The sequence below is a fragment of the Mesorhizobium sp. 131-3-5 genome (assembly GCF_016756575.1).
Taxonomy (GTDB): domain Bacteria; phylum Pseudomonadota; class Alphaproteobacteria; order Rhizobiales; family Rhizobiaceae; genus Mesorhizobium; species Mesorhizobium jarvisii.
Map to the genome: position 1 here is coordinate 1827501 of NZ_AP023254.1, position 224000 is coordinate 2051500.

224 protein-coding genes, 2 tRNA genes, 2 rRNA genes and 2 pseudogenes (2 of these 230 cut by a window edge) are annotated in these 224000 nt (G+C 63.6%); 113 read left to right on the top strand and 117 right to left on the bottom strand.

The genetic code is table 11. The features are described 5' to 3' along the window. The 3 genes from JG747_RS08890 to JG747_RS08900 form a co-directional block, all read left to right on the top strand. A 23S ribosomal RNA gene (locus JG747_RS08890) occupies positions 1–1103 on the top strand (it extends 1697 nt beyond the left edge of the window). A gap of 203 nt (positions 1104–1306) precedes the next feature. After that, a 5S ribosomal RNA gene (gene rrf, locus JG747_RS08895) occupies positions 1307–1421 on the top strand. A 156-nt stretch (positions 1422–1577) separates the two neighbouring features. Beyond that, positions 1578–1654: transfer RNA gene (locus JG747_RS08900), tRNA-Met, on the top strand. A gap of 260 nt (positions 1655–1914) precedes the next feature. Here the strand turns inward: JG747_RS08900 and JG747_RS08905 are convergent. Beyond that, positions 1915–2832, bottom strand: a complete 918-nt coding sequence (locus tag JG747_RS08905; RefSeq protein ID WP_064980964.1) for a LysR family transcriptional regulator — start codon at positions 2830–2832, stop codon at positions 1915–1917. Between the two features lie 139 nt (positions 2833–2971). On the opposite strand from JG747_RS08905, the gene JG747_RS08910 reads away from it, so the two are divergent. Together JG747_RS08910 and JG747_RS08915 are read left to right on the top strand one after the other, a co-directional pair. Then, positions 2972–3610 (top strand): DsbA family protein, encoded by a 639-nt coding sequence (locus JG747_RS08910; protein ID WP_019861330.1) that lies wholly within the window; start codon positions 2972–2974, stop codon positions 3608–3610. A 36-nt stretch (positions 3611–3646) separates the two neighbouring features. Then, on the top strand, positions 3647–4258 hold the full coding sequence (locus JG747_RS08915; RefSeq protein ID WP_064980962.1) for an NAD(P)-dependent oxidoreductase: 612 nt from the start codon (positions 3647–3649) through the stop codon (positions 4256–4258). On the opposite strand, the gene JG747_RS08920 is transcribed toward JG747_RS08915, so the two are convergent. Beyond that, a complete protein-coding gene (locus JG747_RS08920) occupies positions 4259–4441 on the bottom strand; it encodes a hypothetical protein (RefSeq protein ID WP_019861327.1) in 183 nt (60 codons plus the stop codon). It lies immediately after the preceding gene. A gap of 45 nt (positions 4442–4486) precedes the next feature. Here JG747_RS08920 and JG747_RS08925 point away from each other — a divergent pair, with 45 nt between their 5' ends. Then, complete coding sequence (locus JG747_RS08925) at positions 4487–5269, top strand: DeoR/GlpR family DNA-binding transcription regulator (RefSeq protein ID WP_038649863.1); 783 nt, start codon at positions 4487–4489, stop codon at positions 5267–5269. Between the two features lie 17 nt (positions 5270–5286). Here JG747_RS08925 and JG747_RS08930 read toward each other — a convergent pair whose 3' ends face one another. After that, positions 5287–6723 carry an ROK family protein gene (locus JG747_RS08930; RefSeq protein ID WP_223217853.1) on the bottom strand — a complete coding sequence of 479 codons (1437 nt, stop codon included), beginning with the start codon at positions 6721–6723 and terminating at the stop codon, positions 5287–5289. Between the two features lie 84 nt (positions 6724–6807). Further along, positions 6808–7716, bottom strand: a complete 909-nt coding sequence (locus JG747_RS08935) for a tagatose-bisphosphate aldolase (RefSeq protein WP_019861324.1) — start codon at positions 7714–7716, stop codon at positions 6808–6810. Between the two features lie 276 nt (positions 7717–7992). Here JG747_RS08935 and JG747_RS08940 point away from each other — a divergent pair, with 276 nt between their 5' ends. The 5 genes from JG747_RS08940 to JG747_RS37785 all read left to right on the top strand — a co-directional run bounded on the left by JG747_RS08940 (position 7993) and on the right by JG747_RS37785 (position 12688). Then, on the top strand, positions 7993–8892 hold the full coding sequence (locus tag JG747_RS08940; RefSeq protein ID WP_019861322.1) for a sugar-binding transcriptional regulator: 900 nt from the start codon (positions 7993–7995) through the stop codon (positions 8890–8892). Positions 8893–9304: 412 nt separating this feature from the next. Next, positions 9305–10282 (top strand): ABC transporter substrate-binding protein, encoded by a 978-nt coding sequence (locus JG747_RS08945; protein ID WP_027047417.1) that lies wholly within the window; start codon positions 9305–9307, stop codon positions 10280–10282. Between the two features lie 95 nt (positions 10283–10377). After that, the gene (locus tag JG747_RS08950; protein WP_019861320.1) at positions 10378–11439 is read left to right on the top strand and encodes an ABC transporter permease subunit; all 1062 of its coding nucleotides are present in this window, start codon (positions 10378–10380) and stop codon (positions 11437–11439) included. Then, positions 11432–12187 carry an ATP-binding cassette domain-containing protein gene (locus JG747_RS08955; protein WP_019861319.1) on the top strand — a complete coding sequence of 252 codons (756 nt, stop codon included), beginning with the start codon at positions 11432–11434 and terminating at the stop codon, positions 12185–12187. Before JG747_RS08950 ends, JG747_RS08955 begins: the two co-directional genes overlap by 8 nt. A gap of 102 nt (positions 12188–12289) precedes the next feature. Continuing rightward, positions 12290–12688 carry a hypothetical protein gene (locus JG747_RS37785; RefSeq protein WP_032920761.1) on the top strand — a complete coding sequence of 133 codons (399 nt, stop codon included), beginning with the start codon at positions 12290–12292 and terminating at the stop codon, positions 12686–12688. Positions 12689–12758: 70 nt separating this feature from the next. On the opposite strand, the gene JG747_RS08965 is transcribed toward JG747_RS37785, so the two are convergent. The 5 genes from JG747_RS08965 to JG747_RS08985 form a co-directional block, all read right to left on the bottom strand. Then, positions 12759–13544 carry an ABC transporter ATP-binding protein gene (locus tag JG747_RS08965; protein WP_202361629.1) on the bottom strand — a complete coding sequence of 262 codons (786 nt, stop codon included), beginning with the start codon at positions 13542–13544 and terminating at the stop codon, positions 12759–12761. Further along, positions 13541–14338 carry an ABC transporter ATP-binding protein gene (locus JG747_RS08970; protein ID WP_019861317.1) on the bottom strand — a complete coding sequence of 266 codons (798 nt, stop codon included), beginning with the start codon at positions 14336–14338 and terminating at the stop codon, positions 13541–13543. Before JG747_RS08970 ends, JG747_RS08965 begins: the two co-directional genes overlap by 4 nt. Then, positions 14335–15165, bottom strand: coding sequence for an ABC transporter permease (locus JG747_RS08975; protein WP_019861316.1), 831 nt, complete (start codon positions 15163–15165; stop codon positions 14335–14337). The genes JG747_RS08970 and JG747_RS08975 overlap by 4 nt, the downstream gene beginning before the upstream one ends. After that, positions 15162–16148 carry an ABC transporter permease gene (locus tag JG747_RS08980; RefSeq protein WP_019861315.1) on the bottom strand — a complete coding sequence of 329 codons (987 nt, stop codon included), beginning with the start codon at positions 16146–16148 and terminating at the stop codon, positions 15162–15164. The genes JG747_RS08975 and JG747_RS08980 overlap by 4 nt, the downstream gene beginning before the upstream one ends. Positions 16149–16406: 258 nt before the next feature. Then, positions 16407–18017, bottom strand: coding sequence for an ABC transporter substrate-binding protein (locus JG747_RS08985; RefSeq protein WP_019861314.1), 1611 nt, complete (start codon positions 18015–18017; stop codon positions 16407–16409). A 366-nt stretch (positions 18018–18383) separates the two neighbouring features. Between JG747_RS08985 and JG747_RS08990 the strand changes: the two genes are divergently transcribed. Further along, positions 18384–19574, top strand: coding sequence for a M24 family metallopeptidase (locus tag JG747_RS08990; protein WP_019861313.1), 1191 nt, complete (start codon positions 18384–18386; stop codon positions 19572–19574). Between the two features lie 84 nt (positions 19575–19658). On the opposite strand, the gene JG747_RS08995 is transcribed toward JG747_RS08990, so the two are convergent. The 3 genes from JG747_RS08995 to JG747_RS09005 are packed head-to-tail and all read right to left on the bottom strand — an operon-like array spanning position 19659 to position 22156. Further along, on the bottom strand, positions 19659–20078 hold the full coding sequence (locus tag JG747_RS08995) for a cupin domain-containing protein (protein ID WP_019861312.1): 420 nt from the start codon (positions 20076–20078) through the stop codon (positions 19659–19661). A gap of 4 nt (positions 20079–20082) precedes the next feature. Further along, positions 20083–20949: a phosphoenolpyruvate hydrolase family protein gene (locus JG747_RS09000; RefSeq protein WP_019861311.1), complete on the bottom strand. Its 867-nt coding sequence runs from the start codon at positions 20947–20949 to the stop codon at positions 20083–20085. Between the two features lie 10 nt (positions 20950–20959). Next, complete coding sequence (locus JG747_RS09005) at positions 20960–22156, bottom strand: Tm-1-like ATP-binding domain-containing protein (RefSeq protein WP_202361630.1); 1197 nt, start codon at positions 22154–22156, stop codon at positions 20960–20962. Between the two features lie 52 nt (positions 22157–22208). Between JG747_RS09005 and JG747_RS09010 the strand changes: the two genes are divergently transcribed. The 8 genes and pseudogenes from JG747_RS09010 to JG747_RS37505 form a co-directional block, all read left to right on the top strand. Continuing rightward, positions 22209–22868, top strand: a complete 660-nt coding sequence (locus JG747_RS09010; RefSeq protein ID WP_202361631.1) for a TetR/AcrR family transcriptional regulator — start codon at positions 22209–22211, stop codon at positions 22866–22868. 438 nt (positions 22869–23306) lie between these two features. Further along, on the top strand, positions 23307–24419 hold the full coding sequence (locus JG747_RS09015; RefSeq protein ID WP_019861308.1) for an ABC transporter ATP-binding protein: 1113 nt from the start codon (positions 23307–23309) through the stop codon (positions 24417–24419). A 46-nt stretch (positions 24420–24465) separates the two neighbouring features. After that, entirely contained in the window at positions 24466–25899 is a 1434-nt protein-coding gene (locus tag JG747_RS09020; protein ID WP_019861307.1) for an ABC transporter substrate-binding protein, read from the top strand. Between the two features lie 80 nt (positions 25900–25979). Next, the gene (locus JG747_RS09025; protein ID WP_019861306.1) at positions 25980–27041 is read left to right on the top strand and encodes a carbohydrate ABC transporter permease; all 1062 of its coding nucleotides are present in this window, start codon (positions 25980–25982) and stop codon (positions 27039–27041) included. Between the two features lie 3 nt (positions 27042–27044). Next, positions 27045–27983, top strand: a complete 939-nt coding sequence (locus JG747_RS09030; RefSeq protein WP_202361632.1) for a carbohydrate ABC transporter permease — start codon at positions 27045–27047, stop codon at positions 27981–27983. A 1-nt stretch (position 27984) separates the two neighbouring features. After that, on the top strand, positions 27985–29073 hold the full coding sequence (locus JG747_RS09035) for an ABC transporter ATP-binding protein (RefSeq protein ID WP_019861303.1): 1089 nt from the start codon (positions 27985–27987) through the stop codon (positions 29071–29073). Continuing rightward, the gene (locus JG747_RS09040) at positions 29070–29510 is read left to right on the top strand and encodes a hypothetical protein (protein ID WP_019861302.1); all 441 of its coding nucleotides are present in this window, start codon (positions 29070–29072) and stop codon (positions 29508–29510) included. The genes JG747_RS09035 and JG747_RS09040 overlap by 4 nt, the downstream gene beginning before the upstream one ends. A gap of 106 nt (positions 29511–29616) precedes the next feature. Next, positions 29617–30382 (top strand): annotated as a pseudogene (locus JG747_RS37505) (ABC transporter ATP-binding protein); the annotation flags it as partial. Between the two features lie 9 nt (positions 30383–30391). Here the strand turns inward: JG747_RS37505 and JG747_RS09050 are convergent. The 3 genes from JG747_RS09050 to JG747_RS09060 form a co-directional block, all read right to left on the bottom strand. Continuing rightward, entirely contained in the window at positions 30392–30823 is a 432-nt protein-coding gene (locus JG747_RS09050; RefSeq protein WP_019861300.1) for a DUF4437 domain-containing protein, read from the bottom strand. A 139-nt stretch (positions 30824–30962) separates the two neighbouring features. After that, positions 30963–31934, bottom strand: coding sequence for an AraC family transcriptional regulator (locus tag JG747_RS09055; RefSeq protein WP_202361633.1), 972 nt, complete (start codon positions 31932–31934; stop codon positions 30963–30965). A 47-nt stretch (positions 31935–31981) separates the two neighbouring features. Then, the gene (locus JG747_RS09060) at positions 31982–32968 is read right to left on the bottom strand and encodes an AraC family transcriptional regulator (RefSeq protein WP_202361634.1); all 987 of its coding nucleotides are present in this window, start codon (positions 32966–32968) and stop codon (positions 31982–31984) included. A gap of 183 nt (positions 32969–33151) precedes the next feature. Here JG747_RS09060 and JG747_RS09065 point away from each other — a divergent pair, with 183 nt between their 5' ends. Then, on the top strand, positions 33152–34366 hold the full coding sequence (locus JG747_RS09065; RefSeq protein WP_202361635.1) for an MFS transporter: 1215 nt from the start codon (positions 33152–33154) through the stop codon (positions 34364–34366). A gap of 37 nt (positions 34367–34403) precedes the next feature. On the opposite strand, the gene JG747_RS09070 is transcribed toward JG747_RS09065, so the two are convergent. Next, positions 34404–34982 (bottom strand): TetR/AcrR family transcriptional regulator, encoded by a 579-nt coding sequence (locus JG747_RS09070; protein WP_223217855.1) that lies wholly within the window; start codon positions 34980–34982, stop codon positions 34404–34406. A gap of 98 nt (positions 34983–35080) precedes the next feature. On the opposite strand from JG747_RS09070, the gene JG747_RS09075 reads away from it, so the two are divergent. After that, on the top strand, positions 35081–35989 hold the full coding sequence (locus JG747_RS09075) for an SDR family oxidoreductase (RefSeq protein ID WP_202361636.1): 909 nt from the start codon (positions 35081–35083) through the stop codon (positions 35987–35989). A gap of 17 nt (positions 35990–36006) precedes the next feature. On the opposite strand, the gene JG747_RS09080 is transcribed toward JG747_RS09075, so the two are convergent. Beyond that, positions 36007–36354 (bottom strand): GFA family protein, encoded by a 348-nt coding sequence (locus tag JG747_RS09080; protein ID WP_019861292.1) that lies wholly within the window; start codon positions 36352–36354, stop codon positions 36007–36009. Between the two features lie 116 nt (positions 36355–36470). On the opposite strand from JG747_RS09080, the gene JG747_RS09085 reads away from it, so the two are divergent. Next, entirely contained in the window at positions 36471–37766 is a 1296-nt protein-coding gene (locus tag JG747_RS09085; RefSeq protein WP_202361637.1) for an amidase, read from the top strand. Between the two features lie 15 nt (positions 37767–37781). Here JG747_RS09085 and JG747_RS09090 read toward each other — a convergent pair whose 3' ends face one another. The 5 genes from JG747_RS09090 to JG747_RS09110 are packed head-to-tail and all read right to left on the bottom strand — an operon-like array spanning position 37782 to position 42046. Then, the gene (locus JG747_RS09090; protein ID WP_019861290.1) at positions 37782–38171 is read right to left on the bottom strand and encodes a hypothetical protein; all 390 of its coding nucleotides are present in this window, start codon (positions 38169–38171) and stop codon (positions 37782–37784) included. A gap of 40 nt (positions 38172–38211) precedes the next feature. After that, entirely contained in the window at positions 38212–39204 is a 993-nt protein-coding gene (locus JG747_RS09095) for a hydroxyacid dehydrogenase (protein ID WP_019861289.1), read from the bottom strand. A gap of 2 nt (positions 39205–39206) precedes the next feature. Beyond that, positions 39207–39926 carry a FadR/GntR family transcriptional regulator gene (locus JG747_RS09100; RefSeq protein WP_019861288.1) on the bottom strand — a complete coding sequence of 240 codons (720 nt, stop codon included), beginning with the start codon at positions 39924–39926 and terminating at the stop codon, positions 39207–39209. A 2-nt stretch (positions 39927–39928) separates the two neighbouring features. After that, positions 39929–41098, bottom strand: coding sequence for a mandelate racemase/muconate lactonizing enzyme family protein (locus JG747_RS09105; protein WP_064980927.1), 1170 nt, complete (start codon positions 41096–41098; stop codon positions 39929–39931). Between the two features lie 60 nt (positions 41099–41158). After that, a complete protein-coding gene (locus JG747_RS09110) occupies positions 41159–42046 on the bottom strand; it encodes a sugar phosphate isomerase/epimerase family protein (RefSeq protein WP_019861286.1) in 888 nt (295 codons plus the stop codon). 402 nt (positions 42047–42448) lie between these two features. Between JG747_RS09110 and JG747_RS09115 the strand changes: the two genes are divergently transcribed. From JG747_RS09115 to JG747_RS09125, 3 genes are read left to right on the top strand one after another with little or no spacing between them, the layout of a single operon-like run. Then, a complete protein-coding gene (locus tag JG747_RS09115) occupies positions 42449–43504 on the top strand; it encodes a sugar phosphate isomerase/epimerase family protein (RefSeq protein ID WP_064981681.1) in 1056 nt (351 codons plus the stop codon). Between the two features lie 54 nt (positions 43505–43558). Then, positions 43559–44746 carry a Gfo/Idh/MocA family protein gene (locus JG747_RS09120; protein ID WP_038649804.1) on the top strand — a complete coding sequence of 396 codons (1188 nt, stop codon included), beginning with the start codon at positions 43559–43561 and terminating at the stop codon, positions 44744–44746. A gap of 42 nt (positions 44747–44788) precedes the next feature. Then, a complete protein-coding gene (locus JG747_RS09125; protein ID WP_038649802.1) occupies positions 44789–45640 on the top strand; it encodes a sugar phosphate isomerase/epimerase family protein in 852 nt (283 codons plus the stop codon). Between the two features lie 48 nt (positions 45641–45688). On the opposite strand, the gene phnE (JG747_RS09130) is transcribed toward JG747_RS09125, so the two are convergent. The 13 genes from phnE (JG747_RS09130) to phnG form a co-directional block, all read right to left on the bottom strand. Next, entirely contained in the window at positions 45689–47056 is a 1368-nt protein-coding gene (gene phnE, locus JG747_RS09130) for a phosphonate ABC transporter, permease protein PhnE (protein ID WP_202361638.1), read from the bottom strand. Between the two features lie 3 nt (positions 47057–47059). Then, a complete protein-coding gene (phnE, locus tag JG747_RS09135) occupies positions 47060–48031 on the bottom strand; it encodes a phosphonate ABC transporter, permease protein PhnE (RefSeq protein WP_038649796.1) in 972 nt (323 codons plus the stop codon). A 55-nt stretch (positions 48032–48086) separates the two neighbouring features. Beyond that, positions 48087–48995 carry a phosphonate ABC transporter substrate-binding protein gene (gene phnD, locus JG747_RS09140; RefSeq protein WP_019861278.1) on the bottom strand — a complete coding sequence of 303 codons (909 nt, stop codon included), beginning with the start codon at positions 48993–48995 and terminating at the stop codon, positions 48087–48089. Between the two features lie 148 nt (positions 48996–49143). Next, on the bottom strand, positions 49144–50001 hold the full coding sequence (gene phnC, locus JG747_RS09145) for a phosphonate ABC transporter ATP-binding protein (RefSeq protein WP_202361639.1): 858 nt from the start codon (positions 49999–50001) through the stop codon (positions 49144–49146). A 234-nt stretch (positions 50002–50235) separates the two neighbouring features. Then, entirely contained in the window at positions 50236–50946 is a 711-nt protein-coding gene (locus tag JG747_RS09150; RefSeq protein WP_202361640.1) for a DUF1868 domain-containing protein, read from the bottom strand. Between the two features lie 85 nt (positions 50947–51031). After that, positions 51032–51649, bottom strand: a complete 618-nt coding sequence (locus JG747_RS09155) for a DapH/DapD/GlmU-related protein (RefSeq protein ID WP_027047411.1) — start codon at positions 51647–51649, stop codon at positions 51032–51034. Further along, positions 51646–52353 carry a phosphonate C-P lyase system protein PhnL gene (gene phnL, locus JG747_RS09160; protein ID WP_202361641.1) on the bottom strand — a complete coding sequence of 236 codons (708 nt, stop codon included), beginning with the start codon at positions 52351–52353 and terminating at the stop codon, positions 51646–51648. The genes JG747_RS09155 and phnL overlap by 4 nt, the downstream gene beginning before the upstream one ends. A 2-nt stretch (positions 52354–52355) precedes the next feature. Beyond that, positions 52356–53132 carry a phosphonate C-P lyase system protein PhnK gene (phnK, locus tag JG747_RS09165; protein ID WP_013892928.1) on the bottom strand — a complete coding sequence of 259 codons (777 nt, stop codon included), beginning with the start codon at positions 53130–53132 and terminating at the stop codon, positions 52356–52358. Then, entirely contained in the window at positions 53129–54028 is a 900-nt protein-coding gene (locus tag JG747_RS09170) for an alpha-D-ribose 1-methylphosphonate 5-phosphate C-P-lyase PhnJ (protein WP_027047410.1), read from the bottom strand. Before JG747_RS09170 ends, phnK begins: the two co-directional genes overlap by 4 nt. Before the next feature lie 274 nt (positions 54029–54302). Further along, a complete protein-coding gene (gene fosX, locus JG747_RS09175; protein ID WP_019861273.1) occupies positions 54303–54722 on the bottom strand; it encodes a FosX/FosE/FosI family fosfomycin resistance hydrolase in 420 nt (139 codons plus the stop codon). Further along, on the bottom strand, positions 54719–55831 hold the full coding sequence (locus tag JG747_RS09180; RefSeq protein ID WP_202361642.1) for a carbon-phosphorus lyase complex subunit PhnI: 1113 nt from the start codon (positions 55829–55831) through the stop codon (positions 54719–54721). The genes fosX and JG747_RS09180 overlap by 4 nt, the downstream gene beginning before the upstream one ends. Before the next feature lies 1 nt (position 55832). Further along, positions 55833–56444: a phosphonate C-P lyase system protein PhnH gene (gene phnH / locus JG747_RS09185; protein ID WP_064980921.1), complete on the bottom strand. Its 612-nt coding sequence runs from the start codon at positions 56442–56444 to the stop codon at positions 55833–55835. After that, a complete protein-coding gene (phnG, locus tag JG747_RS09190) occupies positions 56444–56905 on the bottom strand; it encodes a phosphonate C-P lyase system protein PhnG (RefSeq protein ID WP_019861270.1) in 462 nt (153 codons plus the stop codon). Before phnG ends, phnH begins: the two co-directional genes overlap by 1 nt. 121 nt (positions 56906–57026) lie before the next feature. On the opposite strand from phnG, the gene phnF reads away from it, so the two are divergent. Then, the gene (gene phnF / locus JG747_RS09195; protein WP_064980919.1) at positions 57027–57776 is read left to right on the top strand and encodes a phosphonate metabolism transcriptional regulator PhnF; all 750 of its coding nucleotides are present in this window, start codon (positions 57027–57029) and stop codon (positions 57774–57776) included. Between the two features lie 15 nt (positions 57777–57791). On the opposite strand, the gene JG747_RS09200 is transcribed toward phnF, so the two are convergent. The 6 genes from JG747_RS09200 to JG747_RS09225 all read right to left on the bottom strand — a co-directional run bounded on the left by JG747_RS09200 (position 57792) and on the right by JG747_RS09225 (position 65441). Continuing rightward, positions 57792–58808, bottom strand: a complete 1017-nt coding sequence (locus JG747_RS09200) for a zinc-binding alcohol dehydrogenase family protein (protein WP_019861268.1) — start codon at positions 58806–58808, stop codon at positions 57792–57794. A 64-nt stretch (positions 58809–58872) separates the two neighbouring features. Then, complete coding sequence (locus JG747_RS09205) at positions 58873–59841, bottom strand: ABC transporter permease (RefSeq protein ID WP_019861267.1); 969 nt, start codon at positions 59839–59841, stop codon at positions 58873–58875. Then, positions 59838–61391, bottom strand: a complete 1554-nt coding sequence (locus JG747_RS09210) for a sugar ABC transporter ATP-binding protein (RefSeq protein ID WP_202361643.1) — start codon at positions 61389–61391, stop codon at positions 59838–59840. The genes JG747_RS09205 and JG747_RS09210 overlap by 4 nt, the downstream gene beginning before the upstream one ends. A gap of 157 nt (positions 61392–61548) precedes the next feature. Continuing rightward, positions 61549–62544 (bottom strand): ABC transporter substrate-binding protein, encoded by a 996-nt coding sequence (locus JG747_RS09215; protein WP_019861265.1) that lies wholly within the window; start codon positions 62542–62544, stop codon positions 61549–61551. A 330-nt stretch (positions 62545–62874) separates the two neighbouring features. After that, entirely contained in the window at positions 62875–63873 is a 999-nt protein-coding gene (locus JG747_RS09220) for an aldo/keto reductase (RefSeq protein ID WP_202361644.1), read from the bottom strand. 62 nt (positions 63874–63935) lie between these two features. Then, positions 63936–65441 (bottom strand): UxaA family hydrolase, encoded by a 1506-nt coding sequence (locus JG747_RS09225; protein ID WP_064980915.1) that lies wholly within the window; start codon positions 65439–65441, stop codon positions 63936–63938. A 253-nt stretch (positions 65442–65694) separates the two neighbouring features. Here JG747_RS09225 and JG747_RS09230 point away from each other — a divergent pair, with 253 nt between their 5' ends. The 6 genes and pseudogenes from JG747_RS09230 (at position 65695) to gndA (ending at position 71539) form a co-directional block, all read left to right on the top strand. After that, entirely contained in the window at positions 65695–66597 is a 903-nt protein-coding gene (locus JG747_RS09230) for a GntR family transcriptional regulator (RefSeq protein ID WP_019861262.1), read from the top strand. A 122-nt stretch (positions 66598–66719) separates the two neighbouring features. After that, complete coding sequence (locus JG747_RS09235; RefSeq protein WP_038653373.1) at positions 66720–67076, top strand: DUF2946 family protein; 357 nt, start codon at positions 66720–66722, stop codon at positions 67074–67076. 97 nt (positions 67077–67173) lie between these two features. Beyond that, entirely contained in the window at positions 67174–67713 is a 540-nt protein-coding gene (locus JG747_RS09240) for a copper chaperone PCu(A)C (protein ID WP_202361645.1), read from the top strand. A 25-nt stretch (positions 67714–67738) separates the two neighbouring features. After that, positions 67739–68256 (top strand): annotated as a pseudogene (locus JG747_RS09245) (YcnI family copper-binding membrane protein). 55 nt (positions 68257–68311) lie between these two features. Beyond that, on the top strand, positions 68312–69946 hold the full coding sequence (locus tag JG747_RS09250; protein ID WP_244748357.1) for a copper resistance CopC/CopD family protein: 1635 nt from the start codon (positions 68312–68314) through the stop codon (positions 69944–69946). Between the two features lie 165 nt (positions 69947–70111). Then, a complete protein-coding gene (gndA, locus tag JG747_RS09255; protein ID WP_019861257.1) occupies positions 70112–71539 on the top strand; it encodes an NADP-dependent phosphogluconate dehydrogenase in 1428 nt (475 codons plus the stop codon). 51 nt (positions 71540–71590) lie between these two features. On the opposite strand, the gene JG747_RS09260 is transcribed toward gndA, so the two are convergent. Further along, entirely contained in the window at positions 71591–72643 is a 1053-nt protein-coding gene (locus JG747_RS09260) for a LacI family transcriptional regulator (protein ID WP_038649755.1), read from the bottom strand. A 407-nt stretch (positions 72644–73050) separates the two neighbouring features. Here JG747_RS09260 and JG747_RS09265 point away from each other — a divergent pair, with 407 nt between their 5' ends. The 7 genes from JG747_RS09265 to mgrA all read left to right on the top strand — a co-directional run bounded on the left by JG747_RS09265 (position 73051) and on the right by mgrA (position 80435). Then, positions 73051–74289, top strand: coding sequence for an ABC transporter substrate-binding protein (locus JG747_RS09265; protein ID WP_069093162.1), 1239 nt, complete (start codon positions 73051–73053; stop codon positions 74287–74289). An 87-nt stretch (positions 74290–74376) separates the two neighbouring features. After that, positions 74377–75270, top strand: a complete 894-nt coding sequence (locus tag JG747_RS09270; protein WP_027047408.1) for a carbohydrate ABC transporter permease — start codon at positions 74377–74379, stop codon at positions 75268–75270. Further along, complete coding sequence (locus JG747_RS09275) at positions 75263–76198, top strand: carbohydrate ABC transporter permease (RefSeq protein ID WP_069093161.1); 936 nt, start codon at positions 75263–75265, stop codon at positions 76196–76198. The genes JG747_RS09270 and JG747_RS09275 overlap by 8 nt, the downstream gene beginning before the upstream one ends. A 2-nt stretch (positions 76199–76200) precedes the next feature. Beyond that, positions 76201–77304 (top strand): ABC transporter ATP-binding protein, encoded by a 1104-nt coding sequence (locus JG747_RS09280; RefSeq protein WP_027047407.1) that lies wholly within the window; start codon positions 76201–76203, stop codon positions 77302–77304. 54 nt (positions 77305–77358) lie between these two features. Beyond that, a complete protein-coding gene (locus JG747_RS09285; RefSeq protein ID WP_019861249.1) occupies positions 77359–78105 on the top strand; it encodes a sugar phosphate isomerase/epimerase family protein in 747 nt (248 codons plus the stop codon). Positions 78106–78116: 11 nt separating this feature from the next. After that, on the top strand, positions 78117–79256 hold the full coding sequence (locus JG747_RS09290) for a Gfo/Idh/MocA family protein (protein WP_069093160.1): 1140 nt from the start codon (positions 78117–78119) through the stop codon (positions 79254–79256). A 132-nt stretch (positions 79257–79388) separates the two neighbouring features. Continuing rightward, positions 79389–80435, top strand: a complete 1047-nt coding sequence (mgrA, locus tag JG747_RS09295; RefSeq protein WP_019861247.1) for an L-glyceraldehyde 3-phosphate reductase — start codon at positions 79389–79391, stop codon at positions 80433–80435. A gap of 89 nt (positions 80436–80524) precedes the next feature. On the opposite strand, the gene JG747_RS09300 is transcribed toward mgrA, so the two are convergent. Continuing rightward, a complete protein-coding gene (locus tag JG747_RS09300) occupies positions 80525–81622 on the bottom strand; it encodes a S1 family serine peptidase (RefSeq protein ID WP_069093159.1) in 1098 nt (365 codons plus the stop codon). Positions 81623–82023: 401 nt separating this feature from the next. On the opposite strand from JG747_RS09300, the gene JG747_RS09305 reads away from it, so the two are divergent. Together JG747_RS09305 and JG747_RS09310 are read left to right on the top strand one after the other, a co-directional pair. Next, complete coding sequence (locus JG747_RS09305; RefSeq protein ID WP_069093158.1) at positions 82024–83118, top strand: trypsin-like serine peptidase; 1095 nt, start codon at positions 82024–82026, stop codon at positions 83116–83118. 170 nt (positions 83119–83288) lie between these two features. Continuing rightward, positions 83289–85097: an MORN repeat-containing protein gene (locus tag JG747_RS09310; protein WP_223217856.1), complete on the top strand. Its 1809-nt coding sequence runs from the start codon at positions 83289–83291 to the stop codon at positions 85095–85097. Positions 85098–85294: 197 nt separating this feature from the next. Here the strand turns inward: JG747_RS09310 and amrB are convergent, their stop codons facing one another. The 5 genes from amrB to JG747_RS09335 form a co-directional block, all read right to left on the bottom strand. Beyond that, positions 85295–86980, bottom strand: coding sequence for an AmmeMemoRadiSam system protein B (gene amrB, locus JG747_RS09315; protein ID WP_069093157.1), 1686 nt, complete (start codon positions 86978–86980; stop codon positions 85295–85297). After that, on the bottom strand, positions 86977–89943 hold the full coding sequence (locus tag JG747_RS09320; protein WP_244748358.1) for a caspase family protein: 2967 nt from the start codon (positions 89941–89943) through the stop codon (positions 86977–86979). Before JG747_RS09320 ends, amrB begins: the two co-directional genes overlap by 4 nt. A gap of 68 nt (positions 89944–90011) precedes the next feature. Then, positions 90012–90719, bottom strand: coding sequence for a DUF4760 domain-containing protein (locus JG747_RS09325; protein WP_019861242.1), 708 nt, complete (start codon positions 90717–90719; stop codon positions 90012–90014). Then, a complete protein-coding gene (locus JG747_RS09330) occupies positions 90716–91096 on the bottom strand; it encodes a hypothetical protein (RefSeq protein ID WP_019861241.1) in 381 nt (126 codons plus the stop codon). The genes JG747_RS09325 and JG747_RS09330 overlap by 4 nt, the downstream gene beginning before the upstream one ends. Positions 91097–91215: 119 nt before the next feature. Next, on the bottom strand, positions 91216–93417 hold the full coding sequence (locus tag JG747_RS09335; RefSeq protein ID WP_244748359.1) for a caspase family protein: 2202 nt from the start codon (positions 93415–93417) through the stop codon (positions 91216–91218). A gap of 245 nt (positions 93418–93662) precedes the next feature. Between JG747_RS09335 and JG747_RS09340 the strand changes: the two genes are divergently transcribed. Next, entirely contained in the window at positions 93663–94067 is a 405-nt protein-coding gene (locus JG747_RS09340) for a Fur family transcriptional regulator (RefSeq protein WP_027047405.1), read from the top strand. Between the two features lie 33 nt (positions 94068–94100). Here the strand turns inward: JG747_RS09340 and polA are convergent, their stop codons facing one another. Next, positions 94101–97064, bottom strand: a complete 2964-nt coding sequence (gene polA, locus JG747_RS09345) for a DNA polymerase I (protein ID WP_202361647.1) — start codon at positions 97062–97064, stop codon at positions 94101–94103. 444 nt (positions 97065–97508) lie between these two features. Here polA and JG747_RS09350 point away from each other — a divergent pair, with 444 nt between their 5' ends. The 8 genes from JG747_RS09350 (at position 97509) to JG747_RS09385 (ending at position 104593) form a co-directional block, all read left to right on the top strand. Next, entirely contained in the window at positions 97509–98894 is a 1386-nt protein-coding gene (locus tag JG747_RS09350; protein ID WP_064980898.1) for a M20/M25/M40 family metallo-hydrolase, read from the top strand. A 77-nt stretch (positions 98895–98971) separates the two neighbouring features. Next, on the top strand, positions 98972–99592 hold the full coding sequence (locus tag JG747_RS09355; protein WP_202361648.1) for a ribonuclease D: 621 nt from the start codon (positions 98972–98974) through the stop codon (positions 99590–99592). 93 nt (positions 99593–99685) lie between these two features. Continuing rightward, the gene (locus tag JG747_RS09360) at positions 99686–99889 is read left to right on the top strand and encodes a hypothetical protein (RefSeq protein WP_027047403.1); all 204 of its coding nucleotides are present in this window, start codon (positions 99686–99688) and stop codon (positions 99887–99889) included. A 108-nt stretch (positions 99890–99997) separates the two neighbouring features. Continuing rightward, the gene (locus JG747_RS09365) at positions 99998–100252 is read left to right on the top strand and encodes a GlsB/YeaQ/YmgE family stress response membrane protein (RefSeq protein WP_019861233.1); all 255 of its coding nucleotides are present in this window, start codon (positions 99998–100000) and stop codon (positions 100250–100252) included. A 25-nt stretch (positions 100253–100277) separates the two neighbouring features. After that, entirely contained in the window at positions 100278–100424 is a 147-nt protein-coding gene (locus JG747_RS09370) for a hypothetical protein (RefSeq protein ID WP_019861232.1), read from the top strand. Positions 100425–100744: 320 nt separating this feature from the next. Next, entirely contained in the window at positions 100745–101125 is a 381-nt protein-coding gene (locus tag JG747_RS09375) for a hypothetical protein (protein WP_084791676.1), read from the top strand. A gap of 355 nt (positions 101126–101480) precedes the next feature. Next, complete coding sequence (locus JG747_RS09380) at positions 101481–103751, top strand: transglycosylase domain-containing protein (protein WP_202361649.1); 2271 nt, start codon at positions 101481–101483, stop codon at positions 103749–103751. A gap of 89 nt (positions 103752–103840) precedes the next feature. Then, a complete protein-coding gene (locus tag JG747_RS09385) occupies positions 103841–104593 on the top strand; it encodes an SDR family NAD(P)-dependent oxidoreductase (RefSeq protein ID WP_019861229.1) in 753 nt (250 codons plus the stop codon). 23 nt (positions 104594–104616) lie between these two features. Here the strand turns inward: JG747_RS09385 and JG747_RS09390 are convergent, their stop codons facing one another. Then, positions 104617–105537, bottom strand: coding sequence for a zinc-binding dehydrogenase (locus JG747_RS09390; RefSeq protein WP_202361650.1), 921 nt, complete (start codon positions 105535–105537; stop codon positions 104617–104619). 102 nt (positions 105538–105639) lie between these two features. Between JG747_RS09390 and JG747_RS09395 the strand changes: the two genes are divergently transcribed. After that, the gene (locus JG747_RS09395; RefSeq protein ID WP_019861226.1) at positions 105640–106446 is read left to right on the top strand and encodes an AraC family transcriptional regulator; all 807 of its coding nucleotides are present in this window, start codon (positions 105640–105642) and stop codon (positions 106444–106446) included. Here JG747_RS09395 and JG747_RS09400 read toward each other — a convergent pair whose 3' ends face one another. Both JG747_RS09400 and JG747_RS09405 read right to left on the bottom strand, forming a co-directional pair. Next, entirely contained in the window at positions 106447–108231 is a 1785-nt protein-coding gene (locus JG747_RS09400) for a cation:proton antiporter domain-containing protein (RefSeq protein ID WP_202361651.1), read from the bottom strand. Between the two features lie 213 nt (positions 108232–108444). Continuing rightward, entirely contained in the window at positions 108445–108894 is a 450-nt protein-coding gene (locus JG747_RS09405) for a baeRF12 domain-containing protein (protein ID WP_202361652.1), read from the bottom strand. On the opposite strand from JG747_RS09405, the gene JG747_RS09410 reads away from it, so the two are divergent. From JG747_RS09410 to JG747_RS09445, 8 genes are all read left to right on the top strand, one after another. Next, positions 108893–109036, top strand: a complete 144-nt coding sequence (locus JG747_RS09410) for a hypothetical protein (protein ID WP_202361653.1) — start codon at positions 108893–108895, stop codon at positions 109034–109036. The two genes, JG747_RS09405 and JG747_RS09410, sit on opposite strands and share 2 nt — an antisense overlap. Positions 109037–109278: 242 nt before the next feature. Then, a complete protein-coding gene (cysG, locus tag JG747_RS09415; protein WP_202361654.1) occupies positions 109279–110730 on the top strand; it encodes a siroheme synthase CysG in 1452 nt (483 codons plus the stop codon). Then, on the top strand, positions 110727–111020 hold the full coding sequence (locus JG747_RS09420; RefSeq protein WP_019861221.1) for a DUF2849 domain-containing protein: 294 nt from the start codon (positions 110727–110729) through the stop codon (positions 111018–111020). Before cysG ends, JG747_RS09420 begins: the two co-directional genes overlap by 4 nt. 45 nt (positions 111021–111065) lie before the next feature. Beyond that, entirely contained in the window at positions 111066–112736 is a 1671-nt protein-coding gene (locus JG747_RS09425) for a nitrite/sulfite reductase (RefSeq protein WP_019861220.1), read from the top strand. Then, entirely contained in the window at positions 112711–113475 is a 765-nt protein-coding gene (locus tag JG747_RS09430; RefSeq protein WP_064980892.1) for a phosphoadenylyl-sulfate reductase, read from the top strand. The genes JG747_RS09425 and JG747_RS09430 overlap by 26 nt, the downstream gene beginning before the upstream one ends. 170 nt (positions 113476–113645) lie before the next feature. Continuing rightward, positions 113646–114176: a DUF934 domain-containing protein gene (locus tag JG747_RS09435; RefSeq protein ID WP_019861217.1), complete on the top strand. Its 531-nt coding sequence runs from the start codon at positions 113646–113648 to the stop codon at positions 114174–114176. A 96-nt stretch (positions 114177–114272) separates the two neighbouring features. Continuing rightward, positions 114273–115880, top strand: a complete 1608-nt coding sequence (locus tag JG747_RS09440) for a GMC family oxidoreductase (RefSeq protein WP_202361655.1) — start codon at positions 114273–114275, stop codon at positions 115878–115880. A gap of 184 nt (positions 115881–116064) precedes the next feature. After that, positions 116065–116685 carry a DJ-1/PfpI family protein gene (locus tag JG747_RS09445; RefSeq protein WP_010911510.1) on the top strand — a complete coding sequence of 207 codons (621 nt, stop codon included), beginning with the start codon at positions 116065–116067 and terminating at the stop codon, positions 116683–116685. Between the two features lie 170 nt (positions 116686–116855). Here JG747_RS09445 and JG747_RS09450 read toward each other — a convergent pair whose 3' ends face one another. Beyond that, positions 116856–117878, bottom strand: coding sequence for a fatty acid desaturase (locus JG747_RS09450; RefSeq protein WP_202361656.1), 1023 nt, complete (start codon positions 117876–117878; stop codon positions 116856–116858). Between the two features lie 89 nt (positions 117879–117967). After that, entirely contained in the window at positions 117968–118168 is a 201-nt protein-coding gene (locus JG747_RS36875) for a hypothetical protein (RefSeq protein WP_019861213.1), read from the bottom strand. A gap of 238 nt (positions 118169–118406) precedes the next feature. On the opposite strand from JG747_RS36875, the gene grpE reads away from it, so the two are divergent. Continuing rightward, positions 118407–119039, top strand: a complete 633-nt coding sequence (grpE, locus tag JG747_RS09460; RefSeq protein WP_019861212.1) for a nucleotide exchange factor GrpE — start codon at positions 118407–118409, stop codon at positions 119037–119039. Between the two features lie 109 nt (positions 119040–119148). Next, positions 119149–119781: a trimeric intracellular cation channel family protein gene (locus JG747_RS09465; protein ID WP_038649707.1), complete on the top strand. Its 633-nt coding sequence runs from the start codon at positions 119149–119151 to the stop codon at positions 119779–119781. A 71-nt stretch (positions 119782–119852) separates the two neighbouring features. On the opposite strand, the gene JG747_RS09470 is transcribed toward JG747_RS09465, so the two are convergent. From JG747_RS09470 to JG747_RS09495, 6 genes are all read right to left on the bottom strand, one after another. After that, positions 119853–120728: a GNAT family N-acetyltransferase gene (locus JG747_RS09470; protein WP_010911504.1), complete on the bottom strand. Its 876-nt coding sequence runs from the start codon at positions 120726–120728 to the stop codon at positions 119853–119855. A gap of 285 nt (positions 120729–121013) precedes the next feature. Then, positions 121014–123302, bottom strand: a complete 2289-nt coding sequence (locus JG747_RS09475) for a PAS domain-containing hybrid sensor histidine kinase/response regulator (RefSeq protein ID WP_019861209.1) — start codon at positions 123300–123302, stop codon at positions 121014–121016. Positions 123303–123444: 142 nt separating this feature from the next. Then, positions 123445–124434 carry an acrylyl-CoA reductase (NADPH) gene (gene acuI / locus JG747_RS09480; protein WP_019861208.1) on the bottom strand — a complete coding sequence of 330 codons (990 nt, stop codon included), beginning with the start codon at positions 124432–124434 and terminating at the stop codon, positions 123445–123447. Positions 124435–124491: 57 nt separating this feature from the next. After that, complete coding sequence (lspA, locus tag JG747_RS09485; protein WP_038649700.1) at positions 124492–124983, bottom strand: signal peptidase II; 492 nt, start codon at positions 124981–124983, stop codon at positions 124492–124494. Between the two features lie 13 nt (positions 124984–124996). Then, positions 124997–125854, bottom strand: coding sequence for a TrmH family RNA methyltransferase (locus JG747_RS09490; protein ID WP_038649697.1), 858 nt, complete (start codon positions 125852–125854; stop codon positions 124997–124999). Next, positions 125855–126934 (bottom strand): class I SAM-dependent rRNA methyltransferase, encoded by a 1080-nt coding sequence (locus tag JG747_RS09495; protein ID WP_038649694.1) that lies wholly within the window; start codon positions 126932–126934, stop codon positions 125855–125857. 135 nt (positions 126935–127069) lie between these two features. On the opposite strand from JG747_RS09495, the gene JG747_RS09500 reads away from it, so the two are divergent. From JG747_RS09500 to JG747_RS09510, 3 genes are all read left to right on the top strand, one after another. Then, positions 127070–127759 (top strand): helix-turn-helix transcriptional regulator, encoded by a 690-nt coding sequence (locus JG747_RS09500; RefSeq protein WP_202361658.1) that lies wholly within the window; start codon positions 127070–127072, stop codon positions 127757–127759. A 77-nt stretch (positions 127760–127836) separates the two neighbouring features. After that, entirely contained in the window at positions 127837–128232 is a 396-nt protein-coding gene (locus tag JG747_RS09505) for a VOC family protein (protein ID WP_032921384.1), read from the top strand. Then, a complete protein-coding gene (locus JG747_RS09510; protein WP_202361659.1) occupies positions 128229–128666 on the top strand; it encodes an EVE domain-containing protein in 438 nt (145 codons plus the stop codon). The genes JG747_RS09505 and JG747_RS09510 overlap by 4 nt, the downstream gene beginning before the upstream one ends. Here JG747_RS09510 and JG747_RS09515 read toward each other — a convergent pair. From JG747_RS09515 to sppA, 4 genes are all read right to left on the bottom strand, one after another. Beyond that, positions 128663–129628 (bottom strand): ornithine cyclodeaminase family protein, encoded by a 966-nt coding sequence (locus tag JG747_RS09515; RefSeq protein WP_202361660.1) that lies wholly within the window; start codon positions 129626–129628, stop codon positions 128663–128665. The genes JG747_RS09510 and JG747_RS09515 overlap by 4 nt on opposite strands. 37 nt (positions 129629–129665) lie before the next feature. Next, positions 129666–130022 carry a DUF1049 domain-containing protein gene (locus JG747_RS09520; RefSeq protein ID WP_019861201.1) on the bottom strand — a complete coding sequence of 119 codons (357 nt, stop codon included), beginning with the start codon at positions 130020–130022 and terminating at the stop codon, positions 129666–129668. A gap of 36 nt (positions 130023–130058) precedes the next feature. After that, positions 130059–130343, bottom strand: a complete 285-nt coding sequence (locus JG747_RS09525; RefSeq protein WP_006200394.1) for an integration host factor subunit beta — start codon at positions 130341–130343, stop codon at positions 130059–130061. Positions 130344–130423: 80 nt separating this feature from the next. Further along, positions 130424–131380, bottom strand: a complete 957-nt coding sequence (sppA, locus tag JG747_RS09530; protein WP_020629041.1) for a signal peptide peptidase SppA — start codon at positions 131378–131380, stop codon at positions 130424–130426. A gap of 358 nt (positions 131381–131738) precedes the next feature. Here sppA and lptC point away from each other — a divergent pair, with 358 nt between their 5' ends. The 6 genes from lptC to ptsN all read left to right on the top strand — a co-directional run bounded on the left by lptC (position 131739) and on the right by ptsN (position 137006). Then, a complete protein-coding gene (gene lptC, locus JG747_RS09535; RefSeq protein ID WP_019861199.1) occupies positions 131739–132452 on the top strand; it encodes an LPS export ABC transporter periplasmic protein LptC in 714 nt (237 codons plus the stop codon). Beyond that, a complete protein-coding gene (locus JG747_RS09540) occupies positions 132439–133035 on the top strand; it encodes an LptA/OstA family protein (protein ID WP_019861198.1) in 597 nt (198 codons plus the stop codon). The genes lptC and JG747_RS09540 overlap by 14 nt, the downstream gene beginning before the upstream one ends. Beyond that, the gene (lptB, locus tag JG747_RS09545; RefSeq protein ID WP_019861197.1) at positions 133035–133853 is read left to right on the top strand and encodes an LPS export ABC transporter ATP-binding protein; all 819 of its coding nucleotides are present in this window, start codon (positions 133035–133037) and stop codon (positions 133851–133853) included. Before JG747_RS09540 ends, lptB begins: the two co-directional genes overlap by 1 nt. Before the next feature lie 251 nt (positions 133854–134104). Then, positions 134105–135631 carry an RNA polymerase factor sigma-54 gene (gene rpoN / locus JG747_RS09550; protein ID WP_202361661.1) on the top strand — a complete coding sequence of 509 codons (1527 nt, stop codon included), beginning with the start codon at positions 134105–134107 and terminating at the stop codon, positions 135629–135631. Positions 135632–135897: 266 nt separating this feature from the next. Further along, positions 135898–136482, top strand: coding sequence for a ribosome hibernation-promoting factor, HPF/YfiA family (gene hpf, locus JG747_RS09555; protein ID WP_019861195.1), 585 nt, complete (start codon positions 135898–135900; stop codon positions 136480–136482). 59 nt (positions 136483–136541) lie between these two features. Next, positions 136542–137006, top strand: coding sequence for a PTS IIA-like nitrogen regulatory protein PtsN (gene ptsN / locus JG747_RS09560; protein WP_019861194.1), 465 nt, complete (start codon positions 136542–136544; stop codon positions 137004–137006). A gap of 71 nt (positions 137007–137077) precedes the next feature. On the opposite strand, the gene JG747_RS09565 is transcribed toward ptsN, so the two are convergent. After that, on the bottom strand, positions 137078–137335 hold the full coding sequence (locus JG747_RS09565; protein WP_032920755.1) for a BQ00720 family protein: 258 nt from the start codon (positions 137333–137335) through the stop codon (positions 137078–137080). A 64-nt stretch (positions 137336–137399) separates the two neighbouring features. Then, positions 137400–137825: an Hsp20 family protein gene (locus JG747_RS09570; protein ID WP_013893014.1), complete on the bottom strand. Its 426-nt coding sequence runs from the start codon at positions 137823–137825 to the stop codon at positions 137400–137402. A 256-nt stretch (positions 137826–138081) separates the two neighbouring features. On the opposite strand from JG747_RS09570, the gene JG747_RS09575 reads away from it, so the two are divergent. Then, positions 138082–139023 (top strand): nucleoside hydrolase, encoded by a 942-nt coding sequence (locus tag JG747_RS09575; protein WP_069093140.1) that lies wholly within the window; start codon positions 138082–138084, stop codon positions 139021–139023. Between the two features lie 183 nt (positions 139024–139206). On the opposite strand, the gene JG747_RS09580 is transcribed toward JG747_RS09575, so the two are convergent. The 8 genes from JG747_RS09580 to JG747_RS09615 all read right to left on the bottom strand — a co-directional run bounded on the left by JG747_RS09580 (position 139207) and on the right by JG747_RS09615 (position 145409). Beyond that, a complete protein-coding gene (locus JG747_RS09580; RefSeq protein ID WP_019861191.1) occupies positions 139207–139821 on the bottom strand; it encodes a LysE family translocator in 615 nt (204 codons plus the stop codon). A gap of 107 nt (positions 139822–139928) precedes the next feature. After that, complete coding sequence (locus JG747_RS09585) at positions 139929–141374, bottom strand: amidase (RefSeq protein ID WP_202361662.1); 1446 nt, start codon at positions 141372–141374, stop codon at positions 139929–139931. 1 nt (position 141375) lies between these two features. Next, positions 141376–142281 (bottom strand): ribokinase, encoded by a 906-nt coding sequence (locus JG747_RS09590; RefSeq protein WP_027047399.1) that lies wholly within the window; start codon positions 142279–142281, stop codon positions 141376–141378. A gap of 205 nt (positions 142282–142486) precedes the next feature. Next, positions 142487–142969 carry a hypothetical protein gene (locus JG747_RS09595; protein ID WP_019861188.1) on the bottom strand — a complete coding sequence of 161 codons (483 nt, stop codon included), beginning with the start codon at positions 142967–142969 and terminating at the stop codon, positions 142487–142489. After that, positions 142944–143465 carry a hypothetical protein gene (locus JG747_RS09600; RefSeq protein ID WP_202361663.1) on the bottom strand — a complete coding sequence of 174 codons (522 nt, stop codon included), beginning with the start codon at positions 143463–143465 and terminating at the stop codon, positions 142944–142946. The genes JG747_RS09595 and JG747_RS09600 overlap by 26 nt, the downstream gene beginning before the upstream one ends. Next, positions 143432–143752, bottom strand: a complete 321-nt coding sequence (locus tag JG747_RS09605) for a hypothetical protein (protein ID WP_244748423.1) — start codon at positions 143750–143752, stop codon at positions 143432–143434. The genes JG747_RS09600 and JG747_RS09605 overlap by 34 nt, the downstream gene beginning before the upstream one ends. An 89-nt stretch (positions 143753–143841) precedes the next feature. Continuing rightward, entirely contained in the window at positions 143842–144312 is a 471-nt protein-coding gene (locus JG747_RS09610; protein ID WP_038649659.1) for a hypothetical protein, read from the bottom strand. A gap of 218 nt (positions 144313–144530) precedes the next feature. After that, the gene (locus JG747_RS09615) at positions 144531–145409 is read right to left on the bottom strand and encodes a methylated-DNA--[protein]-cysteine S-methyltransferase (RefSeq protein WP_038649656.1); all 879 of its coding nucleotides are present in this window, start codon (positions 145407–145409) and stop codon (positions 144531–144533) included. 215 nt (positions 145410–145624) lie between these two features. Here JG747_RS09615 and JG747_RS09620 point away from each other — a divergent pair, with 215 nt between their 5' ends. After that, complete coding sequence (locus JG747_RS09620; RefSeq protein ID WP_069093136.1) at positions 145625–146440, top strand: class I SAM-dependent methyltransferase; 816 nt, start codon at positions 145625–145627, stop codon at positions 146438–146440. A gap of 87 nt (positions 146441–146527) precedes the next feature. Here the strand turns inward: JG747_RS09620 and JG747_RS09625 are convergent, their stop codons facing one another. Further along, positions 146528–147022: a DUF2244 domain-containing protein gene (locus JG747_RS09625; RefSeq protein WP_202361664.1), complete on the bottom strand. Its 495-nt coding sequence runs from the start codon at positions 147020–147022 to the stop codon at positions 146528–146530. Between the two features lie 22 nt (positions 147023–147044). Here JG747_RS09625 and nth point away from each other — a divergent pair, with 22 nt between their 5' ends. After that, on the top strand, positions 147045–147857 hold the full coding sequence (nth, locus tag JG747_RS09630) for an endonuclease III (RefSeq protein WP_202361665.1): 813 nt from the start codon (positions 147045–147047) through the stop codon (positions 147855–147857). 12 nt (positions 147858–147869) lie between these two features. Here the strand turns inward: nth and JG747_RS09635 are convergent, their stop codons facing one another. The 4 genes from JG747_RS09635 to JG747_RS09650 all read right to left on the bottom strand — a co-directional run bounded on the left by JG747_RS09635 (position 147870) and on the right by JG747_RS09650 (position 151639). Continuing rightward, positions 147870–149378 (bottom strand): tripartite tricarboxylate transporter permease, encoded by a 1509-nt coding sequence (locus JG747_RS09635; protein WP_202361666.1) that lies wholly within the window; start codon positions 149376–149378, stop codon positions 147870–147872. A gap of 9 nt (positions 149379–149387) precedes the next feature. Continuing rightward, on the bottom strand, positions 149388–149861 hold the full coding sequence (locus JG747_RS09640) for a tripartite tricarboxylate transporter TctB family protein (RefSeq protein ID WP_019861180.1): 474 nt from the start codon (positions 149859–149861) through the stop codon (positions 149388–149390). A 90-nt stretch (positions 149862–149951) separates the two neighbouring features. Continuing rightward, on the bottom strand, positions 149952–150929 hold the full coding sequence (locus JG747_RS09645) for a tripartite tricarboxylate transporter substrate-binding protein (protein ID WP_038649638.1): 978 nt from the start codon (positions 150927–150929) through the stop codon (positions 149952–149954). Positions 150930–151180: 251 nt separating this feature from the next. Further along, positions 151181–151639: a DUF2214 family protein gene (locus JG747_RS09650; RefSeq protein WP_038649635.1), complete on the bottom strand. Its 459-nt coding sequence runs from the start codon at positions 151637–151639 to the stop codon at positions 151181–151183. Between the two features lie 316 nt (positions 151640–151955). Between JG747_RS09650 and JG747_RS09655 the strand changes: the two genes are divergently transcribed. Then, a complete protein-coding gene (locus JG747_RS09655; protein ID WP_019861178.1) occupies positions 151956–152495 on the top strand; it encodes a GNAT family N-acetyltransferase in 540 nt (179 codons plus the stop codon). A 22-nt stretch (positions 152496–152517) separates the two neighbouring features. Here JG747_RS09655 and JG747_RS09660 read toward each other — a convergent pair whose 3' ends face one another. Together JG747_RS09660 and JG747_RS09665 are read right to left on the bottom strand one after the other, a co-directional pair. Continuing rightward, entirely contained in the window at positions 152518–155025 is a 2508-nt protein-coding gene (locus JG747_RS09660) for an EAL domain-containing protein (protein WP_202361667.1), read from the bottom strand. A gap of 249 nt (positions 155026–155274) precedes the next feature. Next, entirely contained in the window at positions 155275–156045 is a 771-nt protein-coding gene (locus JG747_RS09665; RefSeq protein WP_202361668.1) for an IclR family transcriptional regulator, read from the bottom strand. A gap of 181 nt (positions 156046–156226) precedes the next feature. Between JG747_RS09665 and JG747_RS09670 the strand changes: the two genes are divergently transcribed. From JG747_RS09670 to JG747_RS09690, 5 genes are all read left to right on the top strand, one after another. Further along, entirely contained in the window at positions 156227–157204 is a 978-nt protein-coding gene (locus JG747_RS09670) for a Bug family tripartite tricarboxylate transporter substrate binding protein (protein WP_069093130.1), read from the top strand. Positions 157205–157341: 137 nt separating this feature from the next. After that, positions 157342–157878, top strand: coding sequence for a tripartite tricarboxylate transporter TctB family protein (locus tag JG747_RS09675; RefSeq protein WP_038649623.1), 537 nt, complete (start codon positions 157342–157344; stop codon positions 157876–157878). Between the two features lie 4 nt (positions 157879–157882). Further along, positions 157883–159406, top strand: a complete 1524-nt coding sequence (locus JG747_RS09680) for a tripartite tricarboxylate transporter permease (RefSeq protein WP_202361669.1) — start codon at positions 157883–157885, stop codon at positions 159404–159406. A 15-nt stretch (positions 159407–159421) separates the two neighbouring features. Then, positions 159422–160606, top strand: a complete 1185-nt coding sequence (locus JG747_RS09685) for a CaiB/BaiF CoA transferase family protein (RefSeq protein ID WP_064980871.1) — start codon at positions 159422–159424, stop codon at positions 160604–160606. Beyond that, a complete protein-coding gene (locus tag JG747_RS09690; RefSeq protein ID WP_202361670.1) occupies positions 160603–161454 on the top strand; it encodes a citryl-CoA lyase in 852 nt (283 codons plus the stop codon). The genes JG747_RS09685 and JG747_RS09690 overlap by 4 nt, the downstream gene beginning before the upstream one ends. A gap of 90 nt (positions 161455–161544) precedes the next feature. Here the strand turns inward: JG747_RS09690 and JG747_RS09695 are convergent, their stop codons facing one another. After that, positions 161545–162021 carry an NUDIX hydrolase gene (locus tag JG747_RS09695; RefSeq protein WP_064980868.1) on the bottom strand — a complete coding sequence of 159 codons (477 nt, stop codon included), beginning with the start codon at positions 162019–162021 and terminating at the stop codon, positions 161545–161547. Between the two features lie 125 nt (positions 162022–162146). Continuing rightward, positions 162147–162485: a hypothetical protein gene (locus tag JG747_RS09700; RefSeq protein WP_202361671.1), complete on the bottom strand. Its 339-nt coding sequence runs from the start codon at positions 162483–162485 to the stop codon at positions 162147–162149. Positions 162486–162928: 443 nt separating this feature from the next. Here JG747_RS09700 and JG747_RS09705 point away from each other — a divergent pair, with 443 nt between their 5' ends. After that, positions 162929–163507, top strand: coding sequence for an invasion associated locus B family protein (locus tag JG747_RS09705; protein ID WP_027047394.1), 579 nt, complete (start codon positions 162929–162931; stop codon positions 163505–163507). 115 nt (positions 163508–163622) lie between these two features. Here the strand turns inward: JG747_RS09705 and coaBC are convergent, their stop codons facing one another. The 3 genes from coaBC to ubiE form a co-directional block, all read right to left on the bottom strand. Next, the gene (coaBC, locus tag JG747_RS09710; protein WP_202361672.1) at positions 163623–165092 is read right to left on the bottom strand and encodes a bifunctional phosphopantothenoylcysteine decarboxylase/phosphopantothenate--cysteine ligase CoaBC; all 1470 of its coding nucleotides are present in this window, start codon (positions 165090–165092) and stop codon (positions 163623–163625) included. Between the two features lie 91 nt (positions 165093–165183). Then, a complete protein-coding gene (gene ubiB, locus JG747_RS09715) occupies positions 165184–166758 on the bottom strand; it encodes a 2-polyprenylphenol 6-hydroxylase (protein WP_027047393.1) in 1575 nt (524 codons plus the stop codon). 67 nt (positions 166759–166825) lie between these two features. After that, a complete protein-coding gene (gene ubiE / locus JG747_RS09720; RefSeq protein WP_019861163.1) occupies positions 166826–167602 on the bottom strand; it encodes a bifunctional demethylmenaquinone methyltransferase/2-methoxy-6-polyprenyl-1,4-benzoquinol methylase UbiE in 777 nt (258 codons plus the stop codon). A 134-nt stretch (positions 167603–167736) separates the two neighbouring features. Between ubiE and JG747_RS09725 the strand changes: the two genes are divergently transcribed. The 3 genes from JG747_RS09725 to JG747_RS09735 all read left to right on the top strand — a co-directional run bounded on the left by JG747_RS09725 (position 167737) and on the right by JG747_RS09735 (position 170152). Next, positions 167737–168711 carry an adenosine deaminase gene (locus JG747_RS09725; RefSeq protein WP_019861162.1) on the top strand — a complete coding sequence of 325 codons (975 nt, stop codon included), beginning with the start codon at positions 167737–167739 and terminating at the stop codon, positions 168709–168711. Positions 168712–168837: 126 nt separating this feature from the next. Beyond that, positions 168838–169467, top strand: coding sequence for a uracil phosphoribosyltransferase (gene upp / locus JG747_RS09730; protein ID WP_010911460.1), 630 nt, complete (start codon positions 168838–168840; stop codon positions 169465–169467). A gap of 121 nt (positions 169468–169588) precedes the next feature. Further along, positions 169589–170152: a TIGR02281 family clan AA aspartic protease gene (locus tag JG747_RS09735; RefSeq protein ID WP_019861161.1), complete on the top strand. Its 564-nt coding sequence runs from the start codon at positions 169589–169591 to the stop codon at positions 170150–170152. Here JG747_RS09735 and deoA read toward each other — a convergent pair whose 3' ends face one another. From deoA to JG747_RS09765, 6 genes are all read right to left on the bottom strand, one after another. Continuing rightward, complete coding sequence (gene deoA, locus JG747_RS09740; protein WP_202361673.1) at positions 170153–171472, bottom strand: thymidine phosphorylase; 1320 nt, start codon at positions 171470–171472, stop codon at positions 170153–170155. Beyond that, positions 171472–172281, bottom strand: a complete 810-nt coding sequence (locus JG747_RS09745; protein WP_202361674.1) for a purine-nucleoside phosphorylase — start codon at positions 172279–172281, stop codon at positions 171472–171474. Before JG747_RS09745 ends, deoA begins: the two co-directional genes overlap by 1 nt. 30 nt (positions 172282–172311) lie before the next feature. Then, a complete protein-coding gene (cdd, locus tag JG747_RS09750) occupies positions 172312–172704 on the bottom strand; it encodes a cytidine deaminase (protein ID WP_010911456.1) in 393 nt (130 codons plus the stop codon). 168 nt (positions 172705–172872) lie between these two features. Then, positions 172873–173844: an ABC transporter permease gene (locus JG747_RS09755; protein ID WP_010911455.1), complete on the bottom strand. Its 972-nt coding sequence runs from the start codon at positions 173842–173844 to the stop codon at positions 172873–172875. A 1-nt stretch (position 173845) separates the two neighbouring features. Continuing rightward, positions 173846–174985 carry an ABC transporter permease gene (locus JG747_RS09760; protein WP_019861158.1) on the bottom strand — a complete coding sequence of 380 codons (1140 nt, stop codon included), beginning with the start codon at positions 174983–174985 and terminating at the stop codon, positions 173846–173848. Further along, positions 174982–176514, bottom strand: coding sequence for an ABC transporter ATP-binding protein (locus tag JG747_RS09765; protein WP_010911453.1), 1533 nt, complete (start codon positions 176512–176514; stop codon positions 174982–174984). The genes JG747_RS09760 and JG747_RS09765 overlap by 4 nt, the downstream gene beginning before the upstream one ends. Before the next feature lie 218 nt (positions 176515–176732). On the opposite strand from JG747_RS09765, the gene JG747_RS09770 reads away from it, so the two are divergent. Both JG747_RS09770 and JG747_RS09775 read left to right on the top strand, forming a co-directional pair. Further along, the gene (locus JG747_RS09770) at positions 176733–176939 is read left to right on the top strand and encodes a SlyX family protein (RefSeq protein WP_169627215.1); all 207 of its coding nucleotides are present in this window, start codon (positions 176733–176735) and stop codon (positions 176937–176939) included. Positions 176940–176961: 22 nt separating this feature from the next. Beyond that, on the top strand, positions 176962–177360 hold the full coding sequence (locus tag JG747_RS09775) for a hypothetical protein (protein WP_032931643.1): 399 nt from the start codon (positions 176962–176964) through the stop codon (positions 177358–177360). On the opposite strand, the gene JG747_RS09780 is transcribed toward JG747_RS09775, so the two are convergent. The 4 genes from JG747_RS09780 to JG747_RS09795 all read right to left on the bottom strand — a co-directional run bounded on the left by JG747_RS09780 (position 177355) and on the right by JG747_RS09795 (position 180288). Next, positions 177355–177816: a GNAT family N-acetyltransferase gene (locus JG747_RS09780; protein ID WP_010911450.1), complete on the bottom strand. Its 462-nt coding sequence runs from the start codon at positions 177814–177816 to the stop codon at positions 177355–177357. The genes JG747_RS09775 and JG747_RS09780 overlap by 6 nt on opposite strands. 87 nt (positions 177817–177903) lie before the next feature. Beyond that, on the bottom strand, positions 177904–178893 hold the full coding sequence (locus tag JG747_RS09785; protein WP_010911449.1) for a BMP family lipoprotein: 990 nt from the start codon (positions 178891–178893) through the stop codon (positions 177904–177906). A 219-nt stretch (positions 178894–179112) separates the two neighbouring features. Beyond that, positions 179113–179436: a hypothetical protein gene (locus JG747_RS09790; protein WP_038649588.1), complete on the bottom strand. Its 324-nt coding sequence runs from the start codon at positions 179434–179436 to the stop codon at positions 179113–179115. Between the two features lie 132 nt (positions 179437–179568). Continuing rightward, the gene (locus JG747_RS09795) at positions 179569–180288 is read right to left on the bottom strand and encodes a hypothetical protein (RefSeq protein ID WP_244748360.1); all 720 of its coding nucleotides are present in this window, start codon (positions 180286–180288) and stop codon (positions 179569–179571) included. A gap of 368 nt (positions 180289–180656) precedes the next feature. Here JG747_RS09795 and JG747_RS09800 point away from each other — a divergent pair. Together JG747_RS09800 and JG747_RS09805 are read left to right on the top strand one after the other, a co-directional pair. Then, positions 180657–180746, top strand: a tRNA-Ser gene (locus JG747_RS09800). A 133-nt stretch (positions 180747–180879) separates the two neighbouring features. After that, entirely contained in the window at positions 180880–181542 is a 663-nt protein-coding gene (locus JG747_RS09805; protein WP_069093116.1) for a DUF6998 domain-containing protein, read from the top strand. A gap of 464 nt (positions 181543–182006) precedes the next feature. Here the strand turns inward: JG747_RS09805 and JG747_RS09810 are convergent, their stop codons facing one another. Both JG747_RS09810 and JG747_RS09815 read right to left on the bottom strand, forming a co-directional pair. After that, on the bottom strand, positions 182007–182702 hold the full coding sequence (locus tag JG747_RS09810; protein ID WP_202361676.1) for a hypothetical protein: 696 nt from the start codon (positions 182700–182702) through the stop codon (positions 182007–182009). Next, complete coding sequence (locus JG747_RS09815; RefSeq protein ID WP_202361677.1) at positions 182641–183729, bottom strand: AAA family ATPase; 1089 nt, start codon at positions 183727–183729, stop codon at positions 182641–182643. The genes JG747_RS09810 and JG747_RS09815 overlap by 62 nt, the downstream gene beginning before the upstream one ends. A gap of 656 nt (positions 183730–184385) precedes the next feature. Here JG747_RS09815 and JG747_RS09820 point away from each other — a divergent pair. Then, positions 184386–184628, top strand: coding sequence for a hypothetical protein (locus tag JG747_RS09820; RefSeq protein WP_069093115.1), 243 nt, complete (start codon positions 184386–184388; stop codon positions 184626–184628). Between the two features lie 44 nt (positions 184629–184672). Here JG747_RS09820 and JG747_RS09825 read toward each other — a convergent pair whose 3' ends face one another. After that, on the bottom strand, positions 184673–184999 hold the full coding sequence (locus JG747_RS09825) for a hypothetical protein (protein WP_202361678.1): 327 nt from the start codon (positions 184997–184999) through the stop codon (positions 184673–184675). 152 nt (positions 185000–185151) lie between these two features. Between JG747_RS09825 and JG747_RS09830 the strand changes: the two genes are divergently transcribed. Next, the gene (locus JG747_RS09830) at positions 185152–186411 is read left to right on the top strand and encodes an acyltransferase family protein (protein WP_202361679.1); all 1260 of its coding nucleotides are present in this window, start codon (positions 185152–185154) and stop codon (positions 186409–186411) included. 210 nt (positions 186412–186621) lie between these two features. Continuing rightward, complete coding sequence (locus tag JG747_RS09835) at positions 186622–186924, top strand: DUF982 domain-containing protein (protein ID WP_038649545.1); 303 nt, start codon at positions 186622–186624, stop codon at positions 186922–186924. Between the two features lie 147 nt (positions 186925–187071). Here JG747_RS09835 and JG747_RS09840 read toward each other — a convergent pair whose 3' ends face one another. Together JG747_RS09840 and JG747_RS09845 are read right to left on the bottom strand one after the other, a co-directional pair. Then, on the bottom strand, positions 187072–187269 hold the full coding sequence (locus JG747_RS09840) for a hypothetical protein (protein ID WP_038649543.1): 198 nt from the start codon (positions 187267–187269) through the stop codon (positions 187072–187074). A 155-nt stretch (positions 187270–187424) separates the two neighbouring features. Beyond that, positions 187425–187661 (bottom strand): DUF6894 family protein, encoded by a 237-nt coding sequence (locus JG747_RS09845; RefSeq protein ID WP_019861147.1) that lies wholly within the window; start codon positions 187659–187661, stop codon positions 187425–187427. Positions 187662–187882: 221 nt separating this feature from the next. Here JG747_RS09845 and JG747_RS09850 point away from each other — a divergent pair, with 221 nt between their 5' ends. After that, entirely contained in the window at positions 187883–188602 is a 720-nt protein-coding gene (locus JG747_RS09850; RefSeq protein ID WP_027047391.1) for a Crp/Fnr family transcriptional regulator, read from the top strand. A 174-nt stretch (positions 188603–188776) separates the two neighbouring features. On the opposite strand, the gene JG747_RS09855 is transcribed toward JG747_RS09850, so the two are convergent. Continuing rightward, complete coding sequence (locus JG747_RS09855; RefSeq protein ID WP_027047390.1) at positions 188777–189274, bottom strand: YciE/YciF ferroxidase family protein; 498 nt, start codon at positions 189272–189274, stop codon at positions 188777–188779. A gap of 432 nt (positions 189275–189706) precedes the next feature. Here JG747_RS09855 and kdpF point away from each other — a divergent pair, with 432 nt between their 5' ends. Genes kdpF through JG747_RS09890 form a run of 7 tightly spaced genes read left to right on the top strand, consistent with a single transcriptional unit; the run spans position 189707 to position 197875 of the window. Further along, positions 189707–189796 carry a K(+)-transporting ATPase subunit F gene (gene kdpF, locus JG747_RS09860; protein ID WP_019861144.1) on the top strand — a complete coding sequence of 30 codons (90 nt, stop codon included), beginning with the start codon at positions 189707–189709 and terminating at the stop codon, positions 189794–189796. A 20-nt stretch (positions 189797–189816) separates the two neighbouring features. After that, entirely contained in the window at positions 189817–191520 is a 1704-nt protein-coding gene (gene kdpA / locus JG747_RS09865; RefSeq protein WP_202361680.1) for a potassium-transporting ATPase subunit KdpA, read from the top strand. A 7-nt stretch (positions 191521–191527) separates the two neighbouring features. Next, positions 191528–191737: a hypothetical protein gene (locus tag JG747_RS09870; RefSeq protein ID WP_019861142.1), complete on the top strand. Its 210-nt coding sequence runs from the start codon at positions 191528–191530 to the stop codon at positions 191735–191737. Continuing rightward, positions 191734–193827 (top strand): potassium-transporting ATPase subunit KdpB, encoded by a 2094-nt coding sequence (gene kdpB, locus JG747_RS09875; protein ID WP_202361681.1) that lies wholly within the window; start codon positions 191734–191736, stop codon positions 193825–193827. The genes JG747_RS09870 and kdpB overlap by 4 nt, the downstream gene beginning before the upstream one ends. Before the next feature lie 11 nt (positions 193828–193838). Then, positions 193839–194402 (top strand): potassium-transporting ATPase subunit KdpC, encoded by a 564-nt coding sequence (gene kdpC / locus JG747_RS09880; RefSeq protein ID WP_202361682.1) that lies wholly within the window; start codon positions 193839–193841, stop codon positions 194400–194402. Between the two features lie 57 nt (positions 194403–194459). Next, complete coding sequence (locus tag JG747_RS09885) at positions 194460–197186, top strand: sensor histidine kinase (protein ID WP_202361683.1); 2727 nt, start codon at positions 194460–194462, stop codon at positions 197184–197186. Beyond that, positions 197186–197875, top strand: a complete 690-nt coding sequence (locus JG747_RS09890) for a response regulator transcription factor (protein WP_038649532.1) — start codon at positions 197186–197188, stop codon at positions 197873–197875. The genes JG747_RS09885 and JG747_RS09890 overlap by 1 nt, the downstream gene beginning before the upstream one ends. A 22-nt stretch (positions 197876–197897) precedes the next feature. On the opposite strand, the gene JG747_RS09895 is transcribed toward JG747_RS09890, so the two are convergent. The 8 genes from JG747_RS09895 to JG747_RS09930 all read right to left on the bottom strand — a co-directional run bounded on the left by JG747_RS09895 (position 197898) and on the right by JG747_RS09930 (position 204119). After that, on the bottom strand, positions 197898–199334 hold the full coding sequence (locus JG747_RS09895) for an MFS transporter (RefSeq protein WP_202361684.1): 1437 nt from the start codon (positions 199332–199334) through the stop codon (positions 197898–197900). Between the two features lie 368 nt (positions 199335–199702). After that, positions 199703–200188 carry a DUF992 domain-containing protein gene (locus JG747_RS09900; protein ID WP_032920750.1) on the bottom strand — a complete coding sequence of 162 codons (486 nt, stop codon included), beginning with the start codon at positions 200186–200188 and terminating at the stop codon, positions 199703–199705. A gap of 87 nt (positions 200189–200275) precedes the next feature. Continuing rightward, a complete protein-coding gene (locus tag JG747_RS09905) occupies positions 200276–200752 on the bottom strand; it encodes a DUF992 domain-containing protein (RefSeq protein ID WP_019861134.1) in 477 nt (158 codons plus the stop codon). A gap of 208 nt (positions 200753–200960) precedes the next feature. Next, entirely contained in the window at positions 200961–201803 is an 843-nt protein-coding gene (locus tag JG747_RS09910) for a tetratricopeptide repeat protein (RefSeq protein WP_019861133.1), read from the bottom strand. A 144-nt stretch (positions 201804–201947) separates the two neighbouring features. After that, the gene (rpsU, locus tag JG747_RS09915) at positions 201948–202214 is read right to left on the bottom strand and encodes a 30S ribosomal protein S21 (protein ID WP_010911429.1); all 267 of its coding nucleotides are present in this window, start codon (positions 202212–202214) and stop codon (positions 201948–201950) included. 176 nt (positions 202215–202390) lie between these two features. Then, positions 202391–202777 (bottom strand): SET domain-containing protein, encoded by a 387-nt coding sequence (locus tag JG747_RS09920; protein ID WP_027047389.1) that lies wholly within the window; start codon positions 202775–202777, stop codon positions 202391–202393. A 107-nt stretch (positions 202778–202884) separates the two neighbouring features. Beyond that, positions 202885–203643 (bottom strand): SDR family oxidoreductase, encoded by a 759-nt coding sequence (locus JG747_RS09925; RefSeq protein WP_027047388.1) that lies wholly within the window; start codon positions 203641–203643, stop codon positions 202885–202887. Positions 203644–203750: 107 nt separating this feature from the next. After that, positions 203751–204119 (bottom strand): YrdB family protein, encoded by a 369-nt coding sequence (locus tag JG747_RS09930; protein WP_064980848.1) that lies wholly within the window; start codon positions 204117–204119, stop codon positions 203751–203753. Positions 204120–204334: 215 nt separating this feature from the next. On the opposite strand from JG747_RS09930, the gene JG747_RS09935 reads away from it, so the two are divergent. The 8 genes from JG747_RS09935 to JG747_RS09970 all read left to right on the top strand — a co-directional run bounded on the left by JG747_RS09935 (position 204335) and on the right by JG747_RS09970 (position 212108). Continuing rightward, positions 204335–205588: a sarcosine oxidase subunit beta gene (locus tag JG747_RS09935; protein ID WP_032931625.1), complete on the top strand. Its 1254-nt coding sequence runs from the start codon at positions 204335–204337 to the stop codon at positions 205586–205588. 2 nt (positions 205589–205590) lie between these two features. Beyond that, positions 205591–206013, top strand: a complete 423-nt coding sequence (locus JG747_RS09940; RefSeq protein WP_202362259.1) for a hypothetical protein — start codon at positions 205591–205593, stop codon at positions 206011–206013. An 11-nt stretch (positions 206014–206024) separates the two neighbouring features. After that, entirely contained in the window at positions 206025–206321 is a 297-nt protein-coding gene (locus JG747_RS09945) for a sarcosine oxidase subunit delta (protein ID WP_019861127.1), read from the top strand. Next, positions 206318–209311 carry a sarcosine oxidase subunit alpha gene (locus JG747_RS09950; RefSeq protein ID WP_064980847.1) on the top strand — a complete coding sequence of 998 codons (2994 nt, stop codon included), beginning with the start codon at positions 206318–206320 and terminating at the stop codon, positions 209309–209311. The genes JG747_RS09945 and JG747_RS09950 overlap by 4 nt, the downstream gene beginning before the upstream one ends. Continuing rightward, on the top strand, positions 209304–209888 hold the full coding sequence (locus tag JG747_RS09955) for a sarcosine oxidase subunit gamma (RefSeq protein ID WP_019861125.1): 585 nt from the start codon (positions 209304–209306) through the stop codon (positions 209886–209888). The genes JG747_RS09950 and JG747_RS09955 overlap by 8 nt, the downstream gene beginning before the upstream one ends. Positions 209889–209947: 59 nt before the next feature. Further along, a complete protein-coding gene (locus JG747_RS09960; RefSeq protein ID WP_080511854.1) occupies positions 209948–210178 on the top strand; it encodes a hypothetical protein in 231 nt (76 codons plus the stop codon). A 78-nt stretch (positions 210179–210256) separates the two neighbouring features. Next, on the top strand, positions 210257–211042 hold the full coding sequence (locus JG747_RS09965) for a ThuA domain-containing protein (protein ID WP_202361685.1): 786 nt from the start codon (positions 210257–210259) through the stop codon (positions 211040–211042). Positions 211043–211058: 16 nt separating this feature from the next. Then, positions 211059–212108, top strand: coding sequence for a Gfo/Idh/MocA family protein (locus JG747_RS09970; protein ID WP_019861120.1), 1050 nt, complete (start codon positions 211059–211061; stop codon positions 212106–212108). Between the two features lie 42 nt (positions 212109–212150). Here JG747_RS09970 and JG747_RS09975 read toward each other — a convergent pair whose 3' ends face one another. Further along, positions 212151–212999, bottom strand: a complete 849-nt coding sequence (locus JG747_RS09975) for an SDR family oxidoreductase (protein WP_202361686.1) — start codon at positions 212997–212999, stop codon at positions 212151–212153. Positions 213000–213102: 103 nt separating this feature from the next. Here JG747_RS09975 and JG747_RS09980 point away from each other — a divergent pair, with 103 nt between their 5' ends. Continuing rightward, positions 213103–214017 carry an AraC family transcriptional regulator gene (locus tag JG747_RS09980; protein ID WP_202361687.1) on the top strand — a complete coding sequence of 305 codons (915 nt, stop codon included), beginning with the start codon at positions 213103–213105 and terminating at the stop codon, positions 214015–214017. A gap of 48 nt (positions 214018–214065) precedes the next feature. Here JG747_RS09980 and JG747_RS09985 read toward each other — a convergent pair whose 3' ends face one another. The 6 genes from JG747_RS09985 to JG747_RS10010 all read right to left on the bottom strand — a co-directional run bounded on the left by JG747_RS09985 (position 214066) and on the right by JG747_RS10010 (position 218402). Further along, positions 214066–214314, bottom strand: coding sequence for a DUF680 domain-containing protein (locus JG747_RS09985; RefSeq protein WP_019861117.1), 249 nt, complete (start codon positions 214312–214314; stop codon positions 214066–214068). Positions 214315–214493: 179 nt separating this feature from the next. Next, positions 214494–215138 (bottom strand): TetR/AcrR family transcriptional regulator, encoded by a 645-nt coding sequence (locus JG747_RS09990; protein WP_019861116.1) that lies wholly within the window; start codon positions 215136–215138, stop codon positions 214494–214496. Positions 215139–215241: 103 nt separating this feature from the next. Then, a complete protein-coding gene (locus JG747_RS09995; RefSeq protein WP_202361688.1) occupies positions 215242–216018 on the bottom strand; it encodes an SDR family NAD(P)-dependent oxidoreductase in 777 nt (258 codons plus the stop codon). 12 nt (positions 216019–216030) lie between these two features. Further along, positions 216031–217065 (bottom strand): phosphotransferase, encoded by a 1035-nt coding sequence (locus JG747_RS10000; RefSeq protein WP_202361689.1) that lies wholly within the window; start codon positions 217063–217065, stop codon positions 216031–216033. After that, positions 217062–217547: a MaoC family dehydratase gene (locus tag JG747_RS10005; RefSeq protein WP_019861112.1), complete on the bottom strand. Its 486-nt coding sequence runs from the start codon at positions 217545–217547 to the stop codon at positions 217062–217064. The genes JG747_RS10000 and JG747_RS10005 overlap by 4 nt, the downstream gene beginning before the upstream one ends. Before the next feature lie 39 nt (positions 217548–217586). Then, complete coding sequence (locus tag JG747_RS10010) at positions 217587–218402, bottom strand: SDR family oxidoreductase (RefSeq protein WP_019861111.1); 816 nt, start codon at positions 218400–218402, stop codon at positions 217587–217589. Positions 218403–218517: 115 nt separating this feature from the next. Between JG747_RS10010 and JG747_RS10015 the strand changes: the two genes are divergently transcribed. The 5 genes from JG747_RS10015 to JG747_RS10035 form a co-directional block, all read left to right on the top strand. Then, on the top strand, positions 218518–219759 hold the full coding sequence (locus JG747_RS10015; RefSeq protein ID WP_019861110.1) for an acyl-CoA dehydrogenase family protein: 1242 nt from the start codon (positions 218518–218520) through the stop codon (positions 219757–219759). Between the two features lie 52 nt (positions 219760–219811). Continuing rightward, positions 219812–220849, top strand: coding sequence for a zinc-binding dehydrogenase (locus tag JG747_RS10020; RefSeq protein ID WP_027047384.1), 1038 nt, complete (start codon positions 219812–219814; stop codon positions 220847–220849). Positions 220850–221067: 218 nt separating this feature from the next. Then, positions 221068–222234 carry a glycosyltransferase family 87 protein gene (locus JG747_RS10025; protein WP_202361690.1) on the top strand — a complete coding sequence of 389 codons (1167 nt, stop codon included), beginning with the start codon at positions 221068–221070 and terminating at the stop codon, positions 222232–222234. Then, positions 222227–223207, top strand: a complete 981-nt coding sequence (locus tag JG747_RS10030; RefSeq protein ID WP_064980832.1) for a glycosyltransferase family 2 protein — start codon at positions 222227–222229, stop codon at positions 223205–223207. The genes JG747_RS10025 and JG747_RS10030 overlap by 8 nt, the downstream gene beginning before the upstream one ends. Further along, on the top strand, positions 223204–224000 hold the 5' portion of the coding sequence (locus JG747_RS10035; protein ID WP_038649500.1) for a ChbG/HpnK family deacetylase. Its footprint extends 22 nt past the window's final position; the window shows 797 of its 819 coding nt (coding positions 1–797); its start codon is at positions 223204–223206; its stop codon lies beyond the right edge, outside the window. The genes JG747_RS10030 and JG747_RS10035 overlap by 4 nt, the downstream gene beginning before the upstream one ends.

Here is a 224000-nt window from a genome sequence, read left to right on the forward strand (position 1 = left end):
TGTTTATCAAAAACACAGGGCTCTGCGAAGTCGCAAGACGACGTATAGGGTCTGACGCCTGCCCGGTGCTGGAAGGTTAAGAGGAGGGGTGCAAGCTCTGAATCGAAGCCCCAGTAAACGGCGGCCGTAACTATAACGGTCCTAAGGTAGCGAAATTCCTTGTCGGGTAAGTTCCGACCTGCACGAATGGCGTAACGACTTCCCCGCTGTCTCCAGCATAGACTCAGTGAAATTGAATTCCCCGTGAAGATGCGGGGTTCCTGCGGTTAGACGGAAAGACCCCGTGCACCTTTACTATAGCTTTACATTGGCATTCGTAGTGGCATGTGTAGGATAGGTGGTAGGCTTTGAAACCTGGGCGCCAGCTCAGGTGGAGCCACCCTTGAAATACCACCCTTATTACTATGGATGTCTAACCGCGGCCCGTTATCCGGGTCCGGGACAATGTATGGTGGGTAGTTTGACTGGGGCGGTCGCCTCCTAAAGAGTAACGGAGGCGCGCGATGGTGGGCTCAGAACGGTCGGAAATCGTTCGCTGAGTGCAATGGCATAAGCCTGCCTGACTGCGAGACTGACAAGTCGAGCAGAGACGAAAGTCGGTCATAGTGATCCGGTGGTCCCGCGTGGAAGGGCCATCGCTCAACGGATAAAAGGTACGCCGGGGATAACAGGCTGATGACCCCCAAGAGTCCATATCGACGGGGTTGTTTGGCACCTCGATGTCGACTCATCGCATCCTGGGGCTGGAGCAGGTCCCAAGGGTATGGCTGTTCGCCATTTAAAGCGGTACGTGAGTTGGGTTCAGAACGTCGTGAGACAGTTCGGTCCCTATCTGCCGTGGGTGTAGGAATATTGAAAGGATCTGTCCCTAGTACGAGAGGACCGGGATGGACGGATCTCTGGTGGACCTGTTGTGGCGCCAGCCGCATAGCAGGGTAGCTATATCCGGACGGGATAACCGCTGAAGGCATCTAAGCGGGAAACCCACCTTAAAACGAGTATTCCCTGAGAACCGTGGAAGACGACCACGTTGATAGGCCGGGTGTGGAAGAGCGGCAACGCTTGAAGCTTACCGGTACTAATAGTTCGATCGGCTTGATCGTTCTCATTCCTTATGCTCATCTGACAAGGTCAGATGGTTTGTTCTCACTCACGCTTGTTCCGCCCTGCGGGCGGCGCTACGTGGGTGCGGTGCATCAGCGCCGACGGTCGGTCGACCTTGCGAAGCTTCGCTTCGAAAGGCGCCAAGATCAAAGAACGTCCAAGGCACAAAAAACAGCTTCTCGAACAACGTGCGTTTTGCCGACCTGGTGGTTATGGCGGAGCGGCTGCACCCGATCCCATTCCGAACTCGGCCGTGAAACGCTCCAGCGCTGATGGTACTTCGTCTCAAGACGCGGGAGAGTAGGTCGCTGCCAGGTCTGCTAAACGCACGTTGAACTCACATCCAATCGGATGTCAGTGAAATCTTCTCTCTACGAACAAGGCCCGCCAAGGGACCACGGGCCGCGTAAGCGGCCCTTTCATTTGGTGAGCCATCTACCTATTTGTAGGCTTGCGCTTACATCCAATGGTGACGCGGGGTGGAGCAGCCCGGTAGCTCGTCAGGCTCATAACCTGAAGGTCACAGGTTCAAATCCTGTCCCCGCAACCAAATATAAAAGAGCCCGCCCTCGTGCGGGCTCTTTTATATTTAGCCGTGGTGCCCGGCGAGTTAACCCTCATCAGCCGTCCGCAACGAGGCCTTGCCGACGCCGCAGGTCAGAAACGCAAAGCCTCTCCCCAAAACCAAATCATAAACGGCCCGCCTGGCTCAAACCAGCGGGCCGTTTTGCGTTTGGGCACGATCGAACACGGCTAAGGCCAAAGCGTTCCGATGTAAGCCTCCACTGACATTGCGTGCTGTGTGCGGAGTCACCCCCTGGCGACGCCGCGTGCTCGCTTTCGCTCGGCCGCGGCGAGCAATTCGACGAAGGCGCGCACCTTGGCGGGCCGGAAGCGGGCCGGCGGGAACACCGCGTGGATGCCGCCGGTCGGCAAGGTCCACTGCGCGAATATCCGCACAAGCCGACCCCCGACGATATCCTCATCGACCGCATAGTCAGGAAATATGCCCAGACCGATGCCGGCGATCACGCAAGCATAGGCCGCCGGGCTTTTGTCGCAGACGACGACGGGATTGAGTTCGGTCAGCACCGTGTCGCCGTCCTTAGAGAACAACCATTGGCCGACGCCGCGCAGCTGGGCATTGCCGACCCAGGCCAGCGATCGCGCCTGGTTCGGGTTCGCATCCGCGGGCAGGTCTGCCGCGAAGGCTGGGCTCGCAACGACGATCTGTTGAATCGTGCCCAGTCGCCGCGCCTGGTTAGAGGAATCAGCAAGCCAGCCGACGCGGATGCCGAGATCGATCTGCTCGTCGACCAGATTGCTCACCGCGTCGTCGAAGATCGCTTCGACGCGCATCTGCGGATAGGCTTTCAGATATGCCGCCATGACCGGCGCCACCACTCTGGTGCCGTAGTCGAGCGGCGCGGTCAGCCTCAGCGTTCCGCTCGGCTCGACCGCTGCCTGCGAAATCTCGCCATAGGCCGACTCCGCCTCACGCAGGATGATCATCGCGCGATCATAAAAGAGGCGACCGTCTTCCGTCGGGGTGACGCGCCGCGTCGTGCGCTGCAGCAGCGTCGCGCCCAGTTCCTCTTCGAGCCTGCCGACTTGATGGCTGACCACGGCCTTGGCGACGCCAAGCCGGTCCGCAGCTGATGTGAACGAGCCGGTTTCCATGACGGTGGTGAAGTAGACGAGCCGATTGAGGTTCAGAAGGTCGGCCAAGGCGGCTGCTTTTGTCTGATTAAATCAGACAGTTTGTATTATTGAGCGCTGTTTATAGCAAGACCTCCGCCTGCCACATACGGCCAAGACTTTTTGGCGGCCCGTCAGCCGACAGTCCGTACCAAGGAAGGCAGCGCTCGTGAGTAATTCAGACGTGACTTACCTTTTCGATCCGCTCTGCGGCTGGTGCTACGGCGCCACGCCGATGCTGGACAGGCTGTCGGCCAGCGGCGTGCGCATCGAGCCGCTGGCGACCGGGCTGTTCTCCGGCGCCGGTGCGCTGCCGATGGATGAAGGCTTTGCCGCACATGCATGGGCGAACGACCAGCGCATCGAGCGTCTGACCGGACAGGCATTCACGCAGGCCTATCAGCGCAATGTCCTCGGCATCCGTGGCACTTTGCTCGACTCGCATGCGGCAACCCTCGGCATCAGCGCCGCCGGACTGGAAGATCCCAGCCGACGGCTCACAGCACTGAAGGCGATCCAGCGTGCGCGCTATGTCGACGGCCGAGATATCGTGACTGCCGAAGGCGTAGCCGCCGTGCTCGCCGATACCGGCATGGCCGATGCCGCCGCCATGCTGAGGAAGCCGGCCGAAACCGTGCTGACGGTTCATGCCGAACTGGTCGGCCGTGGCCGAGCGCTGTTCCAGCGCCTGCATGCCAACGGCGTGCCTTCGCTGGCAGTCATCCGCAACGATGCACCGCGGCTCATCGGTTCGAATGCGCTGTTTGGCAGCTTCGACAATCTCGTCGCCCATATCGCGGCGGCGTGATCCACAACTGACCTCCAACAAGGACTGGAAAAGGACATGGCAAAAGTCGCTCTCATCGGCGCATCGGGCGCTGTCGGTTCGCGCCTGCTCAAGGAACTCTCCGACCGTGGCCATACGGTCACCGGCATTGCCCGCCACCCCGAAAAAATCGCCGCGCTGCCCCGTGTGACGGCCAGGAAGGGCGATGTCTTCGACAAGGAAGGTCTCGCCAGGCTGATCCATGGGCATGATGTGGTGATCAGCGCCGTGCATTTCGTTGACAGCGACCCCGACACGCTGATCGCCGCAGTGCGTGCTTCCGGCGTCAAGCGCTATCTCATTGTCGGCGGCGCCGGCAGCCTTGAGGTCGCGCCCGGTAAAAGGCTGGTCGACACGCCCGAATTCCCTGCGATCTACAAGGCCGAGGCACAGAAGGGCGCCGACTTCCTCGACAAGCTGAAAACCGTCGGCGACCTCGATTGGACGTTCCTGTCGCCCTCCGCCATGTTCGTACCGGGCGAGCGCACCGGCAAATACCGTCTTGGCAAGGACACGCTACTGGCCTCGGACAAGGGCAGCAGCATCTCCTTCGAGGACTACGCCATCGTCATGGTCGACGAGATCGAGAAGCCGGCCCACATCAGGCAGCGTTTTACGGTCGGCTATTAATCAGACGGCAGCGGCCGTGTCTCGATCGGGACCGGCCGACGCCAGCCGCATCAGGGCTTCGCGGACGCCGACGCGCCGATAGGTTTCGGTGACGAGGCCGTCCTGTCTCAGCTCCTGGCGGCGGCGTTCGACGAAGGCGCGTTCCTCGGCGCTCAAATCGTGCTCGCGGGACTCCTTCCCCATCAACGTCGGTGCCGCTAATGTTCCAGACTTCGCGGAGGACAGATCATGGAGCAGAGCCGGCTGTCGAAGAAGGAGCGGCATGAGCTCATCCTGTCGGAAGTGCGCCGCTCGGCCTCGATCCGTGTTTCCAGGCTCGCTTTGCGCCTGGGTGTCGCCGGCGAAACGATCCGGCGCGACCTTATCGAGCTTGGCGATGCGGGGTTGCTCAACCGAACCTATGGCGGTGCGACGATCTCGCTGGCGACATCCGAGCCGGTGATCGCCGAGCGCAGCCAGACCATGATCGAGGAGCGTGCGCGGATCGGGCGCGGTGCGGCCGGACTGGTTGAGAAGGGCCAGATCGTGATGATCGATGGCGGCTCGACGACCTATGAGGTGGCGCGCGGTCTCTCGCAGCTGAAGCGGGAGCTGACGATCATCACCAACTCCATCGGCGTGGCCTCGGTGACCGGCGCCAATCCGAGCTTTCGGGTCATCCTGTGCCCCGGCACCTATGACAGCCGAGAAGCCAGCGTGGTCGGTGAGGATACGGTGGAATTCGTCAGGCGCTACAATGCCGACATTGCCATCATCGGAGCATCGAGCCTGTCCGCGGACGGGCCCAGCGACATGATCTCGGGGGCGGCGGCGGTCAAGCGGGCTATGATCTCTCGCGCGCTGTCCACAGCGCTTGTGGTGACCAACGACAAGTTCGGCCGCAACAGCCTCGAACGGATCTGCGCTCTCAGCGCGCTTTCCGACATCGTCACGGATCGTGAGCCGCAACCGGCGCTGCGCGCGGTCATCGAAGCGGCCGGAACGGAACTTCACGTCTGTAGCGGCGACTGAACGGGTCTTCCGACTGTCTATGCGCCGCCGGCCATCGTCGCCCGCAACCAGGCCGTGATGGCATCGAAGTCGATCGGCTTCGTCGTGTCGACGTCGAATAGCGGTCCGCGCCGCAGCGGCTCGGCGCGCTTGGCGAGCTCGATCAGTTCGGGAATATAGGCGGCACCGGGATGGCCAGCGGGGCGCTGGTCGAGGCGGGCGCCATAGCGCTCGGCGAGCACCTTGCCGGGCGCGTGGCACCAGATTTCGAAAGTCTGCTCGACGCCGGCATTTCGCAGATGATCCTCGAGAACCTCGCGCGGCTGGAAGCCGAACCAGGCATCGACGATGAAGGTGGTGCCGGCCGGCGCTTCGCCGACCACCGACCAGATCGCCTGGTAGCTGCCGCGGCCCAGCGTGCGGTTGAACAGGCGGTCGCCGCCGCCGAGCACTTCGAGAAAGGGGTTCTTGATCGTGTCGAGCGCCAGCAGCGGCCAGCCCATGCGATCGGCGATGCCGCGCGAGACGGTGCTCTTGCCGCTGGCGGGGATGCCGTTGACGAGCACGGCGCGCCGCAGGCGGCTGGACTGGGTCGGGGGCGACGTGTGCTGGTCCCCCGCCAGTGCCTGGAGGCCGGCGCCGATCACGCCGGCGTCGTCGCCGAGTTGTGCTGCTTCGACCTGGCATTGGTACCAGGGTGCCAGCGCCGGCGCGCGGCCGAGTGCTGCGTGAGCCGCCCGGCCAAGGCCGCCGCCAAGCAGCACCAGATCGGGAGCGAGCATGGCAACGGCGGTGTCGATGGCGGCCCGCAGCGGTTTCGCCCAGGCGTCCAGTACGCCGCGCGCCTGGATATCGCCGGCTGCATCGCGGGCAAAGAGCTGATCGACCGAAGTATCGGCGCCGAGCCCGGCGCGCGCAATATGACGGCCGAGCGCGGTTCCCGAACTGGTGGTCTCGACGCAGCCGCGACGGCCGCAGGCGCAGACCTCGCCATTGACGTCGACGGTGATGTGGCCGAGCTGGCCCGCCGTTGCCGAACCACGCGTGATCCGCCGATCCTGGGCGACGGCGCCGCCAATGCCGGTGCCGATGGTGAACATGACGATGTTGCCATGGCCGCGCCCGGCGCCGAGCGCCATCTCGGCGGCCAGCGCCATGTTGCAGTCATTGTCGATGACGACAGGCTTGCCTGTCATGTCTTTCAGGCGCTGGGCCAGCGCAACCGAGGCGAGGTTGACATAGCCGCCCGACAGCACCGCGCCGCGCCGCGCATCGACGCGGCCCGGAACGCCGACGCCGATGGCCTTCACATCCGGGGTGTCGAGAAGGCGCACCATGTCAGCGATACGACCGAGCACCAGCTCCGGGTCGGGCGCGCTTTTTTCGGAAACGCGCTTGAGGATTTCACCGGTGCCGGAAATGCGGGCGGCACGCAGATTGGTGCCGCCGATATCTATTCCTATGCTCTGAGGCATGGCGTCCTGCATCTGTGTTCACGCAATTCCGGACGCAAAGCCGCTTCACACTTTCGCTGGATCAGCTCTCGTCCAACGCAACTGTCAGGCAGCGGCTTTCTGCCGGTAGTGCCCGATCACGGCCTGGATTTCACGCAATCGCGGCACTGCGATGGTCTTAAGCCTTTCGCGCTGGATGTCACGGTCGAGCGAGATGCAATCTTTCCACAGCGAGCGGCCGGCGATGACGCCCGAGGCGCCATTCTGCATGGCGATCTTGACCTGGCCGAGAAAGGTCGCGTGGTTGACGCCGGCCGAAAGCACCGCCCACGGCACCTCGCCGGCCATTCTGGTGATGTTGGCGCAGGCTTCCGCCGTTCCGGGGTAGGGAAGCTTCAGGACCTTGGCGCCACACTCCAGCGAAATCCTGGTGCCTTCCTCGACAAGCCATGGCGTCTTGGCCGCATAGTCCTCGGGGCTTTCCCCGTCGAGCTGATAGGTCAGGAACTCGACGACCAGCAGCAGGTCCTCTTGTCCGAAATCGGCGATGCACTGGCGCAGGATGTCGATGTTGTGGTCGTTGGCTTCAGGCTTGTCGGCTCTGAGATACACCATGATCTTGCCGCCGGTGCCGCCGAGTGCGCGGACGCGGCGCGCGTCGATGCCGGGAACGAGGCGCGACAGGCGGTAACCTTCGGGAGAGATATCGAAACCGGAAGCGTCGAGGCCGATGAGCAGCGCCGTATCGCGGTTCAAGACGCCTTCGTCGACAATGCGCGGCACCGCGCAGAGCGGGTCGAGCAGCACGCAGGACGCCGCACTGGCGAGGTAGCGCGTGATGTCGGCCTTGGTGTCGCCGAGCATGTCATTGGTGATCTTGGCCTGTTCGTCCGGGTCCGACGCCAGCAAGGTCCGCATGCCGCCGCGCTGGTCGCAGGCGATGGCCACCATGGCCCCGTCCTTGCCACATATCTGCTGGTAGCCGCGCAGTTCCGCGGTGGTCATCTTGGTCATGGTCTCAATCCGATGTTGGCGCTCTCTAGACGAAGGGCGCGGATCCCGTGGAAACAACGATGTTCAGTTCTGCCCGCCTGCCGGCAGGAAGCCGCGACGCGCCATCGCCTTCGAAGAAAGCGCCTCGCCGGGCTCGCGGCCCGCGAGCCGCCGCACGTTGCGAGTTGGCTGGATTTGCGCGATAACTCCCGTCGGCCTATGTGTGTGTAACACGTTGCTGAAAGGAATTGCAAGCTGTCTTCCCCTCCCATCCAGGATGCGACCGCATCGCGGACGATGCTGCACACGGTGGCCAAGCTGCATTATGTGGAGGAGATGTCGCAGGTCGATATTGCTCGCCGGCTCGGCGTCTCCACCGCGACGATTTCGCGCTTGCTGCAGCGGGCGCGGGCCGAGGGCATTGTCCGCATCGAGGTTCTCGACCTGGCAACGCCGGAGGACATCACCAGGCAGCTGATCGACGGCTTGAAATTGCGCGATGCCGCTGTGGTCGAGACGCCGGCGGCGGGCACGCTTGCGGCGCTCGCCGCACCCCTTGGCGGGTTGCTCAGGCAGGCGCAGCTGGTGGCGGGCTCCGTCGTCGCCATCGGCTGGGGGCGCGCCGTGCGCGAAGTCATCCGGGCCGGCCTGCCGCGGATGCCTGGCGTGCTGACCGTGGCCGCCACCGGCGGCATGCAGCAGCAGGCGGCGCATTTTCAGGTCAATGAATTCGTGCGGCTTGCCGCCGAGGAGTTCGGCGGCACGCCGCATTTCATCCATGCCCCCTATCTGCCGTCCAGCGAATTGCGCGAGGTCTTCCTGCGCGACACCGCCATCCGCGATGCCGTCGCTTTGTGGGAGAGGACCGATGTCGCGATCGTCGGTATCGGCCTGCCGCATGCCATCAATGCCCCAGAGGCGAGCGCCGCCACGCCGAGCGAGCAGGCTCTGGTTCATGCCGCCGGTGACGTGCTTCGCCACTACTTCGATGCCGAGGGCACGCTGATTGCCTGGGAAGGGGAGAGCCGGATGATCGCCATGTCGCCGGCGCAGTTGCGCGCGGTGCCACTGGTCATCGGCCTTGCCGCGTCGCCGGAAAAGGCGACGGCAATTATTGCAGCCGTTCGCGCCGGTCTCATCAACACGTTGGTGACGGATACCAAGACGGCGCAGGCCATCCTCGCAGCGCTCGCGTAACGAATAGTCCAGGCAGGACGCCGTCACGAAAACCAGTTGTGCCGCCGAAAGCCCCGGGTGATAGTTGACCGGGGCTCTGCGGAGCAATCGGATGTCGTACGGTTTGAAAAGCCCGGCGCTACCAACTCGGAAAAACCGAGTTGCAATTTATTTCTGCAAAGTGTTACAAGTTCGAACGCCCGCCGGCAAGGCGAGGCGTGGGACACAGTTTGCCGGACCTCGCGGAGGCTAGGAACGAGGCTGTGGCCAGGTGCGCCGGCGACTGACCGGCCGACATATCGACTGGAGGGCGCTTGGGAGGAGCTGCCCGCAAAAGGCAAACAGGCGTTCCCGGCCGTCGGCATCCGAACGGATGACGGCCATTCCAATGTCACTTGCAAACGGCAGATCTGCCAACAATGAGGAGGATGTCATGAAGAAGATCGTTGCCGCGCTCGCGGCGCTCGCCGTCAGTGCCACGGTGCTGATTGCGCCCGCGCAGGCGCAGGACAAGAAATACACCATTGCGCTCATTCCCGGCCTGACCACCGACGGCTTCTACATCACCATGCGCAAGGGCGCCCAAGCGGCGGCCGACGCGCTTGGCGTCAACCTGGTCTTCCAGGGTGCGCCGGACTTCAACCCGGTCACCCAGGTGCCGGTGCTCGACGCGGTCATCGCCAAGAAGCCGGATGCAATCCTGATCGCGCCGACCGACAAGGTTCAGCTGGTCGAGCCGCTGCGCAAGGCCAATGACGCCGGCATTCCGGTCATCACGGTCGACACTTTCATCGGCAGCGGCGTCTACCAGACCGGCGCCGGCGATGCCGATTTCCCGCTGTCTTACATCGCGTCGGACAATGTACTGGGTGGCGAGATCGCGGCGCGGGCTCTGGCCACGTCCATTGGCGACAAGGGCAAGGTCTACGTCTCGAACGTCAAGCCCGGCATCTCGACCACTGACCAGCGCGAAGAAGGCTTCAAGAAGGAGATGGCCAAGCATCCGGGCATCACCGTGCTGGAAACCCAGTTCAATGACGACGACGCCAACAAGGCGGCTTCGCAACTGCAGGCGGTGTTCGCGCGCAATCCCGATCTGGTCGGTGTCTTCGGTGCCAATCTGTTCTCGGCGCTGGGTGCCGCCAACGGCGTCAAGCAGGCGGGACAGACCGGTACGGTCAAGGTCGTCGCCTTCGATGCGCCGACCAGCATCGTCGACAACATCAACACCGGCCTGGTCGACGTGGCGATCGCCCAGCATCCGGCCGAGATCGGCTATTACGGCGTTGTCTCGGCCTATGCCCACCTGACCGGCCATTCGATCCCGGTCACGATCGGCACCGGCTTCACGATCATGGACAAGTCCAACATCGCGGACCCGAACATCTCGAAGTATCTCTACTCCGAGTAAGTCCAGCACAGTCTGGCTCCTCCCGGTCCGCCGGGGGGAGCCTGCACCGGGTCCCTCGCCAATCGAGACCTGTCTGAAGGCGCCGCGGAGTATCCATGACCTCGACATCACCAGCCCAGCCTGCCGAGAAGCATGTCGCCCCTCAGGCCGATCATGGCGATCCGGCCCGAAGCCTGGTCGCACGCATCGCCGAAGGGCGCGCTTGGCTGTTCCTGGCCGGACTGCTCATCTGTTTCGAGGTCTGGTCGCGGCTCGCCTTCGGCGCGACCTTCGTCCTCAATCCATTCAACCTGCAGTCCATCGCCATCTTCGCCGTGGCGCCGCTGCTGCTGGCGACCGGGCAGACCTTCGTCATCATTTCCGGCGGCATCGACCTGTCGCTCGGCTTCATCATGGGGCTGGCCGCCGTCATCGCCGCGCATGCCACCAACATGGCGGGCGCCGCCATTCCCCTGCCGCTGGCCATGCTGGCGGGCATCCTTGCCTCGGTGATCGTTGCCGGCGTGCCGGGTGTTATCAACGGCCTGCTGATCTCGCGGCTCAAGGTGCCGCCCTTCATCGGCACGCTCGGCATGTTCGGCGTCGCGCGCGGCGCCGCCTTCCTGCTTGCCGGCGGCACCACCGTGCCGGTGCAGAATTCCTGGTTCGCGCTGCTCGGCAACGGCAAGTTCTATGGCGTGCCCTATCTGGTGCTGATCACCGCGGTCTTCGTCATCGTCATGCACTACCTGCTCAGCCAGACCCGGTTCGGCCAGCACAATTATGCCATCGGCGCCAATGTGCAGGCAGCGCGGCGGGCCGGCATCGACATCAGGGGCCACATATTGCGGCTCTACGTGCTGTCGGCGATGTGCGCCGGCCTCGGCGGCGCGCTCTATGCCGCGCGCTTCACGGCGGGCGCGGCGCAGGCGGGCGAGCCACTGCTGCTCGACAGCGTCGCGGCGGTGGTCATCGGCGGCGCCAGCCTGTTCGGCGGCTCCGGCACCATTTTCGGCACGGTCGCCGGCGCGCTGGTGATCGCGGTCATCCAGTACGGGCTAGTCTTCGTCAATGTCGAGCCGTTCTGGCAGTTCATCGCCGTCGGCGTCGTCATCATCATTTCCGTCCTTATCGACCAGGCGCAGCGCCGGTTCAGTGGAGCCCGTCAGGATGAATAGCACCAACCAGAACGCACCCCTGCTGGAAGTCCGGAATCTCTCCAAGCATTTCGGCGCCGTGCGTGCGCTCAACGACTTCTCCATGGCCGTGCGGCCGGGCGAAGTGGTGGCGCTGGCCGGTGACAACGGCGCCGGCAAGACGACGCTGATCAAGGCGATATCGGGCGTGTTCCAGCCGACTGGTGGCGAGATCCTCCTGCGGGGTCAGCCGGTGACGTTCGCGACGCCACAGGAGGCGCGCGAGATGGGCATCGAGACGATCTACCAGGATCTGGCGCTCGCCGACAATCTGTCGATCGGCGCCAACATCTTCCTTGGCCGCGAACCGATTCGCAAGGCGTTCGGCTTCCTGCCGGTGCTCGACCGCAAGGCGATGGCCGAAGCGGCCAAGGCAACGATGGGACGGCTCGACTTCCATGTCAGCCGGCTCGAGGCCCCGGTCAGTAATTTCTCCGGCGGCCAGCGCCAGGCCGTCGCCATCGGCCGCGCCGTCTACTGGGATGCGCAGATCCTGATCATGGACGAGCCGACGGCCGCGCTTGGCGTGCCGGAGCAGCGCAAGGTGATCTCGCTGATCCACCAGCTCAAGGCGCAAGGGCGCGGCGTGATCTTCATCTCGCACAATCTGCAGGACATCTTTGCTGTGTCGGACCGTATCGTCGTGCTGCGGCGCGGCATCCAGGCCGGCGAGCGCAAGATCTCCGAGACCAACCATGACGAGGTCGTCAAGCTGATGGTCGGGGGCTAAGCTGTGTTGATGTTCTGCCGGCCTGCAGACGCTCGGCCTGACCTGAATCTCAACACACCTTAGATCGTCAATGCTTAGCCGGCATCGCGATCGGTCAGCGCGATGTGGCAGCAGCCGGAGCCGTGGCCGGGCGTCCAGGTGACGTTCTGGAAGCGCACGCCGGTCGCCTCGAACAGACCGCGGTCGAAGGCGCCGGCGATGCGGCAAAGCGTGCTTTTCGTCGCCGACGCCAGCCTCGACCCAGGCATCCTTCAACGGGCAGCGCTTGACCCTGAAGGCGATGCGGTCATCGCCGCGTTCGACATCGGTCGGATACATCAGGCCGCCATCCGGGCTGACCGCCAGGAAGGCCTCGCCGATCGCAGGCGCATCATTGGCGCCGAAGCTGGCGAAGGCGGCCGCCGCCACTTCCTTGCCGCGCTGCTCGATGGCGCGGATCATGATCGCCTCGGCCTTGTCAGAACCCAGCTCTCCGGTCAGTTCTTCGAGGAAAGGGGATAGAGATCGGCGCGATTGCGGAAGGCGGAATCGAGTTCACGCGACAGCTTTTCGGCTCTGCCTTCAGGGTCGGTCATGATGCGTCCTGTGTGGTTCTTTTGAGCCTTGGTGCTGCCGCCACCAACGCCTTGCCGATGGCTGACTGCGGGGCGTCGATGACGGCGCGGGCATCGCCGCTCTCGGCGATCCGGCCGGCATCGAGAAGGATGACGCGGTGGGCGACGGCGCGCACGACGCCGAGATCATGGGAAATAAAGAGATAGGCGATCCGTTCCTGCCTTTGCAGGTCGAGCAAAAGGTCGAGGATCTGTCCACGCACCGAGACGTCGAGTGCCGAGACCGCTTCATCGAGCACGATCAGCGATGGTTTTGTGGCGATGGCGCGGGCAATGGCGACGCGCTGTCGCTGGCCGCCGGAGATTTCGTGGATGGCGCGGGGCGCGAGATCGGCCGCCAGCCCGACACGCTCGAGCAAGGCGGCGATGCGGTGTGGGCGCTCGGAGCGGGAGGCGATGCCGTGGATGCGCAAGGGATCGTCGAGGACATGCGCCACCGTGGCGCGCGGGTTGAAGGCGGCCAACGGATCCTGGAACACCATTTGCAGACGCGCGCGGCGTGCGCGCAACGCAGCACCACCCAAGGCGAGGAAATCATTGTCCTCGAATTCAATGGCGCCGGCGTCCGGCTCGACCAGGCGCAGCACCAGCCGCGCGATCGTCGACTTGCCGCTGCCGGAAGGGCCGGCCAGCGCCAGTGTTTCGCCGGGCTCGATGTGAAAAGACACGTCGTCGACTGCAATGACGGTCTTGCCGCCGCGCCGGTAGTGTTTGGTGAGGTTGGACACTGCGAGCAGGCTCATGCGGGGAGCCCGGCTCGGTTCAGCAATGGTGCGGCGTCGAGGCCGATATGGGCGTCGAGCAAGGTGCGGGTGTAGGCTTGAGTTGGGGCGTCGACAATTTGTGCCGTCGCGCCAAGTTCGACGAGTTGGCCATGGCGGAACACGGCGATACGCTCGGCGAGTTCGGCCGCCAGCGCGATGTCATGGCTGATGAACAGCAGCGTCATGCCGTCCTCGGCCACCAGCCGCCGGATCAAGGCGACGATCTCTGCCTGCACGATGGTGTCGAGCGCGCTGGTCGCCTCGTCGGCGATCAGCAGTTTCGGCCCGGCCGCAATGGCCGCGGCAATCGCCACGCGCTGCTTCTGACCGCCGGAGAGCTGGTGCGGGAAGGCGTGCAGGGCCGAGTCCGGGTCGGGCAGGCGGACGCGTTCGAGCAAGGTTTTGGCCTTGGCGTATGCCTGGGACCAGGTGAGGCCGAGATGGGTGCGGGCGACTTCGGCGATCTGTTTGCCGATGGTCATCACGGGATCGAGGCTGGCGGAAGGGTCCTGGAAGACGAAGCCGATGTCGCGGCCAAGGAGGGGCGGGCGACCAAGGCCGGACCATTCAATTCTTCCGCCAACCGCTGAAGAAGCCGGCAGCAATCCCGCAATCGCCAGCGCCAGCGTGCTCTTGCCGGAGCCGCTTTCGCCGATGATGGCCAGGCGCTCGCCAGCCACGATGTCGAGGCTGATGTTCCTCAGCGCCGCCACTGCGTTGCCGTCGCGGCGATAGGTCACCGTCAGGTCGCGGATCGAAGCGAGCGCGCTCACGACAGACTTCGCCTGACCGCCGTCGTCTCGACAATGCCTTCACCGGCGAGATAGACGCCGAGCACGGTCAGCACCAGCGCAATACCTGGCACGATCGACAGGAAGGGCGCGGTACGCAGCACGGCGCGGCCTTCGGCGATCATGCCGCCCCAGGTGACGCGGTTGGGGTCGCCGAGGCCGAGGAAGGACAGCGCCGCTTCGGTGAGGATGGCGGCGGCGACGATCACCGAGGACATTGCCAGCACCGGCGGCAAGGCGTTGGGCAGCACTTCGCGAAAGGCGATTTCGAGCGAAGGCATGCCGATGGCACGCGCGCTGGCGACATAATCGCGTTCGCGAATGGAGAGGACTTCCGCGCGGGCGACACGGGCAGGCCCGGTCCAGGTGCCGAGCGCTATTGCCGCAACGACGATGCCGAGCGACGGGCCGACGACGCTGACGAAGGCCAGCGCCAGCAGGAAGCTCGGCACGGTCTGGAAGGCATCGGTGATGCGCATCAGCACCTCGTCGACGAGGCCGCCGGCAAAGCCGGCAAGCGTCCCGACCACCGCGCCGATGGCAAGTGCCGCCGCAGCAGCAGCAAGGCCGACAGCGAGCGAGGTGCGGGCGCCGTGGAAGAGTTCGGCCAGCACGTCGCGGCCGAGCCGATCGGTGCCGAGCGGCAGCGACCAATCCTGGAAAGGCGGCAGCAGCGCCGGGCCGGCGATGGCTTGCGGATCGCCGGGAAACAGCAGCGGTGCGATGAGCGCCATCGCAATCAATGCGGCCAGCAGGATGGCGCCAGCGACCGCCTCGGGCGTGCGCAGGAAACGGCGGAGCGGGCTCATGCGCCGGCCTCGCCGGCGCCGACGCGCGGATCGAGGAAAGCATAGGCGATGTCGACCAGCAGGTTGATGACGACGACCAGGACGGCGCTGGTGAGGATGATGCCGAGCAGCAGAGGCGTGTCGCGCGAAGCCACCGCTTCCTGCGCCAGCCGCCCAAGGCCGGGCACGGAAAACACGCTCTCGATGACGACGCTGCCGCCCAGCATCTGCGCCGATTGCAGGCCGAGCATGGTGACCAGCGGCAGCAGCGCATTGCGGGCGACGTGGGCGAGCACGACGCGGCGGCGCGACAGCCCCCTGGCGCGGGCGGCGAGGACAAAATCCTGCCGCCAGGCTTCGGCCATGCCGGCGCGCATCATGCGCAGGTAGAGCGCGAGGTAGATGAAGCCGAGTGCGGCCACCGGCAGGATGAGATGGATGGCGATGTCGGCGGCGCGGTCGAGGCCGGTCTTGTCCGAGGCGAGCGTCTCGATGCCGCCGATCGGCAGCCAGCGCAGGTCGACGGCGAAGACTGCGATCAGCACCAGGCCGAGCCAGAAACCCGGTACGGCATAGAGGGCCAGCGAGCCGATCGACAGGAAGCGATCGCGGGCGCTGCCGGGCCTTGCGCCGGCGTAGATGCCGAGGGCGGAACCCAGCCCGAAGGACAGCGCGGTGGCGCTGACCATCAGCAGCAGTGTGTTGGGCAACCGTTCGAGAATCACGTCGCGGATCGGCCTGGAGAAGGTCACCGACTGGCCGAGATCGAGATGCAGCAGCGCCCAGAGATAATTGGCGAGCCGCGTCAGTTCCGATTGGTCGAGGCCCCAGCGATGGCGCAGCATTTCGATCATGCCGGCGTCGCCGCCGGTCGACACGATATAGGCGTCAACGGCATCGCCGGGGGCGGCTTCGAGCAGCAGGAACGTGCCGATGACAACGATCAGCAGCACGAAGACGCTGCCGACGAGACGGCGGCGGAGAAGGATGAGGGCGCGGGTCATGTTGGCTTACCCTCCCCCTTGTGGGGAGGATCGCTCCGCAAAGCGGAGCGGGGTGGGGGTCTCTTTCAGGCCTGCGCCACACCCCCCACCCCGCCGACCGGCTGCCGCTTCGCGGCATCCACTCGTCGACCCTCCCCACAAGGGGGAGGGTGAAGCCGGCAGCCTTACCCGGCAAGATAGAGGGATGCGCGAAGGGACTCTCATCGCCGATGATGAGCACTCGCCCAAACGATGCGCAAGCATCCCGTGACGATCTTGCTAGCCCGCCAGATACGTGTCCGCCCAGTTCGACACCGCCCAGCGCGGATTGTTGGCGATGTTGCCCACCGTGTCGCGCGCGACGCTGATGAAACTCCATTCGGCGACGTTGATCAGCGGCAGGTCGGCGGCCACCTCCTTCTGGAACTCCTTGTAGAGGTCGGTGCGGGCCGTCGTGTCGAGCGTCTCGGACGCCTTGGCGATCAGCGCGTCCAGCGCGGCGTTCTTGTAGCCGCCCTGGTTGGAGAACGGCACACCGTCGGGAATCCCGCTCTGCACCAGGATGGTGGTCGAAATCGCCGGGTCGCCGCGGAACACAGGCGGGCCGACGGCGAGGTCGAAGGCGTGGTCGGTGTAGACGGCCTTGATGTGCGCGGCGGAGTCGTTGTTGACCAGTTGCGCGTCGATGCCGATGGCCGCGAGCGCCTGGCGCAGATAGTCGCCGAACTGCTTGGTCTCGTTGAAATAGGGCGCCGGCAAAAGTTTGAGCGAGAAGCGCTTGCCGTCAGCGCCCTTCTTGTAGCCGGCCTCGTCGAGCAGCGCGTTGGCCTTGGCGACGTCGAAGGCATAGGTCGGGACATCGGCGGTGTAGAACTGCGGATCGTTCTTCGGCACCGGGCCGGTGGCGGTCGCGGCATAGCCGAGGAACACCGTCTTGACGACGAAGTCCTTGTCGATCGCATGCGCGATCGCCTGGCGCACTTTCAAATCGGCCAGTTCCTTGCGGCGATGGTTGATCTCGACGACGAGCTGGTAGGTCAGCCCCTCATAGCCCTTGGTGATCACCTTCAGGCCCGGCACCTTGGAGATGCGGTCGAGGTCGGCCAGCGGCACGGCGGAGAAGGCGGCAAGCTGGATCTCCTCGGCTTCCAGCGCGCTTGCCGCGGACGTGCGGTCGGGCAGCACCTGATAGATGATCTCGTCGAGATAGGGTTCGTCCTTGCCCCAATAATCGGTGTTCTTCGTCAGTCGGTAATACTGGCCGGCCTTGTACTCGCCGAACTTGAACGGGCCGGTGCCGATCGGCGCGGTGTTGGCCGGGTTGTCCTCGATCTTGCCGACCTCGTAGATGTGCTTGGGCACGACGCTCGACAGCGCCGGCAGCGCGTTGCGGATCAGCTGGAACGGCGTCGGCTTGGCGAATTTGAACACGGCGGTGAGATCGTCGGGCGTCTCGACGCTGGCCAGATCCTTGAACACGGTGCGGCCGAGATTCTGCAGCGGTTTCCAGATCTGCAGCGCCGAGAAGGCGACATCGGCCGAGGTGAACGGCTTGCCGTCATGCCATTTGACGCCGTCGCGCAGCTTGAACGTCGCTGACAACCCGTCGGCGGCACCTTCCCAGCTCAGCGCGAGGCGTGGTGCGAGCCCGTCCTTGCCGTCGAAGGAGGCTTCGGCCAGCGTCTCGACGATCTTGCTGGAGATGAAGAAGACGCCGTTGGAGGCGACGATCGCCGGGTTGAGGTTGCGCGGCTCGGAATCGGCGGCGAGCACCAGCCGGCCGCCCTTCTTCGGCGTCTGCGCCCAGCCCAATGTCGGCATGGCCGTGGAGGCCAGCAGCATCGCCGAGCCGGCAAGCATCTTGCGTCTCGAAATCGTGAAACCTGACATGATCGAACTCCGTCCTCTGCGCGACCCGATCGGCGCGACAACACCCCTCGGATGCCGGCGCGTGCATCCTTGCGACAGTGATTATGAGCCTTGTCATGGGTTTCGCCAGAGACGGAATTGGCGCATCCTGGCTTGGCTTTGAAATTTTCGTCCGCTGGACCAGTTCAAGAGAACGGCTCAATTCGATCTATCTGGTAAGACCAGATTTGGCGAGTACGCGACAGATGACGAGTTGGTGACCGTTTGGCTGTGCCGCTGGCATATTTCTGGCTAGACCAGAGCGGGCAAAATGGTGCAGATTTGATCCACAGCCAAGGGATTGGGAGCGCAACCGCGCCGATCACAGGCAAATTCAGGGAGAGAGAGATGAACATTGCGCCGGGCAAGAATGCCGTCAGCAATATTCCGTTCGACCAGGCCAGGGTCGACCGGCTGATGGAGGAGGCCGGCATCGATGTGCTGCTCGCGACCTCCAAGCACAACACGCAGTATTTGCTGGGCGGTTACAAATTCATCTTCTTTGCCGCCATGGATGCGATCGGCCATAGCCGCTACCTGCCGATCGTCGTCTACGAAAAAGGTGGACCGGAGCACGCGGCTTATATCGGCAACCGCATGGAAGGCGGTGAGCATCAGAACAACCCGTTCTGGACGCCGACGCTGCATGCCGCCTGCTGGGGCACGCTAGATGCCGCCAACCTCGCCGTCGAACATCTGCAAAAGATCGGCAGAGCGGGTGCGCGCATCGGCATCGAACCAGGCTTCCTGCCGTCGGACGCCTACACACTGATCCGCAAGGCATTGCCGGAAGCGAAGCTGATCGACGCGACCGACATGCTGGAGCGCATGCGCGCCATCAAGACCGACGCGGAGCTGGAGAAGCTTCGCACCGCCTCCGAGCTGATCACCGATTCCATGCTGGCGACCATCGCCTGGGCGCGCGAAGGCACGACCAAGGCCCAGATGATCGAGCAGATCAGGCGCGAGGAGACCAATCGCGGCGCGCATTTCGAATATTGCCTGCTGACGCTGGGCTCCAGCCACAACCGCGCCGCCTCGCCGCAGGCGTGGAAGAAGGGCGAGGTGCTGTCGATCGATTCCGGCGGCAATTATCACGGCTATATCGGCGACCTCTGCCGCATGGGCATTCTGGGCGAGCCTGATGCCGAGCTTGAGGATCTGTTGGCCGAGGTCGAAACCGTGCAGCAGGCGGCGTTCTCCAAGGTGAAAGCCGGCACGCTGGGTGGAGACATGATTTCGCACGCCGAGGGCGTGCTGAAGAAATCCAAGGTCGCGCCCTATACCGATTTCTTCGCCCACGGCATGGGCCTGATCACGCATGAGGCGCCGTTCCTGATGACGAACCACCCGGTGGCCTATGAAGGTACTTATGCGGACAAGCCGCTGGAGAAGAACATGGTGCTGTCGGTCGAGACGACCATGCTTCACCCGACGCGCGGGTTCATCAAGCTGGAGGATACGCTGGCGGTCACGGAGACTGGTTATGTGATGTTCGGTGATCGCGGGCGCGGGTGGAACAGGGGCGGGACCCTATAAAGGCCAAGGCCGGCGCCGCCCCTCATCCGCCTGCCGGCACCTTCTCCCTGTAGAACGGGGAGAACACCCCGTTGTCCAGGAAAGTTACTTCCCGCCCGCCGGAATCAGCCTGAAATCCGGCAACTCCCGCAACACTAGTTCCGGTCCAGCCGGCGAATAAACAACGAACAGCTGCATTGGCCCGTCGCCCGTATTCAGCGTCGAATGGAAGCGGCTCTCCGGCACATAGATGGTGCAGCCGGGGCCGACCTTCGCGACCACCGGGTTGCCCTTCTCGTCCTCGACCATCTGCTCGCCATGGCCGGAGATAACGAAGATGATTTCCTCGGCGCCCGGATGGTTGTGGCGGGTGTGGCCCTTGCCGGAGGGCAGGTCGACGACACCGCCGGAAAAGCGGGTCGCGCCGTTAACTTCCGGAGCGACCGTCAGCGCCAGTCGGCCCCAATCGAAGCCGAAGGCGCTGACGTCCTTCGGATAGACAAACACCTTGCTCTTGTCGGTCATGGTCTCATCCCTTCTTTTTCTTTGGCTTGGTCTTCTCACCACCGAGCGTCACCGCTTTGAAATCGGCCGTCTGCCTGGCGATCGCCGCCTCCGCCGGCAGCCGCTCCATCGAGCTTGCACCATAGAAACCATGCAGGCCTTTGCAGCAGTCGAGGATGTAGCGGGCATCGTCCGGCATCGAGATCGGGCCGCCATGGCAGAGCAGGATGACGTCCTTGCGCACCGAGCGGGCGGCATCAGCGATGGCGTCGATCGCGACGACGCAATCGTCGAGTGATTTGGCCGAGGTGGCGCCGATCGAGCCACCGGTCGTCACACCCATATGGGCGACCACGATGTCGGCGCCGGCCTTGGTCATGGCGCGCGCCTCGTCGGGATTGAAGACATAGGGGGTGGTGAGCAGATCGAGCTTGTGCGCCTCGGCGATCATGTCGACCTCGAGCCCGAAGCCCATGCCCGTCTCCTCGAAACTCTGCCGCATGCTGCCGTCGAACAGGCCGATGGTCGGAAAATTCTGCACGCCGGAAAAGCCCATCGTCTTCAGCTCGGCCAGAAGCAGCGGCATGATGACGAACGGGTCGGTGCCGTTGACGCCGGCCAGCACCGGCGTGTGCCTGACCACCGGCAGCACTTCATAGGCCATTTCCTTGACGATCTCGTTGGCATTGCCATAGGCGAGCAGGCCGGCGGCCGAGCCGCGCCCGGCCATGCGGTAGCGGCCGGAGTTGTAGATGATGATCAGGTCGATGCCGCCGGCCTCCTCGGCCTTGGCCGACAGGCCGGTGCCGGCGCCACCGCCGACGATCGGCACGCCCTTGTCGATCATTCCCCTGAATTTCTTCAGTATGTCCTTGCGCGGTATTGCGGGCATGTCTGGGCTCTCATTGTCTGGCGATGTCGAGAAAAGCCGCGACCGCGGCCCTGGCGAATTCGGGATCGTTGATATGCAGCGGCAGGCGCGTGACGCGACGATTGGCATTCGGCCTGATCGTGCGCTCAATGGCGTCGAACAGCACGGCGTCGGCCTGCGGATCGAAGAAGGTGCCGCCCTCGATGTCGAGCGCCGAGACGCCTTTCTCCGGGATCAGGAAATGCAACGGCCCCTCGCAGAGGGCGAGCCTGGCGCCGATCCACTCGCCGATCTGGTGGCATTCGTCGGCGGTGGTGCGCATCAGCGTAACGTTGGGATTGTGCTCGTAGAACAGCCGTCCGCTGTAGCGTTCCGGAATGGTCGAAGGCGCCCAGAAATTGACCATGTCGAGCGCGCCGACCGAGCCGACATAGGGCAGCTTGCGGCGGGCGATCGCGCCGAAGCGATCCTCCGTTGCCGGCAGGACGCCGCCGAATAGGAGGTCGCAGACCTCTGTCGTGGTGATGTCGATGACGCCGGACAGCAGGCCGCGGTCGGCCAGCTTTTCCATGCTGCGGCCGCCGGTGCCGGTGGCGTGGAAGACCATGCAATCATACGCGGTGCGAAGCTGGTCGGTGACGGCGGTGACGCAAGGCGTGGTGACGCCGAACATGGTCAGCCCGATCGACGGCTTGCCGTCGGGCGGCGGCGCCGGCGTTGCCGCCATGCCCGCTATCGCCTGGGCGGCATTGTGCAGCACGACGCGGGAGAGCCGGTTCAGCCCGGCCATGTCGGTCACCGACGGCATCATGATGATGTCGGAGACATCGACATAGGGAGCCGTGTCGCCGGAGGCGAGCGTCGAGACCATGATTTTCGGCAGGCCGAGCGGCAAAGCGCGCATGCCCGCCGTGATGATCGACGTGCCGCCGCCGCCGCCAATGCCGATCACCGCGGCGATGTCGTTCCGCGACTGGACGAAGCGGGTGAAAGCGACGCCCATGGCGGCTACCGCGGCGCCACGGTCATCGCCGCCGAGCACGGCCGCGTGGCCGCGCGGATGGTGGCCGGCGATTTCCTTCGCCGCAATATCGACCGGGATCGTTGCGTCGCGTGTTCCGACATCGACGCGGCAAACATGAGCGCCCGTCGCGGCAATCGCATCGGCCAGGAAGGCGAGCTCCTCACCTTTGGTGTCCGCGGTGCCGACCACATAGATGCGCTTCATTGGCGCCTTCCAAGGTTATTGCAAATTTTTGAGACGCGCGTATCATATTGACATGGATGTCTCACGTCAACGATCCACAGCAACAGGCGACACCGAGCGGGGAAGCGGCCCGGCTCCAGAGCGTGGACCTCGGGCGCGCACGAAACGGCTGATGCTGGAGACGGCGACACGGCTGATGCAGGCGGGCGTCACGCCGTCGGTCAGCGAGGTGGCGGAAGCGGCGGAAGTTTCCCGCGCCACCGCCTATCGCTATTTCCCCAGCCAGGCGGCACTGGTGCAGGCTGTCGTCGACGAGGGGCTTGGTCCGATCCTGACCTGGCAATCGACCTCGGCGGATGCCGAGCGCCGGGTCGCGGAGCTGTTCGATACGGCCATGCCGCGCATCGAGGCTTTTGAAGCAACGTTCAAGGCGGCGCTGAAGCTGTCGCTCGATCAATGGGCGCAACGCCAGGCCGGCACGCTGGGCGGTGAGCCGGCCTTTACGCGCGGTCATCGCATCGATTTGCTGCAGCAGGCGATCGCGCCGCTCAAGCGCCAATTGCCGCCGCGTGAGTTCAAACGCCTTGCGCAGGCGCTGTCGCTGGTCTTCGGCGTCGAAGTGCTGATCGTGCTCAAGGACATCTGGGGCCTGGACAGCGGCAAGACCCTGGCCGTCGCCCAGTGGGCGGCCTCAGCGCTGGTGCGGCAGGCGCGACTCCGGACGCCATCCTGACCAGCGGCGGTGGCGGCGTGAGTTGGGCATGGAGGAGGGCTGGACGAAGGCGGATGCAGGATATGAGACTTCTCCCGATGCGGACCGATTGGGGGGTCGTCGAGGGCAATCCGGGGCGGTAGCCGCGGTAGCTCGGAGCGAATCTGGTTCGACCAGATTTGAAGGTCGGCGATTTCAATAATTTTGGGGATTGGCGTTTTGCGAACGGGATGAAGGTGGAGAACTACCAAAAATGAAGGAAATACGAACATATAGCGGACGTATTCAGCTTATTTTGGTGACGGCGAATTTCAAGAAAGCGCTTGACGGGCATCTTAGATTGGTAATACCAGATTAGGAAAGAAAAGGCGGATCGGGAATGACAGCCGCAGTCCATTTCGGTAGGGCGAGGAGGATCATACGGATGTCACGTGTTCCGTCCGCACGAGGTGGCGCATCGTGACGCAGACGTCGCCTCGCGCCAGTGCCGGCAAGGGGATTGCGCTGCGCCTCGATGGGCTCAGCAAGGCCTATGGATCCGTGCGCGCCATCAACGACCTGAGCTTCTCCGTCGACGAAGGCCGCTTCTTCGTACTCTTCGGGCCGAGCTCGGTTGGCAAGACGACGACGCTGCGCACTATCGCCGGCCTCGTCCAGGCCGACTCCGGCACGCTTGAGATAGGCGGCCGCGACATGACCCATGCGCCGATCGCCGGCCGCGGCATCTCGATGGTCTTCCAGTCTTTCGCGCTTTACCCCCACCTCACGGTCTATGACAATCTCGCCTATCCGCTGCGCGAGGAGAAAGCCGCGCGCGCCGAGATCGACAAGCGGGTGAAAGAGACCGCCGAGATCCTGAGACTGACACACCGCCTGAAGGCCAAGCCGGCAACGCTGTCCGGCGGAGAGCAGCAGCGCGTCGCGCTCGGCCGCTCCCTGATCCGCCGGCCAAAGATTCTTCTCCTCGATGAGCCGCTCACCAATCTCGACGCCAAGCTTCGGCACGAGACGCGCGCCGAGCTGAAGCGGCTGCACCGCCAGTTCGGCATGACCGTGATCTATGCCACGCCCGACGAGCTCGAGGCTCTCTCGATGGGCGAGGCGATCGCCGTCATGCGCGATGGCGGCATCGTCCAGATCGGCACGCCGGACGAGCTTTACGAGCAGCCGACCCATACCTATGTCGCCAGCAAGATCGGCTCGCCGCACATGAATCTGTTCACGGCCTCGGTGCGCGCCGACACCAGGTCTTTCGACACGCCGCTCGGGACTCTGGTTCCGGCGACGGCGCCAAAGACTGCCGATGCCGGCGAGGCCGCGCTGATCGGCATTCGCCCGAGCGACATTCGGCTCGCCGCCAAGGGCGAAGCCGGGGTTGCCTCGAAGGTGCATCTGGTCGAACCGCTCGGCGACATCACGATCGTCTCGGTCGTGGCCGGCGGCGAGATGTTGCGCATGGTGCTGCCGGAAGCGATCGCCGCCAGCATCAGGACCGGCGATTCGGCATCGATCGCCATCGATAACAGGAAAATCCACGTCTTCCGCGCCGCGAGCGGCCAGGCAATGACCTGACGCGAACGGCGAGAAGCAATCCGGTTAACCAAGGGAGGAAACGTGAATGACGGCGATGACCAAAGTGAAAGGGCTAGCGACAGCCGCAAGCTTCGCTGCCACGCTACTGGTGGGAGGCGTGACCTATGCCTCTGCCGAAGAAGTGACGTTGACGATGGCGGTGCCGGATTGGCCCCCGACCCGCATTATGAAGAAGTTCTTCGACGAGCAGTACAAGCCCAAGTCTGGCAATACCGTGAAGCTCGATGTCGATTTCATTCCGTGGCCGGATTTCTACACCCGCGTCAACGCCTCGTTGACCTCGGGCGAAAAGAAGTACAACTTCATCGTGTCGGACTCGCAATGGCTGGGCGCCTTCGTCGAAGGCGGCTACTTCCGCAAGATCAACGATCTCATCGATGCCGACCCGGAACTCAAGGCGACGATGGAGTCGATGCATCCCGCCGTGCTCAACGCCTATTCGACCTATCCCAACAGCACGCCGAACTACTACGGCTTCCCGCAGTTCCCGGACGTGCTGGTCACCTACGGCCGCAAGGACGTGCTCTGCAACGCCGACGAGCAGGCCGCCTTCAAGGCGAAGTACAATGAGAAGCTGCCCTGCACCGGCGAAGAAATCGACGCCATGGACTGGAACACGTTCGAGCATGTTGGCGAATTCTTCCAGCGCAAGAAGGGCGACAAGCTCGCCGGCCAGGTGCTGGATGACGATTTCTACGGCATCGCCTATCAGGCAGGCAAAGGCTACGACTTCTCGACGAGCTCGGTCCACTCGTTCGTCTGGCAGCATGGCGGCGGCATCTGGGATGAAACCAAGGCCCCGACCGGACATGCCGAAGGCGTTGTAAACTCCCCGAAGTCCATCGAGGGCATGGAGCATTTCCTCAAATTGCTGAAGTTCATGCCGCCGGTGGTCAAGACCGGCACCATGGACATCTTCGTCTCGGACCAGTTGTTCCGTGAAGGCAAGGTGGCCATGAACATCGACTGGATCGGTCTCGCCGAAGCCTCGCTCGATCCCAAGACGTCGAAGGTTGCCGACAAGCTGGTGTTCGGATTGGCGCCAGGCCTGCGCGGTCCCGACGGCAAGGTGAATCGTACGTCACAGATCGGCGGACAGCCTTTCGTTCTCACCACCTGGACGACGCCTGAGCAAATCAAGGAAGCGGTGGGCTTCGTGAAGTGGTGGCTCTCGCCTGATATCCAGAACCAGTTCGCCGCCGGCGGCGGCCAGTCCGCGATCAAGTCGGTCTACAGCGATCCGAAGTATGTGACCTATCGTCCGTGGGACCGCGCCTGGGCGAACTCGCTCGACTGGCAGAAGGACATGTGGCACGTGCCGCAGTTCTTCGAACTGCTCACCCAGCAGCAGGACCAGTACGACCTGGCCATCACTGGCAAGCAGGACGCCAAGACCACCCTGGATAACATCGCCAAGTTCCAGGAGGACCTTCTGAAGAACGCTGGCCTTATCCAGTAACCTTCCGACATAGCTGCGGGGAGCGGGCAAAAGCCGCTTCCCGTCATTGCCACGTCAGGCGCTCCATATTTCGGACTCCCATGACCGCTGTTTCAAGCACGCTGCTGACACCACGCCTTACCACGGTTGTTGCCCACAACTGGAAACTCGCCATCGCTGTCGCTGTCGTCGTGTCGGCCATATCAATGGCGGGCTTGCCGGCGGCTGTCTCCTTCTGGGTGGTGGGCGCCACGGCGGCGTTGGTCGCGGCCGCATTTACCGTCAACGCGTATCGCCGCCACTACTTCGGCGCCTTGCTGGTCGCTCCGGCAATCGCCGTTCTGTTTGTAATGAATATCTTCCCCCTGCTGTGGTCGCTGGGCCTTTCGTTCTTCGCCTACCAGGCAAACCAGCAGACGATCCGCTTCGTCGGACTCGGGAACTACACCCGGATCCTTACCAACGATCTGGCTGCTCACGCGACTTGGGGCGCGCTGATCAATACCGCCATGTTCGTCGTGTTCACCGTCTCCGCGCAGATGATCGTCGGCTTTCTGCTGGCCATCCTGTTCGCCAAGCAATTTCCGCTGCGCAAGTATTTGTTGATCCTGGTGCTGACACCGATGATGCTTTCGGTTGTCGCCTCTGGCGTGTTCTTCACCTACTACTATGACCCGACATTCGGGATTCTCAGCTACGTCATCAATTCCATCTCCGGCAACCAGTTCATCCTGATGAGCAACAAAGTCGGTGCCGTGGCGGGAATCGTTTTCGCCGACGCATGGATGTGGTCGCCCTTCGTCATGCTCCTTGTGCTGGCGGGCCTCGTCTCGGTGCCGAAATACCTTTACGAGGCCGCTGCCATCGACCGTATTTCCAGCTGGCGGCAATTCTGGATGATCACCTTCCCCTACATCCGCGGCCTTCTGATGTTGGCCCTTCTCTTCCGCACTATCGAGGCATTCAAGCTGGCGGATCTCGTCATCCTCCTCACCAAGGGCGGCAACGACACACTGACGATCTCCTATCACTTGATCCGCATCGCCAACGAGCAGAACAAGACGAGTGAGGGCGCGGCGATCTCCTATCTGATGCTGTTCATGGTGATCGTTCTCACCAACCTCTACCTGTACCTCGCAAACCGCCGTACGCAGGGAGCATAACCCGTGGTCGAATCGATATTGGGAAAGCTCGGCCTCCGCAGGGCCAGCGGAGTAGACGAGGCCGGCTGGGGGCGGACGCTCGCCGTGGCCGTCGTCGCTTTTATCTATTTTCTGCCGGTGCTGTTCATCATATTCACCGCCTTCAAACCGCAGGGCGACGCGCTCCTGGTGCCTCCGACGCTGTCGCCCACGTCGCTGTTCGGCTTGATTCCGGACCATTTTGTGTTCAAGCCAACCCTCGAAAATTTTGGGTCCGTCTTTTCCCGCTCGATGACGCCGGACGGTGCCCCGGAAGCGACAGGATTCGACCGTTATTTCTTCAACTCGATCTTCATCGCCTCGGCGTCGGTGCTGCTGGCGCTGGTGATCGGCACCCTGGCGGCCTTCGGCTTCTCGCGCTATCCGCTGAAAGGCAATGACACCTACCTGTTCATCATCCTGACCACGCGCATGCTGCCGGCGATTGTGGTGATCATTCCGGTGATCCTGATGTTCCGCGTGGTGGGCCTGTCGGGCTCGTATCTCGGCATCATCATGCTCTACACCGCCTTCAACCTGGCCTTCACCATCTGGATGATGAAGAGCTTCTTCGATGAATTGTCGCCAGACGTCGAGGATGCCGCCCGCATCGACGGATCGTCCGGAATGCGGGTGTTCTTCAAGATTTGCCTGCCCCAGGTCATTGCCGGGCTCGCCGCCACGTTCGTGTTCGGCCTGATCCTCACCTGGAACGAGTTCCTCTTCGCCCTGTTGCTCTCGGGGCCCGACACGAGGACGGTCCCGGTCGCCATGAACCAGGCCGTGTCGTCGGGTGGACGCGGCACCGACTGGACTTTGCTTGCCGCCATCGAAACCCTGTTCCTTGTCCCAGTCTTCCTGGTCACCTTCTTCTTGCAAAACCATCTGTTGCGCGGCGTTACCTTCGGCACGGTGAAGCGCTGAGATGTCAACCATCGAACTCCGCAAAGTCACCAAACGCTTCGGCTCCTTCACCGCGGTCAAGGACGTTGACCTGTCGGTAGCCGCCGGTGAGGTCGTCTGCCTTCTCGGCCCGTCCGGCTGTGGCAAGACGACGACCTTGCGCGTCATCGCCGGGCTGGAACGCGTCACTGACGGCGAGATCGTCGTCGCCGGCAAGGTGATGAACAACCTGCCGCCCGAAAAGCGCGACATCGCCATGGTGTTCCAGTTCTACGCGCTCTACCCGTCGGCATCGATCGCCGAGAACATCGCCTTCCCGCTCTATCACGACGGCATTTCCGGGGCTGAGCGGACTGCCCGCGTCAACCGCGTCGCCGCGATCCTCCACTTGGAGCACGTTCTCGACCGGCTGCCGAACCAGATATCCGAGGGCGAAAAGCAGCGCGCCGCCATGGCCCGCGCCATCGTCCGCGACCCCAATTGCTTCCTCTTCGACGAGCCCTTGTCGCGTCTCGATGTCGAACTGCGCCAGACCATGCGTGGCCAGATCAAGGAAGTGCTGCAGGGCCTCTCCAAAGCGACCGTGATCGTGACCCATGACCAGCTCGAAGCGCTCACCATGGCCAACCGAATCGCCATCATGAAGGACGGCCTGATCGAGCAAGTCGGCTCACCCCACGAGGTATTTGCCAAGCCCGCCAATGCTTTCGTGGCGAGCTTCATCGGCACGCCGCAGATGAATCTTCTCGAGGCCGACCTCAAGACCTTCGCCGATGGCACGGCGGACATGACCGTGGCCGGCACTAGTCTGGCGATCCGCACGGACGCGGCGGTCGCGCGCCTGCAGCCCGGCAAGGTGACGATCGGTGTCCGCCCCCGCGCCTTCACCCCGACCGATACGGGGGACCGTGGCACCATCTCCGCCCGGGCCGAGCTCATCGAGCCCATGGGCGCCGAAACCCTTATTCATGCCCGCACGGCGGCAGGCGCCGACATCCGCGTCGTGGTGACGAGAAGCCAGCGGGTCAAGGTCGGCGAGGCGCTGAATCTACGCCCCGATCCCAGGCAAACGCATGTCTTCGATGGCGCCGGAAAGGCGGTGCGGTCATGAGCGACAGTTCTTCCGGCATGAGCCGGGCCGGCGCGTTCTGCCTCGAGGTCTTCATCATTGGTCTCGGCGTCGTGGCGCTGGTGCTGATCTTCCAACCCTTTTCCATCGGCCTGTACGCGGTCGGCAGCGGTCTCGTGGTGCTTGCCGGACTCATCAACAACCTGCTGCCGTTGGCCCAGCCGGGCGTCAAGGTGCGCAGTGTAGTGACAGTAGCGCTGGTCGTGGCGCTGGTCTTCTGCATTGTGCTGCTGGTTTCGATCACGGCGGCGCATCTCTACGGCGTCTTCTTCCTCAATCCACCGGACCCCAACACTCTCGCCGGCAAGGCGCAGCTCGCCACGCCGCCTTTCTACAAGCAGGCTTTCGTGTGGGAAATCGCCGCCGCGGCGGTGATTCTCGCGCTGGCCGTCACCGCTCTCAACAAGACAGCGCGATGATCAGCAGCTGACGCTATCCGGCAGGTCGCGCTCGCGCCGGTCCACGACGGTCGGTGTGCGTCGCCTCTCAACTCTCACGCCGTCATCCTCCGGCTTGACCGGAGGACCCGATGCCGAGATCAAGGATCGTGTCGATCGCGCGGCCCGTACGCCTACGCATCGAGCATCTGCTCGACCGCAAGACCGACCGGCTCTCGGGCGGCGAGATGCAGCGCGTCTCGATCGGCCGCGCCATCGTGCGCAAGCCGCGCGTGTTCCTGATGGACGAGCCGCTGTCGGCGCTCGACGCCAAGCTGCGCGAGGCGCTGCGCACGGAACTGAAGAACCTGCAGATACAGCTCGGCGCCACCTTCCTGTTCGTTACCCACGACCAGATCGAGGCGATGTCGATGGGCGACAAGGTCGGCGTCTTGAACCACGGCCGCATCGTGCAGACCGGCACGCCGCACGAGATCTACAACAATCCGCGCGACACCTATGTGGCGAGCTTCGTCGGCTCGCCGCCGATGAACCTCATCGACGGCAGACTGGTGAACGGCCGCGCGGTGATGGCGCCGCTGAATTTCGAACTGCCCTTTTCGGGGGGAGCCAAGGCGAGCTCGGCGACCGACGGTCGCCCGCTCGTCTTCGGCATCCGTCCGGAAGACGTCTATCTCGAGAGCGGCGCGCCGGTCGAGGCGCGCGTCCATGATGTCGAGAACCATGGCGTCGAAAAGATCCTGACGCTGCGCGTCGGCGATACGACGCTGCGCGCCACGGTGCCGGCTAGGACCGATGTCGCCATCGAGCAGCCCGTGCGCTTTGCCTGGAACCCGGACAAGGTGGTGCTGTTCGACAAGGGCAGTGGCGTCAGCTTGCGTCACGCCGGATAGAGCGTCCGGTTATTTCGCCAAGTAGGTCTCGTAGGGCGTGTCGTTGATCAGCAAGATCACGCACTCCGTGTCGGACAGGCAAGCGTCGTCATGCATCTCGTTGGCCTTCTGGGTCCAGTAGGATCCCGGAGGCAGTTCGACCTTGGTCGCTTCGCCGCCTTGCATCTGCCAATGCGCCCACAGCCCCTTTATGACCACCGCGCGATAGTCGGCGGTGTGCGCGTGAACCGGAGCGCGCCAGTTGCCTGGGACTTTCAGCAGCGTTCCCGCGGGGCCCTTGGCCCTTTCGCCCCACAGCGGTCCGAGGCGCTGCGGCTGGTCTGGCGCCTCGGCGACATAGGGGATCTTGTTGGCCGGAAGATAGCTGTCCTCAAGGGCGAAAGCCTGGCCGGAGACCACGAGCATGGTGGCGAGCGTCAGGACCTTCAGATGATCTGGCATGGCTTTCTCCTTGAATCGGCCCGCTCACGGCTGGCAACGGCAAGCTATTGCATGCAGCCGGCCCGGCAATGACACAGCGTCCGGAAGACTTGGCAATTCATCCAGCCATCCAACACGGCAAGGTCCGTGCGGCGTTAGTCTAGCGTTCCTCGGAGGTGCCGTTGACGGTGCGCAGATGGCTGGGCGCCGTGCCGACGATGCGCTTGAACGCCCGGCTGAACGAAGCTTCGGACTCGTAGCCCAGTCGGGCGGCCACCACCGACACCCGCATCCGGTCTTCGATCAGCCACTGCCGCGCCTGGTGCATGCGCAGCCGGGCGACATATCGAGCCGGTGTTTCGCCGACGATTGCCGTGAACCGTTCGGCGAAGGCCGAACGTGAGGCGCCCATTTCGCGTGCGAGGGCTTCGACGGTCCAGTTCCGGTCGGGCTGGCGATGAATGGCCACCAGCACGCGGCCGATGTCGCGATCCCTTATCGCCGCGGTCCAGCCGGTGGTGCTGTCGCCACCGTTCTCCACCCATGAACGGATGATGCTTGCGGCCAATACGTCGGCCAGCCGCGCCAGCATGCCGCCAGAGCCGGCGCGATCGCCGGTCACTTCGCTGGCCATGGCTTCCAGAAGGTGCGGAATGCCGGGCTCATCCGCCATCAAGTCGCGGGCGCGCATCATGTCCGGCATCATGGCGAGCACAGGATGCGATCCACCCAGATTGAAGTGCATGCTGCCGCAAAACAGCAGGGTTTTGGCGCCATGGCCGCCGTTCGAGACGGCGTAGACATTATCCTGCAAAGGCTCGATGCTGTAGCTTTCGATCGGCACGGCATGGACGTCCGGCGCGCTGGCAAGGATGTGCTCGGCGCCACGCGGCAACAGCAGCGCATCGCCGGCTTTCAGCTCCGACCATTGCCGGGATGGCGAAAAAAGCCAGCATCGGTGCCGGCCGATGAAGTGGAAACGCGCCGCCTCCTGGGCTGGAAAGAGCACGGCCCACGGCTCGCCAAGTTCGCAGCGGCCGTAATCGACGCCATCAAGCCGCAATCCTCGCAGCATGTCGGTCAGCGGACCGCCTGAAGCCGGCGAGATACCCCCGGATGATGTGAAATCCATGCCCGGGTTCTAGCGTGGAATCGTCAGTCCGTCACGGCCGAGATGCGTTACCCGGCCTGGCGGATGTCGGCCTGCTCCTCTGCGCGCAGATGGCTGGGCGCCGAACCGATGACGCGCTTGAAGGCACGGCTGAAGGCGGCGTCCGATTCATAGCCGAGGCGTGCGGCAACGACCGAGATCTTCATCCGGTCGCGGACCAGCCACTGCCGCGCCTGATGCATCCTGACCTGGGTGACATATTTTGCCGGCGTTTCGCCGACGATGGTGGCGAAGCGCTCGGCAAAGCCTGAACGCGAAGCACCCATCATCCTGGCCAGCGACTCGACCGTCCAGTCATGGTCGGGTTCGAGATGGATGGCGGCCAACACGCGGCCGATGTCGCGGTCCCGGACAGCGGCGATCCAGCCGGAGGAATCGCCGCAGCCACGCTCGACCCATGAGCGGATGACGGTGGCGGCGACCACATCGGCCAGCCGCGCCAGGATGCCGCCGGAGCCGACGCGCTCCATCGTCACTTCGCGCGCCATGGATTCCAACAGATGCGGAATGCCCGGCTCATAGGCTTCCAGCTCATGCGAGCGCATCACGTCCGGCATCATGCCGAGCAGCGGATGCAGGCCGTCGATGTTGAAATACATCGCGGCGCAGAACAGCAGCGTTCCCGGCTGGCAATTCTTGTCGCACATCTCCGCGTTCGACGTGCAATAGACGTCCTTGCAGACTTCCTCGAGCTTGTAGCCATGGATCGGCCAGGCCTTCGCCCCGGGTTCGCTGGCCAGTACATGGGCCTCGCCGCGCGGCAGCAGCACCGCATCGCCGGCATCAAGCTCCATCCATTCGCCGGAGGGCTGCTTCAGCCAGCAGCCCTTGCGGCCGATGAAGTGAAATCGCGCCCCTGGCTGAGCCGGAAACTGGATGCCCCAAGGCTCTTTCATCTCGCAGCGGCCATACTCGACGCCATCGAGGCGCAGGCCGCGCAATATGTCCGTCAGCGGGTCGCCCGTGATTGGAATTTTGGACGAATGGTCAAGCATAATGGGGTTTTTAGCATGGAAACTCCAGGGCGTCACTTCCTATGTTGCACTGCAGCCAAATGTTGCGCCGCAAACAAATCGCAGACCGGCCCCATGGCCAAGCCGTGACGGCAACGCATGGAACGGGTGGAAGCCCCGGGCGGTCGTTTCTTATGTGGCGCTGCAACAGATCGGAGATTGACCATGGCCGAACCCGCAACTGATGTCATCGACGCCACACTTCTGAACCCCGCAGACACCGATGAACGAACCGACCCGGCCTGGGGCGCCGTGGGTTCGCTGGCACTTGGCGTTTTCGGTCTCGTGACCGCCGAATTCCTGCCCGCCAGCCTGCTGACGCCGATGGCGCGCGATCTCGGCGTCACCGAGGGCGTGGCAGGACAAGCGGTGACGGCAACCGCCATCGTCGGCGCCATTGCCGCGCCCACCATGGCGATCATCACAAGGCGTATGGACCGCAGGCTGGTGATGTGGATGCTGACCTCGTTCCTCATCCTGTCCAACCTTCTCGCCACCTTTGCCGCGTCGCTGCCCATGCTTCTGTTGGCCCGCGTCGTGCTCGGGGTGGCGCTGGGCGGCTTCTGGGCAATGTCAGCGGCCATGGCGCTGCGGCTGGTGCCGATGCGGCTGATGCCGCGCGCCATGTCGATCATCCTGACCGGTGTTTCGCTGGCCACCGTCACCGCCGCTCCTGTCGGCGCCTATGTCGGCGACATCTGGGGCTGGCGCACGGCGTTCATGGTCGCGACCATCGTCGGTGCCCTGGCGCTGCTGGTGCAGTTGGTCACCATTCCGAAGCTGCCGCCGGTGGGTGTCGCGAGCTTCCGCACCTTGCTCTATGTGCTGGAGCGGCCGTCGATCCGGGTGGCCCTGCTGGTGGTGCTGCTGGTCGCGTCGGGGCATTTCGCCGGCTTCACCTATGTGCGCCCCTTCCTCGAAAAGGTGCCGATGCTCCACATCGAGACGATCTCATTGGTGCTTCTGGCCTATGGCATTGGCGGTTTCTTCGGCAATATCGCCGGTGGCTTCCTGGCCGAACGCAACCTCAAGATAGCTGTGGCGCTGGCGCCCCTGCTGATCGCCCTGGCAGCCGCCTCGATGCTGATCTTCGGCACCTCGCCGACGATCGCTGCGGTTGCCGTCGCCGCCTGGGGCTTTGCCTTCGGCGCGGTTCCGGTCGGACTGCAGAGCTGGCTGGTGCGGGCGGCACCCGACCAGGCCGAAAGCGCCGGCGGCTTGATGGTGGCGACTTTCCAGGTGGCGATTGCGCTGGGGGCCGTCCTCGGCGGTCTGCTGGTCGATCATGCCGGCGTGGCCAGCGCCTTCGCCTATTGCGGCATCGCAACGCTGCTGGCGGCCATCGTGGTGTTCCTGCGCGGCCCGAAGCAGGCCGAATAAGCTCTCATCTCCGCCTCATCCAGCGGCCCGAGAACCATCATGGTTTTCGGGCCGCTGCCGTCGTGATGGCGGCAACGAAACGGTTGAGGCTGTCCTCGACGTAGACGGCGACTTCAATCGTCGGATCGAAACTCCACCACAGCAACGATCCCTGCCAATGCGATGCCATCAGCAGGCCGATGTCCTGCGGTGAGCCGGGCGTTCCGGCAAAGCAAGGCGCGAGGGCATTGCACAGGGTTGTTTTCCAGGCGGCACCGCGCGTCCTGAGCATGGGGTCACGCAGATCCTCGCGCAGGACAAGCAGGCCCTCGGCATAGGATTCGATGCCGCCATAGCCCTGCGACAGCGCGACCAGCAATTCGACCGCGCCGGCAGGCGTTCTGGGAACGGCGGCCGCCAGCGTCCTGGTCTTGTCGTCAAGACCGTCCCAGGCGTGCAGCAAGGTGCGCTGCTTCAACCGTGCCTTGTTCCCGAAGCGCTGCACCAGGGTTGCACCGGAGAGGCCACAGGCTTTTGCCAAGCGCTCGAAGGTGAGCGCTTCCGGGCCGTGCTCGTGGATCAATCGCAATGCGGCTTCCAGCACCTGCTCGTCGGACTGGGTTTTGGGCCGGGTCATCTTGACATCCTGATATAACCGAATGATCATTTATATATGATGCGAGCGGCGCGAGCCAGCCCGGTTTTCATCGATGGTGCCGTTTTTGGGAGAGTTCAATGATGTTGCAAGGAAAAGTTGCCCTGGTCGCCGGCGGCACACGAGGCGCCGGACGCGGCCTAGCGGTCGAACTCGGCGCCGCCGGCGCAACGGTCTATGTCACGGGGCGGAGCACGCGTGCCCAGCAATCCGAATATGCCCGGCCCGAAACAATCGAGGAGACGGCGGAACTGGTCACGGCCAACGGCGGCAACGGCATCGCCGTCCAGGTCGATCACCTCGTGGCCGATGATGTGCGCGGGCTGGTCGAGCGCATCCGCAAGGAACAGGGCCGCCTCGATATACTGGTCAACGACATCTGGGGCGGTGAAAAGCTGTTCGAATGGGACAAGTCGGTATGGGAGCACAATCTGGACAATGGCTTGCGTATGCTGCGTCTGGCCATCGACACCCATCTGATCACCGCCCACCACGCGCTGCCGCTCATGATCGAGCAGCCGGGCGGACTGCTGGTGGAAGTCACCGACGGCACGGCCGAGTACAATGCCGAGCACTACCGGCTGTCACCCTTCTACGATCTTGCCAAGGTCGCGGTGAATCGCATGGCGTGGGCTCATGCCAAGGATCTTTCGAAACACGGCGCCACCTCGGTCTCTTTGACGCCAGGCTGGCTGCGGTCGGAGATGATGCTGGAGGCCTTTGGCGTGCGCGAGGTGAATTGGCGCGATGCCACGGCAAAGGTGCCGCATTTCATTATTTCGGAGACACCGCGCTTCATCGGCCGTGCCGTTGCCGCTTTGGCGGCGGACACGGACCGCTCGCGCTGGAACGGGCAGTCGCTGTCCAGCGGCGGACTGGCGCAGGTCTACGGCTTTACCGATCTCGATGGTTCGCGGCCCGATGCCTGGCGTTATCTACCGGAGGTTCAGGACGCCGGCAAACCCGCCGATGCAACGGGTTACCGGTAAGGCAATCCGGAATCGCTTCACAGCGAGCGTCCGTCGAAGTCGAAGATCGGCAAGGTGGACGGCTCGATATCGGCGACGCAGTTGAGGTTGACATAGGCGCTGCGCTCATCGCCTTCCCGGACGTCCTCGGCGAAAGGATGGATGCCGCAGGTGCGGCAGAAGCGGTGCGCCATGGCGTGGTTGCCGAACGTATAGGTGCCCAGATCGTCGCCCCAGGCCAGGACCGTCAGGCTCCCATGCGGGATGGCACATAGGAGCGCGCCCTTGCGCGAGCAGATCGAACAATTGCACCGCACGGCGCCGGTCAGTTCCGCCTTGAATTGGAAGGCGATCTTGCCGCAATGACAGCTGCCTTTGTAGAGCATCAGTATCTTCCTATCGCTGACAGGTGCAAAGGCACGCTGGCCGGGTTATCCCTTTCGCAGGCCCAACCGGCTGCCTGCCTTAAAGACGTTGCATCCTGGCGGAGTCCGACATCGACATGCAATCCATCCGCGACCGTCTCGAAATCATCCTGTCACGTCTTGCCAATCGTGCGGCCGACGAAAAGGTCTTTACCAAGCTCTATATCGAGGCCGCGCGGGCGGCGGCTGATGCCAGCGACGCCCGCGGCCGAGCCGGCGTGACGCTCGGACCGCTCGACGGCGTCATCGTCTCGATCAAGGATCTGTTCGACGTTGCCGGTGAACCAACCACGGCCGGCTCGCTGATGCGAAAGACCGCTACGCCCGCCGCGCGCGACGCCGCCATCGTCAGCCGGCTTCGGCAAGCCGGTGCGGTCCTCATCGGCAAGACCAACATGACCGAATTCGCCTTCACGGCGATCGGCGACAACATGCACTACGGCACGCCAGGCAATGCCGTCGATGCCAGCCTAATTCCTGGTGGTTCGTCCTCCGGCGCCGGCGTTTCCATCGGCGAGGGGACGAGCGATATCTCCATCGGATCCGATACCGGCGGCTCCATCCGCATTCCGGCGGCGCTCAATGGTGTCGTTGGTTTCAAGCCGACAGCGCGGCGGGTGCCGCTGACCGGCGCCTTTCCGCTGTCTGGCACCTTGGACTCGATCGGGCCGCTTGCCCGAACCGTTGCGCAATGTGCCGCCACAGACGCGGTGATGGCCGGCGAGGTGCCGACCGAACTGGCGGCCATATCGCTCGCGGGACTTCGCGTCGGTGTGCCGCGCGGTGTTCTTTTTGGCGACACGGAAGGTGAAGTTGCCGGGGCGTTCGAGCATTGTCTCGGCAAGATAGAAAAGGCGGGCGCGCGCATGGCCGATCTGGTGATCGACGACATGATCGCGGAGTTCAGGACCGCCACCAAGCGTGGCTCGATCGCTGCCATGGAAGGGGCCGAAGTGCATGCCGACTGGCTGGCGACAGGTGCATCGGTACCGGTCGACCCGCATGTCAGCGGACCTTTGTCGCGGGCGGCGATGCTGCCGGCGCCCGTCTATATCAGGGTCCTGCGCTGCCGCAGCGCTCTCATTGCCGCCATGGACGAGCGGCTGGCATCGGTCGATGTGCTGGCCCTGCCGACCACGCCGGTGATGGCGCCGACCATCGTTTCCATGGCCGAGGATGCCGAACTGCGGGACCGCGTCGAAGGCCTGCTGCTGCGCAACACGCAGGTGGCCAACCAGTTCGACCTCTGTGCGATCTCGCTGCCGATGCCCGACATGGCGCTACCGGCCGGACTGATGCTGGTCGCGCGCAACGGCCACGACCGGCATCTGCTGCGGATAGCCGCCGAAACGGAGCGGCTGCTGGGCGGCTGACCGGCAATTGGCCGATCAGCGCGAGGAACAGTGCTTGCGTTCGCTGTCCTGGGCGGTGCGCACGATGCGTGTCGCGACCAGCCAGGGCAGACTGTAATCCTTGCCGGTGATGGTCTGGGTACGCTGCTCGATCGAGCCCCTGACGACGATCCTCCCCGAGTAGAGCACGTCGGACTGATCCGTTATCGCCTTGTCGGCCTGCGGTAATCCGCTGGCGTCGATCAATACACCCTTGATGATCTTGCCTGTGGCAAGGTCGAGAGCGCTGTTCGACGGGCAGGGCGCCTTGAGGCAGCGCAGCCCATTGTCGCAATAGACATAGCTGCTTTCGGCCGCCGCGAATGCCGGCAGGGCGAAGATGGACGAGGCTGCGGCAATCAGAAATGCGAGGCGAAGACTGGACATGGCTGCAACGTCGCCGAAAATTGGGGCGAAACAGCGATTGCTATAGGTCGAGCGGAAAGCGCCGCCGGTAGTGATCGACCGCTTCCGGATTGCGCAGATTGACCGGCAGCTTGCCGTCCAGCACCAGCAAGGCTTCGCCCGCCGCGCCGATGCCCATGCGCATCATCGATTCCTCGGTAATGCCTGCCATATGCGGGGTGATGATGACGTTGTCGAAGCCGAAATAGGGATGATTGGACGGCAGCGGCTGCGTCGAAAACACATCGAGTGCCGCACCGCCGATGCGGCGTTCCCGCAAGGCCTCGATCAGGGCGTCGTCATCGACGACCGGCCCACGCGAAACGTTGATCAAGAGCGCATTGGGTTTCATGCGGGCGATGCGCTCGCGGCTGATCAGGCCGCGCGTCTCCGGCGTCAGCGGACAGCAGAGCACGATGATGTCGCTCTGTTCGACCAGCGCGTCGATCGACAGGAAGCCGACTTTCTCGGGCGCCGGCTGCATGCTGCGCGTCGTTGCCACCACCTTCAGGTCGAAACCGTGCGCGGCGATATGGCCGACGGCTTGCCCGACGGCGCCGAGGCCGACAATGCCGATGGTCTTGCCGGCAAGCTCGATGTTGGAATTGGCGTGCTCGCGCCCGGCGAGCCAGCCTTTGGCGCGCAGGTCGCGGTCGACCCTGCGGAATTGCCGCAGCAGCGCAAGTGCGGTGAACATGACGTGTTCCGCCACCGAACGGGCATTGACCGCCGGCACATTGGCCACCAGCACGCCGGCCGCCGTCGCCGCCTCCATCGGGATCATGTCGAGCCCGGCGCCATGGCGGATGGCAGCCCTCAGCTTCCAGGCGCCCTCGAACAGCGCCGGCGGCAGCGGTGCACGCACGATGACGATGTCGGCGTCCTTGGCCTCCCGGGTCAAGGTGGCGGGATCGAGCGCCGATGCGATGACGAGCTGGCCGGCGCCCGCGAGCTTGGCCGAAGCGCGCGGATGCAGCGGATGGGTCGACAGGATCTTTGGCACGGTCTGGGCCACGCTCAGGCCTTTTCGAGCGCCGGGCTCGCGGGCGTAGCCGCATTGCCGCCCTCGATCAGGCCCTTCCAGTAGCTCTCCGCCCCTTGCAGATGGGCGCTCATCAGTGCCTGGGCGAGATTGCCGTCACGGCGCAGCAGCGCCTCGTAGATCTGCACATGCTCGGCATGCGAACGCACGCTGCGTTCGGGATCGTTGAAATAGATCGGCAGGCGCTGCTCGCCCATCAGATAGTAGACGCTGCAGATGTTGTGGAAGACGCTGTTCTTGGTGGCGCGCACAATCTCCAGGTGGAACTCGCGGTCCTCTTTGGCCAGACCTTCGCCGGCAGCGATGCGTTCCTCGGAAGCCTTGAGGATCTCGCGCAGTCGCTCGAAATTCTCCTCGGTGGCGCGCGAGCAGGCAAGTTCGGCGGCCTTGATCTCGTGGATCTTGCGCAACTCGACCGTCTCGTAGATCTGCAAGGGATCGAGCGGCAGGCCGGCGCGCGCGAACAGCGCCAGCGCCTCGACGCTCGCCTGCTTGGTGTCGATGTAGATGCCGGATTTGGCGCGCCGCTCGACGATGCGCATGGCTTCGAGGATGGCCAGCGCCTCGCGGATCTGGCCGCGGCTGACGGCGAAATGCTCCGCCAGCTCACGTTCGGATGGGGTGCGGCCGCTCTCCTTGTCCGAGTGGGAGAACAGATAGGCTGCGAGTTCCGCGAGAAGGTTCTTTTCTTTCATCGTCAATTGCGTTGCGCGTGCGCCTCCAGGAATCGCTCAGAAACGGTGAATCCCAATCCGGGCTTTTCCGGGATCGCTATCATACCGTCCTGTGCTTCGACAGTCTCTTCGATCAGATCGTGGATCATCGGGTTGGCGCCGAGTGAATATTCGACGGTGAAACTCGACGGCGAGGCGGCGCAGACATGCAGCCCGGCGAAGAAGCAGGGCGCGCCGGCCCACAGATGCGGCGCAAAGCGCAGATTGAAGGCGCTGGCGATGGTGCCGATCTTCATCGCTTCGCTGATGCCGCCGCAAAAGGCGGGATCGGGCTGGAAGATGTCGGCGGCCTTGAGCACGGCGAGGTCGCGGAAGGCATAGCGCGTCGCCTCGCTTTCGCCAGTGGCGATCGGCACGGCGCCGGAGGCGCGCACTTCCGCCATGCCCGGCTTGTCGTCGGCGATCACCGGTTCCTCGAACCAGGCAAGATCGAGGTCGTTGACGAGGTGGATGAAGCGTTTGGCCTCCGCCACCGTATAGGTGCCGTGGGCGTCGACCATCAGCTCAACATCGGGGCCGAGCGCCTGGCGCGCGGCGCGGACGCGGGCCGCCGAGATGTGCGCGGCGCCATCCATGGCGCCGACCCGCATCTTCAGCGCCTTGAAGCCGCCCCGGGCGATGTAGGATTTCAACTGCTCGCCGATGGCGTCGGCGGACGCCCAGCCGCCCGAGGCATAGGCCTGCATGCGGTCGATCTTGCGGCCGCCGAGCAGCCGCCAGACCGGCTGGCCGAGTGACTTGCCCAGGATGTCCCAAAGCGCGATGTCGACGGCGCTGATGGCAGCGATGCTCATGCCGCGCCGCGCCAGTTGCGGCATGGCGTGGCCGGCGCGGGCGGCACTGTCGTGGCGCACGCCGTTGTAGAGCATTTCCCAGATGATGCCGATGTCGGCCGGATCGCGGCCGATCAGCTGCGGCCCGACCTCCTGGTTCAGCATGTGGACGAGGGCGCCGTAGCTGCCGGCGCTGCCGGCAGCGTTCTTGCCTTCGCCCCAGCCGACCAGTCCGTCATCGGTTTCGATGCGCAGGATGGCGGCGTCGAAGGTCGTCACCTGGCCGAAGTCGCTGCGGTGCTGCCGAGCGGCTTCGATCGGGATGCGGACCCACCAGGCTTGGACGGTCTTGATGCGCATGTCTTTCCCCAGCCCCGCCGCCGGTCAGGGCGAAAGGGCGAATTTCCCAACAGTCGTCGACTACTTGATCAGCGGCAGCAGCGTTTCGGCGGTGATGCGCATCTGGTCGGTGTAGAATTTCTCGGTCAGCACGCTGGAGCCGTGGTCCTGGATGAACTTCAGCTGCTCAGGCGAGATATCGACCGGGTGGCGCTCGACCATTTCGGGATAGGGTGCCGCCGGCGTGCGGTCGACCGGGGCGACGAATTCGTTGGTCAGCGCGCCGTCGTAGCCGACCTCCTTCAAGGTGGCGACGATCTTCGGCCAGTCGATCTGGCCGAGGCCGGCTGCGAAGCGGTTGTTGTCGGCGACGTGGAAGTCGAACAGGCGCTTTCCGACCTGACGGATGGCGTCGTAGACGTTAAATTCCTCCATATGGATGTGGTAGGCGTCGAGGCAGACGCCGCATTCGGGGCTGACCGCGTCGGCCAGCGCCAGCGCCTGGGCGCCGCGATTGAACAGGTAGGTCTCGAAGCGGTTGAGCGGCTCGACGGCGATCTTGACGCCGACCTTCTTGGCATGGGTGAAGCATTCGCGGGTCGCGTCGACCACCCATTTCCATTCCTCTTCCTCGGTGCCGTCCGGCACGACCTTGCCGACCGTCGCGGGGACGAGCGTGATGATCTCGCCATCGAGCTCGCTGACCATGGTCAGCACGTCCTTGACGTACTGCACCGAGCGCTCGCGCTGACCCTGGTTCTTGGCGGCAAGGTTGCGTTCGCCCAGCATCAGGGTCACCGCGCCCCAGCAGCGAATGCCATGCTCCTTCAACAGCGCCCGCGTCTCCTTGGTCTTGTACTGCTCGGGCTCGCCGGAAATCTCGATCGACTCATAGCCGAACTTCTTGATGCGCTTGAGCGTCGTCTCCAATGGTTCCGCCCGCATCCAGTTGTGCGTCGAAAGATGCATGGTCTGTCCTTCCCAAATTCGTCCGTATCGTCTGCCTTCGACATGCACCGCCGAAAGACGGCGCAAGGGTTCCTCCCCAAGGCATCCCCAGCCTTTTTCCTGCAAACTGGTTCGACCAATTGGGCCTGAAGTGAGGTCTACAGCAAATTGCCTGGAACGGCAAGAAGCGCGGATGCGCAACTTGCTGTGCGAATTATTCCGTTGATTATATTGTGATATATGCCGATGCTTTGGACATTCGCAGATCTCGATCGATGCATTGCCAGGCTTGACCAAATTCCCCTATTTGGTAATACCAGAATGGCAGTGCCTGCAAAGCGCCCGATGCAAAAAGACCAAAATGGCTGGCCCTGCTTCCAATCGGCGCTATGCTTGGTCGCGACACAATGAGGGAGGATGCCGATGCCGACGACAATGAAGGGCCCTGGACTGTTTCTGGCGCAGTTCGCGGGTGACGCAGCGCCATTCAATTCGCTGGCCGCGATCACCAAATGGGCCGCCGGTCTCGGCTATAAGGGCGTGCAGATCCCGACCTGGGACGCGCGCCTGTTCGATCTCGAGAAAGCGGCGTCTTCCAAGACCTATTGCGACGAGGTGAAGGGCATTTGCGCCGATGCCGGCGTCGAGATCACCGAACTGTCGACGCATCTGCAGGGTCAGTTGGTGGCGGTGCATCCGGCCTATGACGCGCAGTTCGACGGCTTCGCGCCGGCCTCGGTCCACAACAATCCCAAGGCGCGGCAGAAATGGGCGGTCGAACAGATGAAGTTCGGCGCCAAGGCCTCGAAGAATCTCGGCCTCAAGGCTTCGGTGTCCTTCTCCGGTGCGCTGGCCTTCCCCTACCTCTACCCCTGGCCGCAGCGGCCGGCCGGTCTGATCGAGGAGGCCTTCGCCGAACTCGGCAAGCGCTGGAAGCCGATCCTCGACGTCTATGAGGACAATGGTGTCGATGTCGGCTACGAAATCCATCCCGGCGAGGACGTGTTCGACGGCGCCACCTTCGAGATGTTCCTCGAGGCGGTCGGTGGCCACAAGCGCTGCAACATCAACTACGACCCGTCGCACTTCCTGCTGCAGCAACTCGACTATCTCGAATTCATCGACATCTACCACGAGCGCATCAAGGCCTTCCACGTCAAGGATGCCGAGTTCAACCCGACCGGCCGGCAAGGCGTCTATTCCGGCTATCAGAGCTGGACCAACCGCGCAGGACGCTTCCGCTCGCTCGGCGACGGGCAGGTGGATTTCGGCGGCATCTTCTCCAAGTTGACGCAGTACAATTATGATTCCTGGGCGGTGCTGGAATGGGAGTGCTGCCTGAAGCACCCCGAGGATGGAGCTGCCGAAGGGGCGCCTTTCATCCAGCACCACATCATCCGCGTGACGGAGAAGGCATTCGACGACTTCGCCGGTGGCGCTACGGACAAGAAAGTGCTGCGCGCGATGATGGGAATCTGACACGGCTTTCCCTTCCCCGGAGGGAAGAAGTATCCAAGACACGAGGGACAAAACATGGTCGGTGCATCGAAATCGGAAACGGGAGGCGGCCCGATCCGCTATGGCATGGTCGGCGGCGGGCAAGGCGCCTTCATCGGCGCGGTGCACCGCATAGCGGCGCGCCTGGACAATGAATTCGTGCTGGTGGCTGGTGCGCTGTCGGCGAACCCCGAGCGCGCCAAGGCTTCGGCCGCCGAACTCGGGCTCGATCCGGATCGCAGCTACGCTTCCTATGCCGAGATGGCCAAGGCCGAGGCCAAGCGCCCCGACGGCATCGAGGCGGTGGCCATCGTGACGCCCAACAATGTCCATGTGCCGGCAGCCAAGGCGTTTCTCGAGGCCGGCATCCACGTGATCTGCGACAAGCCGCTGGCGACGACACTAGCCGAGGCGAAAAAGCTCGCCGCGGTCGTCGAGAAGACCGGCAAGGTGTTCGTGCTCACCCACAATTACACCGCCTATCCGATGGTGCGGCAGGCGCGCGAAATGGTGGCCAAGGGCGTGCTCGGCGACATCCGCATCGTGCAGTCGGAATATCCGCAGGACTGGCTGACCGAGGACCTCGCCGCCACCGGCCAGAAGCAGGCATCATGGCGCGGCGATCCCAAGCAGGCGGGCGCCGGCGGTGCGCTGGGCGACATCGGCACCCATGCCTACAATCTTGCCCGCTTCGTCTCCGGGCTAGAGCTGGATTCGCTGTCGGCCGATCTCGATGCCTTCGTGCCGGGGCGGCTGCTCGACGACAATGTCAACGTCATGCTGCGCTTCAAGCCCACCGGCAAGACGCATCCTGCCAAGGGCATGATCTGGGCGAGCCAGGTGGCGCCCGGCCATGAGAACGGGCTGAAGCTGCGCATCTATGGCTCGAAGGGTGGGCTGGAATGGGTGCAGGCCGATCCCAACTATCTCTGGTACACCCCATTCGGCCAGCCCAAGCAGTTGATCACCCGCAACGGCGCCGGCGCGCTGCCGGTGGCGGGCCGTGTCAGCCGCGTGCCGTCAGGCCATCCCGAGGGCTATCTCGAAGGCTTCGCCAACATCTATCAGGAGGCTGCACGCGCCATTCGTGCGGCGCGCAAGAAGGGTGGCAAGCCGGCCAAGGATGTCGTCTTCCCGACCATCCAGGACGGCGTCGAAGGCATGGCCTTCATCGAAGCCTGCGTGAAATCGTCGAAGAAGAATGGCGCGTGGACGAAGCTCTAAAGCAAAAATGATCCGGGGGGATTAAACGGGGGGAGGGCGTCGATGAAAATCGGCATGTGCATGTTCTTGTGGACGACGGCGGTGTCGAAGAAGCATGAGCCTCTGCTTCGCGACATCAAGGCGACGGGCTTCGACGGTGTCGAGATACCGATCTTTGCCGGCATGCCGGACGATTATAAAAAGCTCGGCGACCTGCTCGATCGCATCGGGCTGGAGCGGACCGCGGTCTCTGCGATGGGCGATCCCTCGATGAACCTGATCTCGGCCGATGCGGCAACGCGCAAGGCTGGTATCGCTTACATGAAATGGGCTGTTGATTGCGCCGATGCGCTTGGCGCCAGGACGCTCAGCGGGCCGCTGCATTCGACGCTCGGCGCCTTTTCCGGCAGCGGGCCGACCCCCGCCGAGAAGAACCGTTCCATCGCCTCGCAGCGCGCCATCGGCGACCATGCCGGCACGCGCAACGTCACCATCGGGCTGGAGGCGCTGAACCGCTTCGAATGTTATCTTTTCAACACGATGGCGGACCTCTCGGAGCACATCGATGCCGTCGGCCGTCCGCACATCAAGGCGATGTACGACACCTTTCATGCCAATATCGAGGAGGCCGACCCGATTGGCGCCTATACGAAGCATCGCCGGAATGTCGTGCATATCCACATATCGGAAAACGATCGCGGCGTGCCGGGGCGCGGCAACATTCCGTGGAAAGAGACGTTCGCGGCGATCCGCAAGAGCGGCTATGACGACTGGCTGACAATCGAGGCGTTCGGGCGGTCGCTGAAGGACCTGGCTGCGGCGACCAAGGTTTGGCGCGATTTTTCCGAGAGCCCGGAAGCTGTCTATCGCGACGGGTATAAGCATATCAGGAATGGGTGGAAGAAGGCGGCTTAGGCTCCTCTCTTCGCGAGATGCCGCCGCCAACCATGGCATCCAGGCCTATCACTCCTGCTCGACCTGGATCCTGTTGTAGTCGTGGATGGTGCGGCTCAGCCGGCGGCGCAGGAAATTCGAGATGTTGTCGAAGATGAAGACGACCAGCAGGATCAGCAGCACCATGTAGAAGACGTTGGCCCAGTTGGAATTGGTGCGCATCGCTTCCCACAGTTTCAGGCCGATGCCGCCGGCGCCGACGGCGCCGATGATGGTAGCGCCGCGTGTGTTGGATTCCCACTGGTAGAGCGTCTGGCTGATGAAGACCGGAATGACTTCCGGCATGACGCCGTAGCGCTGCACCAGGAGACCGTTGGCGCCGGTCGACAGCACACCTTCGCGCGGCTTGTCGTCGATGTTCTCCAGCGCCTCGGAATAGGTTTTGCCGAGCGTGCCGATCTCGGTGAAGAAGATCGCGGCACTGCCCGCAAGCGGACCAGGGCCGAAGGCGCGGGTGAAGAACAGCGCCCAGATCAGCATGTCGACCGAGCGCATGAAGTCGAAGAAGCGTTTCAGGACCTGGCTGAGCACACCGCTCGGCGTGATGTTGCGGGCGGCGAAGAAGGCAAGCGGGAAGGCGACGATACCGCCAAGCAGGGTGCCCAGGAACGCCATGACGATGGTCTGCAGCAGCTTCGTCCAGACGTCACCGTGCTGCCACTGGGCGTTGTTCCAGATGTTGTCGCCGGCCAGCGCCAGGTTCGAGGTGCCCGGCTTCAAATCAGGCCCGGACACGATCAGCGAGATCACCTCTCCCGCCGATTTGCCGAAGAAGGGCGAGCGTGTGTCGAAGACGAAATTCGCCCAGCCGAGGAAGCGCTTGCGCACCTTGACGCGATCGACGGTGACGCGCACTTCGCCGACGAAGCCCATCTTGGCAACCACCTCGTCGTCATGCGCGGCAATCCAGTCCGGCACCGGGCCTGATATCACCGGCTTGCCGCTGGTCAGCGAAACCGGCACGGTCTGGCCGTTGGCCACGATCGTTGCCTGCGCCTTGCCGAAAGTCACGGATTTCGCCGGGCCGTCGATCAGCACGGTGAAGGTGCCGTCCGGATTCTTGATCACCCAGTCGGGGTTCGGGTTCTCGCCAAGCGCGGAAAAGCGCGGGTATTTTGGCGTGATCTCAGGCTGGTCGAGGCGGAATTGCGGTTGCAGGTCGTAGCTGATCCATTGTGTCAGGAACAGCGGCAGACGCTCCCAGTGCGATTCCCGCAGCACTTGCGGCAGGCTGAAGAACCACAGGACATAGATGAGATAGGTCAGGATGCCGATGAACAGGAACAGCGGAGCGAAGCGCTTGTACAGCGGCCGCCGGAACACTTGCGGATAGCGCTCCTCGATCGACAGTATCTCCTCGGCGGTCATGGTCGCCATGATTCACGCCCCCATCATGAAAGCTTGCTCGCCGACCAGCTTGCGGCGCAGCCAGGCGGAGAACTGGTCGATGATGAAGATGGTCGTGAACAAGAGCAGCACCAGCGCCAGCGTCTTGGCGCCGAAGCCGCGCGAGATGGAGAGCTTCAACTCCTCGCCGATGCCGCCGCCGCCGACGGCGCCGATGATGGTCGAGGCGCGGACATTGATCTCGACGCGCAGCAGTGTGTAGGACATGAAATTGGGCAGGACCTGCGGCAGGTCGGCGAAGCGCACGCGCTCGAACCAGTTGGCTCCGACCGCGCGCAGGCCTTCCTCGGCACGCATGTCGATGTTCTCGTTGATCTCGTAGAACAGCTTGCCGAGCGCGCCGATCGAATGCAGGCCGATGGCGATGATGGCGGCGATCGGGCCGATGGAGACGATGGCCGCGAACAGGCCGGCAATGACGATCTCAGGGAAGGCGCGCAGCAGCTCCATAAAGCGCTTGACGATCAGCCGCAGCGCCGGATGGGGCGTCAGGTTGCGGGCGGCGATGAAGGAAAACGGCACGGCGAAGATGAAACCGACGAAGGTCGAGACCAGGGCTACATTGACCGTCGTGATCATCAGCTCGAAATATTCGGGGATGTAGAACCCGCCCCAGACATAGATCCGGCCGAGCGGGAAATTGTATTCCTGGGTGCCGGTGTCATGCGGCGAGGCGATGTCGAACAGTGCCCGCCAGACGTCGTTCCAATCCTTTGGGACCAGCCAGCTCAGAAAATCCAGAATATGCGGCAGCCGGTCGAAAAAGTGCCCGGCATTGGCTTCGTCGGCGAACCACATGCTGGCGAGCAGCGCGGCGAGCAGCAGGCCGACGCCGAGCACTGTATAGAACCGGCGCAGCGACGTCTGGCGTCGCCAGGCATCGGCCATCTGCTGGGGGGCGCCAGAAGAGGCTGTCAATGAGGGGGCTGTCACGGAAAGGGTCATGATCGGAGATGCAAAAAGGGCGGTGCTTTCGGCACCGCCCTTTCCGATTTCGCCGTTAGCCGCCGATGGCTGCCTTACGGGCTTCGACGATGACGTTGTAGAAGTCTGGCTTGACCGGAACGTAGCCGGTGAAATCGCCACCTTCGACGCCCTCGAAGCAAGCCTTGTCCTTCGTCGGCAGCTCGGTGAAGAAGGCGGCGAGCTTGGCGGTCATCTCGTCACCGAGCGCGGTGCGCACGACCAGCGGGCCGTTCGGGATCAGGCCCGAGCGCCAGACTTCGACGAAGTCGTTCGGGTCGACGGCGCCCTTGGCGACGACCTTGTGGAAGGTGCCGGACGTGAAGCCGTTCTTGAAGTCGCCGATGCCGGAGGAATCATCGACCGCGACATCGACCTTGCCGTCGCGCACGGCCAGGATGTTGTTCTCATGGCCGCCGTTGAACTGGGTCGAGGCGAAGAAGGTTTCGTTCGAGGCGCCGGTGTCCTTCGGAATCTGGGTCAGCGGGATCAGGTACCCCGAGGTGGAGTCCGGATCGGCGTAGCCGAGCTTCTTGCCCTTGGCCGACTTGATGTCGGTGATGCCCGAGGTCTTCAGAGCCAGGCCGATCGAATAATAGCCGGTGGAACCGTCGGTCTGCTTGGTGGTGAGGATCGGGGTCACCGCCTTCGGGTCCTTGAGATAGACGCTGGCGTAGCCGGAGGCGCCGAGTTCTGCGAAGTCGAGCGTGCCGCCGAGCAGGCCCTGGATGACGCCGTCATAGTCGGCGGCAGGAAACAGCGAGACCTTCTCGAAGCCGAATTCGGCCTTCAGATGATCGGCCAGGCATTGGTAGTTGCGCAGCCGGTCGGTCTCGTTTTCACCGCCCAGAATGCCGACGCGGAATTCCTTCATGTCGGCGGCGTGGGCCATGCTGGTTGCCATGGCAAGCACCGAAACGGCGCTGAAAACCATCTTCCTGAACATTTGATGTCTCTCCTGTAAGTTCCGGCCCCGCGCCGGCAGCGTTCTTGATCTTGACAAGTGCCCTTGACGCGGGCGGACGATCCCAACCGCCCTTTCTTGGCCCATGATCTTTCCCGAAAACCGGATTCCACTTTTCGGGATCATGGGCTCAGTAACCCGGGAATGCGGGTTCGAGCGGTCCGGCGGATGCGGCAATCTTCTGCTTGAAGGCAACGCTGGTGGAGGTGATGGCCTCCGATATCTCTGCGCCATTGCTGTCAGCGCCATAGACGAGGCGCACGGCCTCGCGGTTGAGCTCTTCCGGCGGGCCGTCGAAGACGACCTTGCCGGCGGCCATGCCGATGATGCGGTTGCAATAGGCGCGGGCGGTGTCGAGCGTGTGCAGATTGGTGACGACCGTGATGCCCTCGCGCAGATTGATGTCCTGCAGCGAATCCATCACCACCTTCGCGTTGAGCGGGTCGAGCGAGGCGATCGGCTCGTCGGCGAGGATCACTTTGGGCTGCTGCATCATGGCGCGGGCGATGGCGACACGCTGCTGCTGTCCGCCAGACAAGGTGCCGGCGGGCTGAAGCGCGGTGCGGGCTATGTCGAGCCGCTCGAGCGCGGCGACCGCCTCGGCGCATTCGGCGCGCGAGAACATGCCGAGAAGGTTGGACAGGGTCGAGCGATGGTTCAATTTGCCGAGCAGGACGTTTGTCAGCACGTCGAGGCGCGGCACCAGGTTGAACTGCTGGAAGATCATGGCGCAGTCGCGCTGCCAGCGCCTCAGCGGCGAGCCGCGCAACCGGGAGACCTCGGCGCCGTCAAAAAAAATCGACCCCTGGCTGGGGTCGACAAGTCGGTTGATCATGCGAAGAAGGGTCGACTTGCCAGCGCCCGAACGGCCGATGACGCCAACCATCTGACCCTGCGGGATCGAGATGTTGACGTCGCTGACGGCGGTGTTCTTGCCAAATCGTCGGCTGACACCACGGATTTCGAGTGTGGCAGAGCTTGCTGGCATGAGCAGGTTCCAGTCCGGACCTTGTTGATCGTCAGGCTCTCGCCTAGCGCAGCCACATGAACCTGCCGTGTCGCCAGCATGTCAGTTTTGTTACGCTCCACAGGCGCGACGGCTGAAGCGCGCCGCGCTGAAACGAATTCATGCGACGCGCTTCAGGTCTTTAGTTTTTATGCATGTCGTTCTCCCAAAACCGGGGCCACTTTCGGGCGACATGCATTGGCGCGTGACCGGCGATCAGCCAAGCACCAGCAATTCCTCGAAGTGCTTCATGTCGCGAAAGGCGCAGAAGGCGGGCGCCTTGATCTCGATCACCGGAGCCTGCCTTGTCAAAAGCGTCAGGCAATCGTCGAACAGAGCCTGCCATGCTGCCGCACGGTCGTCGGCAAGACGCCGGATCTGATACGCGAAGGTGATGTGGAAGACGTAGGCGTCATGATCGGGGTGCCGGTAGCCGAACGGCACCGCCAACGCATCGCGCCATTGACGCATGATGCGCACGTCCTCGTCGGTCGCGCCGGCAACGGTGAGACCGGTGGGCACGACCTCGATCACCTTGATGTTGAAAGGACCGAAGCCCTCGAAGCCCTTCAGGTGCTCCAGATAGAGGCGGGTCATGGCGTCGATGCTGGTGTCGAGCGGTACGTCCTGCGGCCAGTAAGGCAAGCGGCGGCGATATTCGATGACGCCCTGGAACAGCGTCATATGCAGGCTGGAAACGGGCGTGAAGGCGAGCCGGTCGGCGTCGGGCATCGCCAGCATCTTCTCGCGCACCGCAAGCACGGCGGCTTCGGAAGGCGATCCGCTGACGAGATGGCTGACGACGGTGTTGCCGGGCTCGGTCAGGAAATTGCCCGAGGTGTCGTAGCGCGTGCCGAGATGCGCCGGCGGGGTCGGGTTGGTGCCGGCAAAGAATCCGAAAAGCGAGGGTCTGACGGTGTCGAGCATGGCAATCTCCTTGGGGAGATGGCGTCCTGTCCGAGTCCTGTGTCAGAGATATGAACAGGCCCCCTTATGACGGCAATGTGAGGAACTATCCCTCGTATTTCTCCAGGAATGCCTCGGCCGTCAGCTCGCGAAAATCGTCGAGCGAAGCGCGCAGCCTAGCGTGGTCCCAGTCCCACCAGGCAAGCGCCTGATAGCGTTCGGCGGTGCGGCGGTCGAAGCGCTCTCGGATCGGCTTGGCCGGCACGCCGGCGACGATGGTGTAGGGCGCGACATCCTTCGAGACGACCGCGCCGGCGCCGACCGCCGCGCCATCGCCGACAGTGACGCCGGGCAGGACGGTCGAGCCGTGGCCGAGCCAGGTATCGTGGCCGATGGTGACGCGTTTGGCGCGGCGCTGGGCGAAGAATTCGCTCTCGTGCTCGGCGTCGTCCCAATAGTCCGAGGCGCGGTAGGTGAAATGATGCAGCGTCGGCCGCCAGGTCGGGTGGTTGGTGGCGTTGAGGCGCACGCTTGCCGCGATGTTGGCGAACTTGCCGATCGTCGCGCACCAGACAGAGCAATCCTGCATCATGTAGGAATAGTCGCCGAGTTCGCTCTCCGAAACCCGGCTGCGGTCGGCGATCTCGGTCCAGCGGCCAAGCGTCGAATTGTGTACCTCCGCCGTCGGGTGAACCAGCGGCGTCTCCGACAATTTCCTGGTCATGCGGCGAGTTTTCCTGGAGCAAAAGCGGTGACGTCGATGATGCGGTCGGCAACCGCCTCGCGAACATCATGATCGTGGAAGATGCCAAGCAGGGCGACGCCCGCCGCCTTTTTGGCGGCGATGAGTTCGATCACCACGTTGCGGTTGGTAGCATCGAGCGAGGCGGTCGGCTCGTCGAGCAGCAGGATAGGGTGCCCGGTGATGAAGCCGCGCGCGATGTTGACGCGCTGCTGCTCGCCGCCGGAGAAGGTCGCCGGCGGCAGTGCCCAGAGTTTTTCCGGCAGGTTAAGCTGCGACAGCAGGGCGCGCGCCTTGCCGCGTGCAACCTCGCGTTCCTCGCCGCGCTCGACCAGCGGTTCGGCGACGACGTCGAGCGCCGAGACGCGCGGCACGGTGCGCAGGAACTGGCTGACATAGCCGATCGTTTGCCGGCGAACGGCAAGCACGGTGCGCGGGCTGGCGTTGGCGAGATCGATCAGTCCGTCCTCGTGCCTGACGATGATCTGGCCCTCGTCGACGGCATAGTTGCCGTAGAGCATCTTCAGGATCGAGCTCTTGCCGGCGCCCGACGGGCCGCCGAGCACGGTGCATTCGCCCGCCCTGATCGAGAACGAGACACTGGCGACGACAGGCAGTTTGATGCCATCGCGCAGATGCATGGTGAAGCTCTTGGCGACGTCGGAAACAACGAGCGGCGTTGGCATCGTTACACCTGCAAAATGGAAGAAACGAGAAGCTGCGTGTAGGGCGCGCGCGGATCGTCGAGCACGCGGTCAGTGAGGCCGCTTTCGACGACGCGGCCGTCCTTCATCACCATCATGCGCTGCGACAGCAGGCGCGCCACGGCGAGATCGTGGGTGACGACGATGGCCGCGAGGCCGAGATCGGTGACCAGTCCACGCAACAGGTCGAGCAGGCGGGCCTGCACCGAGACGTCGAGGCCGCCGGTCGGCTCGTCCATGAACACCAGCCGTGGGCCGGTAACGAGGTTGCGGGCGATCTGCAGGCGCTGGCGCATGCCGCCGGAAAAGGCACGTGGCTCGTCGTCGATACGGTCTTGCTCAATCTCGACGCGCGACAGCCAGTCGACCGCCGTGGCGCGGATCTTGCCATAGTGGCGGTCGCCCACCGCCATCAGCCGTTCGCCGACATTGGCGCCGGCAGACACCGTCATGCGCAGGCCGTCGGCCGGGTTCTGGTGGACAAAGCCCCAGTCGGTGCGCATCAGGAAGCGGCGCTCGGCCTCGCTCATGCGGTAGAGCTCGCGGAACTGGCCGTCGCGCATGCGGTAGCTGGCGGTGCCCGACGACGGTAAGAGCCGCGTCGACAGGCAATTGAGCAGCGTCGTCTTGCCGGAACCGGATTCGCCAACGACTGCCAGGACTTCGCCCGGCCACAGGTCGAAGGAGACGTTGTCGCAGCCGACGCGCGAACCGTAGAATTTGGAGAGCGCCGAGACGCGTAGCAGCGGTTCGTCGGTCATTGTGCCGGCTCCATTTTTTCGGAAGCAAGATGGATCTCCGGAGCAAGATGGCCGCGATGGCCCTCTTGGCGCCGCTTCTCGCAATGGTCGGTGTCGGAGCAGACGAACATGTGGCCGCCATGGTCGTCGAGGATGACCTCGTCGAGATAGACATTTTCGGCCGCGCACAGTGCGCAGGGCTGGTCGAAGGTCTGCACCTCGAACGGATGGTCCTCGAAGTCGAGGCTGACGACATCGGTGAAGGGGGGCACCGCATAGATGCGCTTCTCGCGTCCGGCGCCGAACAGCTGCAGCGCCGGCGAGCGGTGCATCTTGGGATTGTCGAATTTCGGCGTCGGTGAGGGGTCCATCACATAGCGGCCCTCGACCTTGACCGGATAGGCATAGGTGGTGGCGATGCGGCCGTGCTTGGCGATGTCCTCATAGAGCTTCACATGCATGAGGCCATACTCCTCAAGCGCATGCATCTTGCGCGTCTCGGTCTCGCGCGGTTCGAGGAAGCGCAGCGGCTCGGGGATCGGCACCTGGTAGACCAGCACCTGGCCCGCGGTCAGCGGATGTTCGGGGATGCGGTGGCGGGTCTGGATGATGGTGGCGCCGGCGGTATCGGTGGTGACAGCGACATTGGCGACCTTCTTGAAGAAGGCGCGGATCGATACCGCGTTGGTGGTGTCGTCGGCGCCCTGGTCGATGACCTTCAGCACGTCATCGGGGCCGATGATCGAGGCGGTGACCTGGACGCCGCCAGTGCCCCAGCCATAGGGCATCGGCATTTCGCGCGAGGCGAACGGCACCTGATAGCCGGGAATGGCGATGCCCTTGAGGATCGCCCGGCGGATCATCCGCTTGGTCTGTTCGTCGAGATAGGCGAAGTTGTAGGTGGCGATGTCGGTCATGGTGATCACATCCGCTTTGTGCTATCGAATTGGCGTCCAGGACGCGGAAACAGGGGCGAATTCAGATGAACTCGACCGGATGGATGCATCTCGGAATTGTGCTGGCGGTGTTCGCCGGCGTCGTTCTCTTTTTCCTTCGGCGCATGGTTTTTCCCGCTCCCAAAGAGGGCTCTCAAGGTGAATCCATGGGCGTCGGAGGTGGCGGCTACTCCGGGTATGATAGCTATGGCGGTCATTCCCACGACGGTGGCGGCCACGGGGGCGGGCACTAAGTTCATTGCGCAGCCTCCAACCCCTTGGCATAGCGCGCCAGCCGCTCGGTGAGCGTGCCGGTATGCAGTTCGAACATGTGATTGTCGTCGTCGTAGAAATAGATCGAGCGGCCTTCGCCCTCGACGCGTGGGCGCGGCGGGCGCATGTCGAGGCATAGCTTGCCGACGCGCTCGGCATAGCGGTCGAAATCGGCGTCATCGATCTTGAAGGCGATGTGGTTGTAGCTGCGCTCGGCCAGCTTCTCGCCTTGCATGATGGCGACCCAGATGTCGCCGATCAGGAAGAATTTTTCGCGCGACAGCGAGAACTGCTCGGCGTCGCTGGCATAGACCTCGCGCGCGTCGAAGACGCCCTCGAGTATCCTTGTCATCCGCTCGAGGTCGCGAACGATGAAGGTCATGTGGGACAGGCCTTCGATCATTCCGCGGCCTCCCGCTTTTCTTCCACTCTGGTGGGGTTTTCACGGGCCTCATATTCGGCGCGCATGCGGCGCACGAGGTCCAGCTCGGCCTGGAAGTCGACATAGTGCGGCAGCTTCAGATGCTCGACGAAGCCGGTCGCCTGGACATTGTCGGAATGCGAGATGACGAACTCCTCGTCCTGGGCGGCGGCGACAATGTCCTCGCCGAGCTCGGAGGCGCGCAGCGCCCGGTCGCAGAGCGCCATGGCCATCGCCTTGCGCTCGCTCTGGCCGAAGACGAGGCCGTAGCCGCGGGTGAACTGCGGCGGCGCCTTGGCCGAGCCCTTGAACTGGTTGACCATCTGGCATTCGGTGACCCGCACCGTGCCGAGGGGGGCTGCGAAGGGCAGTTCGGGGACATCGAGTTCCAGCTCGACCTCGCCAATGCGGATTTCGCCGACAAAGGGATGGTTGCGGGCATAGCCGCGCTGGGTTGAATAGCCGAGCGCCAGGAGAAAACCCTCATCGCCACGCGACAGCGCCTGCAGGCGGATGTCGCGCGCCATCGGGAATTCCAGCGGCTCGCGGGTGATGTCGCCGGGCACATGGTCCTGCGGCATCTCGCCATCCGGTTCGATCAGGCCTTCGCGGGCGAGGATCGCCGAGACGCGCGGCATGGCCTGCGCTTCCGTCTCGCGCCGCAAGGGTGCGGCGACGTTGGAGCCAGCGGCAAGCTCGGGGTCGAGCAGCCGGTGCGTGTAGTCGAAGGTCGGGCCGAGCAACTGGCCGCCGGGCAGGTCCTTGTAGGTTGCCGAGACGCGCCGCTCGACCAGCATGGCGCCGGTGTCGATCGGGTTGCTGTAGCCGAAGCGCGGCAGCGTGGTGCGATAAGCGCGCACCAGGAAGATCGCCTCGATCATGTCGCCGCGCGCCTGGACGATGGCGAGTGCGGCGAGCTCCAGGTCGTAGAGCGAGCCTTCGCTCATCACCCGGTCGACGCCGAGCGCCAGCTGCTCGACGATCTGGTCGAGGCGCAGGGCCGGCACCGAACGGTCGCCGCGCCGGCGATCGGCGAGCAGGCTGTGGGCGTTACGAATAGCGGCTTCGCCGCCTTTTACCGCGACATACATCCTATGCCTCCATCGTCTTGATGCGCGTGGTGCGCGGCAGGCAGGCTATGCCTTCAGCGGTGGCGAGGATGATGTCGACGCCGCGCGGAAAGCGCTGGATATTCTGCTTCCATTGCTCGATGAAATGACGCGGCATCTGCGCCGGCGCGATCGTGGCGCTGGTTTCGATGCCAGGCCCTTCCAGCAGCAGCGGAGTGCCTGAGGTGAGGTCGCTGACCTGCAGGATCAGGGTGGTCGACCGGTCGGGATAGTCCTGCGTTCCCTGCGCAAAGCCGTCGAGCGCCATCATCTCGGCCGGCGTGGCGACAAAGGCGAAATGCGCGTCGGCAGGCGTGTTGGCGAGCGGCGCGCCGGTGTGGAAGCCAAGCCAGGAACCGATCGCGGCGGAGACGTGCAAGGCGGGGTCGAGCCAGAGCGGCGTGTCGTTGTCGCATAGCGCCAGTGCCACGGCGCCGGCAGTTGCCGAGAGCGGCGCCGGCGGGCGGGCCAGGGCCGGCAAAGGCTGCACGCTGCCCGGCCGCGCCATCGCGTCCATGACCGCGCGAAACACCGTCTGGGCGTTGAACACCGGATCGGCAAAGCCGCCCTCGATCGATTGCGCTGCGATATCCATCAGTCTTCTCCGCGAACCATGGTGAAGAAATCCACCTTCGTTGCCGCCGTCTCGGCACGGCGTTTTTCCTGGGCAGTGGCGAGCGCCGACCTCAAAGGCCCGATCAGCCTGGTCTCGACCTCGGTCCGGCGGGCAGGGTCCTGCCAGAGCGCGTCGGCGATTGCCGCGAGCTTCGCCTTCTGCTTGTCGCGGCCAAGCGCGTAGCAATGGCCGACCTGTCCGGACGGCAGCCTGACGGTGGCGCGGGTGACGGTCGCCTCGCCGACATTAAACGGCGCGCCGCCGCCGCCGATGCGGCCGCGCAGCGTCACCAGCCCGGTCTCGGGGCCGCGCAGCAGCTCGGCCTGCGAAGGCAGGCCAGCTTCGTTCCAGAGCCGGACGATGTCGTCGCCACTCGATTGCGCCAGCGTCGCCATGGCGGCCTTGCGCTCGGCCTGGTCGCGGGCTTCCTGTCCTCGCATCGGCAGTATTCCTCTTTGCTAAATTTGTCTATTGATATAGACAACTATACAAATTATACATATTACCTAACGCGAGTCCATGACGGGTGGATGACAGGGGATAGATGGCCGGGGGCAATTCATGATCGGGCGACAGGAAGCCGACAGTATCGAGCGGCGCAGCGGCGTCTCGCTGTGGCGGCAGATCGCCGACAGGATCCTGCAGGCGATCGCCACCGGCGATTTCGCCGAGAATGCCGCGCTGCCGCCGGAGGTGGCGTTGGCCGAGCGTTATGGCGTCAACCGTCACACGGTGCGCAGCGCCATATCCGCACTTGTGCAGGAAGGAGTGCTGCGGGCAGAGCAGGGGCGTGGCACCTTCGTGCTGTCGCGCAAGCGACTGTCCTATCCGATCGGCGCGCGCACACGCTTTTCAACAGGCCTGCAAGGGCAGACCTCGGAACGCCACATCGTGCTGCTTTCCTCATCGGTCGAGCCGGCCAGTCAGCGTGTCGCCGAGGGTCTTGGACTGGCCAGGGCGACCGAGGTGATCAGATTGGAGACACGCGGTGAAGCCGATGGACGGCCTGTGTCACGCGCTGCCGGCTGGTTCGATGCCAGGCGCTTTGCCGGCATCGACAAGGCGATGGCAGAGACTGGCTCGATCACCGCATCGCTGGCCCGCTTCGGCATAGACGATTATCTCAGGCAGTCGACCGTGCTGTCGGCGCGCCATGCCGATGCGGCCGATCTCGCCGACCTCGACCTTCAGCCAGGCGCCATCGTGCTGGTCACGGTGGCCGTCAACATCACGCCGGACGGCCGACCGATCCAGTTTTCGGAGTCGCGCTTTCCGGCGGAACGGGTGGAACTGAAGCTGTCGGCGCTGTGAGCCGGATTCTGCCGACTATCCGACCTCGATCACCGCTTTGATCAGGCCGGATTTCTCGTGCGCCCAGCGGGCGAGATCGCCCGGCGTATCGGCAAGCGTGGTGCGGTGGGTGACGAGCTTGGCCAGGGGCACGGCGCCGTTGCCGATCGAGGCCGCGACATGATCGAAATCGGCACGCAAGGCATTGCGGCTGCCGACCAGCGTCATTTCGCGTTTGTGGAATTCCGGATCGGAGAAGACGATGTCGTCCTTGACGACGCTGACGAGCACCAGTGTGCCGCCATGCGCGACATGGGCGAAGGCCGACTGCACCGACCGGGTGTTGCCGGTGGCGTCGAAGACCACGTCGAAGCCTTCGCCTGATGTCGCTTCCTTGACCAGGTCCGGCACCGCTCCGCGCGAGCCGTCGAGGATACTGAAACCAAGTTCGTTTTCGGCGAAAGCGAGGCGTTCACTGCTCATGTCGAGCAGCGTCACGTCGAGCCCGGCGATGCGGGCGAAGATGGCGTTGCCGAGCCCGATCGGGCCGGCGCCGATGACCAGCGCGCGGGCGCCGGGATCGGCGCGGGCGCGACGTACGGCGTGCGCGCCGATGGCCAGGAATTCGACGGCGGCTGCGTCGGCCAGCGACAGGCCATTGGCCGGATAGAGATTCTGCGCCGGGACAAGAATGCGTTCGCACATCGCGCCGTCGCGATGGACGCCGAGCACCTCGATCTTGACGCAGCAATTCGGCTTGCCATGCCGGCAGGCGATGCACTTGCCGCAGGAGAGGTAGGGGTTGATGACGACCGGTTCGCCAATGGCAAGGTCGACGCCCTCGCCAGTCTCGATGACGGTGCCGGAGACTTCATGGCCCATGATGCGGGGGTAGGCGAGGAACGGGTGCTTGCCCTCGAAAATGTGGTAGTCAGTGCCGCAGATGCCGACATGGCTGACCGCGACCAGTGCCCAGCCGGCAGGGGGGGCACCGGGCGCGGGGCGATCTTCCAGGACGAGCTCCCCGGGCGAGCGGCAGATAACGGCTTTCATGTTTCAGTCCAGTTGGGTTTCCGACCCGTCTTCATGCCGGGCCGGAGATCGATTTCAGCAGTGGTCACTTGCCGCCGCGGCGGCGCAGACCGTCGAAATAGACGATGACGATGATCAGCACGCCGGTGATGATGCGCTGCCAGAAGGCGTTGACGTTGAGCAAGTTGGCGCCGTTGTTGATGGTGGCGAGAATGAAGGCGCCGAGCAGCGGGCCGTGCACCGAGCCGACCGCGCCGAACAGCGAAGTGCCGCCGATGACCGAGGACGCGATCGCCTGCAGTTCCCAGCCCTCGGCCTGGGTCGGGTTGCCGATGCCGATGCGCGAGGCCAGGAGCACGCCGACAAAGGCCGCGCACAGGCCCGACAGCGTGTAGGCCATGTAGATGGTGCGCTGGACATTGACGCCGGAGAGGCGCGACGCCTCGGCGTTGGAGCCGACCGAGAAGAGATAGCGGCCCCAGCGGCTGTGATGCAGGAAGATGTAGGCCGGGATGCCGACCAGGATCACCATCCAGAACAGATTGGGCACGCCGAGGAAGGAGTTGCGCGAGAATTCCTGGAAGGCATCATTGTTGATGGAGATCGAGTTGCCGTTGGTCATCAGAAGGCCGATGCCGCGCAGCGAGGTCAGCGTCGCCAGCGTGATGATGAAGGGCGGCAGGCCCATCTTGACGATGCCGAAGCCGTGGAACAGGCCGATGGCAACGCCGACCAGCAGCGTGATCAGGATGGCAAGGAAGACGGGTATGCCGGCATTGATCAGCATCGCCGCAATGACGGTGGCGAAGCCGACCACCGCACCGACGGACAGATCGATGCCGCCGGTGATGATGACGAAGGTCTGGCCGACCGCCAGGATGGCGATCATCGAACCCTGACGCAGAAGGTTCGAAATGTTGTTGGCCGAGGCGAAGCTCGATGTCGACAGCGACAGGATGACCCAGAGCAGCACCAGCAGCGCCAGCAGCGTCAGCCCGAACAGGGCGTTGTAATTGCGCTTGGGTTTTTCGGCAGGAATCGCCTCGGTGCTCATATCTTTCCTCCCAGCTTTTCTTGTTTCTCGGCGAGCGCCTGTGTGAGAATTTCCTCGTGATCGGCGGTGCGGAATCCGTGTGTCGCCACCAGCTTGCCGCGGCGGAACACATGCAGCGTGTCGGCCAGCTCATAGACTTCCGGCAGATAGGACGAGATCAGGATGATGCCGGCGCCCTTCGACAAGAGCGCGCCGAACAGCCGGTAGATCTCGGCCTTGGTGCCGACATCGACGCCGACTGTCGGCTCGTCGAAGATGAACAGCTTGGCGCCATGCGCCAGCCATTTGCCGATGACGATCTTCTGCTGATTGCCGCCCGACAGGCTGGAGGCCAGCGCGTGGCGTGTCGGCGTCTTGATGCGGAGATCGGCGATCTGGCGGTCGGCCTGGGTCTTCTCCTGCGCGCCGGAGATCAACATGTTTTTGGAGATGCGCTTGTAGATCGGCAGGTTGAGATTGAGGCCGACCGGCAAATTGAGGCAAAGGCCCTGGTCGCGGCGGCTTTCCGGCGCCAGCGCCATGCCGAGCTTGATCGCGTCATGCTCCGAATTGACCTGGACCGGCTTGCCTTCCCACAGGATCTGGCCGGCCGATTTGCGATGGCGGCCGTAGAGCGTGGTGACGAATTCGCTGCGCCCGGCGCCGATCAGCCCGTAGAGCCCGACGATCTCGCCGGCGCGGACCGTCATCGAGACATTTTCGAAGCCCTTGCCCGACAGGTTCCTGGTTTCCACGATCGCGACACCCGGCGTGAAGTGCTCCTTGTGATAGACCTGCTCGATCGAGCGGTTGATCATCAGCTTGACCAGTTCGGCATCGTTGGTCTCGGCGATGTTTCTGGTGCCGACCAGCGTGCCGTCGCGCAGCACGGAGACGCGATCGGCGAGCTCGAAGACTTCCTCCATGCGGTGGCTGATGTAGATGATGGTCACGCCCTCGGACTTCAGGCGGCGGATCAGGGTGAAGAGCTGGTCGGCCTCCTTGCGGGTGAGGTAGGCGGTCGGCTCGTCGAAGATCAGGAATTTGGTACCACGCACGGTGGCGCGGGCGGCGGCGATCAGCTGCTGCTGGCCGATGGTGAGGTCGCCGAGCACGACATGCGCCGGCAGATCGAAGCCAAGATCGTCGATGATCTTCTGCGCTTCCTTGACCATGGCGCGCTGCTGCAGGATGCCGAAGCGCGAATTCTCCTCGCCGAGGAACATGTTGGCGGCAACCGTCAAATGCCGGCAAAGCACGACTTCCTGGTGCACGGCGTTGATGCCGAGCGCCATCGCCTCATGCGGGGTCGCCAGCGCCGCCGGCTTGCCTTCCCAGATGACATCGCCGGAGGTACGCGGCATGACGCCGGTCAGAAGCTTGATCAGAGTGGATTTGCCGGCACCGTTCTCGCCGACGATGGCGTGGATTTCGCCCGACTTGAAGGCCAGCGTCACCGGCTTCAGCGCATGGGTGCCCGGATATTTCTTCTCGAGGCCACGCAGTTCGAGGATCGTCCTGCCGGGCTCGAGCACAGGGGCGGGGTGCAGCTCTTGCGCCGTCGATGTCATGACAATCCTCCTCCCAGATTGGCCTCACGATTTGGCATGCGGCGAGGCTTTGAAATGCCATCCAGAGCAACCTAGCCCAGGCTGGCGGATTTCCAAGCGATATGACTGTCGTTTCCGGGGCGCGAGGCCCCGGAAACTGTGCGGTTGCGCCTAAGGCTCAGTTGAGCTTCGGGTTGAGCAGCGCGTCGATCTTGGGTTCTTTCATATTCGCCTTGGTGACGAGGTTGGCGCCGGTGTCGACATTGGCCTCGACCTTCTCGCCCTTCGAGGCGGCGAGCGCGGTCTTGATGCCGTCATAGCCCATCCGGTAGGGGTCCTGGACGACGAGGCCGGAAATGACGCCGTCATTCAGGAACTTGATCAGCTTCTCGTCGCTGTCGAAGCCGATCAGGCCGACCTTGCCGGCAAGCTTGTTCTCGGCGATCGCCTGGCCGACGCCCTGCGCCATGATCAGGTTGGAGGCGAAGATGCCCTTCAGATCCGGATTGGCGGTGATCAGGTCGGTCGCGATGTTGAGGCCGGTGGTGGCCTGACCGTCGGCATATTTGTCGGCGATCAGTTCGAGGCCGGGATACTTGGCCTTGAGCTGTTCCTTGAAGCCCTGGGCGCGCTGCTCGAGCGAGCCGGCGCCAGGGAGTGCGGTGATGAGGGCAACCTTGCCTTCGACCTTGCCGCCATTGGCCGCACCGATGGCTGCTGCAAGACCGTCCGCGGCGACGCGGCCGCCCTGGACGTTGTCGGTGGTCAGGAACGAGGTGAAGGCCTTGGAGTCGGCGCCGGAGTCGATGCCGATGACCTTGACCTTGGCCGCTGCCTCGTCGATCGGCTTGCCGAGCGCCTTGGCTTCGGTCGGCGCGATGACGACGGCGGCCGGGTTGCCGGCGACGGCGTTCTCGAGGATGGAGATCTGGCCGTTGACGTCGGTTTCAGCCTGGGCGCCGAGTTCCGGCACGTTGACGCCGAGATCCTTGCCGGCCTTGCGGGCGCCGGCGAGCACGATCTGCCAGTAGAAGGACGTGGTGTCCTTGACGATGATCGGAATAGTCACATCCGCCGCCGAAACCGGCGCCGAGTGCATGACGCCGGCGAGCATCGACGCTGCTGCCAGGGCCATGACGGCGCGGCGGTTGAGAATGCTGGTCACGAATTTCATAGGATTCCTCCCTAAGTCGCCCGGTGAACGTTACGGAAGCTCCGTTCGGATAGGCGTGGCCCAAACAGAACTTTATCAATAAAAAACATTTACGCTGTTTTGATAGTGCATCGATCTGGACGATGCAAGCGGTGTTTCGCACCTGATTCCCATGTCAGGCACGGACACATTCACGCGCCGCTCCTCCCTGGACGCAGCCGAACGCTCCCGTTTAGTGAATACATGGAATATTAATTCCATGTATTAGTCAATATGGAACATTCATTCTTTCCGCGGAGTCGCGCGTTTGTGAAGTCGAGCCTCTCCCGTCAAGGCTGGTGGACGCCGGTTTCACGCCAGGCTCTGCACCACCGTGTAGGGACGATATTTGGCGTATTCCGCCCCTGGCACGTCGGTGTCGAGCAGTTCGAGGTTGCGTGTCAGGTTTGCCAGTTTGGCGGTGCCGGTCAGCACGGTGGCGACCGTCGGCTCGTGCAGGGGAAACTGAAAGGCAGCAGCGGCCAGCGGGTAACCGCCTTCGCCGGCGATCTTTTCCATGGCGTCGACCCGATCGAGTATATCGCGGCCGGCGGGCTGGTAATCGAAATGCGCTCCTTGCACCGGCCCGGTCGCCAATATGCCGGAGTTGAACACGCCGCCGATCACCAGCGATGTCTGCTGCTCCCGGCACAGCGGCAGCAGTTCGGCTTCGGCGCTGCGGTCGAGCAAGGAATAGCGGCTGGCGAGCAGGATGCAGTCGAGTGGGGCCTGGCGCATCACGTCGAGGCAGATCTGGACTTCGTTGACGCCGAGACCGTAGGCGGAAATCGTGCCGGCCCGCTTCAACTCCTCGAGCGCCTTAAGCCCGCCATCCATCAACTGGCGAAAGTGCAGCTTGTTCTTCTCGACGCCATGCGTGTAGGCGCCAATGTCGTGCACATACAGGATATCGATCTTGTTCAGCCCAAGCCGCGCATAGCTGAAGTCGACCGACCGCATGATGCCGTCATAGGAATAATCGTAGTCGAGCGCGAAGGGCAGCGGATCGACATAGGAGTGATCGGGCACCTGGTCTTCAGGCACCGGGCGGAACAGGCGTCCGACCTTGGTGGACAGCACGTAGGAATCACGCGGCTTGTAGCGCAGGAAATCGCCAAAGCGCCGTTCCGAAAGGCCGAAACCATAGAAGGGCGCGGTGTCGAAATAGCGCAAGCCCGCGTCCCAGGCGCCTTGCAGCGTTTCCATCGCCGCCTCGCGTGGACAGGCGCGGTACAGGCCGCCGATCGCGGCGCCGCCGAAGCTGACTTCGGTGACCTCGAGCGCCGTCTTGCCGATGCGGCGTTTTTTCATGCAAACCCTCCCCGTTGCCGGCCGTTGTCCAGCCCGGCAGTTCTACCACATTTCAGTTGAATTCAGAGCGTCGCGCCGAGATGCCAGGGCACGAACTCGTTGTCGCCATAGCCGAAATCCTCGCTCTTGGTCTTGCGGCCGGAAGCCGTCTCGACGATGAGTTCGAAGATCTCGCGGCCCATGCCGGCGATGGTCTTTTCGCCCGAGGCGATGACGCCGCAATTGACGTCCATGTCCTCTTCCATCTGGTTATACATGGTCGAGTTGGTGGCGATCTTGATCGACGGTGTCGGCCGGCAGCCGAAGCAGGAACCGCGGCCGGTGGTGAAGACGATGACATTGGCCCCGCCAGCGACCTGGCCGGTGGCCGAGACCGGGTCGTAGCCGGGCGTGTCCATGAACACCAGTCCGTTGCCGGTGACCTTCTCGGCATAGCCGAACACACCATTGAGCGGCGTCTGTCCGCCCTTGGCGACCGCGCCCAGCGACTTTTCCAGGATGGTGGTGAGGCCGCCGCGCTTGTTTCCAGGCGAGGGGTTGTTGTCGATCGAGGCGCCATGCTTGGCGACGTGATCTTCCCACCATTTGACATATCCATCGAGCTTCTTGGCGATCTCGGGCGTCGCGGCGCGGTAGGCGAGCAGATGCTCGGCGCCGTAGATTTCCGTGGTCTCGGAGAGGATGCCGATGCCGCCGACGCCGGCCAGAATGTCAACGGCCGCCCCCAGAGCCGGATTGGCGGTGATGCCCGACATGCCGTCGGAGCCGCCGCATTGCAGGCCGACGACGATCTCGCTGACCGGGATCGGCTCGCGCTTCAACTGACCGACTTCCTCGGCGATCTCGGCTAGCACGCCCATCGCCTTTTCCACCGATTTGCGCGATCCGCCGGCGTCCTGGATGTTGAAATGGCGTTTTCCGGCGGCGGCGCCCTTCTGGCCATAGAGGGTGAGCTGGTTGACCTCGCATCCCAGGCCGACCATCAGCACGCCGCCGAAATTCGGGTGGCGGGCATAGCCGGCAAGCGTGCGGTGCAGCACCATCATGCCGTCGCCAGTGCCGCTCATGCCGCAGCCCTGACCGTGGACGATCGGCACGAAACCGTCGATGCCGGGATATTTCGGCAGCAAGGTCCGGTTGGCGGTGTCGGCGATGGAATGGCAGACCGTGGCCGAGCAATTGACGCTGGCGATGATGCCGATGAAGTTGCGCGTGCCGGCGCGGCCATCGGCGCGGCGATACCCCATGAAGGTGCGGGCGCGGTCGGCCGTTGTCGCGTGCTCGGCCTCGCTCGGCGGCACCACCGGCAGGCGGCCGGCCTCGAACACCAGATTGTGCGAATGGACATGCTCGCCCGGTGCGATGTCCTGTGTGGCGCGGCCGATCGCCTGGGCGTATTTGACCACGGCTTCACCGGCGGCAATCGGCTTGATCGCCACCTTGTGGCCGGGCTCGATAACGGCGGTGGCAAGCGCGCCGCCCGGCAGGGCCGTGCCGATCTCGATGCGGCCATTGGCAACGGCGACATTGTCGGCGGAGGACAGAAGAATGGTGTTCGAGACGTTCACGGGCGGTTTCCTGGGTGATCCTGGGATGCGCGGATTGACACGCGCTTGTTAAGAGTTAATGTCTTTTATCGTGAAAAAACAGTTTTGCGTCAATTGTTTTTTCGCAGGCGCTCCGCACGCCTCTGGCTAGCGGCGGTGCTGCAAACAATGGACCGTGCCCTGGTGAAAGCAATTCCTGCTTTCCAGGGTCATGGGAACGTCATATTGCGCTTCAAGCCGGCCGCCGCAAGCGCTGGCATGAATGGGTCAGGGGATGTCCAAGAGCAACAACGTCTACAAGGACGCCTATAACAGGTGCCTCCGGCTGCTCGACGAAACGCGCAGCCTGCCGTCGGAACCGGAACTGGGCACGCTGCTCGGCGTCAGCCGCACGACCGTGCGCAGCATCCTGGCGCGCATGGAGGAAACCGGCCTGATCGCCTGGAACAAGCGTGCCAAGACGGTGCTGCGCGATCCGCGACCCGACGATTTTTTCCCTGAGGAAGAGACAGACACACTGGCCGAGATCATCGAGCGGTCGTTCATGCGGCGCCTGCTCGCCGGCGGCGCCGAGGCCGGCATGCAGATCAACGAGCTTGAACTGGCGCGCGAGATTGGTGTCGGCACCACCAGCGTGCGCGAGTTCCTGATCCGCTTCTCGCGCTTCGGCCTGATCGAGAAGCGCCGCAACAGCCATTGGGTGCTGAAGGGTTTTACGCGGGCTTTCGCGCTCGAACTGACCGAGATCCGCGAGATGTTCGAACTGCGTTCGGCGGCTGCCTTCGCCGCCCTGCCGCAGGACAGCCCGGTCTGGGCCGATCTCGACCGCCTGGAGGACGAACATCGCCTGCTGGCACAAGAGATCGCCACGCGCTTCAACGCGTTTTCCGAGCTGGACGAGCGCTTCCACCGGCTCATCCACCGGGCCTCGCACAACCGTTTCATCGTCGATTTCTACGACGTCATCGCCATGATCTTCCATTACCACTACCAGTGGAACAAGGCGCAGGAGCGCGAGCGCAACGAAGTCGCGGTCGGCGAGCACCTTGCCTATATCGAGGCGCTCAAATCGCGCGACCTCGGCAAGGTCGACGCCGCCTGCCGCAAGCACCTGAAGTCGGCGCGCCAGACGCTTTTGACCTCCATCCCCGAAAGCCGGTCCTTGCAGAAATCCTGATCGCGCCGCGTTGCCGCAGCATCGAATTGGCGATTTTCGACCTGCCGCTGCCATGATAGGTATCCTTCCAGGAGTTGCTTGAAGAGGCAGATGGCTTGAACCGCCGGGGCAAACGCTGGAGCTTGCCGACCGCGCTTGTCGCGGCCTGCCTGCTGCTGCTCCAGTCGACGCTCGGCGCCTTCGCTTTCGCTACCGGGCCGAATGCCGCGCAACTCGACGCCTTCGGCAATGTCATCTGTACCCGCGACGGTGCCACCCAGCTTCCCGGCGGTGACCAGCACCCATCGCATCTGCCGGCCTGCTGCACGCTTGGCTGCAGCATGTTTTCATCCGCGTTTGCGCCGCCGCCCGACGCCGGGCTGGCCGTGGCCAGCCTTTCGTTTGAAGCGGTCGCCTTCGTTTTTCCGGCGAGCATTTACCTCGGCTTCGCGCGTGAACGCTCGCCGTCGAACCCGCGCGCGCCGCCGCTGGCGGCCTGAGCTTGCTCGCCCAGCGGAACCTTTCGTGGGCGCACCCATCCAACGACCAAACAGCTCGCGACCGGTGACGGCGCGATCATCACTTCATGGAGCAACCATGTCCCATTTTTCCGATATAGCGGCGGGCACTCTGTTCAGCCGCATTCTGTCCCACGTCCAGGAGCGTCTCGGCACTGCCGTGCTTGCTTTGGCGATCATGCTCGCCGGCGCTCAATCCGTCCTGGCGCATGAGTTCAAGGTCGGCGATATCGAGATCGGCCACCCCTGGTCACGCGCCACGCCGGCCGGCGCCAAGGTGGCCGGCGGCTATTTTACCATTACAAACAAAGGCAGCGCGCCGGACCGGCTGCTGTCGATTTCCTCCGATATCTCCGAAAAGGCCGAGCTGCATGAGATGGGCGTCAAGGACGGCGTCATGACCATGCGGCCCGTTGTCGGCGGCCTGGAGATTCCAGCCGGCGGCAAGGTCGTTTTGGGTCCCGGCAGCTATCACGTGATGTTCATGGATTTGAAGCAGCCACCCAAGCAAGGCGAGATGTTCGCCGCCACGCTGACCTTCGAAAAGGCCGGGACGGTGACGATCAAATTCGCCGTGCAGGCCATGGGCAGCGCGGCGCCTCAAGAAGACAACGACTGAACTGGCCATAGTACCGAGGGGCATCATGAACAAGTATCTTTTGTCGGCGGCAGCACTTCTGGTGCTGGGGACAAATGCCGCCTTCGCGCACATCACGCTCGAAACCCAGGAGGCGGCGGTCGGCTCGACTTACAAGGCAGTGCTGCGGGTGCCGCATGGTTGCGACGGCAAAGCGACGACGCCGTGCGGGTGCAGATTCCGGAAGGGGTGATCGCAGTGAAGCCGATGCCGAAACCCGGCTGGACGCTGCAGACCAAGAAGGGCAAATATGAAAAATCCTATCAGCTCTATGGCCAGGCGGTGACCGACGGCGTCAAGGAAGTCGACTGGAGCGGCGGCAATCTGCCGGATGAATTCTACGACGAGTTCGTCTTTCGGGCCATGCTGACGGCGGACCTGCCCGTCGGCCAAAAGCTCTATTTCCCGGTGGTCCAGGAATGCGGCGATGCCGTCGACCGCTGGATCGAGATCCCGGCGGCGGGGCAAGATGAAGACACGCTGGAGACCCCGGCGCCCGGCATCAAGCTCACACCGAAGAAATAGGTTCTCCCTTGGCGCGCTCTGCTTGCCGGAGCGCGCCGCATCCTCGTGGCATGGCATGACCGCAATACCCTCTCGGATGGTCGATACCAACAGCAAGCGCGTCGGCCGGATTGCCGGCGGGCTGTTGGGCTTGCTCATGGCGCTTGTCGTCATAACCTCGACCAGTCAGGCTTTTGCCCATGCCGCGCTGATCAAGACCGACCCGGCCGACGGTGCCGTGCTGGCCCAGACGCCAACCCAGTTCTCGCTGACCTTCAGCGAACCGGTTTCGCCCTTGGTGCTGACGCTGGTGAAGCCGGACGGCACTCCGGTTGCGCTGACATCCTTCCGCCTCACCGACCAGACGCTCGAGATCGACAATCCGCAAGCGCTCAAATCCGGCACGCATGTGCTGAGCTGGCGCGTCATTTCCGCCGACGGCCATCCGGTCGGCGGCTCGCTGCTGTTTTCCATCGGTGCGCCGACCGAGCCGCCCGTCGTGTCCGAAGCCGTCGACTGGCCGTCGCGGTCGGCGATCTGGATCGGCAAGGTCTTTCTTTACATCGGTCTTTTCCTCGGTGTCGGCGGCGCCTTCGCCCTTGCCTGGCTGGCCGGTGAGGGACGTGCCGGTCAGCGTTTTGTCACGGCCGCGATCCTGTGCGGCCTGGTGGCGGCACCCCTGTCGCTCGGCTTTCAGGGGCTCGACGCGCTCGGAGCGCCGCTCTCCCATCTGGCACAGCCGGTGATCTGGCGGACCGGGCTGGGCACCTCCTTCGGCTGGACGGTGCTGGCCGCCCTGACCGCGCTGGGGCTCGGTTTGCTGTCGCTGGCCGGACCGCGTGTGCTCGCCAGGCCATTGGCGCTCGCCGGCCTGGCTGGCGTCGGCGTCGCGCTTGCCGCCAGCGGCCACGCCAGCGCGGCCGAACCGCAATGGCTGACGCGGCCGCTGGTGTTCGTGCACGGTATCGGCATTGCCTTCTGGGCCGGCGCGCTGATGCCGCTAGGTCTCGCGCTGAAGCGCCAGACGGCTGGCGCCGTCGCCTTCCTGCGCCGCTTCTCCTGCGCGATCCTGCCTGTGGTGGCCGTGCTTGCCGCGGCCGGCATCGTGCTTGCCGTCATCCAGGTGCAGACGCCCTCGGCGCTGGCCGGCACCGCCTATGGCCGGCTGCTGCTGGTCAAGCTGGCGCTGCTGGTCTTCCTGTTCACGTTGGCCGCGGTCAATCGCTGGAAACTCACTGCTTCCGCCGAGGCGGGCGCCACGGAGGTGCAGCGCAGGCTCACCCGCTCGATCGGTGTTGAAATGCTGATCGTGCTGGCGATCTTCGGCGTTGCCGCGGGCTGGCGCTTCACGCCGCCGCCACGGGTCCTGGCGATCGCGGCGGCGCAGCCGGTCTCGGTCCACATCCACGCGTTGGAGGCGATGGCCGATCTCAGCATCACGCCAGGTCATGCCGGGCCTGTCGCCGCCTCGATGATCATCATGACCGGTGATTTCGGGCCACTCGACGCCAAGGAGGTGACGCTGGTGCTGTCGAAGCCCGATTCAGGCATCGAGCCGCTGAAGCGCGCGGCGACCAAGCCCGGCGACGGCAGCTGGCGTGTCGACAACCTCGTCATTCCGGTTCCCGGGCGCTGGACGGTGCGCATCGACATCCTGGTCTCGGATTTCAAGATGGTGAAGATCGAAGCGCCTGTGGACGTCCGGCCCTAACCGACAGATGGGATCGTTGTCGAACGGCTTGCATTGTGCAACTGCAACACAATTCGGCGAGGCGGTTGACGCGGCCCGAAAGGCCCGTCAATCATCCCGGGAAGAACGGGCATCCGGCAAAATCGCGGGCTCCAACCAACAAGATCCGAAAGCAGGGAAGAAACGATGGAAAAAGCCGAAATCGGCCTGATCGGCCTTGGTACGATGGGCTCCAACCTGGCGCTGAACATCGCCGAGCACGGGCACCGCATCGCCGTCTTCAACCGCACAAGGGCACGCACCGACGCCTTCGTCGAGAATGCCGGCGCGCTGAAGGACATGGTTGTGCCCTGCTACAGTCTGGAAGAACTTGCCGCCGCGATCCGGCCGCCGCGCCCGATCATCATCATGGTGCTGGCCGGCAAGCCGGTGGATGAACAGATCGAAGCCTTGCGCGGCGTGCTGTCCAACAACGACATCGTCATCGATGCCGGCAACGCCAATTTTCGCGATACGATGCGGCGCTTCTCCGAACTGTCCGGCTCGGGCCTGACCTTCATCGGCATGGGCGTGTCCGGCGGCGAGGAGGGCGCGCGCCACGGCCCGTCGATCATGGTCGGCGGCACGGAAGATAGCTGGAAGCGTGTCGAGAAGGTGCTGACCGCCATCTCCGCAAAGTTCAAGGACGAGCCCTGTGCCGCCTGGCTCGGCACCGATGGCGCCGGCCACTTCGTCAAGACCATCCACAACGGCATCGAATATGCCGACATGCAGATGATCGCCGAGATCTACGGCATCTTGCGTGATGGCCTCGGCATGGGGCCGAAGGACATCGGCACGGTGTTCTCCAACTGGAACAAGGGCCGGCTCAACTCCTACCTGATCGAGATCACCGCCAAGGTGCTTGCCGCCGACGATCCCAAGACCGGCAAGCCGGTTGTCGACATCATCCTCGACCGGGCAGGCCAGAAGGGCACCGGCAAATGGTCGGTCATCGAGGCGCAGCAACTCGGCATTCCGGCGACCGCGATCGAGGCGGCCGTGGCGGCCCGTGTTCTGTCGTCGATCAAGGACGAGCGGCTGGCGGCGGAACAGGCCTATGGCGCTATCGGCGTGTCGAAGATTTCCGGCGACAAGGATGCGCTGCTGAAAGATCTCGAACTGGCGCTTTTCGCCGGCAAGATCGCGGCTTACGCTCAGGGTTTCGCGGTGATGAGCGGCGCCTCGAAGGAGTTCAACTGGAACCTGCCGATGCCGACCATCGCCAGGATCTGGCGCGCCGGCTGTATCATCCGCTCGCAGATGCTGGATACGATGGCCGAGGCCTTCAGCAGCGGCGGCGCTTCGACCAATCTTTTGATGGCGCCGGCTTTCATCAGCTTGATGCAGGAAGCGCATCCGTCGCTGCGGCGCATCGTGGCGAGGGCTTCCGAGGCCGGCGCGCCGGTGCCGGCGCTGTCTTCGGCACTTGCCTATTTCGACAGCTATCGCCAGGGCCGCGGCACCTCGAACCTGATCCAGGCGCAGCGTGACTTCTTCGGCGCGCATGGCTTCGAACGCATCGGCGAGCAGGGTGCCTTCCACGGTCCGTGGGGCAGCGGCGCGGCGGGTTAGAGCAATTCCAGGAAAAGTGTGAGCGGTTTTCCGTCTGGAATTGCGTCTAGCTCAGTCGTCAGCGCGCTGGTAGGCCAGAACCTCGCCCGGCACGCTGAGACTTTGCAGCGAGCCGGGTGCGGCGCCGCCGATCCAGCCGAGCACGGAGCGGGCGAGCTCCGAGCCCGCCAGCCGGAAGTTCTCGTTGACGATCAGCAGTTCGGGCCTGAACAGATGCAAAAGGTCCGATGATTGCTTGGAGACGATGTCGACGTCGCGGCCAAGCTTGAGGCCGGCATCCTCGATGCCGGCGACGAGCGCAAGCGTGGCGGCGGCGGCGCTGCTGACAAAGCCGTCCGGCCTGATGTCGCGGCGCATCAGTTGCGCGGTCCTCGTCCGGATCTGCTCGATCGAATGGTCGATCGATACGGTACTGAACGGGATCTCGCTGGCGCCGACCTCGCTCAGCGCATCGGCAAAGCCGTTGACCGTATGGCCGTAATAGGTCAGGCCGACGGGTGGCGTCAGCAAGGCGAGCTTGCGGCGTCCCATGCTCGCAAGGCGCCGTACGGCTTCGACCGCGAAGGCATGATTGTCGAAATCATGATAGGGGTGGACCAGCCCCATATCGGTGCGGCCATGCGTGGCAAAGGGAATGCCATGCTCCAGCATATAGCGGGCCCTGGCATCGTTCGGCTGCGTGCGTGAAATGATGACGCCGTCGGCGGAACCGGTCTCGACCAGGTAGCGTATCGGGTCGAGTGGATCCTGCGAGCGCGAATAGGGCGTGACGATCAGGTGGTAGGGCGTGTCGGCAATGACTTCCGAGACGCCATAGATGATGTCTGAGACGAAGCTCATGATCTCGCGGTCGGTGTTGAGCACGAGGCTGATGACATTGGTCTTGCCGGTTCTGAGCCTGACGCCGGCGCGGTTCGGGCGGTAGCCGATCTGCTTGGCGACGAGCTGGACGCGGCGCCTGGTTTCGGCGCCGATCTCAGGGGCATCCTTCAAGGCGCGCGACACGGTGGTGACGCCGAGCCCGGTCATGAAGGCAAGCGTCTTCAGCGTTGGCCGCTCTTGCGCCGACGCTTCCTCGTTCTTTTCCGTATGCCGTCTGTCCATTCGTCCCGCCCGTCAGGCGCATAGCAGCCGCAGGCCGGGTCGGCAATCGCCGTGATTGGCGGCGTCGCATGATTTCAAGCCCGGCAATCCGTCAATATACTGAAACGTTACAGATTGCCAATCGCACTGCGCTGGCGGGCGAATTCGCAGGACGACATGGAGTCGCGAATTCCCTTGAGAATCCAGAGCGAAACGCCGTCCCGGCGACGCTCTATGCCGGCTTTCATGGACCTTTTCTTATTTTGCACTGCAATTGCTCATATTGCGGCGCACAACGGCAAGGCCGGTCGATAGATTTTATTCGCGACTCGAAAAAATATCGAACGGTCTCCACGCCTGGGGTTGCGCCATCCACGCAATTGCCGTATCGAAAATCTGTAACGTTTCAGATTCTGGGAGGAACCGAAATGCGATACAAACTTTTGACCGCTGCCCTTGCGGCCACGGCCGCGCTGCAGTTCGCCGGCCCGGCCACCGCGACGGACCTGGAAGTCACTCATTGGTGGACTTCCGGCGGCGAGGCGGCGGCGGTCGCGGAACTCGCCAAGGCATTCGACGCCACCGGCAATCACTGGGTCGACGGCGCCATTGCCGGCTCCGGCGGCACGGCACGGCCGATCATGATCAGCCGGATCACCGGCGGCGACCCGATGGGCGCCACCCAGTTCAATCACGGCCGGCAAGCGGAAGAGCTGGTGCAGGCCGGCCTGATGCGCGACCTGACCGATGTCGCCACCAAGGGCAAGTGGACAGAGGTCGTGCGGCCCAAGAGCCTGCTCGACAGCTGCACCATCGGCGGCAAGATTTATTGCGTGCCAGTCAACATCCACTCCTGGCAGTGGCTGTGGCTCTCGAACGACGCCTTCCAGAAGGCTGGCGTGCCGGTGCCAAAGGACTGGAATGAGTATGTGGCCGCCGCCCCGGCGCTCGAGAAGGCAGGCATCGTCCCGCTGGCGGTGGGCGGGCAAGCCTGGCAGTCGTCCGGCGCCTTCGACGTGCTGCTTGCAGCGGTTGGCGGCACCGACACCTTCCTCAAGGTCTACAAGGACAAGGACGCCAAGTTCGCGGCCGGTCCTGAAGTCGCCAAGGTGTTCAAGGCGGCCGACGATGCGCGCAAGATGGCCAAGAGCACCAATGTGCAGGACTGGAACCAGGCCACCAACATGGTCATCACCGGCAAGGCCGGCGGCCAGATCATGGGTGACTGGGCGCAGGGCGAGTTCCAGGTTGCCGGCAAGACCGCCGGCAAGGACTATACCTGTCTTCCCGGCCTTGGCCTGAACGAGGTCATCGCCACGGGTGGTGATGCCTTCTATTTTCCGGTGCTCAAGGATGCCGACAAGTCCAAGGCGCAGGAAGTCCTGGCCGAAACCTTGCTCGATCCCAAGACCCAGGTCGCCTTCAATCTCAAGAAGGGCTCGCTGCCGGTGCGTGGCGACGTCGACCTTAACGCTGCCAATGACTGCATGAAGAAGGGGCTCGCCATCCTGGCCAAGGGCGCCGTCATCCCATGGACCGATCAGCTGCTTTCGCAAGACAGCCAAAAGCAGAAGGAGGACCTGTTCTCCGAGTTCTTCGCCAAGCCCGAGATGACCGTGGAAGAGGCGCAGAAGCGCTTCGCCGACATCATCGCCACGGCGGATTGATACCGCCGGCAAAGTCCCATTCCTCCCGGTCCGGTGAACTCCAGGCCGGGAGGGCGCGCCCTTACCCGATCCAGCATGGCTGCACCGATGAGCAAGAGCGAACGCCCCAGCCGACTGTTTCGCAATCTCAATGCGAAGGTCGCGTCGATCCCCATGATCCTCACCGCGCTGGTGGTTTTCGTCGGCGGCACGGCGTGGACGGTGCTCTATTCCTTCACCAATTCGAAGCTGTTGCCGCGGCTGAATTTCGTCGGCCTCGACCAGTATTACCGGTTGTGGGCGACCCCGCGCTGGCTGATCTCGATCGAGAACCTGCTGATCTATGGCGTGATCTCGCTGGTTTTCTCGCTGGTGATCGGTTTCATCCTCGCTGCCCTGCTCGACCAGAAGATCCGTTTCGAGGATACGTTCCGCACGATCTTTCTCTATCCCTTCGCGCTCTCCTTCATCGTCACCGGCCTTGTCTGGCAATGGCTGCTCAATCCTGACTTCGGCATCCAGGGCGTGATACGAAACCTTGGCTGGACGAGCTTCGCTTTCGATCCGCTCTACAATTCCAGCATCGTCATCTACGGCATATCGATCGCCGCGCTCTGGCAGGGCACCGGGCTGATCATGTGCCTGATGCTAGCCGGCCTGCGCGGCATAGACGAGGATATCTGGAAGGCAGCGCGGGTGGACGGGATCCCGATGTGGAAGACCTATCTGTTCATCATCATCCCGATGATGCGGCCGGTCTTCATCACCACGCTCGTCATCATCGCGTCCGGCATCGTCAAGGTCTACGACCTCGTCGTCGCCCAGACCAGCGGCGGGCCGGGCATCGCCTCCGAAGTGCCGGCAAAATATGTCTACGACTACATGTTCTTCGCCCAGAATCTCGGCCAGGGTTTCGCGGCCTCGACCATGATGCTGCTCTCGGTGATGATTGTCATCGTGCCGTGGGCTTATCTCGAATTCGGAGGCAGGAAGCGTGTCTGACCAAGCCGTCTCCTTGTCCGCGCCGTCCGGCGCCGGCCATGCCGATGCCTCGGGGCCGAGCGGACCGAAGCCGCGTCACATTTTCTCGCGCCGCAACATCTTCCTCTATGGCACGCTCATCGTGGCGGCGCTCTACTACCTCCTGCCGCTCTATGTGATGATCGTCACCTCGCTCAAGGGCATGCCGGAAATCCGCCTCGGCAACATCTTCTCGCCACCGCTCGAGATCACGTTCGAGCCCTGGGTCAAGGCGTGGTCGACGGCCTGCACCGGCCTCAATTGCGACGGACTCTCGCGCGGCTTCTGGAACTCCGTTCGTATCACCGTACCTTCGGTGATCTTGTCGATCGCGATCGCCTCCGTAAACGGCTATGCGCTGGCCAACTGGCGCTTCAAGGGCGCCGACACGTTCTTCATCATCCTGATCGTCGGTGCCTTCATCCCCTATCAGGTGATGATCTATCCGATCGTCATCATCCTGCGCGAGATCGGCCTCTATGGCAGCCTGAGCGGCCTGGTGATCGTCCATTCCATTTTCGGCATGCCGATCCTGACACTTTTGTTCCGCAACTATTTCACCTCCATGCCGGAGGAATTGTTCCGGGCGGCGCGTGTCGACGGCGCCGGTTTCTGGGGCATCTATCTGCGCATCATGCTGCCGATGTCGCTGCCGATCTTCGTCGTCGCCGTCATCCTGCAGGTGACAGGCATTTGGAACGACTTCCTGTTCGGCGTCGTCTACACGCGCCCCGACACCTATCCGATGACGGTGCAGCTCAACAACATCGTCAACTCTGTGCAGGGTGTGAAGGAATACAACGTCAATATGGCGGCGACCATCCTGACCGGGCTGGTGCCGCTCGTTATCTATTTCATTTCCGGCAGGCTTTTTGTGCGTGGCATCGCTGCCGGCGCGGTGAAAGGATGATGATGGCAGAAATCGCGAACCCCAGCGTATCGATCCAGAACCTGTCGCTGAACTATGGCGCGGTGTCGGTTCTGCAGACACTCAACCTCGATATCGCCGAGGGCGAGTTCATCGTGCTCCTGGGGCCCTCCGGCTGTGGCAAGTCGACCTTGCTCAACTGCATTGCCGGGCTGCTCGACATTTCGAAGGGCCGCATCTTCATCAAGGGCAAGAACGTCACCTGGGAGGAGCCCAAGGATCGCGGCATCGGCATGGTATTCCAGTCCTATGCGCTCTATCCGCAAATGACGGTGGAGAAAAACCTGTCCTTCGGCTTGCGCGTCGCGGGCCTGCCCAAGGACGAAATCGCCAAGCGTATCGCGCGCGCCGCGGAGATCCTGCAGATCGAACCGCTGCTGCAGCGAAAGCCCTCCGCACTGTCCGGCGGCCAGCGCCAGCGCGTGGCGATCGGGCGGGCGCTGGTGCGCGATGTCGACGTTTTCCTGTTCGACGAACCGCTGTCCAATCTTGACGCCAAGCTGCGATCCGAATTGCGCGTCGAGATCAAGCTGCTGCATCGCAGATTGCAGAACACCATGATCTACGTCACCCACGACCAGATCGAGGCGATGACGCTCGCCGACCGGATCGCGGTGATGAAGGGCGGCGTCATCCAACAGCTCGACGCCCCGCAAACCATCTACAACCGTCCGGTCAATCGCTTTGTCGCCGGATTCCTCGGTTCGCCGGCGATGAATTTCATCGAGGGTCAACTGGAAGCCGGCGATGCGGCGGCGTTCACCGCCGACGGGGTTTCGATACCGCTCGACCGCTATGAGTTCGACAAGGATCGCGGCAGCGCGGGCAAGCCCTGTGTGTTCGGCATCAGGCCCGAGCACGTCGCCTTTGGAGATGCGGCCAAGGCCATGCCGTTCACCGCCGAGTCAGCCGTCGAGATCGTCGAGCCGATGGGCTCCGACACGCTGGTGTGGACCAAGCTCGGCGGCCGCAATTTTTCCTTCCGCGTCGAGGCGGAAAAGACGCTGCGCACCGGCGATCCAATCCGGATCGGCTTTGACCCAGCCCGCGCCTCGCTTTTCGACACCCCATCCGGCAACCGCCTATAGCCCCCAAGCCTTCCTCCCAAGAACCCACCCTACCAAGCAGAACGGACAGAGACGATGAACTGGTCATTCCAACTTTACAGCGCCCGCAATTTTCAACCTTGGGAGGGCGTGCTCGCCTCGCTCGGCAAGCTCGGCTACGCGCAAGTCGAAGGTTTCGGTGGCGTCTATGAAAATCCCAAGGCCTTCCGCGCGGAACTCGACAAGAACGGGCTTTCGATGCCGACCGGGCATTTCTCCATCGATGCGTTGGAGAAGGATTTCGACGGCGTGCGCAAAACGGCCGAAGCGCTCGGCATCAAGCTTCTGATCTGTCCCTATCTGATGGCCGAGGACAGGCCGTCAGACGCCGCCGGCTGGCGCGGCTTTGGCGAGCGACTGGCCAAGGTTGGCGAGGTCGCCTCGAAGGCCGGCTACGGCTTTGCCTGGCACAACCATGATTTCGAGTTCAAGGCACTCGCCGACGGTTCGGTGCCGCAGGATCACATCCTGTCGTCCGCTCCCGATATCGGCTGGGAGATGGACCTTGCCTGGGTGGTGCGCGGCGGCGCCGATCCGCTGCCCTGGATCGAAAAGCACGGCAAGCGCATCGTCGCCGTGCATGTCAAAGACATCGCCAAGCCGGGCGAGGGACTGGACGAGGATGGCTGGTCGGATGTCGGCCACGGCACGATCGACTGGGCCAACCTGATCAAGGTGTTGCGGGCCAAGAGCGCGGCAAAATACTTTGTCATGGAGCAGGACAACCCCAACGACATCGAGCGCTTCGCTCGTCGCTCGATCGCATCCGTCAAGGCTTACTAGGAACAATCATCATGGCAAAGAAACTGGGTATTGGCGTCATCGGCTGCGGCAACATCTCGAAGGCGTATTTCTCGCTGGCACCGCTGTTTCGCGGCATCGAGATGCGCGCCTGCGCCGACATCAACATGGACGCGGCCAGGGCGCGGGCGAAGGAGTTCAAGCTGCGCGCCGAGACCGTCGAGGACCTGCTCAAGGCCGATGACATCGACATCATCGTCAACCTGACGATACCGGCGGTGCATTACGAGGTGTCCAAACGCGTGCTCGATGCCGGCAAGCACGTCTATTCGGAAAAGCCGTTCGTGCTCTCGCTCCAAGAGGGCCAGGACCTCAAGGCCCGGGCTGAAAAGAAGGGGTTGCGCGTCGGCTCGGCGCCCGACACGTTCCTCGGCGGCGCGCACCAGCTGGTGCGTGAACTGATCGACGAGGGGAAGCTCGGCAAGATCACCAGCGGCACCTGCCATGTCATGGGTCACGGCATGGAGCACTGGCACCCGAATCCGGATTTCTTCTTCCAGCCGGGCGCCGGACCGGTGCTCGATATCGGGCCGTATTACATCACCAATCTGATCCAGCTGATCGGGCCGGTAAAACAGGTGGCGGCCTTTGCGACGACCCCGGCCAAGGAGCGGACGATTTCGTCGAAACCGCGTGCGGGCGAAAAAATCCCGGTCAACACGCCAACCACCATCCATGGCCTGCTGGAATTCGAGAACGGCGCCGTGGTGACGTTGAACACGAGCTGGGATGTCTGGGCTCACGGCCACGCGCCGATGGAACTCTATGGCGAAGCGGGCACGGTGTTCGTGCCGGATCCGAACTTCTTCGGCGGCGACGTGCGCTTCACCGAAGAGGGCAAGCCGGTCAAGAAGCTGCCGAAATGGAAGCACCCGCTTGGCGTGCCCAATGAAATGCACGGCCAGGGCATGATGGCCAACTACCGCACGGCAGGTCTCGCCGACATGGCGTTGGCGATAGTCGAGGGGCGGCCGCATCGTTGCTCGATGGAGTTGGCGCTGCATGCCGTCGATGTCATGACCGGCATCCTGCGCTCCGGCGAAACCGGCAAGTTCGTCGCCATGCAGACCACTTGCGAGCGGCCGGCGGCACTTGGCGTCAAGGCGGCCAAGGAACTGCTGGCGAAGAAGTAGGCGCAAAGATTATCGATAATGTTGACTTGCCCCTCTCCCCGTTCGGCCGGGGAGAGGGTAAAAGGGCGCCGGGCCGGCTCACCGCTTTGCGATGAAGCTGCCCGGTCTGTTCACATTCGAGGATCTTTCCCAATGCCCTATGTCGCCGCCGAAAATCGCTACGAAAAAATGATCTACAATCGCTGTGGGCGCTCCGGCCTCAAGCTGCCGGCGATCTCGCTCGGCCTGTGGCACAATTTCGGTAACGACACGCCGCACAAGACCAAGCAGGCGATCGTGCGCAAGGCGTTCGACCTCGGCATCACCCATTTCGACCTCGCCAACAATTACGGGCCGCCGCCCGGCTCGGCCGAAACCGCTTTCGGCGAAATCCTGCGCACCGATTTTTCCGCCTATCGCGACGAGCTGATCATCTCGACGAAGGCCGGCTATGAAATGTGGGCTGGCCCTTACGGTGAATGGGGCGGGCGCAAATACATGCTGGCCAGCCTCGATCAGAGCCTGAAGCGGATGGGGCTCGATTATGTCGACATCTTCTACTCACACCGCTTCGACCCGGACACGCCGCTGGAAGAAACCATGGGCGCGCTCGACCATGCGGTGCGCTCGGGCAAGGCGCTCTATGCCGGCATTTCGTCCTACAACTCGCAGCGCACCCGCGAGGCCGCCGACATATTGCGGCAGCTCGGCACGCCCTGCATCATCCACCAGCCGAGCTATTCGATGCTGAACCGCTGGGTCGAGGAAGACGGCCTGCTCGACACGCTGGAAGGGCTCGGCGTCGGCTCGATCGTGTTCTCGCCGCTGGCCCAGGGCATGCTGACCGACAAATATCTTGGCGGCATCCCCGAAGGCAGCCGCGCCTCGCAGGGCAAGTCGCTGAAGTCGGCCTTCATCAACGACCGCACCATCGCCAACATCAAGGCGCTCAACGCCATCGCCGGCAAGCGCGGCCAGACGCTGGCGCAGATGGCGCTGGCCTGGGTGCTGCGCAAGGGCAAGGTGACGTCGGCGCTGATCGGCGCCAGCCGGCCGGAGCAGGTCGAGGACTGCGTCGGCGCCCTGAAGGTGCTCGACTTCAGCGATGCCGAATTGGCCGAGATCGATAGCTACGCGCGCGAATCCGACATCAATCTGTGGGCGGCCTCAGCCGAGCGCAAAGGCCCGCCGAGGAAATAAAGCTGTCGGACAAGCCGGCAAATGACAACGGCTGGAACCCTTCCCGCCGTCTTCATGGCAAGCAAAATGTCGGGCAAGATGGCTGGGCCTCAGGGCGTCTTCGGCTTCTGGGCCGTGCCCAGCCCGGCTTTCGGCTTTTCCGGCGCAGGAGCAGGACCCTTCATCTTCGCCTCGATCCAGCCGCCGTAGTTGGCCAGCCGCGTGTAGATGCCATAGGCGTCCTTGTGGCCGCAGGCCGCGCTGCCGTCGGCGGGGCCTTCGCCCCAGCTGACGACGCCGACCTGAACCGGGCCGTCGGCGCCGGTCATGAACAGCGGGCCGCCGCTGTCGCCATTGCAGGCATCGCGTACGCCGCTGGCGGTGCCGGCGCAGATCATGTTGCTGGTCAGCGGATCGGTCATGTCGGCGGCAATCGCATTGGCGGCGGCATCGATGCCCTTTTCCGAATAGCGCATGCGGTGGGACAGATCGCCGAGTGCCGCCTTGAGGTCATGCGCATAGATGGCCTTGATGCCGCTGTTGCAGGCGCTGTTCGGCTGTAGATCAAGGTCGGCGACCATCAGCGTGGTCGGGAACGTTCCGTCCTGCATCTTGCCCCAGCCGGTGACGGTGGTCTTGCCGGTGTCAGGGGTCGCCTGGCGGGTAAGCTTGATGGTCGGCGCATCGGCCGGCTCGGCAAGCCGGAGCAGGCCGAGGTCGTTGTCGAGCGTCTGCTCGCTGTAGCCTTCGTTGACGATGACCTCCACCACCTTGTGGCGCTTGCCTTCGCCGAGATCGGTGGCGCCGGTCAGCACGGTAACCGAATCCGGTGAGATCGGCTTGCCCTTGTCGTTGAGGCAGTGTGCCGCCGTCAGCACCCATTGCGGGGCGATCAGGCTGCCGCCGCAGAATTGTGCATTGGCCTGCGAGGCCGGGTTCTCGTCCAGCCTGGCGGTGGTGAGCAGCGCGACCTGGAACGGATAGGCGCCCTTTTCGGCCTGGTTGCCGCCATAGACCCGGTCGGCGCCGTCAGGGTTCTCAGCGGCTGCCTTGGCCCTGGCCTCGGTCACCCGCTGCATCGGCGAGACCGCCGCTTCGGGCCTTGCGGCGCTTTCATCCGCCCGGCCGAGGTTGATCGATACAAAGGCGGCGGCAATGCCAAGCAGCGATGCGGCAACGATTGGTCCGAACCGATTTGTGATGTGCACCTGAACCTCCTCAGACAATTTTCCCGCGCGGATCGACGCCGGGCATTGTGCAAGGAGGTGTCGCCGGTCCGGCGATCCGCACGCGTGCCGTATCGAAAACGGCGCGCGATCGGTCACAAAACCGAATCCCACTTTTGCTAACCGTGCCCGCGAGCAGAACCCGCACAAAATCCTATAGCCCCCCACGGGCTAGGTGGAAGCGATTTATCATTGCCAATCTTGGATTATTTTAGGCAGTATACCGTTGCAGAGTTTTTTTGGCGGGGGCCTTGAAAATGACAGCCTAGAACAACGCTCGCGGGGAATGCCGGCGAGCAGACTCATTTTTCGGCGTCACCACGATCTCGACAATATTTCTCTATTTTGATCCAGTCCTTGCTGACTTTTGGGAGAGTCTCACCATGACAAAACTGACAAACGCACTTATTGCGTCCGCTTTGCTTTCCACCGCAATGTGGACGGTCCCGGTTTTCGCCGCCGACCCTGGGTCCGCCAGTGCCGGCAATGGCGAAAGCATGCGGGACGTTACTTCAGGCGACTTCAAGGCCGGCCGGGCAAAGCCGATCACGACACCAAAGCTTACTGATGAAGACAGCCGTGCCGCGCCGCTCACCGACGAGAAGGCGGCAGTCAAATCCTATGGCATCGTCGGGCGTTCCGCCGATGGCAAGGAGATCAAGATCGAGCCGAGCGAAGCACTGCGCGAGCTCATCATCAAGGAACTGAATGCGCCGGCCAATGGCGCGGATGGGGCTGAGCGCAAGACCGAGGACCCTGGGCTCGGCGAAGGCGAAGCCGGGCGTCAGGTTTTCGGTCCCGACGATCGTGAGCAGGTCAGGAACACCAAGACCTATCCGTTCTCGGCCATCGGCTATCTGGAAGCCAAATCGGCGAAGACGGGCAGCTATGGCAGCTGCTCGGCAACGCTGATCGGCCCGCGCACCGTGCTCACCGCGGCACATTGCCTCTACAGCCATGAGGACAAGGACTGGCTCTCGGAATATCTCTTCGTGCCAGGCCTCAACGGCAGCACTGCCGACGACGCACCGTTCGGCGCCTTCGCCTATGAAAGCGCCTATGTGCTGCAGGGCTTCATCGACAACTACCAGGGTTACTACGGCTCGGTGATCCCGTGGGATCTCGGCATCATCACGCTGAAGCAGGATGTCGGCACCAACCTCGGCTGGCTGGGCTACGCAAATTATGACGATCTCGGCGACTTCACCGCCAACCTTGTCGGCTATCCCGGCGACAAGCCGATGGGCACGATGTGGAAGGCGAGCTGCGAAGTGCATGCCGAGAACATCGCGCCGGAATATTTCCAGTATGATTGCGATACGTTCCCGGGGTCGAGCGGCAGCTCGGTCTATGCCTATGACACCAAGTCCAAGCAGCGCATCATCACCGGCGTCAACGTGGCGGAAAGCCCCGAGGCGAACACCGCCGTGCGCCTGAACGCCGCCAACGTCCAGTGGATCAACAGCCTGTACAAATAGTCGCTGCGCGTTCGCGGTGAAGGCAAAGGCGGCGGGTCAATCCTGCCGCCTTTTTCGTGCCGATCCTTCCCTCATGGCTTCCCTTGCACGAGGCCGGCGCCCCGACTACGCTTGCCTTGCCAAAGGGGCGAGGCGTCCAGGGGGCTTGAGGGATGGGGCGGACAAGGGCAGTGTTCGGGGTCGCGGCCGCATCGATGCTGGGCGCGATGATGCTTTCACCGGCTTTTGCCGATCCCGCCCGTGTCGGCGGCGCCTGGGCGGAGCGCGTGCAGATCCTCTATCAGGCCGACACACGCTCGGTGCTGCGCAGGACCGTGCGTGTCTGGGATTTCCATCCCGAGAAGAACCTCGACTTCGTCTGGGAGCCGGCCGCGGGCCGCTCGCCTGATAAGACGATCGCCGAGGACGGCACCGTCAACGGTAAGGGCAGGCTGGTGTGGCGGGTGCGCGGCTCGGCGAGCTATGACCCGAAGACCGTCTACTCCAGCTATTTCGGTGATGTCAGGAACGGCCGGCCCGACGGGCAAGGCCGGCTCGAATTGCGCTCAGGCGAGGTTTTCGACGGGCATTGGCTTGGCGGAGAACTCAACGGCGAAGGTATCCATGTCGATGCCGAAGGCAACCGCTATGAGGGGCAGTTCGTAGACGGCATTCCGAATGGCGAGGGCCGGTTGCTGTCGAAGACAGGCGAGATCTTTGCCGGCTCTTTTGTCGGCGGGTTGAAGAACGGCAAAGGCACCACGCGGCTCCCCGGCGGCACGGTCTATGAATCGCAGTGGGTGATGGGCAAGGAGGTCGGCGGCACGCGTCCAGACGTTCTGGCCGATGCCAAGGTCGGAGGCCTCCTCAAGGCGCAGGCCAGCGGCGGCGATGCAGGCAAAGTCGAGATCGGCGTCATCGTCGACCAGCGCATGACCCAGCAGGCCGACATGAAATACCAGCACCTGGTGCGCGACGAGGACATCGCGATCTATCCGGAAGACACCCTCTACAACGACGCCTGGAACGGCACCGGAACGGTCAATACCACCAATGTCTATGAAGGTGCGACCTGGGAGGACACGCCGGCCTTTGCCGAGGTCGACCTGACGACGACGGACGAGTTCAGGGTCAAGCTCGACAGCCTGGAAATGAAGGTCGCTGCCAGCGACGCCTACCGCAAACCGATGTTGTCGATCTCGGAGCATTTCGGCTGCATCGGCTTCCGGCCCGATTTCTCCATCGTCAACAATGGCTGGGGCGACGCCAAGGACATGAAGATGTCGGTCCAGTTCACCACGGTGGACGAAGAAGGCAATCCGACCGGGCAGCCAAGCCGCATGTTCACCAAAGACATCGGCGGTTTCAGCGATGGCGTCGACGTGTCGATCAAGAGCGTGCTCGACGAGGCCGGCGTCGACACGGCAAGCCTTGAGACCGGGCGTTTCCCCTGTCCCTCGGTCGATAGCCTCAATGTCTGCCGCAGCCAGCTCACCAACAAGATCAAGTTCGGTGAGGTCGGCGACTATCTTGGCAATTTCAACCAGGCGATGACGCTGAACGCGATCGGCAAGTTGGACTATTCCTGGGCGGACGATCAGGGCAATGTCTACCAGCAGAGCGAGCCCTTCCGCGCCCAGATGACCATGGCGGTCTTCGAGACTCCCGAATCGATGGCCGAATGCGGCGATGGCGGTGGCGGCAGCCCGGAAGCGATGCGCTACCAGAACATCGAATTCCCGATCGGCAAGCACGACTACACGATCGCCATGCCGGTGCGCGGCAACAAGACTGTCAGCGCCTATACGGCGCGGCTGAAGATGTGGTCGGCGATGTCGTCGATCCACAGTTTCAGCATCGCCGCGCATTTCGCCGACGGCAGCGTGCGCGAGAGCAAGCCGGTGACCTTCTTCTATTTCCGGCCGAAGCAATCGCTGTTCGAGACCAGGACCGAACCGGCGGCGTGCTATCTACCCCGCCAGATGATGGGCTGCGGCTAAGGTATGTCGATATTCAGGTGAGGCCGGTCTGCAAACGGCTGATACCTGCGCTTCCCCGTTATACTGCGTCGCAGTAGAACTGTGCTCACGTACGAAAAGTACGCTCCGCTCCGGTTCTCGGTGTCAGCCGTTTTCGACTCGGCCTGACCTGAATCTCAACACACATTCAGGTTCTTCACGTCGAAAACGGCAGTCGCCTATTTGCGACCCATCTCGAAATAGTTGGGCAGTGGGATGAGCCTGGCAAAGATCGTGCCTTGGGAAAAGACACGCAATTCCAGCATCGAACCTGAGGAGCGTTGCGCACTCTGGTCGAACAGGAAATTGCCGAGCGAATAGACCTCTGCCACATCGCCGCCGGCAACCGGGACGATCGCCTCACTCGAGACATGCGGATGGCCGCCGACAATGGCCGAGACGCCGCGCAGCCGCATCCCATCGGCAAGCATCTCTTCGCGCGCCGACGGTTCGGTCTTGTACTCGCGGCCCCAATGGACGAAGGCGACGACCGGGCGCTGCGCATTTTCGTGCAGCAGCCGGTCGAGCAAGGCGGAGGTGAGCAGGTCGGTGTTCTTCGAACCGTTGGTGTCGATGTCGGTCAAGCCGACAAGGTCGACATCGGCCAGCGCCAGCGTCTCGCCCTGGCCGAAATGCGGGATGCCGGCTTCGTCCAGCGCGCGCAGCGTCTCGGCATAGCCGGACGGGCCGAGATCATAGGCGTGATTGTTGGCGAGACTGACGCCGGCGACATGCAACCGCTTCAGCATGCTGACGGCGAGGTCTTCCGGCATGGCCAGCGTCATGTCGTCAATCGCTTCCGGCACGTTGGGCAGGATGACGCCTTCGAGATTGACGATCAGCGGCCGCGCTCCGGTCAGCGAAAGGATGCTGTCGACGATCTTGTCGGCAACGCCGTCGCGGACCAGGATCTTCTTCATGGCACGACCGAAATTCACGTCACCAGCGAGATAATAAATCCTGTCCTTTGGCCGCGCCGGGTTGTTGAAGCCGGGACCGAAGGCGCCGAACAGCGCCACGACATAGCTGGTGGTGCGCTCGACATAGTCGGACGTGTGTTCCTGCGAGTTCTCGTTGGCGACCACCAGCGGCTGGGCGCCGAACAATTCGCGCTGCAGCCGGGTCTGGATGTAGAGCGCGCCGACGGAATCGGCATGATCGGGCTGACGCAGGGCCGCTATGCCGTCGAGCGATCCGGCGGCCAGCATGTTCAGCGTCTGCTGGTCGAAACGCCTGGAATCATGCTGGGGCAGATAGTGCGAGAAGTCGGTGGATTCGACGATCAGCGTGTCCTGGTCGACGAGCGGTTTCAGCGCCTCGGCCAGCCGGTCCCAGTCGCCGCGCTTCGCCTTCACCGACATCGCCACCGGCACGATCTTCGCCTCGGGGAAGTAGTGATGCAGGAAGGGCAGCATGGCGCGTACGCCATGTTCCTTGTCGAACAGGCAGGATTCCTCGAGCATGTCGCCGTGGGCTTCCAGAAGGCGCACGGCATCGGTGTCGGCGGCCACCGGACCAAGCACGGTGTCGAAGCCGCGCGCCGTGGTGGCGTAGAGCTTGTGCGTCTTGTGGAAATGGTCCGGCGACAGGATGACGATGCGCTTGTAGCGAAAGCCGGACGCTGCATGAAAACCCAGTGCCACGAGGTCGGCGGCCAGCAGGTGATGCGGCACGGTGATGCCGGTCAGCCGCTGGTTGGAGGGCCGGACAGTAGCGACGCTGGCGATGGCGTCCTTGAACAGCGTGGCGTCGTCGTAGAACGTCGGGAAGTTTTCGGTTCCGGGCGGGCAGGCGATCGGGGCGGCCTGTGCCGTGCCGCCGAGAACCAGGGCGAACATGATGACCGTCAGCAGGCGGGCTATCACGGCTCGGCCAACACGATGTTCTCCACGCCGCCGACATAGTAGAACGGCTTCTGCTTCGACGCCGTCAGCCGCACCACTTCGTGCGAAATGAAATCGGCGAGCCCGAACAGCGTGACGCCGCCATCCGAGGTCTTCGCCTTGCCGCGCAGGCCTTCGAGTATCGAATAGGTGAAGACGCCGTGCCCGAGCTCCGGCAATTCGGCGGCGGTGTTGTTGGCCGCGGTCGCCGAAAACACGACGATGCGCGCGTCCTGCGCGTCCTTTTCCAGGCGCGGATTGAAGGCGTTGGCGGCATGGCAGGTGTCGAGCAGCATGAAGCGCATGCCCTTGGCCCGCTCGACCGATTTCTGGACGTCACCCCAGTCGACAAGCGAAGAGCGCTTCCAGCGGTCGGCATCCTGTTTGCGGCCATCGGTCGGGATGAAATAGTAATCCTCGTCGATGTTGATGCCATGGCCGGCGACGAAAACAATGGTGGTGTCGTGTTCGCCAGGCCTGTCGAGGAAATCGGCAAGCTGGTCGTCGATCGTGTGCGAGTCCGGCTCCATGATGTTGTCGGCGCTGGCGACGGTGTAGGTCTGTTGCGCCTTGTCGGGGCTTTCGTCGAGCGCCTCGCGGTTGACCAGAACCAGCGTCTCCATCGACGAGAACAAAGGTGCCGATTTCTGCGCAACCACCTTGAGGAACTCGGTGGCGTCGTCGACGGGGTAGCGCAAATCGCAGGCATGGCCGGAACAGGCGTCGGTCAGGAACGGATATTTGTCGACGCCGATCACCGCGACATAGAGCTTGCCCTTGGCCTCGGCCTTTTCAGTCTTCCTTGCCAGCGCCGTCACGCTGCGCTCGGTCAGATAGCCATAATCGTTGATGCCGGTGATGCGGATAGTGTTTTGACCATCCTCGACCGGCACCTCGACTGTTGTCTTGTTGCCGTCGACCGAGCGCGTCGCGATGTCGCCGACATTGCGGCTGTTCGACAGGATCGAGAAGCCGGCGGCATCGGCTCCGGCTTCCTTGGTGCCTGTGATTTCGACGGCGACATAACCGTCGCGGACCTTGCTCTGGTCGTCGGCGAGGCGAATGCCGAATTCCGGCGGCTTGCGCTGCAAGAGCTTCTGCAACTCGTTGTCGACGCCCGGCCGCATCTCCTGGACTGCCTGTTTGGCGCTGCGCAGGATGATGGCGCGGCGCACCATTTCCGGGCTCCAGAGGTATTTCTTCAACTGGCCGGCGCGGATGAAGCGGCCTTCATGGTCACGGTCCTGGTTGACGTGCCAGCCGATCAGCTTGTCTCCCTCGTCGGAGGAATAATAGTAGCCTTGCGGCATCCAGGCGATCCATTGTGAGCCGGCAAAGAACATCGACACGATCAGCTCGTGCGTCTTCAGGTTCCACAGCCTCACGGTCTGGTCGGCGCTGCCGGTGACCAGCAGGCCGGCTTTCTCCGAGGCGACCATGGCGTTGATTTCGCCGGTGTGGCCGGTGAATTCGCCGGAGACCCTGGCGGTCGCGGCCTTGTATTCCAGCAGCGTGCCGTCATTGCCGCCGGTGATCAGGCCAAGCCCGTTGTCGATCAGCGTGAAGGCGGAATGGGCAAAGCCGTTGGTGGCGTCGTTCTCGATCGAGCGCACCACCTTGCCGCCATTGGCGATCTCCAGCAACGCGTTCTCCAGCGCGTCCTTGCCGCCCACCGTGGCGTGCAGGGACCACTCGCCATCGCTCAGCGCGGCGCGGGCAAACGAGGCCGGCTCGGTCAGCGGCTGCGGGTCATCGAAGAACCGCTCGGTTGTGGGCAACTCCAGCCTCTTGTCCAATGCGCCCAATTGTTCCGGGCAAGCCACGCGCTCGGGGCAGGGGTTGGCGTTGCCCCAGGCGATGATGCCGTTTGCCGGATCGATGCCGATAGCGGTCACCGGTTCGCCCACTCCTTGGAGCAAGGCCTTGCGTTCGCCGGTCGCCGGGTCCCAGACTTGGATGGCGTTGCGGGTGCCGCCGGCCGTCGCCACCAGCGAGCCGCCGGCATTGGCGGCGCTGGCATAGACCGTGCCGTCATGGCCGCTGTAGTCGAGCAGCTTCTCGCCGCTGTCGGTGTTCCAGACGACGGAGCGGTGCTTGTCGGCGCAGCGATAGCCGCAGGAGGCGACCAGCCGCGATCCCTTGGCGAAGGTCAGCGAGCCGATGAGGAAATCCTGCTTGGGCATGGCGCGCACCAGCGTCCCGTCGGCCGCGCGCCTGAGCTGGACCTGGCCGTCCTTGCTGCCGGTGGCAAACAGGCTGCCGTCCTGCGAGATCGCCAGCGCCAGCACACTGACGTCCCGCAACGGCTCTGTGCCAGCGGGCAAGGCGATCTCGTCGCCCTTGGCGACATCCCACAACCGGATGCCATTGTCGGTCGTGGTCGCCGCCAGCCGGGTTCCCGCGGCGGCGAAAGCCAGCTTGTCGATGTGCCAGGAATCGGCGTCGAGCTTCTTGTCCAGCGTCCAGCCCGTCGCTGATTTGTCGTCGAGCCGCCAGAGATAGACTATGCCGTCGCCGCCGCCGGCAGCCAGTATCTTGCCATCTGGAGAGAAGGCGAGGTCGTAGGTCGCGTAGTCGGCGGCCTTGAGAACGGCCTTCATCTTGCCGGTGGCGAAGTCGAACAGCCTGATGTCGCCATAGGGCGGCTTGTCGCCGAGACCGGCGCCGAAATAGCCGCCGGCGGCGATCGTCTTGCCGTCCGGCGAGACCGTGACCGCGAAGATCTTGCCGTCGCTGCCATTGCCGAGATAGCCGCGAATGGTGCGTAGCGTCACGCCGCTCTGCCAGTCCCAGATGCGGATGGTCTTGTCATCGGATGCCGAGACAACGTCCTCGCCATCGGGGGTGAAGGCGAGGTCGGCAATCCGTGCGGTATGGCCTCCGGTGTCGAGGTCGATATGGAAATCCGGGGCGTCCTCGGCGCGGGCGGCAGAGGACGTGATCAAGGCTCCAGCCATGGCCAGCCAGCGGCAGGCACGCATGAGGCACAAGGTGATTCCGGGTTTCCCCATCGCTATTTGGCTTCGCCCGCTGGTTGCCCGTTGCCAACATAGGCCTCGATCGCCGTGGCAAAAGTCGGCGAACCCGCCTTGCGCTGCTTGTCGACATAGCCGGCAAAATAGCTCCAGAAGGAGACGGCGTAGTCGCGGAAATAGGCATCGGTCACCTTGCGTGAGCACAGGTCGCCGTCGACGCAGAAGGACAGCCGGTTGAGGAAATAGACAATGCGGTCGAAATTCTCGCTGAAGTCGGCGAGCGGCATGTCGCCGCCGGAGGCGCTCATCGCCTCGATGCCGATGCGCTGGCGGAACACCTGTTCCTCGGTCGGCGAAGGATTGGCGCTGAGCAGATTGTCGTATTTGGCGTTGAGGGCGGCAAGGCGATCCTTCAACGCCCGTTGTGCCTGCTGATAGTCCTTGGTTTCCCAGAGCTCGACCAGGGACATGGTCTGCTCGACGCGCTTCTGCTCCTGGTTCGCCAGGAATTGATAGACCGAGAATGCCAGGGTGAAGATGATGGCGAAACGCACCAGCATGCCCGACCAGGCATAGACCAGCATGCGCCAGTCGCGATCGGTGAAGGGATTGCTCTCCTTCTTGATCTCATGGCTGCTCGGCCAAGGAAAACCTTCGGTGGTTTCCGGCAGCGTCTCCTTCGCCGCCGGCGCCTTTGCGGGCGCGGCCACCGGTGTCTGCTTTGTCGTGCCCCCCGGCTTCTTCATTTGCAGCTGTCCAGTTCGATGGTGGCGGAGGGATCAAGCACCACGCCCGGCGCTTCAAGCTGCTTTTTCAGACATGCCAGCTGCGGGCGCGAAACAATGAACTGCATGTCCGGCTCCGCCGGCGCCTTGTTCGGCGACGGCAAGGCCTCGACCACGCCGCGCGAGGCGCAGCTCGAGAGGTCGACCACCACCGCGTCACTGCTGGTCTTGGCGAACTGGTCGTACTGATCGAGGAAGCACGTCGCCAGTTCCGAATTGATGACCACCTGCTTGGCGCAAAGGCCGCATGTGTCCTGCGCAGACGCGTTGACGATCAGCAACAGGCCGCCGGCAAGTCCGGCAACCGTCGTGCGCCAGGAGAAAAAAGACTTCTTCACAATCGATCCTATCTGCTTCGTCAGTCGCTGAACCCTTGGCCGCGGCTGGGGATGTTCTCATATCGCGCCGATCGCGCAAGAGCCTGATATACCAGGCCGTGCGGCCTTGGAGCCGGAGTTCAGGCGCGCGGCACCGTCTCCATCGGGAAGATCATCACCGCCCCCTTCGGGCCGCTCTTGTCGGCAAGCCGCATCACCGAGCGGGTCGGCGGCGCCATGCCGATATCGGCGAGCATGTCGGAGAAGCTGGCGGGGCCGAGGCCGCGCGTCATAGCCGCGACGCCGTCCTGCGCCAGGAAGCTCAAATCCTCCTTCTCGCTTTCCGGCGGCGCCTCGGTCAGCACCGCGATCATCCGTTCCATGCCGAAGCTGGTGTCGGTGAAGGCGAGCAGCCCTTCCTCCAGCGTGGCCTGCGGTGCCAGGCGTTCGGCGACGATGTGGGTGATCGAATAGTCGCTGCCGACATAGAGCACGTTGATGTCGACCAGCTGGTCCGAGCTGTTCTTGGCCAGCACATGCACCTCGTCGCCCGGCGAGACACGCGGCACCGCGGAAGCCTGCAGGGGCTCGAGACCCTCCTTGTCTCGGCGCTTGACCTGGAACTGGACGTCGACATCCTCGGGCTTGTAGTCGGAGGCCGCCGCCAGACGCGACAGCCCGGTGGCGCGGAAGATGGTGCGCAAATTCCTGGTCGTGGCGTCGACCAGCTTCTGGCGGTCATCTGGATGGATAATGATCAGCGGCGGCTTGCTGCCGTCCTTCAGCGTCACGTCACCCGATGCCGGCAGGAACCACAGCGCCGGCTTGTCGCTGACGTCCTTGCCGGGGCCCGCAATGGCATTCTCGCGCATCACGGCAAAGCGCAGCTCGGCGCTCTTGCCCGGGTCGACCAGTTCGATGTTGAAGCCGGTTTCCTTGGCCGTGGCCAGTTCGTCGAGAACCGAATTGACGAGCTCGGCTTCTTTCTCCAGCCCCTTCGTCGCGGCCGGCCGCGCAACACTGAGCCTGTAGTCGACGGCGATCTCCGCCACCCGCGCATAGGCGTTGGCAGGAATGTCGGCGAGTTTGAGTGCCGGCTTTTTCTCGAACTCGACCGGCTTGACGCGGCTTTCCAGGTTCTTGGCCGACTGCACCTCGACGTAGCCGACCGCGTCGGACAGCGACGACAGTGCCGAGGGCAGGAGGGCGAGCTTGCTGCCAGGCGTGAGGCGATGCAGCAGGCCAGCGCCGATCGTCGCCTCGCCGTCCTTGACGACGATGGGCCACTGCATGACGGCGTCGGTCTTGTCGGTGCCGAAGACGCGGGCGTCGAGTTCGCCCTCGAACAGCGGCGTTGGCCGGGTGCGGCTGTCGGCTGAATATTGCTGCAGCACGGCCTGGCCGAGCTGGCGATAGGTAACGTTGGGGTTTTCGGCGAGCTTCGACAGGATGGTGAAGGTGAACAGGCCGAAGCGCGGCGCATCCGCCGTGCCCTTGGGCAGCGGCATCTCCGGCGTCGTCTCCACCGTCTGGGCCGCATAGAAGGCGACCAGCTTGCCCTTGGTGATGGGTTCGCCGCCGGTCGGCGTCAGGTTGAAGGCGGGCTTGCGCGCGCCATTCTCGTCGAGGCCGCGCGAGGCGCTTGCGACCGTGTCCTCATAGGCCTTGACGGTCGCCGCCCTTGCAGCCTCGTCGCCGCCCACCAGGTCGGCGAATTCGACCTTGCGCTCCAGTTCGTCGTCGACTTCGACGGCGCGCGTCGCGGTGCCGGAATGGCAGCAGTCGAAGACCGCCCAGACAAAGGCGCCTTTGTTGCGGATCGCGTCGAGCGCGTCGCCGATCTCATTGTCGACCAGCGCGTTCGGCACGCCGGCATCGCGATTGATCCATTTCTCGATGTCGACGGGCAGGAAGATCTCGTCTAGCCCGTCGGTCTCGTCGCCCTTGACCCTTTCGGGCTGCTGGGCGCCGTGGCCGGACAGATGCAGATAGACGAAATCGTCGCGCTGAACCTTGGCGGCAAGGTCGGCGAGTGCCGCCTTGATCGCCGCATGGGTCGGCAAGCCTTTGGCACCGGGCACGTCCTTGGCGAGCAGCGTGACGTTTTCGGGCGCGAAGCGTACCGGGTCGGGTACGTTCTTCAGCAGGTATTCGTGCACCAGGCCGGCATCGTTCTTCGGCCCGATCAGCCAGTTCCTTTGCGGCAGGGCAGGATATTCGGTGCAGGCGACCAGCAGCGCGTGATAGGTGCGCGATGCCGCCAGCGCCCGGAACGAGAGCGCACCGGCCGCCACGAGCGCGGACGTGCCGACAAGCAGCGTCCGGCGTGTCAATTTGATCATATTGCTTCCCCAAGCCCGATCGAATTTCCCAAGCGAAACCACCCTCGTCGAGGATTTTGTCAGTATTTTGAACGTCGCTGCGCCATCAAGCCTGCCGTCATCAAATGCGCCGGCACGTTATCGATCGGTCCAGGACAACAACAGAAGAGTAGCAAAGACGACGGTTCGTCGCTATCTGAATGGGATCAGGCGGTTTGCGCGGGCAAACAGCCTGCAGATGGCGCAGGACAAGTTGGAACCGGACCATGGCGGCAAGGGATGTGCTGACGAAGAACCAGTTGTGCGTGCTCGAGAAGCTCGAGACCGCGAGCGGACCGCTCAGCGCCTACACCTTGCTCGACCAGTTGCGCGAACGCGGTTTTCGCGCGCCGCTGCAGGTGTATCGTGCGCTCGACACGCTGGTGAAGTCCGGCTTCGTGCACCGGCTGGAAAGCATCAACTCCTTCGTCGCCTGCGCCGAGCCGCATGACCACAGCCATTCGATGACCGCCTTCGCCATCTGCGACACATGCGGGCAGGTGACCGAGATGTCGGACCATGATGTCGACCACCGGCTGAACGAATGGGTCCATTCGACCGGCTTCGCCGCCAAGAAGGCGGTCATAGAATTTCGCGGGACGTGCGCGAAGTGCCGGGCTGTGGCCGCTTAGGTCTTCTCTTCGTAGGATGACGAAGCGTTGGCGCTAATGCGCCTCATCCCAGTTGTTCGCGGCTCGCGCGTCGACATGGAGCGGCACCGACATTGAGACCGCCGGCATCGCTGCGTTTTCCATGACGTGGCGCACGACTGGGATCGTCGCTTCGACTTCGGCCTCGACCGTCTCGAAGATCAGCTCGTCGTGCACCTGCAGCAGCATGCGGGCCGACAGTTTCGCCTTGTCCAGCGCTTCCTCCATGCGCACCATGGCGCGGCGGATGATGTCGGCGGCGGTGCCTTGCAGGCGGGCGTTGATCGAGGCGCGCTCGTTGAACGCGCGCAGCGACGGGTTCGAGGAGCGGATATCCGGGTAGTGGATGCGGCGGCCGAAGATGGTTTCGACAAAGCCATTCTCGCGGGCATAGGCCTTGGTCTCTTCGATGTAGTCGCGGATGCCGGGGAACCGCTCGAAGTATTTCTTGATGTAGTTGCTCGCTTCCTCGCGCGGAATCGACAGCTGGTTGGCAAGGCCGAAGGCGGAAATGCCATAGATGATGCCGAAATTGATCGCCTTGGCGCGACGGCGGACTTCCGAAGGCATGCCCTGCACGGGGACATTGAACATTTCCGACGCGGTGATGGCGTGGATGTCGGCGCCGTCGGCGAAAGCCTGCCGCAGTTGCGGAATCTCGGCGACATGGGCGAGCACGCGCAGTTCGATCTGGCTGTAGTCGGCCGAGACCAGCCGGTTGCCCTTGTCGGCGATGAAGGCGGTCCTGATCTTGCGGCCTTCGGCGGTGCGCACCGGAATGTTCTGCAGGTTCGGGTCGGAGGACGACAGCCGGCCTGTCGTCGTCGCGGCCAGCGCGTAGGAGGTGTGCACGCGCCTGGTGTCGGGATGGATGAAGCCGGGCAGCGCATCGGTGTAGGTCGATTTCAGCTTGGTCAACTGGCGCCAGTCGACGATCTTGCGCGGCAGTTCGTGGCCTTCGGCGGCGAGGTCTTCCAAAAGCTGTGCCGAGGTCGACCATTGGCCGGTCTTGGTCTTGGAGCCGCCGGGCAGGCCCATACGGCCGAACAGGATATCGCCGAGTTGCTTGGGCGAGCCGATGTTGATGCGCTCGCCGATGAGCTGGTAGATCTCCTCTTCCAGCCGGGCGGCACCCTGCGCGAGTTCGCCCGAAAGCCTGGACAGGATCTGCCGGTCGACCGAAATGCCGCGCTGTTCCATGCGCGCCAGAACCGGCACCAGCGGCCGTTCCAGCCGCTCATAGACCGAGACCAGGCCCTTGGCGGCAAGCCGTGGCTTCAGCACCAGCCACAGACGCAACGTGATATCGGCGTCTTCGGCGGCGTGCGCCGTCGCCTTGTCGATGTCCACCTGGTCGAAACCGACCGAGCTCTTGCCGGAGCCGGTTACGTCCTTGAGCTGGAGCGGGGTATGGCCAAGCCACTTCTCGGCAAGCTGGTCCATGCCGTGACCGTGCGGGGTACCGGCATCGAGCACGTAGGAGATCAGCATGGTGTCGTCGAAGGGCGCGACATCGATGCCGTAACGGCTCATGATTACGAGATCGTATTTCAGGTTCTGCGCGATCTTGAGGACGGATTTGTCCTCGAGCAGCGGTTTCAGCACCGCCAGCGCCTCGCGGAGAGGTATCTGGTTTTCGAGCGCGCCGCCGCCGAGCAGGTCGCCATTGCCGCTCTTGTGGGCAAAGGGAATATAGCCGGCGCGGCCGGGCGCCGTGGCTATCGCCATGCCGATCAGTTCGGCCTGCATCGGATCGCCGGATGTCGCCCTGACGTCGAAGGCGGTGACGCCAGCCTCCCGCGCCTCGGCGACCCAGACTTTCAAGGTCGCGATATCGCGAATGCAGAGATAGGCCGCAGTGTCGATCTTGCCGGTCGCCGCGCGCTCCAGCCGCATGGCCGAGAGCAGGGAAGGGGTATCGCCTTGCTTGGCGGCGTCCACCGTCGGTGTAGTGGTCGCATCACCGTTGGCCTGGCCTGCCTCGGCACCGCTGCGGGCCACAGCCGGCGCTCCGGCGCCGACATCGGGGCCGTGGGCATGGTCGGCGCGCTCGACGATCACCGCGACGGCCTGGACGTCGCTGGCCTCGGTGCTCGTGGCTTCCGCCACGCGGCGGGTCAGCGAGGTGAATTCCATGGTCTTCAAGAAGCCGATCAGCTTCGGCCCGTCCGGGGCATGCAGCACGAAGTCGTCCAGCCCCTCGGCCACCGGCACGTCGTTCTTCAGCGTCACCAGCTGGCGCGAGATCAGCGCCTTGTCGGTGTTGGCGATGATCGATTCGCGCCTCTTGTCCTGCTTGATCTCGCCGGCGCGGGCGAGCAGCCCGTCAAGGTCGCCAAATTGCTCCAGCAGTTGCGCCGCCGTCTTCGGGCCGATGCCGGGCACGCCGGGCACATTGTCGACGGAATCGCCGGTCAGCGCCTGCAGATCGACCATCTTCTCCGGCGGCACGCCCCATTTCTCGATGACCTCGGGAATGCCGATCTGGCGGTCCTTCATCGGGTCGTACATGCCGACCGTATCGCCGACCAGCTGCATCAGATCCTTGTCGGAGGAGATGATGGTGGTGTCGCCGCCGGCTTCGCGGGCCAGCCGGCAATAGGTGGCGATGAGATCGTCGGCCTCGAAGCCTTCCATCTCGATGCAAGGCAGGTTGAAGGCCTTGGTCGCCTGTCGGATCAGGCCGAATTGCGGGATCAGGTCTTCAGGCGGCGCCGAACGGTTGGCCTTGTATTCGGGGTAGAGGTCGTTGCGGAAAGTTTTCGAGCAATAGTCGAAGATGACCGCGAAATGCGTCGGCACAATGCCTACATCGGTATTGCGGGCATCCTGCATCAGCTTCCACAGCATGTTGCAGAAACCGGAAACAGCACCGACAGGCAGGCCGTCGGATTTGCGCGTCAGCGGCGGCAGTGCGTGATAGGCCCGGAAGATGTAGCCCGAGCCGTCGATGAGGAAGAGATGATCGCCTTTTTTCATGCCGGCAGGGATAGCGCGGCGCGGTGGCTTGGTCCATGCCAAACACATCGCCAGATATCGGTTCCGTCAACACCCTGACAGATCGGGGCGTGCAAGCCCGATCACGGGCACGTTACAAAAGTGTAACGTTGGTGCCCTTGAATCGCCACGTTCAGAGACCCAAATACATGCCATCGGCAGTTTTCGCCGAAGTCCGGAGCAAGGCCCGTCCCCCGCCTATCCCGGACAACTGCGGCAGCCTATCCCCCCTCTCCGGGCTGCCGCATCGTTTCGAGTATGAGGCCGCCGTGGTTCCCCCTCCACCACGGCGGTCTTTTTTTGGCCCGCGGCAGCGGACTTTTTTGGCCTGCGGCGGCCGACTGGCGCCGTGGTCCAACACTCCCGGGCTTTTCGTTTCGCCGCTCTGCCTTTACGGTTCCGGCACTGAATCGAAAGGCTTCACAAATGTCCGCAGTTTCCTCCGTCCTCGACCGTCTCGACCAGAATCTCGACCAGAGCCTGGAGCGCCTGTTCGGCCTGCTCAGGATCAAGTCGATCTCCACCGATCCGGCCTATGCCGCCGACTGCCGCAAGGCGGCGGAATGGCTGGTGGCGGAGCTGAAGCTGATCGGCTTCGATGCCAGCGTGCGCGACACGCCGGGCCACCCGATGGTGGTTGCGCATCATGAGGGGCCGGCAGGCGCCCCACATGTGCTGTTCTATGGCCATTACGACGTGCAGCCGGTCGACCCGATCGAATTGTGGGAAAACGATCCGTTCGCACCAGCGGTGAAGGAGGTTGGGTCTGACCACAAGGTGATCACCGGGCGTGGCTCTGCCGACGACAAGGGTCAGCTGATGACATTCGTCGAGGCTTGCCGCGCCTGGAAGCAGGTGCATGGCAATTTGCCGTGCCGAGTCACCATCCTGTTCGAAGGCGAGGAGGAGTCCGGCTCGCCTTCGCTGAAGCCGTTCCTCGAGGCCAATGCCGCCGAGCTCAGTACCGATTTCGCGCTTGTCTGCGATACCGGTATGTGGGACCGCGAGACGCCGTCCATCTGCGTTTCGCTGCGCGGGATGGTTGGCGAAGAGGTGACGGTCAAGGCGGCTGACCGCGACCTGCATTCGGGGCTTTATGGAGGTGCCGCCGCCAATCCGATCCGTATTCTGGCCAAGGTGCTGGCTGACATCCACGACAAGGATGGCCACATCACCATTCCCGGCTTTTATGACGGTGTCGAGGAAACACCAACACAGGTGCTGAAGTCTTGGGAAAGTCTCGGCGAGACGGCCGAGACTTTTCTCGGCCCTGTCGGCTTGTCGATCCCTTCGGGCGAAAAAGGCCGCTCGGTGCTGGAACTGACCTGGGCACGGCCGACCGCCGAGTTCAACGGCATCATCGGCGGCTACACTGGAAAAGGCTTCAAGACGGTGATCGCGGCGGAAGCCTCGGCCAAGGTGTCGTTCCGCCTCGTTCACAAGCAGGATCCAAAGAAAATCCGCGCTGCCTTCCAGAAATTCGTCAAGGAGCGCATTCCGGCCGACTGTTCCGTCGAATTTCACCCGCATGGCGGCTCGCCGGCAATCCAGCTTTCCTATGACTCGCCGTTCCTGGCCAAGGCCAAGGACGCGCTGTCGGACGAATGGGAGAAACAGGCGGTCACGACCGGCAGTGGCGGATCAATCCCGGTTGTCGGCGATTTCCAGACCTATCTCGGTATCGAGTCCCTGCTGGTCGGCTTCGGCCTCGACGACGACCGCATCCACTCTCCCAACGAGAAATACGAGCTGTCGTCCTTCCACAAGGGCCAGCGCTCCTGGGCGCGCATTCTCGATGCGCTGACACGCTGAGCGGCGGAAAGTCGTTTTCCTGTTGATTTTTCACCGGATCGCGGCGAGGACGGGGAACGCCGCGACCGGAGAAGACCATGGCCGACATCCGTTTCCACAAGCATGATTTGCCCGACCTTTCGCATTACAACGTCGGGGCGGTAGCCATCGACACCGAGACGCTGGGTCTGAACCCGCATCGCGACCGGTTGTGCGTGGTGCAGATATCGCCTGGCGACGGCAGCGCCGACGTCATCCAGATCGCACCGGGCCAGAAGAAGGCGCCGAACCTCGTCAGCCTGCTGAAGAACCGCAACGTGACGAAGCTGTTCCATTTCGGACGCTTCGACATTGCCGTGCTTTACAACGCCTTCGGGGTGATGCCCGAGCCGGTGTTCTGCACCAAGATCGCTTCGCGGCTGACCCGCACCTATACCGACAGGCACGGGTTGAAGGACATCTGCTTCGAGCTTCTCGGCGTCGGTCTGTCCAAGGCGCAGCAATCATCGGACTGGGCGGCCGAAACGCTGTCGCCCGAGCAGCTCGAATATGCCGCCTCCGACGTGCTCTATCTGCACCGGCTGCGGGATCTGCTGGCCGGGCGGCTGGCGCGCGAGGGGCGGACCAAGGAGGCCGATGCCTGCTTCCGCTTCCTGCCGACGAGGGCCAAGCTTGACCTGATGGGCTGGGACGAAGAGGATATCTTCGCGCACAGCTGACGACTTGAGAGCCTGCTGGCCGGTGGCCGACTGGAACCAGACGCTGACCGCCGCGTTTTGTCGGCGCAGTTCAACGGCTAAATGGGGGATAGGATGGCCGACCGAAAGCCGATATCGACAGCTCCGACCGATGGCTCCAAGGTCTCCATCATGTGGCAGGACGGCGACGGCGTCATTAACGAATCCATCGGGCAATACCGTGATGATGGCTGGTGGGTCTACACCGACAGCCACACGCAAAAGAAGGTCGAGCCGACCAGCTGGCGGCCCGCTTCCGGCGACGACGACGATCAATGAGCGCCGCTGGCGGGGCCAGCTGCTTTCGAATAGCCTGACGCCGTTGATATCGGGGCCGATTCGGAGCCTTCCGCTCCGCGCTCGCCCCCTTGCTCGGAGGAAATCGGCATGGGCGTAGAAAGCCTTCTCGTCTTCATCATCATCGGTGCCATCGCCGGCTGGCTTGCCGGTCTCATCGTTTCCGGTTTCGGCTTCGGCCTGATCGGCAACATCATCGTCGGCATCGTCGGCGCGTTCATCGCCGGCTGGCTGTTGCCGCGGATCGGCTTCTCCATCGGCGGCGGCATCATTGCTTCCATCATCCACGCCACGATCGGCGCCATCATCCTTCTGGTGCTGGTCAAGGTCCTGAAACGAGCCTGAGGCTCGAAACGACAAAGGGCGCGCCGTGAAGCAGAATACGCTCTATCTCATCATTGGCGCGCTCGTCGTCGTGGTCATCGCGCTCGGCGTCTATGTCTACCGCGAGCAGACCAAGCCGAAGGGTGTCGAGCTCAAGATTGACGACAAGGGCATTTCGATCCAGCAGAATTGAGCCTGCCGTCGACCGGCGGCGCGGCGCCGGCCGTCCTGTGCGGCAGGCCAGTACTGCGGAAGTCGGCCCGAAGGCCTTGATATCGACCGGTCGAACAGCATCGTGGCGGTGACCTGCGAGGACCAGACGCTGGCCCTTTTGGCGCTGTCGTCGATATTCGGAGGAGTTGAAAATTGCCGGCAGGACGGGGCCATTGCATCGGCGTAGTGCCGGACGAGCGATTGTCCCGGCATGGAATTAGAATGACGGATCGGCGCTCCGGCGCTATAATGTCGACACAGGGCGTTTGGGATCAACCAACCTATTGCTAGGAGGTTGCTATGAAACACCAAACACTAGACCAACTGCATGCAGTGGCCGAGGTCAACATACAGCCGGTGATGAGCCGAACCCAACGTCTGATGCGTTGGGCCGAGCTTCTTGAACGTGAGCCCAGCCGGCTCCTGACCGCGCTTGCCGGGACCGAATACCGTGCGCTGCCGGAGCGCGATGTCATGCGAGCAGATGACTCGCCGATAGCGGTTGCCTTCACTGACCCCATATTGCACGACGAGGGTCTGAAAGACGACAGTTATGGCGAAGCCAAGCGCTTCTTCGAGCTGACCGACCATCAACTGCACGAGATCGTCTGCTACTGCCATGTCGGCGAGGTCATGCAATCGTCGAGGGCAGCGCTCTCGGTGCGTGCGGCGATCGGCTGACGCATGCCCACCAGGTGATCGCCTGGTGACGAGTGATTTGGGGCGCGGTCGAACGCGAGGCTGCGACCATTTGCGATCGCGCCCCAACACGGAACATGTCCGCGACCGCCTGGGTCGCGGCGAGGAATGGCTGGGCCTTGGCGCCCGGACAAAATGCTAGGCGAGGATTGTTCCATCGCGGCGGGCGCGACCGTTTGCCGACGCCAAAATCAGGGCTCGAACAGCGCGATCACTGCCGGACCCCAGGCATTTGATTATCAATCGCTTTGAATTTTTCCGACTTAACCCGCCCTTAAATCGCCGCATCTACTCTGCAACCGGAGCGCCATAGGCACCGGGGACAGCAAGCGCAGGCATGGCGAACCGCAAAGATAGCCGCATCGAGCCCAGTTTCGAGGGACCGCCACAGGCGCGATCCCAGCCGGGTCTTTCGGTGAGCGAGGAGGACCGCGTCGTGCCGAGCAACCGCAAAGCCTCCGCAAAGCGCAAATCGTCGAAGGCGAAATCGTCGCGCGGCGGGCGTGGCAGGAGCCGGCGCGGCCTGTTCGGCGTGCTCGGCCGCCTGTTCTACTGGTGCTTCGTGCTTGCCATCTGGGGCGGCATCGCGGTGGCGGGCGTCGTCGTCTATTACGGTGCCAAGATGCCGGCGGCCACCACCTGGTCGATCCCCGACCGCGCCCCCAACATCAAGATCGTCTCGGCCGATGGCCAGTTGCTCGCCAATCGCGGCATGAGTGGCGGCGAAGCCGTCGGCCTGCACGAAATGTCGCCTTACATTCCCGAAGCCGTCATCGCCATCGAGGACCGCCGGTTCTATTCGCATTTCGGCGTCGATCCGATCGGCCTGTCACGCGCCATGGTGACCAACCTCATCGGCGGGCATTTCTCGCAGGGCGGTTCGACGCTGACGCAGCAATTGGCCAAGAATCTGTTCCTGAAGCCTGACCGCACGCTGGAGCGCAAGGTGCAGGAGGTGCTGCTGGCGCTGTGGCTGGAGCACAAGCACACCAAGGACCAGATTCTCGAAATGTACCTCAACCGGGTCTATTTCGGCTCCGGCGCCTTTGGTGTCGAGGCGGCTTCGCGGCGTTATTTCGGCAAGAGCGCGCGTGACGTCACGCTCTCGGAAGCAGCGCTGCTTGCGGGCTTGCTGAAAGCGCCGTCGCGGCTGTCGCCGGCGCGCGACCCAAAGGCCGCGGAGGAGCGTTCGCAGCTCGTGCTCGCGGCCATGCGTGAAGAAGGCAAGATCAGCGACAAGGAGCTGAAGACAGCGCTCAGCGCGCCGGCGACGCGCGCGCCGTCCTACTGGACCGGCTCGGAAAACTATGTCGCCGACACGATCATGGAAGAACTGCCCGACCTGATCGGCGACGTGCGCGGCGACATCGTCATCGACTCCACCGTCGACCTGAACTTGCAGAAGCTCGCCGAGCAGTCGATCCGCCGGCTGATCGACGAAAGCGGCAAGAAGCTCAACGTCACCCAGGGCGCGCTGGTGTCGATCGACGATTCCGGCGCGGTGCGCGCCATGGTCGGCGGCTACGACTATTCGACCAGCCAGTTCGACCGCGCTTCGGAAGCGCGCCGGCAGCCGGGCTCGGCGTTCAAGCCGTTCGTTTATATGGCCGCCTTGGAGGCCGGCCGCACGCCAGACAGCATCCGCAACGACGCGCCGATCAAGATCGGCAACTGGACGCCCGACAATTACGGCGGCAAGTATTTTGGCAAGGTCACGCTGGCGACGGCGCTGGCCAAGTCGCTGAACTCGGTCGCCGCGCAGCTGACCATGGAGGTCGGGCCGAACGCGGTGGTGGAAGCGGCGCACCGCATGGGCATCCAGTCCGAACTGCAGGCCAACACCTCGATCGCGCTCGGCACCTCGGAAGTGACGCCGCTGGAGCTGACCTCGGCCTATGTGCCGTTCGCCAATGGCGGCTACAAGCCCGATATCCACTTCATCCGCCGCATCACGACAACCGAGGGCAAAGTGCTCTACGACAGCGGTGGCGGCAGCGCGCCGCGTGTGGTGAAACCCGAGATCGTCGGCATGATGAATTCGATGATGACCGGAACCGTCGAGGTCGGCACGGCCAAGAAGGCGGCCTTCGCTTGGCCGTCGGCCGGCAAGACCGGCACCAGCCAGAATTCGCGCGATGCCTGGTTCGTCGGCTACACCGCCAATCTCACCACCGGTGTGTGGTTCGGCAATGATGACGGCACGGGGATGAAGAAGGTCACCGGTGGAGCGCTGCCGGCGCAGGCCTGGCACGAATTCATGGTCGCCGCACACGAGGGCGTGCCGGTGCGGCCGCTGCCCGGCACCTGGAAGTCGACGCCGGCCGACACGATCGTGCCCGACGACATACCTTCGGCCGACAACAACCAGCCAGCGCCGGTCCCGTCCGCGTCAGTTGGCCAGCAGGCGCCGTCGGCACAGCCGACCCAGGCGGCAGCGCCAGCCCGCGTGGCGCGGCCTGCCCAGACCGTCGATGCCGATGGCTTCAACATGCCGGCGGACGACGGCACCACCGCTTCGGTCGGCCATCCGGTGCCGCCGGGCAATGTTGGCGGTCCGCTTAAGAAGAGGAAGCAGACCTCGATCCTGGATATTCTGGGCGGCGGCTGAGGCGGACGCTCCGGCAGTTCGCAGCGGCGTCAATCCGCCTCTCGCCAGCGCCACGGTGTTCGGCTACACCTCCGGCCGGAGACCGCGACATGGCTGAACTCGACACCCGAAAAACCATCGTGCTGACCGGCGCCAGCCGCGGCATCGGCCATGCCACGGTCAAGCGCTTTTCACGCGAGGGCTGGCGCGTCATCACCTGTTCGCGCCAGGCTTTCGCCGAGGATTGCCCGTGGCCGGCCGGCCCGGAAGACCATATCAAGGTCGATCTTGCCGATCAGGAAGATGTCGGCATCGCCGTCTCGGAAATCCGCCATCGGCTCGAAGCACATGGCGGCCAGCTCAATGCGCTGGTCAACAATGCCGGCATTTCGCCCAAGCTCAAGGACGGCAACAGCCGCATGAACTCGATCGACACGCCGATGCATGTCTGGCGCGACGTGTTCCAGGTCAATTTCTTCGCGCCAATCATGCTGGCGCGCGGCCTGTTCAAGGAGCTGGCGACGGCCAAGGGCTCGATCGTCAACGTCACCTCGATCGCCGGCACCCGCGTGCATCCCTTCGCCGGCACCGCCTATGCGACATCGAAGGCGGCTCTCGGCTCGCTGACGCGCGAGATGGCGCATGACTTTGGTCCGCATGGCATCCGGGTCAACGCCATCGCGCCAGGCGAAATCGACACGGCGATCCTGTCGCCGGGCACGGAAAAGATCGTCGAGACGATCCCGCTCAGGCGCCTCGGTACCACCGCCGAGGTCGCCGACATCATCTTCTTCCTGTGCTCGCAGCAGGCCTCCTATGTGACCGGCTCGGAAATCCACATCAACGGCGGCCAGCACGTGTGAGTGAGGACTTCGGCGGGGGTTGCTCATCCGGCGACCGTGAGAACAGCCTTGCCGCTGAAGCTGCGCTGCCGCAGGGCGTCCAGGGCCTGGGCGATGTCCGTCCATGGCACGGTCAAGGCGACGCGGGTTTCCAGCCGGCCGGCCGCGACCAGGGCGAGCAGCGCGGCAATGTCGGCGCCAATGCCTGAGCCGGACGTGTAGTAGGCGAAGGTCTGAAGCCTCGCTCCCTCATGGCCCGGAACGAACTGGCGGAAGCCAATGGGCGTGAGCTCGCCACTGCTTGAACCGAACATGACGATGGTCCCGCCGGGCGCGACGTGTTCGATCGCGCGGGCGAGGCTTTCGCCGCCGACCGACTCGGTGATCAGCGAAAATGGTCCCTCGGCCAGCTCGATCGCCTCGACCACCTGCTCGGCTCCGAGATCGCGGAGATCCCCGGCATGCCGGGCGGCGGCGACCGCGGTCACCAAGGCACCTTGTTCGCGGGCGATCTGGATCTGGAAACGGCCGACTGCGCCGCTCGCGCCGGTGATCAGCACCTTTTGGCCAGCCAGGTCACCGCCATGGCGCAACGTCCTCATCGCCGTCGTGCCCGCCACGGGGAGCGTGGCGGCGGAAACGAAGCCGACCTCATCCGGCAGGACGGCGAGACGGGCGGTCGGAACGGCGACGCGTTCGGCCCAGCCGGCCTCGTCGACCAAAGCCACGACCCGCGCGCCCTGGGCTGGCCCGGAGCCATCCGCTGCCGCCCGTTCGACGATCCCGACAATGTCCTGGCCGGGTATCCAGCCGTCCGCACGTATGGTGAGCAGGCGCAGTTCGCCGCGGTTCAACGAGGTTGCGCGGACGGCGACCAGAGCCTCGTTCGCGCAAGGCTGTGGCTCGTCCACCTCGGCGAGTTTCAGTCTGACGGCATTGTCGGAAGAGATGGTGAGCGCGAGCATGGAGTACACCTTTGCCAATTGGCGAGAACGGCTCGAGCCTACCGATTTATGCTGACGAATAATCTAGATATAAAGGCAATTCATCGCTAAAATCTGTCAATCATGAGACAGCCGCTCCGTTACCCATGGCTCGATTTCGACGTCGATGACATCGTTGCTCCGGCGATTGCCGTGCGCGTCGACGTCACCGAGACCAAGGCCGAGGTGTCGCAGCATTGGCACCGCAAAGGGCAACTCGTCTTCGCGCTCAGCGGCGGCGTCACCTGCCGCGTTCCCAGCGGCCTCTGGATGGTGCCGCCGCATTGCGGCGTGTGGGTGCCGAGCCGCATGCAGCACAGCAACATCGCGACGGCCAATGCGCGGATTTTCTTCGTCTACATCGAGCCGGGCGCGGCTGCGCTGCCGGATCGGTGCTGCACGCTTTCGATCTCGCCGCTGCTGCGCGAGCTTATCATCGAACTGTCGGACTGCGCGCCTGATGACGCGCGGTGCGCTTTCCTGGGAAGCGTCCTGCTTGCCGAACTGCCTGATATGCCTCTCCAGCAATTGCATCTGCCGTTCTCCTCCGAGCCGCGCCTGAAGCGGATCGCCGAATCGCTGGCGAACGATCCTGCCGACCGCAGCACGTTGGCCGAATGGGGAAAACGCGTGGCGCTCAGCGAGAGCAGTCTTGCTCGTCTCGTCGTCAAGGAAACCGGCTTGAGCTTCGGCCGCTGGCGCCAGCAATTGCACTTGATCGTTGCGATAAGGGAACTGGCTTCGGGTGCCACCGTTCAGCGGGTTTCGGGTGATCTCGGCTATGAGTCCGTCACGGCCTTCATCACCATGTTCAAGAAGGCGCTCGGCAAGCCTCCCGCGCAATATCTCAGCAGCATCGCACGCAATGGCGGTTCTGCCTTCGTGGCGTGATCACGCGGCGGACGGTTCGGTCGCAGATGGCTTGTGACCGAGCACCTCCTCGACGATGCCGCGCGCGATTTCGCGCTCGCCCATGATCACCGTGTCGGCGCCGAGCCCCTTGAGATGCTCGACCTCGGCATCGGAATGGGCGCGGGCGACGACGTTGATGCCGGGATTGGCGGTGCGCGCCCTGAGCACGATCTGGCCGGCTTCGAACGCATTGGGGATGGCGAGGATCAGCCGGCTGGCGCCTTCGGGATTGGCGGCGGCGAACACTTCGGCGTTGGCGGCATTGCCGGCGACGCTCTCGACGCCATCGGCCTTCAGCTTGGCCAGTGTCTTGTCTGCGTCCTCGATGACGAGGAAGGGCAGCGCTGCTTCTTTCAGCGCCGCGCCGACAAGGCCGCCGACACGGCCATAACCGATCAGGATGGCATGGCCGGTAAGCGCCGTCTTCGGCGGCGGGCCGTCTTCCTTTCTGGCTGTTGCGGCGACCGAGGCGACCTGGCCCGGTTCGGTCGCCGGACCGACCGGCTTGGCGTCGGCCGGCGGCGCCGTCCTGGCGGCACGGGCCTCCAGCCATGGCTTCATCCAGTCGATGACCAGGAACATCAGTGGGTTGAGCACGATCGACAAGATGGCGCCGGCCAGGATCAGGTCGCGGCCCTGTTCTGGCAGAAGTTTCAGCCCGACGCCGAGTTCGGCCAGGATGAAGGAGAATTCGCCGATCTGGGCAAGGCTGGCCGAAATCATGAGGGCGGTCGCCAGGGGATAGCCGAAGGCGACGACGATGACGAACGCCGCCAGCGACTTGCCGATGACGATGATGGCCAGTGTCGCCAGGATCGGCAGGCCGTTGCTGAGCAGGCTGAACGGGTCGAACAGCATGCCGACCGAGACGAAGAACAGCACCGAGAAGGCGTCGCGCAGCGGCAGCGATTCTTCGGCCGCGCGATGGCTAAGCTCGGATTCGCTCATGATCATGCCGGCGAAGAAGGCGCCGAGCGCCAGCGAGACGCCGAACAGTTTCGCCGCGCCGAAGGCGACGCCGAGCGCAATGGCGAGCACTGAGAGACGAAACAGTTCGCGTGACCCGGTATGGGCGACGTAGTGCAGAATCCACGGAATGACCCGGCGGCCGACCACCAGCATGACGACGACGAAGGCGGCGACCTTGGCGAGCGTGATGCCGACGACGCCCCAGATGCCGTAGCCGGCCGGCAGCGACAGCAGGCCGCTCGAATGCACATCCGCCTGTTCCTGGCCACCCAGCACGCCGGCAAGGGCTGGCAGCAGCACCAGCGCCAGCACCATGGCCAGATCCTCGACGATCAGCCAGCCGACGGCGATGCGGCCGCGTTCGGTCTCGATCAGCCGGCGTTCCTGAAGCGCGCGCAGCAGCACCACGGTCGAGGCGACCGACAGCGCCAGGCCGAACACCAGCCCCGCGCCCATCGACCAGCCGAGCATCCAGGACAGTCCGGCGCCGAGTGCCGTGGCAAAGCCGATCTGGACGATGGCGCCGGGCACGGCGATGGCGCGGACCGACAGCAGGTCCTTCAGCGAGAAATGCAGGCCGACGCCGAACATCAAGAGGATGACGCCGATTTCGGCCAGTTCGTTGGCCAGGCCAGCATCGGCGACGAAACCGGGCGTATTCGGCCCGACCAGGACGCCGGCTACGAGATAGCCGACCAGCGGCGGAATGCGGAAACGGTTGGCGAGAGCCCCGAAGACGAAAGCCAGCCCCAGACCGGCGACGATGGTGGCGATAAGGGGCGTGTCATGCGGCATTGTCTATGGAGCGCCTTTCAAGTTTGCGATGTCGGATGTGCGCCGCCCTGAGCCGCCGCCTGTTTTGCAATATGGTGGAAGGGGTGACGGTGATGCAACCCGCAGGGTGCGAAAATCGACGGTGCGGCAGCAAAATGCTCGACCGGCGGCAGAGAGGCCGCCGGTCCGTTTCGCGCTCACTGTGGCATTGGCTTTGGGATCCATCGCCTGCGGTCAGGCTGCCTGCAGCATGGCCTCGATCTCGGAGATGGCGTGGTTGGTCATGGTTTTTGGAATTTCAGCCGTCACCTTGTCACCGACCGCCTTGTGCAGCTTCTTGCGCATGGCGCCGAGCATCACCGGCGGGGCGACAAGCACGATGCTGTCGAACTCACCACCATGGGCGAGTTTGTACAGGCGGGCCGCGATCTCTTCCGCGAAGCGTTCCTTGCCGATACGGTGCCAGTCGGTATCCTCGACAGCGCTGCGGTGCACGGACGGGCCGTCATTATACCGGCCGGGGCTGTCGCTTCCCTGTTCACGGGTGGGCGGGTTCTCCTGTTCCATCACCTGCACGACTTCGAGATTTGGAAACTTGTTGTCGCCGGCATTCTTGAGCAAGAGCGCTTTTCCACCGTCGGCCACCAGGACCCAGATGCCGTGCCTCAGTTTGATTGTGTCCATGAAAGCGCTCCTTTTTGATGAATGGCTACGCTGCGGAACGCGTATCAACCCGGCAACGTTCCAACCCTTCTCCCGCAAAGCGACGGCGGCGCCGTCGGCGGTTGAACAGGCGATCGGTAAGCGGGCGACATTAATCTACTGAATTGGTAGAAATTAGAAAAAACTGTTTTGCCAGATAGGGGGCAGGTGGCTAAAAAGACCTGAAATCAAGGCTCGCTTCAGCGGCTTGAATCCGCCCGAACCCCGGATGTGGAATATTTTTCTCCTGCCTTTCGCAGTTGCGAAAAAGCGATTGCCTGCCATCACAGGATGCGCGAGTGCTTTGCTTCTGGTTTTTCGCGCCCGGGCGTAAAACTGCGACACTGTTCCCGGATTGCTTTTCCCATGCCGCAGGCCAATGCCAAGCTCAATGCCTTCCCCGTCTTCGTGCGGGTCGAGGGCGAAGCCGTGGCCATTGTCGGCGGTGGCGACGAAGCCCTGGCCAAGGCGCGGTTGATCGGACAGTCGAGCGCGGTGCTGCGCATCATCGCTCAAAATGCCGAGCCGGAGCTGCTTGCCTTCATCGCTCAATCCGGCGCCAGCCATGTCTCGGCAGCTTATGACGCCTCGCAGCTGGAAGGCGCGGTCATGGTGTTTGCCGCCAGCGGCGATGAGACGCTCGACCGCCGCGTCGCGGCGGACGCGCGCGAGCTGGGCATTCCGGTCAATGCCGTCGACCGGCCGGAACTCTGCGACTTCTTCACCCCGGCGCTGGTCAACCGCGCGCCGGTCGCCATTGCCATCGGAACCGAAGGTGCCGGCCCGGTGCTGGCCCAGATGCTGCGGGGCCGCATCGATCAGATGCTGTCGCCATCGCTCGGTTCGCTGGCGACGCTCGCCGCTTCGCTGCGTGGGGCAGCCGAGAAATTGCTGCCGAAAGGCAATGCCCGCCGCCGCTTCTGGAACAGTTTTTTCCAAGGTGCACCTGCCCATGCCGTGGAAGCCGGCCAGCTGTCGCAGGCGCATGACGCTGCCGTCGATCTGCTGTTGTCGAACGCACCCGCTTCGGGCCACATCGCGTTGGTTGGCGCTGGTCCGGGCGCCGAGGATCTGCTGACGTTGCGTGCGCATCGCCTGCTGATGGAAGCCGACGTCATCGTCCATGACGCGCTGGTGCCGGAGGCGGTCGTCGCCATGGGCCGCCGCGATGCCGAGCGTCTGCCGGTTGGCAAACGCAAGGGCTGCCACAGCAAGAGCCAGGCCGAAATCAACGCGCTGCTGGTGGAGCTTGGTCAGCAGGGCAAACGCGTGGTGCGGCTGAAGTCGGGCGATCCGCTGGTGTTCGGCCGCGCCGGCGAGGAAATGGCGGCACTGCGTGATGCCGGTATCGCCTATGAGGTGGTTCCGGGCGTCACCGCGGCCTTTGCCGCGGCGGCCGATTTCGAACTGCCGCTGACCTTGCGCGGCGTCTCCTCATCCATGGTGTTCACCACCGGCCACGACCTCAAGGGCAATTCATTGCCCGACTGGGCCAAGCTCGCGATTTCCGGCGCCACCGTCGCCGTCTATATGGGCCGCTCGGTGGCGGCCGAAGTCGCCGGCCGGCTGATCGAAGCAGGCCTGTCGCCGGACACGGCGGTGGCCGTGGTCGAGAATGCCAGCCTGGCCAACCGGCGCCGTTTCCACGGCACGCTGGCTGACCTGCCGTCGCTGGAAGCGCGTGGCGATCTTTCTGGGCCGGTCATGACCATTATCGGCGATGCTGTCGCCGGCGCCAATTTTGAACGGTCCGAGCCGCTTGCGGCACATAGCAATGAAGGCGCGGCCAAAGCCGCCGCAGAGAGAGTTCAGCCATGAAGATACTGACCGCCAACCGCCTGACGGATGGCATCGCCGTCTGGTACGCCGATGGCGGCTGGGTTGAGACGGTGGGCCAGGCCGATCTTGCCCATGACAAGGCGGCCGAGGATCGCCTTGAGGCGATCGGCGCCAAGGCCTATGCCGACAATGAAGTGGTCGACGTCAATCTGATCGACGCGGAAGTCGTCGACGGTGTCGTCGAGCCGGTGCGGCTGCGTGAAAAGATCCGCGCCGCCGGCCCGACCATCCGCGGCGATCTCGGCAAGCAGGCCGAGCGGGCGGCGTAGCCAGGTTTTGAGTGAAACGGGCGGACGCGCCCTGAAAGACGAAGCATGTACCGTTACGATGAGTTCGACCACGATTTTGTCCAGGCCCGCGTCGCCGAGTTCAGCGACCAGGTCCAGCGCCGGCTGTCCGGCGAGATATCGGAGGACCAGTTCCGGCCGCTGAGGCTGATGAACGGCGTTTATTTGCAGCTGCACGCCTATATGCTGCGCATCGCGGTGCCCTACGGCACGCTGAACGGCAAGCAGCTGCGCATGCTCGGCCATATCGCCCGCAAATACGACAAGGGCTACGGCCATTTCACCACGCGCCAGAACATCCAGTTCAACTGGCCGGCGCTGTCGGACATTCCGGCGATCCTGGCCGATCTGGCAAGTGTGGAGATGCACGCCATCCAGACCAGCGGCAACTGCATCCGCAACGTCACCGCCGACCACTTTGCCGGTGCCGCCGCCGACGAGGTCGCCGATCCGCGTCCCTATGCGGAGATCCTGCGGCAATGGTCCTCGGTGCATCCGGAATTCTCGTTCCTGCCCAGGAAATTCAAGATCGCGGTGACCGGGGCAGAGCGCGACCGCGCTGCTATCCAGACGCACGATATCGGCCTGCACCTGAAGAAGAACGCCGCGGGCGAGCTTGGCTTTGCCGTCTATGTCGGCGGCGGCCAGGGCCGTACGCCGATGGTGGCACGAAAGATCCGCGATTTCCTGCCGGAAGCCGATCTTCTGTCCTACTGCACGGCGATCCTGCGCGTTTACAACCTCTATGGCCGCCGCGACAACAAGTACAAGGCGCGCATCAAGATCCTGGTGCACGAGACCGGCGTCGAGGAAATCACCCGCCAGGTCGAGGCCGAGTGGCAGGAATTGAAGGACGCCGAGCTGAGGCTGCCGGATGCCGATATCCGGGCCATCCAAGCCTATTTCGCGCCGCCGGCGCTCACTGATCGGCCGGAAGGCGACCAGGCGGTCAAGCTGGCGCGTCTCGATTCCAAAGGCTTCTCGGAGTGGCTCGACCAGAATGTGGTGACGCATCGCCATCCCGACTACGCGGCGGTGACGATTTCGCTCAAGGGCATCGGCGAGGTGCCGGGCGATGCTTCCGACAGCCAGATGGAGGCGGTCGCCGACATCGCCGAGACATACGCTTTCGACGAGCTGCGTGTCAGCCATGAGCAGAACTTGATCCTGCCGCATGTGGCGCGCGCCGACCTCAAGGCGGTCTATGACGCGCTGGTCGATATCGGGCTGGCGACGGCCAACTCCAATTTGATATCGGACATCATCTCGTGCCCCGGCCTCGACTATTGCGCGCTGGCCACCGCACGCTCGATCCCGATCGCGCAGGAAATCTCGCAACGCTTCGCCTCGCTGGAGCGGCAGCGCGAGATCGGCGAACTGAAGCTGAAGATCTCCGGCTGCATCAATGCCTGCGGCCATCACCATGTCGGCCATATCGGCATCCTCGGCGTCGAGAAAAAGGGCTCCGAGCTCTATCAGGTGACGCTGGGCGGTTCGGCCGACGAGAACACCTCGGTCGGCGAAATCATCGGCCGCGGCTTCTCGTCGGAAGAGATCACCGACGCCATCGAGCAGATCGTCGAGACCTATCTCGGCCTTCGGCTCAACCCTCAAGAAAAATTCATCGACGCCTACCGCCGTGTCGGTCCCGCGCCGTTCAAGGAGGCGCTCTATGCTGGCGAAACCAAGGCCGCTTGACCACATCGCCGATGCCGATGACGGCGTCGCCGCCAAGGCGGCGGGATTTGACGCGCTCTATGGCCATCTGAAGCCGATCGAGATCATCGAGCGCTCGGCCCGCGAACTGTTTCACGACGAGATCGCTGCCGTGTCGTCCTTCGGGGCGGATTCGGCGGTGCTGCTGCACATGATCGCGGAGATCGACCGCACGCTGCCGGTCATCTTCCTCGACACCGGCAAGCATTTCGAGGAGACGCTCGGCTATCGCGACGCGCTTGTCGCCGATTTCGGCCTGACCAACATCCAGGTCATCAAACCCGAGGAAGCGGCGCTCGCGCGGATCGATCCGACGGGCAATCTGCACCAAAGCAACACCGATGCCTGCTGCGACGTGCGCAAGGTAGAGCCGCTGGCGCGTGGCGTGGCGCCGTTTCGTGCCTGGTTCACCGGCCGCAAGCGCTTCCAGGCCTCGACACGGGCAGCGCTGCCGGTGTTCGAGGCGGTCGGCGCGCGCATCCGCATCAATCCGCTGGCGCACTGGACGACATCGGACCAGGCCGACTACATGCGGGCGCACGCGCTGCGCGAGAATCCGCTGGTCGCCTATGGCTATCTGTCGATCGGCTGTTTCCCCTGCACGCAACCGGTGCAGCCGGGCGAGGATGCGCGCAGCGGCCGCTGGGCCGGTCATGCCAAGACCGAGTGCGGCATTCACCTGTCGGGGCTGGAAGTGTCGCTGACCGACGCATCACTATAGGATGTGCTGATATTCAGGTGAGGCTGGCCTGCAAACGGCAGCTTCCTGCGCTTCCGGTGCTCACGTACTTCAAGTACGCTCCGCTCCGGTTCTCGGAAGCCGCCATTTTAGGCGCAGCCTGACCTGAATCTCAACACATCCTTGGCTCGTTTGAATATTTAGGAATTTTGATGACCGAAACGACGACACCGGAGACCCGGCTCTGGACCCCGCAGGGTTTTCGCGAGGACGAGTGGGCTCATGCCGAAAGTGCCGACGCGCTGTCCGGCAATGGCCGCTTCATCCTGCCGCTGCAGGCGTTCCTCGACCTTGATCCGGAGGTGCGCCGGTCCGCCAAAGAGCGGCTCGGCGTGGTGCTGCAGCCCGGCGATCAACTCGAGAAGATAGCCGACCTTCTCGACCAGCTGTCGCTGGTGGCGCTGGTCTTCCCGGCCTTCAGCGATGGGCGCTCCTTCTCCAAGGCCGAACTGCTGCGCAGCCGCTACCACTTCGAGGGTGCCGTTCGCGCCACCGGCCAGGTGCTGGTCGATCCGTTGCCGCACATGCTGCGTCTCGGCTTCGACGAGTTCGAGATTTCCAACCCGGTGCTGCTGAAGCGCCTGGAAGAGGACCGCACCGGCGGCTTGGGGCTTTACTATCAGCCAGCCGCCGTGCCGGAGCCCAAGGGCCCGAAGTATTCCTGGCGGCGCGTTCGCAGCTGACGTAGGGGTAATTCCACCCATCTTTACATAGGCCGAAATCGAGCCTTCTCTTGGTCATCCGGACGGAAACATCCGCCGGGTACGAGGGAGGAAGTCATGGATTTCGACTATGTCATCGCCGGTGGCGGGTCCGCCGGCTGCACGCTTGCCGCGCGGCTGTCCGAAGATCCATCGAAAACAGTCTGCCTGATCGAAGCCGGCGGCGCGGGCAGCAACCTGCTTATCCGCGCGCCGGCAGGCATCATCGCACTGTTGCCGGGTCGGCCGAAGATCAACAACTGGGCGTTCGAGACTGTGCCGCAGCAGGGTCTTGGCGGCCGCAAGGGCTACCAGCCGCGCGGCAAGGCGCTGGGCGGATCCAGCGCCATCAACGCCATGCTCTACACGCGCGGGCACCGCGGCGACTATGACGAATGGGCCGATCTCGGCTGCGACGGCTGGTCATGGGACGAGGTGCTGCCCTATTTCCGGCGGGCGGAAGGCAATCAACGCGGCGCCGATGCCCTGCATGGCGGTGACGGGCCGCTGCGGGTTGCCGAGCAGCAAGAGCCACGTCCGCTCTCCCGGGCCTTTGTCGAGGCCTGCGGCGAAAACCAGATCCGCCGCAACGATGATTTCAACGGCGTCGAACAGGAGGGTGCCGGGCTTTATCAGGTGACGCAATTCTGGGGCGAACGCCGCAATGGCGAGCGCTGCTCGGCGGCCGCTGCCTATCTGCAACCGGCCATGAACAGGTCGAACCTTACCGTCATCACCGGAGCGCATGCCACGGCGGTCATCCTCGATGGCAAGCGCGCCACCGGCGTGCGGTATCGCGCGGGGAAGGGCGAAGCCGTCGCGAAAGCCAGGCGCGAGGTGATCGTCTGTGGTGGCGCCTTCGGTTCGCCTCAGCTCCTGTTGCTGTCAGGCATTGGCCCGGCTGCCGAGCTCGCCGTGCATGGCATTCCGGTCAGGCATGAACTGCCCGGTGTTGGCAAGAACCTGCAAGATCACCTCGATTTCATCATGGGCTGGACGTCTAGGGATGCCGACATGATGGGCATCGGCCTGCGCGGCCTACCTGGCCTGCTGCGGCACATGCTGCGCTGGCGGAAAGATGGCGGCGGCATGATCGCCACGCCCTATGCCGAAGGCGGTGCCTTCCTCAAATCCGATCCGGCGATCGAACGGCCCGACCTGCAACTGCATTTCTGCATCGCGATCGTGGATGATCATGGCCGGAAGCTGCATATGGGATATGGCTTTTCCTGCCATGTATGCGTGCTGCGGCCGCATTCGCGCGGCGAGGTCGGGTTGTCGACTCATGATCCCATGGCACCGCCGCGCATCGATCCGCGCTTTCTTTTGGACGAACGCGATGCCGGGCTTTTGCTCAAGGGGGTCAGGATGATGCGCGGTATCCTGGAGGCGCCGGCGCTGGCCAGATATCGCCACAAGGAGATCTACACCGCCGGTGTTTCGAGCGACGCGGAACTGATGTCCCACATCCGTGCCCGCGCCGACACGATCTATCACCCGGCCGGCACCTGCAAAATGGGCGTCGACGAGCTGGCGGTGGTCGATCCGCAACTGCGGGTGCACGGGCTCAAGGCCTTGCGGGTCGTCGACGCCTCGGTGATGCCTACGCTGATCGGCGGCAACACCAACGCTCCGACCATCATGATTGCCGAGAAGGCGGCGGACATGATCAAGGCGGCGGCCTGACTGCGGCTCTGGTCGAACCAGCGAAGCTATTTTCGTCTGCCGAGAAGCGCCTTCTGTCGAGAAGGCGGAAAACTGGTCATACCAATTTGGCGATTTGCGCTTTCCCTTTGACCCTGCTGTCCTTAGAATAGGCAATATTATTTCACGACCCGAAATAAATATGGCCGCAAGGGAGGAACCGAGAATGGCTGGCAAGAAGATATTGATGCTCGTTGGCGAGTTCAGCGAGGAGTATGAGATTTTCGTCTTTGAACAGGCCATGCATGCCGTCGGCCACACCGTGCATGTCGTCTGCCCGGACAAGAAGGCCGGCGATGTCCTCAAGACATCTCTGCACGACTTTGAAGGCCACCAGACCTACACGGAAAAGCTCGGCCACGACTACATCCTCAACAAGACGTTTTCCGAGGTGGACCCGGCCAAGTATGACGCCGTCTACGCGGCGGGCGGGCGCGGTCCCGAATACATCCGCATCGACAAGCGGGTGCAGGCGCTGGTGCGGCATTTCCACGAGGCCGGCAAGCCGATCTTCACCATCTGCCATGGCGTGCAGATCCTGATCGCGGTCGATGGTGTCGTGCGGGGCAGGGAAGTGGCGGCACTCCACTATTGCGAGCCGGAAGTGACGTTGGCCGGCGGCATCTACATCGACGTCGCGCCGACCGGCGCCCATGTCGATGGCAATCTGGTGTCAGCCAAGGGCTGGCCGGGCCTGTCCAACTTCATCCGTGAGTGCCTGAAGGTGCTTGGCACCGAAATCCGGCATGGCGAGATCCTGATGCGCGAAGAGCGCCAAGCCGCCTGAACAGGGTTTGCTTCCGCCGCCGCGCCACGGCGCGGCGGTCGTCGTTCTAGGGCGTTTCCCCGTTTCACGGAAACGGCGAACCGCTCTAACTCTATGTTTTGACGCAATTCCCAAGGGAAAGCGCCATGCGCTTCTCCCGGGAAACCGCTCACACTTTTCCTGGAATTGCTCTACATCGTCGCCCGTGCCTCGCGGAACGACACCAGCTTGCGGCGGTTCTCGTCCCACAATGCCAGTTTGACGCAGCGCAGGCTGTCGAGCAGCGTGACGCGACCGATGCCGCGCAGTTCCGGATAATCGCGCAGCACTTCCTGCAGCCGGTAGCCCGGCACCTTGGCGGAGAGATGGTGGACGTGATGGACGCCGATATTGCCGGTGAACCAGTTCAGCACCGGCGGCAGGTCGTAATAGGACGAGCCGTGCAAGGCGGCATGCTGGAACTCCCAGTCGTCATCCTTTGCCCACTCCGTCTCCTCGAACTGGTGCTGGACGTAGAACAGCCAGATGCCTGCCGAGCCGGCGAGAATGACGATCGGCAGATGGACGACCAGGAACGCACCGGGACCGACGGTCCAGATAAGCAGGGCCGCCGCAAGCGCGATGGCGAGATTGGTGGTCATCGACGACACCCACGGCGTCAGGCCGCCGCGCATCATGCCGATGGGCAGCCTTTGCGAGAAGATGAACAGCCAGATGGGCCCAAGCCCAAACGTCACCAGCGGATGGCGATAGAGCCGATAGGCGAGGCGCCCGCGCCAGGACAATTGCCGGTATTCGGCAACGGTCAGCGTCGTGATGTCGCCCATGCCGCGCTCGTCGAGATTGCCGGCGCTGGCATGATGTGTCGCGTGGGCGCGCCGCCAGCAATCGTAGGGCGTCAGCGTCAGGACGCCGAGCGCGCGGCCGATCCAGTCGTCGGCATAGCGGTTGGCGAAGAAGGAGCCATGGCCGCAATCATGCTGGATCATGAAGATGCGCACCAGGAACCCGGCGGCCGGGAGGATCAGGATCAGCCCCCACCAATGGCCATAGGCATAGGCGGCCGAGGAGAGCGCCCACAGCGTGGCGAAGGGAATGAGGGTGATGGCGAGTTCGACGGCGCTGCGTCGCCGGTCCGGCTTCTTGTAGCGCGCCAAGATCTTCAACCAGGCACGCTTGCTATTGGCGGCCGCATCGGGGTAAATCATGTTCATCAGGAAGCATAGGCGCGGCATGTGGCTACCGCAAGGCAGCCATCACGCAAAATTACTGTGCGTAATTGTCGCGTAAAGAGCGGCGAGAGCTATTGCCGCCGCAATCTGGTACCGCCATCCTCGACCCGATCGAGGCGGTCGAGCAATTGCCTGAAGCGGTCGTGAGTATCGGTTTCGATGCGGAAAGCCGGCAAGGTACGCAGAAAACGCGTCATCGCCTCGGCACCGAACTGGCGCCGGACTTCTGCGGCGAGCCTTTCTCCCTTTTCAGCCTTGTTCCGGGTCATCATTTCAAATCCTGTGTCGGCTCCGAAACTCCTGCAGTAGGGGAATGGTTCCCGCATCACGCTTCCGTGGCAAGCCAAGCCGGCAAGTACAGTAAACTTTGAATTAAAATATAAGCATCGCCATTGATCACCGCCCAGGTCCGGCCAAAGGCTCAATGGTCGCTTACCCCTTGATTTTTGGCTGCCAAACCTCGATATCGGGCACAAAATCCATACCATTCGAGATTGACGGGAAACGGCGATGAGCGACCAGGCAAAAGACGAACGCGCGCCCAGTGAAGCCGAGGCGGTCGAGGCCAATGCCGAGCGCACGGAAGGCAGCATTGACGGCGACTACGAAGCGCTTGTGCGACTGCTGAAGGAAAATGAAGAGCTGAAGGACCGCGCGCTGCGCGTCGCGGCCGAGATGGAGAACCTGCGCCGCCGCACCGCGCGCGACGTGCATGACGCGCGTACCTATGCGGTTGCGAATTTCGCCCGCGACATGCTGTCGGTGTCGGACAATCTGCGCCGCGCGCTGGACGCCATTCCGGCGGAGGCCAAGGCCTCGGGCGACGCCGGCTTCAAGGCGCTGATCGAAGGCGTCGACCTGACCGAGCGCGCCATGCTGTCGGCGCTGGAACGGCATGGGGTCAAGAAGCTCGCGCCGGAAGGCGAGAAGTTCGATCCCAATTTCCATCAGGCCATGTTCGAAGTGCCCAATCCCGATGTCCCGGCCAACACCGTGGTCCAGGTCGTCCAGCCGGGCTATTCGATCGGCGAGCGCGTGCTGCGTCCGGCCATGGTCGGCGTCGCCAAGGGCGGCCCGAAGATTGCCGCCGAGGCGCCGGTCGAGCCGGGGCCGGTGAATGAGCAGGCGGAGAAGGATGCGTAGCTAGGGGTTCGGCGGTAGGGCAGTAGGGAATAAGGCAGCCGTATCAATCGTGCGGCTTCGTGCTATTCATGCGCAGTCCCTAATCCCTACTGCCTACTCCCTTACCGCCATGAATCCCATCGCCCTTCTCGATTATGCCGGCGTCGCCGTCTTTGCGGCGACCGGGGCGTTGGCTGCTTCGCGAAAGCAACTCGACATTATCGGTTTCCTGTTCCTGGCCAGCGTCACCGGCATCGGCGGCGGCACGTTTCGCGACCTCATCCTCAATGTGCCGGTCTTCTGGGTGGGAAACCGCGACTATGTGCTGATCTGCGCCGTGGTGGCGGTCCTGGTCTTCTTCACCGCGCATCGCGTCGAATCCCGCTACAAGCTGTTGCTGTGGCTCGACGCCATCGGGCTGGCCGCCTTTTCGGTGATGGGCGCGGCCAAGGGGCTGGCCATCACCGGTTCGCCGGTGGTTTCGATCATCACCGGCATGCTGACCGCGACCTTCGGCGGCATATTGCGCGATCTGCTTGCCGGCGAACCATCGGTGCTGCTGAGGCCGGAGATCTACGTCACGGCCGCTCTGGCGGGCGCCGCCATCTTCACATTGGGCGACGTCGCCGGATTGCCGCAGATCGTCTCGGGGTTCGCCGGCTTCGTCGTGGCGCTCGCCGTACGCGGCGGCGCGCTGCGTTTCGGCTGGTCGTTTCCGTCGTACAGGAGCCGGCCGGGAAGGCGGCCGGAGGATATTCCGTAAGGAGGGGGATAGGGAATAGTCAGTAGTGAGTGGTCAGCGAAGCGTGTATCGTAGCGTCTTGCCTACTGCCCTTACGCCGCAAAGCGTTGCGCTTCCCCGCCATAGTAGTTGACGTAGCGGGCGCCGATCTCCTTGACCGGCATCACCACGAAGACGTCGACGGTCGAGAATTCGCGGTCGATGACGCAGCCGTCGCCGATGCGGGCGCCGACCCTCAGATAGCCCTTCACCAGAGGCGGCATCGCCGCGATCGCCGCCTTGGTGTTGACCGCCTCGATCGGCATCAGGTCCATGGAGCAATAGCGCCCGGACACCGCGCGCACATCCCAGGCCGAATTCGTGCGGCAGTGATGGGCGAGATAGGTGAGCGCCTCGGCATGCGCCGCCGGCACAGTGCCGTGGAAGGAAGCGCAGCCGGTCATCACGCCGATTTCGTAGTGATTGATGTAGGCCCAGATGCCTTGCCACAGCGCCTCGATGGTGCGCTTCGAGCGGTATTCCGGCAGAACGCAGGATCGGCCGAGCTCGAGGAAACGCTGGCCGGGATGGCGGGCGATGAGCTTGGTCAGCTCGAATTCGCCTTCGGAATAGAAGCCCCCGGCGGCGGCCGCGATTTCTTGCCGCAGCAGCCGGTAAGTGCCGACGATGCGGCGGTGTTCGGGGCCGGAAATCGAATTGTCGAAGACGAGCAGATGATCGCAGAGCGGATCGAACCGGTCGGCGTCGCGGCGGTCCTGCACCTGGAACAGGTCCTTGCGGGCGCCAAGCTCGTCGTAGAATACGCGGTAGCGCACTTCCTGCGCGGCCGCGATCTCGGCCTCGTTGCGTGCGAGCCGCACTTCGAGATTGCCGATACGGCCGAGTGCCGCGCCCTTTATGACGGAATCGACATTACGCCCGGCGAGCAAGGCGCTGCTGGCGTTCGGCCGAGTGTCACATTCCGGCATAACTGTATGCACGAGTGATTCTCCTTCGAGCCATCCCTCTTGGCACGGGGATACGGTGTAGGTGCAACAGGATTGTGACAGTACCGTGATAAGGCGTCGCGGGCAATACTTCGTCGGCTGGCGAAAACGGTCAACCGGCTACGTTAGGGGAGGAGAGGCGAGGTGCGTCTCGCGTGCACGGATCAAGTCGCCGCGCCTCAAACCCTTGTTTTCATGGATGTCGCCCTCGGGAAATCGGGGCCACTTTGGGTTGGCATGCATCAGCCGCGGCTGGAAAAAAGCAGATCAAGCAGCAACCTGGCCCTCGACGGCGTTGACAAGCGCATCCGGGTCGAGCGGCTTGGTGACGAAGCCGCTGGCGCCGTGGGCAAGCACCGCATGGCGGGTCTTTTCCTGGCTGTCGGCCGACAGCACCATAATCGGCACGGGCGGCGCCGATGTCTCTTCCTCATGGCGGCGGATCGCGGCAATGGCGTCCAGCCCGTCCATGACCGGCATATGCAGGTCCATCAGCACCACGTCGAAGCGGTGCTTGTGTCCGGCGCTGGTGACGGCCTCGACCGCGGCCTTGCCATTGCCGACTACCTTGACGCGGTGTCCCGCCTTCAACAGCGTGGCGCGGGCCAGCATGGCATTGATGTCGTTGTCCTCGGCGATCAGCACGGACAAGCCCAACTGGCGGTCGCTTGAAGCGCGCAGCGCCGGGGTGCGGCGCTTTTCCGGCTGCGGCTGGGCAAGAGCCGGCGCATGGCTGGTCAAAAGAACACGCAAAAGTGTTCCACCGCGCACCGGCCGGGCCAGGAAGGTCGCGTAGCCGCTGGCGCGGAACTCGCCAAGCATGCCTCGGTCGGTCGGCGCGATCAGCGTGATGGCTTCGCAATCGGAAAAGCCGCCTTGGCGCAACCGCTTGAGCACTCTCCCATCGCTCTCCTCCATGGCCGCGTCGACGAGAAGCACGTCGCAGCCCTCGGCCAGGGGCACGGCCTGAGCCACGGTCGTGGCGATACCGGCCGTGCCGCCATTGGCGCGGATGGTGCGGGCGATGGCGTCGGCCTCGACGGCGTTTCTAGACAGGATCACCGCGCGCCTGCCGGCAAGCACGTTCTGCCGGCCCTGAGGCGCCTCGGTGGCCTCCGTCGCCGGGATTTCGAAGACGAAGTCCGACCCTTGGCCAAGCCGGCTGGAGACCGAAATCGTGCCGCCCATGGCAGTCACCAGCCGCTTGGAGATAGCAAGTCCGAGCCCCGCTCCGCCATGTGCGCGTGTCGAGGTGCCGTCGGCCTGTTCGAACTCCTCGAAGATACGCTCCATGTCCTCTTCGCGCAGGCCGGGACCGGTGTCGGTGATGGTGAAGCAGATGCGGTCGCTGGTCTCGGTGCGGGCGCGCGCGATGCTGACCAGCACGCCGCCGCCGTCGGTGAACTTGATGGCGTTGCCGATCAGATTGAGCAGCACCTGCCTGACCCGGCCTGGATCGGCTGTGATCAATTGCGGTACATCCGGTTCGACGTGGCAGCCGAGCCCAATACCCTTCGCGAAGGCGCGCGCGGCGAGCAATTCGATAATGTTGTCGGCGATCTCGCGCACCGACATGGGCTGCGGTTCCGGATCGAAGCGACCGGCCTCGATCTTGGAATAGTCGAGCAGGTCCTCGATCAGGGCGAGCAGGGCGCTGGCCGAGGTCGAGATGGCGCCGACATAGGTCTGCTGTTCCGGCGACAGGCTGGTATCGGCGAGCAGCCTGGCCATGCCCATGATGCCGTTCATCGGCGTGCGGATTTCATGGCTGACCGTGGCGAGGAAGCGCGATTTGGCCTGGCTTGCGTATTCGGCGCGCTCGCGCGCGGTGATGAGCGAGGATTCGGCGCGCTTGCGGGCAGTGATGTCGCGGGCGATGGCGCGATGCGATGCCGTGCCGCTGTCCTTGTCGCGCACCGACAGTTCGATCCAGGAGAACCAGCGCGGGCCGCTTGGCGTGCGGATGGCGACGTCGGTGGAACTGAGGCACTCATGGTCGGAAAAGGCGGCATCGGGGACGATGCCGACCTCGATGCCAAGTTCGGCCAGGGTCTTGCCGGCAAGATCGCGCTGATCGGCTTCGACCAGATCGGCGAACACCTTGTTGGCATAGACAATGTGGCCGTCGCGATCGCGATGGATGACGAGGTCGCCCAGCGCATCGATGAGACCGCGAAAGCGCTCCTCGCTTTCCTGCATTTCCCACATGCGGTCGGCCAGCGTCTCGATCTCGGCGCGGCTTCGGGCGGTGGTCTCGTCCAGCAGTACCACGGTACGGTGGACGCTGCGTCTGGCATGGAAATGCATGGCCAGGCCGGCGAGGCCGGTTGCCAGCAAGGCGAGGCTGATGAAGATCGGCGCCCCCGTCAGATGCGCGAGGCCCGCCAGGACCAGGATGGCAACGAAGGTGAGCAGCGGCAGGCCTTCCCGCCTGACCAATTGCTGCTCGGGCACCAGCGGCGGCGCGGCGATGAACCGCCGCGCCGCCGCTGGCGCCGCAACCGCATCGACATCGTCGCCCTTGTTCGCCTGTTGGCTGTCGGATTCCGCGATCATGCGAAACCCTTGCCAGACAGAGATTATGGAAAATTGCGGCGGATCGTTCGAATTTTAGTGGATAGGCGTTTTTGTCCCGACAGCAGCGGATTCGCCACCGGATTGGGCGATCCGTCCCCTGGCTGGAGCCCGCGAGGCGGGCTTACATGTCGACGACGACGCGACCGCGGATCTTGCCGTCGACGATGTCGCGCGCGGCATCCATGATGTTGTCGAAGCCGATGGTCGTGGACAGGCTGGCGAGCTTTTGCAGGTCGAGATCGGCGCCGATGCGCCGCCAGGCCTCGAGGCGCACGGCCTTCGGCGCCATCACCGAATCGATGCCGAGCAGCGAGACGCCGCGCAGGATGAAGGGGGCGACGCTCGACGGCAGGTCCATGCCGCCGGCCAGGCCGCAAGCCGCGACGGCTCCGCCATAGGAAGTCATCGACAGCACATTGGCCAGCGTGTGGCTGCCGACCGAATCGATGCCGCCGGCCCAGCGTTCCTTGGCCAGCGGCTTGGCGGGCTGGCTGAGCTCGTCGCGCGAGATCACCTCGGCGGCGCCGAGATCGATCAGATAGGGGCTTTCGGCATTGCGTCCGGTCGACGCAATGACGTGGTAACCCAGGCTGGACAGGATGGAGACCGCGACCGAACCGACGCCGCCGGCGGCACCTGTCACCACCACCGGGCCGCGATCGGGCAGGATGCCGTGCCGCTCCAGCGCCATGACGCAGAGCATGGCGGTATAGCCGGCGGTGCCGACCGCCATCGCGTCATGGGCGCTGATGCCTTCCGGCAGCGGCACCAGCCAATCGCCCTTGACGCGGGCGCGCCCGGCATAGGCGCCGAAATGCGTTTCACCGACACCCCAGCCATTCAGGATGACCTTGTCTCCCTTGCGCCAGTCGGGATTGGAGGATGAGATGACCGTGCCGGCGAAGTCGATGCCCGGAACCAGCGGCCAGCGGCGGACCACCGGCGCCTTGCCCGTAATGGCCAGCCCATCCTTGTAGTTCACCGTCGTCGCCTCGACCGCGACGGTGACGTCGCCCTCCATCAGGTCGGCTTCGGTGAGGTCCGTCACGGCGACCGACTGTTTCTTGTCGGCGTCGCGCGAGACGAGGATGGCTTTGAAGGTTTCGGACATCTTTTTCTCCGCGCGCTTGCTTGGTGTCCTGGACTGTGCGGCGACGGCCGCGTCGGGTCAATCTTTGGAAGGCTTGGCGTTCGAAGGCTCGCGACGCCAGCCGATGAGTTCGTCGAAGACGACCAGTGCCGCGCCCACGGAAATGAAGGCGTCGGCGAGGTTGAAGACGGCAAAGGACCAGACCGGCGTGTGGAACAGGATGTAGTCGATGACGTGGCCGTAGACGGCGCGATCGATCAGATTGCCCAGCGCGCCGCCGATGATCAGGGCAAATCCGGTGCGGGCGACGACATGGCCCGATGGCGTGCGGGTGGCGAGGTAGAGCACGAAAGCCACGACCAGGACGGCGATGACCACCAGGCCGGTATCGCCGAAGGAGGAGAACATCGAGAAGGCGATGCCGGTGTTGTAGGTGCGAAACAGCGCCAGGAACGGCACCAGATCGAGCTTTTCCTGGAATGGCAGGCCGGTCTCGACCAGATGCTTGATCCACTGATCGAGCGCGATGGCCGCGACGACGAGCAGCGCGTAGGGGGACCATGATCTCACGGGCGGGCAACCTTCATTGCTGGTCGGCGATTGGTTCGAGCTTCAGCGCGCCGCGCCGGATCTCGAACAGCATGATGCCGGTGGCGACGGCGAGATTGAGCGAATCGGCGCGGCCCGCTTGCGGGATCCTGAGCAGACGGTCGCAACTCGCCGCGAGGCTTTCGGGCAGTCCCTGTTGCTCATTGCCCATCATCAGCAGCACGGGCCCACGGGAAAAATCGACCGAGCGATAGTCGACCGCACCTTTCAGATGCGTGCCGGCGACAAGGCCCGAAAAGCCGCCGCGCCAGGCAAGGAAGGCCTCGGTCGTTGCCTTCGCCACCGGAACAGCGAAGATCGAACCCATGGTGGCGCGCACCGTCTCCACGGAAAATGGATCCGTGGTGTCGCCGACCAGGATGACACCCTTGGCGCCGACGGCATCGACGGTGCGGATGACGGTGCCGAGATTGCCGGGATCGCGCACCCGATCGAGCGCCACCCAGACATCGCCATTGTCGGCGCGGATGTCCTTCAGGGCGAGGAATCTCTGCGAAAAAACGCCGACCACCATTTGCGGATTGTCGCGGCGGGTGATGGCGACAAGCACCTTTTCCGACACTTCGAGCACCGTGCCGCCGGCGGCAACCGTGCGCGCCGCGACCTTTTCCACCGCAGGGTTGCCGCGCCCGGCCTTGGCGAACACAAGCGTCCTGATCTGCCAGCCCAGGTCGAGCGCATCGATGACCAGCTTCAGCCCCTCCGCCATGAAGGCGTTCTGCTGGTCGCGGAATTTCTTCAGAGCGAGTGCCTTGATGTCCTTGATCAGCGGATTGGCGAGGCTGGTGACTTCCTTCACCTGGCCGGGTGCGCCCACATGCCGTTCGTTCATTCAGGCCACCCACCGCGAAAACAATGAGGTCGAAAGCGCCCTGCCGGCGGACTTTTCGCGGATGATCAGCTCACCCGATTCAACCCTGCCGCCCATGCCGGCGAAGGTGTCGCGCATCAACGCGTGGATGGCGAAGAAGGAGGCGCGGATCGAATAGGCGGTCAACACCACGGCAAGCGGCTTCGGCGTCAGGATCGCGCGGCAGAGATCGGTCAGGGCAGGCAAATCCTCGAACAATTGCCAGACCTCGCCCTTGGGGCCGCGGCCATAGGCCGGCGGGTCGAACAGGATGATGTCGTAGCGGCTGCCGCGGCGTTCCTCGCGCTCGGCGAATTTCACCGCATCGTCGACGATCCAGCGGATCGGCTTGCTGCCCAGCCCGGCCATCTCCTGGTTCTCGCGAGCCCAACCGATCGCCTTCTTCGAGGCGTCGACATGGGTGACCTCGGCGCCGGCGCGGGCCGCCACCAGCGAGGCGAGACCGGTATAGCCGAACAGATTCAATACTTTGACCGGCCGTTTGGCGGCTGCGATCAGCCCGGCCATGTGGTCCCAGTGCGAGGCCTGCTCGGGAAAGACGCCGACATGGCGAAACGAGGTGAAACGGCCGAGATAATCGATGCCGTCATGCTTCATCGGCCAGGTCTCGCCGAGCGGCATCTTCGGGAAACGCCAGCGGCCGATGCCCTCTTCGTCGGTGTCGCCGGTGAAGATGGCGTCGGCACGCTCCCAGTCCCTCGCCGGCAAGGCCTTCTGCCAGATCGCCTGGCCCTCGGGCCGCACGATGCGATAGGGGCCGTATTGTTCGAGTTTCTGGCCGGCGCCGCTGTCGAGCAGCGCATAATCGGCATTCGGCGCCACTTCTAGAATCAGCGGAAGCTGCTCGGCGGGCAGGGCGCCGTCACGGCGGGCAAGGATGCGCGGGGCTGAATTCGGTGCGGACTGGCTGTCCGGTTTCGCGTCACGCGGTTCGCGCGGCCTGGGGTCTGGCCGACCACGCGTCTCGTGCGGACGCACCTCTCCGGTTCCGCTTTTCGCGGTCGGGCGGTTGTCGCGGCGTTTGTCGCGAAAAGACTTCAAGCGGGAGCATCTCCGAGCGGCGTGCCGCTTTTGGCATGAGGACAGCGGCGGTGCAACCAAGTCTGCCACAGCCACCGCTGCTGTTCATGTCGGCCAGCGATGGACCAATGTCAAAGAAACAGGCAAATCTGCCGCATGTCCCGCTCCGAACGCCTCCTCGACCTCATACAGTGCCTGCGCCGGCACCGCCGGCCGGTGAGCGGGCAGGTGCTGGCCGATGAGCTCGGGGTTTCGATCCGCACGCTCTACCGCGACATTGCCACGCTGCAGGGGCAGGGCGCGCCGATCGACGGCGAGGCAGGGTTGGGCTATGTGCTAAAACCCGGCTTCATGCTGCCGCCGCTGATGTTCACCGACGAGGAGATCGAAGCCATTGTGCTCGGTTCGCGCTGGGTTGCCAAGCAGCCGGACCAGCGTCTCTCAGCCGCTGCCGCCAATGCGCTTGCCAAGATCGCGGCCGTGCTGCCGGACGATCTGCGCGAGGATCTCGATGCCTCGACCCTGTTGGTCGGGCCGCCGATGACGGCGATTGAAGGCATAGACCTCGGCGTCGTGCGGCAAGCCATCCGCAACGAGCGCAAACTCGGCTTTCTTTATCGCGATGCCGGGGGTGCTGCTTCGCAACGTGTGGTCTGGCCGTTCGCGCTCGGCTTCTTCGACAAGGTGCGGGTGGTGGTGGCGTGGTGCGAGATGCGGCAGGATTTCCGGCATTTTCGCACCGATCGCATATCCGGCCTCGACGCCATCGATGCGCGCTATCCGCGTCGCCGCCAGGCGCTGCTCAAGGAGTGGCGGGCGACGCTCGACAAGCTACGCGGCCCATGAAGGCTACTGCCAAAATCTGACAGTAGCCTATTCTATATCAGCCAAGTCGAAACGTTGAAACAGCTTGGAGAACAGATATGGCCACCCCGAATTTCGTCATCCTCTATGTCGACCAGCCGCTCAAGAGCGGCGCCTTCTACAGCGCGCTGCTGGGTCGCGAGCCGGTCGAAAGCGCGCCGACCTTCGTGCTGTTCGTGCTCGACAACGGCTTCAAGCTCGGCCTCTGGTCGCGCCATACGGTCGAGCCGGCGGCGGCTGCGTCCGGTGGCTGCGGCGAGATCGTGTTTGCGCTGGAGACGCCGGACGCGGTCGACGCTACCCATGCCGACTGGTCAAGGCGCGGCTTGAAGATCCTGCAGACGCCGACCGACCTGGATTTCGGCCGCACTTTCGTTGCGCTCGATCCCGACAACCACCGCCTGCGCGTCTACTGGCTGTCCGACGGACAACAGGCCGATGGAGAACAAAAATGAGCGCCTATTGGATCGCCGTGGCGTCGGCCGAACATGTCCGGCGCGGCCGCAAGGACGGTTTCATGCAGGTCAACCACGGCAAGGCGGCGCCGCTGCGTCGCGTCAAACCCGGCGACGGCATCGTCTACTATTCGCCGACCACAATTTTGCGCGAAAAAGACGGCCTCCAGGCTTTCACGGCAATCGGCACGGTGCGGGAGGGCGAACCCTATCAAGGCGAAATGGGCGGCGGCTTCACGCCGTTCCGGCGCGATGTCGAGTGGATGGCGGCTGAAGAAGCGCCGATCAAGCCGTTGCTCGAACGGCTGGACTTCACCGCCGGCAAGTCGAATTGGGGATATCAGCTGCGCTTCGGCCTGTTCGAAATCACCGATAACGATTTTCGTCTGATCGCGGAGGCAATGGGTGCCGAAACGCAGGGAGCAGTGAGCTAGGCCTTCAGCGCGTTATAAACGGCAATGCCGGCGGCGAGGTCCTCGAGTGCCGCGCCAACCGACTTGAACAGCGTGATCTCGTCAGCGCTCTGGCGGCCCTTCCTCTGGCCGCGCGCCAGTTCGTGCAAATCGGCGACGATCGCGCCCGGCTTCAGCACGCCGGAGGCCAGCGGCTGGACGATGTCGCCGGCTTCCTTGGTGGCGCCGGAGCGGGTGTCGACATAGACGCGGGCGCGGGCGATGGCGTCGTCATCACTTTCACGCATCGTCGGGGTGAAGCCGCCGACCAGGTCGACATGGGTGCCTGGCCGCAGCAGAGCGCCCTTGATCAGCGGCGTGGTGGTGATCGTCGCCGAGGAAACGATATCGGCCTCGCCAAGTTCGGCATCGAGGTCGGTCGCGGCACTGGCCGCAAAGCCGTCGGCGCGCAAATCGGCCGCGACCTTCTCGGCGTTTGCCGGGGTGCGGTTCCAGATGCGGATGGTTTTGATCGGCCGCACGGCCGAATGCGCCTTGGCCAGGAACGGCGACAGCGCGCCCGCGCCGACCACAAGCAGCCGCGAGGCGTCATCGCGGGCAAGGTAGGACGCCGCCAGTGCCGAGGCGCAGGCGGTGCGCCACTGCGTCAGCCGCTGGCCGTCGATCAGGGCTTCCGGTTCGCCGGTTGCGCCATCGAGCAGCAGATAGAGCCCCATCACGGCGGGCTTGCCGATGGCGTTGTTGTCGGGCGAGACGGTGACGATCTTGACGCCGATATGGCCACCGGAAGACGTGCCGGCGGCGTTGAAATCGGTCCATGCCGGCATCAGCAGCAAGGTCGAGGCCGCACCATCGGGTCGTTCGACCGCGTAATGATGCCTGACCGGCTGCACCGCACCCTCGCGGAATGCCGTGCGCAACGTCTCGACCAGTCCAGGAAAGGTCAGTGCACGATCGACCTCGGCGGCCGAAATGGTCAGCATGAAAGGCTCCGTGGAACGAAAGGCACCGGGGGACGGCTTAATTGGTCGGCTTTGGCAATGCCGATCCTTGGGCCGATCCCTGGGTTGATCCTTGCGGCACTGATGGCGCGCGGCTGACCGCCTGGCGCAGGTTTTCCGCCTCGACGCCGCGCTGGCGCGCCAGTTTGCGGTAGCGGCCCTGCTTGACCCAGGTCGCCAGGCTGCCGACGATCATGCCGATGGCAAGCGCCAGGAACAGGAAAATGAACAGCGGCAAGGTGAGCGTCAGCTTCGGATTGCCGGGATTGAACGGGTCCAGCGTGAAGGCGACGAGTTCGCGGTTGGCGACGGCCAGCGCGATCAGGATGATCGCCAGGGGCACGAAGACCACGATGAGCATGAAACGATTGAGCATTATGTTTTCCGTCGGCAGCTGGCGCTGTAGCCGCGCCTACTTGCCGCCGTTCAGCCTTTCGCGCAGTTCCTTGCCGGTCTTGAAGAACGGCACCCACTTCTCCTCGACCTCGACGGATTCGCCTGTGCGCGGGTTGCGGCCGGTGCGGGCGGGGCGGTTTTTCACCGAAAAGGCACCGAATCCGCGCAACTCGACCCGGTTGCCTTCAGCGAGAGCGTCGGTGATCTCGTCGAAGATCGCGCCGACGATGTTTTCGACGTCGCGCAGGAAAAGATGCGGATTGCGCGTGGCAATAATCTGCACAAGTTCGGACTTGATCATCAGACGGGTCCCCGTGAAAGCAGTTCGGTCAAAATTATGAGGATGATTTTATTGGCTTTTTCAGCTGTTCCAAACGGCGCTCAAGGGTGCCAGACAGAAACGAGGCCGTCAAGAAACAAGCGGTCGGCGCCAAGTTCGTGGATGACATCACTGCTGTAGTCCGGCAGGCCGAGTGCGCTGCCGAGCATTTTCACCATGGCTTTTGACCACAGGAAGCTGCCGCGCCGCTCCGTGTCCTTCCATTCGACCACCTTGAGCTTGGCGTCAACGCCCTTGGTCGCCAGCCAGTCGATCGCCTCGGTTTCGCCGCCGACGGCGTCGATCAGCCCGTTGGCGACACCCTGGCGGCCGGTGAAGATCGATCCGTCGGCAAGCGCCAGCGCCTGTTCGTGGGTCATCTTGCGGCGTTCGGCGACGATGCCGACAAACCAGTCGTAGCTGTCGAGGATGAGCTTGCGGACCATGGCGCGCTCGTCGTCATTGGTCGGCTTGAAAGGAGAGGGCGAAGCCTTGAGCGGCGAGGATTTCACTTCCTCCAGCTTGATGCCGAGCTTGTCCATCAGGCCGCTGACGTCGGGATACTGGATCAGCACGCCGATCGAACCGACGATCGAGGTCTTGCGGGCGACAATGTGGTCGGCCGCGCTTGCGATCATATAGCCCGCCGATGCGGCGAGCGTGCCGACTTCGGCCACAACCGGCTTGTCGGCTGCCACCTTGCGCACTTCCTCGTAGATCGATTCACCGCCGACGGTGGTGCCGCCGGGTGAATCGATCGCCAGGATCACGCCCTTCACCTTCGACGACTTGCGGATGTCTTCCAGACGCTTGATCAGTTCCTCGTCCTCGGTGATCGTGCCTTCGATCCTGACCTTGGCGATATGGTCGACAGCCGAGCCGCCGAGATCGTCGCGATAGAACCAGGCCGACAGCGCGATCACTCCGAGGGCGACGATGCCGATGGCCGCAACACGCCAGAATGTCAGCTTGCGCCGCAAACGGCGGCGGTCGATCAGGTCGTCGGCTCTCAATGCCATGGTCAGCCTCACAGTCGGCGGGAAGAGACGCTTTTAGACCATGATGTCTTCATCGGGAAGCAGTTCCGTCTTGCCTATGGCGCGGCAATCCGCCCGCGGTGACTCCAACACTGTCCTTTTTGTGACTGGCCTGTGCAAGGGGCGCGAGGTAAAGGGGAGGAGCAGCGGTGATGAAAAAAGGCGCAGGCGCGCCCATTTCTGCTATGAAGTACCGGCTGTTGTGCCGACCTCGTTTTCGTTTGTACAACTACAGTTGTCACATTTTTGCGGTTTTCGTGGGCTTGTGCTTGCTTGAGAGTGCCGGCCCCCCACCTATAGGCGGTGTTCCTTGGCGGGCAGGGTCTAGAAGAAAGCAGTCATGTTAGCGCGATCGAATGAATCGACCAGCCCCGAGACGGCGTTGGCTCCCCCGGCGGATGGCTGGACGCGGGGCGACGCGTTCGACCGCGCCCAGCGTCATTCGCGCCGCGTGCGCGTGCTCAAATTTGCCGTGCCCCTGGCCGCGGCGCTGATCGCCGTCGCCTTCCCGATCTATTCCTATCTGGCCGCCCCCGTCTCGGTCGCGGTGCAGTCGGAAGGTGCGGCCTTTTCCAATGGCAAGCTGGTGATGGCCAATCCCAAGCTCAACGGTTTCACCAAGCAGAAGCAGCCCTATTCGATGACAGCCCTGCGGGCGATCCAGGATGTCAATACGCAAGGCATCATCGAGCTCGAAGGCATAGACGCCAAGGTGCCGGTCGGGCCGGACAATGTCGCTGCCATCAAAGCCTCGCACGGTATCTACGATCGCGACGGCAATACGATGAAAATGACCAGCGACGTCATGATCACCACGACAGACGGCATGCAAGCCAAGTTCAAATCGGTCTTCCTCGACATGGGCAAAGGCACTATGAAGACGGACGACCCCGTCGACGTCAGCAGTGGCGGGTCGCAGATCACAGCGGATTCCCTGTCGGTCCAGGACAATGGCAAGATCCTGGTGTTCGAGAAGAGGGTGCGCGTCAACATCGATCCCGCCAGCGTGAAGGCGGCTGAGGCAAAGGGCGAAGAATCGAATGTGGCACAATAGTTCGACACGGCTTGCGGCCGCAACTTCGGCGCTGCTTCTGCTGGGCCTTGTGCCGTCGCTGGCGCAGTCGGGTGCCAGCAGCCAGTCCGGGCTCAAATTGTCCGGCGACAAGCCAATCCAGATCGAAAGCGACAAGCTGGAGGTGCGGCAGGCCGAGAACGTCGCCGTGTTCACCGGCAACGTCACCGTCGTCCAGGGGCCAACCCTGCTCAAGGCCGGCAAGATGACGGTCTATTATGTCAAGGATCCCAACGCGGCCGCCAAGGGCACCGAAGCGGCGGGTGCCGCAATGACCGGCTCCGCCAACATCGATCACCTCGAAGTCAGCAGCAAGGTCTACATCAAGTCGGATGATCAGGTTGCGACGGGCGACAATGGCACCTTCGACATGAAGACGCAGGTGCTGGTCCTGTCCGGCAAGGAAGTGGTGCTGTCGCAAGGCCCCAACGTGCTCAAGGGCTGCAAGCTGACCGTGCAAATGAAGACTGGCCTAGCCAACGTCGACGGTTGCGGGGGACGTGTCATCATGTCGATGACGCCGCCGAAATCGGATGCGCCAAAGGCGGGAGCGACGAACCCCTGATGGCCAGCCTGTCATCGCTGACGGCGCGTCTTCCGGGACGCGCCGCAGCCAAGGTTTCGGCTCCGGCCACGATCACCGTCGACAAGGCGAAGTTCAAGGGAACCTTGATCGCCAAGGGCCTGACCAAGAGCTACAAGGGCCGCAAGGTGGTCAGCGGGGTCACGCTCGGCGTGCGCGCCGGCGAGGCCGTCGGGCTGCTCGGCCCCAACGGCGCCGGCAAGACGACCTGTTTCTACATGGTCACCGGCCTCGTGCCGGTGGATGAAGGCACGATCGAGATCGACGGCTTCGACGTCACCTCGATGCCGATGTATCGTCGCGCCCGCCTCGGCATCGGCTATCTGCCGCAGGAGGCGTCGATCTTCCGCGGCCTCAACGTCGAGCAGAATATCCGCGCCGTGCTCGAAGTGGTCGAAAAGGACCGCAAGGTGCGCGAGCGCAATCTCGACGAACTGCTCGAGGAATTCCACATCAGCCATCTGCGCAAGGCGCCATCCATGTCGCTCTCCGGCGGCGAGCGGCGGCGCCTGGAAATCGCACGCGCGCTGGCGACACGCCCGGCCTACATGCTGCTCGACGAGCCCTTTGCCGGCATCGATCCGATCGCCGTCGCCGATATCCAGCAGCTGGTGCGCCATTTGACGGCGCGCGGCATCGGCGTCCTCATCACCGACCACAATGTGCGCGAGACGCTCGGGTTGATCGACCGTGCCTACATCATCCATGCCGGCCAGGTGCTGACCCATGGCCGTGCCGACGAGGTGGTGGCGAACCCGGATGTGCGGCGGCTTTACCTCGGCGAGGGCTTTACGCTCTGACCTTTTTCTCATGCAATTCCGGGCGGACCATCGTTTCCGGAAATTTGCCTTAGGCGTGAATTTGTTTCCTGACACGATTTTTTGCGTGCCGCGGGCTGATTTTTCGCGATTTTGCTCCGAGATAACGCTCCGGTAAGCGGCTTTTGCTAGGCTTTGCCTTGACAAGCAAAAGCCGGGCCAGTTTCTATGGCCGGCTGCCGAATTCATTTCGGGAGGCGCGGACGCGTAGAGGAGGCGTTTGAAACCGAACCATGGCGTTGGCGGCGAAACTACAGCTCAGACAGTCCCAGTCGCTGGTGATGACGCCGCAGCTGATGCAGTCGATTCGGCTGCTGCAGTTCACCCATGTCGAGCTTGAGCACTTCATCGACGAGGAGATCGAGCGCAACCCGCTTCTGGAGCGCGCCGAGCCGCAGGATGACGCCGCGAGCGACCAGATGCAGAAGATCGAGGCCGAGCCGCAAGCGGCCGCCGAGGGCGACTGGTTCGAGAACGAGGCTGGGTGGAGCGCCGAGGCGATCTCGGAAAAACTCGATACGTCGCTGGAGAACCTGTTTCCTGACGATCCCGGCACCAGCGAGCGGCTCGGACCCGACCTGACGGCGCAATGGAAATCGGCTTCCGGCAATGGCGGCGGCTCTTCATCCGAGGGGCTCGACGCCGGCGATATGGCGGCGAGCGCCATCACCTTGCGCGACCATGTCGGCGAGCAGATCGCCCTCGCCTTCGTCGATCCCGCGGCGCGGCTGATCGCAGGCGAACTCGCCGATGGCCTCGACGAGACCGGCTATGTCAGGGCCGATCTCGAGGAGATCGCCATGCGTCTGGGCACCGATGCAGCGAGCGTGGCCAAGGTGCTGGCGGTGTGCCAGAGTTTCGAACCGACCGGCCTGTTCGCCCGCGACCTTGCCGAATGTGTTTCGCTACAGCTTGCGGCGCGCGACCGTCTCGACCCGGCGATGAAGGCCCTGGTCGCCAATCTCGAGCTTTTGGCGCGGCGTGATTTCCAGACGCTGAAGCGGATCTGCGGCGTCGACGAGGAGGATCTGCTCGACATGCTGGCCGAAATCCGGGCACTCGATCCGCGCCCGGGCATGGCGTTTTCGGGTGGCGCCAGCGACGCCATCGTCGCCGATGTCGAGGTGCGCGCCGCCAATGACGGCAGCTGGACCGTCGAACTCAACGCCGAAACGCTGCCGCGCGTGCTGGTCGACCATATCTATTTCGCCCAGGTGTCGCCGCATGCGAAGAACCAGGCGGAAAAGGATTTCCTGGCCGAATGCCTGCAGAACGCCAACTGGCTGACGCGCAGCCTCGACCAGCGGGCAAAGACGATCCTCAAAGTGGCCTCGGAAATCGTGCGCCAGCAGGATGCGTTCCTGGTCCACGGCGTGCGCCAGCTGAAGCCGCTCAATTTGCGCACGGTGGCCGACGCCATCGGCATGCACGAATCGACCGTCAGCCGCGTCACCGCCAACAAATACATGCTGACCCCGCGCGGCGTGTTCGAACTGCGCTATTTCTTCACCGCCTCGATCGCCGCATCGGGCGGCGGCGACGCGCATTCCTCGGAAGCGGTGCGTGACCGCATCAAGCAGATGATCGACGAGGAGAAACCCGTCGATGTCCTTTCGGATGACGCGATCGTCGACATGCTCAAGGAGAGCGGCGTCGATATTGCCCGGCGCACGGTCGCCAAGTATCGGGAAGGCATGAATATTCCGTCGTCGGTGCAGCGCCGGCGCGAGAAGCGGGCGCTCGCCAGCGCCGGGCGTTAGGCGCCTACGATTTTCCACAGCTTTCGAGCTTCATTGACAAGCCGCGGGGAAGTGGCTAGAAGCCCGCCCGCATGAGACGGGCCCGATGCCCGCTAGCGGATGGTCCGTCACGACAATGGCCTCGGGACGGTCAAAAAGGCGGCTTGTGATCAACCGGAAAGTTCGGATTTAAATCGGCGCGAGTGACGCCGCAAAGCTTGTGCGCACGGATCACGAGTATAAACTCGGGCCAGTTTGAAGCCTGAGCAAGGAAGGTCAGTTTTCAGATGAATCTGCGCATATCGGGAAAACACATGGATATCGGCGATGCGTTCCGCACACGCATCAACGATCGTGTCGGCGAAGCGATCGGCAAATATTTCGATCGCGGCTTTGCGGGGCACGTCACCGTCATCAAATCGGGCTCGCGCTATTCGGCGGATTGCATGATCCGGCTGGATTCCGGCGCCTCGCTGCAGGCCACGGGCGATGCCCAGGATCCGACGCTGGCCTTCGAGGCCGCGGCCGATCGGCTGGAGACCCGGCTTCGGCGCTACAAGCGCCGTCTCAAATCGCACAATTCGGGCAACGCCAATGGCGAACTGACCGACATCGCCTATACGGTGATGGCGCCGCTCGCCGATGACGACGAGGAGATCCCGGAGGATTTCGCGCCGGCCATCGTCGCCGAATCAACCATGACGCTGAAGACCATGTCTGTGGCCTCCGCGGTCATCGAGCTCGATACCAAGGACAGTCCGGTGTTCGTTTTCCGCAACGCCGGAACCGATCATCTCAATATCGTCTATCGCCGGCCCGACGGAAACATTGGCTGGATCGACCCGTCCACGACCAAGGTCGCACAGGGATAAAAGCCAGCCGCACGAGGGGTGGGGACTGGCCACGGCAGGCGAACAAGGGATTTTCAAGCATGGATCTGAGCGATCTTATCAGCGTTCCGGCGATTTTGCCGGCGTTGAAGGCGAACTCCAAGAAGCAGCTTCTGCAATTGCTTTCCGAACGGGCGGCGGCGATTTCGGGTATTCCGGAGAGGGAAGTGTTCGACACCATCCTGCAGCGTGAGCGGCTGGGCTCGACGGGCGTCGGCAATGGCATCGCCATTCCGCACGGCAAGCTCGCCGGCGTGAAGCGCATCGCCGGTGTTTTCGCCCGGCTGGAAACGCCGGTCGATTTTGAGTCGCTGGACGACCAGCCTGTCGATCTGGTGTTTCTGCTGCTGGCGCCGGAAGGGGCGGGCGCCGATCATCTGAAGGCCTTGTCGCGCATCGCACGCGTGCTGCGCGACGCCGACACGGTGGCCAAGATCAGGGGGACGCGCGATGCCGCGGCGATCCACGCGCTGTTGTCGGACACGCAGGCCTCGCACGCCGCCTGAATCTGGATTTTGAAAAAGGCTGCCAAGGGCCGCCGCGAGCGGCCCTTTTCGTTTCAGCCAACCGGTCGCTCTTAGTGGATGGCGACGGTGGTCAGGTCGTTTTCCATGGCGCCGGCCAGTGCGCGGTCACGCGCGTCGGAAAGCAGGATCGGCTGGCCATTGGCGGCAAACAGCGCCCATAGTTCCAGGCCGGGCGCAATTTCGCCGATGTTGGGGAAGCGGCCGAGCAATTCATCGCTCGAGACCTTGCGCAGATAAGCGACCGAGCCTTCGCCGAGATGGGCGAATTCACCGCTGGTCATGGTGATATTCTCGTCAGTTCTGGTCATTTCAAGCCTCCTTGGCGCGAGGACGCCGCTCAAGGCCATCCCGCATGAGAGCCATCGGTGAAGATCAGTCTTTCACCGATATATTTATTTTCCGTACCAGCCGTTCGGATTCCGGCCGATCGAGGTCGATCGACAAAAGGCCGTTCTTCAGCTCCGCCGCGATCACGCGCATGCCGTCGGCCAGCACGAAACAGCGCTGGAACTGGCGCGCGGCTATGCCGCGATGAAGGAATTCGCGCTCGGTGTCGTCGGTCTGACGGCCGCGCACGACCAGCTGGTTTTCCTCCGTTGTCACATCGAGATCGCTTTCGGCGAAACCGGCGACGGCGAGCGTTATGCGCAGCCTTTCGGCCTTGCCGTCGGCACCGCTGAGGCGCTCGATGTTGTAGGGAGGGTAGCTGTCACCGGACTTCGCCAGACGCTCCAAGGTCTTTTCCATGGCGTCGAAACCAAGGAGAAGCGGGCTGGAGAAAGGCGTCATTCGGCTCATGTTACACTGTCCTCTCAAGAGCGACATAAACTGGAAAAACCCGGATGGCATTTTTCCCGATGGCCTTGATATGGTCCGCCCCGCGACCAAGTTCAAGCCATCACAAGACCCGCCCAAAAAGACCAAGCCTTGGACTCACAGGAATAATCGACATGGCGCTTGAAACGACGCGCGGATGCAAAGAGAAGCGCTGCGGTCGTCCTTCAGGCGTGCGATCGATCCGGTGAGCTCACGGCCCCCCAAACAAGGAATTGAAATGCCCCAACCCTGCAAGATCATCATCGACACCGATCCCGGCCAGGACGATGCCGTCGCCATTCTCTTGGCGCTCGGCAGCAGCGAACTGGAGATTGTCGGCATCACCGCCGTTGCCGGCAACGTGCCGCTGAAGCTTACCGAGAAAAATGCCCGCAAGATCTGCGAACTGGCCGGCCGCCCGGAGGTCAAGGTCTATGCCGGCGCCATCCGTCCCCTGGCGCGCACACTGGTCACCGCCGAGGAAGTGCATGGCAAGACCGGCCTCAACGGGCCACAACTGCCCGAGCCGACGATGAAATTGCAGGAGCAGTATGCCGTCGATTTCATCGTCGAGACGCTGATGAAGGAAGAGAGCGGCACCATCACGCTCTGCCCGCTCGGGCCGTTGACCAACATCGCGCTGGCGCTGATCCGCGAACCGCGGATCGCGCCGCGCATCAAGGAAATCGTGCTGATGGGCGGCGGCTTCTTCGAGGGCGGCAACGTCACGCCCGCGGCCGAATTCAACATCTATGTCGATCCGCAGGCCGCCGATCTGGTGTTCAAGTCCGGCATCCCGATCGTGATGATGCCGCTCGACGTCACCCATAAGGCGCTGACCACCACCAAGCGCACGCAGGCTTTCCGCGCGCTCGGCACCAAGGTCGGCATCGCGACCGCCGAGATGCTGGAATTCTTCGAGCGCTATGACGAGGGCAAATACGGCACCGACGGCGGCCCGCTGCACGACCCGTGTGTCATCGCCTATCTTTTGAAGCCGGAGCTGTTCAAGGGCCGCAACTGTAACGTCAGCGTGGAGACCGCCTCGGAACTGACCATGGGCATGACGGTGATCGACTGGTGGGGCGTCACCAAGCGGGAAAAGAACGCCATGGTGATGCGCGACATAGACCATGACGGCTTCTTCGCGCTGCTGGTCGAGCGGCTGGGGCGGCTTTAAAAAAGCTCCCTTCTCCCCGTTCACGGGGAGAAGGTCCCGGCAGGGGGGTCAGGGGCGGCGCAGACGTTGATATTTTACCCGCAGCCTCGGCGCTGCCCTCACCCGATCAGTACGCGACCACCATACCGGGGCGAGCCGCCTGTCTCGCCCGTCCCCCGTGATCGGGGCGAGGGAAGGGAGTTTCTACTTCGACCTCGAAAAAGCCAGCCACAGGCCGCCGCCGACCAGAAAACTGCCGCTGATCCTAGACATGAGCTTGATGCGGCTGGCCGACAGCAGGCGCCCGGCGCGGCCGGCGGCGAGTGCGTAGGTCGAATCCGACATGGCGGCGAAGATCATGGCGGTCAGGCCCATGACGATGATCTGCAGCGAGTAGTTGCCTTGCGGCGCGATGAACTGCGGAAAGAAGGCGCCGAAGAACACCAGCGTCTTGGGATTGCTCAGCGCCACCAGCAGGCCTTGCAGGAAGAAGCCGCCGCGCGGCTTTCTCGCCGTTCCGTCGGCGTTCAGCGTGCCCTTGGAGCGGAACATCTGCACGCCCATCCAAATCAGATAGGCGGCGCCGATCAGCCTGACCCATTCGAACCAGTGGCCCATGCCCGCGATCAGCGTGTTGAGGCCGATGCCGACGATGGCGATCATGATGGCAAGTCCGGCCTGCGTGCCGGCGACATTGGCGAGACCGGCGCGGGTTCCATGACGGATGCTGTTGGCGATGATCAGCGTGACCGTCGGTCCCGGCACCAGGATGATGACGATGCAGGCGAGAACATAGGCGGCGTAGAGTTCCAGCGACATGGATTTTTCCCTCGGAGTGCCGCCGACGCGGCGCGACTGGGACAATCAATGCATGGCCGCAGCCTCCACGCAAGACGTCCGAGAAGCACGTCGCCGTCGTATGCGCGTCAGGCGCCGGCAGGCCAAGGCAGTGTCGCCTCATAGGCGGCCGCCGCCCTCAGCACAGCGAGATCGCCACGCGGCCGGCCTATCAGCTGCATGCCCATTGGCCGACCCTTGTCGTCGAAGCCGACCGGCACGTTGACCCCCGGGCAGCCGCCAAGCGTGGCGAAGGCTGAAACCTGCATCCAGCGGTGATAGCTGTCCATCGGCCGTCCCGCGACCTCACTGGGCCAGTGCATGCCGACGTCGAAGGGGAAGACCTGCGCGGTGGGCAGGGCGATGAGGTCGAATCGGTCGAAGATCGACAGCAGCATCCGATGCCAGGAGGTGCGCACGACCGAGGCCGCGCGGATCTGCGGCGCCGTCAGCCGCATGGCGTTCTCGACTTCCCATATGGCTTCCGGCTTCAGCAAGCCTCGTCTGGATGGATCGTCATAGTGGACCTTGAGGGCGCAACCGCTGCTGGCCTGGCGCAGCGTCACGAAGGCCTGCCAGAGCGCCTCGAAGTCGAAATCCGGCAGCAAGGGCTCCGCTGGGAAGGATGCATCCGCGAACCGGCCGAGAGCCGCCTCGCACAGATCGAGAATGCCCGCCTCGATCGGCAGATGGCCGCCGAGGTCGCCGAACCAGGCGACGCGGCCGCCGGTCGAGGGCGGTGCAAGCCCTTCGAGGAACGAACCCGGTTTCTCATAAGACAGGGGCGCCTGCGGATGGTAGCCCGCCTGCACGTCGAGCAGCAGCGCCATGTCGGCGACGTTGCGGCCCATCGGGCCTTCGACACCCATCTGCGCGTGGAAGACCTCAAGATCGGGTCCGGCGGGAACAAGCCCTTGCGACGGCCGGAAACCGTAGACATTGTTCCAGCCTGCCGGATTGCGCAGCGAGCCGCCGAAGTCGCTGCCATCGGCGACGGGCACCATGTCGAGCGCCAGCGCCACCGCCGCGCCGCCGCTCGAGCCGCCGGCGGTGAGCGCGGGATCGAAGGCGTTCAGCGTCGGCCCGAAGACATTGTTGTAGGTGTTGGAGCCGAGCCCGAATTCGGGGACATTGGTCTTGCCGATGATGATGGCGCCGGCGTTGCGGATGCGCTCGACGAAGAAATCGTCTTCCTGCGGCACGAAATCGGCGAAGATCGGCGAGCCGAAGGAGGTTCTGAGGCCAGTCGTCGAGGCGAGGTCCTTGATGGCGATCGGCAGGCCGAAGAGTGTCCCGGTTTCGCTCGCCTGCCTGGCATCGGCTGCATCGGCCTCGCGCAGGATATCGCCGCGATCGCGCAACGATACGATGGCGTTGACCTGCGGGTTAACCGCTTCGATGCGGTCGAGGAAGGCCGTCACCACCTCGCGTACGGACAGTTTCTTGCGACGGATGGCGCCGGCAAGCTCGATAGCGGACAGGCGGCAGATATCGCCGGCCGGCGGCACAGCGTGTTTCGTCTCAGGGCGCATCATTTCAGCTGACGTCCTGCAAGGCTTGATCGACATCCCTGGCCAGCGGGATCGACGGCTGGGCGCCGGGCTTGAGACATGCGAGCGAGCCCGCCGCACCGGCTCGCGCCAGCGCCTTGTCGAGCGCAAGGCCGGACGACAGGCCGGCAGCGAAGTAGCCGCAGAAGGTGTCGCCGGCGGCGACTGTGTCGACAGGCGTGATCTTCATGGCCGCAACGGTGAGGAAATCGCTCGGCGTCGCCGCCATGACGCCATCGCCGCCGAGGGTGACGACGATGGTGCGGCCGGTTTTCGCGGCAAAGTCGCGCATGCGTGCCGCACGGTCGCGGCCGTTCAGCGCCAGCGCCTCGCCATAGAGGTCGAACTCGGTCTCGTTTGCGACGGCATAATCGGCCTTGCCGAGGAAAGCCGCCGCGTCGCCCTGGAAAGGAGCGGTGTTGAGCACGGTGATGGCGCCGGCGGCCCGTGCCTGTTCGAGTGCCGCATCGACGGTCGCCAGCGGGATCTCGTGCTGGAGCAGCACGACATCGCCCTTTTTCAGGAAGGCCTTGGAGAGGTCGCCGGGCACCACCGAAGCATTGGCGCCGGGAACCACGGCGATGATGTTCTCGCCATCGGCACCGACCATGATCAGTGCCGTTCCGGTCGAGGCAAAGGTTTCGCCCACGCCCGACAGGTCGACCATGGCCTCGCGCAGCAATGCCAGCGCCTCGCCGGCGAAACTGTCCTTGCCGACGGCGCCGACCATGCGCACCGGGACACCGGCGCGCGCGGCGGCAAGCGCCTGGTTGGCGCCCTTGCCGCCGGGCGCCGTGGCGAAACCGGAACCGCTCACCGTTTCGCCGGGGCTCGGCAAGCGGTCGACTTTGGCGATAAGGTCGAGATTGATCGAGCCGATGACGACTATCAAGAAAGTGCCTCCCTGCCAGCGCTGGCCGGAAATCAGGATCGACTTTCGGAAAGCACGATGTGGATCGAGACCCACAATGTGGATCGAGATGGCGAGGTGCGCCGGTGCATCCGTATCTATGCGCCGTCACCCCGGTGCGGGGGAAGCTAGCGCGTCATGCGATGAGTTGCCAGACCATGTGGATGTCAAAAAGCGATTTGTCGCCTCACTCGCAGCGCACGGTGACGGTGCCCTGATAGCTGCCGGCGGGAAAGATGCCGCTCGACTTGGTGGCGGTGAGATCGACCTGCAGGGCGTGGGTGCCGTTGGTGACCCTTTGCGGCACGCTTCCGTTGATGTCGACCCCCGAGCCATCGAGCCGGAAGACAGAGGCGAAAGTGACGTTGGTGCCGCCGCCGCTCGGCGCGGACGAGAATGCGGCAGGCGCCGGCGCCGAAACCGAATAGCAGTCGAGCAAGTTGAGGATGGAGCACAATAGGGAGCTCGCCACCACGGTGGCGCTGGCGCTCGATCCGCCTGCCTGTTTGGAGCCCAGTATGCTGATGGCCGGATTTGCGGTCATCGTCCCCGATGCCCCGACCATGATTGTGCAGGTGCCGATGATCACAGCTTGGGCGGGAAGGCAGAAGCCGGCAAGGGCTGCCATCGTAAGCAGCGCGCGACTATTTCTTTTTCTTTTTCTTGCCATCGCTGTTTCCGGTCCTGATGGTCCAGCCTTCGTTGGCCCATCCAGGTGACGCGGCCGCGGTGGCGGGAGCGCTGGTGGCCACGCTTCCCGTCGGGCCGTCGCCGCCGAGGCCCATTTTAAGCAGTTTCAGCTCCAGCTGCAGGCGCTGGACTTCCAGTTCGTAGAGGCGGCTGCAATCGAGGCGTTTCGGTGTGCGCCCGATCGGGATCACCACCCGGCCATAGGTCGCGACGCCATTGTCCGTCTGGTTGTTGCCTCTGATCACGCCGAGATCGACATAGGCACCGGAACTGGAAACGGCGGAACGGCAAGTGGTGCCGTCCGCGGCATGGACCTCGTCCTGGCCCTGGGGCAAGGTGACGCCGGGCAAATTGAAGCCGTTCTCGTTCTGGTTGAGATTGTAGATCTGGTCCTGGGCCTGGGTTGGAGCGGTGCTTGCCACAGCAGCCGCGAGTGCCAGCGTCAGGACTTGCGGTGCCCAAAAAACTTTCCGCATATCTGCGCCCTTATCTGCGTCTGCTGGTTGGGGAAGGGGATGCTTTCGGTACAGATACGCACTTTACGCTCGGCAGCGCCGCCGAAGGGCACGACCACAAGGACCGGACGGGAAGCCTGGGCACCGAGCTGGAAGGCAGCCGGTGATATCCTGGCGTCCACCGGCTGAAAATCCTGATCGTAGACGTGGATTTCGATCTTGATCTTCTGGTCGTATGGATTGGCCGGGAAGACGCGGACCGCGAAGACGTCGGTGAAACTGTTGACCTCGCCGCGCATCGGCGACATCGACTGGGCCGCCGCGGCAGCGGGGATCAGGCCGACGGCCAGCGCCGCCAGGGTTCCAAAAAATCTCAAGGATGCCTCCTTCCCGGGCGCTACTCGCAGCGCAGCGTTACCGTTGCCTGATAGTTGCCGTTGGCGAAGCGGTTGCTGCCGCCCTTCGTGCCGGCGAGATGGACCGAAACGAGGTCGGCGCCGGGTGTGCTGATGGCGGTCGCGGAACCGGTCTCGACGATGGAGTGCGCACCGGCGGAAGAGTAGGTTGGTGTCCAGGTGGTCGATGTCGTGTCGGCCGACGGCACCGTGGTGGCGGTAACCGGATCGACGCTCACCGACACGCCGCCTGTCGTCGTCAGCGTGACGGTTCCGGCAGAGCCGCCGCTGTTGTGGGAACTGAGTGTCTGGAGGTCGGGACTGACCGTCATCGTGCCGTTGGTGGCAATGACAAGCGTGCAGGTCGGGGTGATCGTGCCATTGAAAATGACATTTTGCGTCGCAGCCAATGCAGGCTGGCCCAGACACGCGACCAGCAAGGTTGCACCGAAGGCGGTGCGAAACAACTTCATCGAGACCTCCTATTAAGTCGGATCGCCCGAATTAACAGGAGTCATGATCGCTTTATCGTGGTTAATTTAGCGTAAACTAAAATAATTCGCGGAAATAACATCTTATAAAAACCGAAGGTTGTCCCCGGTTGTATCGTTAATTTCCGATAGAGCCCAAGTAATACTTTCCGCTTTCCAAGATCTGTAAATTTCTTCGCCGAAAACTGGAAAAACGATATTTATGATGACACTTGACCTGCCTCCCAGCCAAGGATGGCGCGCTTGCGGGTCAGGCCCCAGTGGTAGCCGGTGAGGTCGCCGGACTTGCCGATGGCGCGATGGCAAGGCACCACGAAGGAGAGCGGGTTGGCGCCATTGGCGGCGCCGACCGCGCGGCTGGCGCTTGGCGCGCCGATGCTGGCGGCGATCGAGGAATAGGTGCGGGCCTTGCCCATCGGGATCTGCAGCAGCGCCTCCCAGACGCGAACCTGGAAGTCGGTGCCGATCATGACGACATGCAGCGGCTGGTCGGGACGCCACAGCGTCGGGTCGAAGATGCGCGCGGCGTAAGGACCGGTCGCGGCCAGGTCCTCGACATAGATGGCGTTCGGCCAGCGGCTGGACATGTCGGCGAAGGCGGCGCGCTCCTCGCCGGGGTCGCTGAAGGCGAGGCCGGCAAGCCCGCGGTCGGTGGCCATGATCAGGGCGGTGCCGAAGGGCGAGGGATGGTAGCCGTAGCGGATGGTGAGGCCGGCGCCGCGCGTCTTGTAGTCGCCCGGCGACATTGCCTCATGGGTGACGAACAGGTCATGCAGCCGGCCGGGGCCGGACATGCCCAGTTCGAAGGAGGTTTCGAGCAGCGGCATGCCGGAATCGAGCAACCGGCGGGCGTGGTCGAGCGTCACCGCCTGCAGGAAGGCTTTGGGCGACAGGCCGGCCCAGCGGGTGAAGAGTTTTTGCAGGCCGGTTGGCGTCTCGCCGACTTCCTCGGCAAGCTCCTCGAGCGAAGGCTGGTCGCGATAGTCGAGGCTGATCTTCTCGATGGCGCGGCGCACGATCTCGTAGTCGCTGCCTTGCGGCGTGATGTCCTTTTTGAGGACGGCTGTCTGTGTGCTCATCGAACTGTCTCCTTGGCCAGGAATATCGCCCCTTGGGGCGGCGATCGCCACCCGAAACTTGCCTTCTTGCCGCGCATACCCAGATAGACTCGGGGTTTCGAGAGCCTGTTCCATCCCGATGGGTCGGGATGGGGCTCTCTCTTTGTGTTCGAGCATGATCTTTTCCGAAAACCGGTATCCACTTTTCGGGATCATGCTCCTGCCAGGAGTCGCTCATGGCTGGCGAGAAAGTGCATCTGACCGGGGCTAAGGAAACCTTGCTGATGACGCTATACGGCAAGGCGCTGGAGAGCCGGTTGCCCCATTCGCTGCTTGGGGATCATTTCGCCGACGAGGCGGTGCGCAAGATCGACTATGACTTCTCCAGGCTCAAGGTCGACGAGAATCTCGGCATCGGCCTGGCGATCCGGGCCAAGACATTGGACGTTCGTGTAGAGGATTTTCTGGCCAGAAATCCCGGCGCCATCGTGCTGCATCTGGGCTGCGGGCTCGATACGCGCATCTTCCGTGTCGATCCGCCGCCAGGCGTGGACTGGTTCGATGTCGACTATCCCCAGGTCATCGAACTCAGGCGAAAACTTTACCCGTCACGCGACCGTTATCATCTCATCGCTTCGTCGGTGACCGAGCCCGGCTGGCTGGCCGAAGTGCCCCACAACCGCCCGGCCATCGTGGTGGCGGAAGGGCTGACGCCCTATCTTCCCGCCGATGAGGGGCTGCGCCTGGTTTCGCGGCTTGTCTCGCATCTTGCCGGCGGCGAGCTGATGTTCGACGCCTACAGCCGTTTCGGCCTGACGCTGCTTCGTCTCAATCCCACCATCAAGGCGACTGGCGCCGAGGTTCACTGGGCGATCGATGATCCGCACGAGCTGGAGCTGGCGGTTCCGAAACTGCGGTTCGTCGAGGATATTTCCGCCTACATGCCCGAACACGCCGCCCGCATGGGCTGGCCCGCCAAACTCTTCGTTCGCCTTTGGAAACACATTCCGGCGCTGCGCAAGGTCGGCAGGCTTCTGCGCTATCGGTTCTAGAGCAATTCCAGGAAAAGTGTGAACGGTTTTCCCGGGAAAAAGCGCGTAGCGCTTTCCCTAGGGAATTGCGTCAAAACAAAGAGCCGTTTAGCGCGCCTTGGCGGTCGCCAGCGCGCGCGAAAAGGCTGTCGCAAAGCTCTCGCGGGACTCGGCGTCGAGAAAGCCGCCGATCGGCACGTTCTGGCCTTGGCCTTCAACCGTCATTTTGGTGATGCCGATCTCGGCGTGACGGGCGACCGAAAACCGGGCCCAGAACGGGTTGAAGCGGTGGGCTTCCGATTTTCCCGAAGGGGCCGTCTTGCGGATGTCGAGGGTGGTACGCGAGACCGATACCTCCTCGCGGGCGCGGGCGGCGCGGTAGTTGACGCGGAAGGCGATGTAGAGGGCGACCACGTCGAGACCGAAGAAGCCGAATACCGGCCAGGCGCCGCGCGGCAGGAAGAACGCGCCGGTCGCCAGCCAGCCGAACGACAAAGCGGCCATCAGGACCAGGAAGCCTGTCCTGCCCAGCGACCGGTGCGGGGTCAGCAATGCGTGAAAGAAGGGCTCGTCGGCCTGGAACGAGGCGTTTGTGTCGCTCATGACAGGATATTATAGGAGGGAAATGGCGAGCCCCAAGTCCAAAGATTCTTCCATGCCCGAAAAAGAATTGCCGCCAGGACGGCGCGATGGTTCCAATGCCAAGCCGCGCCCACGGCCGGTGCGGCGGACGTCGCGCTACAGTCCGGCGGAAGTGCACGAGATCTTCCGCCGGTTTTCCGTCCAGCGGCCGGAGCCGAAGGGTGAGCTCGAACATGTCAACGCGTTTACGCTCTTGGTGGCGGTGGTGCTTTCGGCTCAGGCGACCGATGCCGGCGTCAACAAAGCGACAAGGGCCTTGTTCAAAGCCGCCGACACGCCGCGGAAGATGCTGGCGCTGGGCGAGGCCAAGGTCGGCGACTATATCAGGACCATCGGTCTGTGGCGCAACAAGGCCAAGAACGTCATCGCGCTGTCGGAAGCGCTGATCCGCGACCACGGCGGGGAAGTGCCCGACAACCGCGACGAGCTGGTCAAGCTGCCAGGCGTCGGGCGCAAGACCGCCAATGTCGTGCTCAACATGGCCTTCGGCCAGCATACGATGGCGGTCGACACGCATATTTTCCGGATTGGCAACCGGCTTGGCCTGGCGCCCGGCAAGACGCCCGAACAGGTCGAGCAAGGGCTGCTGAAAATCATCCCGGACGAATATATGCGCCATGCGCATCACTGGCTGATCCTGCATGGGCGCTATGTCTGCAAGGCGCGCAAGCCGGATTGCCCGGCCTGCGTCATCGCCGATATCTGCAAGGCTGAGGAGAAGACGACCAGCATTCCGGCGCCCCTGGTGCCGATCGCTCCGCTCGATCCGGTGGACGAGGTTCAGAGCCAAGGCTGACTGGCCCGGGCTTCAACTCTCCTCCACGAACACCTCTTCGCGCTTCTTCTTGACCGAGGGCAGGAAGACGATGACGAGCACGGCCAGCGCCACCAGCAGCAGGCCGGCGCTGATCGGCCGCGTCAGGAAGGTTGAGGCGTCGCCGCGCGACAGGATCATGGCGCGGCGCAGGTTTTCCTCGAGCAGCGGGCCGAGCACGAAGCCGAGCAGCAGGGGTGCCGGTTCGCAGCGCAGCTTGGTGAGGACATAGCCGAGCAGGCCGAAGAAGGCGACGGCATAGAGATCGAAAGCATTGGTGTTGACGCTGTAAACGCCGATCGAGCAGAACGCCATGATGATCGGGAAGAGCACGTAATAGGGGATCGTCAGCAGCTTCACCCAAAGGCCGATCAGCGGCAGGTTGAGGATGATCAGCATCAGATTGCCGATCCACATCGAAGCAATGATGCCCCAGAACAGCGCCGGCTGCTCGGTGGCGACATTGGGGCCGGGCACGATGCCCTGGATGATCATGGCGCCGATCATCAGCGCCATGACAGGATTGGCCGGAATGCCCAGCGTCAGCATCGGGATGAAGGAGGTCTGGGCGCCGGCATTGTTGGCCGATTCCGGTCCGGCGACGCCGGCGATGGCGCCCTTGCCGAATTCATGCGGGGTTTTCGACACGCGTTTCTCGACCGAATAGGAGGCAAAGGCCGCAAGCACCGCACCACCGCCGGGCAGAATGCCGAGCGCCGAACCGATGATGGTTCCGCGCACGATGGGTGCTGCCATACGCTTGAAGTCGCCGCGGGTCGGCATCAGACCGGAGACCTTGCTGATCAGCACCGAGCGCTCATGCTCGTTTTCAAGGTTGCGCAGGATCTCGGCGACGCCGAAGACGCCGACCGCCACGGCGACGAAATTCAGTCCGTCGGCATATTCGCGGATGCCAAGGGTGAAGCGCGGCGCGCCGGTGTAGATGTCGGTGCCGACGATGCCAAGCAGCAGGCCGAGCACGACCATCGCCAGCGCCTTGACGATCGAGCCATGGGCGAGCGCGATGGACGAGACGAGGCCGACGATCATCAACGAAAAATACTCCGCCGCGCCGAACTGCAGGGCTATCGCCGTCAACGGCGGGGCAAAGACGGCGACGAGGAAGGTCGACACCGTGCCGGCGAAGAACGAGCCGATCGCGGCGATCGCCAATGCCGCCCCGGCGCGGCCCTGGCGGGCCATCTGATAGCCGTCGATGGCGGTGACGGCCGACGAGGATTCACCGGGCATGTTGATGAGAATGGCGGTGGTCGAGCCGCCATACTGGGCGCCGTAGTAGATGCCGGCAAGCATGATGAGGGAAGAAACCGGGTCGCCGATCTGGAAGGTGATCGGCAACAGCATGGCGATGGTTGCGGTGGCGCCGATGCCGGGCAGGACGCCGATCAGCGTGCCGAGCAGGACGCCGATCAGGCAGAAGCCGAGATTGGCCGGCGTCGAGGCGGTCGAAAAGCCGAGCGCGAGATTGTTGAGCAAGTCCATGTCAGCGTCTCACAATGCCAGCCATGAGGGCAGCCAGGGGCCGAAGCGCTGGAACGGCAGGCCGAGCGCGTAGCTGAAGACGAGGACCGAGAACAGCGTCAGGCCAGCCGACAACACGAGCGCGGTGAGCGGCTTCATGCGGCCGCTGGCGAAGGCGGCGATCAGCGCCGTCAGGAAGATCGACGGCACGAAGCCGAGGCCGCGCACCGTCAAGCCGAAGAAGATCGGCGCCGGCAGGATGAACAACATGCCGCGCCACGCCACTGGGCCGATCGGCTCACCCTCGACGCGTATCGCCTGGACGAGGATGATGGCGCCTAGCAGGATCAGCACGATCGCCAGGACCAGCGGGAAATAGCCCGGCCCCATGCGCAACGCCGTGCCGATTTCGAGGCTGAGCGACTGCAGCGCGAAGAACGCACCGAAAAAGATGAACAGCGCGGCGCACAGGCCGTTGGTCCTGTCGATTGCGAAAGGTTTCATGACGGTCCTCCCAGGCGCTGGGGCCTGCCGTTGCAAATGGGAAATCGGATCGAAGCGAACGGGGCGCCGCGGGCGCCCCGTTTCAAGCCATCAGTCGGCGTACTGGCCGGCGGCTTCGATGATCGGCTTCCAGCGCGCGATCTCGCTTTCCAGCTTGGCCTTCAGCGCCGCCGGCGTCGCGTCGGCCTCCGATGACGGCCTGGTGCCGAGTTCGGCGAAGCGGGCGATGACGTTCGGGTCCTTCAGGGCAACCTGGAGCGATTTCGACAGGCGGTCGGTGATCTCGGCCGGCGTGCCCTTCGGCGCATAGAGGCCGTGCCAGATGCCGACCTGCACCGCGGGGAGGCCGGCTTCGATCGTCGTCGGCACATCCTTCAGCACGTCGAGGCGCTCCGGCGAGGTGACGGCATAGGCCTTGATCGTGCCGCCCTGGATCTGCTTGGTGGTGTTGGTGGTCTGGTCGCACATAATGTCGACCTGGCCGCCGAGAAGATCGGTCATGGCCGGGCCGGTGCCCTTGTAGGGCACGGTGACCAGCGGCGTGCCGATGGCGCTCATGAACAGCATGCCGCACAGATGCGAGGCCGCACCGATACCGGCATTGGCGACGGTGATGCTGTCCTTGTTGGCGTTGGCGTAGTCGACAAGCCCTTTCAGATCGGTCGGCGGAAGATCCTTGCGGCCGATGATGGTCATCGGCACTTCGGTCACCAGGCCGACATATTCAAAGGCGTTCAGCGTGTCGTAGGCCAGCTTTCTGTAGAGCGTCGCACTCGTCGCCATGCCGATGTGATGGAGGAGCAGCGTGTAGCCATCGGGATCGGCATTGGCGACGCGGCCCGCGCCGAGCGTGCCGCCGGCGCCGCCGACATTCTCGACGATGACCTGCTGGCCGAGATCCTTCGACATGGCTTCCGCGACGAGCCGGGTGACGGTGTCGGTCGGACCGCCTGCCGCAAACGGCACGACAACGGTGATGGTACGTTCGGGATAGGATTGTGCGTCGGCGGCGAACGAATAAAGCGTGACGGCCGCGGCGGCGGCCAGAGCGGCAACAAATTTTCGCATCGTAATTCTCCTCCGGGATATGAATAAACCGCTGCGCGGAACTCCTCTCAATGCCGGCCGCGGATGAAACAACAACCAGCGCAGGCCAATAGATTGCAATCGGACTCAAATGGCAAACTGGGATATCCGCGGCAGCCGGCACGCAACGGATAGATGTTCGAACCACAAGGCGGGATCCGAAACGGTCGATAGTCGACCGGCTTCGGCAAATGCCGATTGCAGACCCTACTCGCTCACGTTCTATTCCAGATCTATTGGTAGCCGTAACCGCGCGCCATCGCCGCCGCGAAGACCGGGATCAGCAGGAAGACGAAGGCCTCGGCGCGGATATAGGTCTTCACCGAGGCCAGTTCGCCCGCCGGCACGGCGAAGGCGGGATTGGCGCTGGCCTGCCGGTTCCAGGAAATGAAGCGCACGGTCGGGATGATCGACAGCAGGCCGACAATGCCGAATGCCGCCATCTTGGCCCAGAACATCCAGTTGTAGACGTAGAACTCCCAACCCTTGAGGCCCCAGAAGACACGGCCGATGCCGACGATGATGATGAGTGAGGCGATGATGCCATAGTGGCGGTCGATGCCGGCGAGTCGCTTGAGGGTTACGGCGGGCAGGTCGCCGCGGATCAGCACGAATTCGGCGCCGATGATCCCTGCCAGGGAAAACACCAGCAGATGATGGATAATGGCAAGCACAAGGTCGGTCGTGTCCATGTTTCTTCCCTTGGGTTGAGCACGCGTCTGAAAAGGTCGCGCCGCAGATGTGCTGAATCAGTCTGCCGGGAAATTAACACCGTCGGGCAGAATTCCCATAGAAGCTGAATTCCTGGTCTTAGGCGGCGTTGACGCTCGGTCCAGGCACGTTAGGTTCGCAGGCATGACCGGTCTGGAACGCCCCCTGTATCCGATGGCCTGGCGCGGCTGAAGATCTGCTTCGGGCTGCTATTCTGGATGATGGCGAGTCGTCCGCTGGCCCTTGCACCGCAGGGGCAATTTGCTAAGCGCGGACAAGATCAGCGAGGCAAATCCCATGAACAACCGCAAAGTGACCGTCGCTCCCGTCATCGAGACGCAGCGAACCATTCTGCGGGCGCACCGGCTGGAGGATTTCGACGCCTATGCAACAATGTGGGCCGACCCGGCCGTTACCCGCTTCATCGGCGGCAAGCCGCGCACGCGCGAGGAAAGCTGGATGCGCTTCCTGCGTCATGCCGGCCTGTGGTCGCTGCTCGGCTACGGCTTCTGGGCGATCGAGGAGAAGGCGACGGGCCGCTTCGTCGGCGAGGCCGGGTTTCACGACCTGAAGCGCGACATGGAGCCGTCGATCGAAGGCATTCCCGAGGCCGGATGGGCGCTGGCGCCGGAAGTGCACGGGGCAGGCCTCGCCACAGAGGTCGTCGGCCGTGTCCTGGCCTGGGGCGAAGAAACCTTCGGACGGGTGAAAACCGTCTGCATCATCGATCCCGAGAATACCGCCTCGTTGAATGTCGCTGACAAGGTCGGCTATCGCGAGGTGTTGCGGACCACCTATCATGACGCGCCGACCGTGCTGCTGGAGCGGCTGTCCTGAACGGCATTGCAGCTCCGGTAGACTAGCCCGCCTTGCGGCGCAGCTTCCGCGCCAGATCGGCCCATGGATCGACGCTTTCGACGGCCGGCGTGACGCCTCGGCCTAGCAGCACCGTCGAGGCATCGAACGGCGTCGGTCTGGCGATCCCATAGCCCTGGGCATAGTCGACGCCGATGGTCTTCAGCGCGGCGGCGATACCGTCGCTCTCGACGAACTCGGCGATGGTGCGCTTTCCCATGACCTTGCCGATGTGGTGGATCATCTCGACCATGGCGCGGTCGATGCGGTCGTCCAGCATGTCCTTGACGAAGCTGCCGTCGATCTTGAGGTAGTCGACCGGCAGGTGCTTCAGATACGCGAAAGACGACATGCCGGAGCCGAAATCGTCGAGCGCGAAGCGGCAGCCCAGGCCGCGCAGATCGGCAATGAAGCGCATGGCGTTGGTGAGATTGGCGATAGCGCTAGTTTCGGTGATCTCCAGGCAGATCATGGCAGGCGAAATGCCATGGATGAGGAATTGCTCGCGCAGGAAGCCGAGAAAGCTTTCGTCGCCGAAAGTCGCGCCGGAAAGATTGATGGCGCATGTTGCGATGGGCGGCGTGCGCGGATCGGCCTGCCGGGCGGCCAGGATGCGGAAGGTGTTGCGCACCACCCAGCGGTCGATCGACGGCATCAGGCCGTAGCGCTCGGCCGCGGGAATGAAACTCTGCGGGGTGACGAAGCTGCCATCTTCGTCGGTCAGCCGCAACAGGATCTCTATATGCGCTCCAGCCTCGACGACGTCGTCGTTGAGCGGCCAGATTTCCTGAGCATGAAGCCGGAAACGGTCTTGCTCCAGCGCGGCGTGCAGGCGCTGCACCCAGGCCATCTCGCCAAAACGCTCGCGCAAGTCGACGTCGCCATCGCTGTGGATCTGGACGCGGTTGCGGCCCTTTTCCTTGGCCATGTAGCAGGCGACGTCGGCGGCCCGTAGCGTTTCCTCGATCGTCACCTGCGCATTGGCGATCTCCACCATGCCGACACTGACGCTGGTGTTGAACGGCCTGCCATCCCAGACGAAATGCAGGTTCTGCACCGCCGCGCGCAGCCGTTCGGCGATGTCGCACGCTTCGTTGGCTCCACAATCGACGAGCAGCACGCCGAACTCATCGCCGCCCAACCGTGCCAGCACGTCGCCCGGCCGCAAATCGCAGGTCAGCAGCGCCGAGATCTGGCGCAGCAACTGGTCGCCCGCCGCATGGCCGCACGTATCGTTGACCAGCTTGAACTGATCGAGATCGAGATACATCAAGGCGTGTTGCCGGGGCTGGCCCTGCAATTCGACGATGGTCCTTTCCAACCGGCTTTCGAAATCGCGCCGGTTGGCGAGCCCGGTCAACGCATCATGCGAAGCCTGCCACGAAAGCCGCTCGATATAATCCTCTTCGCGCGTCATGTCGTGGAAGGCGAGCACGGCACCGACGACCTCACCGGAAACGAGCAGCGGTGCGCCGGTCAATGCGACGGGAACAACAGAGCCGTCCGGCCGCTGCAGCAATTGTGGACGGGCGCTGGACCGGCGCGCTTCGCCGGCCAGGAGACGCTCGACCAACTGCGTTTCTTCAACGCCGGTGTCCTTGTCGACGAGGCGAAAGAACGCTGCGATGGGTTTGCCCCTGGCAGTGCCGAGCGGGCATGCCAGCAGCTTCTCGGCAACCGCATTCATGTAGTCGAGCCGCCCGTCGCGGCCGGTGCAGACGACGGCCTGGCCGATCGAAGCCAGCGTGATCTGGGCGCGCTCGCGCTCGGCATTGAGCGCCAACTGGAAGGCCTGGCGCTGCGCCAAGAGCTTGCGCGTGCGCCACACGGCAAGCAGGATCAACGATGCGGCCGTGACGAGATTGGCGAAGGTAAGCAGCATCCGGATGAAGCGCGATCCTTCGCCGAGACTGTCCGAGAAAGCCTTGGACAACGGGGTGACCTGATGATCGAGCCGATGGATTTCCGCTTTCCAGGCGCCGATCTCGGCTGCCGACGCCGGCCCCTTGCCCAGCGTCGCATGCATCGTATCGCCGAGCCGCTGGATGGCGAGGATCATCGTGTCGGCCGCTGCCCAGTCCCGAATGGCGGTGTCGAGATAGCTGAAGTTCCGGAAATTCTGGAAAAGCCAGATCATCCCGGCGACGTCGTCCGGGTGGTTTCTGCCTTGCAGGAAGCCTGCCCGCGCGGCCTCTGTATCGGGCTCGGGCTGCTCCAGCGCCAGGCGGGCCGAACGGTCGGCCAGCGGAACGGCGATCGCTTCGCGATACTCGCCGAAGAACTCCTCATTGCCGGTGTCCGCATAGAGGCTGAGGAAATAGATGGCGTGCTTTTGCCCCTTGGACCACTGGCTTTCGCCGCCGACATAGGCGCGAACCGCCGAAAGGGTGTGTAGGCTGAGGCTGGCGACCAGCGCCTGGATGAGGACGACGGCGATGAACGGCCAGACGAAGCCCGAGAAGACGGGGGCTGGCGTCCATCGATGACGGCTTAGAATCCACGGACGTGCCATGATCCTGTCAGCGCGTCTGTCCGACTGTTTCACCCGTCGGTTGAGACGATTTTCTTCTCTCATGTCGCTCAAATGGCGACAACAACCGGGTATCACGCGGGACTTAACAGCAAATAAATAGTTCCGTCCTCTATGAAGCCTTTTCTTGATTTGGGTAGCCCAATATTACGCCACGTCAAGTGACTGCTTCGAGTTGAATCGGCTTGTATTCGAAGTTTATCGGTTCTTTTCCGGGCCGCAACCGCGCGGCTAGCGCACAATCTCCGTTGCGAGACTTGCCTGTTCGAGCATCGAGGCATCCTCGCCAAAGGCACGGGTGGCACGGGCTGCCGCCTCGAGCAGAGGCCGTTTCATGCGCTCGAGGAAGGCGGCATCGACGCGCGTGCTGGGACCAGCCAGCGTCAGCGCGCCGAGCAGCACACGCCCCGGTCCGAATACCGGTGCCGAGATGCCTGCCGTTTCGGGATCCCGATCGCCGACGGCGAGGCAGTTGCAGGTCCGGCGTATGGTCTCATAGGGTTCGCCCGGCTGGCCGGAAAACGCCGCAAGCACGCGGCCGCCGGAGCCGAGAAGCAAAGGCAATACGTCACCCTCGCGGATCGTGTAGCGGATCGGATGCTTGGATTCGACGCGGTAAAGACAGGTGCGGACGTCGCCCGAGCGGACATAGAAGGCAACGCTCTCCCAGCTGCGCTCGGAAAGGTCGCGCATGATCGGCAGCAGGATGTCGACCGCCACGACCGAACGCTGATAGAGCGTGCCCAGCCGGAAGGTTGCGGGCCCGACACGATAGCGCCCGTCGTCCAGCCGCTCGAGCAGTTGCCCACGCAGCAGCGAATTGGCCAGCCGCAGGATCGTGCTCTTGTAAAGACCGGTGCGCGCCGCGATTTCAGCCAGGCTGAGCGAGCGGTCGGCCGTGGTGAAGGCATCGAGGATGGCGATCGCCCGATCAAGGGCCGCAACACCTTCGGCGGACGCATGCCGGCTTACAGCATCAGTTGATCTGCTTGGTGAGTCCATTGTGGTTCCAACCCCGAGATGCCCGAGGGCCAGTCTGTCGCGCTGCCGGGGCGTTCTGTCTAGCAGAATATCGTTCCCGTTGACAGAACTCGGTAACATCTGCTTGAACTCGATCACGGGTCTGTGAATGCAGGCGCGTTTGGCAGGCACCGGAGGAGGTGTCGTGATCTGGAGGAATCCCATGCTGAACAGACGCAGATTTTTGATGAGCACGGCGGCTGCAGGCGCTGCCGGCCTTGCAGGACTTCATCTCACGCCCGCTTTCGCCGAAGGGGCACCGCAGATCCAGATATTCGTTCCGGCGGCGCCCGGCGGCGGCTGGGACCAGACGGGGCGCACGATGGATCAGGTGATGCGCGCAGAGAAGCTGATCTCCGGCTCGCAGATCACCAATGTCGGCGGCGCCGGCGGCACGGTCGGGCTGCCGCAATTCATCAGCCAGTGGAACGGCAAGGGCAATTCGCTGATGGTGGCCGGCATGGTCATGGTCGGCGCCATCATCGCCAACAAGGCCGCCAACAATCTGACGCAAGTCACGCCGATCGCCCGTCTCACCGGCGAATTCGAGGCCCTGGTGGTGCCGGCGGAGTCGCCCTTCAAGACGGCCGCCGATTTCGTCGCCGCGCTGAAGGCCGATCCGACGAAGGTTCCCGTCGCCGGTGGTTCGGCCGGTGGCTCCGACCACATCCTGTTCGGCCTGATCGCCAAGACGGTAGGCGTTCCGGCGACCAATCTTTCCTATGTGCCGTTCGCCGGCGGCGGCGAGGCCTTGTCGGCGCTGCTCGGCAATCAGGTGGCGGCCGGCATTTCCGGCTTTGGCGAATTCTCAGAACAGGTCAAGGCCGGCGCGCTCAGGCTGCTCGCCATCTCGGCCGACAAGCGCCAGGACGGCATCGACGCGCCGACGCTGAAGGAAGCCGGCATCGATGTCGAACTGTTCAACTGGCGCGGCGTCTTCGCGCCCCCTGGCGTGTCCGACGCCGACAAAGCGGCGATGATCACGCTGGTGGAGACCATGGCAAAGAGCGATGCCTGGGCGACCGAATGTAAGAACCGCAACTGGACGCCCATCCTGCTCACCGGCGACGACTATGCGAAATTCGTTGCCGAGGATTCGGCGCGTATCGAAGCCATCCTCAAGGATCTCGGCCTCGCCTGATTTCCCCAGGGGACGGCGCGAGCCGTCCCTTATTTTCTCAAGTCCGCCGATCGCATCGCAGATGAGATCGGTCATGGACTGACAGCATGAAGGCCGATGACAGCCGTCTTGGCCCGTAATCCTGGGGAGGACATTCCATGAGCACCATCAACCAGCCGACGGCGCCCTCGCGCCTTGCCGTGCCGGAATTGCTTGTTGGCATCGGGCTTCTCGCCTGTGCCGGCGCTGTCGCCTGGCAGACGCTGGCGATCCCGGTGTCGCCGCTCTACTCCAAGGTCGGCCCGACCGTCTTTCCCTACCTCACCATGGTCGGCCTGATGGTGCTTGCGCTGCTGCTCATCCTCGCCGCGTTTCGCGGCGGATGGCAGCCGGAGGAGGAAAAGGAAACGCCGACCGATTGGAGGGCGATGGGCTTTGTCGTCATCGGCCTTCTGGCCAACCTGCTGCTCATCCGGCCGCTCGGCTTCACGGCGGCATCGGTGATCATGTTCGTTCTCGTCTGCTACGGCTTCGGCAGCAGGCATACGCTGCGCGACGCGCTCACCGGCCTTGTCCTGGCGCTGGCCGCCTATTTCGGCTTCGCCAGGGCGCTCGGCGTCAACATCGGTGCCGGCTTCATCGAGAACCAGCTGAACACGGTGATCGACGCGATTGCCGGCGCGTTTGGGGCGTGAGACCATGAACACGCTCGAACAACTCGCCCACGGCTTCTCGGTCGCCTTCACCCCGGTCAATCTTCTGTGGTGCCTGCTCGGCACCACGCTCGGCACCGCCATCGGCGTGCTGCCTGGCCTCGGGCCGGCGCTGACCATCGCGCTGCTTCTGCCGATCACCTATCAGGTGGCGCCGGAAGCGTCCTTCATCCTGTTCGCCGGCATCTATTACGGCGCCATGTATGGCGGCTCGACGACGTCGATCCTGCTCAACACGCCAGGTGAAAGCGCCACCATCGTCACCGCGCTGGAGGGCAACAAGATGGCGCGGTCCGGCCGTGGGGGTGCTGCCCTTGCCACCTCGGCTATCGGTTCGTTCGTTGCCGGCACGCTCGGCACGCTGGGTGTCGCCTTCCTGGCGCCGGTGGTGGTCAAGTTCGCGCTGGCCTTCGGGCCGGCCGAATATTTCTCGCTGATGGTGCTGGCCTTCATCACGGTTTCGGCCGTGCTCGGCTCGTCCTCTGTGCGCGGGCTCACCAGCCTGTTTGCCGGCTTCGTTATCGGCATGATCGGCGTCGACCTGCAGACTGGCCAGCCGCGCTTCACCTTCGGCACGACCGAACTGCTCGACGGCGTCGACGTCATCATCGCCGCCGTCGGCCTGTTCGCGGTCGGCGAGACGCTCTACATGGCCTCGCGCCGCTATGCCGGCAAGGACGAGATCGTGCCGCTGAAAGGCTCGCTCTACATGACCGCGGCCGAATGGGGCCGCTCGTGGAAGGCCTGGCTGCGCGGTGCGGCGATCGGCTTCCCGATCGGCGCCATGCCGGCCGGTGGCGCCGAAATCCCGACCTTCCTGTCCTATGCCATCGAGAAGAAGCTGTCGAAGCACAAGGAGGAGTTCGGCACGGTCGGCGCCATCGAGGGCGTCGCCGGTCCGGAGGCCGCCAACAATGCGTCGGCCGCCGGCGTGCTGGTGCCGATGCTGACGCTCGGCCTGCCGACCTCGGCGACGGCGGCGATCATGCTGTCGGCGTTCCAGAGCTACGGCATCAATCCCGGGCCGCTGCTCCTGACGACGCAGGCCAATTTGGTCTGGGGCCTGATCGCCAGCCTGTTCATCGCCAACGTCATCCTCGTCATCCTCAATTTGCCGCTGATCGGACTGTGGGTGCGGCTGCTGAAGATCCCGGCTCCGCAGCTCTATGCCGGCATCCTGGTGTTCGCGACCGTCGGCACCTACGGCATCTCGCAATCGCCCATCGATCTCGTGATCCTCTATCTCCTGGGGGCGGCGGGCTTACTGATGCGGCGCTTCGATTTCCCGACCGCGCCTGTGATCATCGGCATGATCCTGGGACCGCTCGCCGAAACCCAGTTCCGCCGGGCGATGACCATCTCGAATGGCGATTGGTCGGTGTTCTACAAGCATCCGCTGTCGCTGACGCTGCTGACGCTCGCCTTCATCGGCCTGGTCGGGCCGCATATCTGGGCCTTCATCGAGCACCGCCGGCGGCGCGGGCCGGAGCATGTGCCGGGCGATGCCTGATCGATTTGAGACGATATGACAGACCTGCTTTCCGGTATCCGCGTCCTTGACCTGACCAATGTTCTGGCCGGGCCCTATTGTGCCTATCAGCTGGCGCTGCTGGGGGCCGACGTGATCAAAGTCGAGGGACCGCAAGGCGGCGACCTGGCGCGTCAGCTCGGCGGTTCGCCAAGGCTCAACCAAGCCGGTATGGGCGCCTCGTTCCTGGCGCAGAACGCCGGCAAACGATCTGTCATGCTCGATCTGAAGACAGAAGCCGATCGCGAGCGTTTCCTCGATCTGGTCGCCAGTGCCGACGCGCTGGTGGAGAATTTCCGCCCCGGCGTGATGGATCGGCTTGGCCTCGGCCATGAGGCGCTGAAGGCTGTCCGCCCCGGTCTCGTCTATTGCGCAATATCGGGTTTCGGCCAGACCGGGCCGATGCGCGACAATCCCGCCTACGACCAGATCATCCAGGGCCTGTCGGGCATCATGAGCATCACCGGCACGCCGGAAACGGCGCCGCTGCGCGTCGGCTATCCGGTCGCCGATACGCTGGGCGGTCTGGTCGGCGCGTTCGCGATCGCATCGGCGTTGGTCAGGCAGAAGACAACGGGCGAGGGCGCCTTCCTCGACGTCTCGATGCTCGAATGCACGCTTTCCGCGCTTGGCTGGCCGGTGTCGAACTATCTGACGGCAGGGGTCGATCCCAGGCCGATGGGCAATGAGAACATGACGGCGGCACCTTCCGGCGCCTTTCGTACCGGCGATGGATTGCTCAACATCGCCGCCAACAAGCAGGAGCAGTTCGTGACGCTTTGCCGGCTGATTGGACGGCCGGAACTGGCGTCCGATCCTCGCTTCGCGGAGCGCGAGACGCGCAAGAAGAACCGTGCTGCGCTGAAAACCGAGATCGAGGACGCCCTGACAGATGCTCCGGCGGCCGCCTGGGAGGAACGATTGAACCGGGCAGGCGTGCCGGCGGGCCGGGTGCTGACGATCCCGCAAGTGCTGGCCGAGCCGCAAGTGCTCGAACGCCAGGTGACCGCCAATTTTGACGATGTCGCCGGGATGGACAGGCCGCTGACCGTTCTGCGCGGCGGCTTCATGGTCGATGGCGCGGCGCCGTTGCCGACGAAGCCGCCACCGGCGCTCGGCGAGCATATGGATGAGATTTTCGCCGGCCTGTCGCCGCGCGCCAAGGCAAAGGCACGGGCATGAGCGACGCGGAGAAGAAGTCAGGCCGTGAGCGCGGCGAGGAATGGTGGCAGACCGGCATCATCGAGATGAGCCCCGGCGTCATCCGGCTGCGCGGCTATGAAATCCAGGACCTGATCGGCCGTGTCTCCTTCCCGGCGATGATCTGGCTGATGTTGCGTGGTGAATTGCCCAGCGAAGACCAGGCGGCACTGCTCGGCATCGCGCTGGGCGCGGCGGTCGACCATGGGCCGCAGGCGCCGTCGATCGCCATCGCCCGCATGGCGGCAACCTGTGGTGTCGGCATCAACAGCGCCATGGCCTCGGCCATCAATGTGCTCGGCGACGTGCATGGCGGCGCCGGCGAACAGGCGCTGTCCTTCTACAGGGATATCGCTGTGGCGATCGATGGCGGGATGGCGCTGGGGGAGGCGGTCTCGGTACGGCTCGACCGGTTCTTCGTCGAGGAAAAGGGTTATGTGCCGGGGCTCGGCCACCGCTTTCACCCGGTCGATCCGCGCGCGCCGCGCCTGTTGGAACTGACCCGCGAATTTGCCGCGCGTGGCGTCGTCAATGGACGGTTCGCCGACATCGCCGAGGTGATCGAGGCGGAGGTCGCACGCCGCAAGGGCAAGAGGATACCGCTCAACATCGATGGCGCCACGGCCGTCATCTATGGCGAACTCGGCTTCCCGCCGCCGCTGACGCGCGGGCTCTTCGTGCTGTCACGCTCCGTCGGCATCCTGGCGCACGCCTGGGAGCAGTCGCAGCAGAGCGAGCGCAACAAGGGGCCGCTGCCGCGCGAATGGTTGTGGGCCTATACCGGCATGCCGGTACGCCCTCTTCCCGAAGAGGGCGGTACGAGCGGCTGAGGAATTGTCCTTGTTGTTTTGACGCAATTCCCAAGGGAAAGCGCTATGCGCTTTCCCTTGAAAACCGTTCACACTCTTTCTGGAATTGCTTTAGGTCGCGTCGGTCGGCGTGGGCTGGGGAAGTGTCAGGGTCTTCACCAGCGTCGAAAGATCCGGTTCGTCGATCAACATCGCCGCGTCGGCCGGCGTCAGCCAGGCCCGCTGTCGCCGCTTGGCCTCCTGCCAGTTGGCCAGTTCCTCGGTCACTTCAAGCAGGTAGACGATGACGTCGACATGGACAAAGCGGTTGGCCAACCGCTTCCAATAGGAATAGGTGCCGGCCGGCTGCTTCAGGGTCTTGCCAAGTACGCCGGCTTCTTCCATCGCCTCGATGGTCGCGGCCTTGCGTCCGTTCTTGCCTTTCATCGGCCACCCCTTGGGGACGATGAAGCGTCTCGTCGTTCTCGACGTGACCAGCATCACCTCGAAACTTCCATCCGCGGTCAAGCGAAAGGGGATCGCCGCCACCTGGCGGATTCTTTCCCCTTTCTTGGCCCGGCGTACGGCCTTTTTCTTCGTGGTTGTCATCTGCAATAGTCCAGTCGGTCAGTGCCCCATAGCGTGACGTGGCGCCTTTGCAAACCCAAACTGCCGCAGAGGCACCCTCAAGGTCCCCTACCATGTAAGTCGGCTAAATAAAAGAAGCCCGCCTGTCAGCGGCAGGTGCTCACGGCCGTGTTGCCGATGATCTGCGTCTGGCAGCCCGGCCTGACCCGCGGCACGACCGGCGGTGGCTGCTGGACGATTACGCGGTCCTGGTCGCGGTACTGCTGTTGCTGCTGCTGGAATTGCTGCCGCTGAATGCGGCTCTGCAAGGCCTGCAGATCGTTCTGCTGGATCAGCGCGTTGCTGTTGATCGCGGGATTGGCCACCTGCGCGGAAACGGGCAGCACAAAGCCGGCCATAAAAGTCGCGGCCAGCACCGCCGATGCAAATCCCATCGATAGTCGACGCGCCGACGTCGGCATATTCCCGCGAAAAATCCTGTTCATTCCCGCAATATAGGGTGTTTGTCCGGCGATGCCATGGCTGGTCCATCTGTTACCTTGAAATCAATCGCGACCCCGCCGTCCGGCCCGCGGCCACGGATGTCAGGCAACGCCAGCGCTGGAGACCGGAACGGACATCGCATTTAGTGAGATGCCAGCGTTGCCTCTATGGAAGGCCGGGAGTGGAGTTCTCCAACACAAGAAGCGGGAGATCGAAGGTCGCTTCGCGGCGGGGCAGATTCTGCCCGGCAACCTCGCATTGCACTTGACGGAAGCGATCGATTCGCCGCTCTATCGGGTCGGCGCCGGCCTCGGGCTGAATGGCGCCCGCATGTCCGTCAGGTACAATGGCGCCTTCGGGGAAACGGTCAACAGAATACAGTCAGCCGTCTCTCAAAGTCAGTTTCCAGGCTGGCTCGAGGCGGAGCCGGGCGGGAGAGGTCTTGATGAGGAAATACGCGTATTTGGTTGCGATGCTGGGTGCGGCCTGCATCGCCGGTGTGCCGGCAGTGGCCGCGCAGACCAAAGGCGACAAGGTGGCGGCTCCGCCCGCCGCAGCCGATGCGCCACAACTGCCGGGCGGGGCATCGGCCTTGTCCGAAACCCATGGCGACTGGACGGTCAATTGCCAGATATCGGGCACGAACAAGGTCTGCAGCCTGTCGCACCAACAGTTCAACAAGCAAAGCAACCAACGGCTGCTGGCGATCGAACTGTCGAGCAAGACCGGCGATGACGCGACAGGCACTCTTGCCCTGCCGTTTGGGCTGGCGCTCGCCAAGGGCGTCACCCTGACCATCGATGACCAGAAGCTGGACGGCAGCCTGGCATTCAACACTTGCCAGGCCGTCGGCTGCCTGGTGCCGGTGGCGTTTGACGCCAATGTCGCGCCGCTGCTCAAGAACGGCACGACGCTGAAGATCGACGCCTTCGCGGCGGATACGGGACAAGCGGTGAGCTTTTCCATTCCGCTCAACGGTTTCGGCGGCGCGCTCGCCCGCACGGCGGAGCTCTTGTCAAACTGACGGCTCAGTCCGGAATCGGATGCGCGGCGTCCAACTGGCGCCGCATGTAGTCTTTGCTGTTCGCAATTCCCTAGGGAAAGCGCTGCGCGCCTTCCCGGAATTGCTCCAATACACGTCAAACGACTGTTGTTTTCAGCCGCTCGGCAATGAGGGTGGCGAGCCGCGCCGCCACCTCGTCCTTGGTCATTTCGGGCCATTCCTCGACGCCGGCCTTCGACACGATCCGCACCCGGTTGCGATCGCCACCCATGACGCCTGAAGGGCCGATGCCGCTTTCGTGCGACACATCGTTGGCGACGATCAGATCGGCGCCTTTCTTCGCGAGCTTTGCCTCTGCGTTGCGCAAAAGATCCTGCGTCTCGGCGGCAAAGCCGACGACCAAACCGGGTCGCTGGCTGTGGTGGCCGACGCCGGCAAGGATGTCGGGGTTCTCGACCATGCGCAGCACCGGCGGTCCTTCGCCCGCCACCTTCTTGATCTTTTCGCCGGCCGAATTCTCGCTGCGCCAGTCGGCGACGGCGGCCACGAACACCGCGGCATCGGCGGGCAAAAGCTGTTCGACCGCATCGCGCATCTCTTGCGCGCGCTCGACATGGATGGTTTTCACACCGGCTGGATCGGCAATGCTCACTGGGCCGGAGACAAGGCGCACATCGGCGCCAAGCCTTGCCAATGCGGCGGCGATGGCGTGGCCCTGCTTGCCGGAGGAACGGTTGGCGATATAGCGCACCGGGTCGATCGGCTCATGCGTCGGGCCTGAGGTGACGATGATCTTGCGACCTGCCAGAGGCCTGGGGCCGGTATCGAGCCGCGCTTCGACCGCGGCGACGATCTCCAGCGGCTCGGCCATGCGGCCTTCACCGGCTTCATTGCTTTCGGCCATTTCGCCTCTGGCCGGGCCGACGAAAGTGACGCCGTCCTTGCCCAAGGTCGCACGGTTGCGGCGGGTCGCGGCATGCCACCACATTTTCGGGTTCATCGCCGGCGCCATCAGCACCGGCTTGTCGGTGGCCAGCAGCACGGTGGAGGCCAGATCATTGGCATGGCCGTTGGCGAGCTTGGCCATCAGATCGGCGGTGGCGGGCGCCACGACCAGAAGATCAGCCTGGCGCGACAGCCTGATATGGCCGACATCATGCTCGTCATTGCGATCGAACAGTTCGGTGAAAACGTGATCGGCCGACAGCGCGCCAACCGACAGGGTGGTGACGAATTCCTGTGCAGCCGCTGTCATCACCACCCGAACCGCCGCTCCGCGCTCACGCAACCGGCGGATCAGGTCCAGCGCCTTGTAGGCGGCGATGCCACCGCCAATGATGAGCAGGATGCGCTTGCCGGAAAGCGTTCCCCGCGGAAGGATCTTGCCCGCAGGGGCCGCAACCGGGGTTGCCGCATTGTGCGTGCTGGTCAGTTCGCGCAAGGTCTTTTCGATCTGGTCTATGCGGGCAGGCCCGATCTGGCCGTCGACAGCGGCCCGGATCATCACCCGCGCCTGTTCTTCCATGGAACGGTTGTTTTCCGCCGCCAACCGGCGCAGCAACTCCTTGACCTCATCGTCAAGGTTGCGGATCGTGATGCTTGCCATGTGATTGCACTTTGCTCATGCCGACCGATAGCAATGATAGCAATGCAATCATCTCGCCGCAAGTTTTCAGCTCGAGCTTCGATTTCCAGGCCTAGAGAATCTTCCAGGCGATGTAGACCAGCGTCAATGCGATCACCCACAGCGCGACGCGGCCGGAGCGGCTGTAGCGCGCCTCGGCCTTGCCGATGGCACGCGCCGTGGTCTCGTCGAAACGCAGGCCGTGCTCGGCCATCAGGTCGATCTCGCGCGACAGCCGGTCGGTGCGCGCGGCAAGCTCCGGCGCCTGGCGGGCGAGCGTCAGCAGTGCCTTGGCGCCGTCGCGCGCATCGATCATCATGCTGCGCGGGCCAAGGTTTCCGGCGATCCAGCCGCCGACCACCGGCTCGGCGGTTTTCCACATGTTGAAGGCCGGATCGAGCGTGCGCGCCACGCCTTCGACCACCACCATGGTCTTCTGCAGCAGGATCAGCTCCGGCCGTGTCGCCATGTCGAAGAGTTCGGTCACCTCGAACAGCAGCGTCAGGAGCTTGGCCATGGAAATGGTCTCGGCCGGCTGGCCGTGGATCGGTTCGCCAATGGCGCGGATCGCTTGCGCGAAGGCCGCGACATTGTGCTGGCGCGGCACGTAGCCGGCCTCGAAATGCACTTCGGCGACGCGCAGATAGTCGCGCGTGATGAAGCCGTAGAGGATTTCGGCGAGGAAGCGGCGCTCTTTCTTGCCAAGACGTCCGGCTATGCCGAGATCGACGGCGACGATGGTGCCGTTGGCCTCGACGAACAGGTTTCCCGGATGCATGTCGGCGTGGAAAAAGCCGTCGCGCAGCGTGTGGCGCAGGAACGACTGGATGAGATTGGCGGCGATCGCCTTCAGATCGTGGCCGGCCTCCTCCAGGCCTGCGATGTTGTTCATCTTGACGCCGTCGACCCATTCCATGGTCAGCACGTCACGACCGGTGCGTTCCCAGTCGACGGATGGCACGCGAAAGCCCGGATCGTCCTTGGTGTTCTCCCCAAGTTCGGAGAGTGCCGCCGCCTCGAGGCGCAAATCCATCTCGATCTTGGTGGTCTGCGCCAGCGTCTCGGTCACCTCGACAGGCCGCAGCCGGCGCGAGGAGGGGATATATTTCTCCTGCAGGTGGGCGGCGAGGAAATAGCTCTCGAGATCCTGGAAGAAGCGGCGGCGCACGCCGGGCCGGATGACCTTCACGGCAACCTTGGTGGCAGTGCCGTCGTGAATGGCTTCGGCGGCATGGACCTGGGCGATCGAAGCGGCGGCGACGGGGTCGCCGAACTCGGCGTAAAGATCGCCCACCTTGCGCCCGAGCGAGGCTTCGATGGCCGCGACCGCCTCGACCTTCGGGAAGGTATGCATCTTGTCCTGCAACATGGCGAGATCGAGCGCCATGTCGTTGCCGACGACGTCGGGCCGCGTCGCCAGGAACTGGCCGAGCTTGACATAGGACGGGCCGAGCCGGACCACCGCCTTGGCCAGCCGGTCGCTGCGCTCATAGGCGAGCGCGCGGCGGCGGGTGAACAGCCGCGCCAGCCGCCACCCGAATTTCGGCAGGCCGGAGAGTTCCTCGCCCGGCAGGGCGGCGATGACGCCCTCGCGCACCAGCACCCAGCCGGCCCGCGCGAGCCTGAAACCGGCGCCGACGCTGCTCATGGCCGCACCCGGGCCGGTCCTTGCGACCGGCATGAGCCATATCGGGGATGAGAAATGCGGGCCAGAATCAAAGCTTCCAGCCCGAATGAAGCGCGGCAATACCGCCGGAATAATTGCGGAAGGAAACGCGGTCGAAACCGGCGCGGGAAATCATTGCCGCAAAATTCTGCTGGTTGGGGAATTTCGCGATCGATTCAACCAGATAGGAATAGGGCTCGCCGTCGCCGGTGACCATCTTGCCGATCTTGGGGATGGCGTTGAACGACCAGGCTTCATAGGCCTTGTCGAGCAGCGGCATCTCGACCTCGGAAAATTCCAGGCACAGGAACCGGCCGCCGGGCTTCAGCACGCGGAACGCTTCTGCGAGCGCGACATCGATGCGCGGCACGTTGCGGATGCCGAATGCGATGGTGTAGGCGTCGAAGGTGGCGTCAGTGAAGGGCAGTTCCTCGGCATTGGCCTCGACGAAATCGGTGTTGCCGGACAGGCCCTTCTTTTCGGCGCGGTCGCGGCCGACACCGAGCATCGAGCCGTTGATGTCGAGCACGGTGGCGTGGGCGTTGCCATGGCTGGCATCGACGATCCGGAAGGCGATGTCGCCAGTGCCGCCGGCCACGTCCAGGACCTTCCAGCCCTGCCGCTTCGGCGGATTGAGCCAGGTGACCATGGCATCCTTCCACAGCCGGTGCAGGCCGGCCGACATCAGGTCGTTCATCAGGTCGTAGCGATTGGCGACCTTGTGGAAAACATCGTTGACCAAGGACTGCTTTTCGCCTTCCCCCACACGCTTGAAACCATAGGAGGTTTCCATGCCGCCCGCGGCCGTGGTTCTCTCAACTGACATTTTTTTGATCCGTCATAAAACCGGCGGGACCATAGCCGATCGATGCTGTGGGCGCTATTGTTTAAGGCGCGGTGTTCAGCCGCGCTTCCAGGTGGTGGGTTTTCAAGACCTGGACTGACCGACGGGATGTTTGAATGCCTTTGAAAGCGGAACTGCACTGCCACATTGAAGGGGCAGCGGCGCCTGAGCTCGTCATCCGCCAGGCGCAGAAATACGGCAAGGATACCGCGCCCTATATCCAGAACGGTTCCTTCGTCTGGCACGATTTTACGTCGTTTCTCGCGGCTTACGACTTTTCCGCCGATCTGTTCCGCACCGAAGAGGATTACGCCCGGCTGGCCGACCACTATCTGACCAGCCTTGCGCGCGATGGCGCCATCTATTCTGAAGTCTTCACCTCGCCGGACCATGCGACGAAAGCCGGGCTCTCGCCCAAGGCCTATACCGACGCGCTGGGCGAAGGCATGCTGCGCGCCAAGGCCAAGACCGGCATAGAGGGCCGCATGATCGTCACCGGCGTGCGCCATGTCGGCGTGGAATCGATCGAACGGGCGGCACGCTTCGCGGCGCGCTGCGGGAATCCGCTGGTCACCGGCTTCGGCGTTGCCGGCGACGAGCGCATGGGCGAGATGGAGGACTATGTCCGGGCTTTCGAGATCGCCCGCGAGGCCGGGCTCGGCATCACCATCCATGCCGGTGAACTGACGGGCTGGGAGACGGTCCAGGCGGCGCTTGACCATATCCGCCCCTCGCGCATCGGCCACGGCGTGCGCGCCATCGAGAACCCGGACCTTGTCCGCCGCATCGCCGACGAAGGCATCGTTCTCGAGTGCTGCCCCGGCTCCAACATCGCGCTCAAAGTGTTCGACAGTTTTGCCGACCATCCGTTTCCCGCCTTGCAGGCCGCCGGCTGCAAGGTGACGCTCAACTCCGACGATCCGCCCTATTTCTGGACCTCGCTGAAGCGCGAGTATGATCTCGCGGCGGAGCATTTTGCGATGAACGAAAAGGCGCTTGCCGCCGTCACCAAAACCGCCATCGAAGCCGCCTTTGTCGACAGGAAGACCAAGGCGGCACTTCTTGCCCGGCTGAACGGAGCGGCGCGCTGATTTTCTTCCGACAAAGCTGTGGTCGATGGCGGCCAAGCGGTTCCTTGGCCGGTCCATAGTCGCTAGGGTCGTTCCAGCTGCCTGAAGCGCGTCCGCGCGCCGGGCGACACGCATCAGGAGAACATCATGAAGGGCGTCACCGTCGTCGACCACCCGCTTGTCCAGCACAAGCTGACCATCATGCGCAAGAAGGAGACGTCCACGGCCGGTTTCAGGCGGCTGTTGCGCGAGATATCGCTGCTGCTCGGCTACGAGGTCACGCGCAATCTCGAGCTGACCACGACGACCATCGAAACGCCGATCGAGACCATGGAAGCGCCGACGCTGGAGGGCAAGAAGCTGGTGTTCGCTTCGGTGCTTCGCGCCGGCAACGGTCTGCTGGAAGGCTTGCTCGACCTGGTGCCGGCGGCGCGCGTCGCCCATATCGGCCTCTATCGCGACCACGAGACGCTGGAAGCGGTCGAATATTTCTTCAAGGCGCCGAGCGATCTCGCCGACCGGCTGGTGATCGTCGTCGACCCGATGCTGGCGACGGCCAATTCGGCGATCGCGGCGATCGACAAGCTGAAAGGGCGCGGCGCCACAAATATCCGCTTCCTCTGCCTTTTGGCGGCGCCCGAGGGCATCGAGCGCTTCACCAAGGCGCATCCGGACGTTCCAGTCTTCACCGCGTCCATCGACCGCCAACTCAACGAGAAGGGCTACATCATGCCCGGCCTGGGCGACGCCGGCGACCGCATGTACGGGACGAAGTAGTATCAGGCAAAGTTGCCTGGTACGATTTACCAAGCGTTTACGCAAAGACATGGTTTCGGCGCCCGTTAAAGCGGCGAACACCATCCGGCGATAATGAATCGGCTCTCACAAAGGCCGATCCATGCTGCGCAAGCTTCTCATCCTCAGCGTCTTTGCCGGGACATCGGCATCGATCCCGGTCATCTATCAGTCGAATCCGCAGATATTCGAAAACCTGCTGAAATCGACGGTGACGGCCAGGCCCGAGGTCGAGGCACAACCGCAGGTCAGCCTGGCGTCGGTTCCCGACAAGCCGGCCGCGCCGCTGCCGACCGGCCGCAAGGTCGCCGTCACAGCGGACGGGCGCGGACATTTCTCGACCACCTTCAAACTCAACGGCCGTCAGGTCGACGGCATGATCGACACCGGCGCGACGCTGGTCGCGGTCAATACGTCGACGGCGCGCAGGATCGGTCTGTCGCTCAATCCGTCCGATTTCAGCCATGAGGTCAACACCGCCAACGGCTCGATCAAGGCGGCCGTGGTGATGATCGACCGGCTGCAGATCGGCAGCATCAGCGTCGAAGATGTGCAGGCCATCGTGCTCGACGACAGGGCGCTCAGCACCAACCTGATCGGCATGAGCTTCCTCAACCGGCTCGGCAAATATCAGGCCGAAAACGGTACGTTGCTGCTTGTCCAGTAGTCAACCGCGCGGCAGGATCCGCCGCATGACGGTTTTGTCCGCCGGTGGTTTCGAGGCGCCGATCGCATAAGCCGAAAGCACAGTCGCGGCCGCCGCCTCGGCATCGGCGGGCAAGCGGGCGTGGATCAGTGCCAGTGCGTCTCCGGCACGGACTTCAGCGCCTATGGGCAGCAGCCTGGTGATACCGACGCTGGGATCGATCTTGTCGTCGGGCCTCGTGCGCCCGCCGCCCAGGCCTACCACCGCAAGGCCGATGTCGCGGGTTGCGATGCCGGAGACGAAGCCGTCCGTCGTCACCCTCACCACCAATTCCGTTGGCGCCATGGCCAGATATTTCTCCGGCTTCTCGATGAAATCCGCCGGGCCGCCGAGCACCGCCACCATGCGCGCGAAGGTGGCGGCAGCGCGGCCGCTGGTGAGCGTCTCTGTGGCGCGCCGCAAGCCGTCCTGGTTGGACGACACCAGTCCCGCCGACTGCAGCATTTCGGCGGCCAGCGCCAGCGTCACATCTTCCAGCCGCCGGTCGCGCAGGCGGCCGGTGAGGAAATCGACGGCGTTGCGCACCTCGACGGCATTGCCGGCGGCCGAGGCCAGCGGCTCGTTCATGCCGGTGATCAGTGCCGAGACCTTCAGTCCGGCGCCGCTGGCGACCTCGACCAGGCTGTTGGCGAGCGCGGTTGCGTCGCGCGACTTCTCCATGAAGGCGCCATTGCCGACCTTGACGTCGAGCACCAGCGAGCCCAGGCCGGCGGCCAGCTTCTTCGACAGGATCGAGGCGGTGATCAGCGGCACCGATTCCACGGTGCCGGTGACGTCACGGATGGCATAGAGCCGGCGGTCGGCCGGCGCCAGATCGGCGGTCTGGCCGATGATGGCGCAGCCGGTTTCCAGCACCGCCTGACGAAACAACGCGATATCGGGCTGGCTGATGTAGCCGGGGATCGCATCCATCTTGTCCAGCGTGCCGCCGGTATGACCGAGGCCACGGCCCGAAATCATCGGCACATAGGCGCCGCAGGCGGCGACGATCGGCGCCAGCATCAGCGAGACATTGTCGCCGACGCCGCCGGTCGAATGCTTGTCGGTGACCGGGCCGGGCAGGTCCGACCAGTCGAGCACGTCGCCGGAATCGCGCATGGCCAGCGTCAAGGCCACGGCCTCGTCGCGGTTCATGCCGTTGAAGAACACCGCCATGGCGAAAGCCGCGGCCTGGCCATCGGTGACGGCGCCCGAGGTAACGCCGCCGATGAAGGCAGCGATTTCGCTGGCCGAGAGCCTGTGGCCGTCTCGCTTGTGGCGGATGATTTCCTGCGGAAGCATCAGCTCTCCAGCAGTCCGTCGCGGAACATTCTGTGCAGGACCGTTGCCAGCCGCGACCCGCCGACTGGCGCCATGTCCTTGGTCTCCTGATGCGAAAGCTCGGCCCCGGTCATGCCGGCCGCCAGATTGGTGATGACCGAGCAGGCGGCGACGCGCAGGCCGAGGAAACGGGCGAGAATGACTTCCGGCACGGTCGACATGCCGACGGCGTTGGCGCCCATGATGCGCGCCATGCGGATTTCGGCCGGCGTTTCGAAACACGGGCCGGAAAACCACATATAGACGCCCTTGTGCAGCGCGGTACCGGTCGCCTTGGCGGCGCGCTCGATCGCCTTGCGGATGCCGGCATCATAGGCTTCGGTCAGGCCGACGAAGCGGCGGTCGCTGGGCTCGCCGATCAGCGGATTGCTGCCGGAGAAATTGATATGGTCGGTGAGCATCATCACCGAGCCCGGCGGCATGTCCGGGTCGACCGAACCGGCGGCGTTGGTGAGGATCAGTTTGGTGATGCCGATGCCGGCGAGCACTTCAAGCACCGGGCGCATCGCCGCCGCGTTGCCATGCTCGTAGTAATGGGCGCGGCCGGACAGCATCAGCACCGGCTTTCCGGCAAACAGGCCCGCCACCACTTCGCCGGCATGGCCGCTGACGCCGCTCCGGGGGAAACCGGGCAGGTCGGCATAGGGGACGCGGATCGGGTGCTCGATCCGGTCGACAAGGACGCCGAGGCCCGACCCCAGCACCAGCGCCGTCGACGGCGCCAGGCCGTCCAGCCTTTCGATCAGATGGTCCACGGCCTTTTCGGTCATTGCAGCCCGCTCTTCATTTGAGCCAATTCCTCATTTCAAGATGTCGCCGCGGAAACCATAGGGCAGCATGTCGCCCATGGTCACGGTCTCGGCCACACCCGTATTGTCGCAGAGGTAGAGTTTCGTGTCCGGTTGGCAGAATTCGGCCAGCCGCTGGCGGCACCCACCGCAAGGCGAGCATTTGGCCATGCGTTCGGCAAGGACAGCGATTTCGACGATCTTGCCACCGCCGCCCATGATGTAGTGGCCAAGCGCGGTGGTCTCGGCGCACCAGCCCTCGGGATAGGAGGCGACTTCGATGTTGGCGCCGGTGAAGACGCGTCCGTCCTCGGTGCGCAAGGCGGCGCCCACCGGAAATTTCGAGTAGGGCGCATAGGCCTTGGCCATGGCGGTCCTGGCCGCTTCGAACAGATCATGCGACATTTCAGTTGTTCTCTCCGATGATCGTGTCCAAAACCCGGCGCGAGGCACACGCCGGGCCGTCAAACCTTAAAGCGCGTCGCGTCGAAACGGATTCAGGCGACGCGCTTTAACTCTTTGTTTTATGCATGTCGTTCTCCCAAAACCGATGTCACTTTTGGGCGACATGCATCAGCGTTCCTTGACGTAGGGCACGCCGCCGGCGCGCGGCGGGATGGCCTTGCCGATGAAGCCGGCGAGCAGGATGACGGTGAGGATATAGGGCAGCGCCTGCATGAACTGCACCGGCACCTTGCCGATGATCGGCAGCGGCGAGCCCTGCAGGCGGATCGCCGCCGCGTCGAGGAAGCCGAACAGCAGGCAGGCGAACATGGCGTTGACCGGCTTCCACTTGGCGAAGATCAGTGCCGCCAGCGCGATATAGCCCTTGCCGGCGGTCATGTCCTTCACGAAGCCGCCATTCTGCACCATCGACAGATAGGCGCCGGCGACGCCGGTGAGAATGCCGGTGCAGATCAGGGCCCGGTAGCGCAGCCAGGCGACCGAAATGCCGGCGGTGTCGACAGCGGCCGGGTTCTCGCCGACGGCGCGCAATCTGAGGCCAAAGCGGGTGCGGAACAGCACCCACCACGTGAACGGCACCATCAGGAAGGCGAGGTAGACCAGCAGCGAATGGCCCGATATCAGTTCCGCATAGATCGGCCCGATGATCGGCACGTCCCTGACCGCCTCGGCGCCGGGCCAGACAATCGCGTCGAACCGCTCGCCCGGCTGCAGCGCCGGCGTGCGCCCGCCCTGCTGGAACCAGGCCTGACCGAGGATGATGGTCGATCCGGCGGCGATGAAATTGATCGCCACGCCGGAAACGATCTGGTTGCCGCGGTGGGTGATCGAGGCAAAGCCGTGCACCATGGCGAAGGCGACCGAAATCAGGATTGCCATGCCGAGGCCGATAAAGGCCGAATGGAACACGGAAGCAGCGGCGGCGCCGGCGAAGGCGCCGACCAGCATCTTGCCTTCCAGCCCGATGTCGAAGATGCCGGAACGCTCGGAAAAGAGGCCGGCGAGACAGGCGAGCAGCAGTGGAACCGACAGGCGGATCGTCGAGTCCAGTATCTGCACGATGGCGATAAAGACATCCATCTCAGGCGCCCTTTCCCTTGACCGCTTCCATGCCGACCGACCTCGGACTGAACGAGGCGAACAGCGCCTGGATGTAAGGCCTGAACATGTGTTCGAGCGCGCCGGCGAACAGGATCACCAGGCCCTGGATGATGACGATCATGTCGCGGCTGATCGCCGGCATTTCGAAGGCGAGTTCGGCGCCGCCCTGATAGAGCATGCCGAACAGGACCGCCGCCAGCACGATGCCGACCGGATGCAGGCGCCCCATCAGCGCCACGGCGATGCCGACGAAGCCGGCGCCGGAGACGAAGTCGATCGCGACATTGTGCTGGTCGCCCATCACCGGATTGAGCGCCATCATGCCTGCCAGCGCGCCCGAGATCATCATCGCGGTGATGATGATGCGGGTTTCCGAAATGCCGGCATAGCGCGCCGCCTTGGGGCTATGGCCATAGGTGCGCATCTCATAGCCGAGCTTGGTACGCCAGATCAGCAGCCAGACCAGGAAGGCCATGAGCAGCGCCAGCAGGAAGGTGACGTTGAGCGGCGCCGAGCGGATCTTGGCGCCGAACAGTTCGATGATCCAGTTGAGTTTCGGCAGCTCGGCGCCGGCAAGGAAGTTGCGGGTCTGCGGTGCCTGCGACCCCGCCGGCTTCAGCGGTCCGACCAGCAGATAGACCATGATCGAGGCGGCGATGAAGTTGAACATGATGGTGGTGATGACGATGTGCGAGCCGCGCTTGGCCTGCAGATAGGCGGGGATCAGCGCCCACAAAGCACCCACAAGCGCCGAAGCTACGATGGCCATCGGAAATGTCAGCCACCAGGGCAGCACGCTGTCGAACGACAGGCAGACGATGGCGATGCCCAGGCCCGCAATATAGGCCTGTCCCTCGGTACCGATGTTGAACAGGCCGCAATGCGCCGCCACAGCCACCGAAAGCCCGGTGAAGATGAAGGTGGTGGCATAGAAGAGGGTGAAGGCGATGCCGGTCCCCTTGCCGAAGGCGCCCTCGACCAGGATGACGGCGGCGCGGAACGGGTTCTCGCCGACCAGGAGCACGACGAAGCCGGCGACGATGAAGGCCACTGCCAGGTTGATCAGCGGGATCAGCCCATAATCGGCCCAGGCCGGCAGTTTGGCGTATGGCGTGCTCAAAGTGCTGCCTCCTGGCGCTCGACGCCGGCCATCAGCAGGCCAAGCTCGCCCTCGGTCGCTTCCGGACCGCGCTCCCCGACGATGCGGCCGGCAAACATTACCAGGATGCGGTCGGAGAGCGAGCGGATCTCGTCGAGCTCGACCGAGACCACCAGCACGGCCTTGCCCTGGTCGCGCATGGCGATCAGGCGCTTGTGGATGAATTCGATGGCGCCGACATCGACGCCGCGCGTCGGCTGGCCGACGATCAGCACACCCGGATCCTGCTCCATCTCCCGCGCCAGAACGATCTTCTGCTGGTTGCCGCCGGAGAAGTTCGCCGTCTTCAGGCGCGGATTGCCGGGCCGGATATCGTATTTCTCGATTTTGTCCTTGGCGTCGGCCATGATGGCATCGACGTTGAGGAATGGCCCTTTGAGATAGCGGGGGTCGTCGTGATAGCCGAGGATGGAATTCTCGTTCTCCTCGAAGGCCAGCACCAGCCCGACATGGTGCCGGTCCTCCGGCACGTGCGCTAGCCCTCGGTCGCGCAATTCGCCGGGATCGGCGGCACCCGTCAGGTCGATCGGCTTGCCGTCGAGCATGACCGAGCCTGAAACGGCATGCCTGATGCCGGAAATCGCCTCGAGAAGTTCGGATTGGCCGTTGCCGGCGACGCCAGCAATGCCGACGATCTCGCCGGCGCGCAGGTCGAAAGAGATGTCGTCGACCATGGTGACGCCGCGCGAATCCTTCACCGTCAGGTTCTTGACCGCGAGCTTGACGGCGCCGGCTTCCGCTTCGCCCTTTTCGACCCTCAGAAGCACCCGGCGCCCGACCATCAGTTCGGCCAGTTCGCCCACCGTCGTCTTGCTGGTTTCGCGCGTCGCCACCATCGTGCCCTGGCGCATAACCGAGACATTGTCGGTGATGGCCATGATCTCGCGCAGCTTGTGGGTGATCAGCACCACCGTCTTACCCTGTTCCTTCAATTGCTTGAGGATGCGGAAAAGGTGGTCGGCCTCGGCCGGCGTCAAGACGCCTGTCGGCTCGTCGAGAATGAGGATCTCGGCGCCGCGATAGAGCGCCTTGAGGATTTCGACACGCTGCTGCAGGCCGACCGGCAATTCCTCGATGATGGCGTCGGGGTCGACTTCGAGCCCGTATTCGCGCTCCAGCCGCTCGAGTTCGGAGCGTGCCTTGGCGATGCTGCTTTTCAAGAGCGCATCGCTTTCGGCGCCGAGGATGATGTTTTCCAGCACCGAGAAATTGTCGACCAGCATGAAATGCTGGTGCACCATGCCGATGCCGAGCGCGATCGCGTCATTGGGGGTCTTGATCGATGCCGGCTTGCCGCCGACGCGGATTTCGCCGCTGTCGGCCTGGTAGAAGCCGTAGAGGATCGACATCAGCGTCGACTTGCCGGCGCCGTTCTCGCCGACGATGCCGTGGATGGTGCCGCGCGCGATCTCCAGATTGATGTCGCGGTTGGCGCGCACGGCGCCAAAACTCTTGTTGATGCCGATCAGTTCGATTGCGGCTTGCGCCATGCAGCCAGTCCCACTCTTATTTTTTTATCGCTTGGTCAAAATGCCTAGCATGACGCCCCGCCCGTGCCAATTGGCCGGAGCAGTATCCACTCTCGGCAAATCCCGGTGCGCTTGTCAATTTCCAACGTGTCCGCAGGCTTCATATTCGCTAATATGACGGCGTCGAAATTCGCATCACGACGCAAGGCATTGTGGTGCAAGATCAGGGACTGCGAATGATCATGCCCGCCGACCGGCTGACGACGCTCGAAATCCGCGCCGCCGAGCAGGAAAGGACCATCGAGGAACTGTCGGGACAGATCGCCGAGCAGTGGACGGTGATCGAGCGCATGCAGCGCAAGCTCGACGCGCTGACCGATCGCTTCCTGGCGCTGGAGGAGCAAGCGGCGCCCGACGTGCCGGTGACCAAGCCGCCGCATTGGTGAGGACGAGGGGAGGGTACAAGCCATGGTCGGTGAAAGGGATCGTATCGCGCGAGCCGGCGACTACGTGCTCGGCCTGATGAACGATACCGATCGCGAACGGGCCGAGCGCGATCTGGAGATAGACCCTGCCTTCCGCGACGCGGTGCTGCAGCTTGCCGAACGCATGCATGTTTTCGACCGCGCCGAAAAACCTGCCTTGCCTGCTAATCATTGGGCGCTGGTGACGCAACGCCTCGCCGAATTGCCACAGATGCGCAGCGTTGGGCTCGGCAATGATGCCAAACCGCGAACGGTGATCCGAAGCCTGTCCCGGTCACCATACGGTGTTGGCGTGCATTCACTTGGCGGCCGGCGCGGATTTGTCGTCGCCATTGTGCTGATTGCGGTCTTCGCGCTTGGCTATCTCGTGGGTCGGCTATAGCCGGAGCTCGCGCGCCACTAACAGCATCGGGTGGCCGTCCTGCTCGAACTGCTCGACGACCACCCAGCCGAGCCCGGTATAGAAATCACGCGCTTCCCAGGTATAGAGGTAGAGCCTCTCCACGCCTATCGACGCCGCATGGGCTTCGACGGCCGCGACCAGTGCACGGCCGATCCCTTTATTGCGGTGGTTGCGATCGACGACCAGGCCGGCCAGCCATGGCGTGAGGTCGTGCGCCGGTTCCAATTCGTGGCGAACCAGCAGGCATGTGCCGACCGATATGTCGTCGATCCGGGCCACCAGCGCCGTTTCGAAGCCGTCGCCTGCCAGCAGCGTGCGTAAACCGGCGGCGTCCTCGTCCGGCGTCCTTGCGCTGCCCTCGAAAAAGGCGGCAACGCGCAATCGTGCCACCGCCTCGACGTCGCATTCGGTCATCGGTTCAATGATCGGCGTCACTCCAGCCTCGGTGCTCGTCCGTCAGAGTCTTCCAAAAACAAAACCGCCGGGACAAGGCCCGGCGGTTCGAAAATGAGTATCTTCCGATCAATACGGGCAGGCGTTGTCGGTCGTGTAGTCGTGCACCTGGATCTTGCCGGCGATGATGTCGGCCTTGGCCTTTTCCACGGCAGCCTTCATCTCGTCGGTCACCAGTGCCTTGTTGTTGTCATCCATGGCGTAGTCGACGCCGCCTTCCTTGAGGCCGAGATTCTCGACGCCACCCTTGAAGGTGCCGTTCTTGCCATCCATGAAGGCGGTGTAGACGGCAACGTCGACGCGCTTCATCATCGAGGTCAGCACCTTGCCGGGCTGCAGGCCGTTCTGGTTGGAATCGACGCCGATGCCGAGCTTGCCGGCATCAGCCGCCGCCTGCAGCACGCCGACGCCGGTGCCGCCGGCCGCGGCGTAGACCACGTCGGAGCCCTGGTCGATCTGCGTCTTGGCGATTTCGCCGCCCTTGGCCGGATCGTTCCAGGCAGCCGGGGTGTCGCCGGTCATGTTCTGGATGACGTCGGTCGCGCCGGCCGACTTGGCGCCGCCGACATAGCCGCATTCGAACTTGCGGATCAGCGGGATGTCCATGCCGCCGATGAAGGAGACCTTCTTCGACTTCGATGCCATCGCGGCCATGATGCCGACGAGGTAGGAGCCTTCATTCTCCTTGAACACCAGCGAGCGGACGTTGGGCAGGTCGACGGCATCGTCGATGATGGCGAAGTTGAGATCGGGATATTCGGCCGCGACCTTCTTCAGCGCATCCTCCCAGGCGAAGCCGGCCATGACGATCGGGTTGTGGCCGTCCTCGGCGAAGCGGCGCAGCGCCTGCTCGCGCTGCGAGGCGTTGGACACTTCGAACTCGACATAGGGCGTGCCGGTCTCGGTCTTGAACTTCTCGGCGCCATGGAAGGCAGCCTCGTTGAAGGATTTGTCGAACTTGCCGCCCAGATCATAGAGGATGGCCGGCTGGACATCCGCGGCGAAAGCCGGAAGAACCATTGCGGTTGCGGCCAGGAGGCCGAGAACGATACGTTTCATGTGATCCACACCCTGTCGGTTATTTTTTCCGTTACGCCCCGCCTGCCTGCCCGGTTCTGCGGCAGGCATGCGACGTCAGCCAGGAGTGTATTCCCCTCCCGCTCGGCGGCAATCTGGCACGGCCCGAAACAAAATTCACGCGGAATTTTGACCTTTTGGAAAAGCGTGCCAGGGGCAGCCCGCGCCGCAGCTCGATCTTTGCCGAGCGGCCTTTGCCGATCAGTTGGCGGCGAATTGGCCGGTGCGCCGCTGGCGCCTGTAGCCGATGGCGTAGAGCAGGAAGGCCAGCACCGCGAACACGGCAAATCCCGGCTGGTCAAGCACCCGAGCGATGACGCCATCCCACAAAAGCGGACTGGCCTTGGCGCGGACAAAGGTTTCGAAGGCCGCCCGCGTGTCCGGCGAGACCGCCAGCCAGCTGGCATTGAGCGGGGTCAGCACGAGCGCCGAAGCCGCCACCGTGCGCGTCGTGTCGATCACCGCCATGATGACGGAGACCGACAGCGCGACCATCGCGGCAAGGCGGAAAATGAAGCGAAACATCCAGTCTCTCCCCCGGCCGATCCTGGTGCTTTCCAAGGGATCTCCGGCACGTGTCCCGAAACGAGAAATAGAATTTGTCTGGCCCGCCCGCAACCGCGATACGCGAATTTGAAGGCCCGCGCTTTTCCGTCCCTAGGCCACAGGCTTGCGCCTGCGCCGATGGACGAGCCAGACGGCGAGAATGCCGCCGGCAATGGCGCCGACCACCAGCCCGGCCAGGCCGATGAAGGCGGCGAAATAGCCGCAGCCGCCTTCGAAGCAGCTCACCTCGGCGACATCGGCGATCACCGAGCCGGCGAAGAAGCCGACCAGGGCACCGATGATGGCGCCGAGAATGATGCCGAGCAAGGCGGCAATGATGGAAACGAAGACCGGCGGCGCTTCGGTTTGCGGCCTGGCGTAGGCGGTCCCGGCGCCGGAACCGGGGCGCAGCAGGTAGATGCAAAGCAGGCCGATGCCGATCTCGATGGCGGTGATGCCGAGGCTCCTGGCGGAGAAGACGAATTCCGGCACGGTCAGCACATAGGCCTGTCTCGCCAGCACCCAGACGATGGTGGCGATCTGCCAGATGGTGAAATGGTGGGGGAAACGCCCTGAACGGCCAAAGGCGAGGCCGAGCAGATAAAGCCCCCACAGGATGGTGATGACATTGGCGACGAGCCCGCCAACGAGGAAATAGAAGATCTTGTCGGGCAGGCCGGAATTGCCGACCAGCCACCATGCCGACGCCAGGCCATAGACCGACCACGCCATGACGAAGATGAGCCAGCCCACCGGGACGTAAAAAAGGTCGCCGCCCGGGCGGCCCGCCGGCGCCTGCCCTTTGTCCGGTTGTTCGCTGCTCGATGTCATGTCCGGACTATGCCCCCGCAAAGCCTCTGCCTCACTCGACAGGCGGCCGGCGGCGAAGTCAAGCGCGGCGGCTCTTGCGGCCTTGCCTGTGCACATCATTCGGCGCCGGCGCCCCCGGAAACCGGTGCGGCGACCGCATCGCGAACCGCCAAGTGGCCGGCAAAGCGAATAGAGTGCCGTTATGGCTTGGCATTCGGCGCGGGATCGACTAGATGAGCCCCGCGCCTGTTGCTTCGACGGCTCAGGTGCCGGGGAAGGATGTCCGCTGGTTGGGCGGCGTCCATGGCGCGGACACTCCGCGCCGCGCCCCCAAGGAGATGCATCTCCCCAACCCGCGCGGCGAAACCGGCTGGCGCGAAGGCACGGACGGAGAGGTGGCCGAGTGGTTGAAGGCGCACGCCTGGAAAGTGTGTTTACGGGAGACCGTAACGCGGGTTCGAATCCCGCTCTCTCCGCCAGTCTACAAGGTTTCCGATAAAAACTGATTATAAACAGATTTTCTAAATACCCAGATGACCCGGTGCCCCAACTCGGTGCCCCAACAAAAGGCTACCATCGCATTTCCGTTTCCCAACGTGGATTTATAAAAGTATGGCCCTGACACAAATTCAGACCATCCAATCTCTGGCGGAAGCTTTAACGTGGTTTGAGCGTGAGCTGTCTTGGGGAGTCGACCCTGCAAACCTTGGACATCTAACAGGCCGCATAGGCGAGTTGTTCACCTGCGTACTGACACGAGGCCAGATGGCTCTTGAAGTCAACCAGCGCGGCTATGATGTCGTAAGCGCAGACAATGAACGAATTTCGGTGAAGACGATCACTTCGAGCACGAGCGTTTCCTTCAATCCCAACACGTTCGAGCACGTAGACCGAGTCGTCATCTTGCGGATTAACGTTGGGGATGACAACGGCGTTTCGGTCGAGACCTTGTTGGATTGCACTGCAGCCGAAGCGCGTACTAGCAAACTCAACGAACGGCTTGTCTTCTCAGTCGGAACACAGCGCAGATTTGTACAGCCTGTGGAGCATCTAGCGGTTGTCGATTCCTCCGCCTACGGTCCCTATACGATCAAGCAATATGAGAACGGAACGATCCTAGTTTTCGAAGGCGAAACGAAAATTGAACCCGCAAAGCCTTTGCTGCGTAAAATCGCAAGCGAGATCGGCTTCGATATTCTCAATGATCGCGGCGAACAAAAGAACACTAGGCAGATCGGTGCAGGTATCTTGCGGATGCTTGCGGCACGCGCCTAAGCGCTGTGGCCAAGTTACTTGATGATCACCGGAATTTCTTGACCTGAAAGGCGTCTCGCCAACTCCATCATTACCGCTCTTGCAGTCTCCCCATATCGTGACTGCACCATGATGCATTGGCAGGGCCGCTATCCCCATACTCGCTAGCCGAAGCAGGACGGCAACCAATATGCAGCTTTCGGTGAACATCAGGAGCATAGCGATGTCCTTGCCGAAGAGCGCGTTCGCTATAAGAGCCGCAAAGTGGACCGTGCTCTTTGGATTTGAGGACCCACCCCGGCCTAAGATGGCGGCCACATTACGAAGGGACGAAACATGCGCCGCCAGCTTTCAATAGTTTGCCTACTATGGGCATCGCCGGCAAAACGCGGCAGGGAGGCGGGCACCGGGGGCAAAGATCCCCCGGACACCCTGACGAGATGGCCTCTCAAATCAGTGACCCAAAATTTCAATGGCGACGCTTCTCAGCGAGGGCCGTTCCAACCGCCAATCACCCCGCAAAGCCCACCTACCATCGCGGCCAAATCCAAATGGCCGTCCAGATCGGCTCTCTCGGTGAGCTCAGCGACGCGATGTGCGAGGGCAACTTTATCCCCGTTAAATTTGGATAACGCCGACGACTCCGGGACTGAGGCATATTTGCCAATATCCACGGTGATGTCACCCGTCACACGTCGCAGGAGGGGCTGAGAAAGATAGTTTTCAACTTCGCGCCCCTCGGTGATCCAAACATAGCCGCCCATAGCGGAAAGCTCGTCTTTCAGCCGAGTCTTGGTGTCATTCAACTTCATCCGGGGCTTTCGGGCGGGCTTCTTGCCGTCAGCGGGCTTCCCGAAGTGTCTGTCACTGTCCATCAAGATAGCCGCGTTGCGATTCAGAGCCAGCAACGAGATTAGCTTATTGGCATCTTCCGGAGCCATCGCATGCAGATGCGAAAGCAGCTTTCCCCCATAGAACATGATCGAATAGTGGACACCTTCCTTCAACTCATCGTCGGACAAAAGCTCGATCCACTTATTCAGGTAAATGCGATCCGAGGGCCCTTCTACCCAAATCACTCCGTTGGCTTGGAGGATGTCAGAAGCGCGGATGTCTAAATCATCCAGTATGTCGCGGCTGCCATTGTATCCTATGGCCCACTTGGGCAGAAGCTGAAGCACCGTCGTGCTTAACGTGGATTATCTGGCTATCACTCCGCTTTGTCGACCAATCAATACCGACTGGTGAGTGAGTAGCTATTATTAGACTGAAGCCGTGTTCCGTCCTGCGCTCGGCCAGGAAATTGAGAAGTCGCCTCAACAGAGCGGGATGAAGATTGTTCTCAGGCTCTTCTACAGATAGAATAATATTCTTCCACGCAATGTCCTCTATTTTAGGAAGGAGCCGTAGCGTACAAAGTATGAGGAAGACTGACTTCAAGCTGCTTCCGGACTCGGATAGACGGATGTCGCCCTTATTTTCTTCACGAAGAAATATCTCCCATATCTGATCCTTGTTTTCTCGACAGACGATTTCAGTGAAGTGGCTGTCGCCTCGATAAATTTCATTCAGATCGTGAAGAAGACCGACCTCGACTTCCGCACGAGGGAGATCGTCGCTGTTGATAAACGCCCTCACAAGGTTAGTGACGCCGCGACCGTTCGGCGCGAGTGTTCGACCACTGTCTCGGGGTTCCGGCTGAACGTCGCGCTCCGCTGCCACACGCAACAATCGCACATGCTCAAAAATCCGAGGCAACTGCTGCACCAATAAAGTTCGATGACCATCGGGAATTGCGCCCATTCGCCCGTCGCTAGTTGGCAAATCTGCAAACACGGGTTTCCAATTTGGTCCGAATGCGAGAGTAGCGATGGCGCCAAGAAACTGCTTACCGTAGACCCAGTGGTTGCCTGGAAGCGGGCCTCCCGATGTGTTTTCAGGAAACACCCTGCGAAGCGAAGTCTCATCTACTGCGTGTGATAGATAGGCCGTAAAGGGTCGACCGCCCACGTTGTGTTTTGACGCGTCGTATTTCTTCCCTTCTGAAGTGAATAAATCTACTAAATCAATAAAGGATGACTTACCGGAGTTATTTCTTCCAATTAGAATATTAATCGGCTGAAAGCTTAACATCGGGAACATCGTATCGCCAAAGCTTTTAAAGTTTGTGGCAGATATGGCAATCCCAGCCAAAGGATGTTGATTCACGTTAATTTCCCGCCCAAGCCAGAAGCCTCACGAATTTTCCTAGCCATCATGACTTGCAGACGAGCAGAAGAGAAGCAATCCAAACTCCTATCCTAAACTTAACCACTAATTTCGGGGGGATGGGCCGAAAGCAAAACGCTGCTAAGCGGACATCGACGGCAACTTCACGGCCTCCACAAGCGCCTTCCTAGCCTTCTCAGGGTCTTGCCCCGCGTAACCGTGCTGGCTTAGGTCAAGGTTCTTGGCCCGCTCGCTGTCGGTGCGCCCTACCACCCCCGCGAAGGTCCACTCGTCAAACCCTGCGCTCCCCGCAAGCATGGCATCAGGTGCCTTGTGCATGAACAGCGGCGAAAGGAGTGGAAATCCACATTGCTCTTGGCTTTGTCGTTCGGGCGTTCATCGACCCCCACCTTACGGCGATGCCGCGTGAACTGCTTGGCGGCTGGGTCGGAGCGCGTCTCGCGTGACTTTGGGATCGGCGGCAGGTCGTCAAACAGATAGTCGCTGTCCTCCTTTCCCTCGGTACGCCCGCTCTCCGCCAGACTCCCAATCGCCGATTGATCTCGGTGCCAGCCACAAGCGGTCTAAGGCTTGCAACCTAGAGAGTAGCCCCAGGCCTCAGGGGAACGATCCGCTCCGTCATGAGTTAGCACTTCATGATGTACACCCTGGAGCAAAACGGACGCGGTGCGATGGCCGATCTCATGATCTTGGAACTGGCCAAGGCCAGACAGCGAGTCAAGCGGGCGGAGGTCACCCTCAGGCGCGCCAAGGAAATGCTGGACGAAGATTGCGGGGTGGGAATCAATATTGCGCTCTGCGGCAGGATAAGAGCCGCTCAGCGGCGTGTGATCGAGGCCAGAGAGCGCCTGACGAAGATCGACCCAGCGGCATTGTAGAGCTCCATGATTTTGGGATTGCCGCCCCATGATGATCGCGACCTTCAACCCTGATACCGCCAGAAACGGCGACGTCTATCGCGCTGCAAGGCTTGCGATGCTGGCGCAGCAAATGATGCGGCACATAGAGTCACGGAAGCCTCGGGGCGGAAAGTCGAGCAGATGCTGGCCGCGCTGGCTGAAGCAAACGCGCTCATGCGGTAGGCCGCGTGCCACGGCCGGCGGCGTGGTTGGCTCAAATCCTCCCTTAGATCATCGTCGCGGCCTTCCAGCCAAAGCGTCCATAATTTCCGCGCCCGCATGAAGCCAACCTGTCCCAGGGCAATGGCGCGGCGCATCGTGCGCGTCGTGAGGAACCGGTCGTTGCGCATGGGCTCGATGGCTCGGCAGACCGGCGATTGTTCGGTAGCCGCCGCGGGAAAGCATCGGGCGGACCGCGAGCGGCGCTTGTGCCGGCTCCGGGCAAGGTTGCATAGTCCAACAACGCGACTCAGCGCGCTGTGCGCATCGGCTCGGAGCAATCGTGGTTGGACTTTATGACATCTGGCCCGCTTTTGTGGTCGTCGCGCTGCTTTGGCCGCTTGCGGGCATGCCGCTGTTTCAGCGGGTAGGTTTCGGATCGAACTCCTCCAGGGTGCGGGCAATAGACGGAATGCGAGGCTATCTGGCGCTTGCCGTCGTGCTTCACCACGCCGTCATCTACCATGAAATGCTGGTGACCGGCGCATGGAAGTATCCGCCATCGGCTTTCTATGGCCCGCTGGGACAGGTGGGCGTATCCTTGTTCTTCATCATCTCGGCCTATCTGTTCTGGGGGAAACTGCTGTCGGCAAAGTCCCCCGTGGAATTTCCGACGCTGTTGCTCAAGCGGGCTTTCAGGATCGGGCCTCTCTATGTTGTGGCCGTCGGCACGGCGATGGCTTTGGAGGTCGCCGATGGCGCGATCGACTATTCGGCCTTCGCGACTTACGAGCGGGCATTTTTCAACCTGCTGTTCGGTGTCTTCGGCTACGTTCCGCTTTCGAGTTCCCGCATCTGCGTATTGGCCTGCGTAACCTGGACCTTGCCCTATGAATGGCTGTTCTATTTCAGCCTGCCGATCGCGGCGATATTCAGCCGCCATCCGGTGGCCCGCATAGGCTTGCCAGTTGTTCTCCTGGCTTTTTCAATTCTCATGTCAGTGAACGGAGGCAGCCCCGCCTACGGCTATCTGGGACTTTTCGCGGGCGGAATGTTGTGCGCAACGCTTGAAGCACACGGCCTGCTGGTGACATGGCATCGGCACGCCTTGTCCGCCGTCGCCCTGGCGATGCTGGTGGGTATCTTCGTCATCTATAAGACCGCCTATGCGCCGGGGCCGATGCTGCTGTGTATTGCCACCTTCTTCCTGGTCGTGACGGGCGCTGATTTCTTCGGTCTGCTGACGGCCTCCCGCTCAGTGCGGCTGGGTGAGATCAGCTTTGGCATCTATCTCTTGCAAGGGCTTGCCTTCGTCTCGACATTCTCCATCGCGCCCCTGCGGGCCTTCGCCATGGACAACGCCGCCCAATATTGGCTCGTGATGTTGATTGCGATGGTGCTTCTGGTCCTCATGGCGCTGGTCGCGCATCTTGTGGTCGAAAAGCCGGGCGTCTCGCTGGGAAACCGTCTTGCGGCAGTTCTTCGCCTGTCGACGCAGCGCGAGGTGCGTGAGACGACAGCCGCTGACGCAGGGCAGCCCTGGCGCATCCGGGACGTTTCACAAGACAGTCTGCAGGCCGCGCAAAACGCCCAGGAGCGATGATTCCCTGGCCATTTGACCGCCCAGCCTGATTGGCCTGGGCTGGCGTGAACGATGGGTTGTGCGGGCATGGCGATCAGAGCACGACCGCCGCGTTTCATATGAAAGCTCCCGGCCTGGAACCTCTTGGCCCGCAGCGCGTTTCACGGCGTCCCGTCCGTGGACCAGCCCGGATATTTCTCCCGGCGCTGCTTATAATCAGGAGCCTGCTTCATGCACGACAAGCTGTTTCATTCACCGGTCGCAGTGACCGTGGGCCTCGGCTTCAAGCGCGAGATTGCCTCGCTGGCCGAAATGCACGATTTCCTGACCGATTGGACGACCTCGCGCCGTGGTCCCCTTTACCGCAATGCCGTCGAGGCGTGTGGCCTTGCGCTGGAAGGCTGTATCACCAGGGACGAGGCGCGCCATGCGCTGGTCGAATTCGCACAAGCAACCGGCATCCTCTGGCCCGAGATCGAGCCGGTCATCGTGGCGCGCGCCGTCGCGCGCGGCTATGGCGGCTACGCCGCCTGAGTTTGAGGCCACCTCCCGGCGTGACGACTAACGCCGCCACCACCGAAAGCCCGGCTTGGCCTTCCCGAGCCGGGCTTCGCTTTATTGCAAGACGATCACAAGGATCGCCGTTGTCCACCAATGATGTTTGCCCAGCGGTGTAGGCGATCAACCTTTCGAATGCGCGCGCCGACGCGTCGGCTTGGGCCTCGTCGGATCGGGCTCTTGCGATGACTGCGCTGCGAGGCGCAGCTCTCTCAGCCTGGCTGTTTTTTCCTCGCGGGCCGCCCGCTCGGCATCGATCACGATCTGCGATTCACGCTTGGCGCGCTCATCGCGCTGGGTGTCGACTTTTGCACGGACCATGTGCTGCTAACTCCATTACGAGCCGGCGTTGGTTTGGAACAAATCGCCGCCTCCACCATCTTCCGGCCCCGCATGGTGCAGCGTTGCCGCAGGGGCGGCGATTACAAATGATGGTTGGAAAACTTTTGTCATCGATGTTCCGGGATAGAGAGATGTCAGTCACACCAGCCTGATGAGACAACGAGCGATGCCTCGAATACCTGGTGTCCGTCCTCGTCGCGTACCTTGACGGTGATGGCGGTGTGGTCGTTTTCGATGATCTCGTCGCGGACGATGTCGGGCAGAATACGGATCGCTTCGCGCCTTAGGCGTTCGCGCGTCTCGAAGACCTGGCCGTCATCATCGACCGTCAGACCGTCGCCATTGTAGAGGTCAAGATAATATCGAGGCATGATGGGCTGAACCTCAGACTGATGAAATGGCGAGATGTTCAACCGACAATTCGCGGACCAGCCAGTTGTTCCATCAGAGGCGGCATTTGCGGTGGAACAAGCAGCCCTAACAAATGTTAATGCCTGTCAGCGGCGAAAGGCTTAGTGCAGCCGAAGCCGCCTTTGCTTCCGACAGAACAAGATGGCGATCGGCTGCCGAAGCCCTTTCGCCGGAGATTGCGGTGCTTGAATCCCTCTATCTGAACCTGGGGCAGCATGACGCGCTGTCAGACGCCGAGAAGGCGCTGCTAGCCGGCGCCATGACGTTCGAGAGGCATTTCGCCACCGGCCAGGACATCGTCGCATCGGGGTCGCGGCCGACCTATTCGACGCTGATCCTCGACGGGCTGGCGGCGCGCTACAAGGTGCTGGAGAATGGCGGCCGGCAGTTCACCTCTTTGCAGGTGTCCGGCGATTTCGTCGATCTCCACGCTTTCCTGCTCAAGACCATGGATCACGGCATCGTCGCTCTGTCGCCCTGTCATGTCATGTTCGCGGACCATAGCCGGCTTCGCACGATCACCGAGCAGGCGCCGCACCTGACCCGGCTGTTGTGGCTGGACACGCTGGTCGACGGCGCCATCCACCGCGAGTGGATCGTCGCCATGGGGCGGCGCTCCAAGACCTCGCATCTGGCCCACCTCGTCTGTGAGCTCTTCGTGCGGCTGCAGGTGGTGCAGCGGACCAACGGCATGAGCTTTCACCTGCCGCTCTCGCAGGCTGAACTGGCCGATGTGCTCGGCCTGTCGGTGGTGCACATGAACCGGGTTATCGGAGCCTTGCGCAAGGTCGGAGTCGTCAACTGGGCAAACCACACCGTGACCATCCTGGATTGGCACCGGCTGCAGGAAATCGCCGAGTTCGATCCCACCTATCTCAGCATGATGCGGGAGCCGCGCTAAGGTATATCGATATTCAGTTGAGGTCGGGCTGCAAACGATAGCTTTCTGCGCTTCCAGTGCTCACGTACTTAAGTACGCTCCGCTCCGGTTCTCGAAAGCCATCGTTTTCGCCGCGACCTGACCTGAATCTCGACACACCTTGGGCCGATCAGTGCGCCCTCCGATCTTGCAGATTTATGCTGCTTCGGCTGCCACGTTGACCGCCGACTCCGCGATCTTGGTCAGGGCCTCGTCCGTGGCCTTCTCTTCCTTCAGCGTTGCTTCGAGAAGCGTCACGGCTTCGTTCAGGCCGAGTTCGCCGGCCCACGTCCTCAGCGTGCCATAGCGTGAGATCTCGTAGTGCTCGACCGCCTGCGCGGCGGCCAGCAGACCGGCATCGAGCGCGGGAGATCCCTTGTACTCGTCCATGATCTCGGCGCCCTCTTCGGTGATACCCATGATGGCCGCACAGGTCTTGCCGACCGGCTTCTTGCCGATCACGCCGAAGACTTTCTCCAGTCTCGCGACGTGGCCCTCGGTCTCGGTGCGGTGCTTTTCGAAGGCGGCCTTCAACTCGGCGCTTTGCGCGGCCTTGGCCATTTTCGGCAGTGTCGCCAATATCTTCTTTTCGGCGAAATAGATGTCCTTCAGCGTGTCATGAAACAGGTCGTCGAGCATTTTCTGCTTTGCCATCGTCATATCCTCTGATGCGTGAACCCTCAAGCCGACAATCTCCCGCAGGATGATTCGTTCCATCCACGCCGCATAGCGCGGTCGAGCGGTCCAACCCGACAAATCCTCATCGGGACGCCATCTCCCCCGACCCCGACGGGCCGGCAAAAACTTTTATAAAATTCCTATTTCTTTCCGCCCCGCGCCGTCTCGAACCTTTATGGCGATCGGGTCCATATTCCGCATGAGAAAAACGTCGGACGCCGCCAATCGGAATGCGGCGCGCCGTTTTCACGTAATTGCAGGTCTGCTCCGGCAGATGCCGATTAGCAAAATCAAAGCAAGGAACAAGCACAATGGACATCATTGTTCTCGGGATAGGGGTTTTGTTTTTTGCCCTATCCTTGGCCTACGTCAAAGCCTGCGACAGAATTTGAGCTGAAGGATCGAGCCATGCTTTTCGATTACATCCTCGGCGGCGGCGTGACCTTGTTCCTGCTCGCCTACCTCACATACGCCCTCGTTCGTCCAGAACGCTTCTGAAGGCACGGAAAGCCACAGCCATGACACTGAACGGTTGGATACAGATCCTTGTCTTCTGCGGGATCATCGTTTTGCTGACGAAGCCGCTTGGCTTCTACATGCACCGCGTCTTCAACGGCGATCGCACGCTGCTTTCACCGATCTTCGGCCCGCTCGAGCGCGGGCTCTACCGCATTTGCGGCACCAGCGAACGCGAGGAACAGCACTGGACCGCCTATGCGGTGGCTTTGCTGCTCTTCAACCTTGCCGGGTTCCTGGTGCTTTATGGCCTGCAGCGCCTGCAGGGCAGTCTGCCCTACAATCCCGCCGGCATGGGCGCGGTCGACCCGGCGCTCGCCTTCAACACCGCCGCCAGTTTCGTGACGAACACCAACTGGCAGAACTACGGCGGCGAAAGCACGATGTCCTATCTCCTGCAGATGGCCGGGCTGACTGTCCAGAATTTCGTTTCGGCGGCCACCGGCATTGCCATCGCCATCGCACTGATCCGCGGCTTTGCCCGCGCCTCGGGCAAATCGATCGGCAATTTCTGGGTCGATATGACCCGCTGCACGCTCTACGTGCTCCTGCCGCTCTGCATCGTGCTCACCCTGGTCTATGTCTGGCTCGGCATACCGCAGACGATTGGGCCTTACGTCGACGCCACCACGCTGGAAGGCGCCAAGCAGACCATCGCGCTTGGCCCGGTCGCCTCGCAGGTCGCCATCAAGATGCTTGGCACCAATGGCGGCGGCTTCTTCAATGCCAATGCCGCGCATCCGTTCGAAAATCCCGACGCCATCTCGAACCTGATCCAGATGGTGACGATCTTCGCGCTGGGTGCTGCGCTGACCAACGTCTTCGGCCGCATGGTCGGAAACCAGCGCCAGGGCTGGGCGATCCTGGCGTCGATGGGCGTGCTGTTCATCGCCGGTGTCGCCGTCTGCTACTGGGCGGAGGCCGTGGGCAATCCGCTGGTCCATGCGCTGGGCATCGACGGCGGCAATATGGAAGGCAAGGAAACTCGCTTCGGCATCGCCCTGTCGGCGCTGTTCGCGGTCATCACGACGGCCGCTTCCTGTGGTGCCGTCAACGCCATGCATGACAGTTTCACCGCGCTCGGCGGCATGATCCCGCTCATCAACATGCAGCTTGGCGAGGTCATCGTCGGCGGCGTCGGCGCCGGCTTCTACGGCATCCTGATGTTCATCGTCGTTGCCGTCTTCGTCGCCGGCCTGATGGTTGGCCGCACGCCCGAATACCTCGGCAAGAAGATCGAGGCCAAGGAGGTCAAGATGGCGATGCTGGCCATCCTGTGCCTGCCGCTCGCCATGCTGATCTTCACGGCGATCGCCGTTGTCCTGCCGAGCGCCGTGGCCTCGATGGCCAATGGCGGTCCGCACGGCTTCTCCGAGGTGCTCTATGCCTACACTTCGGCGGCGGCGAACAACGGTTCAGCCTTTGGCGGCCTCAGCGGCAACACGCCCTGGTACAACATCACCATCGGCATCGGCATGTTGATGGGCCGCTTCCTGGTCATCATCCCGGCGCTCGCCATCGCTGGCTCGCTGGCGGCGAAGAAGACCGTTCCGGCTTCGGCCGGCACCTTCCCGACCGATGGGCCGCTGTTCGTCGGGCTGCTGATCGGCGTCATCGTCATCGTCGGCGGTCTCACCTTCTTCCCGGCGCTCGCCGTCGGGCCGATCATCGAGCACCTCGCGATGATCCATGGGCAAACCTTCTGAGGCGACCATGCCCTTGTTCAGCAGCAAGCGTCGCAAGACCCGGCCGCCGGCCGGCAGCGAGGGGGAGGCAAGACCTCCTCCCTTCCCGACCGTGTCTACGTTCCTGGGCATTGCGGCCGTCATGATCGTGATCTGGCTGCTGGTCTATGGCCCACCCTTTTCGGCATCCAATCACCCGGTGCCGCCCAACAACACTGAAGCCGGAGCTTCAAAATGAGCCAGTTAAAATCAACCGCGATCATGGATGCCCGCATCCTGTGGCCCGCCATTGGCGGTGCCTTCCGCAAACTCGACCCGCGCACGCTGGCCCGCAACCCGGTGATGTTCGTTGTCGCCATCGTCTCGGCGCTGACGACGGTGCTGTTCGTCAGGGACCTCATCACCGGCGGCGGCGACCTGCGCTTCACATTGCAGATCATCATCTGGCTGTGGTTCACGGTGCTGTTCGCCAATTTCGCCGAGGCCGTCGCCGAGGGCCGCGGCAAGGCGCAGGCGGATTCGCTGCGCAAGGCGCGCACCGAGACCCAGGCCAAGCTCCTGGCCGGCGAGGACAGGAGCAAGTTCAAGCTGGTGCCCGGCACCAGCCTGAAGGTCGGCGACATCGTCCTGGTCGAAGCCGGCGACATCATCCCGTCCGACGGCGAGGTGGTGGAGGGTGTGGCCTCGGTCAACGAGGCGGCCATAACAGGCGAATCCGCGCCGGTGATCCGCGAATCCGGCGGCGACCGCTCGGCGGTGACCGGCGGCACGCAGGTGCTGTCCGACTGGATCCGCGTGCGCATCACCGCCGCCGCCGGCCACACTTTCCTCGACCGCATGATCTCCCTGGTCGAAGGCGCCGAGCGCCAGAAGACGCCGAACGAGATCGCGCTCAACATCCTGCTGGTCGGGATGACGCTGATCTTCGTGCTGGCCACGGCCACCATCCCGAGCTTTGCGTCCTATTCCGGCGGCTACATCTCGGTGACCGTGCTCGTCGCCCTGTTCGTCACCCTGATCCCGACCACCATCGGCGCGCTGCTGTCGGCCATCGGCATCGCCGGCATGGACCGCCTGGTGCGCTTCAATGTGCTGGCCATGTCGGGCCGTGCCGTCGAGGCCGCCGGTGACGTCGACACGCTGCTGCTCGACAAGACCGGCACGATCACGCTCGGCAACCGCCAGGCGACCGAGTTCCGCCCAGTCAAGGGCGTCACCGAACAGGAACTGGCCGACGCGGCGCAGCTCGCTTCGCTCGCCGACGAAACGCCGGAGGGCCGTTCGATCGTCGTGCTGGCCAAGGAGAAATACGGCATCCGTGCCCGCGACATGGCGACATTGCACGCCACCTTCGTACCCTTCACCGCGCAGACCCGCATGAGCGGCGTCGACATTGACGGTTCCTCGGTGCGCAAGGGCGCGGTCGATTCCGTGCTCGCCCATGTCAACCAGACGACCGTGGCCAGCTACGCGACACGGCCGAACAGCGACTCGGTTCGGGATCTGCAGGCGATCGCCGACGAGGTCGCCAAGTCCGGCGGCACGCCGCTGGCGGTGGAGCGCGACGGGCGGCTGCTCGGCATCGTCCACCTCAAGGACATCGTCAAGGGCGGCATCCGCGAGCGTTTTGCCGAGCTGCGCAAGATGGGCATCCGCACGGTGATGATCACCGGCGACAATCCGATGACGGCGGCGGCCATCGCGGCGGAAGCCGGCGTCGACGATTTCCTGGCCCAGGCCACGCCCGAGGACAAGCTCAAGCTGATCCGCGACGAGCAGGCCAAGGGCAAGCTGGTCGCCATGTGCGGCGACGGCACCAACGATGCGCCGGCGCTCGCGCAGGCCGATGTCGGCGTCGCCATGAACACCGGCACGGTCGCCGCGCGCGAAGCCGGCAACATGGTCGATCTCGACAGCGACCCGACCAAGCTCATCGAGATCGTCGAGATAGGCAAGGCGCTGCTGATGACGCGCGGCTCGCTGACCACCTTCTCGATCGCCAATGACGTGGCCAAGTATTTCGCCATCATCCCGGCCATGTTCGCCGTCTTCTACGTCGCGCCGGGCCAGACCACCGGTCCGCTGCAGGCGCTCAACATCATGCATCTGGCGACGCCGCAGAGCGCCATCCTGTCGGCCATCATCTTCAACGCGCTCATCATCATCGCGCTGATCCCGCTGTCGCTGCGCGGCGTCAAATACCGGGCGATCGGCGCCGGTGCGCTGCTCAGCCGCAACCTTCTCGTCTACGGCCTGGGTGGCATCATCGTGCCGTTCGTCGGCATCAAGATAATCGACATGGCCGTCACGGCCCTTGGCCTTGCATAAGGATCATTCCGATGCTCAAGCAAATCAGACCCGCGATCGTCATGATCGTCTTCTTCACCGTGCTGACCGGCCTGGTCTATCCGCTGGGCATGACCGGCATAGCGCAGGCGCTGTTCCCGCGTCAGGCCAATGGCAGCCTGATCGAGAAGGACGGCAAGGTCATCGGCTCCGAGTTGATCGGCCAGGCCTTCGCCAGCGACAAGTATTTCCACGGCCGGCCTTCGGCGGCGGGCAATGGTTACGACGCCGCGGCCTCCGGCGGCAGCAATCTCGGCCCGACCAACCTCAAGCTGATCGACCGCATCAAAGGCGACGCCGAGAAGCTGAAGGCGGAGAATCCGAACCAGCCTGTGCCGATGGACCTGGTGACGACGTCGGGCAGCGGCCTTGATCCGCAGATCAGCCCGGAAGCCGCCTATTTCCAGGTTCCGCGCGTCGCCAGGGCAAGGGGCATCGACGAAGCCAAGGTCAAGGCGCTTGTCGACGGCCAGGTCGAGAGCAGGGAACTCGGCTTCATGGGAGAGCCTGTTGTCAACGTGCTGGCGCTCAACCTGGCGCTGGACGCCGCCAAATAGGTGATGGCGAGGGCCGGGGATCGACAGCATCCCCGGACCTCTCCATGATCGATCCTGATGCCGGACGACAGAAGCAACGAAAACCGACCTTCCCCCGACGCGCTGCTCGAGCATGCCGAGCGGGAGGGACGCGGCCGTCTGCGGATATTCCTCGGCGCCGCCCCCGGTGTCGGCAAGACGTACGAAATGCTGATGTCGGGCCGAGCCAGGCTGGCCGACGGCATCGATGTGGTGATCGGCGTTGTCGAGACGCATGGCCGCCGGGAAACCCAGGCGCTGGTCGAGGGCTACGAAGTCATCCCCCGCCGCAAGGTCGACTACAAAGGACGCGCCCTCGACGAGATGGACATCGACGCCATCCTCGCCCGGCGCCCCGCATTGGTTCTCGTCGACGAACTTGCCCACACCAACGCGCCCGGCAGCCGCCATCCCAAGCGCTATCTCGACGTCCAGGAGATCCTGGCGCGCGGCATCGACGTCTACACGACGCTCAACATCCAGCATGTCGAAAGCTTGAACGACGTCGTCGCGCAGATCACGCGGGTCAGGGTGCGCGAGACGGTTCCCGATTCCATCATCGACCAGGCCGACGATGTCGAGATCATCGACCTGACGCCCGACGACCTGATCAAGCGGCTGGAAGAGGGAAAGGTCTATTTCCCCAACACGGCGCAGCGCGCCATCGAGAACTATTTCTCGTCGGGCAATCTGACGGCGCTGCGCGAACTGGCGCTGCGCCGCACCGCCCAGCGGGTCGACGAGCAATTGCTCAATCACATGCAGTCGCATGCCATCCAGGGCCCGTGGGCGGCCGGAGAGAGAGTGCTCGTCTGCGTCGACGCGCGTCCAGGCGGTGCGGCCCGCATCCGCTACGCGCGCAGGCTGGCCGACCGGCTTCGCGCGCCATGGACGGCGCTGCATGTCGATACGCCGCGCTCGGCCGGCATGTCCGAGGAAGACAAGGACCGGCTCGCCACGCTGATGCGCCTTGCCGAGCAGCTCGGCGCCGAGGTGACGACCATTCCCGGCCAGAATGTCGCGCAGGACATCGTGCGCCATGCAACGGCGAACAATTTCACCCATATCGTGGTCGGCCGGCCGACCCGGTCGCGCTGGCGCGAACTGATCGAGGGCTCGCTCACCTATGATTTGATCCGCAATGCCGGCGATATCAGCGTCCACGTCATTTCGGGGACCGAGCGGGATGCCGAGGCGACCTCCAGAAGGGTCAAGGCAGCGGCCGAGCAGAAGCAATTCCAGATCTGGCCCTACCTGCTCGCCACCACCTATGTCGCGGGTTCATTGGCCGTCAGCGCCGTCCTCGACCAGTTTCTCGACGTCCGCAATCTGGCGATCGTCTTCCTCCTGGCGGTGCTGACATCGGCGGTGGCCGGCGGTCTTTGGCCGGCGCTCTATGCATGCTTCCTCAGCGCCCTTGCCTTCAACTATTTCTTCCTCGAGCCGCGCTACACGCTGACGATCCGGGATCCCGAGAGCATCGTGGCGCTCGCCGTCTTCCTTGCCGTGGCGGTGATCGCCAGCAATCTCGCCGCGCGCATGCAGCGCCAGGCCGTCGCCGCCCGCTCGCGGGCACGGGCCACCGAGGATATCTACCTCTTCTCCAAGAAGCTCGCCGGCGCCGGCACACTCGACGACGTGCTGTGGGCCACCGCCTTCCAGATCGCCTCGATGCTGAAGCTGCGCGTCGTGCTGCTGCTGCCCGAAGACGGCACCATCACCGTCAAGGCAGGCTATCCGCCGGACGACACGCTGGCCGAGGCCGACATCGCTGCAGCCCGCTGGGCCTGGGAACACAACCGCGCCGCCGGGCGCGGCGCCGACACGCTGCCTGGCGCCAAGCGTCTTTATCTGCCTTTGCGGACCGGGCGCACCGCGATCGGTGTCGTCGGCCTCGACAATGACAAGCAGGGCCCGCTGCTGACGCCCGAGCAGCAGCGCCTGCTCGACGCGCTGGCCGACCAGGCGGCGGTGGCGATCGAACGCATCCAATTGGTCGCCGATGTCGACCGCGCCAAGCTCGCGGCCGAAGCCGACCGGCTGCGCTCTGCCCTGCTGACCTCGATTTCGCATGATCTGAAAACGCCGCTCTCGGCGATCATGGGAGCGGCCGGCACGCTCAAGGAATTCGCGCCGGATCTGCCCGAGCAGGACCGTGCGGAGCTGCTGTCGACGGTGATCGACGAATCGGAACGGCTGAACCGCTTCATCGCCAATCTGCTCGACATGACCAAGATCGAGTCCGGGGCAATGGAGCCGAACTATGCCTTGCACTATGTCGGCGATATTGTCGGCACGGCGCTCAACCGCGCCCGCAAGATCACCAGCGAACACAAGATCGAGGTCGATATTCCGCCCGAATTGCCGATGCTGAAGCTCGATCCCGTGCTGTTCGAGCAGGTTCTGTTCAACCTTCTCGACAATGCGTCGAAATATTCGCCGTCCGGCTCGACGATCCGCGTGCAGGGATGGGCCGACAATGGATCCGTCATCGTGCAGATCATGGATGAAGGGCCGGGCATTCCGGCGCATGATTTGGAACGTGTGTTCGACACGTTTTACCGGGTGCGCAAGGGCGATCAGGTGCGCGCCGGCACGGGCCTTGGCCTGTCGATCTGCCGCGGTTTTGTCGAATCGATGGGCGGCACCATCTCGGCCGCCAACCGGACCGACCGCCCAGGGGCCGCGTTCACCATCAGGATGCCGGTGCCGACCGAAGCGTCCGATGTCGGCAATCGCGGCGAGACCAGCATGGATCGGCCTTAATGACAAATTCGAATGTCAGGATACTGGTCGTCGATGACGAGCCGCCGATCCGCAAGCTGCTTCGGGTCGGCCTCGGCAGCCAGGGCTATGCCATCAGCGAGGCGCCGAACGCCAAGGTGGCGATCGAGCTGATGGAACAGGAAAAGCCGGATCTGGTGCTGCTCGACCTCGGCCTGCCTGGCATGGGCGGCCATGAGCTCCTGCGCAAATGGCGTGACGAGGGTCTCGACATTCCCGTCGTCATCCTCTCCAGCCGCACCGACGAGGCCGGCATCGTCAATGCGCTCGAACTCGGCGCCGACGATTATGTCACCAAGCCGTTCGGCATGAACGAACTGGTGGCGCGCATCCGCGTGGCGTTGCGGCACAAATTTCAGCAACAGGGCGAGAAGCCTGTGTTCCAGAGCGGCGACCTCAGCGTCGATCTGGTCAAGCGCATCGTCAAGGTCGAGGGCAAGGAGATCAAACTCTCGCCGAAGGAATACGACATATTGCGCATCTTGGTGCAGCATGCCGGCAAGGTGCTGACCCACCATTTCATCCTGAAGCAGATCTGGGATGATTCGACCGACGTGCAGTATCTCCGGGTCTATGTCCGGCAGCTCCGGCAGAAGATCGAGAAGATCCCCGATCAGCCGCGCTACATCACCACCGAGACCGGTGTCGGCTATCGGCTGCGTGTCGATTGAGACAGCTCGAATTGAACCTGTGTCAGCCGATGGCTTCCAGCGGCCGGTTTGCGGCCGCCGACGTTCGCAAGGCGGCGAGACAGCCGAGGATGCCAAGCGGGACGAAAGCAAGGAAAAGCCAGCTCGCGACATTGGCCGCGGCGTCGTGGTTCAAGCCTTGCGAAAAGCCGCTGGCATTGGCGACGATGCCGGCAAGGGCCGCCCCCACGGCGTAGCCGATGCGCTGCATGGTCGGCACCGCGGCGGAAGCAATGGTCTGCTCGTCAACCGGGGCGGAGGCGACGATGACGCGGGTCAGGAACGGCCAGGCAATGCCGAAGCCGCCGCCCTGCAACAAGGCGCAAATAAGGATCAGCGGGATGGAGCCCAGGGGTATCGTATAGGCAAAGCCGGCGATGCCCGCCGCGATCATCAGCGCGCCGGTGACAATGATCAGCCGTTCACGCTGCTGCGGCGCGTTGGCGACGAGGATCGACAGGATCGACCAGGCGATCGATTCGGCGGCGATGATGTAGCCGGTGGTCAAAAGCGGAATGTCGTGCAGGCTGGTCAAAAGCAGCGGCCCATAGACGCCGAAGGAGCAGGTCGCGACGGAAAAGGCGGCGACCATGGTCATGCCGGCACCGACCGGCGTGCGCCACGAAAACAGCCGCGCCGGGAACAGCCGCGAGTGCGGCTTCAGCGCGTCGATGGTGAAGAACAGTGCGAGCCCGGCGAGGCCCAGAACGATCAGCAGCGAAGAGCGCAGCAAGGCGATGTCGACGCCGGCCGAGGCGATCAGCACCACGGCGACGGCAAGGCAGGCAAGGGCGGCGAAGGGGAAAGGCGGGGCCTTGCCGGCGCTCGTGCTGGGTTTCTTCGCCTCCGGCGTGTTCAGCACCAGGAAGCTTGCCAGCGCCATGGCGGTGCCGCCGAGGGTGAAGACACCGAAGGCCCAGCGCCACGACAGGAATTCGGTCATGATCGCGCCCAGCAAAGGGCCGCTGAACGCCGCGACGCCCCAGATCGCCGACATGATGCCGAAGAGCTGCGGCCAGATGGCCCGCGAAAACAGCCGCTCGACCGAAACGAAGGCCAGCGATACCAGCGCGCCGCCGCCCAGCCCCTCGATCAGCCGGCCGGCGAGGAACAACTGCATGGAAGGCGAGGTGGCGCAGATCAGCGCTCCTGCGGCGTAAAGCAGGGCCGCGACCACCATATTGGTGCGCAGCGCCACATAGCTCACCAGCCGCCCGGCGGCGGCACCGGCGACGATGGCGCCGAGCTCGTAGATCGCCAATGACCAGCCGACGAGTTGCACCCCGGCCAGTTCGCCGACCATGGCCGGCATGACGGTTGCCACCATCGTCTCGTTGGTGGCGTGCAGCAGGATGCCGAGGCTGATGAAGCAGAAGCGCGCCAGGTCGCCGCTCGCCCACAATGCGCGCCAGTCGACCCTGTTTGTGCTGATTTCAGTCATGTCTACCCTTTTGCATATCTCGATGCCAGCGCACGGCACCAGAAGCCAGCAAGGCTTTCCGGCAGGACCATACGCATCAGGACTGCGCGCCTCATAGACGCGCTGTCCCCGTCTGGGCAGGCTTGTAGGACCTCAACCGCGGTTGAGCTCAAGCGGTTCGTTTCGGTGGACCATCGCAACGGTCGAGATTGGCCGAAGCCTCTCAACTTCGTCATCCCTGGGCGAAGCACGAGCGAAGCTCCGTCGCGGGGAGCCTGGGATCCATTCCGTGACCTTGGTCGTGGAGTGCACGGTGCTGAATTCTGGACTGTGGCGGCGCGCAGTCCCCGGCATGGATCCCTTGATGAGCGAGCACCTTCGTCTTGCGATCAATTCTCGGTGCTGCGCAGCTGGAACTGGCTGACGCCGATGGCGAGATTGATGCCGGTCTGCGTCTGCAGGCTGAGCGGCTGGAGGGTGAAGGCCTGCGAGGAGCCGCCGACCAGGAGATTGGCGCCTGCGCCGACGGCCGCCGTCACCTCGGCGCTGGCGCCGATATAGTCGCCCGCCAGCGCACCCGGCGCGTAGATGTTCTTCAGCGGCGTCAGCACCAGCCAGCCCATCACCGCCTGTTTTGTCGTGCCGATGTCGAGGCCGTATTTGTTGACGGCGCCGAAATAGGCCTCCGGCGCGAAGCTCTTGTCGGTCGGGGTGAAGGTGCAGCTCAGATCCTTGGTCGAGCCGAAGATGAAGCCGGTGCCGCCGCCTATGGCGCATTCAAGGGTACCGAGTTCGATGCCTCGGTCCTGCGCCTGCGTCTGTGTCGCGCCGAGCACGAGTGCGATCACGGCAGCGGCGATGGCTGTCTTCGGCATGGCGGTCCCCCCAAAATCAAAACGGCGCGGAACCATCCTATATGGTTCCGCGCCGCAAGGTAGAGAGGAGCGCGTGGCTCCGTTCGATCACTTGAGCGAGTGGATCAGCTGAAGCGAGGTCACGGCCACGGCGAGGTTGACGCCGGTCTGCGCCTGGACGCTGAGTGGCTCCAGCATGAAGGCGCCGTCGAAGCCGCCGACCAGCAGGTTGGCGCCACCGCCGGTGACGACGCTCGCCTCGGCGTTGACGCCATAATAGCTGCCGGCAAGGTCGCCCGCATCGCGGTCACGGGTCGCGGCAAGAACCGCCCAGACAAGCTGGCCCTGATGCGTCTGGCCCAGATCGACACCGATCTTGGAGATGACGCCGGTGTAAATCTCCGACGGGCCGTGGTGGTAGGGACGGAAGACGCAGGACACGCCCTTGTTGGAGGCGACAATGTAGGCGGTGCCGCCGTCGATGGTGCAGTCGAGCGTGCCGAGCTGCAGCTTTCCGGCGCTGGCCGGAGCGGCAGCGAACACGGTCGTTGCAAGGGCAGCGGCGCAGACGAGTTTCTTGATCATGGGAGGGTCCTTTCGCAAATCGCTTGGAATAACGGCTTGAGTGACCAGACCGTTCCGCCGAAAACTTGGCGCGAACAAGGCAAGGATTGACGGCTTAATGCGGGGGTTAACGCGCGGTTGCCGGATCGGCGGCGATCTTCAGCCCTGCGTGTCCTTTCGGACACGCAGACGTCCCCACAATGCTTAGCCGGATCTGCTAAAGCCGATATCAGCTGACGCGGGCGAGGCCGTCCTTGGCCGGCTGGTAGCTGGGGTTGAGGCGGACGGCTTCCTTATAGGATTTCGCCGCCTTTGCCTTGTCGCCGCGCCGCTCGTAGATGAGCGCCTGGTTGGCCCAGGCCTCGGCGTTCTGGCCGTCGAGCTTGATGGCCATGTTGAAGTCGGAGAAGGCGTTGTCCTCGTCGCCCGTCGCCAGATAGGAAAGGCCCCGGCCGTTATAGGGCTCGGCCGCATCCGGTGCCAGCGAGATGGCGGTCGAGAAATCCTCGATGGCGAATTTGTGCTGGCCCTGGCTTTGGTAGATCAGGCCGCGATTGTGGTAGGCGCGGGCGTCCGTCGTGTCGAGCTGGATCGCCTTCTGGAAGTCGTTGAAGGCGTCCTGGGTGCGGCCCGCTTTGCGGTAGAGATTGCCGCGGCCGATATAGGCGGCGTCATAATTGCCGTTGATCTGGATCGACTTGTTGTAGTCGTCGAGCGCGGCCGCCTGATTGCCGAGGAAGCGCTGGATGAGCGCGCGGTTGGAATAGGCCTGGTAGAAATTCGGATTGAGCTGGATGGCCTGGTTGAAGTCCTTGAGCGCCGCCTGATACTGGCCGCCGCGGCCATAGGCCGAGCCGCGCACATTGTAGCCTTCGGGATCCTGCGGATTGCGCTGGATGACCGCCGACAGCGAGGAGATGTTCTCGCTCGACCCCTGCGCCTTGTCGATGTTGTTGAACTCGCCGGTCGGGCCCGACGTCTGGCAGCCGGCCAGCACCAATCCGGAAAGCAGGGCTGCCGTCAGGGCGAAACCACGCAATGCGGTCCCGCGCTCCACGCTCATTGCGTTCATGTCTGCCCTGTCCTCACTTCAAGCCGCGTCGCTCAGGTCCGGATCCCCCCTCCGGGCCGGGTCACAATCAAAATAAAAAGGTGGCGGCGATTCCGCATCGCGCCACCTTGGTATCCTTCGAAAAGGACGAAATATTGGCGATAATCAGCGCGGCGGACGCGCTGCGCCAGCAGCACCACCGGCAGCCACCGGACGCGGCGTCATCGGCAGCAGGCCTTCGCGCTGGGCGCGCTTGCGGGCCAGCTTGCGAGCGCGGCGCACGGCCTCGGCCTTTTCGCGGGCGCGCTTCTCGGACGGCTTCTCGTAGTGACCGCGCATCTTCATTTCGCGGAAAATACCTTCGCGCTGCATCTTCTTCTTGAGCGCGCGAAGCGCCTGATCAACGTTATTGTCGCGGACGAGTACCTGCACGGGCAATCCTGTCTTTCGGGTTTGATATCAACAGGCAAGTAGCCATAGCCACTAGCCTCCGCGGCGGTCGACACCACGAATTGTGGCGGCTGATAGCAGAATCAGGCCGCGCTGTCCACAGTCGAAATGCAGGACGACAGCCAAATTGCCACGGTCGCCCCGAGATAGGGCTCCAACTACGCCGTGGCCAGGTGCAGCCGCTCGAAATCCTCGAAAAATTCGCCGTAGTCACAAGTGATCTCTTCGCCGGCGGCGATGTCGCGTGTCGCTGTCGCGCCACCATATCGCGAAAAATCTGTGTTCGGCGTCGCCGAATGGTTCATGAAGCGGCCATTGTCGACCTCATAGACCATGAAGCCCGGCCGATCCGGGCTCGGATAGGCATAGCGGTCGAGCAATTCCTTCAGAGGCTGGGGTGCGGCCTCGTATTTGTCCATCGGGATCAGCCGGTCGAAATCCGGATCAAGCCGCCAGATCGAGGCGCCCTTCCGGATCGGCTCGGCGGCGAACATGCCGACGCCCTCGATTGCGCTGGCGGCCACATAGGTTCGGATCAGCATCATGGTTTCGGGACCCGTTTCGACAGGAAACGGAATCGCCAAATCGCGCGGAAAAAGCAAGACCGGCTGCCTGCGTCAAAGCGGCGAACCGGCCTGTTCGCCGCAAACCTTCACGTCCGGTTGATCGAGACCCCGCCGTCGGCAAACAGCGCGGTTCCCGTGGTGAAGCTCGAAGCATCGGAGGCGAGGTAAAGCGCCGAGCGGGCAATCTCTTCCGGCTGCGCCATGCGTTTCAACGCATGGATGCCTTCGACGAAAGCGCGGGCTTCGGGCGTCGTTGTCGTCGCGCCCGGTGTGTCGGTGCCGCCCGGCAGCAATGCGTTGACGCGCAGGCCTTTCGGGCCGTATTCGGCGGCCAGAACCTGTGTCAGGCCGATCAGGCCGGCCTTGGCGGCGGCGTAGGCGGCCATGCCCGGCATGCCTGCGGTGTAGCCGACAAAGCTCGAGGTGAAGATCAGCGAGCCGCCGCCGCGCTCCAGCATGGCCGGTATCTGATACTTCGCGCCGAGAAAGGCGCTGGTCAGATTGATGTCCATCGTCTCGTGCCATGCCGCCGGCATCATGTCGGGCAGGGGCGCCATCAAGCCGACGGCGCCGGCATTGTTGAAGGCGATGTCGAGGCCGCCGAAGCTTTCGACTGCCAGATCGACAAGCGCCTTCGCATAGGCTTCGTCCCTGACGTCGCCGGCAAGCGCGATGGCCGTGCCGTCCGCGCCCGATATGTCGGCGACAAGCGTATCGAGCTCGGCCTGACGACGGGCCGCGACGACAAGCTTTGCACCTTCGTCGGCGAAGAGTTTTGCCGTGGCGCGGCCGATGCCGGAACTGGCGCCGGTGACGATGGCGATCTTGTTGGCGAGTGCGAGCATTTTGGGCATCCTGTTTTTCGCGCCGGTCTCGCCGGCAATCGGGATGCTTGGTCGCAGATGGGGCAGGTCGGAGCCACCCGATACCTGCGAAGGAGCGCCGTCCTGAGCTATTGCTTCAGCAGCCAGCCCAGCCGGTCGAGCGAAAATGCGTAGCTGATGGCGATGAGCAGGGCGACGACGATGCCCGTGGTCGTGCGACCCGCGCCATAGAATCCGGCAGCACCGCCGAACAGGATGACGAGTTCGAGCGCCAGCCGCACCGTGCCTGGCACCGGCACCGGTGCGCGACCCGACCGGCTTGGGTCGTTGAGCACCGCGAAAGTACCCCACAGCACGGCCGCAACGAGCGGCAAGGCGAACGCGAGGACCCAGCGCCACCATCCCTGGGAAAGGTGCCAGCCGGCAATGCCGAGGCCGAGCAGGGCGGCAAGCTCCAGCAGGAAGCGCAATGTCAGATTCCACCAGGCATTGCCCATTTTCGTCCTCCAGAATCGCGCGACGGACAATGTGGCTGAATGCACCCACGGCAGCCAGCCCGCACGGGTCTTTTTCGTCGTGGCGCAAAACGGCAAGCGCCGTCGCAAACAGCGCAAGGGTGGAAGCGCTGTTTCGCTAGTGATACACCTCGCGCGCCGGGCCGAACAAAAGCCCGGCTGCAATCCGCGAGATCTGTTGGCGCGAGGCTGGGACGTTGAAAAAATATTCGGTATTCGCCATCGCCCGCGAGGCCATGCGTGGCCACAAGGGCTGGGAGGAACAATGGTCCTCGCCTGAGCCCAAGAAGGAATACGACGTCATCATCGTCGGCGCCGGCGGCCATGGGTTGGCCACCGCCTACTATCTTGCCACGGTGCATGGCATCACCAATGTCGCGGTGCTGGAAAAGGGCTGGCTGGGTGGCGGCAACACCGGCCGCAACACCACCATCATCCGCTCCAATTACCTCTATGACGAGAGCGCCGGCATTTACGACCATGCGCTGAAGCTGTGGGACGGGCTCTCCCAGGAGCTCAACTACAACGTCATGTATTCGGCGCGCGGCGTCATGATGCTGGCGCACAATGTGCACGACATCCAGGTGCTGAAACGCCATGTCCACGCCAACCGGCTGAACGGCATCGACAATGAATGGCTGTCGCCGGAGCAGGCGAAGGAATTCTGCCCGCCGCTCAACATCTCCAGGGATGCGCGCTATCCGGTCGTCGGTGCCGCGCTGCAGCGGCGCGGCGGCACGGCGCGCCATGACGCGGTCGCCTGGGGCTATGCACGCGGCGCTTCGGCGCGCGGCGTCCACATCATCCAGAATTGCGAGGTCACCGGCGTCAAGCGCGCCGCCAACGGCGCGGTCATGGGCGTCGACACGACGCGCGGCTTCATCGGTGCCAAGAAGGTCGGCGTGGTTGCCGCCGGCCATTCCTCGGTCATCATGAACATGGCCGGCGTGCGCATGCCGCTGGAAAGCTATCCGCTGCAGGCGCTGGTGTCGGAGCCGGTCAAGCCGGTCGTGCCTTGCGTGGTGATGTCGAACACGGTGCACGCCTATATCTCGCAGTCCGACAAGGGCGAGCTGGTGATCGGCGCCGGCACCGACCAGTATGTCTCCTATTCGCAGACCGGCGGCCTGCACATATTGCAGCATACGCTGGACGCCATCTGCGAGATGTTCCCGATCTTCACGCGCATGAAGATGCTGCGCTCCTGGGGCGGCATCGTCGACGTGACGCCCGACCGCTCACCGATCCTGGCCAAGACGCCGGTGCCGGGACTCTACGTCAATTGCGGCTGGGGCACGGGCGGCTTCAAGGCGACGCCTGGTTCGGGCCACGTCTTTGCCCACACCATCGCCAGGGACGATCCGCATCCGATCAACGCGCCCTTCACCATCGAGCGCTTCCGCACCGGCCGCCTCATCGACGAGGCGGCGGCGGCGGCGGTGGCGCACTGATGATGATGGCCGAGATGGCTGTCGCCATGCCGCTGATGCTGGCGGGGGAACAAGGCATGTTCCATTTGCCCTCGGCGGACGAAGTCCGCACGCAACCGATCAGCCGCGCCGGAAACGAGGCCAACTGGCCGTTTTCCGTTGACGACGGCATATTGGCTTGTGTGTGGAGCGGCGGCCAGAAGGTGGTGATGTTCGTGGAGAACAGACCTTCCGATCTGGGCGAGGACGATCCATTCGACCCACGCCGCGTGATCGTCACGACCGATCCGATGCAACTCACCATCGGCAACATGGCGTATCGCGACCTGTTTCGTCCGGCCGCAAGTGTCGAGGAGCGTATCCGGCTCGTCGCGCCGTTTGCGGCTATGGGCCAGAAGCTTTGCGACCAACCCCCCGGCGCCCGCGTCGGCCACGGCGAATTGTAGGAACAAACAGAATGCTTCTCATCCGCTGCCCCTATTGCGAGGAAGAGCGCCCGGAACTCGAATTCCGCAACGCCGGCGAGGCGCATATTGCGCGCTCGGCCAACATGGCGGGCGAGAGCGACGACGATTTCGAGAAGTTCTTCTTCATCCGCTCGAACCCCAAGGGCATCATCTATGAGCGCTGGCGGCACATGCATGGCTGTGCGCGCTTCTTCAACGCTGTGCGCGACACCGTCACCGACAAGTTCGTCATGACCTACAAGGCCGGCGAACCCAAACCCGCCAAGCTCCCGGGAGTTGCCAAATGAGCGGCGCGTTCCGCATTCCGAGAGCCGGTCGCCTCAGCCAGGCCAAGACCGCGCGGTTCAGCTTCGACGGCCAGTCCTATACCGGCATCGAGGGCGACACGCTGGCCTCCGCACTGCTTGCCAATGGCGTGCATCTGGTCGGCCGCTCGTTCAAGTACCACCGGCCGCGCGGCTTCCTGTCGGCCGGCGCGGAAGAACCCAATGCGCTGGTGCAGATCGTGCGTGACGACGCGCGCAAGACGCCGAATGTGCGCGCCACCGTGCAGGAGCTCTATGACGGGCTCGCCGCCAATTCGCAGAACCGCTGGCCGTCGCTGTCCTTCGACGTCGGCGCGGTCAACGACCTGGCATCACCGCTGTTTTCGGCCGGCTTCTACTACAAGACCTTCATGTGGCCGAAGGCGGCCTGGAAAAGCCTTTACGAGCCGAAGATCCGCGAAGCGGCCGGCCTTGGCGTCTCGCCCGACAAGCCCGATCCCGACCATTATTCGTCGCGCTACGCGCATTGCGACGTGCTGGTGCTGGGCGGTGGTGCGGCCGGCCTCGCGGCGGCCTTAGCGGCAGCGGAAACCGGCGTGCGCGTCATCCTCGCCGACGAGCAGGCCGAATTCGGCGGCAGCCTGCGTTTCGAGACAGGGGCGAAAATCGACGGCCAAGACGGTTTCGTCTGGGCGCAAGCGGCGATCGCTAAGCTCACAGCCATGGATAATGTCCGTGTGCTCTCGCGCACCACGGCCTTCGGCTATTACGCGCAGAATTTCGTCGGGCTGGTCGAGCGCGTCAGCGACCATTTGAAGGCTCCCGGCCACGAGTTGCCGCGCGAGCGGCTTTGGCAAGTACGCGCCAAGCGCGTGGTGCTGGCGTCTGGCGCCATCGAGCGCCACATGGTGTTCGCCAACAACGACCGGCCGGGCATCATGCTGGCGGGCGCGGCGCGTACCTTCCTCAACCACTATGGCGTGGCGGTCGGCAGGAATGTCGGCGTCTACACCGCCAATGATTCAGCCTATGCGGCGGCGATCGACCTGAAGAAGGCCGGCGTCAACATCGCGGCGATCGTCGATCTGCGCGACAACCCGACGGGACCGGTGATCGACGAGGCGCGGGCGCTCGGCATCGAGATCAATTTCGGCCGCGCGGTGATCCGTGCCGGCGGCAAATTGCGCGTGTCCTCGATGACCGTGCAGCCGAAGAATGGCGGCGGCGAGCGCACCATTTCCGTCGATGCGATCCTGATGTCGGCCGGCTGGACACCGTCGGTGCATCTGTTCTCACAGTCACGCGGCAAGGTCGCCTTCAACGACGAAACCAAGCGTTTCGTGCCGGGCACCTATGCACAGGATTGCGTTTCGGTCGGCGCCTGCAACGGCACCGACGGCTTGTCGGCCACGGTGGACGAAGCCTATGCGGCTGGCGCCATGGCAGCCAAGGATTCCGGCGCGAAGACCGCCAAGGGCACAAAGCCTAAGGTCGACGCCTCCGAAAGCTGGTCGCGCGGTATGCTGGGCGCGGCGCCTGGCGCCGGGCCGGACACGACGGTGAAGGCCTTCGTCGATTTCCAGAACGACGTTACCGCCAAGGACATCCGCCAGGCGGTGCATGAAGGCATGCGCTCGATCGAGCACGTCAAGCGCTTCACCACCAACGGCATGGCGACCGACCAGGGCAAGACCTCCAACATGCACGGCCTGGCGATCGCGGCGGAGACGCTCGGAAAGCCGATCCCGGAAGTCGGCCTGACCACGTTCCGCGCGCCCTACACGCCGGTCACCTTCGGGGCGATCGTCAGCCATGCGCGCGGCCCGCTGTTCGACCCGACGCGCAAGACGGCGATCCATCCGTGGGCGGAGGCCCAAGGTGCCGTGTTCGAGGATGTTGGCCAGTGGAAGCGCGCCTGGTATTTCCCCAGGGCCGGCGAAGACATGCACGCGGCGGTCGACCGCGAATGCGTCGCGGTGCGCAAGACAGCCGGCCTGTTCGATGCCTCGACGCTCGGCAAGATCGAGGTGGTCGGGCCGGATGCGGCCAAGTTCATGGAGCTGCTCTACACCAATCCGTGGGAGAAGCTGGAGCCCGGCCGTTGCCGCTATGGCATCATGCTGCGTGAGGACGGCTTCATCTATGATGACGGCGTCGTCGGCCGTCTGGCGCCGGACCGTTTCCATGTAACGACGACGACCGGCGGCGCGCCGCGTGTCATGAACCATATGGAAGACTATCTCCAGACGGAGTTTCCGCATCTCAATGTCTGGCTGACCTCGATCACCGAACAGTGGGCGGTCATCGCGGTGCAGGGGCCGAAATCGCGCGACATCATCGCACCGCTTGTCGAAGGCATCGACATGTCGGATGAGGCGCTGCCGCACATGTCGGTGCGCGAAGGCAAGATCTGCGGCGTGCCGACAAGGCTGTTCCGCATGTCGTTCACCGGTGAGCGCGGCTTCGAGGTCAACGTGCCGGCCGATTACGGCCAGGCCGTCTGGGAAGCACTGTGGGCCGAAGGCCAGAAGCATGGCGCCACCGCCTACGGCACTGAAACCATGCACGTGCTGCGCGCCGAAAAGGGCTACATCATCGTCGGCCAGGACACGGACGGCACGGTGACGCCGAACGATGCCGGTCTCGACTGGGCGGTCGGCAAGAAGAAGACCGATTTCGTCGGCATCCGCGGCATGGCACGGCCGGACCTGGTCGCCAAGGGCCGCAAGCAATTGGTCGGTCTCAAGACCAAGGACCCGAAGGTGGTGCTGGAGGAAGGCGCGCAGATCGTCGAGGATCCGAAGCAGGCAATCCCGATGAAGATGATCGGCCACGTGACGTCCAGCTACTGGTCGCAGAATTGCGGCCGTTCGATCGCGCTGGCGCTGGTTGCCGGCGGCCGCGACCGGATGGGCGACACCCTCTATGTGCCAATGCCGAACGGGGTGATCGAAGTGGAGGTTACCGGCATGGTGTTCTTCGACGAGACGGGAGGCCGCCTCAATGGCTAAGGCTGCTGCAAAGAAGACGGCTGCGGCCGCATCGCCTTCAGTCGACCGCCGTCCGGCATTGGCTGGACGCACTACGACGGCGACCGGCGTAAAGGTTGAAGTGCTGCCGCCAGCCGAGCGCATCTCGCTGCGCGCGCCGGAGGCTTCGGTCGCGGCGCTGTCGAAGGCGCTTGGCCTGACCTTGCCGAAGAAGCCGAAGACTTCCGCGTCGAAGGGCGGGCGCACCGCTCTGTGGCTCGGCCCCGACGAGTGGCTCGTCATCGACGAGGGCGGAAACGATCCACTCGCCGATTGTGCGACGGTCGCCGCGCTTCATTCGGCGGTCGGCATTTCACACCGTAACATCGCGATCTCCGTCACCGGTCCGGCGGCCGAAGCCGCGATCAATTCGGGCTGCCCGCAGGACCTGTCGCTCGACGCCTTCCCGGCGGGCGCGGCTTCGCGCACCATCCTCGGCAAGGCCGAGATCGTGCTGTTGCGCACGTCGAACGACGCCTTCCGGGTCGAGTGCTGGCGTTCGTTCTCGGACTATGTCTTTACTTTCCTGTCCGAGGGAGCCCGCGACGCGGCTGGCTGACCCGGAACGTTTTGCCGCCCGCGTTCGTTGTGCGGCAACAGGTCGAGGGAGAAGTGTCGATGCCGTCGAAGTCCGCGCCGAAGTTGCCACTCAAGAAGACGTCGGCCGTCCGCTCGCTTGAGCACGAGCAGCACGAAGCGTCGAGCGCGGAAGAGGAACTCGAGGAGGGCCTCGAGGACACGTTCCCGGCCAGCGATCCGGTGTCCATCACCAGTTCGGCGATCCCCGGCGCGCCCGCCAAGCCGGGCAAGGCCAAGACCGTTCCTGGTCGAAAATCCCGCAAGCCCTGATTTTCCGCAATTTTGGCCGAAGGCATCTTTCCAAGGTATCGCCAGTTGGGATATTCAAAGCGCTTTGGAGGAGGAAAAATGCCGATAAAAGCTGTTGTCTGGGGCGAGAACGTCCATGAACAGACCAATGCCGCCGTCCGCGACCTCTATCCCTTGACCATGCATGGCACGATCGCCGCGGCACTCAACCAGGACAAGGGCATCGAGGCGACGACCGCCACCTTGCAGGAACCCGAGCACGGGCTGAGCGAGAAGCGCCTGGCCGCCACCGACGTGCTTTTGTGGTGGGGCCATGCCGCGCATGGCGAGGTCAAGGACGAGATCGTCGAGCGCGTGCAGAAGCGGATCTGGGAAGGCATGGGGCTGATCGTGCTGCATTCCGGCCATTACTCGAAGATATTCAAGCGGCTGATGGGCACGCCCTGTTCGCTGAAATGGCGCGAGGCGGGTGAGCGCGAGCGGGTCTGGGCGATCAACCGCGGCCACCCGATCGCGCAAGGCATCGGCGAATGCCTGGAGATCGGCGAGACGGAAATGTATGGCGAGCCCTTCGCCGTGCCGGAGCCGCTGGAGACGGTGTTCGTCTCCTGGTACGAGGGCGGCGAGGTGTTCCGTTCCGGGCTGACCTACCAGCGTGGCGCGGGCCGCATCTTCTATTTCTCGCCCGGCCACGAGACCTATCCGATCTATCACAATGAGGGCGTGCAGCAGGTGCTGCGCAATGCCGTGCACTGGGCGCACAATCCGGCGCCCGCATGGTCCGGCATCACCAATGCGCCGAACGTGCCGACGGACAAGGCCAAGGAGAAGATCATGCAGAAGGGCCTGCGCCTGCATGCCGATGGCGACAAGGGTTTGAGTTGATGGGGGACCTGATCTGATGCATCGCCTGCTCTTGCTCGGCACCGGCTGGATCGCCGGACATCATGTCGAAGAGTTCGCAAAGGTTCCTGGCTGCAGCATTGTCGCCTGTGTCGATCAGCTGCCTGGCCGCGCGGCGGCGTTTGCCGCTGCCAACGAGATCGGCGCTTCTTTCGAGAGCCTTGAAGCGGCGATCGCCTGGGGCGATTTCGACGCCGCCATCAACGCCACTCCGGACGGTGTGCACAAGGCGACGACGCTGGCGCTGCTTGCCGCGGGAAAACATGTCTTTTGCGAAAAGCCGCTCGCGCCGAACCATGCCGATGCGCTTGCCATGACCGAAGCGGCCGAGGCCGCCGGCCTCGTCAACATGGTCAATCTCACCTACCGCAATTCACCGGCGATCCAGGAAGCACGGCGTCTGGTGTTGGCGGGCGCGATCGGCGAATTGCGCCATGTCGAGGCGAGCTACAAGCAGAGCTGGCTGGTCAGCAAATCCTGGGGCGACTGGCGCCTCGAGGACAAATGGCTGTGGCGGCTGTCGACCCGGCACGGGTCGACCGGGGTTCTGGGCGATGTCGGCATCCACATCCTGGACTTCGCCACCTATGGCGCGGCCCAGGATATTGTCAGCCTGCACGCCGATCTGGTGACGTTTCCGAAGGCCGAGGGCAACCGGATCGGCGACTATGTGCTGGACGCCAATGACAGCGTGGCGATGACGGCACGGCTGGCATCCGGCGCACTGGCGACGATCATGGCGAGCCGCTACACGACCGGCCATGGCAATGACCTGTCGCTGGCGCTGCATGGCACCAAGGGAGCGCTCAAGGTCGAGACCGATGGCAAGGCAGCGCGGCTGTCGGCGTGCCTGGGAGAGGACGTCGATGTTCAGCTCTGGCGCGAGCTGGCCCTGCCGGATGTCAAGCGCAACGCCCGCCGGTTTGTCGACGCGCTGGATGCCGGGCAGAATGGTGCCCCGTCCTTCCGGCGCGCCGCCGACATGCAGAAGTTGATCGACGCCGCCTTCGAGAGTTCGGCGAGCAGGCTGCCGATCTCGGTCGGCTGACATCCGGCCATCGCAGCGGTTGGCAGCCTTGGCGCAAAGCGATCAGCCAGGATTGCCGTCGCGCCAGGCGGTCTGCCCCATCAACCGGTTCATGGTCGACAGATACTCGTCTTCCGAGGTCGACCAACGCAACCTCGCCATTTCCTCGGTGTCCGGACCGGCGAGATAGCGCAGGCGGTTTGATGGATCGGTCGCCGCCGCATGGATTGTCGCAACGACCTGTTCTTCATCCGCATCCGGGAGCGGGTAGTTCGTCATCGACCGCATCATGTGGTCGAAGTAGGGCTTGTATTTTGCCGGCACGGAAACGGCCTGTGACGCCTCCATGGTGTTGGCGGTGAAACTGGTGGTGCGCATGGCGCCGGGTTCGACCAGCTTGACCAGGATGTTCTGCGATTCAAGTTCGTAGGACAGCGATTCCGACAGGCCTTCGACGGCATGCTTGGTCGCGGTGTACAGCACCAGCAGTGGTACGGCCGCCAGCCCGACGCCGGAGGTGATGTTGACGATCGTGCCGCCACCATGATCACGCAGATGCGGGATGACGGCCTGCATGACATTCATCACCCCGAAAACATTGGTCTCGAAAATGCCGCGGATCGTCTCCTTCGCGGTCGCCTCGAAGATCGAAACGACGCTGATGCCGGCATTGTTGACGACGGTGTCGATATGCCCAAATCGCGCGATCCCGGCGGCAATGGCGCTCTCTATGCTGGCTGGGTTGGTGACGTCGAGAGGCAAGACAAGCATTTGCTGGGGATAGCCGGCGGCGAGGCTCTGGTCCGGCTTGCGCATCGTGGCGATGACGTTCCAGCCTTGGGCCGCGAAGTGCCTCGCCGTGGTCTTGCCCAGTCCGGAGGAACAGCCGGTGATGAGGACGGTCTTGGTCATTCACATAACTCCTTGAGGTTATGCGGGTGATCTAGGTAAAACGTTTGGGCTGATCTATAATGGAAAATGCCAGTTAAATTACGGATCGTCTCATTTGGACCCCTTGACCGATATCATCGCCCTGTTGCGCCCAAGGACGCTGCTGCTTGGCAATCTCGCAGCAACCGGTGAGTGGGGCATCCGCTCGCCATACCAGACCGACCCCACCTTCTATCTGGTGACCGAAGGTGAATGCTGGTTCGAGCCAGACTATGCCGAGGCGGTGCGGCTGTGCGCGGGGGATTACCTCCTGGCCGCGCAGCCGTCTTCGGTGTGCTTCGTCAGCCACCCCGGCGCCAAGCTCGTCCTGTCCGACACCGAGTTCAAGCAACGCAATACGGTCAACAATGAGCTCAGGGTCGGCACACTAGCGGAAGGCCCGACGACCCGCATCCTTGGCGGCCTGATCCTGTGCGACCCGGCCAATGCCGATCTGCTGTTCGGTCTGCTGCCACGCTTCACCCATATACGGGCGGCGGAGGAAGTCGGGGAAAGGCTGGGAAACCTGATGCGCATCATCGTCGATGAGACAGACGCTGCACGGCCGGCCAGGGACATGGTGCTGTCGAGGCTGATCGAGGTGATGCTGATCGAAACGCTGCGGCGGGATGGCGCGCGGCGCGCGTTACAGCCTCAGGGACTGCTTGGCGGCCTTGCGGATCCGAAGCTGGCGAGGGCGCTCGCCCACATCCATGCGGATGTCGGCAGAGCGTGGACGGTCGCCGAACTCGCCAGAAGTGCCGGTATGTCACGCTCGCGCTTTGCGCGGCGGTTCACCGATATCGTCGGGGCGGCACCGGTCGAATATCTGCTGGCGTGGCGCATGGCGCTGGCCAAGGATGCCTTGCTGCATAGCCACAAACCGCTCAGCCAGATCGCCGCCGATGTTGGCTATCAATCGGCTAGTGCCTTCAGCACCGCCTTCAGCGGCAAGGTTGGCTGCGCACCAACTCAATATCAGGCGCAGAACCTGGGGTAGCTATCTCGTCCATGCCCGGGGAACCCCCGGGCGGGTATGCGGTCGATCTTAGAACGCGCTTGGCAGGATCCAGGGATTGATGCTGATGCCAAGGCGCGGGCCCTTGCCTTCAGCGGTATTTTCCGCGGTGCCCTTCTTCTCGACCGAGCCGGTCGAGGCGCAATCCAGCTTCACATTGGTCTTGGTGTCGACGCAGGTCGCGGCCGGCAGGTGCTTGACCGGCTGGGTGGTGCCGGCGGCGAAGGCCGAACCGGAAAGTGCCACCACGGCGGCGAGGGCGAGGAGTGTCTTTTTCATCGTCAGTCTCCGTTTTCGACGGGTGAATTTCTTCCGTACATGTACGGTTCTACGTACAAATACGACTGCCGATCGCGAAGTTCAAGTCAAGATCGTACGCGTACGATAAATTTTTTGTTAACCAAGAATTTGCCCTCGGTTTGGTCCGAAAGGGTGGCTGGAAACGAAGGAGATGTCGTTCAGCAGTTGACCAGTGTATCGGTCAATGGCGGTACGTTCTGGGTGCTCAGTGCGGCCAGTTGGAAATCGCACATGCGTTTCACGAATGCCTGCGGGTCGCCGAAGGGGTAGAAGGGAAAGGTGATCAGCAGCGAGATCGTGCCGTGGCCGACCGCCCACAACATGGTGGCGATGGCGCGCGGATCGCCTTGCAATTTTCCGGCGGCGACGCAGGCTTCGACCCGCGTGATCAGCACCTTCATCGCCGGGTTGGCCTCGTGCATCTCTTGAAAACTCCGACCTTCCGGCGGCCTGGTCTTTTCGGTCATGAAAACGGTGCGGTATTCATTGGGATTGCCGAGGCCGAAGGCGGCATATTCGGTCATCACGGCCTGCAAGGCCTCGACCGGATCGTCGGACGGATGCTCCTCGATACGGCGGGCAAGCGTTTCGAAAGCGTCCTCGGCCAACGCGAACAGAATGTCCTGCTTGTCGGCGAAATAGGAATAGACCGACATCGGCGCGTAGCCGACCCGCTTGGCCAGTTTGCGGATGGTCAGGCCCTCATAGCCTTCTTCCTGAACGAGCTTGTGCGCGGCCGCGACCAGTTCGGAACGCAGTTCGGCCTTCTGTTTCTCGCGGCGTTTCTGCACGCTCAGCGGCAAATCCGGTGCCTTTCGGTCGTGTCTGGGGTTGGTTGTATCCGGCTAAATTATATACGCTGTACGGAAACGGACAAGGGCACGGGAAGTTCCCAAACGGCATGGCTCAGATGGCGCCGACGCCGCCGTCTATGGCCAGCGCATGGCCGGTCATGAAGGAGTTGGCCGGGTCGGCGGCGAACAGGATGGCGGCGGTGATTTCATCGACTTCCGCCACGCGTTTCATCGGCACGCCGCGTGTCAGTTCGGCCAGCGCCTCTACCTCCGGCATAGCGGAGGCGCGCACGAAACTGTCCACCATTGCCGTCCTGGTGTGGGCCGGGCAGATGGCGTTGATGCGCACACCCTTGGTCGCATATTCGGCGGCCGCCGATTTGGTCAGCCCGACGACGCCATGCTTGGCGGCGGCATAGACCGAGAGTTTCGGCGCGCCGACCAGTCCGGCAACCGAGGCGATGTTGACGATGGCGCCGCCCCTGGCTGTCGCCTTGAACTGCCGCTCCATCTGCGGGATCTGGTGCTTCATGGCATAGAAGACGCCAAGCAGGTCGATCTCAAGCACGCGGCGGGCCTCGTCCGACGGAACCTGCGGCAGGCGCATAAAACTCTGGACGATGCCGGCATTGTTGACGGCGACATCCAGCCTGCCGAATCTTTCGACCGCCAGCCGGACCAGATCCTCGGACAGTTTTTCGTCGGCCACGTTACCGGCCAGGATCGCCGTCTCTGTGGGCAAGGTTGCGGCGAGATCTGCGAGCGCCTTCTCGTCGATGTCCGATAACACCAGCCGCGCGCCCTCGGCGGCAAAGCCTTTCGCGGCACCCTGGCCGAGGCCGCCGGCGGCACCTGTGATCAGCACCGTTGCTCCGTCAAAGCGGCCCATAATTGCTCCCCGTCATGTCTGCTTGTCGATCAGTCTGGCGGCGAGATGCGACAGCAGCTTCACCGCCTCGCCATAGGTCCTGGCCTTTTCGGGATTGGAGGCATTGCCGTCCAGCGCGCGCTTGTAGACACCCTGGCAGATCGCCGCCAACCGGAAGAAGGAGAAGGCGAGGAAGAAGGTCCAGTTGCCGATGCCGCTGAGCCGGCGCCGCCGGCAATAGGCAGCGACGTAGTCTTGTTCGGAAGGCAGGCCGTGCGCGGCGCGGTCGATGCCGCCGAGGCCGCGAAAGCCGGAAGCATGCGGCAGGCGCCATTGCATGCATTGATAGGCGATATCGGCAAAGGGGTGGCCAAGCGTCGACAACTCCCAGTCGAGCACCGCGATGACCCTTGGCCGGTCCGGCGCGAAGATCAGATTGTCCAGCCGGTAGTCGCCATGCACCAGCGATATCAGGCCGTCATCCGCGGGCCGGTGCGTTTCCAACCAGGCGATCAGTCGGTCCATGTCGGCAATGATGCCGGTTTCGGAGGCGCGGTACTGGCTGGCCCAGCGTGCCAGCTGCCGTTCGAAATAATTGCCCGGCCGGCCGAAATCGGAAAGACCCACCGCGTCGACATCGACATCGTGCAGGGCCGCGAGCGTGCCGTTCATGGCGTCGTAGATGGCGGCGCGTTCATCGTTGTCACGTGCCTCGGGCAATGCCGGATCCCAGAAGATACGGCCGTCGAGGAAATCCATGACATAGAACATGCGGCCGATCGGCGAGTCCTCGGCCGACAGATGCAGCATTTCGGGCACTGGCACGGCGGTGCCGGCAAGCGCCTTCATCACGCGGAATTCGCGGTCGACCTGATGCGCCGACTTCAGCAACTGCCCCGGCGGCTTGGCGCGCAGCACATAGCGGCCGCTGGCCGCCGTGATGAGATAGGTCGGGTTGGACTGGCCGGATTTGAATTTTTCGATTGAAGCAAACCCGGAAAAGCCGGGGATTTCCGCCTCGAGGTAAGGCGCAAGCGCTGCCTGGTCGAGCGCGTTGGGGTCGTTCATGCGGTCTCGGGCTGGCGTTCGATCAGCGTCAGCGTCAGCCAGCGGGCGGTCAGAGCCGGTTTCTTCGAGCCCTCGATCTCGATCGTCACGTCGTGCGCCGTCTGCACCCAGCCCGAGGGTCTCACCTTGACATCGGCCAGCACGAAGCGGGTGCGGATGCGCGCGCCGGTCTTCACCGGCGCCAGGAAGCGCAGCGAATCGAAGCCGTGATTGACGCCCATCTTGCCGTTTTCCAGCGGCGGCATGGTCTCGAAGGTCATTGCCGACAGCAGCGACAGCGACAGGAAACCATGCGCGATGGTGCCGCCGAAGGGCGTCTCGCGCTTGGCCCGCTCGGGATCGCAATGGATGAACTGGTGATCGTCGGTGGCGTCGGCGAACTGGTCGATCATCCGCTGCGTCACCACCCGCCACGGCGAAACGCCAACCTCCTTGCCGACACTGGCCAGAAGCACATCGAGACTGATCGGTTCCACGCTCATGTCCTCCAGTTCACCTCCGGCTTCTATGGCCGGAAAATGTCATTCCTTGAACAAGGTCAATCCATGCTGCACCGACTGCCCGCCGTCGATCGGCAGGATGGCGCCGGTGACATAGCTGCCTGCACGGCTGCACAAATAGAGCGTTGCGCCGGCAATGTCATCCGGTGCGCCGATACGGCCGATCGGAACATGGCCGCCGACATGTCTGGCCTGCTCATCGGTACCGGTGGCAAAGGCCGTCATCCGGCTCTGGAAAGGGCCAGGAGCAAAGGCGTTGACGGTGATGCGGCGGGCGGCGAATTCGAGCGCGAGCGTACGCGTCAGATGATGCACCGCGGCCTTGGACGCCGTGTAGGAATAAGCGTCGTCGGCCAATGGCTGCGTCCCCATCACCGAACCCAGGTTGATCACCCGGGCCGGATCGGCGTCGCTGGCGGCGGCTTCGAGCAGAGGCAGCAATTCGCGGGTCAGGTGGAAGACGGCGGTGACGTTGACGCCGAACACCTTGGCCCATGCCGAATAGGGAAAACTCTCCAGCGGCGCGCCCCAGGAAACGCCGGCATTGTTGATCAGGATATCGAGTTTGGCGGTCCGCGCCTTGACCTCGGCGACGAGTGCGGCGATGCCGGCCTCGCTGGAGACGTCGCCGGCGAAGCCCTCGGCCTGGCCGGGGGCGCCGAGCCCGTTCAACGCATTGGCAACCTGGATGCAATCCTCGCCCTTGCGCGAAGCGATCATGACGCTGGCGCCGGCCTTGACCAGCGCTGTCGCCGCCATGCGGCCGATACCGGTCGCCGCGCCCGTCACCAGCGCGGTCTTGCCGGCCACCGAAAACAGCTCGTCGAGATAGGCCATTCCAGTCTCTCCACGCTTTGCCCTGGGCAAAGAGTTCGCGTTGACAAGGCTATCCGAAGTACGGTCATCCTTGCCACGGGTAAATTGCCGGGCCTCTATGAAGGGTTAGCGACCGATGACGGAGATGAATCTCGGCATGACCGAGCGGCTGAAGCCGATCCACGCGCGCGTCGCGGCCATGGTGCGCGACGAGATCATGCCGCTCGACAAGGAATTCTTGGGCGAGGTGGGCAAGGCGGGCGACCGCTGGGTCTACAGCCCACGCCAGAGCGAAATCCTCGAAGGATTGAAGAAGACCGCCAGGGAGCGCGGTCTGTGGAATTTCTGGCTGACAGGCTCGGAACGCGGCTACGGCCTGTCCACCGTCGAATACGCTTATCTGGCGGAGGAGATGGGCAAGGCGTATCTCGGCGCCGAAACCTTCAATTGCTCGGCGCCGGACACCGGCAATATGGAGGTGCTGGAGCGCTACGGCTCGGCCGACCACAAGAAGGTGTGGCTCGAGCCGCTTTTGGATGGAAAAATCCGCTCGGCCTATCTGATGACCGAGCCTGATGTCGCCTCGTCCGACGCCACCAACATTTCGATGCGCTGCGAGAGGCAGGGCGACGATTATGTGCTCAACGGCGAGAAATGGTGGGCCTCGGGCGCCGGCGACCCGCGCTGCGCTATCTACATCGTCATGGTGCTGACCGGCGGCGAAGACGAGCCTCAGCACCGCCGCCATTCGATGATCCTGGTGCCTTCCGACACAAAGGGCGCGACCAAGGTCCGCGCCATGCAGGTCTATGGCGACGACGACGCGCCGCATGGCCATATGCACCTGCGCTTCGACAATGTCAGGGTACCGGCAGCGAACCTGATCCTTGGCGAGGGCAGGGGGTTCGAGATCGCGCAAGGGCGGCTCGGTCCCGGCCGCATCCATCACTGCATGCGTGCCATAGGCCAGGCCGAGATGGCGCTGGAGATGCTGTGCCAGCGCTCCGTGCGCCGCGAGGCCTTCGGCCAGAAGCTGGCGAAACTCGGCGCTAATTTCGACATCATTGCCGAATGCCGCATGGAGATCGAGATGGCCCGGCTGCTCTGCCTCAAGGCGGCTTGGATGATCGACCAGGGCGATGCGCGCGCCGCTGCGCCCTGGATCAGCCAAATCAAGGTCATCGCGCCGCGCGTCGCGCTGAGGATCACAGACGAGGCGGTACAGATGTTCGGCGCGCAAGGCATCAGCCAGGACACGCCGCTGGCGCGGTCGTGGACGCATCTGAGGACATTGCGCCTTGCCGACGGCCCTGACGCCGTGCATCGCCGGCAGGTGGCGCGGACGGAGCTGAAAAAGTACACGCAGGAGAAGCTCTGAGCAGCAGCCGCTAGACCATGAGTGTTCTGTCAACAACCAAGGAGTGTCGCCGATGACCATTCCCTCCGAAATGAACGCGTTGCTCCTGGTCGGCGACGGCTACACCAAGACGCCAAGCGGCAGTGCGCTCGAGGCGATGGAGCCCTATCTCGTGCCGGGCCGCATCGCGGTGCCGGTGCCCGGACCGAGCCAGGTGCTGATCAAGGTCAGCCTGGCCTCGATCAACCCCTCCGATGTCGCCTTCATCAAGGGTCAGTACGGCCAGCCGCGCGCCAAAGGCCGGCCGGCCGGCTTCGAGGGTGTCGGCACGATCGTCGCCGGCGGTGACGAGCCCTACGCCACGAGCCTCGTCGGCAAGCGCGTCGCCTTCGCCACCGGCCTCAGCAACTGGGGCTCGTGGGCTGAATATGCCGTCGCCGAGGCGGCAGCCTGCATTCCGCTGCTCGATACGGTGCGCGACGAGGACGGCGCGGCGATGATCGTCAATCCGATTACCGCCATCGCCATGTTCGACATCGTCAAGCAGGACGGCGAAAAGGCCTTCGTCATGACCGCCGGCGCCAGTCAGCTTTGCAAGCTGATCATCGGCCTGGCCAAGGAGGAAGGGTACCGGCCTATCGTCACCGTGCGCCGCGATGAGCAGATCGCGCTGCTGAAGGAGATCGGCGCTGCCCATGTGCTCAACGAGAAGGCGCCGGATTTCGAGGTCACGCTGCGCGAGGTGATGAAGGCGGAGCAACCGCGCATCTTCCTCGATGCGGTCACCGGGCCGCTGGCCTCGGCCATTTTCAATGCGATGCCGAAACGGGCGCGCTGGATCATCTATGGCCGGCTCGACCCTGACGCCACCATCATCCGCGAGCCCGGCCAACTGATCTTCCAACACAAGCATATAGAGGGTTTCTGGCTGAGCGAATGGATGCGGCAATCTAGGGAGCGGCGCGGTCCGGCGATCCTTGAAGCGCAGAAGCGCTTTTCCGACGGGCGCTGGTCGACCGACGTGACGGCCGTCGTGCCGCTCGCCGAGGCGATCGCGCGGGTGCCGGCGGAACTGGCCAAGCCCAACGGCAAGGTTTTCATCCGGCCTTGATGCTATACGAAGCCACGCCGGAAGCCCGAATACGAGGCTTTCGGCGCGTCTTTCCTGTTAGGACGCCCGCGCGTCCGGCCATCCGCAGCGGCCCGCCGAGATCACAACCGCGCTCTTCAGCCCCCTATGCCTCGCCGCTTTGTCCGTGATATGCCGCCGCCATCGAATGCCGGGACCGTGCTGGACTGAGCCTGTTCCGGGTGTTGTGGGGTGTCTTGATGACGATATCCAAGCCGGTTTTCGACCGTTTGGGATTTGGCCTGTGGATCGGGGCGTTCCTGATCGTCCTTGTCCTGGTCTTGTGGTCTCCCCACACGCGGACGGTCTGGCAAGCCTACATAGACGGCAGCGAGGCGTTGCTGGCCCGACAGCCGCTCTACAATATTCAGTCCGAGATGGGATATCTCTACGCGCCGGCCTTTGCGGCGCTCTACGTTCCGTTGGTGAAACTCGGTCCGCATCTGGGCGGCCTGGTATGGCATACTATCGGCTTCGCGGTGCTGACCTTTGCCGCGATACGGCAGGTGCGCAAGCTCGGCGGCGGGGAATTGCCGTGGCTGCTGTCCTTTGGGCTGTTCCTCGCCCTGCCGATGGCTTTGGCGGCGATCCGCAACGGCCAGGCGACGATCCTTTTGACTGGCGCCTGCTGGCTTCTCACCTTGTCGGCGCTCGAAGGACGGCGTGCCGAAACCTTCTTCTGGGCCTCGGTCGCCATCATCGCCAAGCCGACCGCGATCATCATGCTTTTGTTGGTCGGCGCCCTGCGCCTGCGGCTGATACCGGTGCTGGTGCTGGCGGTGCTGTTCGTGCTCGCCTTGCCCTATGCGTTCGCACCCGCTAGCTATCTCAACGACCAGTATCGTGTTTTTGGCGGGATGCTGACCTCGATGGCCGTCGACAACACCAGCCACTTTGTTCCCACCGATTTCACGGCCCCCTTCACCAAAATCGGGCTCCCCATGCCGGAATCCGGCGCAACCATCGTGCGCATGGTCATGGCCCTGTTCACGCTCTCATTCGTCATCTGGTTCGATCGCAAGCTTGAACGCGGGACGGCTGGTCTCGCCATCTTCCTGACGGCGACATTTTACATGTGCGTCTTCAACCCGCGCGTCGAGCCCAACACCTATGCCATGATCGCCGTGCCTGCCGGTCTCGCTATTGCCTTGTTGTGGCGCGAGGAACGAGGCGGTGTCCTGGCTTCGGTGCTGTCCGTGATGCTGTTCCTGACAGGATTGACCGGAGTCGAGCGTCATATCCAAGATTTAACGTACCCCTGGTTCCGGCCGATTGCGGTCACCGTTATCGCTGGCTTCCTGATCTGGTGGTTCTGGGCCAAGGCGGGAGGCAAGGTCATGAATGAAAGGCCTGTCGCAAATGGCTGAGTCGCGGCCCGTTCTCGATATTGTCGCGCCGTTCTTGAACGAGGCGCAGTCCGCATCGGCCTTTGCCGCATTGCTTGACAAGCTCGAAGCCGAGGTGTCGCAGCGCTTCGGCATGGAAGTCCACAAGATCCTCGTGGATGATGGCAGCAGCGACAATGGCGCCGAGCGGTTTTCACAGGCGCTGTCGGGTTCCTGGGAGATCGTGCGGCTCAGCCGCAATTTCGGCAAGGAGGTCGCGGTGCTCGCCGGTCTCGACCAGTCGCGCGGCGACATGGCGCTGGTCATGGACGCCGACCTCCAGCATTCCATGGACACCAGCCTGAAGATGATCGCCGAACTGGTGGAAAATCCCGATATCGATGTCGTCTACGCACAGAACGACCGCCGCGAAGCCAGTTGGCGGCGCAGCCAGCTGGCGAAGCTGTTCTACAGCCTGATCAACAGCAGCCAGCGGTTCGACATCCCAGAAAATGCCGGCGACTTCCGCGTCATGCGCGGCGCCGTGGTGCGCGCGCTGACCAGCCTGCGTGACAAAAGGCGCTTCAACAAAGGCCTGTTCGCCTGGGCCGGCTTCCGCCAGAAAGCCATAGCCTATTCACCGGAGAACCGTGTCACCGGCAAGTCGAAATGGAGCCGGCTCAACCTGATCGCGTTCTCGCTGGAAGGGTTTACGTCCTTCTCCGTCATCCCGCTGCGCATCATCAGCCTGAGCGGGATGCTGGCGGCGTTGGCGGGCATCTTCTACGGAGCCAAGGTGTTCTTCGAGGTGCTGTTCTACGGCATCGCCGTTCCCGGCTATCCCAGCCTCATGGTCGCCGTCGTCCTCCTCGGCGGCCTCAATCTCACCTTGCTTGGCCTGATCGGTGAATATGTCTGGGTCACGCTTTCGGAAAGCAAGGATCGGCCTGTCTATATCGTGCGCGACGTCGTGCGCGGCGTTTCGGACAGGCCGCCAGGCGCATCTGGCGCATGACGCGGCGCATTCGCCTGATCGCCGACGATTACGGCCTGGCGCCCGGGGTTTCCGCTGGAATTCTCGACTTGCTCGATCGCGGCCGCCTGACCGGCACAAGCTGCATGACCGGCTTTCCGGAATGGCCCGATGCGGCGGAGCGTATCAAGCCGCTATGCGGCCGCGCGGCGGTGGGGCTGCACCTGACCCTCACCGACCAGCCGGCCGTCACCGGCCGGTCGAGCCTGGCGCCGCAAGGCCGGCTGCCGCCGCTGCGTTCGCTGGCACTGCCGGTCCTGCGCGGCAGCATTGACGAGCGGGATGTCCGTGCCGAGCTCGACGCGCAGTACAGCCGCTTCGTCAAGGCGCTTGGCCGCCGACCTGACTTCATCGATGGGCACCAGCACGTGCATTTCCTGCCTGTCGTGCGCACATGGCTGCGGGCGCATTTTTCCGAAGCCGGCGGCCAGCCGGCGCTGCGTGGCGCTCCGGCGTTGGGCGATGCCGTCGTCGCGCCGAAGGTCGCGGCAATTGCCGCCGTGGCCGCCGGCTTCAACCGCTCTATGGCGCGCGTCGGCTTCACTCTTTTCGAGCCGCTCGCCGGCATCTATGACTGGCGGCAGCCCGAACGGTTCGCGCCGGTTCTGCAGGCCGCAGTCGAGACACTGCCGGAACGAGGCCTGTTCATGTGCCATCCCGGCCATGTCGACGACACGCTGCGGGCGCGCGACCCGATGCAAGGCGTGCGCGAGGTGGAATACGCGGTGCTGGCCTCCGACGCGTTTGGTGCAAGCCTCGCCCGCGCCGGCGTCGA

What these genes read in the sequence shown, in the direction of transcription:
- JG747_RS09690 (WP_202361670.1), top strand. Translation starts at nt 160,603, where the DNA reads ATGAGCGACGCGGAGAAGAAGTCAGGCCGTGAGCGCGGCGAGGAATGG.
- JG747_RS09665 (WP_202361668.1), bottom strand. Translation starts at nt 156,045, where the DNA reads ATGGACTCACCAAGCAGATCAACTGATGCTGTAAGCCGGCATGCGTCC.
- JG747_RS09435 (WP_019861217.1), top strand. Translation starts at nt 113,646, where the DNA reads ATGACCGAAACGACGACACCGGAGACCCGGCTCTGGACCCCGCAGGGT.
- JG747_RS09840 (WP_038649543.1), bottom strand. Translation starts at nt 187,269, where the DNA reads ATGGTCCGTGCAAAAGTCGACACCCAGCGCGATGAGCGCGCCAAGCGT.
- JG747_RS09925 (WP_027047388.1), bottom strand. Translation starts at nt 203,643, where the DNA reads ATGCTCGCACTCGCCAACAAGATCGCCATCGTCACCGGCGCCAGTTCC.
- deoA (WP_202361673.1), bottom strand. Translation starts at nt 171,472, where the DNA reads ATGCTTCCGCAGGAAATCATCCGCCACAAGCGAGACGGCCACAGGCTC.
- polA (WP_202361647.1), bottom strand. Translation starts at nt 97,064, where the DNA reads ATGAAAAAAGGCGATCATCTCTTCCTCATCGACGGCTCGGGCTACATC.
- JG747_RS08940 (WP_019861322.1), top strand. Translation starts at nt 7,993, where the DNA reads ATGCTGCACACGGTGGCCAAGCTGCATTATGTGGAGGAGATGTCGCAG.
- kdpC (WP_202361682.1), top strand. Translation starts at nt 193,839, where the DNA reads ATGCTCAAGCAAATCAGACCCGCGATCGTCATGATCGTCTTCTTCACC.
- rpoN (WP_202361661.1), top strand. Translation starts at nt 134,105, where the DNA reads ATGGCGTTGGCGGCGAAACTACAGCTCAGACAGTCCCAGTCGCTGGTG.
- grpE (WP_019861212.1), top strand. Translation starts at nt 118,407, where the DNA reads ATGAGCGACCAGGCAAAAGACGAACGCGCGCCCAGTGAAGCCGAGGCG.
- JG747_RS09510 (WP_202361659.1), top strand. Translation starts at nt 128,229, where the DNA reads ATGAGCGCCTATTGGATCGCCGTGGCGTCGGCCGAACATGTCCGGCGC.
- JG747_RS09660 (WP_202361667.1), bottom strand. Translation starts at nt 155,025, where the DNA reads ATGGCACGTCCGTGGATTCTAAGCCGTCATCGATGGACGCCAGCCCCC.
- JG747_RS09110 (WP_019861286.1), bottom strand. Translation starts at nt 42,046, where the DNA reads ATGCATCTTTCGACGCACAACTGGATGCGGGCGGAACCATTGGAGACG.
- JG747_RS08995 (WP_019861312.1), bottom strand. Translation starts at nt 20,078, where the DNA reads ATGACCGACAAGAGCAAGGTGTTTGTCTATCCGAAGGACGTCAGCGCC.
- JG747_RS09055 (WP_202361633.1), bottom strand. Translation starts at nt 31,934, where the DNA reads ATGGATTTCACATCATCCGGGGGTATCTCGCCGGCTTCAGGCGGTCCG.
- JG747_RS09285 (WP_019861249.1), top strand. Translation starts at nt 77,359, where the DNA reads ATGAACTGGTCATTCCAACTTTACAGCGCCCGCAATTTTCAACCTTGG.
- JG747_RS09395 (WP_019861226.1), top strand. Translation starts at nt 105,640, where the DNA reads ATGAGACAGCCGCTCCGTTACCCATGGCTCGATTTCGACGTCGATGAC.
- JG747_RS09305 (WP_069093158.1), top strand. Translation starts at nt 82,024, where the DNA reads ATGACAAAACTGACAAACGCACTTATTGCGTCCGCTTTGCTTTCCACC.
- JG747_RS08990 (WP_019861313.1), top strand. Translation starts at nt 18,384, where the DNA reads ATGAACATTGCGCCGGGCAAGAATGCCGTCAGCAATATTCCGTTCGAC.
- JG747_RS09655 (WP_019861178.1), top strand. Translation starts at nt 151,956, where the DNA reads ATGAACAACCGCAAAGTGACCGTCGCTCCCGTCATCGAGACGCAGCGA.
- JG747_RS09355 (WP_202361648.1), top strand. Translation starts at nt 98,972, where the DNA reads ATGGCCGACATCCGTTTCCACAAGCATGATTTGCCCGACCTTTCGCAT.
- JG747_RS09735 (WP_019861161.1), top strand. Translation starts at nt 169,589, where the DNA reads ATGCTGCGCAAGCTTCTCATCCTCAGCGTCTTTGCCGGGACATCGGCA.
- JG747_RS08950 (WP_019861320.1), top strand. Translation starts at nt 10,378, where the DNA reads ATGACCTCGACATCACCAGCCCAGCCTGCCGAGAAGCATGTCGCCCCT.
- hpf (WP_019861195.1), top strand. Translation starts at nt 135,898, where the DNA reads ATGAATCTGCGCATATCGGGAAAACACATGGATATCGGCGATGCGTTC.
- JG747_RS09975 (WP_202361686.1), bottom strand. Translation starts at nt 212,999, where the DNA reads ATGACCAAGACCGTCCTCATCACCGGCTGTTCCTCCGGACTGGGCAAG.
- sppA (WP_020629041.1), bottom strand. Translation starts at nt 131,380, where the DNA reads ATGGCATTGAGAGCCGACGACCTGATCGACCGCCGCCGTTTGCGGCGC.
- JG747_RS09570 (WP_013893014.1), bottom strand. Translation starts at nt 137,825, where the DNA reads ATGAGCCGAATGACGCCTTTCTCCAGCCCGCTTCTCCTTGGTTTCGAC.
- JG747_RS09605 (WP_244748423.1), bottom strand. Translation starts at nt 143,752, where the DNA reads ATGTCGCCGATGCGCGGCGAGGTCAACAGTTTCACCGACGTCTTCGCG.
- JG747_RS09970 (WP_019861120.1), top strand. Translation starts at nt 211,059, where the DNA reads ATGCATCGCCTGCTCTTGCTCGGCACCGGCTGGATCGCCGGACATCAT.
- phnL (WP_202361641.1), bottom strand. Translation starts at nt 52,353, where the DNA reads ATGCCAACGCCGCTCGTTGTTTCCGACGTCGCCAAGAGCTTCACCATG.
- JG747_RS08915 (WP_064980962.1), top strand. Translation starts at nt 3,647, where the DNA reads ATGGCAAAAGTCGCTCTCATCGGCGCATCGGGCGCTGTCGGTTCGCGC.
- JG747_RS09350 (WP_064980898.1), top strand. Translation starts at nt 97,509, where the DNA reads ATGTCCGCAGTTTCCTCCGTCCTCGACCGTCTCGACCAGAATCTCGAC.
- JG747_RS09985 (WP_019861117.1), bottom strand. Translation starts at nt 214,314, where the DNA reads ATGAAAAAGACACTCCTCGCCCTCGCCGCCGTGGTGGCACTTTCCGGT.
- JG747_RS09525 (WP_006200394.1), bottom strand. Translation starts at nt 130,343, where the DNA reads ATGATCAAGTCCGAACTTGTGCAGATTATTGCCACGCGCAATCCGCAT.
- JG747_RS09430 (WP_064980892.1), top strand. Translation starts at nt 112,711, where the DNA reads ATGCTGGCGAAACCAAGGCCGCTTGACCACATCGCCGATGCCGATGAC.
- JG747_RS09625 (WP_202361664.1), bottom strand. Translation starts at nt 147,022, where the DNA reads ATGAGCGACACAAACGCCTCGTTCCAGGCCGACGAGCCCTTCTTTCAC.
- JG747_RS36875 (WP_019861213.1), bottom strand. Translation starts at nt 118,168, where the DNA reads ATGATGACCCGGAACAAGGCTGAAAAGGGAGAAAGGCTCGCCGCAGAA.
- JG747_RS09845 (WP_019861147.1), bottom strand. Translation starts at nt 187,661, where the DNA reads ATGCCTCGATATTATCTTGACCTCTACAATGGCGACGGTCTGACGGTC.
- JG747_RS09620 (WP_069093136.1), top strand. Translation starts at nt 145,625, where the DNA reads ATGGCTGGCGAGAAAGTGCATCTGACCGGGGCTAAGGAAACCTTGCTG.
- JG747_RS09265 (WP_069093162.1), top strand. Translation starts at nt 73,051, where the DNA reads ATGCGATACAAACTTTTGACCGCTGCCCTTGCGGCCACGGCCGCGCTG.
- kdpF (WP_019861144.1), top strand. Translation starts at nt 189,707, where the DNA reads ATGCTTTTCGATTACATCCTCGGCGGCGGCGTGACCTTGTTCCTGCTC.
- JG747_RS08985 (WP_019861314.1), bottom strand. Translation starts at nt 18,017, where the DNA reads ATGTCAGGTTTCACGATTTCGAGACGCAAGATGCTTGCCGGCTCGGCG.
- JG747_RS09450 (WP_202361656.1), bottom strand. Translation starts at nt 117,878, where the DNA reads ATGAACATGATTTACCCCGATGCGGCCGCCAATAGCAAGCGTGCCTGG.
- JG747_RS10030 (WP_064980832.1), top strand. Translation starts at nt 222,227, where the DNA reads ATGGCTGAGTCGCGGCCCGTTCTCGATATTGTCGCGCCGTTCTTGAAC.
- JG747_RS08975 (WP_019861316.1), bottom strand. Translation starts at nt 15,165, where the DNA reads ATGAGCCCGCTCCGCCGTTTCCTGCGCACGCCCGAGGCGGTCGCTGGC.
- JG747_RS09070 (WP_223217855.1), bottom strand. Translation starts at nt 34,982, where the DNA reads ATGACCCGGCCCAAAACCCAGTCCGACGAGCAGGTGCTGGAAGCCGCA.
- JG747_RS09405 (WP_202361652.1), bottom strand. Translation starts at nt 108,894, where the DNA reads ATGGACACAATCAAACTGAGGCACGGCATCTGGGTCCTGGTGGCCGAC.
- JG747_RS09465 (WP_038649707.1), top strand. Translation starts at nt 119,149, where the DNA reads ATGAATCCCATCGCCCTTCTCGATTATGCCGGCGTCGCCGTCTTTGCG.
- JG747_RS09220 (WP_202361644.1), bottom strand. Translation starts at nt 63,873, where the DNA reads ATGAAAAAACGCCGCATCGGCAAGACGGCGCTCGAGGTCACCGAAGTC.
- JG747_RS09565 (WP_032920755.1), bottom strand. Translation starts at nt 137,335, where the DNA reads ATGACCAGAACTGACGAGAATATCACCATGACCAGCGGTGAATTCGCC.
- JG747_RS09000 (WP_019861311.1), bottom strand. Translation starts at nt 20,949, where the DNA reads ATGCCCGCAATACCGCGCAAGGACATACTGAAGAAATTCAGGGGAATG.
- JG747_RS09240 (WP_202361645.1), top strand. Translation starts at nt 67,174, where the DNA reads ATGTCCCATTTTTCCGATATAGCGGCGGGCACTCTGTTCAGCCGCATT.
- JG747_RS09155 (WP_027047411.1), bottom strand. Translation starts at nt 51,649, where the DNA reads ATGACCAGGAAATTGTCGGAGACGCCGCTGGTTCACCCGACGGCGGAG.
- JG747_RS09420 (WP_019861221.1), top strand. Translation starts at nt 110,727, where the DNA reads ATGAAGATACTGACCGCCAACCGCCTGACGGATGGCATCGCCGTCTGG.
- JG747_RS09650 (WP_038649635.1), bottom strand. Translation starts at nt 151,639, where the DNA reads ATGGACACGACCGACCTTGTGCTTGCCATTATCCATCATCTGCTGGTG.
- JG747_RS09080 (WP_019861292.1), bottom strand. Translation starts at nt 36,354, where the DNA reads ATGCTCTACAAAGGCAGCTGTCATTGCGGCAAGATCGCCTTCCAATTC.
- JG747_RS09230 (WP_019861262.1), top strand. Translation starts at nt 65,695, where the DNA reads ATGTCCAAGAGCAACAACGTCTACAAGGACGCCTATAACAGGTGCCTC.
- mgrA (WP_019861247.1), top strand. Translation starts at nt 79,389, where the DNA reads ATGCCCTATGTCGCCGCCGAAAATCGCTACGAAAAAATGATCTACAAT.
- JG747_RS09280 (WP_027047407.1), top strand. Translation starts at nt 76,201, where the DNA reads ATGGCAGAAATCGCGAACCCCAGCGTATCGATCCAGAACCTGTCGCTG.
- JG747_RS09595 (WP_019861188.1), bottom strand. Translation starts at nt 142,969, where the DNA reads ATGGCAAGAAAAAGAAAAAGAAATAGTCGCGCGCTGCTTACGATGGCA.
- JG747_RS09515 (WP_202361660.1), bottom strand. Translation starts at nt 129,628, where the DNA reads ATGCTGACCATTTCGGCCGCCGAGGTCGATCGTGCACTGACCTTTCCT.
- JG747_RS09755 (WP_010911455.1), bottom strand. Translation starts at nt 173,844, where the DNA reads ATGGATGTCTTTATCGCCATCGTGCAGATACTGGACTCGACGATCCGC.
- ubiE (WP_019861163.1), bottom strand. Translation starts at nt 167,602, where the DNA reads ATGTCAGTTGAGAGAACCACGGCCGCGGGCGGCATGGAAACCTCCTAT.
- JG747_RS08930 (WP_223217853.1), bottom strand. Translation starts at nt 6,723, where the DNA reads ATGCCTCAGAGCATAGGAATAGATATCGGCGGCACCAATCTGCGTGCC.
- JG747_RS09585 (WP_202361662.1), bottom strand. Translation starts at nt 141,374, where the DNA reads ATGATGCGCCCTGAGACGAAACACGCTGTGCCGCCGGCCGGCGATATC.
- JG747_RS09105 (WP_064980927.1), bottom strand. Translation starts at nt 41,098, where the DNA reads ATGCGCATCAAGACCGTCCAAGCCTGGTGGGTCCGCATCCCGATCGAA.
- kdpB (WP_202361681.1), top strand. Translation starts at nt 191,734, where the DNA reads ATGAGCCAGTTAAAATCAACCGCGATCATGGATGCCCGCATCCTGTGG.
- JG747_RS09375 (WP_084791676.1), top strand. Translation starts at nt 100,745, where the DNA reads ATGAAACACCAAACACTAGACCAACTGCATGCAGTGGCCGAGGTCAAC.
- JG747_RS09490 (WP_038649697.1), bottom strand. Translation starts at nt 125,854, where the DNA reads ATGAACGAACGGCATGTGGGCGCACCCGGCCAGGTGAAGGAAGTCACC.
- JG747_RS08920 (WP_019861327.1), bottom strand. Translation starts at nt 4,441, where the DNA reads ATGGGGAAGGAGTCCCGCGAGCACGATTTGAGCGCCGAGGAACGCGCC.
- JG747_RS09390 (WP_202361650.1), bottom strand. Translation starts at nt 105,537, where the DNA reads ATGCTCGCGCTCACCATCTCTTCCGACAATGCCGTCAGACTGAAACTC.
- JG747_RS09365 (WP_019861233.1), top strand. Translation starts at nt 99,998, where the DNA reads ATGGGCGTAGAAAGCCTTCTCGTCTTCATCATCATCGGTGCCATCGCC.
- nth (WP_202361665.1), top strand. Translation starts at nt 147,045, where the DNA reads ATGGCGAGCCCCAAGTCCAAAGATTCTTCCATGCCCGAAAAAGAATTG.
- JG747_RS09965 (WP_202361685.1), top strand. Translation starts at nt 210,257, where the DNA reads ATGCCGATAAAAGCTGTTGTCTGGGGCGAGAACGTCCATGAACAGACC.
- phnF (WP_064980919.1), top strand. Translation starts at nt 57,027, where the DNA reads ATGATCGGGCGACAGGAAGCCGACAGTATCGAGCGGCGCAGCGGCGTC.
- JG747_RS08935 (WP_019861324.1), bottom strand. Translation starts at nt 7,716, where the DNA reads ATGACCAAGATGACCACCGCGGAACTGCGCGGCTACCAGCAGATATGT.
- JG747_RS09670 (WP_069093130.1), top strand. Translation starts at nt 156,227, where the DNA reads ATGCTGAACAGACGCAGATTTTTGATGAGCACGGCGGCTGCAGGCGCT.
- JG747_RS09785 (WP_010911449.1), bottom strand. Translation starts at nt 178,893, where the DNA reads ATGAAACGTATCGTTCTCGGCCTCCTGGCCGCAACCGCAATGGTTCTT.
- JG747_RS09325 (WP_019861242.1), bottom strand. Translation starts at nt 90,719, where the DNA reads ATGAAGAAGCCGGGGGGCACGACAAAGCAGACACCGGTGGCCGCGCCC.
- JG747_RS09995 (WP_202361688.1), bottom strand. Translation starts at nt 216,018, where the DNA reads ATGGGCCGCTTTGACGGAGCAACGGTGCTGATCACAGGTGCCGCCGGC.
- JG747_RS09950 (WP_064980847.1), top strand. Translation starts at nt 206,318, where the DNA reads ATGAGCGGCGCGTTCCGCATTCCGAGAGCCGGTCGCCTCAGCCAGGCC.
- JG747_RS09290 (WP_069093160.1), top strand. Translation starts at nt 78,117, where the DNA reads ATGGCAAAGAAACTGGGTATTGGCGTCATCGGCTGCGGCAACATCTCG.
- JG747_RS09100 (WP_019861288.1), bottom strand. Translation starts at nt 39,926, where the DNA reads ATGAAAGAAAAGAACCTTCTCGCGGAACTCGCAGCCTATCTGTTCTCC.
- phnC (WP_202361639.1), bottom strand. Translation starts at nt 50,001, where the DNA reads ATGCCAGCAAGCTCTGCCACACTCGAAATCCGTGGTGTCAGCCGACGA.
- JG747_RS09475 (WP_019861209.1), bottom strand. Translation starts at nt 123,302, where the DNA reads ATGATCGCGGAATCCGACAGCCAACAGGCGAACAAGGGCGACGATGTC.
- ptsN (WP_019861194.1), top strand. Translation starts at nt 136,542, where the DNA reads ATGGATCTGAGCGATCTTATCAGCGTTCCGGCGATTTTGCCGGCGTTG.
- JG747_RS09260 (WP_038649755.1), bottom strand. Translation starts at nt 72,643, where the DNA reads ATGGACAGACGGCATACGGAAAAGAACGAGGAAGCGTCGGCGCAAGAG.
- JG747_RS09745 (WP_202361674.1), bottom strand. Translation starts at nt 172,281, where the DNA reads ATGACCGAAAAGGCCGTGGACCATCTGATCGAAAGGCTGGACGGCCTG.
- JG747_RS09115 (WP_064981681.1), top strand. Translation starts at nt 42,449, where the DNA reads ATGCCGACGACAATGAAGGGCCCTGGACTGTTTCTGGCGCAGTTCGCG.
- JG747_RS09795 (WP_244748360.1), bottom strand. Translation starts at nt 180,288, where the DNA reads ATGACATCGAGCAGCGAACAACCGGACAAAGGGCAGGCGCCGGCGGGC.
- JG747_RS09005 (WP_202361630.1), bottom strand. Translation starts at nt 22,156, where the DNA reads ATGAAGCGCATCTATGTGGTCGGCACCGCGGACACCAAAGGTGAGGAG.
- JG747_RS09250 (WP_244748357.1), top strand. Translation starts at nt 68,312, where the DNA reads ATGACCGCAATACCCTCTCGGATGGTCGATACCAACAGCAAGCGCGTC.
- JG747_RS09870 (WP_019861142.1), top strand. Translation starts at nt 191,528, where the DNA reads ATGCCCTTGTTCAGCAGCAAGCGTCGCAAGACCCGGCCGCCGGCCGGC.
- lptC (WP_019861199.1), top strand. Translation starts at nt 131,739, where the DNA reads ATGTTAGCGCGATCGAATGAATCGACCAGCCCCGAGACGGCGTTGGCT.
- phnG (WP_019861270.1), bottom strand. Translation starts at nt 56,905, where the DNA reads ATGCGAGGACAGGAAGCCCGCGACCAGGCCGAGCGCAAGGCCGCCATG.
- JG747_RS09425 (WP_019861220.1), top strand. Translation starts at nt 111,066, where the DNA reads ATGTACCGTTACGATGAGTTCGACCACGATTTTGTCCAGGCCCGCGTC.
- JG747_RS09500 (WP_202361658.1), top strand. Translation starts at nt 127,070, where the DNA reads ATGTCCCGCTCCGAACGCCTCCTCGACCTCATACAGTGCCTGCGCCGG.
- cysG (WP_202361654.1), top strand. Translation starts at nt 109,279, where the DNA reads ATGCCGCAGGCCAATGCCAAGCTCAATGCCTTCCCCGTCTTCGTGCGG.
- fosX (WP_019861273.1), bottom strand. Translation starts at nt 54,722, where the DNA reads ATGATCGAAGGCCTGTCCCACATGACCTTCATCGTTCGCGACCTCGAG.
- JG747_RS09470 (WP_010911504.1), bottom strand. Translation starts at nt 120,728, where the DNA reads ATGCCGGAATGTGACACTCGGCCGAACGCCAGCAGCGCCTTGCTCGCC.
- cdd (WP_010911456.1), bottom strand. Translation starts at nt 172,704, where the DNA reads ATGTCGCATGATCTGTTCGAAGCGGCCAGGACCGCCATGGCCAAGGCC.
- JG747_RS09035 (WP_019861303.1), top strand. Translation starts at nt 27,985, where the DNA reads ATGTCAACCATCGAACTCCGCAAAGTCACCAAACGCTTCGGCTCCTTC.
- JG747_RS09270 (WP_027047408.1), top strand. Translation starts at nt 74,377, where the DNA reads ATGAGCAAGAGCGAACGCCCCAGCCGACTGTTTCGCAATCTCAATGCG.
- JG747_RS09065 (WP_202361635.1), top strand. Translation starts at nt 33,152, where the DNA reads ATGGCCGAACCCGCAACTGATGTCATCGACGCCACACTTCTGAACCCC.
- phnD (WP_019861278.1), bottom strand. Translation starts at nt 48,995, where the DNA reads ATGTTCAGGAAGATGGTTTTCAGCGCCGTTTCGGTGCTTGCCATGGCA.
- JG747_RS08925 (WP_038649863.1), top strand. Translation starts at nt 4,487, where the DNA reads ATGGAGCAGAGCCGGCTGTCGAAGAAGGAGCGGCATGAGCTCATCCTG.
- JG747_RS37785 (WP_032920761.1), top strand. Translation starts at nt 12,290, where the DNA reads ATGTGGCAGCAGCCGGAGCCGTGGCCGGGCGTCCAGGTGACGTTCTGG.
- JG747_RS09150 (WP_202361640.1), bottom strand. Translation starts at nt 50,946, where the DNA reads ATGCTCGACACCGTCAGACCCTCGCTTTTCGGATTCTTTGCCGGCACC.
- JG747_RS08955 (WP_019861319.1), top strand. Translation starts at nt 11,432, where the DNA reads ATGAATAGCACCAACCAGAACGCACCCCTGCTGGAAGTCCGGAATCTC.
- JG747_RS09505 (WP_032921384.1), top strand. Translation starts at nt 127,837, where the DNA reads ATGGCCACCCCGAATTTCGTCATCCTCTATGTCGACCAGCCGCTCAAG.
- JG747_RS09635 (WP_202361666.1), bottom strand. Translation starts at nt 149,378, where the DNA reads ATGGACTTGCTCAACAATCTCGCGCTCGGCTTTTCGACCGCCTCGACG.
- JG747_RS09520 (WP_019861201.1), bottom strand. Translation starts at nt 130,022, where the DNA reads ATGCTCAATCGTTTCATGCTCATCGTGGTCTTCGTGCCCCTGGCGATC.
- JG747_RS09440 (WP_202361655.1), top strand. Translation starts at nt 114,273, where the DNA reads ATGGATTTCGACTATGTCATCGCCGGTGGCGGGTCCGCCGGCTGCACG.
- JG747_RS09090 (WP_019861290.1), bottom strand. Translation starts at nt 38,171, where the DNA reads ATGTCCAGTCTTCGCCTCGCATTTCTGATTGCCGCAGCCTCGTCCATC.
- JG747_RS08980 (WP_019861315.1), bottom strand. Translation starts at nt 16,148, where the DNA reads ATGACCCGCGCCCTCATCCTTCTCCGCCGCCGTCTCGTCGGCAGCGTC.
- JG747_RS09930 (WP_064980848.1), bottom strand. Translation starts at nt 204,119, where the DNA reads ATGGGCAATGCCTGGTGGAATCTGACATTGCGCTTCCTGCTGGAGCTT.
- JG747_RS09600 (WP_202361663.1), bottom strand. Translation starts at nt 143,465, where the DNA reads ATGCGGAAAGTTTTTTGGGCACCGCAAGTCCTGACGCTGGCACTCGCG.
- JG747_RS09955 (WP_019861125.1), top strand. Translation starts at nt 209,304, where the DNA reads ATGGCTAAGGCTGCTGCAAAGAAGACGGCTGCGGCCGCATCGCCTTCA.
- JG747_RS09920 (WP_027047389.1), bottom strand. Translation starts at nt 202,777, where the DNA reads ATGATGCTGATCCGAACCTATGTGGCCGCCAGCGCAATCGAGGGCGTC.
- JG747_RS09180 (WP_202361642.1), bottom strand. Translation starts at nt 55,831, where the DNA reads ATGTATGTCGCGGTAAAAGGCGGCGAAGCCGCTATTCGTAACGCCCAC.
- JG747_RS09385 (WP_019861229.1), top strand. Translation starts at nt 103,841, where the DNA reads ATGGCTGAACTCGACACCCGAAAAACCATCGTGCTGACCGGCGCCAGC.
- JG747_RS09885 (WP_202361683.1), top strand. Translation starts at nt 194,460, where the DNA reads ATGCCGGACGACAGAAGCAACGAAAACCGACCTTCCCCCGACGCGCTG.
- JG747_RS09640 (WP_019861180.1), bottom strand. Translation starts at nt 149,861, where the DNA reads ATGAAACCTTTCGCAATCGACAGGACCAACGGCCTGTGCGCCGCGCTG.
- JG747_RS09675 (WP_038649623.1), top strand. Translation starts at nt 157,342, where the DNA reads ATGAGCACCATCAACCAGCCGACGGCGCCCTCGCGCCTTGCCGTGCCG.
- JG747_RS09725 (WP_019861162.1), top strand. Translation starts at nt 167,737, where the DNA reads ATGCCTTTGAAAGCGGAACTGCACTGCCACATTGAAGGGGCAGCGGCG.
- JG747_RS09960 (WP_080511854.1), top strand. Translation starts at nt 209,948, where the DNA reads ATGCCGTCGAAGTCCGCGCCGAAGTTGCCACTCAAGAAGACGTCGGCC.
- JG747_RS09700 (WP_202361671.1), bottom strand. Translation starts at nt 162,485, where the DNA reads ATGAACAGGATTTTTCGCGGGAATATGCCGACGTCGGCGCGTCGACTA.
- JG747_RS09820 (WP_069093115.1), top strand. Translation starts at nt 184,386, where the DNA reads ATGATGTACACCCTGGAGCAAAACGGACGCGGTGCGATGGCCGATCTC.
- JG747_RS09205 (WP_019861267.1), bottom strand. Translation starts at nt 59,841, where the DNA reads ATGAGCACCGAGGCGATTCCTGCCGAAAAACCCAAGCGCAATTACAAC.
- JG747_RS10010 (WP_019861111.1), bottom strand. Translation starts at nt 218,402, where the DNA reads ATGGCCTATCTCGACGAGCTGTTTTCGGTGGCCGGCAAGACCGCGCTG.
- JG747_RS09410 (WP_202361653.1), top strand. Translation starts at nt 108,893, where the DNA reads ATGAAAGCGCTCCTTTTTGATGAATGGCTACGCTGCGGAACGCGTATC.
- JG747_RS09580 (WP_019861191.1), bottom strand. Translation starts at nt 139,821, where the DNA reads ATGTCGCTGGAACTCTACGCCGCCTATGTTCTCGCCTGCATCGTCATC.
- JG747_RS08945 (WP_027047417.1), top strand. Translation starts at nt 9,305, where the DNA reads ATGAAGAAGATCGTTGCCGCGCTCGCGGCGCTCGCCGTCAGTGCCACG.
- JG747_RS10015 (WP_019861110.1), top strand. Translation starts at nt 218,518, where the DNA reads ATGACGGAGATGAATCTCGGCATGACCGAGCGGCTGAAGCCGATCCAC.
- JG747_RS09900 (WP_032920750.1), bottom strand. Translation starts at nt 200,188, where the DNA reads ATGCCGAAGACAGCCATCGCCGCTGCCGTGATCGCACTCGTGCTCGGC.
- JG747_RS09050 (WP_019861300.1), bottom strand. Translation starts at nt 30,823, where the DNA reads ATGCCAGATCATCTGAAGGTCCTGACGCTCGCCACCATGCTCGTGGTC.
- JG747_RS09855 (WP_027047390.1), bottom strand. Translation starts at nt 189,274, where the DNA reads ATGGCAAAGCAGAAAATGCTCGACGACCTGTTTCATGACACGCTGAAG.
- JG747_RS09945 (WP_019861127.1), top strand. Translation starts at nt 206,025, where the DNA reads ATGCTTCTCATCCGCTGCCCCTATTGCGAGGAAGAGCGCCCGGAACTC.
- JG747_RS09125 (WP_038649802.1), top strand. Translation starts at nt 44,789, where the DNA reads ATGAAAATCGGCATGTGCATGTTCTTGTGGACGACGGCGGTGTCGAAG.
- JG747_RS10020 (WP_027047384.1), top strand. Translation starts at nt 219,812, where the DNA reads ATGACCATTCCCTCCGAAATGAACGCGTTGCTCCTGGTCGGCGACGGC.
- phnE (WP_202361638.1), bottom strand. Translation starts at nt 47,056, where the DNA reads ATGGCGACCATGACCGCCGAGGAGATACTGTCGATCGAGGAGCGCTAT.
- JG747_RS09790 (WP_038649588.1), bottom strand. Translation starts at nt 179,436, where the DNA reads ATGTTTCGCTTCATTTTCCGCCTTGCCGCGATGGTCGCGCTGTCGGTC.
- JG747_RS09020 (WP_019861307.1), top strand. Translation starts at nt 24,466, where the DNA reads ATGACGGCGATGACCAAAGTGAAAGGGCTAGCGACAGCCGCAAGCTTC.
- phnK (WP_013892928.1), bottom strand. Translation starts at nt 53,132, where the DNA reads ATGACCGACGAACCGCTGCTACGCGTCTCGGCGCTCTCCAAATTCTAC.
- phnE (WP_038649796.1), bottom strand. Translation starts at nt 48,031, where the DNA reads ATGACCCTTTCCGTGACAGCCCCCTCATTGACAGCCTCTTCTGGCGCC.
- JG747_RS09615 (WP_038649656.1), bottom strand. Translation starts at nt 145,409, where the DNA reads ATGAGCACACAGACAGCCGTCCTCAAAAAGGACATCACGCCGCAAGGC.
- gndA (WP_019861257.1), top strand. Translation starts at nt 70,112, where the DNA reads ATGGAAAAAGCCGAAATCGGCCTGATCGGCCTTGGTACGATGGGCTCC.
- phnH (WP_064980921.1), bottom strand. Translation starts at nt 56,444, where the DNA reads ATGGATATCGCAGCGCAATCGATCGAGGGCGGCTTTGCCGATCCGGTG.
- JG747_RS09360 (WP_027047403.1), top strand. Translation starts at nt 99,686, where the DNA reads ATGGCCGACCGAAAGCCGATATCGACAGCTCCGACCGATGGCTCCAAG.
- JG747_RS09025 (WP_019861306.1), top strand. Translation starts at nt 25,980, where the DNA reads ATGACCGCTGTTTCAAGCACGCTGCTGACACCACGCCTTACCACGGTT.
- JG747_RS09910 (WP_019861133.1), bottom strand. Translation starts at nt 201,803, where the DNA reads ATGAACGCAATGAGCGTGGAGCGCGGGACCGCATTGCGTGGTTTCGCC.
- lptB (WP_019861197.1), top strand. Translation starts at nt 133,035, where the DNA reads ATGGCCAGCCTGTCATCGCTGACGGCGCGTCTTCCGGGACGCGCCGCA.
- JG747_RS09905 (WP_019861134.1), bottom strand. Translation starts at nt 200,752, where the DNA reads ATGATCAAGAAACTCGTCTGCGCCGCTGCCCTTGCAACGACCGTGTTC.
- JG747_RS09610 (WP_038649659.1), bottom strand. Translation starts at nt 144,312, where the DNA reads ATGAAGTTGTTTCGCACCGCCTTCGGTGCAACCTTGCTGGTCGCGTGT.
- JG747_RS09775 (WP_032931643.1), top strand. Translation starts at nt 176,962, where the DNA reads ATGGTCGGTGAAAGGGATCGTATCGCGCGAGCCGGCGACTACGTGCTC.
- JG747_RS09895 (WP_202361684.1), bottom strand. Translation starts at nt 199,334, where the DNA reads ATGACTGAAATCAGCACAAACAGGGTCGACTGGCGCGCATTGTGGGCG.
- JG747_RS09380 (WP_202361649.1), top strand. Translation starts at nt 101,481, where the DNA reads ATGGCGAACCGCAAAGATAGCCGCATCGAGCCCAGTTTCGAGGGACCG.
- JG747_RS08965 (WP_202361629.1), bottom strand. Translation starts at nt 13,544, where the DNA reads ATGAGCCTGCTCGCAGTGTCCAACCTCACCAAACACTACCGGCGCGGC.
- ubiB (WP_027047393.1), bottom strand. Translation starts at nt 166,758, where the DNA reads ATGAGCAGCGTCGGCGCCGGTTTCAGGCTCGCGCGGGCCGGCTGGGTG.
- JG747_RS09685 (WP_064980871.1), top strand. Translation starts at nt 159,422, where the DNA reads ATGACAGACCTGCTTTCCGGTATCCGCGTCCTTGACCTGACCAATGTT.
- JG747_RS10005 (WP_019861112.1), bottom strand. Translation starts at nt 217,547, where the DNA reads ATGAGCGTGGAACCGATCAGTCTCGATGTGCTTCTGGCCAGTGTCGGC.
- acuI (WP_019861208.1), bottom strand. Translation starts at nt 124,434, where the DNA reads ATGTCCGAAACCTTCAAAGCCATCCTCGTCTCGCGCGACGCCGACAAG.
- JG747_RS09210 (WP_202361643.1), bottom strand. Translation starts at nt 61,391, where the DNA reads ATGACATCGACGGCGCAAGAGCTGCACCCCGCCCCTGTGCTCGAGCCC.
- JG747_RS09835 (WP_038649545.1), top strand. Translation starts at nt 186,622, where the DNA reads ATGCACGACAAGCTGTTTCATTCACCGGTCGCAGTGACCGTGGGCCTC.
- JG747_RS09400 (WP_202361651.1), bottom strand. Translation starts at nt 108,231, where the DNA reads ATGCCGCATGACACGCCCCTTATCGCCACCATCGTCGCCGGTCTGGGG.
- JG747_RS09825 (WP_202361678.1), bottom strand. Translation starts at nt 184,999, where the DNA reads ATGCGCAACGACCGGTTCCTCACGACGCGCACGATGCGCCGCGCCATT.
- JG747_RS09705 (WP_027047394.1), top strand. Translation starts at nt 162,929, where the DNA reads ATGAGGAAATACGCGTATTTGGTTGCGATGCTGGGTGCGGCCTGCATC.
- JG747_RS09765 (WP_010911453.1), bottom strand. Translation starts at nt 176,514, where the DNA reads ATGGCGCAAGCCGCAATCGAACTGATCGGCATCAACAAGAGTTTTGGC.
- JG747_RS09575 (WP_069093140.1), top strand. Translation starts at nt 138,082, where the DNA reads ATGCCCCAACCCTGCAAGATCATCATCGACACCGATCCCGGCCAGGAC.
- JG747_RS09540 (WP_019861198.1), top strand. Translation starts at nt 132,439, where the DNA reads ATGTGGCACAATAGTTCGACACGGCTTGCGGCCGCAACTTCGGCGCTG.
- JG747_RS09680 (WP_202361669.1), top strand. Translation starts at nt 157,883, where the DNA reads ATGAACACGCTCGAACAACTCGCCCACGGCTTCTCGGTCGCCTTCACC.
- JG747_RS09075 (WP_202361636.1), top strand. Translation starts at nt 35,081, where the DNA reads ATGATGTTGCAAGGAAAAGTTGCCCTGGTCGCCGGCGGCACACGAGGC.
- JG747_RS09695 (WP_064980868.1), bottom strand. Translation starts at nt 162,021, where the DNA reads ATGACAACCACGAAGAAAAAGGCCGTACGCCGGGCCAAGAAAGGGGAA.
- JG747_RS09120 (WP_038649804.1), top strand. Translation starts at nt 43,559, where the DNA reads ATGGTCGGTGCATCGAAATCGGAAACGGGAGGCGGCCCGATCCGCTAT.
- JG747_RS09040 (WP_019861302.1), top strand. Translation starts at nt 29,070, where the DNA reads ATGAGCGACAGTTCTTCCGGCATGAGCCGGGCCGGCGCGTTCTGCCTC.
- coaBC (WP_202361672.1), bottom strand. Translation starts at nt 165,092, where the DNA reads ATGGCAAGCATCACGATCCGCAACCTTGACGATGAGGTCAAGGAGTTG.
- JG747_RS09890 (WP_038649532.1), top strand. Translation starts at nt 197,186, where the DNA reads ATGACAAATTCGAATGTCAGGATACTGGTCGTCGATGACGAGCCGCCG.
- JG747_RS09215 (WP_019861265.1), bottom strand. Translation starts at nt 62,544, where the DNA reads ATGAAATTCGTGACCAGCATTCTCAACCGCCGCGCCGTCATGGCCCTG.
- JG747_RS09805 (WP_069093116.1), top strand. Translation starts at nt 180,880, where the DNA reads ATGGCCCTGACACAAATTCAGACCATCCAATCTCTGGCGGAAGCTTTA.
- JG747_RS09445 (WP_010911510.1), top strand. Translation starts at nt 116,065, where the DNA reads ATGGCTGGCAAGAAGATATTGATGCTCGTTGGCGAGTTCAGCGAGGAG.
- JG747_RS10025 (WP_202361690.1), top strand. Translation starts at nt 221,068, where the DNA reads ATGACGATATCCAAGCCGGTTTTCGACCGTTTGGGATTTGGCCTGTGG.
- JG747_RS09170 (WP_027047410.1), bottom strand. Translation starts at nt 54,028, where the DNA reads ATGACCGACATCGCCACCTACAACTTCGCCTATCTCGACGAACAGACC.
- JG747_RS09940 (WP_202362259.1), top strand. Translation starts at nt 205,591, where the DNA reads ATGATGGCCGAGATGGCTGTCGCCATGCCGCTGATGCTGGCGGGGGAA.
- JG747_RS10000 (WP_202361689.1), bottom strand. Translation starts at nt 217,065, where the DNA reads ATGAACGACCCCAACGCGCTCGACCAGGCAGCGCTTGCGCCTTACCTC.
- kdpA (WP_202361680.1), top strand. Translation starts at nt 189,817, where the DNA reads ATGACACTGAACGGTTGGATACAGATCCTTGTCTTCTGCGGGATCATC.
- JG747_RS09010 (WP_202361631.1), top strand. Translation starts at nt 22,209, where the DNA reads ATGGATGTCTCACGTCAACGATCCACAGCAACAGGCGACACCGAGCGG.
- JG747_RS09060 (WP_202361634.1), bottom strand. Translation starts at nt 32,968, where the DNA reads ATGCTTGACCATTCGTCCAAAATTCCAATCACGGGCGACCCGCTGACG.
- JG747_RS09335 (WP_244748359.1), bottom strand. Translation starts at nt 93,417, where the DNA reads ATGATCAAATTGACACGCCGGACGCTGCTTGTCGGCACGTCCGCGCTC.
- JG747_RS09340 (WP_027047405.1), top strand. Translation starts at nt 93,663, where the DNA reads ATGGCGGCAAGGGATGTGCTGACGAAGAACCAGTTGTGCGTGCTCGAG.
- upp (WP_010911460.1), top strand. Translation starts at nt 168,838, where the DNA reads ATGAAGGGCGTCACCGTCGTCGACCACCCGCTTGTCCAGCACAAGCTG.
- JG747_RS09645 (WP_038649638.1), bottom strand. Translation starts at nt 150,929, where the DNA reads ATGCGAAAATTTGTTGCCGCTCTGGCCGCCGCCGCGGCCGTCACGCTT.
- JG747_RS09085 (WP_202361637.1), top strand. Translation starts at nt 36,471, where the DNA reads ATGCAATCCATCCGCGACCGTCTCGAAATCATCCTGTCACGTCTTGCC.
- JG747_RS09200 (WP_019861268.1), bottom strand. Translation starts at nt 58,808, where the DNA reads ATGAAAGCCGTTATCTGCCGCTCGCCCGGGGAGCTCGTCCTGGAAGAT.